Source organism: Cellvibrio fibrivorans, from assembly GCF_031457055.1.
Taxonomy (GTDB): Bacteria; Pseudomonadota; Gammaproteobacteria; order Pseudomonadales; family Cellvibrionaceae; genus Cellvibrio; species Cellvibrio fibrivorans.
The window spans coordinates 807,397-1,038,082 of sequence record NZ_JAVDVX010000001.1; the positions used below are offsets into that span (position 1 = coordinate 807,397).

Consider the following 230,686-nt stretch of genomic DNA (forward strand, 5'->3'; position numbering starts at 1 on the left):
CGATGCTTGCGCGTACAGGTTGTTACCAACCAGGTGTTGGATAACACTCACCTCAAATGAAAAAGGTGTTGCTATCGCAATGGCATCAAATAGATTGGCAGGGACATCGTAAATACCTGCATTAATGTAACCGGGATCTGCTGATAACTTTTCACCAAAACGTGTAACCAATCGGGTTTTTTCATCAAAGGCAATGGCGCCATAGCGGCCGGCATTATCGACATGTTTTACTGCAATACCCACCGAACCGGGATGGTTAACTGTGAGCACACGCAGCGCACCAAGATCAGTCGCACACAGGGTATCGCCATTTAACACAAACACTCGCGCTTGAATTGCTTTGGTCAATGCATATTGAATAGCCCCACCGGTACCCAATGGCTCGGTCTCTTCTGCGTAAACAATGTCAGCGCCTTGGTATTCATCGCCAAAATAATCACGAATTGTTTGGGCCTTATAGCCGACCGATAAAATAAAACGATTAACACCTATTTGAATTAAGTAATCCAACTGCCAGGCCAGAAAAGGTTTACCGGCAATCGGCGCCATGGGCTTTGGCAAATCGGGTACAGCTTCGCGTAAACGCGTACCAAAACCCCCCGCTAGAATAATGGCTTCGTACACGTTATTCGTTTCTCGGGAACATGGCAGCTTCAACCAAGCCGCAGATGATGTGGCCAATAGCAATATGACCCTCTTGAATTTTTGGCGTTTCTTTTGATGGCATACGTAAAGTGATATCACACATATCAGCCATTTTTCCGCCCATTACGCCCGTGAATCCGATGGTCGTTAATTGCAATTTGTGCGCTTCCTCAAAGGCCGCAATCACATTTGCCGAATTACCTGACGTAGAGATGCCGATAAACACATCACCTTCCCGCCCTAAGGCTTGCACTTGCCGGGAAAACAGGCGCTCGTAACCATAATCGTTACCAATCGCAGTGAGGATTGACGTATCAGTTGTTAATGCGATAGCGGCGAGACCAGGACGATCATAATGAAAGCGGCTGACAAATTCGCCCGCGATATGTTGTGCATCAGCAGCTGAGCCACCATTACCCGCAATTAATACCTTGCCGCCATTGCGCAATGTAGCAACAATAGTTTCGGCTGATTGAACAACCTGATTCAGTAGCGCTTTATCCGCTTGAATATCAGCAATCAGCGTTGCCAGTTTTGATAATTCTTTTTCAATAAAATGAATCATATTACTCTCCAAGAGTGTGCACCCTGTTCAACAAAAACTGCTGTCATCACTTGTCCATTAAAACCATTCAGGGCACGGATAACATTGGGACGTTTGGCAGGATCAACTAAAAACATCATAAAACCACCACCACCGGCACCCGATACTTTTCCGGCAACCGCGCCCGAGGCGATGGCAGCGTTATAAATAATATCGATATCCGTGTTGCTAATCGTCGAGGCCATTTTCTTTTTGGCCTCCCAGGAGGAGCGCAAAGATGCAGCGAGGTTTTCAAAATCCCCCTGCAAAATAGCCTCCTTCATTTTTTGCGCTTCAGCTTTTACTGCTTGCAATGCTGCCATGGCTTGATCATTGCGGCCGACTACATTATTAGTTTGCTCTTTAATAATATTGGCTGACTCGCGCGATACACCGGTATAAAAAAGTACCAGTGATGATTCAAGCTCAGCGCGATGATCGGTTTTAATCCGCAGTGGATTGACGATCACACGGTCGTGATAAAACTCCATAAAATTAAATCCGCCAAATGCGGCGGCATATTGATCTTGTTTGCCACCTGCCAGATTTAAATCAACACGTTCGATCTCATAAGCAAGTTTGGCAATATCGTATTCACCCAGTGGCAAGGCAAGATATTCAACAAACGCCTGCACCATCGCTACCACCATGGTAGACGACGAGCCAAGACCAGAACCGGGTGGCGCTTCACTGTGAGTAACCAATGACACTGGTATAGCTTTGCCATCGAGAAATTCACGCACAATGCGATTATAAACCCCGGCATGCAGCTCCAGTTTTTTGCCCGCGTCAATTACAGGTACGGCAGCCCCCTGCCAACGCGCCTCAATATCAGCAGCAACAAATTCAACGCCGCTGTCGTTGTAGCTGAGCGTCGCGTAAGCATATTTGTCGATAGTGGCATTGAGAACGTAACCACCGAATTCATCTGAATAAGGTGATACATCGGTGCCACCACCTGCGAGACCCAGACGCAGCGGTGCACGCGCCCTGACTTTGCCATAAAGTTTATCCAAATTTAAACGCATTAGAGTTTGCCTTCGCCGGAAAATGAAATTTTAAGCGATTGTCGAAGCATGCTGCTCATCGCGGCCTCAGAAAAATGTTTTTCTACAAACAGGGCGCCATTATTGGAGCTGCTACGCCACTGAATATCGTCATTCAAGATTTCACACACATGCGCGGCAAATTCTGTAGCGCCTGATGCAACCGGCGTAACCTCAGCCAATCCCTCCAATCCCTGTGCCCCAATATCAGTGGTCACTAGAGGGGTACCATAAGCCATAGCCTCAATCACCTTATTTTTTATACCGGCACCATAACGCAAGGGCACAACCGCGACACGCGCACTCAAGTAATGCGCCAGTAATTGTTCGTCCGTCACATAGCCAGTGACAATCACTTTATCCGATGCCAGGGCTTTGACCTCATCAGAAGGATTGGAGCCAATCAGATATACTTCGACATCTTCAATACGGCTTTTGATTTCGGGCAAAATTTCTTTCACAAACCACTTTGCCGCATCCGTATTGGGTGGATGACCGAAGCCGGCGACAAAAATAATCCGATTGATGTTGATAGGATCACGCTGCAGATAATTGGAAGCCTGCGGATAAATATAAGGCGATATAGTCTGCGCTGTAACAGTAGGATACTGGGCATGGATAAAACCGGTCTCCTCATCCGATGGGTACAACACCATATCCACCGCGTGCCAAATTTTACTTTCCATTTGCAAACAATCGTCAGCTTCTTTTAATAGACGATTATTACCCGTGACCTGAGCTTCATTTTGCATACGCGCAAAATGCAGATCATGACCGTAGTAAGCAACATGGATCTCGGGAAATTTTTTGAGCGAATCCAAATAATTAATTGCGATATGCGGCCGACTCAACAGTACCTGAGTCACCTGCCCTTCTGCTGAACTAATCCAGTCTTCAAACTTACCGACATAATCACTGCCATAAATAACCTCCACACCCAACTGCTGCAATTGCGGTGTGTATTCGGGATCAAACCACAAATTATCTGGCCAGAATTTCACATTGCAATTCATGTTTAGCAAGGTTTGGATAAATGCCACCATGGTGCGCGAGCCTGCATCACGATCCGGGCGCGGCACATAGTGATCGACAATGACAATGCAGGGCTTAGCCAGGGATTTATCGCGCGCAGCAAATACCCGCTGGGCATTCTCTGGATGTTGGCTCAATACACTTTGCCATTTTTCAAAAAATTTCTTCTGGTTTTCCAATTGATACGACTTGATGCCGCCACCATGCACATCGGTGCCATTGGATACTCCCTCGTAATGGACAATTACTGATGCCGGCTGGTAGTAAAGTTTTAATCCAGCGGCACGCACCTTGAAGGCCAAATCCGAATCTTCACAATATGCAGGCACATAGCGCTCATCAAACAATCCCAACTCAACAAACAGTTTTTTCTTGATCAGCAGGGAAGCGCCAGAAGAATAGTCAACCTCTTTCAAATAATTAAATTGTGGTTGGGATGGATCCTGAATACGGCCGTAATTCCACGCGGAACCATCGCGCCATAAAATACCACCAGCTTCTTGCAAGCGCCCATCGGGATACACCAGCTTTGATCCCACCATGCCGCAATCAGAATGACTCGCAAACACTTCCAACAATTTATCCAACCATCCCTCGGTCACTTCAGTATCGTTATTCAGCAAATAGATATATTCACCCTTGGCCAGCGACACCGAGCGATTGCACGAACGGATAAACCCGAGGTTGTGTGGATTGACCTCGTAACGCAGCCCCTGCACCTGCTGCAAACAATGAATCTCATGATCGGGGGAATGATCCTCCATCACAATCACTTCAATTGTTGCTTTCGGTTTATGACGTGCAATAGATGCCAAACAGGTGAGCGTCACCGGTAAATTGCCGTAGCTAGGAATAACCACTGACACCAAGGGGGCCGATGATACGGGCAAGACCAAGCTATTTAGTACCGATTGAATGTCATCGGGGGCAATAACACCCTGAATGGCAACCGCAGGTAAGTTCGGCTTGCCGCTGCGACGCCACATTTCATAGTGCACCACACCTTCAAACATCGAACCGGCAATGCGATAAATACAACCTGCCAAGGCATTTTTAATATGCGAATTTAACGGCAAGCGGTGGTATGTATTGCGCGCGAAGCGCTGCAAACGCGGCTTAAGCGATGTGATAACCGAGCCGGTCTCGCCACGCAACAGGCGTCCGACAACACGCAAGGGGCGAGTGATTTTCCACGAGCGCGAATTGATGACCCGTTTGTAATCCGATTGTAAGTCCTTCAGTTGATACTCCAGATTTTTATTAACAGAAATTTGCGAATCTAAATGTTGGATTTGTAAATCCAGTTTTTGTTGCGTGATAAGTAGTTGCTCGTTTGTATCCTGCAAGCGTTGATGTAACTGACTGTTTTTATCGTTCAGCTGTGAAATATTTTCTTGCGCCGATATTATGTCTTCACGCAAACGAGATTCACTGCTGCGCATAACCGCTAACTGCTGATCCAAAGATTTGGCCCATTGGGTTCGTTCCTCCACTTGCTGCTCAAGATCTTTTGCCCAGCGGGTTCGCTCTTCAGCCTGCAATTCGAGCGATTTAGCCCATCGGGTTCTTTCCTCAATCTGCTGTTCGAGGTTGATTGCCCAGCGCGTACGTTCATCCACCTGCTCTTCTAAGGATTTTGCCCAGAGTGTACGCACCTCCACCTGTTCCTCTAAAGATTTAGCCCATTCGGTTCTTTCATTAACTTGCTGCTCTAATGACCTTGCCCACTGCGTGCGCTCTTCAATCAGCTGCTTTAAACCGGAAACGTTTTCATTGGCATAAACATAATCTATCGCGGCTTTTTCAATTTGATCGAGCAATAAAAACTCTTCATCCAATTGTTGTTTTTGCGCGAAATACAATTCATTAAAACGGGCAATCGCCGGTTGATTATCTACCAACAGCAAACCATGGCTTATGTCATAAGCGGAAATCACAGCAGGTGGGCATTGCCAATCATGTTTTAAATCAAGAGCTGAAAAAGTGGTATGGCGTAAATTATCGTCCAGGAACTCTTCAACAAAGCGAGCAGCCAAATCTGGTTGAATGTTCAGGTTCAGTTGCTGTGCAAGGTACTCCAGTTGCGCTTCCGGCGACTCCATTAGCTGATCATAATCAAGTGCAACAAGCGACGTAGATAAGTGCTGGGTGAGTATCGCCATATTATAACTCAGCCAGAGTAGATAGCCCTTGCGTATGGGGGTTTTATTACGTTTTAGAATTGAATTGGCAACACTCAATGGATGACGCAAGCAAAGCACATATTGGGTTTCACATTCCAGCAATGCAAATACCTTCACCCAAAATTTTAACAATTTAGAAACACGCGGATCCTTAAAGCCGAACAGCTCATGCCCAACCATTTTTGCACGCAATAAATCTGCGGCCTTTTCTAAATAGCCTGCATTAACTAATTGCTCCACCTGAGCATCTGTCACCAGCGATAGACTGAACCAGTCCTGCCCAATTACATCAAGCATTTCGATATTCAAATCATTAATAGATTTGTCTTCAAAAAAACCTTTTGGGTTGTCTTTTCCTGCTGGCAATAAATCATCGCCTAGACTTACACCCATGCAGGCCAATGCATTCATCACAGCACTGGTGCCACTACGATGCATGCCTACAACAACAATTAGTTTTCTGGTTTTATTCACAGACCATCTCTAATTAAATAACATTAATTCTATTTTCTGCTCAAACAGTTTCCATAACATTTTTCTGATTATGCAGAAGCCATTGAATAGTTTTGACAATTCCTGTCTCAAAACTTTCCTGCGGGTGATAACCAAGCTGGGCATGACACTTACTTGGATCAATCGCATAGCGTCGGTCATGTCCAGGGCGATCTTTAACAAAGGTAATTAAGTTTTTTGCGAGGCCGCCTGATGCACAAGGTGTATTGGGATAAGCCGCCAGTAACTGCGGCTCTGCCAGTAAAGCGGCATCAACTTGGTCACAAATTAAATTCACTATATCAATGTTGCGCCACTCATTTTCACCACCCACATTGTAAACCTCACCCACAACACCTTTAGTCAGAATCAAATCAATAGCACGGCAGTGATCTTCAACATATAACCAATCACGAATATTTTTGCCATCACCATAAATCGGCAAAGATTTACCCAATAAAATATTTTGGATAATAAGCGGAATTAATTTTTCACTGTCTTGATAAGGCCCATAATTATTGGAGCAATTACTGGTGGTAACCTTTAACCCATAGGTATGGTGATAGGCGCGCACCAGATGATCTGAAGCAGCTTTGGACGCTGAGTAAGGCGAATTGGGAGCAAAGGGTGTCGATTCAGTAAATGCGGGCGCATCCGCCTCAAGTGAACCATAGACTTCATCGGTAGAGACGTGGTGAAAGTGGTGCTCAGTAATACCTGCGTCCAACCAATACTTTTTGGCTGCTTTGAGTAAGTTATGCGTACCCAAAATATTGGTTTGGATAAACGCATCAGGCCCATCAATAGACCGATCCACATGCGACTCGGCAGCGAAATGCACAACACAGTTGATCATATAATTGCTAAATAATTTTTCTACTAGCGCTTTGTCACCAATATCACCCTGAATAAACACAAGCCCGTTATTTTTTTCAAGTGATGCCAAATGCTCACGATGCCCAGCGTAAGTCAAAAGATCTAAAACGACTAACTTGTCATCGGGATACCGTGTAGCCCAGTAATGGCAAAAATTACTGCCAATAAACCCGGCACCGCCGGTGATCAGAATATTTTTCATAGGTTTCAGTATTAAGTGCCGTTCGTATTAAAAAATGATTAGGTTAGTCCACTATACCTGTTATATCTGTTGTTTTTTGTAGGCAGCCAACATAGAGGCTACAGCGCTCTGCCAGTGACAGGGAGATATGCCTAAAATGCTCCAAGTGATTTGTTTATCTAACACACTATAAAATGGGCGCTGCGCAGGTGTTGGATAATCGCTGGTAGCAATAGGTTTCACATGGGGAACCTTTTCCAGCAGTCCCACCGCTTTAGCTTCGGCGAAAATTGCCACTGCAAAGTCATACCAACTGGCAACACCTGCATCGGAACAATGAAATATTTTTTGCGTGGGGCGCTGCACCAACAATTGCCATATCATTTGTGCAAGATGGATCGCATAGGTAGGTGTGCCGACTTGATCAGCGACCACACCCAAAGTTTCCCGCTCTGCAGCTAACCGCAACATGGTTTTCACAAAATTGGCACCATGTTCACAATAGACCCAACCGGTGCGAACGATATAGCTCGTGGAGCAATTCTCCAAGGCAGCAAGCTCGCCAGCAAGCTTGGTCTGTGCGTAGACACCAAGTGGATTAGTTTTGTCGTCTGGCTGATATGGCGACGATTTTTTCCCATCAAAAACAAAATCGGTAGAGACTTGAATGAGTGGAATTTTTTTCTGCTCGCACCATTGCGCAATAACACTTACCGCAGTGGCATTAATGCACTGCGCCAACTCTTGATTTGCTTCAGCTTTATCAACCGCCGTATAGGCTGCAGCGTTGATAATGGCGTCAGGCTGATAGGTATCCAATCTTGCCAGCAAAGATTCTGGTTGCGCCAAATCAAATTCTGTACGCGCAACAGGAATTAATTGCAGGAGCATTTTTCCTGCACCGATAACAGCGGGCGCTGTTTTTTGTAGTGCGTAACCCAACTGGCCGTTAGCACCGGTAATCAATACTTTCATGTGCTTATCGCTCAGGCTCATGCAAACACCTCAGCCTGAACCAGTGGCAACGCCGCCTGATCCTTTGCTGACAAAACTGGCGCACTGATTTCGCCGAGCGGCCATTCAATTCCCAGAGCCGGATCATTCCACAAAAGTGATCTATCGTGTTCGGGCGCATAATATTCTGTGCATTTATAATTAAATTCAGCGTGTTCGCTGAGCACTAAAAAACCATGCGCAAAACCAGGTGGTATCCAAAAAATATTTTTGTTTTGGGCTGATAAATAGACACCGACTGACTGACCAAAAGTCGGCGAGCTTTTGCGCAAATCAACAGCCACGTCGTAAACTTCACCCGCTGTCACACGTACGAGCTTCCCCTGCGGATTTTTTATCTGATAATGCAGGCCACGCAACACACCGCGCGCTGACGAGCTGTGATTATCTTGCACAAAGTGAGCGTTGATATCGCGCTCGCTAAACCAGCTTGCGCGAAACGTTTCCATAAAAAAGCCGCGCTCATCACCAAACACTTTCGGCTTAAATAAGAGCACATCGGGAATCGCTGTTACTATTACTTCCATTAAAACACCCGGTCTTCAAGAATATTCATCAAGTACTCACCGTAACCGCTTTTGAGCAAGGGCTTTGCGAGATTGATTAACTGGTCTTTGTCGATATATCCCATGCGAAACGCGATTTCTTCCGGGCATGCCACTTTTAAACCCTGACGCTTTTCGATAGTTTGGATAAATTGGCTGGCGGCGAGCAAATTATCGTGCGTACCCGTATCCAACCAAGCGGCGCCGCGCCCAAGCAGTTCAACCGTTAATTCACCTAACTCCAAATATTTTTTATTGACGTCGGTAATTTCCAATTCACCACGCGCAGATGGCTTAATGGATTTTGCGATGTCGATGACACGGTTATCGTAAAAATACAAACCAGTGACGGCATATTTGGATTTTGGTTTGTGCGGTTTTTCTTCAATCGACAACACAGTGCCATCATCGGCAAATTCCACTACGCCGTAAGCACGCGCATCATCGACGTGATAGCCAAAAACGGTGGCGCCCGCTGTGCGCGCATCGGCCTTTTGTAAAAATGATGAAAAATCGTGGGAGTAATAAATGTTATCGCCCAATACCAGCGCGCAATTATCTGTACCGATAAATTCTTCGCCAATGATGAACGCCTGCGCGAGGCCATCGGGTGAAGGTTGTTCAGCGTAGGAAATCGTCAAGCCCCAATCAGCACCGTCTCCAAGCAATTCGCGGTAGGTAGGAAGATCGCGCGGCGTGGAAATAATTAATATATCGCGAATACCTGCCAACATCAGGGTGGTAAGTGGATAATAAATCATCGGCTTGTCGTAAATAGGCACGATTTGTTTACTGATCGCTTTGGTGAGGGGATACAAACGTGTTCCCGAGCCACCAGCGAGCACTATACCTTTGCGACGCGGCAGCTTTGTATTGAGGGTGTCTTGCGACATAGATTCAAACCTTTTGAAAAACTATTACCCTTAGTCAGGCAATACTAACAGGGGTGCCATACAGCTCCCCTCCACAAGGACTGGGATTATCGCAGCCATGGCCAGTTGGGGCTATAGCCCATGTCGCTTAATAGACTTTTTAAGCGGCGATTAGCAAAACGATACCAACATCCCAGCAACCAACGGCACATTGGATAGCGAGCTCTATCATAATCACCGCTAAATACCCGCTCGGATGCGGGCAGATCCACTACCGGAACGCCAAGAAAATCATAGACTCGCACCAGCGTCTGGTCGTGCTGGCCGATAAGCTCGCTATTGTCTATAACCAATATCTGGCTATCGGGGAAGTAGCGACGCAAGTGCTCCAACTGCTCAACATACTCACCCCTGGTACGATAGGAATGGCAGCGGCGTGCCCCCAAAGGTGCGCGCGACTTATCGCGAAGCAGGCGCGCGCCTTCCAACAAGAGAGCAAGCCATAGTGGGCGGGCCTCGTTATTGCGTACAAACTCCATTGCATATTGAGAAAGCGCGCGCTCAACCGGATCGCGCAGCAACACAATAACTTTTAGTTGCGGGTTGTAGCGTTTTATTTCAGGAATGATTTCCTGCCAAGCGATATAGATCGGTGTCGCCTCACCGAGAATGAGACGCTGCTCCATGCCCAAAAAATAGGGCTGATAGCGCTCGTTTATCTCCGCCACAGACCATGCAGGATCAAAGTCAGGCGCATCAAAGAGATGCACCTCTTTTGTTGTCGCCATGCCGATATCGGGATGCTGCGCCAAAAAATGGCTAAGGGCAGTGGTGCCGCCTTTTTGCACACCGATAATCATAAAGCCTAATGGCAAGGGCATTCGATATCTCAATTTTTTATTTGGCGCCTTGGTTAAACACCAAGGTGGGACGAATTTTAAAATCAACCATTCCCGTCATTATTGATGCGCTTTCCGGTAGAACCCTAAAACTCACCGCATCCACTAATCGATGCAGGTACGACATTACACCTGCCACTTCACCGGAAACACCTGCGTTTAAAAAGTAGACGCCGGGAGCCAATGCACATTCAAAATCAAATGAAACACTATAGCTATCACCCGCGTTGACAAACCTCACAGTCGACAGCATATCCTTAGCTGTTGTAGCGCCTCCAAGTTCAAAACCACTTACTGTCTTGATTAACATTCCAAATCTTACGGATGCGAAAGCCCGTTCAAATGAAACATTAAAACGGTAAGTGTAACGACCACCAATCACCAAATTATTAACGCGCCCGACATTATCAAGAACAATATGCGGATCCGTGATACTGGCACCATTACTCGCGTATTCTACAAGGCTGGTGGACACCAATCCCGGATCATAACTCTCCCTTATTGCAATAGTTTTCGCGGTTAAATTAATATCATCACACGCTTTATTGTTAGCGGGTTTAGCTGCGCCTGCATCAAGGGTCTCTAAATCTCGCAAAATATTTGCACGAATTTCCTCCCTTGCGACACCCGTGCTAAACATAAGTTTCTGATAGAGGCCTACAATTTTTTTGGGTTCGCCGCTTAAAAGTAATTCACCACCATCTATTAAGATGGCACGATCGCATAAGCCTACTACTGTAGCTCCTGAGTGAGACACAAATAATATTGTTGCACCACGGGCTTTAATTTCTTCGATTTTAGAAAAACATTTGCGTTGAAATAACTCATCTCCAACTGCCAAGGCTTCATCCACAATCAATATGTCCGGGTTTACATTGATCGCCACAGAGAATGCCAACCGTACGACCATCCCGCTTGAATAGGTTTTTATAGGCTGATGGATAAATTCTCCAATATCAGCAAACTGAAGAATATCATCTAACTTATTATTTATTTCCTCACGAGAAATTCCCATCAAAGCCGCATTGAGATAAACATTTTCCAGACCCGTGTAATCAACATTGAAGCCAGCACCAAGCTCTAGCAGCGCAGCAATCCGCCCATTGATTTCTACATTACCTCGCGTGGGAAATAGTGTGCCGCAAATAATTTGAAGCAGTGTGGATTTTCCCGCTCCATTGCGCCCCACTATACCAACTGTCTCACCTTTTCTTACCACAAAGGACACACCATGCAATGCACGAAAGCTTTTATAATATTGCTTGGTTTGCAGTCGAAATAGATTTTGTATACCTGGATATAGGAACTGCTTTAACCTGTCTGCCGGGTTTTCATATATCTGGTAATCCTTACCAATATTTTCTACCTTGATGGAAATATCAGATGACATCAGCAAAACCCTTTCTTGTTTTTTGAAACCAGGCATATCCGATAAAACAAGACAGAATAGATAAGCCATAAGCTTTTATAAGCTCCATCCAATCCGGGAGTTTACCCAGGATTATTACTTCTCTGGACTGCTCGATAATCAGCGTTAACGGATTTACGTTCATCCATTCCTGATAATTTTCAGGTAGTGAAGAAACCGGATAAAACACTGGAGATAAAAATAATAGTGCCGTCACCAGAAATCCTATTCCTTGTGAAATATCGCGCAGAAATACGCCAAGAGAGGCCAAAATGAAACCAAAACCAATGCAATAAAAGAAGAGGGGAAGCAAAATAATAGGGGCAAAAATACACGTCCAATTAATATAAGCCTTGGTGCATAAAAAAACGACCAGCAGCGCAGCTAATGCAATTAATGCATGAGTAAAAGCCGCTATTGCGTTTACCAAAGGCAAAATTTCCAAGGGGAAAATAATTTTTTTTACATAATTTGGATTATTAAGAATTAGGCCCGTAGATTTGAGCAGCGATTCTGCCAGCATTCCATGAACCACAATACCAACAAACATTACCAAGGCAAAATCCAGCTTATCCCCTCCCACTCCCGCACCCCAGCGCGCCTTGAATACAACAGAAAACACGAAGGTATAAACCAGGAGTAATAGCAGCGGATTGATAATGGCCCACATAAAACCTAAATAGGATCCTTTGTATTTACCTTTTATCTCGCGCTCGGATAACGTAATAACCAGCGAAATATTTTTTATGACCACGTTTATATAAGATGAAAAAAACAATGCTGTCTTCATAGACATATTTTTACCAAACACCATGACGGAGAAATCAATTATGCCTTCATTATACCCTCTTGGGGTATCTGGCGACTTTGTATTCCGTACCAAAAACATCACCCATAAAAAAAGGCACCCGAAGGTGCCTTTTTTTATTTGCAGAAAAGTCTATTTAACTAGACGAAACTGCTAACTAACTTAGTTACCACCAAACTTCTTACCGTCTGTTTGCAGGATGATGGTATTTTGAGCGCCATCAGCATTGGTGGTTTGGAACAGTACATCAATTTTGCCCATTGGAGCAGCGATGTTCAGAGTTGCAGCACCTTTCTTAGATACAGAAGCTGGATCAACTTGGAACAGATCAACAGAGCTCAACACAGTTTGCTTGCCAGCTGGCAGGCTGATGGTGCTAGCGCCAGTAGTGGTCAGAGCAAAACCAGTAGTCTGTACGTCAGCAATCAGGTCGCTGATGGTCAGAGGTACTGCGTTGGTGCCACGGTTGATGATGATGATTTTTTGGTTGAATGCTGGGTTAATGTTCACGAATGGAACCTTAACGCTGGTGCCATTGCGAGCAATGTTACCAACTACGCCAGAACCATCAACTGGGTTGAACAAACCAGTAGCCAACTTCACGTAATCAACGCTAGCAGTGTACTCACCAGGAATAATGGTAGTAGAACCGTCAACAGTTACAGAGAAGTCGTAAGCAGTGTTGATGCTGAAGTCAGTAACAACACAATCACCGCCATCTTCCAAAGAACCGGTGTCAGAATCGATAGCACAGCCATCCAACTCGAAATCACCGAAGCTCAGATCACCAGCAACAACCAAGTCTGATGCAGAGTCAACTACGTCAGTCAAAGCAGTAATGGTAGAGCTGTCTGGAAGCAATACAGTGGTATCAACTACGAACTCAACAGAACCCAAAGTCTCAGACAGACTAGCAGCCAAGAATTCGGTGAAGTCTTCAGCCACTTCTGCAGTTGCGGTAGTGCCAGCAGTGAATACTGATGACAGAGCGTTAACTACGGTAATTGCGTTAGCGTAGGTAGAGGTTGCCAATTGGTTAGCAGCAACTTGGTTCACAGCAGATGCTGGAGTGTCGTATGCAGCGTATTTAGCACTTACACCAGCAGAAGTGCTGATTTCCAGATCAGCAATAGCCAATGCCAAAACATCGTCTTGATCGATAGGACCGGCAACTGGGTCAGCGTCAGCAGTGATTTGGAAAATCACGTATGACTGGCCAGCAGCGCCGCCAGATTGTACTTGTACGCTTGGCGCGTTAACTGGGCCAGTAACAGTCAAGTCACCAGCACTAACAGCGTTTACGAAAGCGCCGTTGGTCAAGTCAAAACGAACGTAGATTTGGTTAGCAGCAGAAACACCTGAACCGATTTCAGCAGTCACGTCCAGATTACCACCAGCAGCAGCAACAGTTAACATGCCAGCATCTTCGTTGGCATCAACTACGGCTTCTTTAGCGAATTTTACAGCACCAGTATCTGCATCCAGATTGATCTGAGCAAAAGCTGGGACGGAAATAAAAGCAGCAGCGATAGCAGCGCTTAAAAGTTTCTTGGAAACCATATGGTTTAACTCCTATTTCATGAATTTATAATCAACGTTGATTTTGATTGGTCTTGGTTCCTTGGGTCTGCAAGAGCAATCCCACGATTTAAAGACCGCCCAAGGATATACCGCATCAAACCCATAGATCAAGCCTAAGTTATTAAAAGCAAAGCCTGTTACCGTTTTGCAGCTATATTCACGCGATCTTTGACGAACCCTTAGTCAAGCTGAACAGTACCTGAACTGTTTGGATCAGCATTGTCGGTTTGCTGAAAGGCGTCCTGAATACTTTTAGTTATAATTTGACCGTCTTCTGGGTTGTTAATGACATACGGGATGATCATTACCATCAGCTCAGTGCGTGCCGAAGTGTCACTATCCGCGCGAAACAAGCGCCCTATGATTGGCATTTTCCCCAACAAAGGCACACCAGTATCCCCCAAGGATTTTGAACTGGAGATTAACCCGCCCAATAAAATGGAGCCGCCATCCTGCAAAGTAACTGTAGTCTGTATTTTGCGATTAAACACGCTGGGCGAATCAATACTGCTACTTTCATTGGGCTGGGCTTCGCTCAGCTCTTGTTCAATTTCTATATCAACATGGCCTGATGCGTGAACAACCGGCAATACAGTGAGACGAACCCCGGTCTTGCGATACTGAATGTTTTGTAAAATGGGCGAATCACCATTAATAGTGGATTGGGAATTGGCGCTGACAACAGGCACCTCTGTTCCTACATCTATAGTAGCCTGTTGGCCGCTCTTGACCATCAAGCGCGGGCGCGACCGAATTTCAGCACGCTTGTTTTCATAGAACATATTTAATATCGCGCGGGTATCACCAGCACTGTCCAACGTGGCGCTCAAACCAGAAGTCCCCAATCCCAAGCCGCCCAAGGTAGATATCTTGCTGGAATAACGCTGCCCGCCCACTTTTTGCGAGCCTGCCGCAACAAACTCGAATCCTGTTCTTTCGCCATCACTTAGTGTGACCTCAGCCAACAAAACCTCAATAAGTACCGATGGCGCGGCCTTATCCAGGGTTTGGATAACAGGCAACATATCTAGCCATGCTTGACCACTACCCTTGTAAATAATCGTGTTCCTGTTGGTATCCACCACAAAATTACCACCAACACTACGCGCTGCGGAACCCTTAGAGCCCCCCGTACTTGCCCCCGAGGTTGTGTCTGAAATAGCGCTTCCTGAATTTGCAGCACTCGTATCAAGACTTGAACGTCCACCGGTATTGCCGCCGCCTGTCTCAACACTGTTAAGTAAGTCCACAATATGCGCTGCTTCTGTATTGCGCACCTGATAGGTAAATATCCCTTGATCTATGCTCATTTGCTGACGGCGATCCAGCACAGCAACCCATTCACGCACATGATCAATAATCTGCTGGCTGGAAGCAAAAACAACTAATTGATTAGCGCCATCCAATGGAATCAAAATAATGGCACCAAGCTGGGATTTGATTTGCGCATCGTACCCTTCTGCATTAAGCACCTCTTTCAGGTTTTTGCTGAGCGCATCCACTTTTACAAATGCCGGCTCAATGCTTGTTGAGAATTTGCCACGCATGATGGGTTGATCCAGCACCTGAATGATAGAAAGCGCTTGATTAACCAAGTCTGGCTTACCCTTGAGCAGCACTGCATTACGCATTGGATCTTCACTGATTACTATTTCTTTACCTTTTAGAGCGTCGCGTACCCAGCCTGCTACTTTGGAATTGGTTACCACTTTAAGGGGCACAAACATAAAAATAGGGCGATGAGACAGTGGGACCTCCGGTAGGGTTCTACCGCTTACTAATAAAGGCGTCTCGCCAGCGGTGATATTTTTATCGATAGTGAAACTCAACACACCTCCTTGCTGGGAAACGGCAACGCCATAGGTATTCAAGGTGCGCATTGCTACCCGAAATAATTCGGCGGGAGGTACCGCCTCGATCAGACGTAAAGTGACCAAGTCCTCTTGCTTTTCTATTTGCGGATCCAGCGTAAACGACAGCCCCAATTGCTCACCAAAAACTTCATTAATAAATGCAGGCAAGGGTATGTTGTGATAATTGCCACTGATAGGCTCGCCCGTTAAGTTGAGTGCAAGTTCCTGCGACGTGGCATCCGCGATATTGTTAGTAATGCTAACTCCCGGCCCCTGCGTAAATTGGGTAACCGGAGTGGAGGGCTGAGCCGGAAGGGTATTCGCCGTCCCTTGTAGATCGCGCTCGGTCCTCAGCGGCTCGAACTTTACGACCCCTTTGCCTCGCTCAGCAGTCGTTGGCGTATGCCAGAAGCTACTGCAACCGGTAAGCGCTATCACCAGGGACAGGGACGCAGCACATTTAAGACTGAGAGTAATAAAAGAACGAATACGAACATGAGACATTGTGGTGGGTTCCCGACTTGCCGTGATCTGGACCGATGATGGCCGGCTAGTTTGATTAACTACGCGATGGCGCGCAAGGTTTTGATTGGGTAAGACTTTTCACTATGAGTTTGCGTTACCACGAATTGGCAATAGCATTACGGCGGATTTAGAAGACTGAGCTGATAGCGCCGCTGGAATTGGATTGCAGCTACCTAAAGCCATGCTTATTTGGCTCCAGACTGATACATCTTCATTGTGCGAGCCTCTTCGCCCTGCTGAACTTCCACCTGATTGGCGCTAATGATTTTAATCACCCATCCACCAACTAGCACATCCCCCTCCACCAGCGATTTAATATTCCGCGTGAGCTGAGTAGACGTTCCCGCCACAGAAGCAAATAAAGCTTCTCGCTTTCCGTTTTTTTCAACAATGCCAACCAAGGTAAAGCTAGCTGGATCTCCTTCGAGGAGTTTTTGCTTCTCTTCTTTACCTTTGGTGCGAGCCTGAACGGGATCCTGATACCAACGAGAGGTGTCTGATATCAGGGTGTATTGCGCCAAGGTATCTTCTACAACTGCCAAGGATGATGCCTGCCAATTGTCAGCACGCTCATTGCCTTTGCCACCAAAACTCATCACTCCAACTAATGCACCCAGTACAAACGCAACCACCAATACAGCTGCAATTAAGCTGTAAAGTTTTCGCTCCTTTATAGATAACCTAGCGAACAGCATCGGTTGCCTCCTGCGCTTGTCCACGCACAGCAGAGGTACTTGTCGCTGGCGGATCAGAGACTAAAAAATAGACCGAGACACGCATGAGCAATTGACCATTGGATTGCGGGTGATAATTAAACTGTTCTATAGCGATACTCTTAGGATTATCCGCCAAGGTTTTCAGCAGTTGATCGATGCGCGCAACCTCAACTGTGCCCGTCACCTCTGCTGTTACTTTAATTAATGCCACACCACCCAAGGTAATACGCTCGGGCACCGCTAAACGCGGCCGGTAATTCTGTGCACCATGATCCGTCATTAACTTGCGCAAGTAGTTTTGTACATCCGCGTCAGCCAAGCCCTCCGATTGTGTCTCCCAGAGCTTGGTACGCAATTGTTCTGCCACTGCTTTTTCTTGCTCCAAACGCTCTGGCCACTGGGTTTGATGCTTTAACTGATCCAGCCTTGCGGATGTGCGCTGCAGTTGTTCTACCTCTTGACTGTGCTCTTGGCGCCACTCGCTTAACACCAGCGAGAAATAAAAAATCACGATGTAGGCAATGCCCCATACCATCCAGCGCAAGCGCTGGTTGGCTTGCAACTGTTCATTTAATTGCAACCAGTAAGGCATGAGTTGGGCGCGCAGGTTATTGAACATCGCTTGCCCCGCTAGCGTCATCTTGAAGCGTAAAGAGCAAACGCGTTTGACTGGGGGTTGCACCCGGCTCGGCTCGCACATCGGTGAAGGTAGGGTTCTGGTTGCAAGCCTCGATCAGCGCGCGCGTATCCAGATTCTCTTGTTGGAGCAAGACTGCGGTTTGGCCGCTCTGGTACTGCCAACTCAATATCGTAAAATCAAAAGCAGATAGGCAAGTGCTAACCTGAGCCAACAGGTGCAACTGACTGGGACTTTGCACAAGGGCGGATACCGCTTGATTAAATTCTTGCTGCTGCAAGGTGGCATCACGCTGATCAACCAAATCAGCGAGGGTTTCACTCTTGTTCGCTACCGCTTCAGCCAAAAACGCTTTCTTGATTTGAACTCCAAGCGCCATACCCAGTTGCAGGCAAAACCAAGCTAGAAATAAACCCAACACTAAACGGGGCGCAATGAATTCGCTTTGTAGACTCTCTCTGCTCCAAAAGGCTTTTTCATTCCAGGGCTTACTCAGCAAATGCGCTTCGCCTTCACACCATGCTTCATCATCGGTAGCACCGCACACACGCACAAAATCAGCGTGGTCACGGAAATTGGGTTTTGCCGCGAACCAACGCGAATGGCGCAGCACCCTGCCCGACCAATACTGCAACTCCCAACCCTCAATGCATGGCTGTACCCGCAAGCCATTATCCAACGGCGGATAAAGCATGACTTCTGGTACCAAGTTAAGCGCGGGCAATGTCTGCTGATCGCGTATGCGATCAACACGATCAGCATCCCAAAACCATACTTGGGCTGCATTGTTGTCACTTACCTGCCAAGTGGCAGGGCGGTTGAATGGGCTTAATTGACGCACGCGCTGCAAGAGCAAGTTATTGCGCAGCGTGCGAGGCACGTTTTCAAAAGACATGCATTGATAGAAGAGATATTTACGCGGAATAATTAATGTGGGAGTTTCAAGCGATGCCGACTCATAAACACTGTTTTCAGTTAATAATTTAATGCTCTCGGATGACATCGTCCAAGGTTGGATTGAAGAGGTTTGATTGGCGAATGGCCAAAGGCTCATTATTGATTTCAGGTGGCTCAACACTGTACTCATAATCCACTAACCAAGGCCCCAGCAGCCCATTGGGCGTCAATTGTAGGCTAATCAACCTGGCTTGTCCCCCCCCCTCCGACCAAAAGCGCAAGCTGATTTCTTGTGATGGAAAATACCCAAAAGTGTCTTCATCTATCCTCGTTTGATAATTGGTTCGCAGCATGAAATCACTGAGTGTCCTAACAGGATTAGACTGGCGTTCGGAATACAATAAGCTGGCAGCACTTTCAGTTAATCCTAAATATTTGACCATAAGATATTCAGGCATCGCGTTAATATTCGTTAGCGAAAAACGTCGAGCATTAAATACATCATCGTATCGACTTAAGGAGAAATTAGTCATTTGCTCCCGCCAACCCATAATACGTACCAATTCAGCGGGCGTGCGCAAAAAATCATTGGGTGGAATCTGCATTTGTCTTGCCCGATATTGCGAGGATTCAGCTCCCGACAAGCGCTCTTGGTCGTCCACATCTATGTAATCCGCTTTTGCGGCCATCAACCTTGCGCGCTCTGTATTGGTCGCTCCTTGATGTTTAAGAAACCGCTCCAGATGAGCTTCGTCCAACGAATTCAAGGACAACAACCCGGCATTATCCTGAAGAGAAAAATAGGTCCCACCCAAACCTTTATATTGAACACCATCGAGCCGCAACTCATCGCCCACCGGCAATAGAAAGGCAGTCTCGTCAGAGCGCAGCTGCTCTTGTGTTAAGGGCGAGAAAGACATTCCCGCAAGCGTAAACCGCGATGTAGCCAATAGGTACAACATTGTTTGCTCAGTGGAGTGCAGATCTAACCGGTTACTAATCTGCGCTCTCGCCTCCAGGCCTATGGCGAGTTTTCTCTCAACAACGGCATGGAAAAAACCAACTGCAACCAACATACACACCAATGCCCAGAGCACTGCGGCCAGGATGAAGCCCTGCTGGGAAGGATCAGGCACTGATTTAACGACCATTCACCACCTCACTCATCCATTTCTATTTTTGCCGTTTTACGTAGATTGATACTGACTACGTAATTAAAAACGTCTTGCTGCATGATCACTTGCAGCCTTATGGCGTGTGGCAGCGGCGGTAGATCTTCTTTTATCAGTGGCCATTGGCTGTGCCACTGATTTTTGTCATCCATGTACTCCCATTGCCCCGTCGCCGTTGGCCAGGAGTAGACATTGAACTGTGCATCACCTTCGCGATATTCCAAGCTCAGTTTTTCTGCATCCTGCACCAATACCCATGCGACTCTGGTTTTTAAACCCATTGATTCAATCAGGGGCTGATATGTGTAAGTTGCCACCTCAACAGCACTGCCTTCCAATCCCCGATCGTTTGGCCGTGCAGCTACAGATGCACCCAAGGTGCCGCGCAACCAGTTGTAAGCCAAGACCTCGGTGTAAGCGTTTTTTTGCTTGTTCACCACGCGCTGATACATGCCAAGGCTGTAACCAAAGCCCTGTACGATCACAGTGACTAATAAACTGACTATCACCATTACCACTAGCATTTCGATGAGGGTAAAAGCGCGCTGAAAATCGACCGGTTTGAGCGAAACTGCAGGCATTAATTATCGCCCTCAAACAGGTTCTCACGCGCCTTTTTATAAGCAACTTGGCGGTACTGATAACTGGCAGCCAACCGGGAACCCTTGGTGACACTTAGCGAAATCGTGAATAACCCAAGATCATAAATCCCCAGAGAACCCCTTGCAGCTACCCCTGGCTTCCAGGGCTCAATCAAATCTGCCCTCCAGCCAACCCAATAGCCATTCACATTGAAACGTCCACTGGTTTCCTGGGTTAAATCAACCAACTTCAAACGCTCCACAGACGAATTGAGCACCTGTTCGGTTGCAGCAACATCCGCCAAACGGTTGAGGGTGATGAGATTAGTGTTAATCCAACTGTAAATGCCAATCGCCGCCATGGAGAAAATCACCAGGGCGACGATCGCCTCCAACAGCGTGAAACCACGTGCATTCGTGAGATTTAGATGGGGGGATGAAGCCTCGCAGTTCATGGCCGGCGTGCCTCGCAGTAAGGCGGCGCCAATTTTATGGTGGTAGTGAAGCCTTTAGCGGTGTAACTCACATCACCACCCAGACACAGGCCACTGGGCTTGTAGACTATTGGAGTTTCGATATGCAACTCCCAGTCATCGGGAACTTCCACCAACTCGCGCGCGCTGGTCGCATTGAGAGTGATGGTTTTTTGCTGGGTATAGGCCTTGAGCCCGAGCGCTCCCAGCGCCTGATAGAAGTTATCTTGCTCGGCGCGGCTTTTGAAACGTTCGTAAAGCGCGGGAAATTTAGGCAGCACCAGCGCACTTGTTAGCCCCAGGAGGATAAGCACCACGAGTATTTCAACCAAGGTGAAACCCTTGCGCTGGTTCATAGGTTCAACGAATTAATCGCCCAAAGCCAAGTCGGCATCCAAACCTTCTCCACCGGTTTTTCCGTCGGCACCGAGCGACATCAGGGTCACATCTTCCTGGCCGCGAGCTTCACGGCGGTATTGGAAAGGATTTCCCCAACCATCTTGGGGCAATTTGCCATCCAGATAAGGACCCTGCCAGTACTGCTTGGCTTTGGCAGATTCAGGACTGGAATTCAGTGCCTGTAACCCTTCTTGCGTACTGGGATATTCGCCCATGTCCAACTTATAGGTTTGCAGCGCTGACTTTAGCGCCTTGAGTTGGGTTTGCGTTGTTTTGACTTTGGCAGTTTCGGCTTTACCAAAGAATTTGGGAGCAACAAAGCCCGCCATTAAACCCATAATGACAAGCACCACCAGGAGTTCGATCATGGTGAAACCACGTTGATGGGTTTTAGTACTGCGCATAGTGTCTCTCCTAAAAAATTAACCCTCACCAACTTCCCGCCATGGAACGAGCAAAGGCTGAGTCGCTCCTATTAAGCGGATAGCTGGGAAAGGGTACTGTCAAATCGCCATATCGTTAACACTGGTAATGGCTTGTATTAAACCCAAAATTATCACCCCCACCGCTATACCTATAAGCACAATAGCGAGGGGTTCAATTAAGAGCAAAAAACGCTTCATACGGTTTTTGCTACTGTTTTCATAAATCTTGGCCACTGCAAAGAGCATTTCCGACAGGCGCCCGGTTTTTTCTCCAGCGCGCACGAGGTTATAGGCAGTCGCATTGAGGATTTGATTGTCTTGTAAAGCTTTGGACAAGTTAGTGCCCGCTTGTACTGCAGTCAGTGCAGCATTGAGCGCCTTGCTGCGCCGCGTGTTTTTAACACTGGCGCGCGCCAGATCCAGCGCTCTCACCAACTCAACACGGCTCGCCAACATGGCGCCCATCACCGATGACCAGCGTGAAATATCAGACTCACCCAACCAACGCCCGAGTAGTGGCAAAGTGGAAAACTTATCGAGCAGGGATTGACGTACGCTGGCTTTGGACAGTTGTGAGCCAACAAAAGTTGCTGAGCCAGCCAGTATCGCCAACATCAATAAAAAGTTCTCGTTTAGCCACATACCCGTTGATAACACAATATGCGCCAAGAACGGCAAGTCGGTTTTGCCGTCGAGCATATTAGCAAACTTGGGAACCACAAAAACAAAGATGAGACCGACAGCGCTAATGCCAGTCAAGACTAAAACAGCCGGATAAATTAGCGCGTTACGCAAATCATTGGCGACCGATAACTCGTATTCCATTTGATCTACACCGCGACGCATAGCGCTGGCCAGCTGGCCGGATGCTTCACCAGCGGCAATTAACTGTATGAAGTAAGGCGGCAGCTTTACATCTTCACTCGCCAGTGCCGAACCTAAATTGGCGCCTTGCTGCAAACGTTCTGAAGCAGTGCGGTAGAAGCGCAGCAATCGTGGATGAGCATCGGAATCTTGCAGTGACTGCAGAGCATCAGCAATAGCCACCCCCGAATCGAGCATGGTGGTTAGCTCAAACAAGGATACGGTAATTTCCGCTTGAGTGAGCTTTTTACGCAGGCCGGTTTTATCTTCCACCTGCGGGTAAATCTCTACCACTTGCAAGTTTTTTTCGCGAATAAGGCGCAGCGCCTCACGCTCATCCCCTGCATCCAGACTGCCGGTAATGAGCGACTGGTTGGAATCTAGCGCTTTATAGGTAAATTGCATTTGGTGACCTACTCAATGTCCATGCTGGTAGTGCGCAGCACTTCTTCAATTGTAGTAAGCCCCTTGGCCGCCTTTATGAGACCGTCTTGATACATATTGCGATGGCCTTGGCTACGCACCAGTTTGCGCATTTCTGCAACTGGCACGTTTTCGACGATCATGTCGTGCAGCTCACTGGAGATAGGCATAATTTCATAAATACCCATCCGGCCCGAATAACCAGTGTTGTTACACAGCGCGCAGCCAACTGCATCAACCCATTTCGGCTCAAAGTCCTTGCCAAGAAAGTTGCGCCCGAGTTTGGCGAATTCGACGCTAATGGATTCAGGTACATGAGCAGGTTTGGCGCAGTGTTTACAGACTTTGCGCACCAGGCGCTGAGCCTGTACTGCCTTAATCGGTGCAGCGACCAGAAATGGCTCTACGCCCATATCAATCAAACGGGTAAAGGCGGAGAGCGAATCATTGGTGTGCAGGGTGGATAACACCAAGTGGCCGGTCAACGCTGACTGGATGGCAATCTGCGCGGTTTCCACATCGCGGATCTCGCCCACCATGATCACATCCGGATCTTGCCGCAAAAACGCACGCAAGGCTTTGGCAAAGGTGTAGCCAATTTCAGCGTGCGCTTGGACTTGGGTGATGCCGGGCAATTGGTATTCGACCGGATCTTCCACCGTGAGAATTTTGCGCGTGCCGTCAGTGGCTTCTTGCAGTGCCGCATAGAGGGTGGTGGATTTACCCGAGCCGGTCGGGCCGGTCACCAGCACTATGCCATTGGATTCCTGCATCAGGGCGCGAACCAGATCCATATGATCCTGCTCCAACCCGAGGGTTTGCAGGGATAATTCTTTGCGATCTTTAGGCAACAGACGCATCACAATAGATTCGCCGTGCACACCCGGCAGAGTCGAGACACGCACATCCATTTCACGGCCATTGACGCGCGTGGTGATTCGGCCATCCTGGGGCAGGCGACGCTCGGCGATATCAATTTCAGAAATAAGTTTTACCCGCGAGGCCACTGCAGGATAGCGGTCGATCGGCTGCTCCAAATGGGTTTGCAGCACACCGTCCACACGCAAGCGCACGCGGAAGACTTCCACTTGCGGGTCGAGGTGGATATCCGAGGCGTTAAAGGCAACGGCTTTGGAAAAGATGTTGTTGACCAGCTCGACGACCGGTGCCTCTTCCGCCATCTCGCGCAGGCCTTTAGTCTCGCTTCCCTCGGCGAAAAAACGCTCGGCAGTGAGCTCTTTGCGCAGGTAGTCGATGATGATATCGAGGCTGTGACCGGAGACTAAACAGGGTTTGATTTCATGCTCGGGATAATGGTAACTGATCACATCGCGCACAAAGGGCGAGAGTGGATCGCGTCCGGTGTATTGCAGCACTTGCTCGGCCGGGCTCCAGATAAGCACACGGTTGTCGATACACCAGTTGATATCGAGCAACGAGTGTTTGATGAATGTGAACAGGGCGCTGGCATCGGGCATGTCTTTGCCGGCTTGCACCACCGGCATTTCCAACTGCTGCGCAAGCACCTCCAGCAGCGACTCTTCGGATATCGACCCCATGCGCACCAGGCCTGCACCTATACGGCCACCAACCGACTGCTGCAATTGCAGCGCCTTTTTGATGTCGTCCGGCTGCACCAGCCCGCGCTCGATGAGCATTTCCCCGATCAGTTTATTCACGCGTTCACTTCACTCTTCTGTTGCGACTCTTATACGGCAATCATTGCGCTTCTTGCAGGCGCGCAGAGACCGCGCAGCGGCTTGGCATACTACTGCAAAACGCGACACTTGCCCATGCAGCGCTAATGCACACTCGCTACTGATCGGCTATGCTCGCTCACCGTTTAATTGCGCCGCAGGTTCGTTTGTGACTCCCGCTATCTCCACTATTATTGTCAATTACAACGCCGGCGCCGGATTGGTGAGCTGCATCCAATCGGTTATCAACCAAGTCAGCGAAGTCATTCTGGTAGACAACGCCTCGCACGATAACAGCGTCGCCCTGGCTGAAGCCCAATTCGCTGGCGATGGGCGCCTGCGTGTTATCCGTAACGACACCAATCTCGGTTTTGCCGCTGCCTGCAATATAGGCGCGCGCGCGGCGCACTATCCCTACTGGTTTTTTCTCAACCCCGATTGCATTTGTGCTGATGCCAGTGTGGCCGAGTTATATCGTGTACTCACCGCTAACCCTAAAGCCGGCATGGTCGGTGGATTGCTGCTCAACCTCGATGGCAGTGAGCAGGCGGGTGGGCGCCGTTTGACACCCACACCTGGCCGCACCCTGGTCAGCGCTCTTGGTTTGCGACACTTCGCCAAACGTTGGCCCGAATTACTGGTAGATTTTAATTTGCACCAACAACCACTGCCCGATACCCCCATCCGTGTGGAAGCCATCTCCGGCGCTTGCATGCTGGTCAAACCGGCAGCGGTGACAGAGGTCGGCCTCTGGGACGATGAATACTTCTTACACTGTGAAGATCTCGATTGGTGTATGCGTTTTGTCCGCGCCGGTTGGGACATCTTATTTGTACCCTCCGCCCCCATCACTCATGCGCAGGGTGTGTGCAGCAAATCCCGCCCACTGTTTGTGGAATGGCATAAACACAAAGGCATGACGCGCTTTTACCGCAAATTCTTCCGCACATCCTATTCGCTGCCGCTACTCTGGTTGGTAATTATGGCTATCTGGAGCAGATTTGGACTTATCGCCACCGCCAACGTGCTCCGGCGTCTCATCCAGCGCAACTAACTCGTGGATAAATATGGAAATACTCCAGATTTGACCAATACTTAGGGGCAGCTTTCGCCAGTGCAGATGATGCCACCCTATGAATGACAAGAGTTTCAACTCCATATTGTTGCTGGCAATTTTAGCAACCCTTATAGCTGTTTTCGGACAGCAGTATTTCCCAAAAAAACGCCTGCTGGCGTGGCCTAACGCCAACTTCATCTCCTATTTTTATTCATCCAATCAGGCTGATGGAAGCCCGGCAGCGTTCTGGGTGGACCAGCAAAAAAATCTGTGGCGATGTGTGTATCCGGAAGATGACAAAAGCGAGTATTTCGCCTGCAGTTTTAATTTTTTGTTTGGCACACCCGAGCAACAGAGCCCTGCAGATTTGTCTGGTTTTACGCATATCAACCTAAAGCTTAACTACACCGGCAGCGCCAACAAACTGCGCATCTATATTCGCAATGCCAATCCTGTTTATTACAAGCCGGAAGACCCAAACAGCAGCAAATTCCACGCTCTGACATTGCACACCCGAGATTTAAACAAAGAAATCCAAATCAATATGGATGAGTTTTTTGTAGCTGATTGGTGGCTCGGGCAATACGATATTCCACGCGGCCTATCGCGTCCGGAGTTTTCGCGCAGTGTCTCTGTGGGCATAGATTTTGTGGAAGGCCAACAGCCAGGCAACCACGATATGCAAATAGAAAAAATTGAATTCGTGGGCGAATGGATCAGTGCGGAGCGTTGGTATTTATGCATTCTCGCTGCGTGGATGCTGGGAATCTTCATTTACGCTATCACTAAACTAATCCAGCTTAGCCAACAAACCAAACACGATGTAAAAATCATTAATGAACTGAGCAGCGATAACCAACAACTCAAATTGGAGACTGATAAATTCCGTCGTTTGTCCACAGTTGATCCCCTTACCCAGGCCTACAATCGCTTTGGTATCGATCAAATTGTTGCTACGCTAATGATTTTTAATAAAGAAAAAGATGAACATAAAAACGCACCGGATTTTGCGCTGATGATTATCGATATAGATCACTTCAAGCGCATCAACGACCGGCGCGGCCACGACGCCGGTGATCGCGTGCTGCAAAATATTTCGGCGATTATTAGCAAGGGCATACGCGCGCAGGATTTTCTCGGGCGCTGGGGCGGTGAAGAGTTCATCGTCATTATGCCCAGCACACGCAAAGAATTTGCGATTGCATTGGCGGAAAAAATTCGCCTGATGATTTACGACACCATTTTTGAACCAGATAACCCACTGTCAGTGACAGCCAGTTTTGGAGTGAGCGACAAACTGGATGAAGAAGATTTTGCCACTACCTTTAAACGCGCCGACAAAGCGCTTTATGAAGCCAAAGCCCAGGGAAGAAATTGCTGCGTAACTGCGGATGATAATATGACTTTATAGGTTTATTGCTTTGCGTCAGTCCCATATCCAGCTCGTCACTAGCGCGGGCGGACGTCCAGTTTTTTAATTTTGCATTTCCGCTTAGCACCTAATAAAAAACCCGCCGCAGCGGGTTTTTTATTGCTTGTTTAAGTTCGCAACATTACAACTTATCAAACGCATCCGTTAACAGACAATCGAAGCGACGCGCATCGTATTCCACTACACGCGCAACATCGTGCGGTTGGATAATATTTTTTTCTGCTGCATCTTTGGCCAGCGCTTCCGTCGTTGCACCGGAAATTTTGCCGCTGTTTTTTGCCTTTAGGAAAGCGTGCCAGACAGGCCCAAGAGACAACAGCAGTTGATAAGTGCTTTCCACACGACCCATTGCATCTTGCGGGTCGTGACTTACATAGAGATATTGGCCGAGCATTAGCCGCACAGGATTTTCTTCCATAATCAAATCACCCAATTCGCGGATCAAATTGTCATTGGGTTTGTTGACGATTTTTCCGTATGGCATCGCAATAAAACGAACGATCTTCGCCAGCCATTTCAGCGGGAAGTTATCGGAAAAATCGCGCAGTGCTTCCTGTGCAATAAACAGCGAGCGAGTTAATGCATACTCGGCGTGGGCGTCTTCTGCGCGAGTACGCGCGTGGGCTGAGTGGAATTTCAAAATTGAGCTGGCAATAAACAATTGGCTATGCACATCGCCCAAACGCGCCGACAATAATTCACGGCGTTTTAGATTTCCACCCAACACACCCAAGGCGATATCAGACATTGAAGCGAGCGCTGCGCTCAATAAGTTGATACGTTGATACCAGCGCTTGCTGAAATCATCAGCATTGGCAGGCACGCTGCTCATGCGACCACCGAGGAAACCGAGCAATTTTGTGCGTAGCATATTGTTGCAAATGTGGCCGAGATGACTGGTAAACAACTTGTCAAATTTTTTCAGGCCTTCATTGCCATCTTCCAACTGCATGGCGAGCATTTCTTCAAACAGGAAAGGATGGCAACGCATAGCGCCCTGACCAAAAATCATCAGTGAGCGAGTTAAAATATTGGCACCTTCGACCGTGATCGCCACCGGCACTGAATGATAGGAAGCTACGAGGAAATTGCGTGGACCTTTTTGGATTGCGCGGCCACCGACGATGTCCATCGAATGCTCAACTGATTTACGCATCATTTCCGTTGCGTGGTATTTCGCCATAGCAGTCATTACTGCGGGCGCACCGGTTTCCAAGCCTTTGGTGACAAATTGACGCATGGCTTCGAGCGCATAACCGCTCGCGGCGATATCAGCCGAGGCCTCTTGCACGCCTTCAAACTTGCCCACTTCCATATTGAATTGGCGACGGATGCGCGCATAAGCACCCACCATGCGGTAGTTCATTTCACCGCTGGCAGTTGAGAGTGCAGGCAGGGAAACACCGCGACCGGCGCCGAGGCATTCGATCAACATGCGCCAGCCTTTACCAGCCATAGCGGCACCACCAATAATCCAATCGGCGGGGATAAAGACATCGGTACCAAAAATCGGCCCGTTCATAAACGGTGAGCCGGGGTTATGGCGTTTACCGATTTCAACACCCGGGTGATTAGCCGGGATCAGCGCACAGGTAATCCCGTATTCTTTTTTGTTAGGGTCGCCGAGCAGGCCTTCGGGGTCATACACCTTGAATGCCAAACCGACCACCGTTGCAACTGGCGCGAGAGTGATCCAGCGCTTGCTGAAGGTCAGCTTCAAGCCGATGACTTCATGACCGTCATGCATACCTTTACAGACGATACCGGTATCGGGAATCGAGCCTGCATCGGAACCCGCTTCCGGGCCAGTCAAACCAAAACAGGGGATTTCAGTACCGTTTGCCAAACCCGGCAACCAGCGTTGGCGCTGTTCTTCGGTACCGTATTTGACCAGCAATTCACCTGGGCCGAGGGAGTTGGGCACCATTGCGGTCACTGCCGCAGTGCCGGAGCGGCTGGCGATTTTGCTCATAATGCGGCTTTGTGCGTAGGGGCTGAAATCGCGCCCGCCGTATTCTTTGGGGATGATCAGGCCAAAAAAGTTTTTATCTTTGAGGTACTGCCAGGCCTCTGGCGGCAGGTCTTTAAGATCGTTCTGGATTTTCCACTCATCGAGCAGTGAGCAGAGTTCACTCACTTCGTTATCAATAAATGACTGCTCTTCCGCCGTGAGTTGCGGCAAGCTGATTTGCGCAAATTCATTCCAATCCGGACGGCCGCTAAACAGCTCTTTTTCCCACCAGGTAGTACCGGCTTCCAGCGCGTCGCGCTCGGTAGCGCTGATCGGCGGCATGGATTTTTTCAGCATCGCGAACACAGGTTTGGTGAGGATTGCGCGGCGCACACTGCCCACATTCAACACCACCAAGACCAGCGCTAGAGGCACAACCAGCCAGGGCGATAACATCGCCGGGGTAACTGCGCCCAATACCAGCCAGGCAATAATCACTATGGATGAGGCGGCGGCGAGCGCCACTTGGCGATAGGTTAACAGGGCGACCAACACCCATATCGCCAGCAGAGAGAGCAGTAACATCATTTTTTGACCCCTGAAAGGTTTTGTTTTTGTGAGTTTCCGTTGAGAACTCTACCCTTAACCTTAGCTCAATACCGTTAAGTTGGTGAGATTTCCTGCGTCCTATTGGTTCTGATTCAGCCTTTTATGCACCACAAAGATTCATTTAATCCTCAATGGTTAAACGGCAACCAAACAGCGCCGCCTCCAACTCATCTGTTGCCATTACATCGTCGTTTATTAATTCAATACGGCTATCGAGCAGCTCTGGCTCACCATCCTGCTCGCCGCCTAACATAAGCGGCTTGACGCTGAGTACGCCGTTTTCCGCATTGAACATATACACACCCTGATCCGTATTCATCACCGCTTTGGCGCGCACCAGATTCAGGCCGGTCATCCAGCCAAAGAGCTGGTTGAAATCAAATTGAACTGCCGGTTGAAACAGCCAGCCGCAGGAGTAGTAACCCTGCCCCTGATTTTCGCGGCGCAGATAATCCTGCCCGCCCGGCAATTGAATCGCAGCATTGTAAAGTTCGCGCTGGGGACTGAGACGGTTGCGCTGGGCGCTGTGATGCTCCGGATTATTCAGAGCGTGTGTGCGGCGCGGATAATCCAGCCAGCCCAATTCCAATTGGCCCTGCTGCACGGCAAAGGCCGCGTGTTTAGGCGGGCTAAATCCCGCAACCAGATCATCAAAATTGGCGCGATCAACCGGTGAACACAAATCGGTTTTATTGGCGACTAACACATCGGCCACTGCGATTTGGTCTTTGAAATTGGCGTTGTCCGCGTAGCGGCTCTCAACCAATTTGCGCGGGTCAACCAGCGTGATAGTCGCGCGCAAATCCAGCACCGTATCGTAGTATTCGCCAGTCAGTGTGTTGATGATTTCTTCGGGATGACCGAGGCCAGTGGGCTCGATAATAATGCGGTCCGGTCTGGTTTTGGCGATCAACATATTGAGCGCGATTTTCATCGGCAACCCCGCTACACAGCAGATACAACCGCCCGGCACTTCGCGCACGTGAGCGTTGGTACTTTTTAACAGCGCGCCATCGATGCCTATCTCACCAAATTCATTCACTAGTACCGACCAAACTTCATCGACAGGTTTGCTATTGAGGAGGTGGGTTATGGCAGTGGTTTTCCCCACACCTAGAAAGCCGGTAATGATATTAGTGGGGATAAGTTTGCGCCCGGCAGGGGCGCCGGACGCGGAAATATTGTCAGTCATGATCAGGCTGGCCTTGGTCAACAGAGTGCGGGCATTTTACACAGCTGTTGCGCGCGACCAACCAGGATCTTTAGCGAGTCATACTAATATCCTGCACATTCACTTTGCCTGCACCTCCGCCGCTGGATACCGGCGCCGCCCCATCAGTTGCCACCGCTTGCGGTTGAATAGTCACACTGGAACCTGGTTCAGTCACCACCAAGCTGAATAATTGCGGTGAGCTTTTATCCAATTGCTGGGTAATAATCATGGGTTTATGTTGACGTTTTCCGGTCGCCAGTCCACTCGCCGCATCGCGCGGGCTTTTGATTGAATGGCTCAAGGCAGTGCTCGAAATTACCGCTGCACCATTTTTATCGCACACCTGTACTTGATAAGTACCTGCTGCCAACCCCGTTACCGTACAGGTACCACCAGGGCAATGCACAATTTTTGATTCACCTTTTATATCGTTCAATTTTATATGCATATCAGATGCGGCAACCGCAGCCAATGGTGCAAAAGCGCTCAACAAAAAGCTGCCAACAATTATACGAATGTGCTTATTCATGATGATCTCCTCGGGTGATGAGTGCTGTCGCGGGACTGCAAACCTGGAGCAGCGGTAAGTAGCAATCAGTAGTGTTGGCCACAAAACTTAACAGTCCTGAGGCTTGTTTTCAGGCTACGCCAACCCCATGAATTCAATCTGAATAGACAACGTGAAAAAGTCACAGAGGAAGCAGGAATGAATACAACCAATTTATTAAACCAGTTGTTGAAAGCAGGCACGGATTTACTGCAAAACAAAGGCGGTACGCAGCAATCCGGCAGCTGGCCGCAATCAAACAACACGCAACAACCTGCGAACAATTCTCCACTCGGCAGTTTGGCCGGGTTGCTATCCGGGAAAGGCGGCGCTGCACTCGCCGGCGGCGCATTGGGTTTATTACTCGGCAGCAAGCAGGGTCGCAAAATGGGTGGCGCTGTGCTGACCTACGGTGGCTTGGCTGCACTCGGCGCCATCGCCTACAAAGCCTACGGTAATTGGCAAGCGCAAAATCACGCAACCACCGCCGCCGGCCCGCAGACCATTGATCGCATTCCGCCTGCGCAAGCCGAACAGCATAGCCGTGCAATCCTTATTGCACTGATTGCTGCCGCCAAAGCCGATGGTCATGTGGATGACCGCGAGCGCCAGTTAATAGATGGTGAAATTGGTAAGCTCACGCAGGATCACGAACTGATTACTTGGGTTGATCAGGAGTTGAAGAAACCGCTCGACCCAAGTGCGATTGCTGCAGTTGCCACTACTCCAGAGATGGCCGCGGAGATGTATCTGGCGAGTATTTTGGTGGTGGATGAAGAAAATTTTATGGAGCGCGCCTACTTGCAGGAACTGGCAAAACAAATGCGTTTGGCGCCTGAATTGCAAACTGAATTATCCACTCAGGCGAAACAAGCGATCCAGCTGTGTAACTAAATATTCCCGTTGTAAATGCTTAAAAAAATCGGCAATCGCTTCACGGCGATTGCCGATTTTTTATTTGTGGGTTGGACATGACGCTTGGCGAGATACTTGCTTAATTCACGAAGCTATCCGGTTCAGCGTACTTAGCCAAAAAAATTCCTCCGGGTTGGCCACCAACGCAAATCGCCGCACTCTGATGCATAGAGCGCCATGATGCTGCACAGAAATCCACAAGGAGTAACCGTCATGAAACGCTTGGAATTACTTGATTACGGAAGGTTTATTGCCGCACTGTGTGTACTGGGCTATCACTACCTGTTCAATGGCATAAACAATGGCAAAGTCTCCTCTATCACACATATTCCCGCCATTATCGATATAGCAAAGTACGGCTATCTGGGTGTTGAATTTTTCTTCATGATCAGCGGCTATGTGATCTTTTTCTCTGCCAACCGCAAATCTGCCGGTGATTTTCTTACCTCACGCGCGGTGCGTTTGTTTCCCGCTTTTTGGGTCGCGGTATTGTTTACCAGCGCCATCGCATTTTTTATTGGCGGCGCGATGATGTCAGTCACCGCACCGCAGGTTGTCACCAACTTAACCATGTTTCCTAACGTCTTCGGCTATGCCTTTGTGGATGGTGTTTATTGGACATTGCAATATGAATGGAAATTTTATTTCGCAGTCTTTGCTGTCCTCGCTCTTGGCCTGCAGGAACAGCTGCGCTTTATTTTTATGCTGTGGCCAGTGGGAATGGTGCTTGCCAAAATTACCGGTCTGACCGCCCTCCCCTATATGGGTGATTATTACTGCTATTTTGCAGCAGGCTGCCTATTTGCCATGCTCAAGGAGCAGAAGAGCTGGCCAACAATGGGGTCACTGCTGCTCTGCGGGTATCTATGTATTTCTTTTACGCTCGAAAAAGCCCTGGTACTGGAAACCACTAAAAATGTGGACTACTCGCTAACTGTCATTGCCACCGTGATTGTCAGTTTTTTTGCATTATTTACATTTATCAACTCTGTCAGAGGGGCATCGCTCAAATTGCCAGGTTCGCGTCTGGCGGGCGGATTGACCTACCCGGTCTATCTGATTCATGCGCATTTTGGCTACATGGTGCTCAACCATTTTGCGACTGAACAAAATAAAATACTGGTCTACCTGCTGTGCTTGGCAAGCGTATTAGCCACTGCCTACCTGATCCATATTTTTGCCGAGAAAAAGCCAGCCTCCTACTGGGAACATTTGTTTTCGCGCACACTGGGCACTGCAGGCAATGCAGTGCAAATACGTGCATCGGCAGCAGCGGGTAGCTTATATCGCTACGCACTCGCTAAAATTCGTTAACCCCCTGGAACGCCCCCAATCAGGTGGCGAGCATGCTTATGCTTGTCACCTTAAGTAACATTTTGTAACCGTTTACAATTTTTTTACGCCGTAAACAAATGCTAACAAAAACTATCACCTTGCCTATAAAAAGATCGCTCCGCGCTAATACCGGCCTAAAAAAACTATTTTAATCATATAGATATAGTCATTTTCCAGTTAAAACTCTTCTTTACTTGACGTATAAATAATCTTTTTTTGATTGATAAAAAAACAATCCCAGTGTTTTAAGTGTCATAAATTGTTTGAAAATGTAAACGATTACATCTAGGATTCCGCCATCTCATGGGATGGCAAGGGCATAACACCAACGCGCCGCTGTTCTACCTGAGTACCTGCCAACCCCAAAAATGCAGGGATCTACATCACATAGACCACCACATAAAAAGTCAAAACTAGAGGACGCACACATGAACAGTTCTGCAAGTTTTAATCGGAAATTGCTTTCCACCATGATCGCCGCCTGCATTGCCACCGGTGCTTATGCGCAGGGCGATTCTGTTGAGGAAGTTATCGTTACCGGCGTGCGCGGCGCGCAGGAAAAAGCCATCGATGTAAAACGCAATTCAGCGCAAATCGTCGATTCAGTGGCCGCTGAAGATATCGGCAAATTACCCGACACCACCATCGCCGACTCCTTGCAGCGGATCACCGGTATTCAGATCCAGCGCAGCGGTGGTCAAGGCAGTGTGGTAAGCGTGCGCGGTATGGGCCAGGTGTTGAGCACCATGAACGGAGAATATTTCTTAACGCCCGCGAGCATGACCACTAACGGCGTGAACTTTACCGATGTACCGGCGAGCCTGGTATCAGGCCTGAACGTATCCAAGTCGCAATCAGCAGCGCAGTTGGAAGGCGGTATCGGCGGCAGCATCGATGTGTTGACCCGCCGCTCATTGGAACTGGATGAAGGTCTCAGCGGTTCAGTGCGGTTGCAAGGCAGTAGCGGCAGCATCACCGAAACCACTGATCCGGAATTAAGTGGATTGGTCGGCTGGAACTTTGAAGATACGGCAGCGATGTCGCTGGCGTTTTCTTACGGCGAATCTACCCTCGCAGAAAACCAGGGCCGTCTGCGCGCTGACCGCGTTGCTGAAGGCTGGGGTTGCAGCAGCAGCTGTGCTGATCTCGATGGCAACGGCAATACCAATGGCGATTTTATCAACCCCATGAGCTGGAACAGCCCGGAATTTTCCGCGCGCGAAATTGAGCGCGAGCGTTTGGGGTTGGCCTACAATTTTAATTTGGCCGTGAGCGATGCACTCGAATTAAATGCAGATATTTTTTACACCTCGATGGATGAAAAAGCGGCAGGCCAATTTATTTATTTGGGCAACCAAATTGGCGGCCGCGCCGGTTTCCATGAATACACCTTGGTCACTGGCAAACCGGCGATCGTAAATCCCGGCGATGGCACACTCGGCGGCCAACCTTTCTACGCTACCGATATGAACATGATGGTGTCTGGTTTCCGCGCCGGTGTACTGGGTGATTACCGCGAAAGTTCTGCGCTCAATTCCAATGTGGAATTGAAATACGACAATGGCGATGCCTTCACCGGTAGCGCGCGTTGGGTATCGGGTAACGCTGATAACGACAACAACAATCTCACGCTCGCACAAGTCAGCAATGCGCTGATGGTTAAGCGCTCTCCCACCACTGATCCGGTTAACATAAATCCCGGTGCAATTGACGATGGGTTGATTTATCCCATGCACGTCAAAGTAAACAGCGGCAGTGTGTTGGCGGAACTTGATCCTGCGATGATTACCAAACTCGCCAATCCTGAAGCCTGGTATTTACACTCAGGTTGGATTGAAAGTACTTACGCTGAATCTGATTTTGATGTATTGCGTTTTGATGGCAATTATAAATTTGCCGATGAAGGTCTGACTTCGGTTGATTTCGGCTACCGCTTTGCTGACCGCAGCACTACCTTCAACAACATGTCGTTTTTCTCACCTTCCGGTGTAATAAAAGATGGCGTTGAATTATTAAATAAATATCATGAAGTGGGTTACGCCACTGGCCAAGCGGGTAGCACAGGTACAGCGGCAGGTTTGACTTATGATCCACTACCAGTGGTCGAAATTACTGATGCAAAACTCAACGGCTACATTGGTAACGTCAGCAATTTTGGTGATGCACTGAAAGGTTTTAACGTTAACATTCCGATGATCGATACGCGCAAAATTGATGACCCGATTGCGTTTAACGATATGATTTACGGCAAAGGCCAACGCATCGTTAACCCGGATCGCTCCTACGCAATTACCGATAGCAAACAAAGTTTCCACTTCCAGGCTAACTTCGATAAAGCGCTGAATGATACTTTCACCGTTAGTGGTAACACCGGCGTGCGCTACGTAAAAACCGATTTGACCGTAACGCAAAATATTACCGACCCGAAAAAACTCAATCCATTAATCCTGGCGGGTACCGATCCAAACCACACCACCTACATGGATCTGGGCGATAAAATTACCAACATTAATTACAATGATTTCCTGCCCAGTTTGAACCTGAACCTCGGCATCGCAGATGATTTTAAAGTGAAGTTGGCGTTTGATAAGCGCATGACATTGCAAGATCTTGATCGTTTGGGACAAGGCTCAATCACCTATCTGAGTTCAGAAGAAACCGTAGTTGATCCAGTGACCGGTGAATCCGTTAAAGAGCCGTTCCAACGCGTAAGCTCGCGTCAAAACAACGGTAACCCTTATCTGAAGCCCTGGTCGGCCAACGTATTTAATATCGCCGGTGAATGGTATCCAAGTGAAAACGCGATTGTGTCAATCGGCTATTTCAACATTGATGTGAAAAGCTTCACTTACACCAAAGTTGAAAAAAATCCGACACTGGCAGATAGCGATGGCGTAGTGCGTCGCGGCGGTGAAGAACAAACCGTATCGAATGGCTCAGGTGGAACCGTAAAAGGTTGGGAATTTTCTTACCAACAAAGTTTTGATTTCCTGCCGGGCATGTTGGCTAATACCGGTATGACCTTTAACTATACCTATTCACCCACCAAGAGCCCTTCGAGCGAATTGTTACCGAATGGCGACGTAGCACCGTTCAACAATACCGCAGAAGACCAAGCGAACCTGGTGCTCTGGTATCAAGACGACAAATTTGAAGCGCGTGTTGCCGCCAACTATCTGGGCGATCAATACCAAGGCAAAACCTCTGGCTGGATGTGGAACCCAACCAATAAAGACAAAGGTATGCCACGCTACTTAAAAGAAACCTTGTTTGTTGATGTGACCACCGCCTACAACCTCTCGGAAGATTTGCAAATCACTCTGGCGGTAAATAACTTAACGGAAGAAGACAACATCACTTACACCCAATGGGAAGATTTTGTTGATTCTTACAATATATTTGAGCGTCGTATTACCGCCGGTGTTAACTACAAGTTTTAATTGAAGCTACACTCGCCGTAAAGAGAAAGGAGCAGATGCAAATCTGCTCCTTTTTTTGCTAAATGAATAAACCGATTTTTATAAAAATTTTCCAGGTACAGCTATGACGGATTCGCGCATTCGCTCAATTGTGATTCTCGGTGGCGGCACTGCCGGCTGGATGGCTGCGGCAGCACTGGCCAATCGCTTTAAACAGGGCGTTACAAAAATTACCCTGGTAGAATCTGCAGATATAGGTATTATCGGCGTTGGCGAAGCGACCGTTCCCTATATCAAAGAATTCCTGCAAGACCTGAATATCAATGAAGTCGATTTTATGCGCGCGACCAACGCGACCTATAAACTCGGCATCGACTTTGATGGTTGGTATAAACCCAACGAAAAATTTATCCACCCTTTTGCCGGTTACGGCGCGCGAATCGCACGCATACCCTTTCATCATTACTGGGCCAAAATGCGCCAGCAAAATAAAGCACAAGAGTTAGATGCCTACTGTCTTGCGGTACAAATGGCGCGGCACAATAAATTTGCCCTACCTAAAGCAAACAACGATGTTGAATTATCCAGCTTTAACTATGCGTTTCATTTTGATGCGGGGTTGTTTGCGAACTACCTGAGTGGTATAGCACAACAGCTCGGGGTTAAACGAATCCAGGCTAATGTCCAACACGTCAATCAACATCCTGATACTGGATTTATCCAATCACTTGAATTGGATAATGGTGAACAAATTGAAGGCGAATTTTTTATCGACTGCTCAGGCTTTAAGGGATTACTTATTGAGCAGACATTAAAAACCGGTTACGAAACCTGGAACCAATGGCTGCGCTGTGATCGCGCAGTGGCTATGCCCTGCGCGAGCAAACTCGCTCCTGCATCTGCTACGCGCTCGCTGGCGATGGAAGCTGGTTGGCAGTGGCGTATTCCGCTGCAACATCGCGTTGGCAATGGCTATGTGTATTGCAGTGATTTTATTTCCGATGAGCTTGCTGCTGAAAAACTGCTTACAAATCTGGAAGGCGATGCGCTCGCTCATCCAAAATTTATTCGGTTTACAACTGGTATGCGCAAACAGGCATGGAATAAAAATGTCTTTTGCTTAGGTCTAGCCAGTGGTTTTATGGAACCACTCGAATCCACCAGTATTTATTTAATCCAATCGAGCTTGACGTTACTGCTTAATCATTTCCCCAATAACCAATACAACCAACAGCTCGTCAATACGGTGAATAACAATCTGCGTATTCGCCAGGAAAAGTTGCGCGATTTCTTGATCCTGCACTACTACGCCAACCAGCGTCACGGTCAAGCCTTTTGGGATGAATGTCGCACCATGGCGATTCCCGACACGCTCAGCGCACGTATCGAACACTTCAAGCAAACCTGCCAACCACAAATTGACGACATGGATTTCTTTAGCACCAACAGTTGGCTGGCAATGTTTTCCGGCTTTAATATCCAACCAAACTACTATCACCCAGTGGTCGATGATTTTGATGAGCAATTAGTCGAAAAGGAATTAAAGGCGATAGCGGCGAGCATCTCCAATACGGTTAAAGATCTACCCGACCATCTGGCGTTTATTCAACGCAATATCACCGCAGCGCAATAGTTAATTCCAATCAATCCCTGCCGCCGTCCCATCCCTGCGGGCGGCAAGATCGTATATGATGTCTAGTAGAAAACGTGCAACAACAATCATCACAAAAATAAGCACGGACCAGTAACTACAACAGCATAACGACAGCAATAAAAACAGCAGGAAATTTCACGCATGTCGCATCAACCGATTAAAAAAATTGTTATTGTCGGTGGTGGTACCGCCGGTTGGATGGCCGCCGCCAGCTTATCGCGCTTTGGCGCAGGCAAAGCGATGAGCATTACCCTGGTTGAATCCACGGTGATTGGCACTGTCGGTGTGGGCGAGGCAACCATACCGAGCATAGTGCATTACAACCATACTATCGGTCTCGATGAGCTGGAATTTATCCGCGCGACGCGCGCCAGTTTCAAACTGGGTATTCAATTTGAAAATTGGCATAAACAGGGCACACGCTTTTTCCATCCCTTTGCGGATTATGGAGTCAACTTTAACGGTATAGAATTTCAGCACTATTTTTATCGTCTGAAAAAAAATCATCCCGCCGAAAACTTGCATGACTATTCAATTGCCTGCCAATTAGCTAAACATAATCACTTTGCCCAACCACGGGAAACGCCTAATAACCCTCTGGCAGATTACTCTTATGCCTACCACTTCGACGCAACGCTTTACGCCAAGGTGCTGCGCGAATTAGCGATTGGTCGTGGGGTAATTCATATCGATGAAAAAGTGGAGTCTGTTCACCAGCGTGAGCCGGATGGGTTTATCGAATCACTGCTGCTCGCCAATGGAGAGATAATAGAAGGCGATTTATTTATTGATTGTACCGGTTTCAAAGGAATGCTGATCGAAGAGACATTAAAAACCGGCTATGAAAATTGGCAAGACTGGTTACTGTGCGATGCGGCAGTTGCCGTGCAATGTGAAAATACCCAAGAGCCAACACCTTACACTCGCGTAACGGCACTCGATGCTGGTTGGATGTGGCAAATTCCGCTGCAACATCGCATGGGTAATGGCTATGTATTTAGCAGCCGCTTTTTGAGTAAAGAATCCGCTACTGAAACCCTGCTTGAAAAAATTACCGGCAAACCACTTACCACTCCAAAACCGTTTTCGTTCCAAGCAGGGCGCCGCAAAAAAGTCTGGAATAAAAATTGTTATGCTTTGGGACTTGCCTCAGGATTTTTAGAGCCACTGGAGAGCACCAGTATTTCCCTGATACAAACCGGCATTACCCACTTACTGACATTTTTCCCGGATATGTCATTTGATCAGGTGATGATTAACGAAGTGAATCGCCGCCATCAACATGAAATGGAACGCATCCGCGATTTTATTATCCTGCATTACAAACTCACCCAACGCGATGACACAGAATTTTGGCGTTATTGCCAAGCCATGGAAGTTCCACCTAGTCTGCAACACAAAATGGATTTATATAAAAGCAGTGGCCATATATTACAGCACGAACCCGAAGCCTTTGAGAAATCGAGCTGGTTAAGTATTTATCACGGGTTTGGCCTTGTGCCCACACGCACTGACAATCGCATCGATCATGTGAGTGATGGCGACATCGCTAACCAACTTACCAAAATAAAAAATGTGCTGGATCAGGCCGGCAGGAATGCAATGAGTCACGGAGAATTTATCCGGAAGCATTGTGTAGCGCCGGATTTTGAACAGTAACGCAGCAATGCGTTACCTATTTAACGGCGCAATGGTTTTTTATGAATTCACCATGTGTCGGTAAACGCAGGGTTGCTTCACGAATAGCCTTGGCGCCCTGATTCAACGAAAGCGCCAATTTTGCGCCATCTAATGCATCAATTAAAGGATGATACTTTTGCGGCCGGATATTCATACCCTCTAAAATCGAATACCAACTTGACGTACCAAACAAATCTTCTTCATTCACCAATAACTGGCCGCGCTGACGAAAAATGGCTAGCTTTTCTGTGAGTGATTTTGGTATTTCCATATTTTTACAGCGACGCCAAAAATCCGTGTCGTCGCGTTGGGTAGTGCAATAATGCAGGATTATAAAATCACGCACCTCTAAATAGTCTTTATCCATACGCGCATTAAATTGCTGCTCAAGCAACGGATCAAAATCTTTATCAGGAAACTGGCGAATAAAATTTACCAGCCCTTTGTAGACTAGATGAATCGCCGTGGACTCTAATGGCTCTAAAAATCCTGATGCCAAGCCCAGGGCCAAACAGTTCTTGTGCCAGATTTTTTTGCGCTTACCAGTAACAAACGGAATGATGCGCGGCTCGTTTACTAATTTGCCTTCCACTGCGTTAAGTAACGCTTGTGTTGCTTCATCATCAGAACAGTAGTCACTCGCAAAGACATAACCATTGCCGGTGCGATGCTGCAATGGAATTCGCCAAGTCCAACCAGCCGCACGCGCACAGGCGACTGTATAAGGTGGAGGCTCACCTGCATTTTCGGTTTGCACTGCAACTGCGCGATCGCACGGTAAATAGTTCGACCAATCCTCATAACCTACGTTAAGTGTTTCTTCGATTAGCAGCCCTTTAAATCCGGTGCAATCGATAAAAAAATCGGCTGCAACTTTTTGTCCCTCTGCCAAAGTAATCGATTCAATGTATTCACGCTGATCGAGCGCAACAGAATCGACAGTAGATTCAATTCGCAACACACCATTGAGCTGGGCAATTTTGCGCAAATAGCGCGCAGCCATCACTGCATCTAAATGTAATGCATAGCCATAATTAGCAAGCGGAGTATTTTGTAGCTGGGCCTCCACCATAAACCGATGTTGCTCAGCCATAATTGCAGCGGGCGAATGATCCATTAGTCGGCTTGTACTACCTTGCGCCAGCGTTTTTAGCCAGAGCTGATAAAAATCATGGCCATCCAGCGAACGCCCTATTTTTCCGAAGGGGTGTAAAAATGCATGATCTTTTTGGTACCAATTTTCAAAACGGATACCTAATTTAAAGGTACCAGCGGTTGCTTCAATAAACTCTTTGGGATTTATTTTTGCACTGGATAGAAATGCCATAAATGAGGGAACAGTCGCTTCACCTACACCGATGGTGGCGATATCCGGTGACTCCACCAGCGTAATTTTAATCGCAGTACCTTTATAAATATTGGATAATAATGCTGCCGCCATCCAACCAGCGGTACCGCCGCCGACAATACACAGCGATTGAATTGGGTTTGCCGTCAATTGCATAAACGCGTTACCTTAAACTGGTTGCACTTTGCAGTGTTCGTTAATAAATTCCTGGTGCGTTGGCAAACCGGCAACGGCATCGGCAATGGATTTACGCATAGCCGCTAAACTCTCGCGCAAATAATCGGTATTCAAACGATCTACATTTTGGTTGTACATTTTAGGATAAACACCAAAACCGCTGTAAATGGCCAGCCAGGAATCCGGGTGAAAAATTTCCCAAGGGAAATGTAATAGATCGCCGCGCTCTTGATAGGCATTTATTTTTTGTTGCAGTGAGTCCGGTACGGGCATATTACGACAATGCTGCCAAAATTCCGTATCCGTGCGCTGGTTGGCCTTGTAATGCAGGATAATAAAATCGCGGATGCGCTCCCATTCAGTGGCCGTCACTTGATTAAAATAATCCACTCGCTCCTGGTTAAAATAAGGAATTGGGAAAGAACCACAAATTTTTTCAATTCCGGTTTCAATTAGCGCTATGCTGGTACTTTCCAAGGGTTCCAAAAATCCTGCTGTCAAACCAATTGCAATACAGTTTTTATTCCAGGCTTGCGCACGCCGTCCTGCAGTAAACGAAAACTTACGCGGTTGATGTAAAACCTTGCCATCAATATGTTGCAACAAAGTATCTTGCGCTTGCTCATCACTTATCTGTTGGCTGGAATACACATAGCCATTCCCCTGCCTATGCTGCAATGGAATTTTCCATTGCCATCCGGCACTGTGCGCAGTGGAAACGGTACGCGCCGTTGGCTCACCCACCAATTCCGATTGCACTGCCAATGCGCGGTCGCACAGCAGCCATTGGCTCCAATCAACATATCCGGTTTTCAATGCACCTGAAATTAATAGCCCATTAAAACCGGTGCAATCGATAAATAAATCACCCGCAATTTTTTGTTGGTTATCGAGCGAGAGCGATTCAATAAATCCGTTATCGGAATTGAGCCTAATGGATTCTATTTTTGCATCTATATGCGCAACACCTTGTGCAAGAGCGTAATCGCGCATTAATTTTGCAAACAAGCCCGCATCAAAATGCAAGGCCCAATCAAATACAGAAAGCGGCGATGAAGGTTTCTCTGCCGGAAAGGTAAATCTGTTCGCACGTGCCAGAGCTATGCCGAGTGAATATTCTTCCAGTTTACTCTGCTCACCCAACTGCTGGAGCTTAAGCCAGTAGTGATGAAAGCGAATGCCGTTAGCCTCGTGACCAAACAAACCAAATGGATGGATGAAAGATGTATTGGACTGATGCCAATTTTTAAATTCAATACCGAGTTTTATAGTGGCGCTGGTTTTGCGCATTACATCCATATCGGTCATGCCAAGCGCTTGATAAAAACGACGCAGGGTTGGAATAGTTGCTTCACCCACACCGACAGTGCCGATCGCAGTCGATTCGACTACAGTAATTTTTATATCGGTTTTTGCAAAATGTTGGCTCAATTTTGCCGCGGCCATCCACCCGGCAGTACCACCGCCCGCAATGATGATTGATTTGACTTGATGGTTTTCGATCACGAGACGCTCCACAACAACATTCTACTGTTGATAACTTTCTTATAAGTCACTTTAGCGGAAAAAACAAAGCCACGGTGTGTTATCACCGTGGCTTTATCTACCTCAACGCCGTTTCATTTAGCTAATTCGTTTTAACAACCACTTAGAATTTGAAACGCGCGCCTAACGCCCAACGGGCTTCATAGATATTTTGGAAGGCTTTTTGGTCTTCAAATTCGACGTAAGTTTGTTGAATTTCTTCCAGCACGTTTGAACCATTCAGGTAAACAGACCATTGGTCGTTCACGTTATAGGTCACATTAACGTCCATTTGGCCGTAATCATCTTGATAAAGGGATTGCATTGCAGTCGCCGGACTACCCGCAGTCATCAAACGAGATGAGCGGAAGTTGTAAGCAACACGCGCTGAAACCACTTCATTTTCGTACCAGGCAACAAGGTTATAGGTGTTTTTAGAGTTGTCGTTAAATGGCAACTCTTTACCGCCAAAACCTTTAGCTTCCTGCGAGCTTTCAGACATAGTGTAGTTAACATCGAAACCCATGTTGGTCAGTACAGGCGCGTCAGTCACATCACTCAATGCCACTTTTGCAGCAAGTTCAAGGCCTTTTACTTCGCCGCCTTTACCCTGAACTAAAGAGGTGAACTGCCATGGACCACGACGAATACCGTCAGCATCCGGCTCGTCGAGCATTACAGTACCGCCCTCAACAAAACTATCAATCTCGATCAGGAATAAACCGGCACTTAGCATTGAAGCGCTACCCAAATACCATTCCGCTGAAATATCAAAGTTCTCGGAGCGGGTTGGATCAAGATTAGGGTTACCATTTAGGTTACCGCCGTTGACACGCATACAACCACAATCGTTATTGAACACACGACCTACCGATTTACCGCCGCCCCATTGCAAAAGATTAAGTGGTTGCATCCTTTTGCTGTAAGCAGCGCGAACTTTTACATCGTCGGTCAGATCAGCAGCCAAGTTTAAGGACGGCAAATAGTCGGTATATTTACGATTGGTTACTACATCACCTAGGTCAACGTTGGTCCCGGAATGCGGTAATTGCTCACCCACTTCATTGGCCTTGATGCTGAGATCAGTTTCAACCACTTTCAAGCCGAAGTTACCACTAACAATTCCTTGCTCAATGTTGGCTTGCAAGAAGTAACTGGACTCACCCAATTCAACGCCAAATGACTGACCAGGATTGATGAACTTTTCTTGCGCACCGAATACTTTTTCTTGAAATGCAAGCGAGTTGTCAAATGTACGTGGATCAATTACCCACGCACCCGGTAAACCTTTTACACCACCGAAATCATCTACCCACATCACTTTATTGTGTTCGTCCAAACGAGTTGGCTGTAACAACGTGTAGTTGACAAATTGGTTGTTGTAAACTTTGCCAGTTTGATCAACCCCGGTAACCAGCTCGCCTTGCGCCAAGTCTGGATCACAGGCAACGGCGGAACCTGCAAACTGGTCAACTGCTTTCCACTGCGCCGCACAACCACCGTTTAACTTACCGAAATAAGAGAACTGCGCAGTTTCAACAGTGCGCTTGCTATCGCGGAAACCAAAATCAACACTGGAAATAAAGGGAGTATCAGTGAACTCGTAATTCCAACGGGTGCTGAAGGTATCCATTGCTCCCACGTCGTCAGTGTTATTTTCGGACGAGAATGCACCAATATGGTAGGAGTCCACATCAGCCATATATTCGGCAACGGTACGCTGACCTTTTCCTCCATTCACAACCTGATCAAAACCGGAGAAGGTTGGGTGATCACCCGCCACGTCGTAACCAATACGGAAACGGCTTTCAATACCGCCAGGTGCGTATGCGGCAAAACAACCACCATTTGCACCCACCACTATGTCACCACGAGAAGTATCGCATTGACTGGCAGGAATCAATCCACCAGGGCCAGTCACGATTGAGCCCTTATCAATACTCAGCAGGTCACCTTCGCCATATCCGTGACGCATAGAAGCATCAGCATCGGCGCGAGTTACACGCACTTGACCACTCAAGGCGCCATCGTTGTCGTAATTCAACTCCAGATTGGCATTTTGAGAAGTTTCGTGGTTATAGTTTGTTTGAGCAAAAGATTGTAGGCGATAAGGTTGCGCACTGAACGCTGTCGCTGTACGCCATTCGGCACCTTCGTAAGTGAAGCTGTCACCGCCATATTCAGTAGCTGTAGCGTACTGTGCAAACGTCTGCCACCGGTTATTTTGTGAAACGCCCGCACGGCGATTCCAACGCTCCTGATCGCTGTAGAAGTAATCAGCAACTAATTCAAAACCTTCACCTAAATCGGCTTGGAAAGATGCATTCAAGCCATCGCGGTGCCGTTCTTCTGCTTTATGGAAAGCGGCGAAACCTTGTGGAACCAAGTGATGAATGTTTGGATCACCCAGCGGTGTCTCACCCCAGGTGTGGCTATTATTGGTAGCGCCAATGCCGCCATTTTCAGATGTATCGAAGTAACCATTGAAATCCGAGGCCAAGTTTTTCTCGGTGGTAGCTCCAGCTAACAGGAAACCAACACGGTCGTTTTTCCAGTTAACCAATGCCGTTACTGTTGGATCATTTTCTTTGCTAATAGAGCCTTGGTCTAGTTCGCCAGTCGCAGCAAAAGTCCATCCATCATCCATATCAAAAGGACGGCGGGTTTTCAGATCGATTACACCGGAAATACCTGATGCGTTTACGGTTGCAACAGCAGACTTCATGATGTCTGCGCCAGAGAAGAGCGTTGAAGGCAAATCTCCAAAATCCGCGGCAGACTGATCGATAGTGGTAGCGCTCAGGAAAGTTTCACCATTAAGCATCGTGCCAACATTGCCCAGACCGCGAATTTGAACCGGACCACCTTCCCCTGCTGTGCGTGTTACTTGAACACCAGGAATACGTTGCAAAGAGTCAGCGATGGTTACATCCGGCAATTTGCCAATATCTTCTGCCGATATACCATCAACTACAGAAACTGCATTGCGTTTTGTATTAACGGCACTCTCTTGCGCAGCGCGAACGCCCTGCACTACTACTTCCTCTATATCGTCTTGCGCCTGAACGCCTGAAGCAAGCATTGCCAAGGTTGCTGCTGAGCCACAAAGTATGACTTTGCGGTTCACCATGCGGATTGCATCTCTTAGTGTATTTGTCATGACTATCCCTCTAGCTATTTTAATGTTGATAGACCCCAACAACGCGACGGAACAAAAAATGGACAACGTTGTCGATGCTAACCTTAAGGCCAACTGGACAACGTTGTCAACGGCGGGTAGATTCGAAACACTTAAAAAATATTTATATTTTTCAAATAGATATAAAATATTTTGAGCAATGCGCGGAATCTATTTACAAAAAAAAACAGTTGCAGTGCTGAGGGCTCGAGGATAAATATGGACGAGGATATGGAAAGCGCAAACGAGGGATAGACGCTTAAGTGCCAAAAAGAAGGGCAGCCCTTCTTTTTGGCATCGAATAAAACTATTCAGCTTTTTTGCCTTTGGCATTGTTTAAATGATCCACCGCCAGCGCCAAAAACATGTAATTGGCCTCACCGCCACCCATTACATATTCAGTTTGTTGCCAGAAGAAGGGCCAGATTTTTAATTCCGGCAAATCCGGGCGAATCAGTGCCGTGCCGGAAATAACGCCGCCAGGAATGTACGACCAGTCAGCGCGGTTGACCCCGTAGGCAACGGTTGCCGAATTCGCGCCAACACCCGAGGCAAAACTTTGGGTGTTATCTCCGGGGTGCACACCCAAAACAAAATTGAGCGCATTCACGAAGGAATCGGTCCCCGCAAATTGCGGCCAGGATTTGTGGAAGAAATATTGTTTAACACCGAACTCCTGAATGTTCCAACCTGCTCCCCAAATATTGGGTTTGTAGGGAACACCGTAGGGCGATTCGGTTTTAGCGCGCTCGCGCACTTCCACCTGATAGTTTTCTACGGCTTTATTTATCGCACGGGTAAATTGTTCGTCCTTCATGCCCGGCATAACACGGCCAATCGCCCAACCGGTTTCGGCTATATCTTTTACCACTTCCGTTTGCAAACTAATTAATTCTTTGCGATAGCTATCGTCATTCGTTGCAAGAATCAATTCAGCGAGTGCATAAATACGCACATCCTGTTTTTTGGTATTGGGCGCAGCTATACGATAAATGTTTTTTGCTGCTTCTAATGCTTCTTTTGCCATAGTGGGATTGTAGGTTTGCAATACACGCGCAGCAGCGGCCAAACCACCGGCAACATATAATTCACGCTCGGGATTATTTTCGGTAAATACCCAGCGGTCATCGGGTGTGCCGGATTTTCCATTTTTCACTTCGCCATCTTTAAGCGATGCGTCGTATGGCAGATTATCGGTTTGCACCATGGCATCGCCCAGCAATATATATTGGCGAATGGTCGGTTCGATAATACCGCGATACAAGCGCCCCATGGATTTGTACCCGCCGAGCACACTTAGCAACCCGTGTTCAATTTGTTGCAGCGCATCATTTTTGCCATCGGCGACATGGATCTCTACCAATTTTTTCTGTTGGTCGATTAAAGTTGCATCGTGACTGAGCCCGAACTCTTCAATCATACTCGCGAGCAACCAGATGGTGCCCATTTGTGATTCCACGCGCAGATCGTAATCGCCCGCATCGTGCCAACCGCCCGCATCTAAACCCGGCACCCGCTCACCCGGTTTGAATGTGGTGCGCGTTGTGCCATCAGAAATATAGCCGTCGATATGATTAAAATTGAGCGGCATCATGAGTGCATCGTCCTGATGATCCAGGCCGTGCCATACGCGGTATTTTTCATTCACGCGCATATGGCACATCTGCACTGGTAAAAAATATTCGAGCGTAGGCTGCCATGCGTGACGCGACAACACATCATCGCCAATTTTAAATGCGTGCGAGGTTTTATCGCGGTAGCTAATTTGGTACATACCCGGCTCGGTGATGCTGGAGAAATCGTGAGTCATATATTGATAGCGCAGAAAATTTCCCCAAGGTTCAACCTTGGCTTTTTTGACCAGCGTTTTACCTGTTTCACTTAATTTGAAAATTTTTATTTCAGAGGCTTTAGTATCGCGCTTGTCCTGTTCGATGACGACTTTTTTTAGCTGCTGCGACCCATAGCCTAATTGCGATACTTGAATAACAGGTTCGTAAATCCAATTTTTTATTACATGAGGAGTGACAACCCATTCCAATGCGGCAGTAGTTTTATCGGCGGGGATAACACCACGCACTATGTACCAACCGTTGTTGTGATTGGCCCGACCATCCCACAATTCCAAAGCGCCGGTTTTACTTTCAATCGTCATGCGCTGTTTGTCGCTATCCGGCGCCACAATTAATTTATTGCCAGCGGCCAGTGGCGCTGTTAAAAATTCGCCGTGTGGATTAACCAAGGGACCATTGGGTTGCTGCGGAAAAATTCCAGCGTTTTTATCCATCAGCCAGGATTTTCCAAATAATTCACCGGGAAATAATTCAAAATTAAATCCGATTTTCCCCACCCATTCCTTCGGTAGCGGTTTTTCCAAATCCACGCTGATTTTAAATTGGTTGTTATCCAGCGCAGTTACTTTTACTTCATAGGTAAATTTCAGATCGGGATAAATAATCGGATTAAAGCCTTTGCGATCTTTACTCGGGTCAGGATAGGAAAGTGATTGGGTGATCGTCTGCGTTTTTTTATCAACCGTTTGTTTGCCGCCCACGGGCACCGGCGACCACTGCCCCGGTGAAATTTCCAAGCGCAGATCGCCGTTGGCAGCGATACGGCTGCCATGTTGAATAACGGTTACACCAGTCTGGTGTCCATCGGGATAAATATCGCTAAACACAGTGACATTAAGCCCCTGCATTTCAAAATAATCTTTATCGTTAATTGCCAACTCATCAGCGAAGCTGAGGGAAGAAAATGCAATAGCAGAAGTAAGCAGGCTCCAGGTAAAAAAAGATTTTTTCGTGGAGTTTTTTATAGAGCTTTTCAGAGGACTTTTCATAGGTGAATGCCGTTTTGTTATTTGTGCGAGCTGTTAATAAGAAATACTTATTGTCAGATAGCGCAAAAGCATAAACCTATGCGGGCACAGAGGTGATAATAAATTTGTCGATATAGGTTAAATAATGTTAATTGATAAGCAGCGTGTAACGGCGTTACTGATAAACCACATCCTTATAAGTTGGTGCCAATTTGGCGAGCAGCCGGTTTTGGGTGGTCACCGGAATCCCGCACTGCTCCATCGCTAAAATCAAATCATCGACAATCGCATTAAATTCGGTGTTGGTATAGTTGTGACCAGCGTGCACTAATTGCATGTTATCGCCCTTGTATTCACAGGGACCACCCACCGCCGCACAGACATAATCCGACATGCCTTTTTTAAACTTGCTCATATTTGCGCCTTTGTAACGATGTTTGACGCGTTCATCTTTAGCGATTACCAAAATAAGCTGGTGGGTAATTTTAGTAATGCCTTCGTATTGCCCCAGCGCATCGTAAAGCGATTGCTCTGTTGACGATTGATTTGCACAGGCCATCAACAGAAAACTTACACAAAGCCCGATAAATAATTGTTTCATAATTAAAAACTCCCATGCAGAGACAAGTACCAACCGGTTTGATTTTTAAAGGTCGCCACCTCACCCAGATCAACATAAGCTGCTACTAACGCAATACGCTTGTTGGGAAACCAACCAATAAACGCTGTTTGCCAATCATCTTCTTTAATAAACGATAAATTATTTGGTTTTTGTCGATATTCGGTGCCCACTAACCAATGGCGATTTAACAGCACACCGGCGGAAACTTCAGGCAACAATTCTTTGTCATCATTTTTATCACCGCCAAAACCCACCAAGCCAGTTTGGTTGGCGTTGGTGTAACGCAAATTGGCATTGAGCAATAAATTGCGGTTGAAAAAACCACCGAGAATTAATTTGGTCGCGGTCAGATTCACATCGGTGCCCGAATCTTTTTTTGCGCCCACTGCGCCCGGCACAAAAAAATCCAGATTTTTTTTATGCTGCACACCAACACTGATTTGCGGCATTGGTGTATAAATCAAATCACCAATCACACGCACTTTGGCGGAAATAATACGCTGACTGATGGAGTCCGTTGGCAAACTTAACGCCGCAGTGAGTGAATCGTGAGTCAATTTTTGTTGCGCAAAAGACAGCTCAATCCGATTGCGCCAACTCCAGGCGCCACCAACTACTTCCAATTGGTAATCACCGGTATCCACATAACTGCCAAACGCAACAGCGCTCTGCTCCTCTTGCGCACCATAACCGGCAAGCACCGCCATGGGAACAATCCCGCCACCAGCTGCACCTTCAATTGTGCTTGCACCGCCAGTCGCTAATAAGCGGCTGCGTGAAATGCGGTCGTCGCTATTGAGATCTAAAGTAGCTGCATGGCCAGTGCAACAGAGCACAGCAGTTATCAATGCCAAAAACAATCGGTTCATAGTCATGATGTTAATTCCGCTAAATACTTGTGAACCCATTGGATAAACTCTTTCGCCGGTAAGGGTTTGCTGTACAGGTATCCCTGCGCCGTATCACAGCCGTAGCTTTTCAGCAGGGCTTTAATCGCCTCGGATTCAACACCCTCAGCCGTTACGCTTAAACCCAAGGTATGGCCGAGGTCGATAGTCGAGCGCACAATTAATTGATCGTCAGCACTGGTATCCAAATTTAAAATAAACGATTTGTCGATTTTCAATTCAGAGACTGGTAATTTTTTTAATTGCGACAGCGATGAATAACCAGTACCGAAATCATCGATGGATAAGGTCACACCCAAATCGCGCAGGCGACGCAAATTGTGCAGACATTTATCCGCTTCGCGCATAATCGCACTTTCGGTAATTTCCAGATATAAATTTTCTGCCGGAACCTTATGAGATTGCAGCAACTCCGCGACGTAAGCAGGCAAATCATCGACCAGTAAATCCAGCGCCGATAAATTCACTGAACAGGTAATTTTAATTTTTTCATCAAGCAACACACGTAGCTGGGCAATAGCGGTTTTTAATACCCAGCGCGTTAAAATCGTTATCTGCCCCGAACTTTCAATCACACCGATAAATTCATCCGGGCTGACAAAACCCATTTCTGGATGGCGCCAGCGCACCAGGGCTTCAGCGCCCAAGGTATCAGCACGCTCCAGATTTATTTTTGGTTGGTAATACAAACTGATGTGGCCTGCATTGAGCGACGATTCAAATTCGCGGAACAAATGCAAACGGCGCAAATGTTTTTCATCCCACCCCTGCTCATACCAACAGGTGCACTGTTCACTGCCACGCCCTTCATTCAACGCCAAATTTGCGCGGCGCAACAGCGACTCGGCCGATTCAGCATCCTGCGGATAGGTTGCCAAACCAATGTTTACCTCGACACTCACTTGCAAACCGCTAACCAACAACGGCGTTTTAAATGCGGCGTGAATCAGTTCGGCAAGTTCGGCAATGCTGTCGCGCTGCGCAGCCATCAGAATCGCTAAAAATTCATCGCTACCCAGACGCAAGACTTCGCCGTGCGTCAGGATGCGGGCAATTTTTTGGCCGACTTCGCGCAATACGGCATCGCCAATTTCCTGACTGAGTTCATCATTGATTTGGGTAAAATTTTTGATATCGATCACTAACAAAAAGACCGATTCTTTTAACGGACGCGAACGGGAAATTGCATCTTCCAATTCAGGGAAAATGCGTAAACGGTTAGGCAAGCCAGTAAGCGGATCATGCTCCGATTGATAAAGCACTTGCTGTTCGCGCTCTCCAATCGCCTGTTGCATGCTGATAAATGCACGCGCCAGATCGCCCAGCTCGTCCTTTGAGGTAACGGCAATGGGTGTGCTATAAAAACCGCCGGCAATTTTGCGCGCGATATCGGCCAACACCCTCACTGGATGTGTAACACTGCGCGTCAGAAAGAGCGCCGCAATTCCCGCCAATACTGAAAATACTAGCGCCAATAAAAACAACTGCACATTTAAACGCGAGAAAGGCGCCAGTACTTGGCTTAGTGGCACTTGCAATACCGCCAGTAAATCATTGTTTTGACGCGCGGCAGGCACCGCCAATGAAATCAGTTCATCGTATACAAATACTTCACCCTGTTTGTTTTCTGTTTGCATTTGTTGCAATAGAACTACACGGCTTTTTTCATCCTGTGTGCCACTGAGATATTGGTATTGTTTGCCATCGTGAATAACAAAGGATACTTCCAATCCAGTCAAACGTTGTAGCTCAACACTTAAATCCTGTTTGATTTCAAACCCCATTGCAGCAAGGCCGATAACAACGGGCGCTTTTACGGAAAACATTACAAATTGATAAGCACGACCATCAACAATAATAATGTCGTATGCCTGCCCGCGCACTTGTGCTTGCTCTTTGAGATTATTGAATTCATCGACAATTTGCAGGCCAAAGGTCTGATCGCTGGCAATTAATTTTCCATCGCTGGCAATCAGAATGCCTACGTCAGCTTTAACCCGTGCGGAGTGATTGATTAGGGCAGAGGCAATGGTTTTTTCATCGCTAGTGGCAACGGCATCTTTAAAACCAAAATCTTCAGTGAGCACCTTTACCGAGAGTGCAAGCTGCTCAACTTTTGTTTGCATGATGCGCGTAAATAATTCACCGCCTGATAACAGTTCAGCGCGCGCATTTTGGGTAACTGCTTTGTTGATCACTACGCGGGTAGCTACATACGAGATAGCCTCCAGTATCACAACCAGACCAATAAGAAAGGTAAGCAGTTTGAGCAGGTAACTAAATTTTGGCATGCAGGGTTCTGCTTAGAATAAGTTGGAAAATTCGTCAACGGTTTCAGCAGTTTTCGCCGCCGACAAATTATTTACGGTGATCTTGTTATTCAGAGTTTGTGAATCATCCAAGGTAATGGTCGATTCAGGAAAATTTCCGCTCATCTGCGGATGATAAATTTGCACTTGGTATTTTCCCGCAGGCGCCGCAAGACTAATATTTCCCTGCGCATCGGCAACCGCAAAATACTCTGTCTCTACAACATAAATATATGCCACCATGGAATCGTGGATATTACAGCCCAATACTACGGTGCCCGGCTTATCGAAAAGCACGGGTTCAGCAGTCATGCCGTGATACAAACGCAACTCGAATTTTTTTGCCGGAGAAAATGAATAGACATGGTGGCGCACATCATCGCTATTGGGGAAGCGCACCTGCGTATTTACGCGGATGGCCAACACTCCCGGCACAAACATATTTTGGCGCTGATCCATAATCACGGTCGGCACAGCGGTGTAATCTATTTTTTGCTGTGGCACCAGGGCTGCAACCGCATCTTTAAGTGGATTGCCTTTGTCATCCACCACACTTAATTCCAATTGCGCCGATATACCAGGTGGCGACATTAATAACGCCGCCACCAGCAGAAGTTGACCTGCAAATTTACTATTCATAAACCTATCCTGTATGGATTTCATTGCCCAATTCCCGGCTAGCTTAGTTGGCAGCGATTGCGGCCATTGGATTTAGCGGTGTAAAGCGCTTGATCGGCGCGCTCAAACGCAGATTCCAAACTGTCATTGGTTTTAAATTCTGTCAGGCCCACCGATAAGGTGATCGACATAGGTTGCTCTTTATAATTAAACGCAGCGTTGGCAATTGCATCGCGCACTTTTTCCAATACTGTCAAGGCCGTTGCACTATCGGTTTCCGGCATAAGCGCGACAAATTCTTCGCCGCCATAGCGACAGAAAAAATCCACTTCGCGTAAGCGTTTGGCAATAGAGCGGCCAATCACTTTAATAACCCTGTCGCCCGCCTGGTGGCCGTAGGTATCGTTGATGCGTTTGAAGTGGTCGATATCAAAAATCGCAATGGTCAGCGGGCGGCCGTAGCGTTGCCAGCGCTGCACCTCTGCACTGGCGCGCTCATTGTAGGCTTCGCGGTTAGGCAACTCGGTGAGCGGATCATGCAAGGCTTTTTGGCGATGCGCTTCAAGAGTGGTGCGATTTTTTTCCGCCTCGACTTCCATCGTTTTAATTTTTGCGCCGAGTGTTTGCAATTGCTCGGCTAAAAATTGTTGTGCCTGATCGGTTTGCTGATAGTGATCGATCACCTGACGAATATTACCCAGCTGGGATTTCACCGTATCCTTGAGTTGGTTGATATCGGTAGCACTGGTGGCGGTGACTTCCAGATCGTTCATTTCGCGCATCACATCATCTTGCAGTTTGCGCGATGCAGCGCGTTCGTCTTGCGTATTTTTTACTGCGCCGCCGAGCAGCATATAAATTTCGGCCAGTTCCTGATTAACGTTTTTTAAATAGGTAGCAAAGGCTTGGTTGGCTGCGAGGTAGGCTTCCATCACCAGATCGCGTACGCTGTCGAGCAGCGGAACCAAACTGTCCACACTCACGCCTTGCTCCAGTTTCCTGCGCATCACCTCTACTTTGTTTTTAATCGCCGTTTCATTTTCAAGGCTGGTAAAAAACTGGTTGAGCACGCGAATAATTTGCGCGGAATATTCTTCTGTTAAATGACTAACGATAGGCTCTACGCTAGCGGATGGGGAATCGATCATCGGCGGTAAATCGGCGATTGCGTATTCATCCTGTTCGTCGCCAGCGTCGGCTATTTTTGGATTGGTTTTACTGCCGAGAATTTTATCGAACAAACCGGTTTTGGGTTGCTCGATTTCGCCCAACGCCTGTTGTTGGATTTTGGCGAGTTGTTGCAGGAGCGCAGGATAGAGGCGCACTTTTTTACTGCGCTGCGGCAACTGCGCGAGATAATCACTGAGTTCTTTTTTAACTCCGCGCGATAATTTGAAATGTTGCAGCGGTTTGGCTGCATCCATAATCGCCTGGCGAATATCCTGAGCACCCTGTTCGCGGTTTTGCTCAAATGCCAGTGCTGCCGTTTCCAGTTGGGCGAGAATACTGTTGAATTCTGTCGCGCTCATTTTGCTGCGCAGCTGTTCGCGCAGCTTGGCCATAATCTGGTCTAGTGTTTCATCCTGACCATCGGCAGCAATACTGAGCCGCACCAATGCACTGCGCAGCAGTTCCTGCTGGCTGGCAAACTGCTTCTCTAACTGCTCCTGCTCATCCAGCGCATTGAGATACTTCTCTCGCCAGTTGTTTTTATCACCAGAATTGACTGTCATAACGCGCTTGTAACCTATGGGCTCGGGCTGTCTGAAAAAACTCTTCCTGAGTATAGCCAGTCATCGCCGATTCACCTTTTCCCTGACCCAAAATAACCCCAAGCGCAAAACCTGCCACCAATAAAAAGCCCGCCCCGGATTCCCGGCGCGGGCTTTTTAGACAGATATCCTATCGATTACTGTGCCGGTGCTTTAGTTCCGCGCTCTGCACGTGTTTTGGCAACCAGGAAATCGACCACTTTCAGCATTTCAGCGTGGCCGCCAGCCAAACGGGAGCTGACACGGTATTTACCTTCAACAACCATCTCAGGAGTGCCAGCTACTTTATAGCCGCGCGCGCGCGCTTCGGCTTGTTTGATTTGGCTGGTGACACCGAAGGAATTAAATGTGCTCAATGCCTTGGCTTTATCCACACCGTAGGTAGCAAAGAAGTCCGCCCATTGCTCGGCAGTTACGATTTGTTTGCGCTCTAAATGAAGGGCATTAAAAATTGCCATATGGGTTTTTTCTTTAACTTTCAATGCAATCGAAGTGTAGTAACCGCGGACCAATGGTTCCATTTGCGGATTCCACATAGCGTGGGTTTGAGCCAGATAAACATCTGCAGCTTGTTTCTTTTCCCAAGCTTGTAACAGCGGCTCAAAGTCAAAGCAGTGCGAACAGGAATATGCAAATACTTCGGCTACTTCGATTTTACTCGGGTCGGTAGTGCGCACTGCCTGCTCTAACACCTCGTAATGCTTGCCTTCCTGATACTCACCTGACGCCTCTTGAGCACATGCACTCAGGGAAAAAACCAAACCCAACAGGGCTACCAAAATACGCATAAATCGCTCCTCAGTACTTTTATTGTGAATAAATAATGTGTGTGAATCATGAATTCGGTTGGATGCCTGCGGCATTAGTCCTGTAAATGTTATCCAAGTTCCCAATCTGGACCCGGATTCTCCAGCGCGCCGTTAGATCTGTAAAGCAAAGATACAAAAAAGGCGACCGAAGTCGCCTTTTTCGTCTTCATTAATCATCCTTTGGCGATGATTAATTTAACCCAGCAATAAAGTTGGCCAAGGCGATGATCTCAGCATCGCTCAGCTTGTCGGCTACTGAACGCATGATCATTTGGTCGCCATCGTTAGTACGATCACCCGCGCGGAAAGCACGTAGTTGCTTCTCAATGTATTCCGGGTGCTGCCCACTCAACCGGGGGAACCCGGCAGGGATGTTGCCTTTGCCATCGGGTGCATGGCAGCCAGTACAAGCGGGCACACCAGTGGTTGGGTTGCCAGCGCGATAAATGCGCTCGCCCAATTCCAGGCCATCAACTTTAATACCCGAGTTCACTTGTACTTCGATTTTCTTGGAGCCAGACAATTGAGTGGTTTGGCTGGCAAAGTGCGCGGCTATATCGGCCAGATCTTGCTTGCTCATATTGACAAGCTGCCCAGTCATCTCTGGCACTTCACGGCCGGTAGTGGCTTTTTTGGCAGCATCTTTTTCCAGATCCCAAGCCTGGATATCAGTCAGCTGCTTAAGCAGATAACGCTCACCCAAACCAGCCAATTTTGGGAAGGTACCAAGGAGGCTATTGCCATCGGCACCGTGGCATGCGCCACATACAGCAGCCTTGGTTGCGCCTGCTGCCGCATCTCCCGCAGCCATAGCGCCCTGCGCAACTGCTACCAAACCCAGCGATAAAAGTGCATTTCTTACGATATGTTTCATTGGCTAATCCGATTGATCGATGAATCTGATTGTTATGCGTGCGTCTTTAACAGGCAAGTATACGTAGGAATTCGGCGGACGGTTCGCTTAATGGCAGGCCAACAAGCTACAATCGCACCTTAAATTCCACTTGATTCCGCATGAATCCTGCTTTTGGCGCGCACGGCGGCCGGTAAAAGCGGCGGCATTATATTACCAACGCGCTAATAACACACTATTTTGAAGGGTTATTATCTTGACCGAGATCGTATTTACCAAGGCTTATTTTACCAAGAGTGCCCCCAGCATCCGCGAATGCCCACCTGAGACTGGTTGCGAGGTCGCTTTTGCCGGCCGCTCAAACGCGGGCAAATCCAGTGCTATCAACGCATTAACCAACCAAAAGCTGGCGCGGACCAGTAAGACACCCGGCCGCACCCAGTTGATCAACTTTTTTAATGTGGGCAACGACCAGCGGCTGGTTGATCTACCCGGGTATGGCTACGCCAAGGTATCGCGCGATCAAAAAGAAAAGTGGCAGCGGGATTTGTCGGAATACTTGCAAAAACGCCAGTGCCTGAAAGGCTTGATACTGTTGATGGACATTCGCCATCCCCTGCAAGAATTTGATACCACCATGCTCGACTGGGCGATCCGCGGCAATATGCCCGTGCATATTCTGCTGACCAAGGCCGACAAACTCAGCCGTATGCAGGCTAACAACGCGCTATTTGCGGTGCAAAAGCAGCTAAAACAGGCGAAGCTCGATCAGCTGGTGAGCATCCAGTGTTTTTCTGCGCTGAAATATGCCGGGCTCGATGAGCTCAAAGCAAAATTGCAGTCCTGGCTGGCGCCAGTGCCGGAACAAGGCAACGAAGAAAGCGCATCCCAATAAAAAAATCCGATGATTTAAGTAAATCATCGGAAAAGAACTGGCACCCTTGGGGTGATGCCAGATGGGCTAGGTCGGAGAGACAAGACAAGTACTACGAGAAAAAGCGGCTCCATTAAACGAGTTGTAGCTATGACTTGGCGCGTCCCATGAAGTTCAGCAGAAAACGTAAAGCTTTGTAACTGCAACAGTTTTTGCACAATTCACATTACGACGGGCCAACTTACAGGCAAAAAAAACCCCGATAAAATCGGGGTTGGCTTAGCTTTAAAATTACTTCGCGCTCAGCTGGCTTAAAAGCCATTAGGGGAGGAGTTAGCTCATGATCGTAAAACACACATAACTGAGACACAGCCTTTTCCAAATTAGTTCAAACTATTTTTAAATAATTTGCACAATTTTTTGTTACTTCAGAAAAATCCTTTAAAAACAATCGGTTATGAATCTTAAATTGCGCATATATAGGCACAAATTAGCGTTCAACCAACAATCTGTTAAGAATCTGTTCATTCAGGCTGTGGCTTTTTTCCCGCACCGTCCAATAGCGGCATAAAGTCGGGCACAAAACTCACCTCAAGGTTATCCAGCAATGGGTTTTGAAGCGGGATAACTTGGCGCTTGCCTAGATCCACCAGAGCCAAACTGGGCAGGAAATGTGTTCCCCATAACGCCTGCAGCGATCCATCGGCGTAGGCGCGCTGCAATCCGAGTTCGATACGCTTTTTGGCCAGTTTGTTTTTACCATTCAAATAGAAAAACCGGGGCAGCGGATAAACCAGCAAGAATTGTTCATCAATATCAAGTTCCTTCAGCTGACTAAATTGCTCCATCTCTCCTAATATTTCATTTGCACCGCGACAAAAAAAATCAACCCGCCCTCCAATCACCATCAAGAACATGCCATCGTAATTATCGATCTCCTGCACTTTTAACCCGTTGTGGCGAAAAATAATCGTATCCGCCCAACCCACACCATGCGCAAAGGTGTATTGCCGTAAATCCTCAAGAGAGGTAATTTTTTTACCGCTCGCCTTGAGCTTGGGATTAATAAAACAGACGCGATAACCCAATACGCCCAAATCCATCGGGAAATTAATAAAATCCAATTTGGCGTGATGCGTCAGCGCCTGCTCGTAGCTCGTCTCAATAATCAAATTGGGGTAAGCATCATCGACCGCTGCTTTGAGTGCACGTGCATAGTTGCGCGGCGGTATAGGTCGCAGAGCGAAATTTCCATATTCCTTGCGCGTTTTCTCCAACGCAAGGCGCAACAATTCAGTGCTGTAAATGTGGTGTTTATCACCTTCAGTGAAGGGCGCGCGATGGCTGACCACAAATTCGGCCAGCGCCGGGGATGATGGCAGCAACAGCAATGCGAGATAACAAAACCATTTATTTTTCATGGTGCCTATTCCCTCCGAACTGATTGCTGCAATCGATCCAGTTTTTTAGTGCACCCGGATCAATTGTAGCGTGCGATTAATGTGCTTCATCCCAGTTATTACCTACTCCAGCCTCCACCAGCAGCGGCACTTTAAGTATAGCCGCGCCAGACATGCGCTCAATCAATCCTGCGCGCACTTGCTCAACTTGGGTTTCAGCCACTTCGAGTACAAGCTCATCGTGCACCTGCATAATGATTTTTGCATCGAGTTGCGTTTGATCGAGCCAGGCCTGCACTTTGATCATCGCCGTTTTTATAATATCGGCAGCGGTGCCTTGCATAGGCGCATTGATTGCAGTGCGCTCAGCACCCATCTGCAGGTTTTTGTTTTTGGCATTGATGTCAGGTAAATACAAACGGCGGCCAAAAATTGTTTCTACGTATCCCTGCTCATGGGCGAGCGCGCGGATATTATTCATGTAGCGCTGTACACCTGGGTAGCGCTCAAAGTAGCGGTCAATATATTGCTGCGCCTCATTGCGTCCGACATGCAACTGCTTGGCGAGACCAAAGGCCGACATACCGTAGATCAACCCAAAGTTAATTGCCTTGGCACTGCGGCGCATTTCCGAAGTAACACCATCCAAACCCACACCAAATACTTCGGCCGCGGTAGCGCGGTGCACATCCAAACCTTTTTCAAACGCGCTGAGTAACCCGGCGTCGCCAGACAAGTGCGCCATAATGCGCAACTCAATTTGCGAGTAATCCGCTGCAACTAACTTATAACCTTTAGGCGCGATAAACGATTGGCGGATGCGGCGCCCTTCTTCAGTTTTAATCGGGATATTTTGCAAGTTCGGGTCTTGCGAGGACAGCCGCCCGGTAGCGGCTACAGCTTGATGATAGCTGGTGTGTATGCGACCAGTGCGCTTGTTGATCACCAAGGGCAACTTGTCCGTGTAAGTGGATTTTAATTTAGCCAGGCCGCGATATTCCATCAATACTTTTGGCAGCGGATAATCCAGCGCTAATTCTTGCAAAACTTCTTCTGCAGTTGATGGTGTGCCCGTAGGCGTTTTTTTCAGTACCGGCAATTTTTGTTGTTCAAACAAAATCACACCCAGTTGTTTGGGCGAACTTAAATTGAATTCCTGCCCGGCGATATCATAGGCTTTGCGCTCCAATTGCACGAGGCGCTCGCCCAGTTCAACACTCTGCTGACCAAGCAGTTTGGCATCGACCAATGCGCCATTGCGCTCAATATGTGAGAGCACTGGCAAGAGCGGCATTTCAATAGTTTCAAATATCGATTTTAATGGCGCAACTTTTTCCAGCTGCGGCCAAAAAAATTGATGCAAACGCAAAGTGATATCAGCATCTTCAGCAGCGTAATGACCTGCATCTTCCACTTTTAATTGATTAAAAGTGAGTTGTTTTACACCTTTGCCAGCAATTTCTTCAAAGGTTACTGTTTTATAATCGAGATAGTTTTGTGCAAGGTCATCCATATTGTGGCGACTGCCGATGGAATTCCACACATAGGATTCGAGCATGGTATCAAATTGAATACCGCGCAATTCAATACCATAGTTAAGCAGTACACTGCGATCGTATTTTAAATTCTGGCCAATTTTTATTTTTTTTGCATCTTCCAGGATTGGTTTTAGCTCTTGCAGCACCCACTCAAGCGGTAATTGTTCCGGTGCGCCCATGTAATCGTGAGCGCAGGGAATGTAAGCAGCAACGCCCGCTTCAATCGCAAAACTCACACCGACAATTTTTGCATCCATAATTTCCAGCGCAGTCGTTTCGGTATCAAAGGAAAACTGCGCGGCGTGTTGCAAACGTTTTAACCAATCAGCAAATAGGATTTTATCGGTAATAATGTCGTAATTGGTTTCGGAGGGTGCTGTAGGTAATTCTGATGACAGGTTATTTTCTGTACCCGCATTTTCTTCGCACACCAGCGGTAGAGCGGTCGCAGTAGGCGATACATTTTTTTCATCGTCTATTTCTTTAACCCAGCTTTTAAATTCCAGATCTTCGAACAATTCGCGTAGACGATTCCGGTCAGGTTGGCCGCAATGAATAGCTTCAGGAGCAATAGCTAATTCCACATCAGTTTTGATAGTGGCGAGGCGATAGGATAAATAGGCCATCTCGCGGTGTTCAATTAATTTCTCCGGCATAGTCTTCGCGCCACGAAATGAAAGCGTGCGTACGTTTTCAAGATCGGCATAAATCGCGTCAAGCCCACCGAGCCCCTGGATTAATCCCTGTGCAGTTTTTTCGCCGACACCGGGCACGCCGGGAATGTTATCGACCTTATCGCCCATCAACGCGAGGTAATCGATCATTAGCTCGGGGCCAAAACCGTATTTGGCATTGACGCCGGGAATATCCAATACCGTTTCGGTCATGGTGTTCACCAGAGTGACGTGCTCATTCACCAACTGCGCCATATCTTTATCGCCAGTGGAAATCACCACTGGCATTTGCAGCTCAGTCGCCTGACGCGCGAGCGTACCTATTACATCGTCGGCTTCCACTCCTTCAATAACAAAGAGCGGCAGCCCCATTGCCTGCACTATGTCGTGAATCGGTTGCACTTGCGGGCGCAGGTCGTCGGGCATGGGCGGGCGATTGGCTTTGTATTCAGCGTACATGTCATCGCGAAACGTCTTGCCTTTAGCATCAAAAATGACGGCTATGGGGCTGCGCGGATAATCCTTCAGCAAGCGGCGCATCATATTGATCACACCTTTAACTGCGCCGGTGGGCTGACCTTTGGAGTTGGTAAGTGGGGGTAGCGCATGGTAAGCGCGGTAGAGGTAGGAAGATCCATCGACAAGCACCAAGGGTGCGACAGTTTGAGTTTCAGTCATAGTCAATATCTGCAATAAGGCGGTTTTTGATGGCCGCAGGATACACCAAACCCTTGCTTGCCGAGCCGCAACACCTGGGCATCAGTGACGCCGGTAACATCTTAAATGCCAACCAAGCCAAAAGTGTTACCTGCGAGAAGATGTGTTACCAGGCGCCATACCTCATGAAAAATTTACCTTATAACGCTAAGTTTCGGTATTTATTCACATTTTATAGTTTTGTATAGCTAAAAAGTTTAATTAAGGGCTAGGCAAATCTAAAAAGTCTGTTACTATGCGTTACATAAGGTAACAGATCGAAAACACCAAAGACGTTTTGTTACCGAGTAACCCTTAACTCAAGACAAAAAGGTTGCTCACAAGGCAACTGGAATTTTCAAACCATCGGAGGAACCCACGATGAAAAAGACCGCACTGATATTTGCAACTTTAGTACTGACCGCCACCAGCGCTTTTGCTGACGAGGCCATTAACACCGAACTGACTCTAGCTGCAGCCGATTTAGGCGTTAAGACAGCTTGGGTTGAAACCCAGGAAGACGCGGAAGCGCGTATTGCTGAAGAATTGGCTGCCAAGACTGATGTGTTGAACGAGAAAGCTAACGCCAACCTCGAACAAAAATTGGAAGCCAAACTTGCACAAGAGTTCGCTCTTTAATTTTAAGTTGTAGCCGCAGCGATTAGTCATCGCTGCAGTGAGTTTTCTTTAAGCTGTTGTTTTGATTGGACTATCTCCCTTATTTTCTCCTCGTGTATTAGCCCTGCATTTGACCTTATAACTTTTTGTTTGGTCGCTGCGGGGCTCTTTTTTTGTACCAGTCACAAATTTGTAATTTGCTTTTACAGTGGCGCCTAAGCCCCTCACGGTGTTTATTTCTTGACCTAGAATCGAACTGTGAAGCTGAATTACTGGACAGCTTCCTCGCGAAAAACGCGCCCAACCGCTTATAACCGCACTGGAGGATGTCATGGACACCTTAATTTTTTCCCAAACCGCTATCTTTCGCATGCAACAATTGGCGAGCTGTGTTTATCACAAAACCGGGGTTCGCCATCGCATGGCTACACAGGATGGCATGTTGGCGTTGTTGCGGGAGGCGGGTGCATCAGCTGATCGAGATATTCGTCAATACTACGACTCGTTCGTCATGGAATTGAATAAGCGTCAATTGGATATGCTGGAAGCGCGCGATGTCAGTATGCGTAAACCCTTCTACGCCTCAGTGACCACGCCGATCCGCAAGGCAGGTTAAAAAGCTCTGGCCGAGTTGTTGTAGCAGTTGTTGATAGCTGGATACCTGTTGTTCACCGATGGGATCCAGCAGACCGATACGCAGATTGAGTGTTTTTGCCAGCTCATCCATCCCCTGCGCTTTGTAGTATGGCTCCATAAATAGACATTGCCCCTCCTTTGCTAGCACCTCCCGTAACTCCTGCAGATGTCGTGCGCCAGGCCGCCGCTCGGGCGTGTAGGTCACATAAGCAACTTGATGCAGGCCATAACGCCCAACAAAATGCCCATAGCCCTCATGGTAAACCGCAAAACCCATAGTCTTTACCGGCTCCAGCTGCTTTGCCAACTGTTGATCCAATAATTGTACCGATGTAGCGAAACGCTCCGCATTAGTGCGGAAGACTGAAGCAAACTCAGGCTGCAATTCCCCCAAACGTGCCGCCAATACCTGCGCAATCAGCACAGCATTGCGTGGATCAAGCCAAATATGGGGATCATGCCCAACATGGACATGGTTGCTGTGATGATGATCGCCCTTCACTGCTAACGGCCAGTGCAAGCCGGTTAACTCATAACTGGTGATTAACCTATTCGCAGGAAGATTGGCGAGCGGGCGCGCAAGAAAACTCTCCAATTCCGGCCCGACCCAGAGCACCAAATCCGCGGCGAGCAAGCGTTTGTGGTCAGACATTTTGAGTGGATAGTCGTGCGGGGAAGCCGTAATCGGCAAGAGGGTGACAACGTCGGCCTGGTCACCGGCCACTTCCCGTGCGATAAGCGCCAGCGGTTTGATGCTCGCCAATACCTGCAATTTCGCCTGTGCTGGCACCGCCAATAACAACGCCAGACTGATAAGCGCCAAGCCCTGCTGGAAAGAAACCCCGCAATACCGCATAACCCAAACCAATCCCGTAAATACATGCCAGATGAAAGGTTATAGAGTAACATAGCTGAACGTTTACATCGCCCTCTACCTGCTCTATCCAACCACTTGCCCGGGCGCATCTAGCCAGAGAAATTATGGAACACACCCCCATCGCCTGCAGCCATCATGACCATAACCATTGCATTAGCGATGCGCTTGAAGCCGCTCGCCAGCTCTGTGTAGGTCGCGGGGTGCGGCTCACCGATTTGCGTTTACAGGTGCTGGAACTCATCTGGCAAAACCACAAGCCTCTCGGCGCCTATACATTGATGGAGATGTTGGCCAAAGCCAATACCCGCCGCGTGGCGCCGCCGACAGTGTATCGCGCCTTGGATTTTCTATTGGAGCAGGGATTGATTCACCGTATCAACGTACTCAATGCGTTTATCGGTTGCCCTTCACCGACAACCAAACACCAGAGCCATTTTTTGATATGCCGTGCCTGTGGTATCGCTATCGAACTCGACCAACCGCAACTCAGCCAACAGATTATTGGCGTGGCGCAGGACGCTGGATTTCAGGTGGAGAGCCAGTCGCTGGAAGTCTCCGGCCTCTGTGCAAACTGCGCGGGTAACACTGAACATGACGGGCATGGGCATGAGTGATTATTTGATCAAAGCGCGCGGCTTGGGTGTGACACGCAATGGCCGCCAGATTTTACAGCGCGCCGATTTAACCCTGCGAACGGGCAAGATTGTCACCCTTATTGGCCCCAATGGCGCGGGCAAAACCACTCTGGTGCGCGCCGTACTCGGACTGATCAAAGTCGATGAAGGCGATGTTCTCAAGGCGCCAGATCTACGCATAGGCTATATGCCACAAAAACTCCATATCGATGCCAGCCTGCCACTGACTGTGGCGCGTTTCCTCGCATTAGGCGGTAAAGCGCGCGCAGATCTAGCCGAGACTCTGTCGCTGACCGGTATCGATAAGCTCATTAACATGCCCATGCAATCACTCTCCGGCGGCGAAACCCAGCGAGTGTTACTGGCGCGTGCACTCTTGCGCGATCCACAGTTATTAGTGCTGGATGAACCTGTGCAAGGCGTAGATGTGACCGGGCAATCGGCGCTCTATGCACTGATCAACGAGATCCGCAACCGTCGCCAGTGCGGGGTGCTACTGGTATCCCACGACTTGCATTTGGTGATGGCGACAACCGATACGGTGATCTGCCTTAACCAGCATGTTTGCTGCGAGGGCCACCCGGAACAGGTGACTAACGACCCGGCCTATCTTGCACTGTTCGGCGAAGCTGCAGGTGCGGCCAATCCGCCGCAAGTGGCGATTTATACCCATCACCATGACCACCAGCACGATGCACACGGCAACGTGATCCACGCCAAACCCGGCGGCTCTGCCCATATCCACACCAGCGCTTGCGGACACGATCACCATGCCTGATTTTTTATTGCTTGCTCTACTCGCCGGTATCGCGGTAGCACTAGTAGCCGGACCGCTCGGCGCCTTTGCTGTCTGGCGTCGCATGGCCTATTTCGGTGATACCCTTGCCCATTCCGCCCTGCTCGGTGTGACTTTTGGTCTGTTACTGGATATCAACCTCAATCTCGCCATCGCCCTCGGCTGTCTGCTGCTGGCCCTGATTCTGGTGGCACTACAGAACAACCGCTTCCTTGCTACAGATACCCTGCTGGGGATTTTGTCCCACTCCACTCTCGCGCTCGGGCTTGTTTGCGTGAGTGTTTTCAGTGAAAACCGCATCGACCTTATGGCGTATTTGTTTGGCGATATCCTCTCGGTCAGCCAAGGCGATGTGATTAGCATTTGGGTTATTTCGCTGGCGGTGATTGGCGCCCTTATCTGGCTCTGGCGCCCGCTGCTGGCAATTACCGTGCACGAAGAATTGGCGCAGGTGGAAGGTGTACCCGTGACCAAGGTGCGTACCGCTTTGATGCTGCTAATGGCGCTGGTAATTGCTATCGCGATGAAAGTAGTGGGCGTACTACTGATTACTGCGCTGTTGATTATCCCCGCGGCCGCCAGCCGTCGCTTGACCCATACACCGGAGCAGATGGCGCTGGTATCCAGCCTGCTCGGTGTCATCGCCGTACTAGCTGGACTCGCGGCATCCTATTGGTGGGATAGCCCCGCTGGCCCTGCGATTGTGCTCTCCGCCACCCTGTTGTTCAGCCTCACACTGCTGAAAAAACAACAGGCCTAAGGCGCCGATTCAGGCCTCCGAGGCTGTCGTTTTGTAAGCCAAATCGCACAAACTTTAGCGAGAATTGCGACTATTATCACATTCGGGATTCAAGGATACTGGTCAACATCCCGCCTTGACACAAACGTAAAGTTTGGCGGCAAAATCAGCAAGGACAACGCCTACATGACAATTTTAAATATCGGTAACGAAGCCTTTAACAGCACGGAAGTTGCCGAAAAGGTGCAAAACGACATCAACTTTTTGCTCGCGCGGATTGATCATTTGCGGCAGCAGCCCAACCCCAATCCCGTGGTATTGCACACCTACCAGGAAATGCTGGAAAGCCGTCAAGCGGTATTGGAGTGGTTAGTGCACGACCAAGCCCCAATCCTGACAGCGGCACACAACGGCGGCTAGCTGTCACCCAAAGTTCATCAAAATGTTGCGTTTTCGTCACATGCTCACCGCAGACTTGGGTGAAACAGCTACGGAAACGCACTATGACTTCTTCCGCCAATGCCCTTGTTGCGCCCTTACCTGTTGCTGCCAGCAGCGACTATCTGGATAGCCCCAAACCTGCCAGCTACCTAATTAACGCCCGCACTGTGTGGATCTCGGACATTCATCTGGGTTTCCGCGACTGCAAAGCCGATTACCTGCTCGACTTCCTCAGCCACATCCACTGCGACACCCTCTATCTGGTGGGCGACATTGTGGATTTGTGGTCGCTCAAGCGTCGCTTTTGCTGGCCGCAAAAACACTATCAAGTGATGTTGAAATTCTACGAACTGGCTGCCAAAGGCGTGCGTGTGGTCTACGTACCCGGCAACCACGACGACCCGATCCGCCACTTTAGCGGCCAGTTGTTCGGGCCGATTGAAATCGCGCGCGAGCACGAGTATGTGACGGCCGATGGCAAACGTCTGCTGATCATGCACGGCGATGCAATGGACGCCTATATCAACCATAGTTGGCTTAAGCGGGTTATTGGTGACCACGGTTACGAATTGTTATTGTTTATCAATCGCTGGTCAGACCGCTTCCGCAAATTGCTGGGACGCCCCTACTTCTCGCTCGCCGGGTTGATCAAAAGCAACATCAAAGGCGCCAAAGCGGCGATTGCCACCTATGAGCGGGAGGCCATTGCCGAGGCCAAGCGACGCGGCTACGACGGCGTGGTCTGCGGTCATATCCACTACCCGGCACTGCGCGAAGAAGGCGGCTTACGCTACGCCAACTGCGGTGATTGGATCGAAAACTGCACCGCGTTAGTGGAAGATCATCAAGGCTGCATGCGCCTGCTGCATCACAGCGATAAGATTCATTGGCAGGAGTTACAGAGCGCCTAAGGTTTAACGATAGGGATTCAGGTTTCCAATGCCTGCATGGTAACAGCGGCGATAAAGCCAGCCGCGGCAATCAATCCTGACAGCTCATGGGTTTCGGCAAAGGCTTCGGGGATCATAGTCTCCACCAGCATCGCAAAAATGCCGCCGGCGGCGATGCAGGTTATCAGCGCTTTGATGTGCCCGGGCGCGCCGCCAAAAAACACAGCACCGATAATCGCAAATACCCCCGATAAGACTGCCATACCACCCCAGAGCCGCAACATAAACCAACCACCATGGCCGGCACGGCGCATACCGGCAGTACTGGAAAGCGCTTCAGGAATATTGGAAATAAAAATAGCAGCGATAGTGGCGAGGCTGAGTTTGCCACCGCTGGCAACCAGCAAGCCTATCGCAATGGATTCGGGTAGACCATCGAGCAAGGTGCCCGCCGCAATCGCCACGCCGGTATTGTTCGCCGCCGGTTGCTGGCTGTGGGAACGTTTGCGATGTTTGACGCCGGATGTATTCAGCCAGTGGTTGATCAGCGAAAAACCCGCTGCACCCAGCATAAAACCACCCGCAATCCAGCCCATACCCGCTTCGGCCAAAGCACCATCTACCAAATCAAAACTGAGCGCCGCAAATAAAACGCCACTGCCGAAAGCCATGATGTAAGCGACAACTTTGGGGGGAAAGTAGATAAACCAGCCCAATGCCGAACCCAGTAAGAGTGCGCTGGCGGCGATAAGCCCCCAAGCGCCCGCCTCCAGCCACAGCGGCATGGTCAACTGCCAAACCAGCCGCGCACCAGATCGGGCAACGGGACCGACCGGCCATCAACACTGCTCACCCACACCACTTTGGAATAGCCCTCTGCCGCCGTGGTGTCCGGTTGGGATGCGGTGTAGATCTTGTACTTGACCATAAAGCTGGAACGCCCCGGCTCGCTGATAAAGACGTCAATACGCAGGGTCTCGGGGTGGAAAATCGGGCGCAAAAATGTGCAGCCAATAGTGACGACTACTGGGTGAGTATCACTTTTGAGGGGTAGCCCTTTCTCCAGCATCCACATAAAACGCGCTTCCTCAAAGTAGCGAAAGTAGAGCGTATTATTGACGTGGCCATAGGCGTCCATATCGCCCCAGCGGACGGGAATGTCGCAGGAAAAAAACGGTTGTGATTCATCATGGCTCATTGGTTTCTACTCCTTTATGCGGTCTGTTTGGCCATAAAACTCACCTGCATGCTGCCTAAACCAGCATAGTCGATCCGGATATCGGTGTTGAGTGGCACTTCAATCACCCCGGCATAGGAACCGGTAATCACTGCCTGTCCGGCGACTATGCCCTCCCCCCTGCTGCGCAGGAATTCGGCCAGCCAATAGAGCGGCGCGCGCGGATGGGTATTAGGGTGCTGCCCCTGCCGCTCGATCACTTCGCCAGTGGCGCAGGTCATGGTCACTGTAAAGCTGCTGGCGCCACGGGCGCTGGCGCAATCCACCTGCGGGCCGATAAACAGGCCCTGGTTAACGAGACCATCGGCGAGCATTTCAGGGAATTCACAGCTGGCCGGGTCGGCGTAGCGGCTGTTGATCAACTCCAATGCCATATGGGTGCGGACGATGGCGGCATCAACTTCGGTGGGGGTATATGGCTCAGCGCGCGCAGGTAAATCCTGGCCGAAAAAGAACGCGAGTTCAGGTTCTATACGTGCTCTCTCGCCCTCAGCCGTGGTTTTAGTCCAGAGGCTGACCGGTGGTACAGAGTCTATAGTGCGGGTGTAAATCGGGCCGATAACCAACTTGTCTTCCGGTGGTAACAGGCATTTCCAGCCACCGATGCTGTCGTCCATTTTTTCGCACCACGCATCAGTGACAGCGGCCTGGATCGCCAGCGCCTGGTCCAGATTTTGTGGGCGGCAGTGTTCAGGCAATCGCTCAGACTGACTGCCACTAATACGGCGTTCAACCAAAATAGCGGCCGCCTCGGCAGCGGGGAAATCGTTCATAAATCATTACTCAATCTGGTGGGAGATGACCTGCAGCATACCGATCAAAAATCACTTACACCATAAACAAAAAACCCCTCGAAAGGGGTTTTGGCTGCCGCTGATCTAGCTGTTAGTGGTGCGGCGACAGCTCATGGGCGATATGTTTGAGGTCATCGCTGGACTCAATAATATTCGCCACGGTGGTATAGGCTTTTTCCGGATCAAGATGCAAATCTTCAAACACCTGCGGAGGAATTGCCAATTTCGGTCCGCGGCCAATATTGTGCTGGTGCAACAAGCGCTGTGCCACAAAGATCAGCTTCGCGTAAGCAGCGTACTCACCCTGGTAATGCGGATTGTTCTGGTGGCGCAAGCCCACTACAACTTCCTCCGGCATCGACCACAGCGACATCAACGCTGCCCCTAGTTGCTCGCGGGTAACGCCGAGCAAATGGCGCTCTACGGCTTGATGATCCACATGGGGATTGGTATCCGCCAGTTCGCAGTAGTTGTGGAAATAGGGTGGAAACACCTCTGCGAGAATCAGGTAGCCGAAGTTATGCAGCAGGCCGCACAGGTAGGCCATACCAAAACTGGGGCGGTGGTCGCGCGGAATGGCAGTTACCAAACCTTCAATCGTGGCTGCCATATACACCGCTTGCTGCCAGTAAGGCAGTGCACCGTGAGGGCCTTCTTTGGGGATGGTCATGGCTTTACCAAGCGACAAGCCCAGCGCCAGATTGAGCACCATGTCAAAACCCAGCACCCGCACTATGGCGTCGTGGATGGATTTGATTTTGCCCGGCGCCGAATAGTAAGGCGACGCTGCCCAGCTCACCACTTGCGCGGCAAGGCTAGGGTCAGTCTCCACAATTTGGGCGAGATCGCTGATATCGGCATTGGGGTTAACACGCAGCTTGATAATGCGCTGGGCAGTATCCGATAAAGGCGGTAATTCGAGGGTTTCCTCTAAGCGCTGCTTCACCCGCAGTTGGGTGAAATTGCGCACTGCACCGAGGATCTGATCGGTATCGCTGGTACTGGTATCGTCCACCTCCAGCGGCTCAAGCGGCACGGCTATATCGCAAATAGTCGCATCATCCATAATTTGCTGGAATTCTTCGCGGCTAAAACGCAGCAGCTGTTTCTCATCGCCCGAATCGGCCAAGAGTTCACTACGCTCAACCAGACTGCGGTCGATCAGCGTCAGCAGGCCGGCGAGCTTGGGAAGCGCAGGTATGGATTGCAGATTGTGGGATACACAGAATTTATGGACATCCTCCGGTTTGGCGGCATGGAGTTCGCGGCTTAATTGACGGTTGACCGCCTTGAGATCCAGCAGGCGATCCGCTGCAAAAATCACCTGTACCCGACCTTTGCCGTCCTGCAGGATTACTGACTTAGCTGCGCTCATAGTACGTAAATGCTGGTCATGCCAGAGCGCTCGTTCATTCTCATTCACTGGCACTTCAGACACCTGATAATGCACATTTTGCTTGTTGAGCAATGATTGAACACTGGTAGGGACTGACACGGCCTACTCCTCTTTTTAATTCCAAGTGGTTGATATGCATAGGTTTAAATGACTCTGGGCCGCTTTAGTCTGACGAGTGTAATCCAGTAAAAGCAATTCTCATATAGTCAAACAACATAATTGGCGGAGCGCATTGTTTCCCGGCAGACGATCTATCCAAGCATAGTCGAGATTTAGGGGTGCACAGGGCAATCTGGTGGAAGATATCGATAACTCGGTCAAAAAATGGAACAATTCTCATCCACAGGAAGAAACATCCGCCAAATCCTTATAAGCCAATCGTTATACCTGTAGATAGCGTTGGTTTTCACCCAACCAGCGCAACACTAACTGGCCGCACAGCTGTGGATAATCACTCATTAATAAGAGCGCGGCATCTTTGACTTCGGGTAGTAAATGACTGTCGCGCTGCAAATCGGCGATTTTGAATTGCATTTCACCGGTTTGGCGGGTTCCCAACACTTCGCCAGGTCCACGCAGCAGTAAGTCCTGTTCGGCGATATAAAAGCCGTCGCTGCTTTCACGCATCACCCGCAAGCGCTCGCGGCTGTTATGCGATAGTGGCGAACCGTACAACAGCACGCAGTGGCTCGCCGCCGAACCGCGCCCTACGCGGCCACGCAGCTGATGCAATTGCGCAAGGCCAAGCCGCTCGGGGTTTTCGATAATCATAAGGCTGGCGTTGGGCACATCCACCCCCACCTCAATCACCGTAGTGGCGACCAATAAATCCAATGTATTAGCCTTGAACGCCGCCATCACTGCCTCTTTTTCCACCGGCTTCAACCGCCCGTGGATCAGGCCGATACGCAGATGCGGCAAGGATTGCGTCAGATTGGTCAAGGTCGCCTCGGCTGCTTGCGCCTCCAGCGCCTCGGACTCTTCGATCAACGTGCACACCCAGTAGGCCTGCCGCCCCTGCTCGCAGGCCAGACGCACCCGTTCGATCACCTCTTCTCGGCGATTATCGCTGATCACCACCGTGGTAATCGGAGTGCGTCCGGGAGGGAGCTCGTCGATCACCGAACAATCGAGATCGGCATAAGCGCTCATCGCCAAGGTGCGTGGGATAGGTGTAGCAGTCATTATCAACTGATGCGGACGAAGCAAGCCGGATCGCCGATTTTCCTCACTATTGGTACCTTTTTCCGATAACGTAAGGCGCTGATGAACACCAAAGCGGTGCTGCTCATCGATCACAATCAAACCCAGATTCGCAAACTCTACCGCCTCCTGAAATAGTGCGTGAGTGCCAACCACCACCTGCGCTTCACCGCTGGCGATAGCCGCCAGTTGGGTGCGCCGCTCAGCCACTTTTAACTTGCCGGTCAGCCAGCCAAGTTGGATGCCGAGCGGCGTCAGCCATTTGCCAAAATTGAGCCGATGTTGCTCGGCGAGGATTTCGGTCGGCGCCATAATCACCGCCTGTTTACCGCTGGCGACGGCAGCCAAAGCCGCAAGTGCCGCCACTACCGTCTTACCGGAGCCTACATCGCCCTGCACTAGCCTAAGCATGGGGATAGGTTTGGCCAGATCGGCGGCAATTTCACTGACGACGCGGCTCTGGGCGCGAGTTAGATTGAAGCCCAACTGCGCCAAAAATCGGGCCTGCAAACTCGCATCCAAATTCAGGCGGGTGGCGCCGTCGGCCTGGGTTTCTCGGCGCAACAGCAATAGGCTCAGGTGATGCGCCAACAATTCTTCAAACGCCAAACGCTGCTGGTAGGGATGCTCACCATCCATCAACTGCTGGATATTGGCATTGGTCGGCGGCTGATGCAGATAGCGCAAAGCATCGGCAAGCGAAGACTGGTTAAACTGGCGGCGCACCACATCGGGCAGCAACTCTTTAAGCGCGTGTGTATCGAGCCATGTCAGTGCCTGCAGTGCCAGTGAGCGCAGGCGTGGCTGGGTCACGCCTTCGGTGGCTGGGTATATCGGGGTGAGCGACTGCGCCAGCGGTAGGGGCGCCGCGGCGCTCAACTCATCGTATTCGGGATGGTACATCTCCAGTCCCGAGGCGCCGCGGCGCGTCTCACCAAAAATCCGCAAACGTGTGCCGCTCACCAGCCGCTGCTTTTGCGCGTTGTTGAAATGGTAGAAACGCAGCGTGATTGTACCGGTGCCATCCTGCACTTTACACACTAGGCTGCGGCGCTTGCCAAAGACGATATCGCAGGCGCGCACCTCCGCCTCGATCACCGCATTGACGTTGGGCTGCAGGGCGCCAATCGGTGTGATGCGGGTGCGGTCTAGGTAACGCAAAGGCAAATGCAGAAGGATGTCTTGCAGGCTAAATAGGCCTATCTTCGCCAATTTGGCAGCCAAACTGGCGCCAACGCCCTTCAGAGCACTGGCGGGGATTTGGTCGAGGGTTCTCTCGCTAGCAGATGCCAAAGTAGATATTACTCGCCAGGATCAGTGGCGGCAGGCTTTAATCGCCGCACGCAAGGCATCAATGGCTTTGTGGCGCGGAAAGCTGGCTCGCCAGGCAAGTGCAACTGTACGACTGGGTGACGGTTCAATAAACGGGCGGGTGACCAATACTTCTGAGCTGTAGAGCGAACTCTCGGCGGCCGAGGCGGGCAAAATAGTCAGGCCGAGGCCCGAGGCGACCATATGGCGCAGGGTTTCCAGTGAACTGCCCTCGGCGGCGGTGCGCACGTTGCTGGCGTTGGCCTCGCCGTGGTGTTGCAGGCTCGGGCAGGTAGTGAGCACCTGGTCGCGGAAACAATGACCTTCACCAAGAAGCAACAGCTGTTGATCATTCAGGTCATCCGGTTTCAGGGCTTCTTTGGCGGCGAGCGGATGGTCTTTAGGCATCAGCACCACAAAGGGTTCTTCATAAAGGGCTTGGGTAACCACATCCGGCTCAACGAATGGCAGCGCCACAATAATCACATCCAACTCGCCATTGCGCAGTTTTTTGCGCAGATTGTGGGTATAGCCCTCTTCTACATAAAGCGGCATTTTGCTCGCTAATTTTTGCAAATGGGGGATAAACTTGGGCAGCAAATAGGGGCCGATAGTGAAAATCGCGCCGACCGACAGGGGGCTGCTAAGTTGGTCTTTACCGGCATCGGCGAGGTCTTTAATGGCCGCTGTCTGCTCGAGTACCAGATTCGCTTGCGCTACGATTTGCTCGCCGAGCGGTGTGGGCTGCACGCGCGATTTGGTGCGCTCGAACAGCGCTATGCCCAGCTCATCTTCCAATTTTTTTACCGCAATACTCAGGGTCGGCTGGCTTACGTAGCAGCGATCGGCCGCGCGGCCAAAATGTTGCTCCTGGGCAAGCGTGACTATATAGCGCAATTCGGTCAGGGTCATAATGCAGCTCCGTTACTAAGACTTCTGTGAATAGCCTAAAACTATCAGATTGGCGACTTTTATCAAATGACAATTAACGCATCTTCACAAGAAAAGCTATTAATCATCGGTTGTGGCGATATTGGCCAGCGCCTCGCACTGCAACTCGCCTCTCATCACTATCGGATTACCGGCCTGCGCCGCCATCCGCCGGAAGATTTACCCTACCTCCAGTACCGCGTGTGCGATGCCACCCAGACCGGGCAACTCGACGCCCTGCTCGGCAGCGAAGCGTTTGATGTCATCGTGATCAGCATGACGCCCGCCGAGCGCAGCGATGCGGGTTATGAGCAGGCTTATGTGCAGACCTGCCGCAATCTGGTGGCGGGATTAAAACGACACCAACAACAGCCGCGCCTGGTCCTCTTTGTTTCTAGTACCGCCGTGTACGGACAAAACGACGGTAGCTGGGTAGATGAATCATCGCCCACACAACCCGAAAGCTTTAGCGGCAACCGCTTGCTGGAGGCGGAGCAGGTGATACAAGCAAACGGCTTCGCCCACAGCTGCATCCGTTTTAGCGGAATTTACGGCCCAGGCCGCAACCGCTTGATCGAGCAGGTGAAGCAACAGCGTGCATCGGCCAGCCCGCACTACACCAACCGCATCCACGCCGATGATTGCGCTGGAGTGCTCGCACATTTGATCGAGCTACAGCACAAACAAGATCTTGCACCAGTGTATCTGGCGACAGACTCATCACCCACTCCGATGGTTGAGGTCGTCAACTGGATCGCCGAACAATTGGGGATTCGGGACTTTTTAGCGTCCGACGCAGTAAATGAGCGCGGCAATAAACGGATTAGCAATCAGCGTTTGCTGGCGACGGGTTATTCCTTTCGCTATCCAGATTTCCGCGCGGGTTATGCCAGCCTAATCAACTTACAAGCATAAAAAAACCCGGCACGCTGGCCGGGTTTTTCGTCACACGCGGAGCTATTAATTGCGTGTTTCGGTCTTGGTCACTTTAGTAGACACCTGGCCTACTACGCGACGGTTCTGCTCGCGGCCAGCTGCATTCATGTTATCTGCAATCGGCTTGGCTTCGCCGTAACCAATCGCATTAACACGATCTGCACCTATACCATATTTGGTAATCAATGCCGCTTTCACCGAGTCAGCACGGCTTTGTGACAGCTTTTGGTTGTAGGCATCAGAACCCTGGCTGTCGGTGTGACCTTCAACAGTCACAACGGTATCAGCATATTGGTTCATAAAGGTTGCCAAATTGGCTACTTCGCTTTCAAATTCAGGTTTGATAATCGACTTGGCGGTATCGAAGGTGATGTTCAATTCGATGGCTACACTTTCGGTCAATTTCAGTGAACAACCCACTGCATCCACTTTGTGCGTTTTGGGGGTATCAGGGCATTGGTCTTTAGAATCCAATACACCGTCGCCATCGCTATCTGCTTCTACCGGTGCAGCAACAACAGGAGCAGCGGCGACAGGTGCTGACTCACCACCAAAAACAAAACCAATACCAGCAGTTACGGCTAAATCGGTGTATTCATTGTCGAGGCTGTTAAAGGCACGTACGTCGGTGCGGAACTGCCAGCTATCGCCCAAGCTGCGCTTTATACCAGCACCCAGGTTGAGCAGGGTGTCACGCTCGGAAGACGGATCGGCAGCGTTGAATTCACGCTCCTGATCGCCCACGCCAAAGGCGACATAAGGGCGCCATGCGCTCTCGGTATTGATGTGGTAAAGCATATCTAAACGGTATTGGGTGCCATCTACATCGACACCACCGGATTGGGTTTCGCTGTCCCAGCGACTTGCTACCAAATCCAACATCCAGTTTTCAGTCAGGGCAAAACCAACGCCAAGACCCCAAGTGTTGGCATCTTCCAGTGAGTCTTCAAAAAATGTACGACCAGCGTCAGCATGGATTTCTACTTTGTGGTTGTCGGCGCTGGCGCCAGTTGAAATTACTGCCGCAATAGCAGCTGATAAAGCAAGTACGTGTGTGTGTTTCATAGCCATTTGTTCTCCGTAGAAAATAGCGAGGTTCCAAAAGACAATCTGATTCCCTCGATTGATTAGTTGCTAAAGCTGTTAAAACGTATCTGTTGTAAATCTATCAATAGTTACCGATCTAAAAGCTGATTGTCTGCAGAAATCCGTTTCATGATTATTTTCAGGTGGTTACCTTAGCAAATTAAGGCAGTTTATGCCAATTTACGATGTTTTTTTGAACAGCAGATCCCACACGCCATGACCGAGGCGCTCCCCACGTTTTTCAAACTTGGTGATCGGACGGTAATCCGGCCTCGGTGCGTAGCCGGTTTCGCTAAACTCGGTGGCAAAACCTGGCGCAGCATTCATCACTTCCAACATATGCTCGGCGTAGGCCTGCCAGTCGGTCGCCATGTGGAATATGCCGCCGGGAGCGATTTTAGGGCGGAGTTTCTGAACAAAGGCTGACTGGAGTATGCGGCGTTTGTGATGTTTCTTCTTATGCCAGGGATCGGGAAAGTAGAGCTGCAAGCGGTCAATAGCAGCATCGGGAATACAATCTTCCAGCACATCCATGGCATCGGCCATGTATACGCGCAGGTTGGTAAGGTTTTCCTGCCCCGCTACGTTAATCAGGCGGCCAACACCGGGCGGATGCACTTCAATGCCGATAAAATTTTTATCCGGCTCATTGCGCGCCATCTCCAGCAGAGAATCGCCCATGCCAAAACCGATTTCCAGTACCAGCGGCGCCTTGCGGCCAAACACCTGCTCCGGATCAATCGGCCCCTTGAATAAGCTCAGACCAAATACCGGCCACCAGCTATCGAACGCATTTTTTTGGCCGACAGTAATGCGCCCGGCGCGGATCACAAAACTGCGGATCGATTTGGGTTTAAATTCGGGCTTAATTAAAAACCCTTCCTCGCCGGACTCAACATCGGGCGTTAACTCAGGTAATTCGGACATAAAGGCTACAAGTTATAAAGTAAAAGAAATCAATCGGCCGAACTGGTCCGCCATGCAGAAATCGTGAGCAGCAACCAACCAATCAAAAAACAGAGTCCGCCCAACGGGGTAATTGGCCCCAACCAACGCGGAGCACCCAGCGCCAACGCGTAAAGACTGCCACTGAACAGTAGGGTGCCCAGTATAAAGGCTAGGCCAGCGGCTTTTAACCCTGATGCAGCAGGTTTCTGTTTAAACCAAAGTGCAACCAGCATAAGCACAAGCGCGTGATACATCTGGTACTGCACACCGGTTTTGACCACCTCTATCATCTCCGGAGCGAGCATTTGCTTGAGACCATGCGCTGCAAAAGCACCTATAACAACTGTGAAAAAACCGCTAACAGCGGCGATCACCAGAAAAAATCGCGCCACAATATCACCTTCAAAAATACGTTTTATAAATGGGCAGACAATAAAAAAGCCGCGCTAAGCGCGGCTTTTCAGGGTGCTATTGGAGCGAGAATTAGGCTTCCATCATCATGGTTTTGACTTTGTTCATGGCATTCTTTTCGAGCTGGCGGATACGCTCGGCTGATACGCCATATTCTGCAGCTAGATCGTGCAGGGTCGCCTTGTCGTCATTCAACCAGCGGCGCTGCAGGATGACACGGCTGCGGTCATCCAGTTTTTCCATCGCCTTTTCCAAGCCATTGACGTTGGACTCTTCCCAATTGGATTCTTCCAAGCGCACAGCGGGATCATAGCGATTGTCTTCGAGGTAATGTGCCGGCGCTACATAGCCATCATCTTCGTCGTCTTCACCAGCGTCAAACCCTGCGTCATAGGACGCTAAACGACCTTCCATTTCGCGCACTTGTTTGACGTCAACACCCAGATCTGCCGCGACAGCATGGGCTTCGTCATTGCTCAACCACGCCAAGCGCTTTTTAGCGCCGCGCAAGTTAAAGAACAATTTGCGCTGGGCTTTGGTGGTGGCGATTTTAACGATGCGCCAGTTTTTCAGGATAAATTCGTGGATTTCGGCTTTGATCCAATGCACGGCAAAGGACACCAAACGCACGCCTTTATCCGGATCGAAACGTTTGACGGCTTTCATTAGACCGACATTACCTTCCTGTACCAGATCACCCAGCGGCAGGCCGTAGCCGTTGTAAGAGCGGGCGATATGCACCACAAAACGCAGGTGCGCCATAACCAGTTTACGGGCGGCGTCGAGATTGCCGTTGGTGACCAGATCGCGTGCCAGCTCCTGCTCTTGCTCAACAGTGAGAATAGAGAAGCTGCTAACTGCCTGAACATAGGCATTCAGGTTTGCACCAGGGGCCAAAATGCCAATAGGTTGCAGACTTGTGCTTGTGCTCATGTTTACCTCCAGTTTCAAGATTGCCCGAGTGTATCACCCGCCTATTGGTTCCGCCAGCACCCAAAAAGTTCACTTTACGCGGATGTTGCACTCTCAATTGGCGCGATAGAAAACATCTATCAACGCGGCTGGATTTGGTACAAATGCCGCGCCACTGCGATCCAGGCTCCTATTAATCCGGTAAAACCGGCAATCAGGATTAATTGCAGGCTCTCAATAAAGCCTAGCCCCTGTAAACGAAAACTACTTTGATACAGATCAGCAAGCTGGGTAACAGGCGCCGATAACCACCAAAATCCTAACGCCAGCAATATTGCCGCCAGTATTCCACCGCCCACGCCAAACCAAAGGCCGGTGTAAAGAAAGGGGCGACGGACATAGGCATCGGTCGCACCGACCAGTTTGACGACGACAATTTCATCGCGCCGATTTTCTATCGCCATACGAATAGTATTACCAATTACCAACAGCACTCCTAAGGCCAGCAGCCCCGCAAGTGCAACCACAAAGCGCTCGGCGACAGTAATAAATTGATGCAGGCGCTTAACCCAGAGCATATCGAGACGTACATCGGCCACCAGTGGATCAGCCACCAGCGCTTGTTGCAAGGAGGTGAGCGCATCGGGCGCATTGCCGCCAATTTTGGGTTTGACCAAAATCACCGCTGGCAATGGGTTTTCATCGAGATGATTGGCCAGCTCGCCCAAACCCGAACCCAATTTGAACTCTTCCAGCGCCTGCTCAGGTGATACGTAGGTAGCCTGGACAACATCCGGTCGCTTCGCCCAGCGGCTGCGCAGATCCTGCGCCTGACCGGCACTAGCTTCCTTTTTCAGGAATACCGAGATCTGGCTGGAGTCCTGCCAGCTCTGGCCGATTTGCTGCACATTGCTAAACACCACGAAAAGCGCGGCCGGCAGGGCGATGGCGATGGCGATCACCAGCCAGGTCATCAGGCTTTGCAGCGGCGTGCCCAGCATGCGCAACAGGCTTTCAATTGCCGAGTTGCTGTGATGCGCACTCCAAGCATCGAACTTGTCGCGCCAGGACATCTGGCTCGACACCGCACCTTGCGGGCGGACATTCTCTACTCGTGGAGGCGCCTCGCGGCGCGGGCGCTCGTTGCGCGGTGTAGCACTGGCACCCATACGATTGGGGCGGCGCTCGGGTTTGGAAGGACGATTCGATTTCACCAGAGCACCCCATCGTGGACCAGTTTGCCTTGCACGAGGCCCAATACCCGTTTGTTCATGCGCTTGAGCAACTCCACATCGTGGGTGGCGATCATTACAGTCGTACCAACTTCGTTGAACTGGCGGAATAAGGTCATGATTTCATTGGATAATTCCGGATCCAAGTTACCGGTTGGTTCATCTGCCAATAACAAGGTGGGCTTGTTGACCACAGCGCGCGCGATACCGACACGCTGCTGCTCTCCGCCCGATAAGGTCATAGGATTGCTGCGCTCTTTATCGAGCAGATCCACCTTATCAAGTGCCGCGCGCACGCGTTTGCCGATTTCCTGATGAGGATAACCGGCCACCTGCAATGGCAGGGCGACGTTGTCGTAGACAGTGCGGTCAAACAGCAGCTGGTGATTCTGGAACACCACGCCGATATTGCGGCGGAAATACGGCAGCTGGCTTTTCGGCATACGCGCCAAGTGATGGCCATCCACAAATACATTGCCATTGGACGGCTGCTCCATCAGCAGAATAAGCTTCATCAAGGTACTCTTACCGGCTCCTGAATGCCCGGTAAGGAACAGCATTTCGCCTGACTCCACCTCAAAGTCGACCCGCGCCAAGGCTTCGTAGCCGGTGTCGTAGCGCTTGCTTACAGTTTCAAATCGAATCACAACAAACCCTGTTTGCTAAATTATCAGGAAGCATCAGATTGGTTAACTTCAGTTTTGGTCAAAAAGTGCCTTGATAAATGGCTCAGCCGCAAACGGCTGAAGGTCGTCGATGGATTCACCGACACCGATAAACCGCACCGGCAGCGCAAATTTTTTGCTCAGTGCAAAGATCACCCCACCCTTGGCGGTACCATCAAGTTTGGTCAGTACCAACCCGGTTACTCCAGCCGCATCGCGGAAAGTTTCGGTTTGGTTTACGGCATTCTGGCCAGTGCCCGCATCCAACACCAACAGCACTTCATGCGGCGCGGAGCCATCGACCTTGGCCATCACCCGTTTGACCTTGGACAGCTCATCCATCAAATGATTTTTGTTGTGCAGGCGGCCGGCGGTATCGGCGATGATCACATCAATTCCGCGCGCTTTCCCCGCATTTAATGCGTCATAGATGACTGAGGCCGAATCTGCACCCGTATGCTGGGCAATCACCGGAACATTATTGCGCTCGCCCCAGACTTGCAGCTGTTCGACTGCCGCCGCGCGAAAAGTATCCCCTGCCGCCAACATGACTTTTTTGCCCTCGTTTTGCAGGCGCTTGGCGAGTTTGCCGATAGTGGTGGTTTTACCCACACCATTCACGCCTACAACAAGGATGACATAGGGCTGTTTGCTGCTGTCAATCACCAGTGGTTTTTCCACCGGGCGCAGCAGGTCAGTGAGCTGGTCGCGCAGCGCTTGATAGAGCGCATCGACATCGTTGAGCTGTTTGCGCGCCACGCGTGCAGTCAGGCTGTCGATAATTTCCGTCGTTGCCTCCATCCCCACATCGGCGACCAATAGCTGGGTTTCCAGCTCTTCAAACAGCTCATCATCGATGGTTTTACGGCCGAGGAATAAATTGCCAAGCCCTTCGGCAAAGTGGCTGCTGGTACGGCTCAATCCCTGTTTGATGCGCGCAAAAAAGCCGAGTTTGGCGGGGACTTCTGGCGCCGCTTCTACTTGCACTTGCGCAGCGACGATCTCCGCTTGCACAACGGCCGTTTCAGCGGGCGCCTTTTCGGCGGCTGGCGGCGCATCAGCGGTGGGCGTTGCGGTATCGGGCTTATCGGATTTTTTAAACAGATTGAAAAACATAGTGTTGGTCTGGGTCTTAACCTGAGAGATGGATGCTGTGCCCGGGCAGATAGGGTTTCTGCAAATCCGGCAAAGGCGCTATCCTACCACTTCTGATCTACCGGTAGAGAAATGCCTTGCCCAAACCTGTCGCAAAATCATCCAAACCCAAGCCGGCTGGCAGCAACCAATTGCGCATCATTGGTGGCATCTGGCGCGGACGCAAACTCAGTTTTCCCGACGTCAATGGCCTGCGCCCGACTGGCGACCGCATCCGCGAAACCTTATTTAACTGGCTGGCGCCGGATATCCAGGGCGCACGCTGTCTCGACCTGTTTGCCGGATCGGGTGCGCTGGGCCTGGAAGCACTATCGCGAGGCGCAGCGTCCAGCTTGCTGCTGGAGAAACACGCCGCAGCTGCGCAGCAACTCAAAAGTAATCTGCAATTATTACAGGCCGACAATGGCCGGGTCGAACAGGTGGACAGCCTTCAATGGCTCAAGCAACAACCGCCCAAACCATTTGATATTGTTTTTATCGATCCACCCTTTGCGCTCGAATTGTGGGAGCCTATTGCTGCTGAATTGGAAGCACAGGATTGGTTGAGCGATGCGGCAGTTATCTACCTTGAAGCACCACGCGATGCCCAATTGCAACTGCCCGGCAACTGGCAATTGCACCGTGACAAACAGGCCGGCCAAGTTAGCTTCCGCCTGTACCATCGCCACACTCTGGCCGATAGCAACTAAACTGTATCTGCTGCGATGGTGCTCGCGCTGGCTAGTGACCAGTGAATTTTGTACCATGCGCGCCTCGCCTATCGGCCTCCACCACGGAATACTCCTATGCGCACAGTGGTCTACCCAGGTACCTTTGACCCCATCACCAATGGCCATATCGATTTGGTGGAGCGCGCCTGTCGCCTGTTCGACAATGTGATACTAGCGGTGGCGGCGAGCAATCGCAAAAATCCCTTATTTACGCTGGATGAGCGGGTCGCACTGGCCAAGGAAACTCTTGCCCATCTCCCCAATGTGACGGTTTGCGGTTTCGATATTTTGTTAGTAGAGTTTGTCCGCCAGCAGAACGCCCAGGCGGTATTGCGCGGGCTGCGCGCCGTATCCGACTTTGAATACGAATTCCAGTTGGCGAATATGAACCGCGCGCTGGCGCCGACCATGGAAAGTATTTTCCTCACCCCGGCCGAACATCTTTCTTATATCTCTTCTTCTATCGTGCGTGAGATTGCCTTTCTCGGCGGCGATGTCAGCAAGTTTGTCGCCGCCCCGGTAGAGGCTGCACTGAAGCGCAAATTCGGCAAATAACCCGCCGCCTTTACTGATCGATTATTTCTGGCAAGCCACACAATACACAGTGGTGCGATCATTCATTCGCACCTCTTTAAGCGGCTTTTTACACCGGGTGCAGGGCTCGCCACCGCGCCCGTACACCAGTAACTGCTGTTTGAAGTAACCGGGCTTACCTTCGCCGCCGACAAAGTCGCGCAGTGTTGTCCCGCCCTGGTTAATCGAGCGCTGCAATACAAATTTGATATCGCGCACCAGATCTTCACAATTTTTTTGTGTCAGCGAACCCGCCTTGCGGATGGGTTTGATACCCGCCATAAACAGGGATTCATTGGCGTAGATGTTGCCCACCCCAACAACGATTTTACTGTCCATGATGAACTGCTTGATCGCCTGGCTGCGCTTGCGAGTGCGCTCGTACAGATAATCTGCCGTGAAGCCATCGGTCAGCGGCTCCGGCCCCAAATCGGCCAGCAGTTTGTGCAACTGCGGCTCGCCGTCCACCCAGAGCAAACAACCAAAGCGGCGCGGATCGCAATAGCGCAGAGCACGTTTGCCAAATACCAAATCAAAATGGTCGTGGAATGATGGTGGCTCGTCGGTGTTAACGACGCGCAAGCTGCCCGACATGCCCAGATGGATAAGGGCATGGCCATTGCCAAAATCGAGCAGCAGATATTTGCCGCGCCGCATTGCATTCACCAGCCGCCGCCCACTGACCAACTCCGCCAGCTCAGGTGGGATTGGCCAGCGCAAGCGCGGCTGGCGAATGACAATCTCCGTCACTTTTTGCCCAAGCACATGGGGACTGATACCGCGCAGGGTGGTTTCGACTTCGGGTAACTCAGGCATAGGAATTCCTGTTTTTTATCGCTAATGGTCACATGCTAAATGGCTAATAGAAGTAAATCATCGAATTTGGCGCAAATTTCATCAAAATAAGCCGAAATATTCTCTCTGTGACGTTGAAATACACAAAACCCTGGCTAGAATTCTGAATGTGATGTGCATCACAAACAAATGAGAACCAATTCGCATTTTTAGGAGAAATTGGCCTACAAGTTGCTGATTCGATGATGTTGGCAAAAATCCAGCGGTAACGGATAAGTGCCAAATGTGTGTATGACTGTTTGGACAGCTTATTAGCCCGACGCCGTCGCGGCCTCTTTACCTTCTGGAGTGTTGAATGAAAAACCTGTTTACCGCGTTGCTTTTCCCGCTGTTGTTAGCCACATGTGCTGCACAAGCACTGCCGATTGTCTCTTTATCCAATGCGGGCGATGTGACTAGCTCAGTCGCCGGCGCAACGACGATTGATTTTAATTCCGGTTGCGGTTATGCCAGCTGTAGCGGTGACTTTGCCCTTGTCACTGGTAATCAGAGCGGGAAATATGCGCAACCCTTTGGCGTCAACTCACAATATTTGACAGTGCCCAACCCAGCGCCCACCACCCAAAGTGCCATTTTTAACTTAGGTACTGCAGCGGATTATTTTGGTATTTTTTGGGGCTCAATCGACAGCTATAACTTCATCAGTTTTTATTTGAACAATAGCTTGGTAGCAAGTTATTCCGGCAGCGATATTGTGGGCCAATTTGCCAATGGCAACCAACTGGGTTACAGCTCCAACCGCTATATCAATTTTGATTTTGGCAGCGAGTCTTTCGACAGCGTTAAATTAACCAGCAATGGCTTTGCCTTCGAAAGCGATAACCACGCCTTTAAAAAGCTGGTCTCGGTTACCGAGCCTACCACGGCGCTATTATTTTTGCTGGGGCTGATTGGGTTGGCACTGGCGCGTCGTCAAGAACGCATTAGCCGCCAATAAATTAATACACGAAAAAAAACCGCTGCGGATTATCCTCAGCGGTTTTTTGTTGCTCAAGTATTCTCACCTATATCAGCTGCTTGCGCTAAAACGCATCATTAAATTCAATTGATTGGCAATGAGTTGAAATTCCTCAAATTGGCGCGCACTCAGTACACCGGTTTCCGCATCGGCATAAGCCAAGGCCATCAGACGCTTATTCAGTAACAGAGGGGCGAGAAAAATAGCGCCGGTAGCTCCCATCATCTGTAGAGCACCGATATCTTTCTGTACGCTGGATGGTTGATACCAGAGCGGTTGTTGGGTGCGCAAAAACTCGTGCAACAATTCACCTTTGTGTAATTGTTCAAGATTGATTTTAATGCGTTGCCGCCAGAGATGTGTTCCCTTGCCAACAACATAACGGACATCAAGCATTTTACTTTTATGATCCACGACCAAAATCGCCACCCGGGATATACCTGAGCCTTCATGCAATGCCGCAAGCGACAGCTGCGTAATTTTCGGGAAGTCATCCCCTGCTAACATTGCTTTGTGAATTTGGTTGAGTTGCTGTTGGAATAAATAATCAGGCTTTACCGCACTCTCTTCTTTTTGTTCTATTAGCGCTGGATCCGGCAAAGAACTGATCAATACTTCTACACCATAAATCTTGGCAATTACCGAAGCCTCATCCGCCATCATCAGTATTTGTTTTTTTGCATCGTCCAAAGAAATCTTGCACAGATTCGCCGTTTGTTGACAAATTTTTTGCATCTCCTGACTTTTCATTCCCCGCTGGATATAGGTGCTGATTTGGTTGCCTAAATTTACCGCGCGCGCGGCTGCGCTGGAGTGCACATGGTTTTCGCAGGCTTCGCTCAGCAGATCACCGAGTGTCCAGTCTTTAATTAAATGGCGCGATAGCAAACTGGTATCCACACCCAGATATTCCAACGCCAAACTGTGTTCGGCCTGTGGGTCCTGATCGCGCGCCTCAATAAAATTTTCTACCACTTTGCGTCCGGTAGAGATAAGCGCAAGTTCGCTAATATTGCGCAATAGCGCTGCAATAAATACTTGCTCTTTTTTATCGCCATCCAAAAACGGCACCATCGCTTTCGCCTGCACGGCGGCATGAAATGAGCGCGCCAAACTTTGGATCAATAAAGTTTTTGGCTTGCCCTTTAAAAAATTCTCAATCAACGTCGTCGCGAGAGTGATATTGCGCAGGTTGTCAAAACCCAAATGGACAATCGCGCGCGACACTGTTTTGATCGACGCAAATGATGGGTTGTAATGGACCGAGTTGGCGATCTTTAATACTTTGGAAGTGAGGTCAGCATCGCGCAAAATAATTTTGGTTAAATCCTCCGCGCGACATTTTTCATTTTCACTCAGCTCGCAGATCTCCCTTACCACCGCGTTGAGCGTCGGCAGTTCTTGTTCGGCTAGAGTGGTCATCCATTCCTCAAGCCCGCGAATTTCTGTCATAGGGAAAACCTGTGTTGGCGTGACTTTCGGCTCTGCGACTAGACGTTGGGTTGAGACTATTGACGCATTCAAACCTTGGACTCCAGCGCTATTGACTGCATTTGTTATCGATTATTGGCTTGAGTGTAGTTCAGGTCGCTGAATTCTGCCTTTTGGCACCTCAGATTCATTTCTTATTAACAGAAGGGAATTTCAGGCAATAAAAAACCCGGTACACAGACCGGGCTTTTTAGCGAAACCAACTATCAAGAATTGAACACTAAATTACTTGATTTTGCCTTCTTTGTAGACCACGTGCTTGCGCACAACTGGATCAAACTTTTTGATTTCCATCTTTTCTGGCATGGTGCGCTTGTTCTTGTCAGTGGTGTAGAAGTGACCAGTACCAGCAGAAGAGTTCAGACGAATTTTTTCGCGCATGACTATAGCTCCTAATTACACTTTGTGGCCGTTGGCACGAACATCAGCCAACACAGCGTCAATGCCACGCTTGTCGATGATACGCATACCTTTTGGAGTCAGGCGCAGAGTCACGAAACGCTTCTCAGCTTCCACCCAAAAACGGTGAGATTGCAGGTTTGGCAAAAAACGACGCTTGGTGTGGTTTTTTGCGTGGGAAACATTGTTGCCGGTAATGGGACGTTTACCAGTAACTTGACATACCTTGGACATTTTATTGCCTCATTAAAAATTCAGCGCGCTAAGCTGGACGCTGTGTTAGAACCGTAAAACAGACTAACAACCAGCCTAGAGCATTGTTGTAAGCAGCCTATTCTTTCCTAAACGCGGGTTAATTTCAGGGTTGGAGCAGCAAATCCCAAGGGAAATTTGCGCGGAATTGGCGCTCTTTTAATACGCCTTCACAACCCTGCCGCAAAGAGCCGCGTTTTATACCAAAACAGTCCTCCAATAGCAATGAAAAGCTGTTTTTTTGACCAAAAAAACTGGGCGACTCCAATTAATAGCGCGATTTCAGAGCAATCCCCGCTCTGCAAAGGAAATTACCTCGCTGTCGCCCACCACCATATGGTCGATCACCCGCACATCGATCAAGTCCAGCGCTGCCTGCAGGCGCTGGGTAATACGGCAGTCGGCTTGACTAGGTTCGGCCACACCACTGGGATGGTTGTGGCTGAGTATTACGGCTGCGCAATTATGAGCTAACGCGCGCCGCACTACTTCGCGTGGATAAACAGAGGCACCGTCGATAGTGCCGAAGAATAATTCCTCGTATGTAATCAGGCGATTTTGGTTATCCAGGAACAAGACCGCAAAGACTTCGCGTGGCTGATGACGCAGCTGGGCGCTAAGGTAGTTGCGCACCAGATCCGGACTGGTAAGCAGATCGCCCGCTTTCATCGCCGCGGAAAGATGGCGCCGTCCCATCTCCAATACTGCTTGCAGTTGTGCGTATTTGGCATTGCCAAGCCCGAGACCTTTACAGAACTCGGCTTGCGATGCCTCTAGCAGCTGGCGCAGGCCACCGTACTCCTGCAACAACTCGCGCGCAAGGTCGACGGCCGATTTACCCACGCAGCCAACACGCAGGAAAATAGCGAGCAATTCGGCATCAGATAAGGCGCGCGGGCCAAGTGCTAAGAGTTTTTCGCGGGGACGTTCGGCTTCAGGCCAATGGGCAATCGACATGGACAACTCCTTGTAGTGAGATCTGGTCATTCCTTTTAGTGTCGGCAACTATCACCGACAGATACGAAAACGCTGGCAAGAATGGTATCTTAATCCGCTTTCGTCAAGCCCTGCGGGGCTGGCGCCGTTAGTGGCCAATTACGCCAAGCAGGGCTAAGGTTGTTCACTAGACGTTCTTTTATCGCTGGAACCCAACCGACCCTATGACATCGCTTGCCAATAAACAGATTCTGCTCGGCGTGACCGGTGGTATTGCCGCCTACAAAAGCGCCGACCTGGTGCGTCGCCTCCAAGATGCAGGTGCCAGTGTGCAGGTAGTGATGACACCTGCGGCACAGGAATTTATCACCCCTCTGACCATGCAAGCGCTCTCGGGCAATCCGGTACATACGCAATTGCTCGATCCCGAAGCCGAAGCCGGCATGGGCCATATCCAGCTGGCGCGTTGGGCAGACCTGGTGTTGATCGCCCCAGCAACCGCTGACTTTATGGCGCGCCTGACGCAAGGTGTGGGCAATGACCTGCTCACCAGCATCTGTCTTGCGACCGCCGCACCCATCGCCATCGCACCGGCGATGAACCAAGGCATGTGGCATAACCCGGCCACACAAACCAATCTGGATACCTTGATCAAACGCAAGATCCATATCTTCGGCCCCGCTGAGGGTGGCCAAGCCTGTGGCGACGTAGGCCCAGGACGTATGCTCGAACCGCTCCAGCTAGTCGATGCCGCCGCCCGTCTCTTTACCAGCGGCAGTTTGGCAGGTAAAAAAGTGGTGATTACCGCTGGTCCCACGCGCGAAGCGCTCGACCCGGTGCGCTACCTGAGCAACTACAGCTCGGGCAAAATGGGCTACGCCCTGGCCCAAGCGGCGGCGGAAGCCGGCGCTAAAACGATTTTAATCAGTGGCCCAACGCAGCTGGCAACACCCGCGCGCGTGACGCGCATCGACGTGATCAGTGCCGAGGACATGCACTCAGCTAGTCTGGCTGCAGCGCAGGACTGCCATTTATTTATCGCCGCTGCCGCCGTAGCCGATTATCGTCCCGCGCAAATGTCCGCACAGAAAATGAAAAAAGGTGAAAGCGATACACTAACGCTATCGCTGGTGAAAAATCCCGACATAGTCGCGAGTATTGCGGCGCTTGAACCAAAACCCTTTACGATTGGTTTTGCCGCCGAAAGTGAAAATCTATTGGAATATGCACGTAGCAAATTGCAGCACAAGAATCTGGACCTGGTAGTTGCCAATAATATCAGCGATAGCAGCATTGGTTTTAACAGTGATGATAATGCCGTTACACTCGTCGAAAAAAATACCGCGACCGAGATTAGCCAACGCAGCAAGCAGCAATTAGCGCGCGAACTTATCGCACTCTTTGCCCAAAAAATAACAGCTCAATAAGCCTCAAGTTTGTTAGCACAACAAACATCACGTTTCAGTTAAGTAGAAGGTACAGGTGTGAACCCAAAGGATTCGTCAAAACCCAAAACCGAAACAGGTGCGCATCTCTCTCGCAGCGAGCAACGCGCCTTGGACGCCGCCAAACGCAAAGCCGCAGTCCAGCAAAAAATACTCCTGATCTTATTGGGCATAGCACTGATCATTAACGCTGTTGTAGGTTATGTGCTCTACCAAAAGTTGGTGATCGAACAAACACAAGAAAATTTGCGCTCGCTCACGCAAGAGAAAGTCGACGAGCGAAGCAAAACACTCTCTCATTATTTCCAACAGCAGACCCAACTCATCGACAAGCTTGCCGCCGAACCTGAACTGATCGCCAGCCTTGATGCCACCAATCCCGATAACACTGCGGAGAAGCGCGACCTGTTAGAGAAAAAATGGCTGCGTGAAACACCTTCCGCCCTCAAAGTGCGTTTGATCCCGCTAGGTAGCGCGCAATTGGATCGCGAGGCGGAATTTCCCATCCGCTATGCCGAATTGGATTTAATCCAGCGTGCAGAAAAACGTCAGCCTGCGCTACCCGAGTTGGTAGCAATTAATGAACGCTGGATGACCAATTGGATTCGCCCACTCGCTGCCGAGGACAAAAGCGCGCCGCTGGGCACACTCATGGTCACCATAGATGCAGCCGAATTAATCAATCTGTTTACCCCTGCAGACCAGCATCTCGGCGAGTTTGTACTGGTGCAACAATTTACCGGCAGCCCACCGCAAATAGTAAAAAAACTCGGTACAGGTACTGCAGGCAACAGTCTGCAAGGCAATGTTGAAGGTAGCCACCTCGCGGTGAAATTTACGCCTTCCGACCAACTCTTATCACTCGCCGAAGAATTACCTGCACTCTGGCTCTCCATTGTGAGCGTTATAGTGGCGGGCAGTCTGGCGCTGGTGTGGTTCCTCAGCAAAATTCTGGTGCGCATGGAATTGGGCGAAAAAAATGCCGCAACTCCCTCAATCGCCGAAGTGGTCAAAACCAGCAAGGAATCGGTCAATGCTGATGATGCCATGACCAATCCGCTGTTTCAGAAGCAGGATATTCTTGATATCGCTGTGATTGATGAAGATGAAAATATTCTCGGCTTGCAGCAAGCGTCCGGTAAAAAATCCAGCGCCAGTGCGCGTAATAAAATCAGTGAAGAAGATGTACCCGCTGAAATTTTCCGCTCCTACGATATTCGCGGGTTGGTCGGCAGTCAGGTTACGCCGGAACTTGCTCAACTTATCGGTCAAGCCGTAGGCAGCGAAGCGATTGATCAGGGCGAACAGGCGATTGTAGTTGCGCGCGACGGACGCACCCACAGCGAAGCACTGACGCAGGCATTGATTCGCGGTATTCTGCGCTCGGGCTGCAATGTAATTAATATTGGTGTGGTACCTACACCGTTGATGTATTTTTCTACCTTCCATTTCGATGACACCAGCAGCGGGGTAATGGTCACTGCGAGTCACAACCCCAAAGAATATAACGGCTTTAAGGTCGTCATTAATAATCGCGCGCTCGCCGATGATGCTGTTATCGATTTACGCTCACGCATTATCGGCCAGCGTTTTCATCAGGGACTAGGTGAAGAAATTCCGCGCACAATTATTCCCGATTATATCGACCGTATTTTTTCCGACGTTGCACTCGCGGGTAACGTATCGATAGTGGTGGATGCGGGCAATGCGGTGACCGGTATAGTCGCGCCGCAATTGTTTGAAGAATTGGGCTGCGATGTGATCCCGTTATTTTGCGATCTCGATGGCGAATTTCCCAACCACGATCCTGATCCAACCATCGAAAAAAATCTGCAGGCGTTAATCGCCAAAGTTCAGGAAACCAATGCAGATATCGGCGTCGCTTTTGACGGTGATGGCGATCGTTTAGTGGTCGTAACGCCTAAAGGCGACATTATTTGGCCCGATAGATTATTGATGCTGTTTGCCAAAGATGTGCTCTCTCGCAACCCCGGCGCAGATGTATTGTTCGATGTAAAATGTTCACGCCAGTTGAACCAAGTGATCAGCAGCTACGGCGGCCGGCCGATAATGTGGAAGACTGGCCACTCGCCAATGAAGGCCAAAATGGAAGAGACGCAGGCGTTGATTGGGGGCGAATACTCCGGCCATATTTTTATCAAAGACCGCTGGTACGGGTTCGATGATGGCATCTATGCGATGGCACGTCTGCTGGAAATCATTACCCTGCGCGACCAAAAAATCGATGCTATTTTTGCAGCCTTCCCGCAACTCTATTCAACACCGGAAATTAAAATCGCCATTCCCGAACTCGATAAATTCGGGCTGATTAAAAAGCTCAGTGAGATCGGCGATTTTGCCAACGGTACCATCACCACCATTGACGGCCTGCGGGTGGATTACACCAAAGGCTGGGGACTGGTGCGCGCCTCCAATACATCGCCTGCGTTAACGCTGCGTTTTGAAGCGGAATCGCACGAGTCACTGGAAAAAATCCAGCAAATTTTCAAACGGGAATTACTCAAAGTCGATAACCGTTTAACGTTCAATTTAAATTCACAGGATTAATTTGTTATGTCTCTGAACCGCGAATCAGCGATGAATATCGCCAATGTATTAACTGAAGCCCTGCCCTACATCCAGCGCTTCACCGGCAAGACTGTGGTCGTAAAATTCGGCGGCAATGCAATGGAAGGTGAAGAGCTGCAAAACAGTTTTGCGCGCGACATCGTATTGATGAAATTGGTCGGCATGAATCCGGTAGTAGTCCACGGTGGAGGGCCACAAATCGGCAGCCTGCTGGAAAAACTCAATATCAAGTCCGAATTTATCAACGGCATGCGTGTTACTGACAGCGCCACAATGGATGTGGTGGAGATGGTGCTCGGCGGTACCGTGAATAAACAAATCGTCAGCCTGATTAACCGCAACGGCGGCCAGGCAATTGGTTTGACCGGTAAAGACGGTAAATTAATCCAGGCAAAAAAACTAACCGTCACCCATAAAACCCCGGAAATGCTCGCACCAGAAATTCTCGATATTGGCCACGTTGGCGAAGTGGAAAATGTAAACACTGCCGTGATCGATATGTTAATCAACAGCGATTTTATTCCGGTCATCGCACCGATTGGTGTAGGTGCCGACGGCGCCTCTTACAATATCAATGCTGATTTGGTCGCCGGAAAAATTGCTGAATTTTTGCGCGCGGAAAAATTAATGCTGCTCACCAACGTCTCCGGTCTGCAAGATAAACAGGGCAAGGTGTTAACCGGCCTCAGCACTGAGCAAGTAGATGGCTTGATCGCAGATGGCACTATTTACGGCGGTATGTTGCCCAAGATTGCTTGTGCTCTCGATGCGGTAAAAGCCGGTGTGACCAGCGCGCACATTATTGATGGCCGTGTTGACCACGCAGTGTTATTGGAAATATTTACCGATGCCGGCGTGGGTACATTGATCACCAATAAAGCCCGCAATGCTTGATGTTATGGCGCGCGCCCTGTGTAAATTCAGGCGCGCAACATTCCGAATGGAATCGCTCTGAATGGAGTCGTCATGAATAAATCCCCAAGCAAAACTCCGCGTCGCCAACAAATCCTCGAGTGTCTGGCGCGCATGTTGGAGGCCAGCCCAGGCGAGCGCATTACCACTGCCGCACTGGCCAAAGAAGTGGGCGTTTCCGAAGCGGCGCTCTACCGCCACTTTCCCAGCAAATCCAAAATGTTTGAGGGTTTAATAGAGTTTATTGAAGAGACGATTTTTTCGCGCGTGACATTGATTTTGGCGGAAGAAAAATCGGCTTTAAAACGCTGCGAAAAAATCCTGTCGCTGCTGCTCACTTTTGCCGAGCGCAATCCTGGCTTGACGCGTTTACTGACTGGCGATGCACTCACCGGCGAAACCGAGCGTTTGCGTGTGCGTATCGCACAATTTTTTGACCGCATTGAAACCCAGCTAAAACAGATTTTGCGTGAGGCAGAATTGCGCGAAGGCTTGCATCCGCAATTGCCTGTTGCTGCAGCCGCTAATTTGTTGATTGCATTGGTTGATGGCCGCATCGCCGAATTCGTGCGCACCGAATTCCGCCGCCGCCCCACTGAGTACTGGCAAGAACAGTGGCAATTGATCGCGCAGGGATTTTTAATTGCAGGTTAAGATTCCAGTAAAAAAATTGCGACCATAAAAAAACCGGCAGCCGCCGGTTTTTTTATGGTCGCAAAGTTGTTATTCCTACTGCGTAATCTCAACGAACCGTTTCCGATCAGCATCAAATTTTTGCTCTACGGTTTTGTATTCTTCCTCGCGCTGTTGAATCTGCACTTGAATATCTTTTTCTTCCTGCACCAAATTGTTGATATTTTTCAGCAAGTCTTCTGGTAATTGCCGACCTGCGCGCTCAATCGCCGCCGCTTGCGCTTGATAGGTCTGCAATCGTGAGCGGGCCGAGGTGAGATTCGCCTGCAAAATACCAATGTTGCCACGCAAGCTTTCCAGATTGCGAGTTTTGGCCGCCTCTATATCACCTACATTGCTGTAACTGCGACGCAATTGAATATCTTCACGCTCACGCTCTTCGCGCTGTAATTTTTCCTTATACAAGCGCTCACCCTCAGCACCTTGAGTTACGGGCGCAATCACCTTAATCACCTTGCCACTGAGCGATACTATTTCATAACCATTGTTGACATACTGTGGCGGAATTTTGCTATCCAATACTGTGACGCCATCCTTGTTTTTGTAACGATAAATTACTTTGCTAGTCGAGGAGATTTGCGCGGCAGCCCAGCTGCTGAACAATAGTGAACTACAAGTAATCAATGTCAACAACAGGCTACGCATCTGTATCAGTTACCTCATTTGCATCACGCGAGCTCTACACCGTAGGTCGCGCGATATTCTTTAATTTTATTTACCATCGCCTCTTGTCCGCTCTGGCTTTCAAGATAATCAATGATGTGATTCAAGTTGATAATGCTAATAACTGGAATACCAAACGTCTGTTCCACTTCCTGGATCGCCGATATCTGCCCCTGGCCTTTTTCCTGCCGATTTAAACCTATCAATACGGCCGCAGGTTTGGCACCGGCCGCATCGATAATGCCCATCACTTCGCGCACTGCGGTGCCAGCGGTGATGACATCATCCACGATCAAAACTTTCCCTTTTAACGGCGCTCCTACCAAAGTTCCACCTTCGCCGTGATCTTTCGCTTCTTTACGGTTATAGCAGTAAGGCAAATCGCGCTGATGCTGGTCAGCCAAGGCAATGGCAGTAGTCGCGGCCAAAGGAATCCCCTTATAGGCGGGGCCAAATACTATATCGAATTCCACGCCAGATGCGGTGACAGCCGCCGCATAATAACGACCGAGCTCGGCCAGTGCCTTTCCTGTCTGGAACTTACCCGCATTAAAAAAGTAGGGGCTGGTACGGCCAGACTTGAGCACATATTCACCAAAGCATAGCGCCTGGTGTCTGATGGCCAGCTGAATAAAGTCAAATTGGTATTTTTCCATGCAAAGTATCCGACTATGAACTAAGTTTGAGATGACAAAATAAATACAACGAGGTCATGCCCATGAGCAGACCCGCATTTGGGTCACAGCAGCTATCCAAATGTAAGGATGTGAAAATTCGTAACGTCTACCACAAAAAACCCAGCCTTGGCGGTAACACAATCACACAAAGCTCGGGTATGATACACAGTCCGTAATCAAGGGGCTAACATGAGAGTTATCAGTCTTAGCGTCGATGGTATTTTTCAGGCGGCGCAACGCGGCCTATACACTTGGCTCGCGAATCAAGATGCAGATTTTATCTGCTTGCAGGATCTACGTGCACTAGAGCGCGAGCTGGAGAAGCCCGAATTCGAGCTCAAGGGCTATCACGCCTATTTTTTCGATTCCGGTACCAAACACTACAACGGCGTTGCGATTTACACCCGTCTGCAGCCTAAGGCGCTTATTTACGGCTTGGGTTTTGCGTCTGGTGTTGATATGGAGGGTCGCTATCTGCAAGTGGATTTTGAGCAATTGAGTGTTGGCTCACTGCTTGCCCCCAGCGCCAGTTCAGAAATGGAATCGCAAGAAGTCAAAATCAAGTTCTTTGATGACTTTCAGGCGCATCTCGACAAAATTACCCGCAAACGTCGCGAGTATATCTTTTGCGGCAATTGGCAAATGGCGCACACGCCCAAAGATGTGAGCAATAGCGCAGCCAATCAACATAATTCCGGATTTCTACCCCACGAGCGCCAATGGTTGAGCCAATTATTCAATCAAATTGGCTATGTCGATGCGTTCCGCAAGGTCAACAAAGACGGTGATGAATACAGCTGGTGGCCAAAGGGCCTTAAAGACGATGGCGATGGCTGGCGTACAGATTTCCAGGTGGTGTCCAACAGCCTCGGCGCTAAAGTTGAATATGCCGCTATCTACAAGACCCAGCAATTTTCCAGTCACATGCCAGTCATCATTGATTACGATATAGAACTGTAAAATCGCAAACAATAAAAAAGCCCGCTCCGGATTACCGCAGCGGGTTTTTTATTGTCAGTATTTTGCTGAACCATCAATCAGCTGCGAGCGCGTCGTATACCACCACTTTGCTCCACAAATGCTGGTGCTCATCGACAAACTTTTTATGCAATGGATGCACTTGGTAGGCATCCTGCCCTGCCACATCATCAAACCCCAGCAATTCGGAGACGTGATAGGAATTATCCACTACCTCGCGCTTTTCCGTTGATGCCGGGACACCCACATGAATACTGCGTACGGTTTCTATCGCCGCAAGGGATTTAACCCCGGCGATCAGTTTAGCCAAATCTTCTTTCGATTCTGGATTCTTTAACCAGAAAAAAACATGATGCAGTAATTTAGGCATAGAATTGGTCGCTGTAGTAGATTTAGCCAGAACGATGGGTGATGCGAGAGCCGCACCGGCGATAGCACTGGCGGTTAAAAATTCACGGCGTGTAGTAGTCATTGTTGCTCCTTTCTTGTGGCATTGAGGTGATGAAAAATTACGCCAATTTAGAACAAGCACAATAACTTTTACGCAATATTACCCAATTACCACCGCCGTGCCGCTGGCCGATACCATTAACATGCTGCCATTCTGGCCGATGACTTCGTAATCCAAATCTATACCTACTACTGCGTTTGCGCCCATTTCTCGGGCGCGATCTTGTAGTTCTTGTAAAGCAATTTCGCGCGCTTTTTGTAATTCGCGCTCATAGGTCGCAGAGCGGCCACCGACCAGGTCGCGAATGCCTGCAAACAGATCTTTAAATAAATTGGCTCCCAGAATTGCTTCGCCCGCAACAACACCGCAGTAACGGGTAATGTTTTTTCCTTCAACGCTCGGTGTAGTGGTCATTAGCATAATAGGCTCCTTAACTTATTCGGTTTCATTAATAAACGTTTGTAATACACGATTTAAAAAGCGACGGCCCATCACCGTAGGCCGCGCGTAACCCTGTACAATTTCCACCAAACCTTGCTGGGTTAATTTTTGCCAATGCGGCTCAAGTTGCTGCCAATCAACACCGGTTCGCTGAACAAAATAATTCATCGGTACGCCAGAGTGCAAGCGCAACGCATTCATCATAAATTCCAGTGGCAATGCATCGGGCAATAGTAAATCGCTGCCGCCGCCAAATACATTTTGGTGTCCGCCCAGATTGGGGGATATTTTTTGTGAATCGGTTGCATCTAAATAATGTTTAGGTAACCGAGTCTTCCACAGGCGCAAGATTTTATTGTCCGCTGGGAAAGTAATTTTCCCATGAGCCCCGGCACCTATTCCAAGATAATCGCCAAACTCCCAATAATTGAGGTTGTGGCGCGCGCATTTTTTATCGCGCGCATAGGCAGAAATTTCATATTGCGCATAGCCAGCCGCCGCTAACAATTCGACACCTGCATCCTGAATATCGGCGAGAATTTCTTCTTCCGGCAATACCGGTGGTGCAGAATAAAAGGCAGTATTTTGTTCGATGGTTAATTGATACCAGGAAAGATGTTCCGGTGCGAGCTCAATCGCCTGTTGCAAATCGGCTCTGGCTGCATCAACGGATTGCTCGGGCAAGCCGTGCATTAAATCCAGATTGATATTGTCGAAGCCAGCTTTGCGTGCAACACCTACTGCGCGCAGGGCTTCAGCGCGACCATGTACACGCCCGAGCAGTTTTAATTGCTGGTCATTAAAACTTTGAATCCCAATGGATAGACGATTAACTCCTGCCGCACGAAAGCCGGAAAATCTTTCCTGCTCGAAGGTACCGGGGTTTGCTTCGAGTGTGATTTCAATACCGGGTTCAAAACCGATAATTTTTTCCGCGTCAGTCAATATCTGCCCAATCGCTTGCGCCGATAACATACTCGGCGTACCACCGCCAAAAAAAATGCTGGTGAGTTTACGCCCCTGCGCGAGTGTTTGATCCTGCTGTAAATCAAAACGCAGTGCCGCGACATAATCTGCTTCCGGAATATCATTATTCGCTTGATGGGAATTAAAATCGCAGTAGGGACATTTGCGGATGCACCAAGGTACATGAATGTAGAGTGATAGCGGCGGCAATTGCAGGGACATGTTATTCACTGCCAGCCAAGGTAGATAATTTTTGCAGCAATTCCTGCATCGCCTTTCCGCGATGGCTGATGCGATTTTTTTCTGCTTTATCCAATTCCGCTGATGCACAATTATGGCTGGGTACAAAAAATAAAGGATCATAACCAAAACCACCTTCGCCACGCGGCTCGGTGAGAATCACACCCTCCCAAACACCGTGACATAAAATCGGTGTCGGATCTTCTGCATGCTGCATAAACGCAAGGACGGCATGATAACGGGCGGTACGTTTTTCAGTGGGTATACCACTTAATTCTTGCAATAATTTTGCATTGTTATCCGCATCTTTTGCGCCTTCACCGGCATAGCGCGCGGAATAAATTCCGGGGCGACCATTAAGTGCATCGACTTCAATACCAGAATCATCGGCAATTGCGGGCAAGCCGGTTTTGGCGCAAGCATAGCGCGCCTTGATGATGGCATTTTCAACAAAAGTCAAACCAGTCTCTTCGGCGTTTTCGCTAAAAAAATCCGATTGTGGTACTACCTCAAAACCGCAGCCAGTTAATAGCTGCTGAAATTCGCGCAACTTACCAACGTTGCCACTGGCCAATACTATTTTTTTCATAATTAAGCCCTTGTGTCTCTATTAATAATCCGCTGAAAGAAAAGGCGCCCTTTCGGCGCCTTTGTCGCAGAATATTTGTACAAGATTATTCGGTATAAAGGGTACGGTTAAAGATAAAGTTTATCGGCTTGCTGCTGACATCGGTGTTGACCTGAATATCAAAATGCAGCACTTCTTCATTATTGAACACAAAAGGAGCGAGATAGTAAGTTGCATCGCCTTCTTTGATTTCAATAAATGTCAGTGTTTGTTTCTGTTGCATCAGGTTTTTGCTGCTGCCAGTTACGACTGCGGGCAACCCCAAACTGGTGCTGCCATTTTCGGTTTTGGTCAGGCTGATATTCACCAGCGCGCGATCTTTGCCGCGCACTAACTTATAAGCTTCTGCCACTTTTGCCGGAATATCGGTACTGTTAAATACATTGTAATGCACTGTGTAGGCGCCGAACTTTTCGGTGGTGCGGATTTCTTTGGGTTGATCAACTTGTGCCTGAACAGTCGCAGCGAAAAAAACCAAAAATACACTTTGCAGTAACTTTTTCATAACAACACTCCAGTGGTTGATACATTTTTAGTCAATCACGAGCTATCTACTTAAATGATAAATCGCCGTTTCACCAAACAGGTTTGGCATAAAATCTTTTAACGTCTGACCGGATTGTTCATTCACTACCTGACGATGGATTACCTTGATATTGCGCTCGCGGCAGAGAACTTCAAAATCATCAAATGTACAAAAGTGAATGTTGGGTGTGTCGTACCACTCGTAAGGCAATAAATCTGATACCGGCATACGGCCGCGCGTGGCTAGATAAAAACGCGCCTTCCAATGTCCGAAGTTCGGAAAGGTCACTATACACTCTTTACCCACACGCAACATTTCATCCAATACCAAATGGGGGAAATGCAATGTTTGTAGCGCTTGCGTCATTAATACGGTATCAAAACTTTTATCGGCGAAGTTGCCGAGGCCGCGATCGAGGTTTTGCTCGATCACATTCAAGCCTTTGTCGATGCAGGTATTGATTTGCGCCGCATCGATTTCCAAGCCGTAACCTTGTACTTGTTTGGTATCGATCAAAAATTTTAATAGCGTGCCATCGCCACAACCCAGGTCGAGAATGCGGCTGCCCTGTTGGATCCAGTGCTGGATTTCGTTGAGATCTATACGCATCAGATTTTCACTCCGGCAAGGTAGCGACCGAAAACTTGCTCGTAGCGTTCATCGGGTAATAGGAAGGCGTCGTGGCCGTGTTTGGATTCTATTTCCGCGTAGGTCACCGGGCGATTGGCACCAACTAATGCGTTCACAATTTCGTGCGAGCGCTCGGGCGCAAACCGCCAGTCGGTGCTAAATGAAATCACCAAAAATTTTGCATTGGTCTTTTTAAACGCGCTGACTGGGTCGTCATTAAATTCGCGCGCGAGATCAAAATAATCCAGTGCTTTGGTGATGCGGATGTAGGAGTTCGCATCGAAGCTATTGGCAAAACTGTCACCCTGGTAGCGCAGATAACTTTCGATCTGGAATTCCACCGGTTCATCATTGCCGAGTTCAAAACTGCCGCTGCGCAGATCGCGGCCAAATTTTTCACCCATCGCGTAATCGGAAAGATAAGTGATATGGCCGATCATGCGCGCCACTGCCAAACCATTTTTTGGCAAGGTGTTATGCTCGATGTAATCGCCATCAAAAAAATTCGGGTCGCTGATAATCGCTTTGCGTGCGGCCTCATTAAACGCAATATTTTGCGCGGAGAGTTTTAACGCAGAGGCGATGACTACGGCATGACGAACGCGCTCTGGGAAATCCAGTGCCCAGCGCATGACCTGCATACCGCCGAGGCTGCCGCCGATGATCGCTGCCCAGACATCAATGCCGAGTACATCGGCCAAGCGCGCCTGACTGGCGACCCAATCGCGCACGCGCACCATCGGAAAATCCGCACCCCAGGCTTTGCCCGTTGCGGGGTTGATCGAACGCGGCCCCGTCGAACCATGGCAACCACCGAGGTTATTGAGCGCGACGACAAAAAATTTGTTGGTATCAATGGGTTTGCCCGGACCGATATAGGCATCCCACCAGCCGGGGCGTTTGTCGTCCATGCTGTGGTAACCGGCAGCGTGATGATGGCCGGAGAGCGCATGGCAGATGAGCACCGCATTAGACTTGGCAGCATTCAATTGGCCGTAGGTTTCATAGACCAATTCATACTCATCGAGCGTCCTGCCGCAGGCCAGCAGCAGCGGCGCGGTAAAGCGATGGATTTGGGGAGTGACAAGACCCACCGAAGCAGCGGGTATTTGGTTTGGCATGGCTATCTCTTGAATTTTGTGGCATTGCAGCCGGCGTAATCTGAAATGGCGCAAGTCTAAAGAGACGCGCTGGTAGCTGCAAGGCTAGCGTGGTATTTACGCCTGCGCTGAAAAATTGCGTGGGATGGGGCTAAACAAGCCAGACATTGCTGTCTGGCCACCAGTTTTAACTGCCTACCAGCGTTTGAAAATGAGCGAGGTATTAATTCCGCCAAACGCGAAATTGTTGCTCATGATGTAGTTGCACTCCAGCTCGCGCCCTTCGCCCATGATGTAGTCAAGGTCGCCGCACTGCGGGTCGGGCGTATGCAAGTTCAGGGTCGGTGCAAACCAGCCTTCGTTCATCATCTGGATACTCGCCCAGGCCTCAATCGCACCGCAAGCACCGAGTGTGTGGCCTATATTCCCTTTGAGTGTACTAATGGGCACTGTCTGTTTGCCAAAAAGTTTTTCAGTGGCGGTGGATTCGGCGATATCACCGCGATCGGTCGCGGTGCCGTGTGCATTGATGTAGCCAATATCGGTGGGCTGCAATCCGGCATCGTCCAGCGCCATTTGCATGGCGATATTCATAGTTGCCGGATCTGGTTGGGTGACATGGCCACCATCGGAGTTGGTACCAAAACCGATCAGCTCGGCATAGATTTTTGCCCCGCGCGCCTGCGCGTGCCCCAGCTCTTCGAGGATCAAGGTACCAGCGCCTTCGCCGATCACCAAGCCATCGCGACCGCCATCAAAAGGGCTTGGGGTCAGGCTGGGTGTGTCATTTTTGGTACTGGTGGCATAGAGAGTATCGAATACTGCTGCTTCGGAAGGGCATAACTCTTCCGCACCACCGGCGACCATCAGCATCTGCTTGCCGTATTTGATCGCCTCGTAGGCGTAGCCTATCCCCTGGCTGCCAGACGTACAGGCTGAGGACGTGGTAATGATGCGCCCCTTCAAACCAAAAAATACGCCCACATTGACCGGTGCGGTATGGCCCATCATGCGGATGTAGGTGGTGGCGGTGGCGCCGCCGATATCGCGTTTATCGAGCATCACCGCAAAATCGCGTGTAGCATCGGTACTGCCGGTTGATGAACCGTAGGCAATACCCATGGCGCCGCTCTGTAAAATGGGATCATCGAGGAGACCGGCATCAATCAGCGCTAATTCAGTTGCGCGGGTCGAGAGCAGTGCGACACGGCCCATTGAGCGGATCTTCTTACGTGGGTAATGAGCGGGCACGACAAAATCTTCAATAGGGCCAGCGAGATTGGTATTTAAATCCTTGTAGGTCGCCCAGTCTTCCAGGCGGCGGATAGCGCTGATGCCGGCTTTGAGTTTGGCTGCGAATTCCGGCCAGTTATCGCCCAAAGAGGTAACTACCCCCATTCCTGTTACCACTACGCGCTTCATTAAAACATTCCACCATTAACTGAAATAACCTGGCGCGTAATGTAACCCGCCGGGGCTGAAAATAGATAACTCACCAGTGAAGCAACCTCTTCCGGTTCACCGGCGCGGCGCATCGGAATGAGTTTTAATGCCTCTTCGACCGGCGCTTCATTGAGCATTTCGGTATTGATTAGCCCCGGGGCAACGCAGTTGACGGTGATGTCGCGCTTGGCCAGTTCAATCGCCAACGCTTTGGTGGCACCGATAATACCGGCTTTGGCTGCACTGTAATTGACTTGCCCGCGGTTGCCCATAATCCCCGATACCGAGGCGAGAGTGACAATACGGCCGGGCGCACGGCGACGCACCATAGGCATAATCACCGGGTTAAGCACGTTATAAAAGGCATCGAGATTGGTGTGGATAACTGCGTCCCAATCTTCTCCACTCATGGCGGGAAAGGCGTTATCGCGCGCAATCCCAGCATTGCAGACAACACCATAATAGGCGCCGTTGGTTTCCATATCCGCTTCCAGCAATTGTTTAGCCTGCTCGCGCTCGGCAACATCAAACTGCAGGATACTAGCCTTGCCACCGGCAGCTTCTATCAACTGCTGCACTGCTTCAGCCTGATCACGCTGGCTGCGGCAGTGAATCACCAGCTCGTAACCATCGCGCGCCAATTGCAAGGCGATGGCGCGGCCAATCCCCCGGCTGGAGCCCGTCACTAAAACCCGTTTATTGTTATTCACTGTTTAACTCCTACACCGCATTCATTTGCGTAAATTGCGCCATGACCGCCTCGACATCCCTGGGTTGGATTGCTTTTATTTCGGCATGGGCGAGCAGTTGCTCCCCGCCGTATAACTCACATTTGAACAGTACCAGATTGGTTTCATCGCGCAGCAATTCGCGCACTTTTACCCGCAGCTCCTGCGCCGGATCGAAATGGCTAAGCTCAGCGTGGTAGCGACGGGTGCCGAGCAAAAACCCCAAACACACTGGATTACCTGCGCGCCGCGATTCAATACCCGCCAGTGCACCTATAGCCTGCGCCATATATTCAATACCTACCCAAGAGGGGATCTTGCCGTCGGCATCCATAAACAGATGGGAATCGCGCAGATCGACTAATGCCTCCAACTCGCCCTCGCTCCAGTCCACCACCGATTTCAGCAGTAACATGGGCGGCCGGTGAAGGAGTAGATCCTGTACCGATTCAAACAGCGGTGCTTTGCTCATAGGTGTAGGCATGTATCAATTCAACGGCTGGCTATGGATGAGCAAGCTGAACTCAGGCGTGTTATAGCTCAGGCTGCCCTGCCAGGGACTAACCCGATCAGTTATCTGGTGGTACTCAATGGAGGCGCGCAATATACCAGAAAAGCTTGCCTCACGACGTCCATCGCGCTCGGCAAACAACCAACGCGGATCGGCAGTTTGCAAATCCGCCAGCGGCCAATAACTGAATTGCCACGCCTGTAATAACGCTGGTAGCAATTGATTTGCCGAATGGGATTGAAGCAGCTCGATCTGTATTTGCCCAGCAAGGGATTCCGCTGTCACAACTCGCTGCCCGAGTTGATTCAACATGATCCAGCGCCAGTGATTTGCACTGCGCTCGACAATCACCTCCAGTGAATATTTTTTTTCACCCTGTTGTATTTGCCACTGCTGTTGCGCTACGTGAACTTGCTGGTCACTGCTAGCGTTTAATAAAGTGAAATCGCTGCGTTTTAATGTACTGCATGCACCCAACGCTAACAGTAAAACTAACAACAAATACTTAACGATAAATAGCTTATTGTTACCACTCATTGCGCAGCCCCCGCCAATGCACTGGAATTATTCAACTGCCCTGCCAGAGGTGCATACAATAAATTGAAGCAGCAGCCCAGAAATAAAGTGATTCCAAAAGCACTGACCATAGGAGTCGAGCTGAGCGCGAGCAAACCGAAAGATAAACTACTCGATACGGCCGATAACCAAATCGCGCGCTGGGTCACCCGGTCTTTGGTGCCTTGGGTGTAGGAAAAAATACCGTAGTCCATTCCCAGACCGAGAATTAAATAGCATCCAAACAAATGAAATAAATTAATCTCCACACCACTGACGGACAATAAACTCAAGGTGGTAATGGTTGCCATCAGCGGCACAAAAATTAAAAGCAGCGCCTGCCTGCGGCGAAAATAAATCCACAATAAGGGCAATATCGCCAGATAGGCCAGCAGCAATAATACGGCCGCTGAATGCATTAATGTGCGCAACAGTTGCGACATACTTGCAACCCGATCAATCCACATCACCGAGCTATCATTCGCTGCGGCCGATAATGCCTTCACATCGGCCACACCGCGCAACCCAATAATACTCACATAGTCGCCATGCGACTCCCCCATCCACAATAAGCCTTGATCGGGACGCGCTATTTTTAACCAATCATCAACGTGCAAATACTGTTGCGCAGCCGCAGCAAATTCATGTTCCGCCTGCGCGATTGCCTGTGCATCAAAACCAGCCGACTGCATAAACTGGCTGACCAAACCATTGGCACGGTAGACCTGTTGGTGTAGCAATTCATAGTTGGCATTTTGCTGCTGCATCGAAGGCACTATTGCACTGGTGGCGATATAACCGTTTAGCGCACCCTCCGCAACTAGCGCTTCGAGATGCTCACTACGAAAGCGCTCTTCCGTCTGCAAAAGTTCTTCAGCGCTTTTAGCGCGCAGTAAAAAATATTGGTTCGGTGCAACACCCTGTAAGGCGTTATGCAATTGCTGCTCGGATGCCATTAATTGTGCCGAAGGTTTATAGAGTGTGCGCACATCGCTACTCAGGCTGGCCGTGGCAGCACCAATAATAATTAGTAGCGCCACGCCAGCAAAGATAACGCGCTGTGGCAAGCCACGCATCGCTTCCCAAAATATCCAACCCGCTGTCGCACAGCGGTCAATAATTGCTGCAGGTTCAGGTAGTGGCTGGCGCACCAGACGCGGATAAGTCACCACTAAAAATAACCAGGAGCCGCACAAGCCCATTACCGAAAACAGCGCAATTTGTTGCAGGCCAGGCAAGGGGGTGGGCAACAAGCTGCTGTAACCAAGTGCCGAGGCAATTAAACTTAAACTCAAGGCCGGTAATAATTTTTCTAACACGCGGTCACCGCGATTTTGCGCATCGGGAATCGTGCGCGATAGATCCTGATATTTACATAAATAATGCAACGAGTAATCGACCGCCACACCAATCAGGCTCGCACCGAATACCAGCGTCATTAAATGGATTTTGCCAAATAAAAAATGATTGACGACCAACGCTACCAAGCAGCCATAGCCCACCGAAATCAAACTCAACAACAAGGGTTTGATGCGACGGAACGCAAGCATAAATAACAGGAGCACCCCAAGGCTTGAACCACCGCCAATCATGGTCATTTCACGCTGCGCATTCGCCGAGGCTTCTGCGGCATGAAATACGGCGCCGGAAACCAGCACACGAGTTGCGGGTGTTTTGGGATTGGCAGCCAACTGGTCGCGTAGGTTTTGCAGCCAGGTATTCATCTGCGCCTGCAGCTGCAAATTAAACGATTCACCCTGCAAATTGAGCGCAAATAAAATTAAATGCCCGTCGCTATTGGACACAACCAAACGATCATTAATTAATTCGCCCTTTATCGCTGGTTGTAATTGCTGGATGTAAGCGGGAGAAAGGCTAAGTGGATCTTGCAACGGCGACAAAGCACTGCCGCCAGCACTAAAACCAAAGAGCGCGGCCTGTGCCTGCCCCAATACGTCCTGTTGCTGGCTGCTTATCATGCGCTGTTGCGCAGGCGTTAGTAAATGGTAGCGATGCTGTTGCAATAATTCATTCTGCTGTGCTGCAAGCTTGAGCTGCTCACTGGCCTCACTCACTTGTAGCAGCGGGTTAGCGGTGATAGCAGCAGCCACCAATTCAGCTGCCAAATTGACTTGCTCTATTTCAGTTGACTGTACTGCAACCAAAATTTTATTACCGAATTCGCGATACAAACGGTCATTGACGTTATTGACCAGTTGGTTGTGGTCGTCTTGCGGAAACAGGTTTTGTAAATCAGTTTCCAATACAAAACCATTTTTAAGCAAAGGATAAGACAGCAGCAGCGTCACCATGGACACCAACATAAATGTCCATTTGAATAATTGCTGCCAGCGTGCCAGTGAAATTTTTATTGTTGTTATCATGAATTACCGCGCACGCCGGTTAGAAAAAATGAGTGTGGTATGGAAATTAAGGAGCTGCAGAAATAGTTGTACAAGCTTCTTGTGCTTGCACATAAAACCAGCGACATTGGGCTGATGTCGGTAGCGCGCCTTCAACTTGCGCATTAAATTCAATTGTTGTCTCGTCGCCGTTGGCTGCTATCACTACCAACTTTTGCAAAAACTGGTCGCCATTCATCACCGCAGTGCGCATATTTTTTTTTATCAATTCGAGTCGTGGTGTCAGGGTAAGTTGCCACTTGTCCTGTTCAAAAACCCAATCGGCAATAAAACGCTGTTGGATTAATGCGATATCAGCACTAAAAAATGCCAATAACGTCTTATTAATTTCCCGCTGGATTAGCCCGGACTGCTCCGCGGCAACACTGCCAATGCCATTTTGCTGCCAGGTAATGATATCGCTGCCGGTAATTGTCATCGCGTTGAAAAATGGTTTTTCAGTGGCAATGTACAACCCGTGGGCGCGCCAGAAAATAAACGTGCCTTGGGCGTTGAGCGAATAAGCCAATCCCTGCAATTTTTTTTGCTGGTTAAAAACACCTTGCACCACTGCAATTTCACTCAGGCGCTCTACTACTTGATCAATTTGAGCTTGCGTATCGGCGCGCGCAATACTGCACAACAACAGGCTGCAGAGCAACAGCATTAAGCGAATTAGCACAACCGATTTTTTCATAACATTAACCTGGCAGGGGGCCACATTTTTTTGTTAGTAGTTGCAGCAAAATAGCTGGCGATTCAAAACACATTTCGTTCTTGGCCATATCGATCGCCGCCTGGATGGTATAGCCCTTGGTCAAACGTTCACCGGTTGCCAGATCGCTAATTAGATAATCGATCTTTAAACGATATTCCCATTCGCGCAACGTGCATTGCACACGCACGCGCTGACCAAAATGCAGTGGTTTAATGTATTTAATGCGCATATCAATAATCGGCCAGGAATAACCGGATGCTTGCATCGCTTGGTAACCATAACTAAATGATTCCAGAAATTCACAGCGCGCCACTTCCAAATATTTCACATAGTGGCCATGCCAGGCGACATGCATGGAGTCCACATCGTGAAACGGCACCAGAATATCGGTAGTGGTTGTGTGCATAACAGGAAGATCCAATTGATTAGGAGGGGCGGCGCTTTAAAAAATTACGCTGCACTAATGCAGGAATGCGCGGCAACATACCGAAAAACAAGCGTGTGTGCATCCAGCTGATACGGACGTTGTCTTTTATGATATCGAAATGCGAGGGCATATCGTCCTGGTATAAAATTTTTGTGGGAATATTTTCCACTGCTAGTCCCTGCCAATACAAACGCACCAGAATATCGGTATCAAAATCCATACGCGCGCCAATTTTTTTGCGCGCTAGCAAACGCATGGTAGGTGCAAGCGGATAAAAGCGATAGCCACACATGGAATCTTTAATGCTGCGCGAACAGGTATTTACACAGACCCAGAAATCGGTGAGCTTGCGCCCGCTGCGACGCGATGGAGGCATAGCCTCGTAACTGCGCCATCCGCTAATGACGGCGCCGGGATTTTGTTGTGCGCGCGCAAGAAATTGAGGTACATCATCCAAGTCGTGCTGGCCATCGGCATCAACTTGCAGCGCATGGGTAAAGCCCTCGCGGCTGGCCAACTCCAGCCCTTGGCACACAGCGGTGCCTTTGCCCGCATTTTGTGCAAGGCGCAGCAAGGTCACCTGCGTTTGTTCTGTCGCTATCTTGTCCAATAACTGCGCGCAACTCGCCTCACTGCCATCATCAACCAGAATAACGGGCAAGCTATAGTCGCGCAGACGCTTAACCAGACCGGTAATTTTGTGAGGATGATTAAAGACCGGGATTATCACGCAAGGTTTGAAATCGAATTCGCCGGGGATAGGGTTCATTCGCGCGCAGGCTCCATGGAATAAATAAGCCGCCCCTGGGAGAAAAGTAGTTCGCGTGCGCCATCCAATTGCCGGTAAAAGCGAAAATCGACCGAGTCTCTACCTGCATCATAGATGAGGCTCAACTGGAGCGACGTATTTGGGCTGATAGGGCAGGTAAACTTTAACCGCTCAACGCGCACTACCGGTTCGTCGAGCAGCAAAAATTCTTGCGCATAGTGCACCGCCCAGTCGAGCTGGACAACACCGGGCAGTATGGGGAAGTGGGGGAAGTGACCGGCAAAACCTGCCAGGTCGGGGGCCACCAGAAGCTGTGCATCGACATGCCCCTGGGCCACTTTGACATCGATCAACACCGGCCGCCGCGCCACCTCCGCAGGTGTATTGGCGACCACGGTTAGCTCTGGCTCGCTTCGGCGAGGACTTCAGTTTCTTCGGGACGATTGAGCAAGTCGTAAACAGCATCAACTACATCCTGCACAGTGCGAACTTGTTTAAAATCGCTTGGCTGGATTCGACGACCAGTGAATTCTTTCAGTTTTACGGTGAGGTCTACTGCATCAATGCTATCGATATCCAGATCTTCATAGAGATTGGCATCGGGGGTAATAGCATCGGGCGCTATCTCAAATAATGAAACCAGGGTCTCCTGCAGGAAACCGTATATTTTTTCTTTGGTGTACATAGCTACTTCCATCGGTGTTTATTCTGCTGAACCCTGACCAGACGAGTACTCTGCTGGACAAAGCGTTTGTTTTGTTCCCCTCCAAAACAAGGCCAGCAGTCTACCAGAAGCCTTTCGAATGCCCAACCATCCCACAGAATATCGCGCGCGAAAATGCTAGTGGGGTTTGGTTGCCACTATCAGGATTTCGGTGGGTTCGGTGTTATTCAGGCCGATACCCAGTTTTTGCGCCATCCCCAAACAGCGTCGCGACCACCAAGGGCGCGAGGTTTGAATATCGGTCTCGCTAAAGACAAACCCGTTAGTGCGCACCAGATCGATATAGCCCCGGGCATCCTTTTGGGCCATTTCCGGATGGCGGAACAACAAGCGCACCGGTGCAGAATTGATAAACGAGCGGCAGGATTCCCCCACCAGCAAAATACCGCCCGGCCGCAGCAGGCGATAAAACTCTTGCAAGGTTTCCTGCTGTTGGCTGGTGTGGTGCAGCAGTTGGTGGCATAGGATCAGATCAAATGATCCGGCGGTCAGGTTGGATGCGCTGGCATTGGTGTGCACTGCTAAAGCGGGGGTCGTCAACTGGCTCGCCGCACTGACCGCTTTTTTCACCTGCTCTGCATCTATATCGATACCGGTAATTGTCGCCGGTTGAAAATGCTGTTCCAGCAACCCGAATGCCAGCCCTTGGCCACACCCTGCATCGAGGATGTGCCCTTGCGTTGGCACTCGTTCGCCCAACAGGGTTTTAAAGTCGATAACTGCCTGCGACAACACATAGCGATACCAGGTTTGGGTGCTCAAAAACCAGCGACCGAAACGTGTTTCGCGCACCCAGATAGCATTATTTTTGGTTGTTGATGTAGCCGGTAAACCTGAGGCGGGATTAGTGGAGGACATAAATGCAGGCGCAGCTCGAATAAACAATCGGTGTGAGATGAGGGGCTAGGCTCCGGAAGGCGGCATGATAATCTATAAGCGATTATTCTGACTACCGATGCACATCCACTGCTTTCAACCAGACAATATCCATAAACTCGCTATGAAAAACGTTATAAAAAGCATTCTCGATCACAGCATAGAGTCTTTGTCACTAACGATATTTTTGCTCTATATCCATCTTGCCGATCTGGATGCGCGCGCGGATTGGATACTGCCCTACCTACTTGCCAGCACTGCCGGTGTGGGAGCAATGGTATATGTATATCGGCGCGGGCTAATCCTCAACCGTTTGTTTGTCGGTATCACCCTGTATTTTTGCAGTGGCTTAGTGGGCTTGATAACTGGCTGGGACTGGCTCAACCAAACCTATGGCGATCTGGGTGCTGTGGCGATGCTGGGCTGGATTTTACTAGCGGGACTCATCGCCAGTTTAATAAGCCCCTACGGTTTTTTAGGTGTTAAAACGCCGGGTTACTTTTCTGTTATTGGCGGGTCACTCCTGCTGCTGGTCGCTGGTTTGCTGGCAACTGCGGCGGCAGCCAACTTTATGGATAACAAATTGTTGGGTGAGTGGCTGCCGTTTATTTTTTTCTTTTCAATCCGCAGCTTACTGCTGCAGCTAGACAAAAAAATGCTCAGCGCTGCTGCAACTGCTGCGTAAAAAGCTCGACCAAATCGCGCGTTAACTGGCGTGCGGCCATGCTCTGCATTTGCCCATCTGCCATATAGGCTGCAGTGGCCACATCAGGCAACACACGGATAGTGTAATGCGGTGGCTGGGCGCTGATTTCATACCACTGCTGGTTTTTCAACAGGGTCGCCGGTTCGCAGCGGATCATCACCGGCGTAATCGCCATACCTGCGCTGAGCGCCAAATTCGATGGGCCTCGATGGAATACCATGGGTTGGCCGGGTTTGGTGCGCGTCCCTTCCGGAAATATTATCAATGAATGACCAGCTTTAAAGGTATCAACACAGCGGTTGAGCAGATCAGGGTCACTATTGCTTACATAGTTGGCTGCGCGCACCGCCATGGCGGTAAAGGGGTTGCGCCATAGGCTGGCTTTTACCACGCAGCTGGCATGGGTGAGCCCCATCAAAAACACCACATCCAGCAGCGAGGGGTGATTGGCAATAATTAATTGCCCCGGTCGATGCAATTGCTCAATCCGATGAAACTCATAGCTGAGCAGGCCCAGCCAGCGCAGCACCCGTACATAATTGCGGAACACCGTCGCTATCACGCGACGGGTATAGACAGCCCGCTGTGCCTGTTTGACTGGAAGAAAATACAAAATAGGGAAAACGCTGAGCGATAAGACCGCACCACCCAGTCCAAAAAGCGCGAAACCTATTCCAGTGGCAGGTACCCGCCACGCGCGCGATAAGCGCAGCTTGCGCCACCAGCCGATAGGTGCGCTCACACTGAGAGATTCCATATCCCGTCTATCTCCAACAATAAATCAGCGCGGCAAATATCTGCTGCCACATAGACCACCGGTACCTTGGGATAAGCTTGCTCGACCCGCGCTTTGATTTCGCCCAGGTCGGTTGCGTTGCGCACATAGACCTTCAGCACTTCGGCCTGTAATGAGGGTAATTCGCGGGCATCACTTGCGTACTGCCGGGCAACATGCGCCAACAACAAGTCGAGGTTCTGCAGGGTAACGGTAATCTGTTCACTTAATTGATAGGGATGCATAGTCACGTACCCAACTACGCTAGCCGTACCGGAGACGAACAGTTTAGGCGCTTGCCCGGGTAAGGACAGCAGACTGGCGCGCGCAAACGAGGGACTGCGCGGGCCGTATTCGGCAGGGTAATGATAGGCGCTGGCCTGGCGAGGATTCTCAAAATGGTGCGGCGGGGTTTTACTGGCGAGGGCATAGATGAGTAAATCGCCACCTCGATGGCCTAGCGCACAGGCTGAGGGAAATTGGTTTTCAGCAATGTCAGCGGCACTAAAGGCATCAAAGCGTCCCAGACAAAATTGGCGGTACCGCTCCAAGCCCTGCTCTTCCCCGTTGATATCGGCAAAATAATTCCACACGCGCACCAGATGGGGATAGCCGCGCGCGCGCGTCTGCCCGAGTAATTCGCGGTAGAGGCGCTCGGTTGCAGCCGCAAGGCCTGCTTCATTGGACTCATCAGCCCAGAGTGCTAACAATAGATATTGATCGGTTTCGGCCCAGTAACTGTGCGCGCCATAACCACGGGCAACGCAGGTCTCATCGGAGCCGGCGAATATTTCGCCCACGATATTGCCTTCCAGCGGCAAAAGTCCGGTACTCAAGCTATCGCGATCCACATTATTGTCACAGCGGGGATCCAGCTTGAAACGCGCCAAGGGCGTGCCGGAATCGGCTAGCTGATCAAGGGCGTCGTAGTACCGACAATTCAATCCCACCGGAGTTACCACCATGTCCATTTACTCGTTGCTCTCATTCCAACAGCGCCGCTCATCGGCCATGCGCCCAACCCATTTCAACAGGCGCGGATTATAGGAGGAAAACTTCGCTTCAATCCACGTGCTTTCCATATTGTCTGGCGCAAATTTCCACCGGTTTACCAAAAGTAACGCCGCCTTGCACCACTGCCAAGGCTCCCGTAAAGTACGCGCTTATTTTTTAGGGACTCCATAATCATGACCAAAGATGAACAGACTCGTTTAGCTCCACACCCGGTATTGCCGGATTATTATGGCAAAGCCGAAGACCGGCGCACGCGCGTTGATGAGATGTTTGACTCATCGGCGGAGCATTACGACTGGATCACTGACGTTATGAGCTTTGGCTCGGGCCGTATGTATCGCCGCCAGGCACTGTTGCGCGCCGGTATTAAAGCGGGCGACAAAGTGTTGGATGTAGGCGCAGGTACCGGTGTAGTTTCCTGGCTTGCGCAGCAAATCGTGGGCGAAGAGGGTTTGGTAGTCGCACTTGATCCAAGCAAAGGTATGCTGAGCCAGGCGGTAAAACTGGGGGTTGAACACACTTCAATGGGGCTGGGGGAGGCACTGCCGTTCCCCGATGATACCTTTGACTATCTCACCATGGGTTTCGCCCTGCGCCATGTGGCCGATCTGGGCGCTGCATTCGCCGAGTACCAACGTGTACTCAAACCGGGCGGCAAAATTTTGCTGCTGGAAATTACCCGCCCTGAAGGCAAAATTGCCACTGCCTTTTTGAAGTTCTATCTCAAAATTATTATTCCCAACCTGGCCAAAATTTTCCGTCGCAGTGCCGACAGCAAAGTGCTGATGCGCTATTACTGGGACACAATTGAGCAGTGTGTGCCGCCTGCCACCATTGTAGAGGCCTTAAAAGCAACAGGTCTGGAGCAGAGCAAGCGCGCCGTGGTATTAAGCATTTTCAGCGAGTACACCGGCATCAAACCCGCCCGCGTTTAATCGGCAGCATGGATAAGGTAATACGGTAATGAGTTTACAAACCCTGGAAGAACAAGAATTGGCTGCCCTGCTGATTGAGGCATTGGATCTGGAAGATCTGGAGCCAGCGGATATCAACCCCGAAGCACCACTGTTTGATGCCAGCCACAGCGAGAGCTTGGGGCTGGACTCAATTGATGCACTGGAAATTTCGCTGGCGATTGCCAAGCACTACAAAGTGCAACTTAAAGCCGATGATGAAAACAACAAAGCGATTTTTCATAGCCTGCGTTCACTGAGCAGCTATATAAACGTGCAACGTGCTTAACCGCGTTATCGCAATCGCCCTGATTGCGGCCTACCCCTTGTTGGTGCATGTCGCACTGGTGTTTACAGTGCCGCAATTATTGTTTATTGCCCCTATGTTATTTTTAGCCGGAGTCTGCTGGCAGGGGTTGGTTAACCGCAACAAGCGGGTTTGGCTGGTTTTTAGTATGCTGTGCACCGGTATTGCGCTGCTCGAATATCTGGATCTCACCCTCTACTTATTGTTTCTGCCTCCGGTAGTTATCCCGTTACTGCTGCTGTTTATTTTTGGTCGTACCCTGATCAGCGGACGCGAGCCACTGATCACCGCGATTGGCGAAGCGGCGCGCGGGCCATTATCGAATGCAATGCGAAGCTATACCCGCGGACTCACCCAACTCTGGTGTGTTGTGTTTGTGGCGATGATTGTCTGGTCGGCAATTTTACCTTGGTTAGAGCAACCCGAATTATGGTCCTGGTTTACCAATATTATTAACTATGGGGTGGTCGGAGTGCTTTTTGTGGGTGAATTTATGCTGCGCAAAAAACTATTCCCCAGCCACAATCACCCGGGGTTTTTTGAATACTTGCGCATTATTGCCCACGCCAATATCCGCTCTTAAGGTGCTGTGTCATGTTAGTTTCCGGCTCCGCTTTTCCCGATTATCCTGATCTTCCCGCGCTGGCGCTCAATGCGCAAGTCGCCCTGATTTCACCCTATGTACCGCAACAGACGCTGGTGATCCACCAAGGGCGGGCGATTAGCCAGGCGGAATTTCTGCGCGATTTGCAAATAGTCTCTGCGCACTTGCCCGACTCATTGTCGAACAGGGGTTTTGCCCTCAATCTCTGCGAGGATCGCTACTACTTTTTATTGGGCTTTTGTGCACTCTTGGTGAAGGGGGCGATCAACTTGCTGCCGCCCAATCGCCAACCGCTCACACTGACCGAATTGGCGCAGGATTATCCTGGCTGCTATTGCCTGTTCGACAACGACCAGGCCTGCGATTTACCTAGTATCAATCTCGCTAGGCTGCTTATTGTCCCCACGCCAGTTGCAGACAATCCAGTTCTGCCAATGATCCCAGCGCAACAAATCGCTGCCATTGCCTTTACCTCCGGCAGCACGGGCAAACCTCAAGCCAATACCAAATGCTGGGGAACATTTGCGGCCACAGCGCGTATGTTGGGGCGGAGGCTTGGTGTTGGTTTGACTGCGCCAACTATTGTCGGCACTGTGCCTCCGCAACACATGTACGGTTTGGAAACCACCTTGCTGATGGTACTGCAGGCGGGCATGGTGATGCACAGCGACAAACCCTTTTACCCCGCCGATGTGCAGGTCCTGTTACAACAACTGCGTGCCCCGGTGATACTGGTGACTACTCCAATCCATTTGCGCGCATTGGTTAACTCCGATCTACCCATGCCCCCCTTGGCGGGCATCATTTCAGCGACTGCCCCCCTTGATCCAGCGCTCGCCTTGGCAGCAGAACAGTGCTTTCATACATCGCTCTGGGAAATCTATGGCTGCACCGAAGCCGGTAGCATGGCGACGCGCCGCTCGACCCAAACTATCGAGTGGCAATTACTGGATGGTTTCCAACTGTCCCAGACCGACACCGGTGCCTGTGCAACGGCACCGCACCTGCATGTTGATGCACCCATTCAAGACCATCTGGAGTTACACGCCGATGGACGCTTCCTGCTGTGCGGGCGCAACGCCGATATGATCAATGTAGCGGGCAAGCGCGCCTCGCTCGCTAATCTAACCTTGCAGTTATTGCGTATAGAAGGGGTGCGAGATGGGGTGATTTTTCTGCCGCCGCAATCATCCCAAGCTGAAGCTCGCCCGGTCGCGTTGGTTGTCAGCGATCTGCCGGAAAAAACTATCCTAGCGGCACTGGCGCTGCGTGTAGACGCGACTTTTTTGCCGCGCCCGCTGCGTAAAGTCGCCACCCTGCCGCGTAATGAAACCGGCAAGCTCACCGTCGCAGCGCTCCACCAACTGTGGAATCAACTATATGACCGGCGCTAACACCGCACGCGAGTTGCATTTACCCATACCCCATGAGCACCGCTGTTTTGCCGATCATTTTCCCGGCGCACCGCTGGTGCCTGGTGCGCTGTTGCTTAAGTGGATTATGGCGCTGCTGGCCGAAGCGGGGTACAAGCGCGTCAACTATCTGAAGCAGGTAAAGTTTCTCGCGCCAGTACAGCCGGGTGATGATTTGCGCATTTGTATCACTCCTGGCCCGGGCACGCAGACCATTGGCGCGATTGCTTATAAAGGGGAGACGCTGGTGCTTAAAGGCCAATTTGGGTGTGTGTATGACTGAGTCATCCGCCGCAAAAAACTGGCAAAAACAGCAGGAGCGCGGCAGCCCGTTCTTGCTCAACCTGCTTACCTGGGTAGCGCTGCATTTGGGACGGCGGATGATTTTTGTCTGGCTGTGTGTGATCGTGTTTTACTATTTTTTAGTTGCGCGTGGCCCCCGCCGTGCAGCGCGCCATTTTTTGCAGCGCGTCCGTCAACGTCGGCCAAAATGGTGGGAAATTTATCGCCATCTGCTGACTTTTGCACAAGTCGCTATGGATCGTATTTATTTTCTTGCCGGGCGCGAGACGGAATTTGATGTCCGCATCCATGGCAACGAATTATTCGATCGATACAAGAATCGCGGCTGCTTTTTGCTCACCGCCCACCTCGGTAGTTTTGATGCCTTGCGCGTGATGGGTATGGGGCGTCGCAGCGATGCTTTGCCAATTCGTATTTTGTTGGACATCCAGCACAATGCCAATGTGATGCGCCTGCTGGAAAAACTCGACCCACAGCTTGCCGCAGGAGTGATTGACGCGCGAACCCCGGCCCCAGCGTTGGCGCTGATCCTCAGTGAAGCTATCGAGCAGGGGCATTTGATCGGTATCATGGCCGACCGTTGCGCCCAGGGTGAGCGCAGTACAACTCTGGATTTCCTTGGTACACCGGCCGTATTTCCTGCGGGAGTATGGCAGCTTGCTGCGCTACTCAAAGCACCGGTGATCAGTTGTTTTGGAGTGTATTCCGGAGCGAACCGTTACGATCTCCATTTTGAATTGATCAGTGAACAACTGGGCGCTAACCGCCAGGATCGAGCGGAAGCCATTAGTGCCGGCATGGCACGCTACGTCGCGCGACTCGAGGATCTGGTGCGCAAGCACCCCTACAATTGGTTCAATTTTTATGATTTTTGGCAAGATGAATCCACTGCGCATCACTAATTACACCTACACCAGCTGTCTGGGTGCAGGCCGCAGCGCCAACTGGGATGCACTTCAGGCTGGCCGCTCCGGCCTAAAACCCTGCGACTTTTTCCAGATCAGCGATTTGGATACCTGGATCGGGGAAGTGGCCAATCTGGATAGCGTTCTGCCTGCCCGCTTGGTGGATTTCGACTGCCGCAACAATCGCCTCGCCTGGCTTGCGTTACAGCAGGATGATTTTTTCAGCACTGCAGAAGCTGCCATCGCCCGTTACGGCGCCGCCCGCGTCGGGGTCTTTATGGGCACCAGCACGTCGGGCATCCACCAAACCGAACTGGCGTATTTTGAAAATCAGGATCCGCTGCCCGATTGGTATAAGTACGGCGCAACCCACAATGTCTCTTCAGTCGCGACTTTCATCCAGCAGGCGCTCGGTACCCAAGGGCCGATGATGGCGATTTCTACCGCTTGTTCATCCAGTGCCAAAGTATTTGCCTCAGCCCAGCGCGCTATCACTGCCGGGTTGTGTGACGCCGCGATAGTCGGTGGTGTCGATAGCTTGTGCCTGACGACTCTTTACGGCTTCCACGCGCTGCAACTGGTTTCGCCGAAAAAATGCCAACCCTTTGATCGCCAGCGCAGTGGAATTTCGATCGGGGAAGCCGGTGGTTTTGCACTGCTGGAAAAAAACGGCGACAGCGGTTTGTGCCTTCTCGGCTATGGCGAAAGTGGCGATGCCTACCATATGTCATCGCCCCATCCTGACGGTGCCGGTGCCCAATTAGCGATGGGTGCAGCGCTGCGCAAAGCCGGGTTGGATACCAGCGAGATAGACTACATCAACCTGCACGGGACCGGCACACAGGCTAATGACAGCGCTGAAGCCAAAGCTGTGCAGCAGCTATTTGGCAACTACACGCCTGCCAGTTCCACTAAAGGCTGGACCGGCCATACACTCGGGGCGGCTGGAATCGTTGAGGCCTGTATCGGGCTGGAGGCTATAGTCCACGCGCATTTGCCCCAAAACCTGCATTTGCAAGAAGTGGACGAAGGCATGAATATCGCCCTGTTGAAAGACCCGATCACACGACCGGTTACGCGGGTGCTGAGCAATTCATTTGGTTTTGGCGGCAGTAACTGCAGCCTGATTTTAGGGAGCCTGTAATGCTGGACTGCTATCTCAATGCCATTGGTCTGGCTGCCCCCGGTCTCCCCGGCTGGCCAGCCAGCGCCGCTGTGCTGCAAGGGCAAGCGGCTTATGAGCCCACGCCACTGGAAAAATACAAACCTGAATTGCTACCTGCCAATGAACGCCGCCGGGCGACCGAGTTGGTGCGCATGGCATTTCGTGTCAGTGAAGAGTTAATGTCGGCGACCTCAGTTCCTATGGCCGACTGTGCCAGTGTGTTTGCCTCCTCCGGTGGCGACTACCCGATCATCGACCAGATTTGCCGCTCATTGTGTGAAGGCGAACGGCTGGTATCGCCTACCCAATTCCACAATTCGGTACACAATTCTGCCGCCGGTTACTGGAGTATCGCCACTGGCAGCCGCCAGCCATCGACCAGCCTCTCCGCCTATGACGACAGCTTCGCAGTGGGTTTACTTGAGGCTATGTGCCTGTGCCAGCAGGAGCAATTGCCAACCCTGCTGGTGGTTTACGATATACAACCGCCTTATCCGCTCGGTGGCAAGCGGCTGATCCCCGCTGAGTTTGGCGTGGCGCTGCTGCTTACCCCCAGCGCCAGTGAACACAGCCTTGCACATCTGCAGCTCAGCGCCATCAACACATTGGCAAGCAGCACACAGGCGCAACCAGCGCTGGAAGCCCTGCGCCTCGCCAACCCCGCAGCGCGCAGCCTGCCATTACTGGAACTGGTCGCCCAGGGTAGAGCCGGATCACTGGTATTTGCCTGCGCCAACCAGCAGTCGCTGCAATTGCAGGTGCAGCCGTGTTGATGGATCGCTCCCAAATCGCCGCGCTTATACCCCATGGCGACTCTATGTGCCTGCTCGATGAGGTAGTCGATTGGGATGAGAGCCAGATCCACTGCCGCAGCCACCACTTTGCCAGCGCCGCCAATCCGCTTTTTGAAGATAAGCAATTGGATACTGTGTTACTGCTCGAATACGGTGCGCAAGCGGCTGCAGTGCACGCCGGACTTTTGCAGTCACGTTTGGGCGAAGCTCGCCCAGCCTATATAGGTGCAGTCAAGGATGTTGAGTTATTGGCTGCCATCGCCGACAATTCCGGCGCGCTGGATTTGCATGCGCAGTGTTTGCTCAGCAGCAGCCAGGGCGCCATCTATGAATTGGTGGCACAGCAAGCCGGCAGCACGCTGTTGCGCGGGCGCCTGATCCTGAGCCAACCCGAATAAACACACCCACTGGTCCAAACGCCCCGCGCGTAAACCAACCTGTTCTGCATACTTACTAATCAAGGAGCCAAGTATGAATTTCATTACCCGCTGCATCACTATTATCGCTATCAGCAGCTGCGCCGCCGGTGCTCTGGCACGCGACGACGTCAAAGAGTTTTCAATCGCCGATGCACTTGCTACTGAACAGGCCAAGAATATTCTCGGCAGCGACATCAAGTTTTATTTTGGCGAGCAAAGTCACGGCGCTGTGGTGAAAAAATTTGGTGAGTTTGGCACTAACAAAAAAACCAATGGGGTGGGTAAATCTGACCGCGAGGCATGCGAATGGGCATTTTTGTCGGCGATGAAATCCCTGCGTGATCGCGCGCAACGCGAAGGTGCCAATGCGGTAGTGAATATCCGCTCCAACTATCGCAATGTTACCAACAGCAGCACCGAAACTTTCCGCTGCGGTGCAGGAAATATCATGGTCGGCGTAGCCTTATTGGGTGATGCGGTACAACTTAAATAATTGACGACTAACGCTTACAGGGAAGTAAGCGCGATAAAAACCAGGTAGATTTTCTTTTGTTAGAGGTAAAAACATGCTCAGCCAAAAACTACTCGCGATTTTAGTTTGCCCGGTCAGCAAAGCCGCGCTGGATTATCGCCCTGAACAACAAGAATTAGTGTGTAAAACCAGTGGCCTCGCTTACCCGATCCGCGATGGTATCCCCGTAATGCTGGAATACGAAGCGCGCCGTTTGGCTCCGGAAGAGCGTTAATTAGCACACTCACACCGCGCGGTTTAATTACCGCGCAGTGATTGTCGCCCCTGCTTAATCGATACCACTTGCGCTCCCGCTGTTATCGACTCTTTCTGCTCTACATCCGCCATCAATTCCGGCTCCAGTGGCGTCGTCAGCAATTCTTTATAGAGCGGTTCAATATTGCCCAGCGCGGTCTGCAATTGGTAAATATTGGTCTGCAGCACTTCCAGTTGTTCGCTGTGGCTGTTGCGCTGGGTTTGCAATTGCGTGAGGCGCAGCATGTGGTGCTCAAGCAATTGTTTCTGGTATTGGTTGTGATGAAACAGCGGCGCCAATGCCTCTTGCATCCAGTGATGGATATGCTGGTTTAAATCGACATAAACCGCGCGCACCTCCTGCACCAAGGTGTTGATAAAGCGGCTAATCAAAGCACCTTTATGGGTGAATACTGCGCTCAGGGATTTACGGAAATCATCGGCGCGGGTATGCAACTGGCGCAATTGGCGGCGCTGCTTCTGGATTTTCAACAGGTGACGCATGATCAAATCGTCGCCCGTCACTGTCTGTTCAGGCCGCTCGTAAATCGAGGTGAGCACGCGGTTGCAGCGCTCGATTTCACGTTCAAGATGGCGCAGGTTGCTGTCTACATCATCAAAAAATTTGCCGATCGCGCGCGCCAATCCCACTGTAGTCCAACTCTGCGCCAGATTCGCATGGGCTTCCGCGATTTGCTGCTCCAGCAGGCCGCTGCTGATGGGCCCCAGCAGCGATAATTTTTGCGATTCCAATAAGCGCTGGCTGGTGCGCAATGACAGCGCCTGCTTGTGGTATTCGTGATGGGTGCGGCGAATAGTATCGCGCAGCTCAGTCAATTTTTCGCCCGCCGCTTCCGGTGCAACTGTGCGCAATTCTTCCAATTCTTTTTCACAGTCTGTGAGGCGGCGCTGCAAACTGTTGCGCGCGTTGATCACCATCGCATAGCTGTCGCCAATTAACCGATGGCCAATAATCTGCTGCTGGTTGCGCATCACGCATTCGGCCAACATGCGCTCCAATTGCGGAAAATTACTGCGCGCCAATTGCGCCTGGTTGCGCCCGACTTTGCCGAGTAAACCCTGTTTGGCGGACAGCGCCACCACATGCTCGGGCGACAAATTTAATTGGCGCGCGGTGAGCTGGCGCAATTGGTTGACGTTTGCTTCGATTTCTTGCGCCGGGGTGAGGTCATCCCAGAGGCTGTCGATTTTATTGAGCAGGGCGATCACCGCGGTGCAGTTGTTATCGCGCAATACCTGGATATGTTCGCGCCAGATCTCCATATCGCTCGCGGTAACGCCGGCATCGGCGCCGAGCAAAAACAAAATCGCCTGGGCATCGGGCAGGGTTTTTAAGGTGAGTTCCGGTTCGTTGCCCAGCGCGTTCAAGCCGGGCGTATCCACAATACGCAAGCCCTGGCGCAGCAGTGGATGATCCAGACTGATCAGCGCATGGCGCCAGGCGGGCACAGTAACCATGCCGTTCTCGTCGCGCTCGCCCAACTCATCCTGTGCAAAACCCAATTTAAGCGCATCGGCCACACTGACTTGTTTACTGGCTGAAACTTGATTGATCGCCGCGCGGGTCTGCTCGTGATCTTGCGCATCAAAATGAATCGCCACCCAATTTTGCGGGATGCGTTTGAAGCTTTGCAGGCTGGTATTGGTGCGGCGAGTTTCGATCGGCAGGAGGCGCACACAATTGGTGGGTTGGTGGGCGTCCCAAAAGATTTCGGTAGGGCACATAGTCGTGCGCCCCGGTTGCGATGGCAGCAAACGGCGGCCACCGCCGGTGTATAAAAGAGCGTTAATTAATTCGGTTTTACCGCGCGAGAACTCGCCTACACAGGCGATGGTAAAACTTTCGCCGCGCAATAACTGGCGTGCCCGCTGCAAGGTCTTGCCCATATTCGCGCCGGACATATCGTGCTGTTGGCTCCACTGCTCAAAACGCTGCAAACGTTCATCCAGCTGGCGTTTCCAGCGGTTGTAATGCGTCATTTGGCGGTGCAGGGATCTTATGTCCATAGCAATACTCTCAAAATAGCGAATCTGGCGTTATGTGCATTGTTTAATAACTGACCGCGATAACCAGCCGATGGCTAATTAATTATTGTTGTTCGGTCATTAAAGCGGAAAAGCACGCCAGTGGCTAGATCTTGAGCAGTGAGTGGTCACTTCAGCGGGCTAAAAGGCAGGGGATTGCTACTTTGTGAAACATTTGACGCCAACCGATACCACACCGGAATGCCAACTTGCTCGCCGGGTGGTATCTACTCTGGTAAAAGAAATGGGGCGATTGTTAGAAAGAGGCTTGTAGTCGGATACGCAGGCTGCGCGGTTCAACCGGATGGAAGTGCAAATCTTCAACGCCTTCATCTGCCTCGGAGGGGAGCCGGGACGGGTAAAAGTAATCGATATCGTGATCGGCGCTATCGAATAGGTTGAGGATGTCGAGCCCCACCGACCATTGCGCCCAGCGATACCCCAAGCCGAGATTCACCAGGCTAGTCGCCCCTGCCTCCTGCTGCGCAAAACTATCCAGCACCCGCGCGGCAAAATGCCGGTAGCGCAAAGCGCCGTGGAAACCGGTTTGCGCCGGTGAGTAACTAATCCCCGCACTTGCGACAAACGGCAGGGAGCCATCCACATATTTGCCTTCGTCCAACTGATTATCGGTGAAGCGCGAACGCGTCCAGGCCAGTTCCGAATCGATGCTCCAACCTCCGGCAAACCAGAAGTAACTGGCGATTTCAATTCCGGAACGTTGCGATGCGCGGCTTGCCTCAGTATTGCCCGCATCGCCCACAAATAATAATTCTGAATCCAGCGCTAAATACCACAGCGATGTGGAAATGCTGTAGCGCTGGTTATCAAATAATTTTGCGCCGATTTCAGCACCTTGCGAGCGCGATAATAAATCCACCGGTTCGCTCAACTCACCGGAGACCGGATCAATAACAATAGTTGCACCGCGCGCATCATTGGAATGAAAACCCTGACCAAGATTAAAATAGGTTTCAAAATTATCGCTAACACTGTAACTCACGCCCGCTTTTACATTGGTGATGCCATCAGATGCATCACCAGAATTTTCGGCGCGGTCGCTGCTTACATCCACTTGCAAATAATCATGGCGCAAGCCCAGATGCATGCGCATCTTTTCAGTTAACTGAATGTCGCTCTGGGCAAAAAGCGCCAGTGAGGTTTCATCAATCGCATCAACACGGGTAGTTGACAACCGATTGCGCGAGCGGGTTTTGAATAAACCTACTTCATCAATGGCATCGTGCCGAATTTGAATGCCGAGTTTCTGTGTTACCGATTTTCCAGCAACATCTATTTGCCAATTGCGTACGACTTCTCCTCCGAACAATTGCCGATCATCCACTTGTTCAAATTCATCGCCATTGATCGGGTCATCCAAAAAATAGGTGAAATTGGAAAATAGATTTAAATCTGAATCGACAACATACGCGCTCATTGACCAATTCGGATTCACCCATTGCGTTGACAGACTGTAGCGATTGGAATCGCCGCCTACATCAGTATCCAGTGAACCTAAAGGATCGATAATATTTTGCCCAACCGCGCGCAGGGGAATTTGATCAGCCGCATTCCAGCGATTGCGGTAGCCCATCGCCGTCAACGAAAATTCACCGCTACCAATTTGCGATGTATAACGCACTAGCAGATTGGTTTTGTGTACGTCTTCATCAATATCTGTCCAGGGGCCTGCGTAGCGCTGCGCTTCTACGCCAAATAGCAAACGCCCTGAATCCAGTTCAAGTTGCGTCGCGGTGTATAAACGCCGGTACTCGAAATCACCTGCGGTGAGATTCACTTCGCTTTTATCGAGTGAATTTTTCAGTGAAAACTGTGCGGCACCAGCGCCGGAAAAATCGCCCACTTCAGCGTAGTAAGGACCTTTGCGATACTGAATATCCTGAATCAATTCAGGAATAATAAAATTTAAATCCGTATAGCCTTGCCCATGTCCATGGCTGCGCATATTAATTGGCATGGCATCAACTGAAGTGGCAAAGTCGGTGCCGTGATCCAGATTAAAACCGCGTAAAAAATATTGATTGGCTTTGCCTGAACCACTGTGTTGGGTAACCACCATGCCGGGTACAAATTCCAGAATTTCACCGGTGCGCGATACCGGCCGTGCGGCAATTTCGGCGCTGCCGACCACGCCTTCTGCGGCGGCAATACTGGTACCCAATAAATCAGTGCGGTAGCCATAAACAACCACATTTTCTACCAACAACATTTCAGTGTTGTTCTGGGCTGCATTTGCCGAACCATTCACTACCAAAGGCGTAACACTTAAAGCAAAATAATAACCGGCCAAACTATTGTTAATACGCATCATAATGTCCTTAACCAATCCAACGATCAACTACCCATTGCAACGCCACTAATGCAATCACTATCGATGTACCCGTAAGGGCATAACGTGCATACCAAATTTGGTTGCGCACAAAAATAAATAGCGGTAATAACAGCAAGACGATTGCCATTTGTCCGATCTCCACACCGAGATTAAATGCCAACACCGTGAGCAGTTGTTGATCTGCTGGTAACCCCAATTCACCCAATACTCCGGCGAAGCCCATGCCGTGCAGCAAACCGAATCCAAAGGTGAGCCAACCCAACCGCGTAACCAGTGGATAAATATTGTTGAGCGCAACCAGTACTACCGAGATGGCAATGCCCACTTCTACCCATTGGCTGGAGAACTGAATTAAACCTAACGCGGTCGCGCTAAGCGTGATGGAATGGGCGAGCGTAAATGCCGTGACTATCCAGGTGGTGTTGATCAGGATGCGTTTTATGCTCGCTTGTGCAAACCATTGGTTGCCGCGCCGAACCAACACACAAGTGAGCAGGAGCGATAGCAAAAATAAAATATGGTCGATACCAATCCAGATATGCACCATGCCCTGATAAATAAATTCGCCCAGTGTTTTCCAGATATTACCGCTAGCGGCATCCCAATCAATGTTGCGCTGGGTGTCGCTGAGTACGCGGCTGCTGGTGGCAGAATCGCTGCGTAGATTCAGCAATAATTTATGTTCAGCATCTTCTTTAAAAAATGCGCTGTAATTAACACGAATAGTACCGGTCAAAGCGCATTGGGCACGCAGCGGTATCAACAGATAGGATTCACTAAAATGGGAATCGATTTTCCACTCATCACTTAATAACAATGTGCAGGTGCTATCAGCGCGGTGAATCGATAGCTGACTGGCAAGATATTGATGCACGCTGTCGGCGCGCGCTTGTAACTCTTTCCAGCGCAATTTTCCATCGCCATCGCTATCCACACCTATGGCCTGCTCAAGATCATAAAGCCGTACTTGCCATTCCCCGGTGATTAAACCCTGATCGTTGATTTGCAGATTGGCGTAAGCCGTACTGAGTTGGTGCGCAGATAAGAACGCAGAAAAAATAATTAGTTGGATAAAAATGATCAACTTGAGTATACGCATCTTTATGCTCCCGCCTTTTCAGTGACGGCAGCTACACCCGCAGCTTGCTGGGCACGTATAAGTAAATGTTTATCGCTCGCTTCGCGCGCTTGCTGCCAATTGCGTTCGGCCCAGTGCAAGGCTTTATTCGCGTCAGGCGCAATATCCAAATAATAAATGGCCAAATCGGCAGCATGCGCTTGATCATCCCGCTGTTCACGTAGTGCGATACGCTCACGCACTTGTGTTTGCCAGTGAGTGGCAGGTGCGATTTTTTTCTCAGCAATCGCAAGGCGCACCAGTAGCGAATCATCCGCTTGCGAACTGGTGCTGACCAAGGGTGTTAATGCATCAATGACAATTTGATTATTTTGCAGAGCGAGATTCGTATCGGCCCATTGCACCCACACACTAAGTGAATTTTTGGATTTGATTTGGTTTAAAAAATCGAGCGCTGCTTGTGGTTGTTGTAGACGCACCGCCATGTCAGCGAGTATCTGTAGTATCCAGATTTGACGCTCATCATCAGGCAAACCTTGCGTACTGACTATTTGTTGCAGTTGCGCGTAACTTTCGCTTAATTCTTTATCACCGAGAGTGCTGCGCGCTTCCAGCGAGCACGCGCTGAGCGTCAATAAATCCGTGTGACCTAATAGGCGCATGCAGGCTGTTTGTGCAGCAGTGGTGTTGCCCTGGATTAAATGCAAACGAGCATTGAGCAAATTGGCAGTGTTATTGTCAGGCTGTTGTAGAAGAATTTTTTGCAGGACTTCTTGCGCAAGCGTAAATCGATGTTGATGTTGTTGCACCTGTGCCCAAGCAAGCAACACCGATAAGTCATTGGTATTGTTTTCAATCAGCGGTTTCAACAATGCTTCTGCTACGCCATATAGGCGCGATTGACCGGGTTGTGCCGCCTGCTCTAAATACTCGTTTGCCAGTTGCACAACACGATTTGAATCTTCAGGTTGCAAGCGCTGCTGAATTTGCAATACCCGCAAAGTCTCAGAGGGAGTTGTATTCCACTGCGCAATAATCTGATCAGGCTCGGTGGGAGTGTAGGCTTCGGCGTATGCGTATCTGCCAAAGATAATTCCGCCGCAGCTAATACCCCACAGAAATACTATCGGTAAAAATCTGTTCATTGTTATTACCCGCTGCAAATTCAGCTATTCAATAAATTTCACGTTTAACGCTAAAGTCGATTTTTATAGATGTTTGATATTTGAAAAAACCCGCCATCCATTGCGGGCATTAATCGACAATTTTTCTCTTTTATTGCGCTAGCAAATCATCAAAGGCCGCTTCGTCGGTGACATCCTGAGTAACCGCACGGGTGTTGAGCGATAGCGGTGTATCACTTTCCATTTGGTTGTAGGCCTTGCGTGTGTACTCACCCATATTGACTGCGAGCAGATCGATAGTGATGTTGACCATCGCAGTCATGGATGTGCTTTTGCCATCAGAAACGCTAAAGGTAAATTGATCCATTCCTGTCACATCAGCATTAGGTAGATAGGTAAATGAACCGTCACTTTGCAATGCCAGCGTGCCCTGTGCCGGTTGCGATGACACTGCAAAACTCAGGGCATCTTTATCCATATCGCTGCCCATTAATTTGCCGGTCACGGGTGTATCCGCCTGGGTGCTGATACTGGTACTCATTGCTGTGGGTGGCGTATTAACTTTGGGTGGCTTTTTTTTATTATCGCCACCGCACGCACTGAGTAACACCGCGATGCTGACGGGAAGTGCAAGAAATAAAAATTTCATTTCCATCTCCTTAATTTGAACCGGCCAATGGATCGGCCAAATAGGGGAACATGTTTTTCATCATGCTGGCGTTGAGCGGTGCACCATCGGTAAATGGAACATTACCCACGTTGGCATCGGCGGGTTTACACAAACCCAAATCGGTATCCACACCACCAACAGGAATTGGATAACACAAACGGCCCATCACCACGCGCAAGGCGATATCCACCACGTCATCACCGGGGCGACGGCCATTCGGGAAACCGGCGAGATCATTTCCGGCAACACCGAATGCGGACTGTTGCATTTGTGCTGTTGCGGCAATGCCAGTGTTCAAGCGCAGCATTTCAGACGGTGTAACGGTTTTTAATTGGTTAACGCCGGGGAAGCCGGTTAAGAAAGCAGTCACCAAATCCATGCGCGGGAAATTGGTTGGTGCCAGTGTGGGAAGATTTGCACCGAGCGTGGTGTTCACTGCATCTTTAAATAAAATATTTAATAATTCCGGCAGCGATGGATGGGTTACGTAATCGGCAAACTGGCCATCATTTTTGGGTTCGGCGACGGAGAAGCGATCTTTGTCTTTTAAGCCGATCACTAATTCATTCACCAGTGGATTACCCAGGCGCGACACTTGTGTAAGTGCACCACCATTTACCTCCGTTTTATTGAATGATGCCTGCGGATTTAAAATGCGCGCCTGCGGCAAGCTCGCGGTAGTCCAGGTTCCGATCACACCATTGCCACTGCCCACCAAACAACTTTTGGGAATTTCGAGCGAAATTGCGGTGACATTTTTATCGAGCAAATCGTCATTCATCGATGACTGGGTGATGCCGCCGGGGAAGCCACCGCCGTCACCAGCACCCGGTGCACTATCACCTTCGACTGGAACATAATTTACCAGGTCAAATGTTTTACCGAGGTTAACGACGAAGGGATCTTTACGCTGGCCGACAAACACTTTGCCGTTGGTGCTACAGCCGGGAATCGCAATTTCGTAAATAAAACTGTTGGCGTAAGTTGCGTAAACTGCAGGCGAAGTGAAAGTTTTATTGCCGATATAATCGAGCGGTTTTTTAAACGTTGTACCCATACCCGATGCCATTGCTACATCGGTACGCGTACTGGTTTTACGATCACCGCTGCGCAGTTTAATGCTGTAACTTTCACTGAAATTGACAGCGGACATATCAGTCGCAGTAACACCACCCACATTTTTTAACGGCACCGCAACTGAACGACTGTTGCCCTCCGGCCCAACGGTGAGCTTCACGCCTTCGCCACCGGCCAGCGCCTGGCTAAAACGAAACTCAAAGGTGAGGTCTTCTACTGCGTCGCCGGTGTTATCCACGTGGATGCTGTAAACCGCGTGTGGGTCCATCGCAAAATAGTTGGGCCCGCCGTAAGCATCTTGCAGCGGAATATAGTTGGCGATCAAAGTAACAAAATCAGCGCGACCGGATTCGTAACTGTTAAATGCATAAAAATCGGTGGAATCCAAAGCGGGTGAACGGGTGATATTCGGGGCTTCGCGGTGGCTGGATGCAAAACTGCCAGTGGCGAGCAAGCTCGCGCAGAGGGTGCCGATAACGGCCGATAAGTAATTATGTTTCATCGTTGACTCCTTGGGTTTATGTGACTAACACAACACCAAACGGCTCAACCTGGGTTTTGGATTCAACTTTTTATGATTATTTTTCAATTACGTGAAAATAGTTTTTTACAGGCATAAAAAACCCCGCACAGTGCGGGGGTTAGGAGGAGCGTGAGGGGCAAACAAATAAGCAAACTACTTTTTTTTGGCTTTGATTACTTTCGTTGTAGGAGGTAAAAAATTTGCCCCGGTAATAACTGATTTGCCAGTCTTCTGCTCCAGCGAAGTGCGCGCCTGTTTGGCAATACCACCACCCTGGGTCGCAGCGGCTTTGTTTTCATCCATGCCGGTGGCGTCTTCTGCTTCTGCAATTTGACGGGTAGATAGTTCCGCCAACGCGGTAAAAATCAATTCAGCTTCGCTCATATGGTCGCGTAGGTTTTGGCTCTCAAGACCTTTTAACGACTTATGCTCTTTGACACTGACATCAGCCCACTCGCGGTGAATGATATTTGTCAAGATGGCAAATTCATCGCCTTTGCTGATGCCATGAGTCGCCCAATAATCTGTGAGTTTATTGCGTGTCTCCTGTCCTGTCATACGCTGTTGAATCCACTTTTCGCTGCGTCCCTGCTGCTGCCAGGTTTCACGGGCGCGATTCAGCGAAAGGCTTGGATCCGACATTTCTTGCATACGCTCATAGCCGACCTTGGCCAACCAGAGTTTGATAGGTTCAGCTTTAGGGCTAGGCACGGATTGCACAAGACGTAAGAGAGTCTGTGCGGTTGCTGCGTCCGTTAAACGCTGCTTGCCGTCGGCGGCGGGCATTTTCAACTGGTGACAATCTGTCACCAGTTGACTGCCTTCCGTCACCAATCGCTCTTTGAGTTTGTTCCAATATTTACGCGCGGCTTGGTAATCGACCTGTTGGGTCAACACCTGCACCACATCAATCACCGAGAACCACCAGGTTTCGGTTGCTTCGTCGTAAACGCGACGAATAGGTTTTCCATCAAATTCTGTCGGTAAGATCTTCATCTCTTAACATCCTGTAAATTGTTGTTAGCTTATCGAGATACTGTCCGGTTGATGATGCAAGATCACTGACAGGACAGATCAAGAGTCTAACTTTTTATCCCTGCAAAAACACTTACATCGCCACCAATTCCGCCGTGTACAACACGGTTGTCGGTTGGCCAGTGGGCGATCCGCCCAGCGGTTCCAGACTCACCGCGAGGGCCGCCACTTGCACCTGATCAAACAACACCGAGCGTGGCAAACTCAGCTTGCCTTGTTTGGGTAACAGACCCAGCGAGATCGGTGGGCGACCATCGGCGGCAACCATCCACAATTCGTAGTCCTGATTATCCAGTGCTTTAAATTTGTCGGTGGCGGTAACCAGCAGTTGATCTTCACGCAATTCGATCAGCCAAAGCGCCTGGGCTTTTTCGCTTTGTACCACGGCAATTTGACCGGGCAACAAGGGTTCGACCGGTTGCAGATTGACGAGCAGTACTGCCATCAGGATCGCGGCGGCAGCTGACAATCCGGCGAGCCATTGCAGAGCGCGCGGTTTGCGCTGCGGCAAGCTCACCACGTTAGATGATGTAACGGGTGGCACTGTGGTGAAACCTAACCGGGCTTGGATTCGCTCCCAGACTTCCGGCGCTGGCTGAACATCTGGCAGCGCTGTGCCTAACTCGTTCAGGCGGCTTTCCCAGCGCCAGAGGGTATGGCGCATACTGTTGTGCTGCATCAACAGCCGCTGGAAACGGATCCGTGCGGGGCCATGCAAACTGCCCAATACGTATTCGGAAGACAGTGCGTTTTGGCGCTCTTCGGTTAAATAATTCATGATTCAAGACACCTCTTTAAACGTTCCAGACCACGGCGAATCCAGGTTTTGATGGTACCCAAGGGTGTTTCCATCTGATCGCACACTTCCATATGCGTTAGGCCGCGAAAATAGGCCATTTCTATTGCCTGGCGCTGTCCCTCATCAAGCCGGTCCATACAGCGGTCGATGCGCACGCGGTCGCGCTGTTCATACAATTCCTGTTCCGGGGACTGCTCATCGAGCGCCTCTTCCAAACCCTCGTCGCCCGTTTCTCGGCGGCTCTTGGTTGCACGCAGCATATCGAGTGCCCGATAGCGGACGATACTTATCATCCAGGTAAGCACAGTGCCCTTCTCATGTTGGTAATCACCAGCGTTGTGCCAGATACGCACAAACGCTTCTTGCACGGCCTCTTCCGCCAAATCGCGGCGCCGCAACATTTGCAGGCTGATCGCGTAGAGCTTGCCCGCCGTCTGGCGATACAAATCGGCAAATGCTAACCGGTCGCCCTGCGCGGTGGCGCTGAGCAGATGGAGAAAATCGTGATTCGGATCCATAGGAATTCTCGTTGTTATGGTTGCTTTTGCAGCCCCTGCGCTCCGACAGAATTGGGCCGATTCGAGTGCTATACGGGCGATGACGGGTTTTGGATTCAGATTTCAGATAAAACTTTACTGGTTGCCAAATTAGCCAACCGGTAAGAGGAGATTAGTCTAGAAAAAGACTCGGATAGACATTAATGGGAGAAAGTTGACTCGTAGGTTCGTAACAGCTCAACCACTTCCACTTTGTAGGATTTATACCAGCGCGACTTTCCCTGTTGCTGCGCCCGCAGGTGGTCGGAATTTTGTTTCCAAAGCTTGATATGGTCGAGGCTCGGCCAATAGGAAATCGCTATTTCACGACTCCCTTCGGTAGTCGCGACAAAATTGACGCAGCCGTAATGTGTCATCGCCAACTCGCGCATCTGTTTGGCAGTTGCAAAATACTCGTCGTCGAGCTGGGCGATTTCAGCGTGGAAAATTACGGCGTACATGGGCACTCCGGTATTACCAATAACCCAGCACCAATTGCGGGTATACGCCGACAAGATTGGCGAGTCGCGCAATTAACATATCCACAATTTTTAACCCCAATAAAATAATAATCGGCGATATATCCAGCACCCCGCCCAGTGGCGGAATCACTTTACGGATGGGCGCCGCAAGTGGATCGATAATTTGATTGGCGAGGGTGAGCAGTGGGTGATGGCTCATAGGCGCGACAAAACTGCCAATAATGCTGATGATCATGCACCAGAAAAATATGCTGGAAATAATAGTGAGCGCGCCGATGATGCCCCACAGGATCAGTGGCAGCGGATTCAGGATCAGCCCCGGAGCGCCCATAATGGTGGACAGAATTGCCGTAGCCAACAATTGCACCAGGATAATTAACACCACAGAGGCCGTATCAATCCCCAACACACTGGGAATAAATTTGCGCAGCGGTTTTAACAGCGGCATGGTGATTTTGACAATCGCTTGCGAAACGGGATTATAAAAATCGGCGCGCACCAATTGCAGTAAAAAACGCAAAATCACAATCACCAGAAACAGCGACATCAAGCTATAAACAATCAGATGCAAAATATTGGCGAACATGAAAATCTCCGGTGATAGTTTTCAATAAAAAGTTGAGCGCAAAAAAAGATTACTTGCCTAACAGCTCGGACAATTCCACGGCGCGGCTGGAACAAGCGGTCATGGCTTTTAATACGCTTGCACGCAAATTGTCTTGTTCAAATGACAGAATGGCTTGCTCTGTGGTGCCTTTGGGTGAGGTAACGCGACGGCGCAATTCAGCCACATCAAACTCACTATCTTTGGCGAGCATGGCGGCGCCCAGTGCAGTTTGCAAGGTCAACTCGGCGGCGCACTCACGAGTTAACCCCAATTCAACACCCGCATCGATCATCGCTTCCATCAATAAAAAGAAATAAGCAGGGCCGGAACCGGAAACAGCGGTGACTGGATTTAATAAAGCTTCATCATCCAACCACTGCACAATGCCCACTGCACCGAGAATCGAATTAGCGGCCGATTTTTGTTCGTCACTCACCAGTGCATTTGCATATAAACCACTGGCACCAGCGCGCAATTGTGATGGCGTATTAGGCATACAACGGACGATGGCCTGATCCTCACCCAACCAACTCGCGATACTCGCCGTGGTAATACCCGCCGCGACCGAAATAATCAGCGGTTTATGCGTCAGGGATCCGCGCAAACCGAGCGCAACTTCTTTCAGCATTTGCGGTTTCACCCCGAGCACAATCACATCGGCATGAGCGGCAGTTGCGGCATTGTCGGTACTGACCGCAATACCGAATTCTTCCGCCACTTTATTGAGTGTTTCCTTGCGCGGGCCAGCGGCGCTGATCTGCGCACGGGTAAAACCTTCGGCCAACAGGCCACCGATAATCGCCTTGGCCATATTGCCTGCGCCGATAAATGCAATCCTGGATGTTTTCACAGTAAACCCTTAAGGTTAAAAAATTATTGTCCCGCACTCGCTTTAGGGCGAGCGCCAAAAATATCCGTACCAACACGCACAAAGGTCGCACCTTCGGCGATCGCCGCTTCCATATCGCCCGACATGCCCATGGACAGGCAATCAAGCCCATAACCCTGCAGGTTTAACGATTCGAGTGCGCGGTGCAATTTAGCAAAAGCGGCGCGCTGCTGCGCGGGATTGTTGGTCGCGGCGGGTATTGCCATCAGCCCGCGCAAACGTAGGCGCGGCAATTGGCTGATCGCTGCGACTAAAACCGGTAATTCCGCAAGGCTGACACCTGACTTGGTGGTTTCATCGTCTATATTTACTTGCACACAGATATTCAGTGGCGGCAGCTCTGGCGGGCGCTGTTCACTCAAGCGCTGGGCGATTTTCAGGCGATCGACCGAGTGTACCCAGCTAAAGTGCGCCGCTATCGGGCGGGTTTTGTTGGATTGGATCGGGCCGATAAAGTGCCATTCAATATCTTTCAGATCGGCCAGTTGAACTTGTTTGTCGAGCGCTTCCTGCAGGTAGTTTTCACCAAAGGCGCGCTGCCCCCAGGCATAGGCATTGGCCAAGGCCTGTGCAGCTTGGGTTTTACTCACAGCGATCAACTGCACAGTTTGCGGATTTCGTCCGGCGGCTGTGGCGGCTTGGTGAATTCGTGCGGTGACTTTCGCGAGCTGGTCGTCTATCTTGTGCATATCCCGTTTTCTTAAAAGTTACTGAAATTGCCCACAAAGGTCTGCACTGCAGACAAATAACAAAAGGTTGCTCTGATGGATATCACCGAACTCCTGGCCTTCAGCGCCAAACAAGGCGCATCTGACTTGCATCTCTCGGCGGGTCTGCCACCGATGATCCGCGTGGATGGCGACGTACGCCGCATCAACCTGCCGCCCATGGAGCACAAGCAGGTGCATGGCTTGATCTACGACATTATGAATGACAAGCAGCGCAAGGACTATGAAGAATTCCTGGAAACCGACTTTTCATTTGAAGTGCCGGGTGTGGCGCGCTTTCGCGTTAACGCTTTTAACCAGAACCGCGGTGCCGGTGCCGTGTTCCGTACCATTCCCTCCAAGGTACTGACCATGGAAGAGTTGGGCATGGGCAATGTGTTCCGCGATATCTGCGCCGTACCGCGCGGCCTGGTGCTGGTGACCGGACCGACCGGTTCAGGAAAATCCACCACCCTGGCGGCCATGATCGACTACATCAATGACAACAAATACGAACACGTACTCACCATCGAAGACCCCATTGAATTCGTACACGAATCCAAAAAATGCCTGATCAACCAGCGCGAAGTCCACCGCGATACTCACGGTTTTAACGAAGCATTGCGCTCGGCGCTGCGTGAAGACCCGGACATTATTCTCGTCGGTGAGATGCGCGATTTGGAAACCATCCGCCTCGCACTGACCGCCGCAGAAACTGGCCACTTGGTATTCGGCACACTGCATACCACATCAGCGGCTAAAACCATCGACCGTATCGTGGACGTATTCCCGGCAAATGAAAAATCCATGGTGCGTTCAATGTTGTCGGAATCCTTACAAGCGGTAATTTCACAAACCTTGATGAAGAAAAACGGCGGCGGCCGCGTGGCGGCGCACGAAATTATGCGCGGTACTTCGGCGATCCGTAACCTGATCCGCGAAGACAAGGTCGCGCAAATGTATTCGGCAATCCAAACCGGTGCGTCGCTCGGCATGCAGACCATGGACCAGTGTCTGGCCGATCTGGTCTCGCGCCGTATCATCAGCCGCGAAGCCGCCAAAGGCAAAGCCAAATTTCCGGAGAACTTCTAATAAAAAATCCCCGGGGAATTATTTGTTATAGATCTCTGGAAATTTTTAATTCTGTTCCCTATTTGCAGCACAACGTTTCAATAATTTTTAAGGTGCATTGTTATGGATTTTGATCGGTTATTATCTTTGATGGTAGAGAAGGGCGCGTCGGATTTATTTATCACCGCCGGTGTGCCACCTTCGATCAAAGTCCACGGCAAAGTGGTGCCCGTCACTGCTACACCGCTAGCGCCGGAAAAAGCGCGCGAGCTGGTGCTGAGTGTGATGAATGAAAAACAGCGCGCGGAATTTATCGAAAAGAAAGAACTGAATTTTGCGGTGAGCGCGCGTGGTATTGGCCGCTTCCGTGCCAGTGCGTTTTACCAGCGCAATTTGGCGGGCATGGTATTGCGACGTATTGAAACCAAAATCCCTGCACCCGATGAATTAGGACTGCCGGAAATCATCAAAGAATTGGCCATGACCAAACGTGGTCTGATTATTTTTGTGGGCGCGACCGGTACCGGTAAATCCACATCGCTCGCCGCCATGATTGGCCATCGCAACCAAAATTCCAAAGGTCATATTATTTCGATTGAAGACCCGATTGAATTTATCCACCAACACCAGGGTTGCATTATTACCCAGCGCGAAGTAGGTATTGATACTGAGTCCTTCGAAGTAGCGCTGAAAAATACCTTGCGACAAGCACCTGATGTCATTTTGATTGGTGAGGTGCGCTCGCGCGAAACCATGGACCACGCGATAGCATTTGCGGAAACCGGCCACCTGTGTCTGTGTACATTGCACGCCAACAACGCCAACCAGGCACTCGACCGCATCATTCACTTCTTCCCTGCCGATCGCCACCGCCAATTGTGGATGGATTTGTCGCTCAACCTGAAAGCGATTGTCGCGCAGCAATTAATTCCGACACCCGACGGCAACGGCCGCCGCGCTTGTCTGGAAATTATGATCAACACCCCGCTGGCGCAGGATTTAATCCGCAAAGGCGAAGTGTCGGATTTGAAAGAGTTGATGAAGCGTTCAACCGAACTCGGAATGCAAACATTCGATCAGGCACTTTATGCGCTTTACGACAATGGCGAGATCACCTATGAAGATGCACTGTTACACGCCGACTCACCCAACGACTTGCGTTTGATGATCAAACTCGGTTCTGAAACCGATGCAAATTATTTATCCCATGCAGCAGATAGTTTGTCGATCCAAAGTGATGAGCACAACAATCGCGGCAAGATGTTTTAAAATACCAAACATCATCTCCATAAAAAATGCCGGGTCATTCCCGGCATTTTTTATTGTTAGACCTGAATGGGGTCAAGGTTGGTTTTGTTTCAACCAACTTTCCAAAATCAGTCGCGCAGCAATAGAATCAACCGGATTATGTTTATAATCACGCGAACCACCTCGCTCCATCACTTCACTTTTTGCTTCAAAACTGCTCAGACGTTCATCCACCAGTTCCACTTTTACGCCAAAGCGGCCGTGCAAGCGGTTGGCAAATTTGCGCGCACGCGCGCTGAGTTCACTTTCACTGTCGTCCATATTGAGTGGCAAACCCACCAATACCAAATCAGGCTGCCATTCCTTCAATAATTTTTCAATTTGGTTCCAATCGGGAATCCCATCTTTGGCTTTTAACGGCGCTTGGGAATTAGCGGAGCGGGTAATGGTTTGGCCGGAGGCGACACCAATATTTTTAGTGCCGTAATCAAAGGCAAGCAAGGTTTTAATCATAATTATTCAGACAAGCTCAAGCGCGCAGGGCCTGAAAGCTCAGGCGTGACCAGCAGTACTGGAAATTAAATTGACATCAATACCCAGAGTTTGCGCCGCTGACGTCCAGCGCTCTTCAAAAGGGGTGTTGAAAATAATGTCTTTATCGGCCGGCACTGTGAGCCAGCTGTTTGCTGCAATTTCCGCCTCCAACTGACCTTCACCCCAACCGGCATAACCGAGCGCAATCAAACATTGCTTGGGGCCGCGGCCTGCGGCAAGAGCGGTAATAATATCGCGCGAGGCGGTGAGGCTGATGTCGGGTGATATTTCCAGCGTCGATTGCCATTTGGCCTCATTGCTATGGAGCACAAAACCGCGCTCAGGCTGCACCGGCCCACCACTCATTACAATCTGATCGCCTTGGTCAGAGAGGTCATCAAGATCCATCTGCGAAAAAATTTCTTTGAGCAGCATAGGTGTGGCGGTATTGATAACCACCCCCATAGCACCTTTGTCACTGTGCTCACAAATGTAAGTCACTGTGTGGGCAAAGGATGAATCATTCAAACCCGGCATAGCGATAAGAAAATGGTCGCGCAAACTGCCTGGGGTAAGTTCATCGTAACTTGTAGTCAATGTGCTTTTTTCGTTCATGGATTCAGTATGAGGCCTAACAAAGGTAAAACAAGCAGGGGCGGCAAATTTATTGGTTGCTGATCAATTGGCCGACGTGGTGATAGTGGAACCTTGGCCGGTGATTTCAAAATTCCAGGTGCGGATAATCTGCAAGCGGTCGGCCTGTTTGCGTATCTCGGGAGGGAAGCTTGCGAAGGGTGATGAAAGACGCACGATTTGGCGCGCGGCATCATCGAGTATGCGCTGGCCGGACGATTGCAGAACTTTGATTTCGTAGATAGTGCCATCGGGGTTGATCACTACCGACAAGCGCAAGTGGCCGGTGATGTGGCGACTCAATGCTTCTTTGGGATAATTGCGGTTGCCCACTTGTTCGATCTTGGTGCCCCACTCGTGCAAGTATTTGGCATCAAACGATTCCTTGGTGGACACCGACGTGAGCGTCCGCACACGTGGGCGCTTGGCATACTCCTGCCGCTGTTTATCCAACTTGGCTTGCAGGCTGGCAATTTCTGTGGAATCCAGCGGCTGGTCTTCCATCAAACCGTCTAGTGCCTCGCGCTCTTCGCGCTCATCAGGGTTCAGTTTGAGCTGGGTAGTCTGGGTGCTTTTGGCAGTAGTCGAAAGCAGTTGCTGCTCTTTAATCTTTTTTGTGGAAGCCGCCTGTTGCTGCGGTACCGGGTTTACCTCGCGCACCTGGGTATCGGCGAACTCCGCTTGACGCTCGGTGGTGAGTTGCTTGGCTTCATCGAGGGTGCCACTCGCCTCCTGGTTGTGTTGGGCGAGGAAGTCAGCGTTGTCCGGTGCTTTCAGCGATTTATGTGTCGCGAGTGTGATCTCGATCGTCTGTGAAGTATTACTGTGATCAGGTAGCTTGAAACTAAAGCCCAGGATTAAAAAGGCGTGCAAAGCTATGGCCAGAAAAAAGGTAAAGCTCAGGCGATCACCGGTATCGACCGGCGGCACGGCGAGACTTTCTTCTTCCAAGGCAACGGCCTGATTCATTCGATCTACTCTGGTATTGGGAAATGCAGCATTGTCTTAGCTGATTACTGCGCCGCTAATTTACGCTCTATGGCGTCGATAAGCCGTGACCCAATTCCCGTGTTATAGGCCTTGTCGATTTCGCGCGCGCAGGTGGGGCTGGTAACGTTAATCTCAGTCAGGTAGTTGCCGATGACATCAAGACCGACAAATAACAGACCCTTGGTTTTCAGCGTGGGTGCCACCTGCTCGACAATCCAGTAATCCTGATCGGTGAGCGGTTGCGCAACTCCCGTCCCGCCCGCCGCCAGATTCCCGCGCGTCTCACCCTGCGCAGGAATGCGCGCGAGGCAGTAGGGAACCGGTTCGCCGTCCACCACCAAAATGCGCTTGTCGCCCTCAGTGATTTCCGGGATATAGCGCTGCGCCATAATCGTCTGGGCACCAAATTCGGTGAGGGTTTCCAAAATGACGCCGACATTGGGGTCGTCCTGACGGCAGCGGAAAATACGGCTGCCGCCCATGCCATCGAGCGGTTTAAAAATCACATCGCCATGGCTGCGGTGAAAGTCGCGCAGGCGCAGCATATCGCGGCTGACCAACACTGGCGGGCAGCACTGCGGAAATTGGGTCGCAAAGATTTTTTCATTGCAGTCGCGCAGGCTGCGCGGATCATTGACCACCAGCGCACCCTGATTCTGGGCCGCCTCGAGGATGTAGGTACTATAGATATACTCGTTATCAAAGGGCGGGTCTTTGCGCATGATGATCACATCCAGATCACCCAGTTTTTTATCCTCATGCAAACCCAGCTCAAACCAACTATCACCATTGTCGGCAACAAACAGGTTGCGCGTATTCGCGCGCGCTTCGCCTTGCAGGAGGTAGAGATCACTCTGCTCCATATAATGCAGATCCCAACCGCGCTCTTGCGCCGCCAACAATAGCGCCAGCGTCGTGTCTTTATAGAATTTGATATCTGCGATAGGGTCCATTACCACGCCGAGAGAGATAGCCATAAACCTTACTCTTATAAATAATACAAACTGTGTATTATTAGGATGTATAAATATTTTTGCCGGGACACACAGGGCGGGCTAAAGTTAAGTCCTGAAGGCAATTAAAGCAAGATTATTACAGACAGATTAAAGCGATCTAAAAAAACAAAAAACTGTATGGATTGCTCATATATTCAACTAGTTATGGCGCAACCTTAAAAACTGTGTTAAAAGTTCATTTTTCATTGGTGGCGTTATTTTGACGCCCGTTTTAATGGATGAGCGTTATATAACCTATTCGCTCAACCAAGTTTCATCAATCAACGTGTATATCTGGCAGCGGCAGCAACTACTGCAGCAATAACAAAAGGCAAGGTCAGAGTATGGAAGTAACTTACGAAAGCCTCAAAGTGATGGTTATCGACGATAGCAAGACCATCCGGCGCACGGCTGAAACACTGCTCAAAAAAGCGGGCTGTATGGTGATTACCGCCACCGACGGTTTTGATGCCCTGGCGAAAATTGCCGATACCCGCCCCGACATTATTTTTGTGGACATTATGATGCCGCGTCTCGATGGCTATCAAACCTGTGCCCTGATCAAAAATAACAGCGAATTCAAGACCACCCCGGTCATTATGTTATCCAGTAAAGACGGCCTGTTCGACAAAGCCAAAGGGCGTATTGTCGGTTCCGACCAATATCTCACCAAACCTTTTAGCAAAAGCGAGTTACTCGGCGCAATAGAAGCGCACGTCAAACATCTCAAGGCATCTTGATAGATTGAGCGTTTGATTAAGAAGAGTACCGGGCTTAAGCCTATTTGTTTTTTGACTATTACTCGCGCGTCAACTGCGCACTTTGTATCAGCACAGTAATAGTCTGGATGAACTTCCAAAGGACTGTTTAACATTCGCCGCATTGCCTGCGGAACAATTATTCGTTTTTTTGGAGCATTTATGGCCAGAGTATTGATTATTGACGACTCACCCACCGAGACCTACAAACTCACCAGCATGCTGGAAAAGAACGGCCATGTAGTCATGACCGCTGACAATGGTGAAGCCGGTATTGTGATGGCGCAAAAAGAATTGCCCGATGTAGTCCTGATGGATGTGGTTATGCCCGGCCTCAACGGCTTCCAAGCAACTCGTCAATTATCAAAAACCCCTGAGACGGCGCATATTCCAGTCATTATTGTGACCACCAAAGACCAGCAAACCGACCGTGTCTGGGGTATGCGTCAGGGTGCCAAAGCCTATCTGTCCAAACCTATTACCCAGGAAGTATTGATGGCGGCAATGGCCGAGGTATTGCGCTAATCGAAGGATAAGCTCATCAACTGCATGGATGATTGATAGACAATAACAACAAGTATCAGCACCGACCATTCAGTAAAACGGCCTCATGGGTCGACCCCGGGTGTTGGTACACGACAGTTACGGATAGATTTATGTCAGAACCACAGGCCGCCTTTCAGGCCCTGCTCACATTAGCCCAGCGCAGCCGCGCAGCGGCACGCGGTCTGCCTGCACAGGCCGATATACGCCCCCACTGGAGCGGTATCGGCTTTGCGCTTATGGGCAGCTATTTTGTCGTGCCTATTGGTGAAATTTCGGAAATGCTGGAAGTCCCCAACCACACTCATTTGCCCGGTGTACAACCCTGGGTGAAAGGGGTCGCCAACGTACGTGGCCGGCTGTTACCACTATTTGATCTGGCAATGTTTTTTGGCGACCGCCTCACTGGAACGCGCAAACACCGCCGGGTATTAATTCTGGAAACTGAAACACTTTATTCCGGCCTTATCGTCGATCAGGTTTTCGGTATGCAGCACTTTCCCATGGATGAATACAGCGAGCAGGCCGGAGCCGTAGCAAGTTCTATTTTGCCGTTTGTGACCGGCAGTTACCCGCAGGGGGGCGAGCGCTGGTCGCTGTTCCGGCCGGCGCTGCTGGCGGAAGATCCGCGTTTTACCAACGCGGCAAAAACCTGATTTATAGATATGCAATAACAGTTCAACCCAAACGTTAGATTGAGAGTCAAATTGAAGCTTGCTGCCTCGTGCAAAAAGCGCAGTGGATAGAAAAAATAAAACCGAACGCTGGTTAGGAGTGCTTAGATGAAAACTGATTCAAAGATTGCCACCTTCAAGGCAAAACCGACGACTGTTATCGCTTCGGTCTTGCTGGTGGCTTCATTTGCTGCCGCGATGGTGTTGCTGTTCCTGATTAACCAGGGTAAGAGCAATGACCAGCGATATCTGCAACAGGCCGCTGACTTGCGTGCGCAAGCCTACCGCCTGACATCCCTATCGCGTGACGCAACCTCAGGCGATGAAAAAGCCTTTGGTGAATTGACCGGCGTGGTAGAGAGCATGGGCAGTACATGGGATATGTTGCGCGCTAGCGACGAGCGCACCCGTGCATCGCTCAGTGCAGAATTCGACAGCTTCGGCGCCATCTGGAACCGGGTAAAAACCAACGCCCAAGCGATTGCGACCAACAAAGACCTGATCGTATCGCTCAATAACGTAGGTAACACCCTGAACGACAACCTGCCTACCCTGCAGACTGAACACAACAACATCGTGGATATCCTGCTTGAATCCGGCGCTCCTGCCGACCAAGCGATCCAAGCCCAGCTGCTCTCCTGGCGCGCCGAGCGTATCGGTCGTAACGTGGATAAAATGCTGCGCGGTGATACCGACTCCGGCGATGCCGCCGACCAATTCAACCGCGACGCCAACTTCTACGCGCGCGTACTGACCGCTATGAAAGACGGCGACCCGGCACTGCGTATTACCCGTGTATCTGACGCACAAGCGCGCGCCAGTCTTGACCAGATCACCACCCTGTTTGAAGGCGTAAACAAATCGATCCAGGAGATGGTTGAAGGTTCTACCACCCTGACTCGCGCCCGTCAGGCATCTGATGCATTGCTGAACGACACCCCACAACTGCTACAAGGTCTGGCCGCCATCTCCGATAAAATTGCCGGGCAAGCAGACAGCCGTCCGTTCATCAACAATATGACTGTTATTGTGCTCGCCGCTATTACTCTCGGCTCTTTGTTCTTTCTGGGCTTTAACCAGTATATGGGCGCACGTAAACGCGCGGATGAAACTGCGGATACCAACGAGCGTAACCAAACCGCAATTTTGCGTCTCCTCGATGAACTGGCTGACCTCGCGGACGGTGACTTGACCACGACCGCAACCGTAACCGAGGACTTTACCGGTGCGATCGCTGACTCTATTAACTTCACCATCGACCAGCTGCGTATCCTGGTTGCGCGAATCAACGAAACTGCGGTTAACGTATCGGCCGCTGCGCAGGAAACCCAGCAAACTGCATTGCACCTCGCCGAAGCTTCTGAACACCAGGCACAAGAAATCGCCGGTGCATCCGCCGCGGTAAACGAAATGGCGGTGACGATTGACCAGGTATCTGCAAACGCCGCCGAATCGGCAGCGGTAGCGGAGCGCGCGGTATCGATCGCGGGCAACGGTGCGAAAGTGGTACAGAACACCATCCACGGGATGGATACCATCCGCGAACAGATTCAAGATACTTCCAAACGTATTAAACGCCTCGGTGAATCGTCACAAGAGATCGGTGATATCGTAAGTTTGATTAACGACATTGCGGACCAAACCAACATCCTCGCACTTAACGCGGCAATTCAAGCATCGATGGCCGGTGACGCGGGCCGCGGGTTCGCGGTGGTGGCGGACGAAGTTCAACGCCTTGCGGAACGTTCCGCAGCCGCAACCAAGCAGATCGAAGCGCTGGTAAAAACCATTCAGAACGATACCAACGAAGCGGTAATTTCGATGGAACAAACCACCTCTGAAGTGGTGCGCGGTGCACGCCTCGCACAGGATGCGGGTGTGGCACTGGAAGAAATTGAAAACGTATCATCAAGCTTGGCGGAATTGATCCAGAACATTTCCAACGCCGCGCGCCAACAAGCATCGTCTGCGGGTCACATCTCCAACACGATGAATGTTATTCAAGAGATTACTACCCAAACCTCCGCCGGTACCTCTGCTACCGCGCAATCGATTGGTAACCTCGCCGAAATGGCACTCGACCTGCGTGAATCTGTGGCTGGTTTCAAACTGCCAGAAGAAGATATGTCGGAAGGCCGCGCCAGCGCGGCACGTAAAGCTATGGCCACTACCCCGGCTATGGATTTCGATAGCAATGCCGAAGTAATCGATCTGGACGACGAACTGTTGCCCGACGACGACATCTTCGCCACTTCAAAAGCCTGATAAACAAGCGATGCCAGCCCCCGCTGGCATCGCAGCCAGTAACTTACGAAAGTAATTTACAGATAGTACCTATATAGATAGTACCTATGGCCTGGTCACTGCGCACATTACCTACACTCACCGAAGACCAGTTTCTCCAATGGGGCAAGCTGCTGGAAGAGCGCACGGGTATCCAGTTGGTTTTTCAACAGAAAGCGTGGCTGGAGTCGCAGATGACCTCGCGCATGCGCGACCATGGCCATGAAGATTACAACGCCTATTTCGATTTTGTTTCCAAGGAAACAATAGAAGCGAAACTGGAATGGTCGCGTTTGATTGACCGCATCGCGGTGAAAGAAACCAGCTTTTTCCGCCACCGCGAATCCATCGAATATGTGCGCAATTATCTGCAGCAAAAAATTAACAATCAGGCGCTGAACAACAGCTTTGATATATGGAGCCTGGGCTGTGCCACCGGTGAAGAGGCCTACTCGCTGGCGATGGTGGTGAACGACTGCTTTGAGTTGGCAGCTATTAGCCCCTACTACGGCATTACCGCTATGGACATCAGCTCGTCGGCGCTGGCGGCCGGTCGCAAGGGCCGCTATGGCAAACGCCGGGTCGAACAGGTAAAACCAGACGAAGCCAAACGCTATCTGCAACTCTGTACCGATGGCAGCTATGAAGTGGTAAATAAACTACGCGACCGAGTGTGTTTTACCCACACCAATATTATCCACGCGCGCCAGCTACCGGTAGTGCAAGTGGATGTGATTTTCTGCCAAAACCTGTTGGTGTATTTCCGCCGCTGGCTGCGCCGCGATGTACTGAATGCCCTGGTCGAGCGCCTAAAACCGGGCGGTTTGTTGGTTGTCGGCCTCGGCGAAGTAGTGGACTGGGAACACCCCGAAATGCAGCGCACGGGCGATGATCACGTGCAGGCCTACGTTCGTGAAGAACGATAAAAAATTCGCACCGAGCGAGAATAACGAGAGGAAAGTTCTGCATGGCAGATAATCGCAATTTTGCCGCGTTGGATTGGTTGATCCATGAGATCAGTGAGACGCTGAAAGAAGCGCGCCAAGCCCTTGAAAGCTATGTTGAGAATCCTAAAGATGCCGCGCGCATCCGCTTTTGCCTGACCCATATCCATCAGGTTCACGGCAGCCTGCAAATGGTGGAGTTCTATGGCGCCGCCATGCTCGCCAGCGAAATGGAACAGCTGACTCAGGCGATGATCGCCAATAGCGTCGCCAACAGCAGTGAAGCGCAAGAAGTCCTGATGCGCGCCATCCTGCAATTCCCACTTTATCTCGATCAAGTCAAAGCCACCCGCAAAGACAATCCGCTGGTGGTCTTGCCGCTGCTCAACGACCTGCGCGCCGTGCGTGGCGAAAGCCTGCTCACCGATACCAAACTCTTTGTACCCAACCTGACGCCGGCCAAAAAAGTATCCGGCGCACGCCTGCCCGTCACTAACGATAATGTGCAATTCCAGGCCATGGTGCTCAAACTGCGCCAGATGTACCAGTACGCCGCCTCGGGTTTTATCCGCGGTGTCAACCCGGAGGAAAATCTCGCCTATCTGCAAAAAGCGTTTTCGCGCCTGCAAAAACTCACTCACGGCACTGCGCGCTTTGCGCTCTGGGATATCTCGCTGGCACTGGTTGAAGCGATTGAAATCGATGCGATTGAAATCAGCGTCGCGGTCAAAAACCTGCTACGCCAGCTGGATAAAGAGATCAAGGTTCTCGCCGTTCACGGCACCAAGGCACTCAACAGTTTCACCAACGATGAGCTGATCAAAAACCTGCTCTATTACGTTGCGCGCGCGGGCAAACACGCCCCCGGCTTTCCGCCCAACTCGCAGTTGCAGCGCGTCTATGAAAACTACCATCTTGAAGAGGCGCTGCTGGAAGGCAAAGAGAGCGGCGAAGAAGCGCAAAACATGCTCTCGGTGCCCGATGCCGAAGCCATGCGCTCGGTGGTAGGTGCGCTCAAAGAAGAACTTAATCTGATCAAAAATAGCCTGGATATCTGCCTCGCCGGCGGCGATACCCAGTCGGCACTGGGCGATGCTTTGCCCATCGTCAAACGGGTCGCCGATACTTTGGCGGTACTTGGCTTGGGCGACCTGCGCAAGCGCGTACTGGAACAGGGCGCCGCGCTGGATTTGGTAGTCGAATCCAGCAGCCAACTCAGCGACGAACAATTACTTGCAGTCGCCAGTCAGCTGATTGCGGTTGAAAACTCCCTCGATAGTTTGGCCGAAATGGGTGGGCAAGACGCGGGCGGTGAAGACTCGGATATCACCCTCACGCGTGCCAAAGAGTCTGTGCTGCGCGAATCGCGCAACGGCCTTGAGCACGCCAAAGACGCAATCATCGAATACATCGCCTCCCAGTGGAACCGCCAACATCTGCAAAGTGTGCCTACCACCCTGCGCGAAATCCGCGGTGGTCTGGAGATAATGCCATTGCCGCGCCCAGCGCGAATTCTGGGTGCCTGCGCCCGGTTTATTGAAGAGCAACTGCTGCAACAGGATTCCACCCCGCAATGGACCACATTGGATACGCTGGCCGATGCCATTACCAGCGTTGAGTACTATCTGGAGCGTCTGAGTAGCGGCGGCCGCAAAGAAGAAAACGACCTGCTGCTGAGCGTGGCAGAAGAAAGTGTTGCCAGCCTTGGTTACGCTGTTGCCAAAACCAGTAAATCTACCAGCGACGCAGTGCCTGCCCAGGCCACCAACTATGCCGATGCTAATCTGACCGAGCCGGAAATCACTGAAGAGAATGGTGCTGCCGAACAATTGGCCGCCGCTTATCAAGAAGTGATTGAACCGGAAACTCCGATTGCAGATGAATTCGCCCATCTCTCTGCCCTTTACGCTGAGGTCCAAACACCGGTAGCTGATCCGGCTCCCGTACTAACCACTGACACCGTGATTAGCGAAACTGAGGCTGAACTCCCGGCGGCTGAGGTGGAAGAGATCACCATCGCAGAAGCTATTGCGGAGCTTGATGAAAGCGATGAAGAAGACACAGCAGAAGCAGTCAATGAACCGGAAAGCAATCTCGTCGCCACCAGCAATGCCCCGGTAATTCAGCGCGACGATGAAGACATCGACGACGAAATCATCGAGATTTTTATCGAAGAGGCCACCGAAGTTACCGAGACCATTGGCGAATACTTCCCGCAGTGGGCGCAGAATTTTGAAAACAAGGAAGCGCTGACCGAATTCCGCCGCGCGTTCCATACTTTGAAAGGCAGCGGCCGCATGGTCGGCGCCAATGAGATCGGCGAGCTGGCCTGGTCGATCGAAAACATGCTCAACCGCGTGATCGACCGCACTATAGTCGCCGGCGCCGTACACATCCATATCATTGAAAAAGTACGCCAATTGCTGCCGGATATGATCGCCGCCTTCCGCGACAATCAACCCAATCCCCATGCACAATTGGCCGAAACCTATCGCCAACAGGCGGTCTCTCTCTCCCAAGGTGTCACCCCGGACGAACTGCTCGCCGAACTGGGCGATAGCCCTGCTCCTGTATCCATGCCTGAAGCTGTTGATAGCAGTGACGCCTACACACTGCAGGGAGATGATGAGGAACATGAACAAGGCGTCGACCTTGATGCCGAGCAAGAAGAACAGATTCAAGAACCTGACACTGAAGTACAACTGGAAGAACCGCAACTGGACGACTCAGAGGCTTATAACGAAGCCATCACGGAGCTGTCTGAAGAGCTGAACTTCACAGTTGAAGATGAAGAAGCTAGTGACAGCGCTGATGAAGAATTAACGCTGGAAATGGCTGACTTACCCGTGGTTGAGTTGGAAGTTGGAGACGAGGTTCTCGATCTTGATAGTGAAGAAGAACCAACGCCACCCTTGATGACACTGGAAGACCAGGTTGAAATCGTCGACGAAGATGACGTCGCCCAACTGGCGCAAGCCTACAGTGAACATCAAGCCGTTAGCTTCAATTACAGCGCAGCGACCAACGACGATATTGACATCGACGATCCTGACGCCCAGCTGTGGGAAATTTTCGGCGCCGAAGCTCTCACCCATCTGCAAGTGGTTGAGGAATATATCGCGCGCATGGAAGCCGAAGCGCCCATTTACGAGCCGCCCAGTGAAGGCATGCAGCGCGCATTGCACACGCTCAAAGGCAGCGCGCATATGGCCGAAGTTACACAGGTGGCGGAATTGGCAACGCCGCTGGAGCGCTTCGTTAAAGAGCTACGTTCTTATCACGTTAATATCAATGACGATATCCTCCAACTGTTGCGCGATGCCGTCAGCTACACACAAATTGCCCTGCATCAAATTGAAGCAGGTGAAGTGGTCGATATTCCCCGCCTGCAGCAATTTGTAGCGCGTGTGAATGAGCTGCGCGAGATCCACGTCGCCCCGCTCGTCAGCCTGCAAGAGCTGGATGAGAGCGGCAAGCGTCCGGTAGACCCGGAATTGCTCGCCATTTTTATGGCCGAGGAAATGAACCTGCTGCTGGACGCGGACAAGATCATCGCCCAATGGGCAGCCGATCCATCCGATGCCATCCAGTTGATCCCGGTAATGGACGAGTTGGGCAAACTCACCAAAGCTGCAGCCCACGCCTATCTGCCTGCCATGGCCGAGCTGAGCGAAAAAATCCACAGTGTCTATGAGACAGTGATCGCCGAGCAGTTGGCCTGCTCACCGGCGGTTTGCACCACCCTAAATGCCGCCCACATCGCCCTGTTGGATATGGTGGATGCCATAGCAGCCGGACAAAACCTGCACAGGATTCCGGATGCCGTCAACGATGCACTGGATGAATTGCTCAGTACCGAAGTGGTCACTCTCAGCACCCTGATCAACGACGAAATTCCGTTGGTTGAGGAAGATATCCCCCTGTTCGAGGAAGAAGTTGCACCAGTTGCAGTTGAAGAGGCGGCGGCAGAAGAGGAAGAGATTCCGCTCGCCGAATTGGATGAGGTCATCGAATTCGACGAACCTGCGGGTAGCGAGCCAAGTGCCTATGAGTTTGTAGCCCATGCCGGCTATGACTCTGATGCTGACAATATCGAGCTGGTAGATGAAGACGCAGACAATACCGCCTACACCCTGCTGCCGGAAATCAGTCTGGTTGAAGAAGATCCTGTCTATGATGAGGCTGTTGAACTACATGATTCTCAGGAAGCGGAAGGCAGCGAGCCCTCTGACGAAATTTATGCAGAAGCAGAAGATCTGGTCGTTGAAGCACCTATAGAAGTCACAGCTGAACTCGTCGCTGAAGTTCAATTTGTGGCTCCCCAACCAGCGCTGGCCGAACCAGAACTGGCGGTAGATGAAGACTTTGATCCGGAAATCGTCGAGATCTTTATCGAAGAAGCAGGTGAGCTGCTGGAAGAAATCGATACGTCGCTCAATGAATGGCAGGACGACTGGAACAATAGTAGCTGTGTTGAAGAGCTGAAGCGTTCACTGCACACCTTTAAAGGCGGTGCACGACTCGCTGGCCTGACTGATTTGGGCGACTTGTCGCACGACTTTGAAACCATCCTGATTGAGATGGGCGATGATGTTGAGTTGGATCAATCCTTCTTCAACCGCCTGCATGGCTATCAGGATCGTATGCACGCCGGCGTTGCCAAGGCACAAGCGCGCATGAACGGCGGTGTAGCTGATACAGCCGAAGATGAACCAGAACCACCGGTGTTGGATAGCTACGTTCCTGTATTGGATAACTATGCCCCAGCCGATAACTACGTCAGTGTTGACGAAGCGGTTGAGGACATCCAATACGCGGAAGATGTACCTATGTTGCAAGACGAACAACCGTCTTACAACAAACCTACCATAGTGGTCGATAACACCCGCGATCTTGCTGACAATAGCTATGAACGCACCGGTTACGAAAATGACGGCAGCCCCAGCCAAAAACCGAATGTACTGACCTTTGCGCCTAAAGCCAAACCCGTAGCTCCGGTTCCCGGTGCTATTCCCGGCACTGAATACGGTGGCGGTCTGCGCTCCGGCAATACCGGCCCAGCGCAAGTACAGCATTTGGCGGCGCGCCGTACCGGCCCGCAAGAAGTGGTCAAAGTCTCCGCCGAATTGCTTGAAGAGCTGGTTAACCTCGCCGGTGAAACCTCCATCAGCCGTGGCCGTATGGAGCAGCAAGTCAGTGACTTGAGCGGATCAATCGAGGAGATGGATTCCACCATCCAGCGTCTGCAGGAGCAGTTGCGCCGTCTCGATATCGAAACCGAAGCACAAGTCTTGTTCCGTCAGGAACAAATGATGCAGCACGAAGAATTCGACCCGCTGGAGATGGACCGCTACTCGCAGTTGCAGCAGCTGTCGCGCTCGCTGATCGAATCCGCATCTGACTTGATGGACTTGAAATACACCCTCGCGGATAAAACCCGCGATACCGAAACCTTGCTGCTGCAACAGTCGCGCATTAATACCGACTTGCAAGAAGGCCTGATGCGCTCGCGCATGGTGCCCTTCTCCCGTCTGGTGCCGCGCTTGCGTCGTATCGTCCGCCAAGCGGCGACCGAGCTGGGTAAAGAAGTCGATTTCGAGTTGGATAACGTCGAAGGCGAACTGGACCGTACCGTGTTGGAACGTATGGTGGCGCCGCTCGAACACATGCTGCGTAACGCGGTTGACCACGGTATCGAAACGCCTGATGAGCGTATCGCTGCCGGTAAAAATCCGAACGGCCGTATCCTGCTGACCCTCGGCCGTGAAGGCGGCGATGTAATCCTGCGCCTCATCGACGATGGTCGCGGTATCAACCTGAAACGTGTGCGCGAAAAAGCTATTGAACGTGGCCTGATGTCAGCCGACGCCCAGCTCGCAGATCAGGATATTATCCAGTTCATCCTGCACGCCGGCTTCAGTACCGCCGAAAAAGTCACCCAGATTTCCGGCCGCGGTGTGGGCATGGACGTGGTGCACTCCGAGATCAAGCAGCTCGGCGGCGCCATGTTTATCGATTCCAACTGGGGCTCGGGTACTGAATTCACCATCCGCCTGCCGTTTACCGTATCGGTAAACCGCGCACTGATGGTGCAGATTGGCGATGACCTTTACGCCATTCCGCTCAACTCGATTGAAGGTATTGTGCGCGTTAGCCCCTTCGAGCTGGAGCACTATTATCAAGATGACACCGCCCGTTTTGATTACGCCGGTGAAAACTATCTGGTGCGCTACTTGGGCAATCTGCTCGACTCCAGCGCCCAACCGAAGCTCGATGGCCAAACCCTGCCGCTGCCAGTGGTACTGGTGCGCAGTACCGAGCACACAGTAGCGCTGCAAGTGGACCGCCTGCTCGGCTCGCGCGAGATCGTGGTAAAAACCCTCGGCGCCCAGTTCAGTGCGGTGCGCGGAGTATCCGGCGCTACGGTAATGGGCGATGGTAATGTGGTGGTGATTCTGGATCTGCACGCCATGATCCGCGAACAGCTGGCACTCGGCCTGCAAAACGCCATCTTGCTCGAACCGCTCAAAATCGGCGCTGCGCCGGAAGAAGATTTGTCTGAGAAGACTGTAATGGTAGTGGATGACTCGGTAACCGTACGCAAGGTAACTGGCCGCTTCCTGGAGCGCGAAGGCTTCCGAGTGATCGCAGCGAAAGACGGTGTTGAAGCCCTGCAATTGCTGCAAGACCATATGCCTGACGTGATGCTGCTGGATATCGAAATGCCACGTATGGATGGCTTCGAAGTGGCCAAAAATATCCGTACCAGCTCACGCCTGAAAGATCTGCCGATCATCATGATCACCTCGCGTACCGGCGAAAAACACCGCGAGCGCGCGTTCAGCCTCGGCGTGAACAAGTACATGGGCAAGCCCTATCAGGAAGATCTGCTGCTCGGCAACATCAATGAATTGCTCGGCAAAACCGTGAAGTAAGGCGGCCCCATGCTGCAACTGGGAATACTGGTCGATAGTGCCCACAAGCAGCAGGCGCTGACCCAACTGATTACCCAGTCGGGTCACAAAGTAAGTGGTCACTTGCTGCTGTCGGCGCGCGAAGCAGCCAACCAACAGTTACTGGAGCAGCCGCTGGATGCTTGGGTAGTGGATGTCGCAGAAGATTATTGCGACGAGCAACATTTGTTAGAACAGTTATTCGCGCAAAGCCGGGTGCCGATTATCCTCAGCGATAGCAGCGAATTTGCGCCAGGCAGCGAAGATCACAGCGCCTGGTTGCGGCGCACCGGTTTACGTTTGCAGCGGTTGCGTGGCGATATCAACTTGCAGCAGGCCAATCCCGCCAGCGAACTCTGGGTATTAGCCGCCTCCACCGGTGGTCCGGCGGCGGTAAAGCGGTTTCTGGCGCAATTGCCCGCCAATCTGGGTATCGCGTTTTTGTATGTACAACACATAGATGCCAATCAGGCAGCAACGCTCAACCGCATGATGAGCAACGCCGGTAGCTATCCGGCCATGGTCGCCACCCAGGGCATAGTGTTAGAGGCCAACAGCCTGACGCTGGTAACCGCGCGCGATCCAGTTGAGATTCTGGAAAACGGTACATTAGTCGTGAATTACGGCCAGTCGTGGAAAGGCAGTTACGCGCCTTCGATTGACCAGATTGCCGCCAATGCCGCGCGTATTTACCGCGAGCGCTGCGGCTTGATTATTTTTACCGGCATGGGTGATGATGGCGCGGCAAGTTGCCGACTTATCAAACAAGTAGGCGGTAAGGCCTGGGCACAATCACCCGATGATTGCACCAGCGATTCCATGCCCGTCTCCGCCCTTGCTACCGGCTGTGTCAGCCTCAATGGCACGCCTGAATATTTGGCGCGTTCACTGGCACAGTTGAAACGCTAACACCAGTTAGATAAGTGCCAAGTACAAATTCGATAAGTACATCTTTAATAAGTACAACGAGAACCGACAGGATCAGATTTTCATGAGAGCACCCCAGCGCATCGAGAAAAAAGTACAAGAAGTCGCCAGCCTGCTCATTCCGATCCAGGGGCGTTTGCTACTCGCACCCAACGTGACCGTGGCGGAAATTGTGCCCGTCTCGCAAGTGATTCCCGTGGAAGATGCACCTGCCTGGTATCTCGGCAACTGCAGCTGGCGCGAGCAAACCATTCCGTTGCTTTCATTTGAAGTGATGAACGGTGAAGACAAACCCGGCGTCGCCTCGCGCTCGCGTTTTGCAGTACTCAACACCACCGGTGTCAATGAGTCGCTCCCCTTTATCGCGATTCTCACCCAAGGCCTGCCGCGTTTGGCGCGCGTCACCGAAGAAGAAATTACCGAACGCGAAGACGCCGACAATAAACCCTTCGAACTTATGCACGTCTCATGGGCGGGCGAAGAAGCGGTTATCCCTCACGTAGAAGCAATGGAGCGCGCGTTTTTGGATTATCTGCACCTCGATAATTAATTGTCCGCGCAATCCCCCCAGCTATGAACGAACTCATCATTGAAGACCTGCAGATTGGCGACGGCAAAACCGTCGTCAAAGGCGCCCTCATCACCACCCACTACACCGGCTGGCTCGAAGACGGCACCGAATTCGATTCCTCCCTCCGCAAAAACAAACCTTTCCAATGCGTTATCGGCACCGGCCGCGTGATCAAAGGCTGGGATCAAGGCCTGATCGGCATGCAAGTCGGCGGCAAACGCAAACTGCAAGTTCCCGCACATTTAGCTTACGGCGAACGCCAAATCGGCGCGCTGATAAAACCCAATTCGAATCTGGTATTTGAAATCGAATTACTGGAAGTTCTGACAAGGGACGATTAACCCTCACCGCCCCAAATCCCCTGTAATGAAGTGTATTTTTCAAATCCTTGGCTATAGTAGAAACTTGTGCCATTGGATGGAGATAGGAAATACATATGAATAACGACGGGATGTTAGCTACTGCCCATCGCGGGAATATTGTGGTTAACGATTTGTACAAAACCAATTTCATGATTGTTTCGCTTGTTAAAACTTTGACTGGTTGCGCTCGACTACTTTCATTCACAAAAATTAAATGCCATTAAGCGCATTTTGCGATTAAGATTTTTTTCGCATTTAATTTTTAGTAGTGACAGAGTTTTAATTTTTATGAAAAATTTTAGCATTTACAGATAAATCACAAATATAAATGGAAATAGCCTTATGAGCCTACAAACCAACCTAAAAGGCCGTCTTCGCAATACTTCTTTGCCTAAGAGTCATGGCTTGATGCCCGTATTCGAGGCTGTAGTTAACTCTATTCATTCTATTGAGGAAAAAGGCAACACTGATTTTGGAAAGATAATTTTACGTATTGACAGAGCAATGCAGAGACCACTTGATATTGATAATAAGGTTTTGCCTAACATTATTGGTTTTACAGTCATCGATAATGGGTGCGGTTTTAATGATGTCAATTTCAAATCCTTTGAAACTCTCGATTCTGACCACAAAATAGACAAGGGTTGTCGAGGTGTTGGTCGCTTAATGTGGCTGAAGGTATTTGATGTTGTAGAAATATATAGCCACTTTTCAGATAACGAAGGCGTTCTTAGAAAGCGCCTGTTTCGCTTCGACGATAAACAAGGGGTACACGCTGAGCAACTACAAGATGCGACAGACACACATACTGGTACGACTATTAAGTTGATGGGGCTCGACAAGAGTTACTATGAAAAACTTCCATCAAAAGGGTTATCCATTGCGAACCAACTTTTAGAACATGTACTTTGGTATTTTGTACGCCATGGGTTTGCCCCAAAAATATTAGTAGAGGATAGTGGAGAGACAATTGACCTAGATGATCTATATCAAGAACATATGCATGAAAGTGCTTTTCATGAAACTATAAAAATAGATGATCAAAATTTTGATTTAACCCATATTAAATTTCGCTCCTCGGTAAACAAAAAACATCAACTAGCTCTATGCGCAGCAAATCGCCTGGTGAAAGAAGAATCAATACAAGGAAAGATTCCAGGGCTTTACGGGAAAATATCTGATAGGTCGGGTGAATTCACCTATACATGCTACGTTTCATCTGAATATCTTACTGCGCATGTAAGGAGCGAGCGTACCTCCTTCGATATTTCAGAAGATGTTGAAGATATGCTTCACGAAATTACCTTTAAAGACATTCGTGAGGCAGTTCTCGCACGAACACAAGAATATCTACAAAACGTGTTAACCGAAAATATTGCTGCTGGCCGAAAAAGAGTGAATGACTTTATAGTAAATCACGCTCCTCGCTACCGACCTATTACAAATTATTTGTCTGAAGATCTATTGATTGTTGATCCAGAAAAATCAGATAAAGATTTAGAACTTCACTTACACTCGCAATGGTATGAAATTGAAAGGCAGCTTGTTAGTGAAGGCCATGACGTCATGCAACCTCAAAATGAAGAGCATGTAGAGGAATATAAAAAGCGACTCAGCGCATATTTGCAGAAAGCTGAAGACCTCAAAAAATCTGACTTAGCAAGTTACGTATCACACCGAAAGGTGATAATCGACTTACTTCAAAAATCCATAGAAAGACTGGACGATGGAAAATATGCCCGTGAGGATATGATTCATGAGCTAATTATGCCTATGAGAAAAGATTCCAGTGAAGTATTTTTAGATTCATGCAATTTGTGGCTTATTGATGAGCGCCTTGCATTTCATAATTACTTGGCATCGGATAAAACATTAAATGCGATGCTGATTACTGAAAGCACATCAACAAAGGAACCTGACCTACTAAGTTTGCGGGTGTTTGATAATCCAATTCTTGTGAATGATCAGCCTAACTTTCCATTAGCGTCAATAACGGTGATAGAAATCAAACGCCCGATGAGAAATGACATGAAGGAAGGCGAGGATAAAGACCCTATTGATCAAGCTTTAGGGTATTTGGAAAGGGTAAGAGAAGGAAAAGTACAAACGCCAAGCGGCAGAATTATTCCTCCAGTTCAAACAGTTCCTGGTTACTGTTACGTCCTATGTGATTTAACTACAACAATGATAAAAAGATGCAAAAACTTTAATCTCACCGTAACTTCGGATGGAATGGGGTACTTCGGATATAACGATAATTATAAAGCTTACATCGAAGTGATTTCTTTTGACCAACTGACAAAGTCAGCAAGAGAACGTAATCGCGCATTTTTTGACAAACTTGGACTTCCTTCCAACTGAATTAATATGAATTCCCACTAATGGCTTAAAGGAGATCAAAATAAAAATATTAGCAGAATTTAAATTGTTAATTTTATGAAAAATATATTTATAACTATCACTCTATTATCGGTACCCGTTATGGCCAAAGATGTTGAGGTTTATGATTTCGACACTAAGAAAGTTTATCTTGTAGCTCAAGAAAAGCTTGGTGCAGAAATGATTCACATAAATCTTGAGGGGAAAATATATTGGGCGAACAGCAATCAGTTAACACAAAATACATATCAGCATCCGCCATTTGAAGGGGAGCTGAGACAAAAAATATCAAACATACAAAAAGAATTAGAATCTGTGAACTCTCAAACTTATGCCGAGTGGGAGGATGGATTTAGAAGAGACCAAAATCCTAAAAATGAAGTTGCTATTTGGGAGCATATAGTTAGCGTGTATCGCAAATTTTCAAAAAACTATCCTGATGTTGCAGCTAAAAAGGAAATATACAAGATTGCAGTACTTTGCTCTTACAGTGAGGAGTCTGCTGTATTGACCCAAGCAAATGTCAAAGTAATTTCCTCTCAAGTGGCTCAAGAAATTATAGCTGAATATTATAAATAGAAATCTTAAAAAGCAGTTTAGTGAAAGACATTTAACCATACTTTCAAAATACTAAATCGGCAAACGAGGCCCCTGTCTAATTCCACATCTAGCCGAAAGCAACAGCATAAGAATTATGAATAAAATGAATAAATTTGTGTTGTGGCTTTATGTAATCGGAACGGTGATTATCATTAAAGGCCTATTTCGTGGTGGACTGATAGACGGATTTCCGGTAATCCTAATTGGCGTAGGCTGCATAGTTGCAGCCTATTATATTGGTAAGCACACTAAGCGTTTTTAATTGAACCAAGCTGCCCCTCTTCTATTCTTGTTTTAATTCCTGCCGAACCCCACGCAGTAACTATTTTTGCTTGCTCTTCTGAACTCATTACGTCGAAACTTGCAACCAGCGATTTATCAAACGTTAATTCATCGTTATGAATTAACATACCGAATTCGGTAACAGTGCGTTTAACTTTATTGGTTAATGGATCGTAAGTCACGCTGACCTCCATGCCTTCATATTCAAATTTCAACTCATTAGACATATCAAACACCTCATTACTAAAAAGGCATGTATCTCAAGTGAATCAACCTAGTCGCTGTAGACTTTGTACAGAAGATCGGCTCTCTTACGGTATATTTAACTGGAACACATGTATTCTATTAGGCTTTTTCTGCGCCTGTCTGTGTGGTTGGATACATAATTAGTGATAATTCAGCATCCGGAATGCGTGGGAGCAGCGCTATAACTGCGAATTAAAAAGCGTAAACGCAGTATCTAAACGCTCAGCAATATCAATGTGATTTTTTGCAATGAGTATTTCCACCACACACTCAGCCGTACACAAACCTCCCTCTGGCTGATTGCGCCTAAGTTGATACTGGGAAGTTTGCCGGGGTTTAATGTGCGCTCTAGGCAAGTTTTGTAAATAAGGGCTTTTGTTAAACATTTTGCGTGCTTCCTGCCATGTGGCGTCCAGCAAAATGATATTTTCAAAAGATTCAATCGGCGCAGCATCTGCATCGTCTACAGGATAAAGCAACACCGTATTTTTATGGCTGATTGCATTCAGCAAAGACGGATCAGGTGTGTTTCTCGCCCAAATGATTCGCTCTACTATTTCCGGCGCGATGCTTTGTGCCAACACGCCCGTATTGGAGGGGCGCGACAGTTCGCGTTCATGAGTAAGTAAAAATATTTTCATTCGCTATGTGTTAAAAATCCCCCCACAAATACTGCACTAAACTAATCGCCGCTACCGGTGCCGTCTCCGTTCGTAATACTCTCGGGCCTAAAGTCAGTGCTTTAAAATCCTGCTCCAGCGCGTGGGCGATTTCGCGTTCGCTTAGGCCGCCTTCGGGGCCGATTAACAGGGTGACGCTGGCTGGTGTTTTATCAGCGGGGAGGCGTTGGCTGTCGCGGTGATGTAGCACAAAACGCAGATCGGAATTTACCTGTGGAAGCCAATCGGAAATTTGGATGGGGGCGGATAATTGTGGGAGCAAATTGCGTTGGCATTGTTCGCAGGCGCTAACGAGGATATGTTGCCAGCGGTCGTGCATTTTTTCCTGACGGTCGCCATTCACTTTCACTTCAGTGCGTTCGGTTATTAACGGCGTAATTTTGGTGACGCCGAGTTCGGTGGCTTTTTGCAGCACCCACTCAAACCGTTCGCCGCGCGAAATGCCGATGGCGAGTTCCAATTCCAGTGGCGATTCGCGATTATCCACTGTGTGTTCTTGCACGCTGACGATCACATGTTTTTTATTCACTTCATGGATAGTCGCAGCGAATTCGCCACCGGCGCCGTTGAATAGAATCAATTCGCGTCCGGCTTGCATGCGCAGCACTTTGCTTAAATGGTGCGAGGCGGATTCTTCCAGTTCGATCTGTTCGCCGCTCAGCAAATTTTGTTCGGTAAAAATTCGTGGGATTCGCATAGTCGCTAGTTTCTTAAAAGATCAATTGGTTGCGTAGAAGATCAACTGCGCAAAAATCAATGCTCGGTTTTGGCGTGCAGTGATTGGTCTGTATCATCCACTGCAGATTTCGCTATTAATGCAGATTGAATAAATAGACGCGCAGCGCCTGTATGTTCGGTAAGGGCATCGGCGGCTAATAAAATCGCGCCGGTAGTCCAGGTAGTTTTTTCGCGTGGCCAGATTACATCATCGCGGAAGTTATAGCCGGTCCAGTAGCCACCATCTGCGTCCATAAATTGGAATAACCAACTAAATAAACTAACCGCTTTGGCGTGTTCGCCTGCTGCTAATAATGCGAGTGTTAATTCACAGGACTCTGCAACGGTTACCCAGGGTTCATCGCTTACACAGCGGCAACCGATATTGGGTTCTACAAAGGTATGCCATTTACTGTCGATGCGTTGCTGCGCGGATTTTCCCTGCGCAATTCCCGTCAGAATAGGATAGAACCAATCCATAGAAAAACGGGTTTTGGGTTCCCAGGTGCGGTCAAAACATTCAGGATGATGACGCAATGTATTTCCGAGATGTTGATAGGCTTTAAACCAATCAGCAAATTCTTTACCCAATGTTTGTGCGATTAAAATTGCGCATTCAAGGCTTTTATAAATTGAGCTGGACGCTGTTACCAACGCATCTTTTTTTGCGCTGCCATCTTCAGCGACTGCCCAATAAATTTCGCCCGTCGGTGCCTGGTAGCGCAAGACAAATTCAATCGCTTTTTTTACGGACGGGAAAAATTCGCGCAGAACATTTAGATCTTCCGTCACCAAGTAATAATGCCAAATGCCAGTGGCGATATAAGCAATAAAATTGGTTTCGCGATGATGCTTATCGACTGCTTCGTCACCGAGATAATTCGCCCACCAACTGCCATCTTCAAGCTGTTCTTGCGCGAGCCATTGATAGGCGCGGCGGGCGGCGGCGAGTTCTCCACCAATGGTTAAACCCATGGCGGCTTCGATATGATCCCAGGGATCAGCCTTGCCGCCGGTAAACCATGGGATGCAACCGTTGGGTAATTGTGTTTGCAAAATATAATTGACCGTTGGACGCAGCAGCGACTCGGGGAAAAATCCTTTAGTGAGCAATAAATTTTTCATTATGAATTCTCTTTCCTGAAATACATCACCACACTTTTTCCCATAATCGGATTTAGCCATTTTTCCAGCGTTTGTGTTAGCCAGGGTTTTTTCATTAAATCCCAGACTAATAAACGATGATAGCTTTTTATCAGCGGATTGGTATCCTGGGTTTTCCACCAGAGGCATTTTAGCCACCAAAAGGGTGAATGCAGTGCATGCGCCCAGTGGCGTTTATAAAAGTTAAATGGACGCTGCTCAATTTCTCGACGCAGATGTGATCCATTAAAAATACGGATATGGCCGCCCTCAACTTGGTGGTATTCGCTGCTTAACCACCAACAAATTTTTTCTGGCCAGGCGCGCGGCACGGTGATAGCCAGCAGGCCGCCAGGTTTTAAGATGCGTTCGATTTCGGCGAGCACACCTTGATAGTCGGGAATATGTTCCAGCACTTCGCTGCAAATAATTTTATCAATGCTGTGGTCGGCAAAGGGCAATTGGGTTGCATCGGCTTGTTGCAGATAAAATTGTTTATTACCTGAAGCTTGTGCAAAAGGTAAAAAACGTTCGCGGCTGGTGAGTAGATCGCGGTGGTTTAAATCGACGCCGATGGCGGTGACATCGCCGTGCAAGTAGGCATTGATCACATGGCGGCCTTCGCCGCAGCCGAGATCCAACACCAGATCGCCGTCATTGAGCGGAAAATCGTGAAAATTAATCGTAAGCATTTTGTATCTGCTCGCGCGATAATTTTCGGTCTTCTACTGCGTCACCCTGTGCTAGTTGCTGCAACATATGGTGGTAATAAGCCTCCATTTTTTTGCCGACGCAATCCCAACTCAATTGTTGCAGTATATGCGCACGACCCTGTGAACCTAAATGTTCGCGTGCATTTTCGTCGATTAATAATTCGCGTAGCGCGTTTTGTAATTCATCCACATTGCCGGCGCGCACCAAACGCGCAGCATCTCCCACCACTTCTGGCAGTGCACCGCCGTCGCTGCAAATGAGTGGCACTGCACAAGCCATGGCTTCGGCAGCGGGCAAACCAAAACCTTCATAGAGTGAAGGTACTATAGCGATACTCGCCTGCGCATATTCTTCGACTAGTTGTTGATTACTGATACCAGATTTAAATTGCACTACGTCTTGCAAATTTAGCGTCTGCAACTCCTTTTGTGTTTCACCATTTTCTTTTAATTTTCCGATCACGATTAAATGCAGCTCGGGAAATTCACTGCGCAATTGTGCCAGCGCACGCAAAAGTACACTCAAGCCTTTTAAGGGTTGATCCGATGAGGCGGTGGTTATTAAACGAAAAGGTGTGCGCGAAATATTGTCGAGCGGCTTAAAAATACTGGTATCCACACCGTTGGGAATCACCTGAATATTTTGCGCCGGGCGATCAAATGCGGCGGCGATATCGCGCTGCGATTGCTGCGATACGGTGATCACATGGCTGAGTTGCTGCACCACGTTTTTTTGCATCGCCAAAAAACTGTACCAGCGATTGATCAACCAGCGCTGGCCTTTTTCCGTCGCCGCAGCCAGTGCAAGATCGCGGTCTTGCGTAATGGGGTGATGCACGGTGGCGACAATATTCACTCCGCATTTTTGCAAATCCAACAAGCCATAACAAAGGCTTTGGTTGTCGTGGACGATATCGTACTGCGGTTTATGTTTTTTAAAATACGCACGCAACCGGCGGCCAAACGAATAAGGCTCGCCAAAGGCACCGCTCAATTTACTCCACCACTCGTAAAAATCCGCGAGTGACAGAAAATGTTTTGGCCGCAGCGCGCGCGTGGGATTAGGGTGCGCGTATAAATCGAGGCTTGGCAATTGGATCAAGCGTACACGCGGATCTAATTCAGGATAGGGTGGGCCGGAAATGACATCAACGCTGTGACCCAACTCCACCAACACCTTGCTTAAATACTGCAAGTAAATCCCCTGCCCGCCCACATGTGGATGACTGCGGTAGCCCAATAATGCAATACGCAAGGCGCGTGGTTTAGCCGCCGAAATTTCGACACGCGCTACCGACGGCGCCGAGCTATTAGTATTGGGCTGTTCATTGGTGACAGGGAAATAAGACATGGACAACAGACACCTGAATGTTTTGCGCATTATAGGTGTTTGTTGCCGACAGGTGTTTGTCGGCACTGCCGGGCAGTTTTCCAGCTGGCGTTATTCGCTTGGTATAGATACGGGCGGGATAACAGGTTCTTCACTGGTTGTTTCCGTATCGGTCTCTTTACTTGTCTCTGTACTCGTTTCGGTGATTGTATCCACACTGGTTTCCGCGCTTAACTCAGTGCCGGACTCTGTACCGACTTCTGTACCGGCTTCTGTCTTGGCCTCTACTTCAGGAGCCTCAACAGGTTCAGTAGTAGATTCCTTGCTAGGCTGCTCAACACCGGGCGCGGTAACAACCCGAAAGCGCAGAATGCCAATCAATTGGTTGGCTTCAGTCACCACCCGGATATTCCACCGCCCGACTGAATTCTCGGGGAAGTTTTCTTTGCGCGACCAAGAACGATAACCCTCTTCGCGCGCGCCGCTGATATGCAACGCTACTTTATCGATGACTTTGCCGTTGTGGGTCCAGACATGGTAAATCGTCTCATTTAAACCGCGCGGGGCGTGGATCGCTGTGTAAGCATAAATACCCTGGCGCAACTGCTCAGCCGACACCGTTTTATAAACGCGCACCGGCACGCGCTCTTCGGTATTCATTTCATCGGTAATGGCTACCTCGGTGAGCCAGAGTGTCGCCGGGGGAACCCAGGGGCGCATCAATAAACCGAATAAACCTGCAGCAGCAATTAAGAATAAGGCGGAAAAGAAGCGTTTCCACCACACCACCGTCATCGAGCTCACAACATTGGGCAGCGTCATTGCGATCGATATAAGCAAGGCGAGAAGATAGGCTTTGGGTGTGGGTATTTGAAAAATAATCGGCAACGCAGTCAGCAATACTGCAAATAAGGTCACACCGTGAAAGATAAAGTACAGCCAGCGGCGCGGCGCTAGCCAGCGGTAATAAATGGGGTCAATAATCGATACCAGCGCGGCCACCATTAACAGCCCAGTAAATGCCATCTGCGCGCTGTTCCATGCAGTGGTGATAAAAAAGAAGGGTACAACAAAAAATAAACTTTCCTGATGCACCATCTGCGTAGCGAAACTGACCAACGCGGGCGGTAGCTTAAAGCCGAACCAATGAAAAATGCCCTGCTTTAATAACACCTCCGAGGCTAGCCACAGCCAGCTCACCAGCATCATAGCGGCGATTAGCTGGGCGAATTCCTGGTTGCGCTCGACCATCACAAAACTGAGCACACCCGAGACAAAACCAAACAGCGCTATCGCAAACGGATAGCGCTGCGCAAACGCAAATAGCCACTCAACTAGCGCTGTAATTCTCGCACGCACCGACAACATCATTCACTATCACTCGTTGTTATCGACAAAATAGCCAATAAGTCACTGCAGTGTATAGGTTAACCGCTGCCGGGCTGTGAACTATCGCAAAAGTTAGTGCTTGCGCCCCGCATCAAAGTGTTTATCCACCGCCGCAAGCGCCAAACCACCGACAAACAAGAGTACCAACACTGCTACTAGGGATGCAGTTGCAACAATACCTGAAATCAACATAATCATTTCTCCATCAGTTATCGCACTGATCTATTAACGACACTACAGTTAACAAAAGCACAGAGCCTTCAGGAGTAGATTGCTAGTTTCATGATCCGGTGCTTTTGATCTTGATCAATTGCGATGGGTCACAATCGCGCGCGCGCGATACTATTTGATCCAGCGCAAATTCCACTCGTGTAAGTGCTGCGCACTCTATTTGGCGGGATTTCATTCGCGCATAAAAAAACCGGGTTCAAAATGACCCGGTTTTTTATTTATCGCTTGCGCTTGTTTACCCACGCATATCAATGCTCGCGTTTTGGCTCCAGGCGTTTTTCAACCAGCGCGAGAACAACACCGGTGAGGATGATAAGTGCAAAGGTACCCATTAACAGGCCAGGCCCAACAATAGCGGATGTCGCCATAATTACTACTCCAGTCAGGTTTAGGGCGATAGTCGCCGCTGATTAAAAAATTACGCCAGATTACAAACCATCTGCCGTAAACGTCTTCATTACATAATCCACCCGCTGTTCAGCGGTGCGGTGCATGCGTTCTTTGAGCGATTCAACGTGACGCAGGCGCGGCAGTAAACCGCGGCCATTGGCAACTTGAATTGCGAGACCGGGGCGCGCGTTGAGCTCTAGCAATTGCGCGCCGCGCACTTTGTCCAATACCAGATCGGTGCCGATATAGCCGAGGCCGGTCATTTCATAGCACTTGGACGCCAGCAGCAGCCAGTTGCGCCAATCGGCGATCTGGATTTCATCGAGCGCGCGCTTGGTGTCCGGGTGATGGGTGACCGGTTTGGAGTGCTGCACAGCTTTAAGTGCACGGCCAGTGGAGATATCCAAACCAACACCAACAGCACCCTGGTGCAGGTTAGCTTTACCGTCCGACTTGTGGGTCGCGAGGCGCAGCATAGCCATCACCGGATAGCCTTTGAAGATGATGATGCGGATGTCCGGTACACCTTCGTAGGAGTAATCCTTAAAGTAGTCATCGAACTGGATCAGGTCTTCGACGATCACCACATCCGGTTTGCCACCCAATGAATACAGACCCGCGAGGGCGTTGGTCATATGGCGCTTGATATCTTCGATGGTAATTTCCGCCCCCGAAGATTTAATGAACTTGTCGCCGCGACGGCCGATGATCACCAGAATCCCTTTACCACCTGAACCCTTGGCGGGCTTGACGGCAAAGGCATCGAGCGCCATCAGCTTGTCTTCAATGGTCGCAATTTCATGCTGGACGTTGACCACGAAAAACAACTTCGGGGTGGCGACTTCGTACTCTTCTGCCAACAGTTTGGTTTTCAGCTTGTTATCCACCAAGGGAAACAGACTGCGCGGGTTGTAGGCGGCGATAAAGTCGTGGTTGCGGCAGTTCATGCCAAGGATGCCCATACGCTTCAGGCGCCAAGGGCTAACCCAGGAATTCCACCAGCGCTTGATACCCGCCGGTGCCGCTACAGGTGTTGATGGCGCACTCATTAATCGGCTCCCTTGCTGCTATCAGTCAGCTTGCCGGTATTGGCGTTATCCACCATGGCGCGGAAACGGCGCAGCTCGGAGAGTTTGTAGCCAGTGTATTGACCCATCAACATGATCAGCGCCAACGCCACCAGATTCAGCTCGGGGAAGTTAAAGGTCAGGTGGCCGACCAGCGAGAATTGCATCAGGGTATAAGCGAGCACCGCCACCAACAGGCTGCCGCCGCCTTGCACCATCACCTCTTTAGGACCTTCTTCTTCCCAGAGGATCGACATCCGCTCAATCGTCCAGGCGATGATGATCATCGGGAAGAAGGTGATGGTCATGCCGGTGTTAAAGCCCATCTGGTAGCCGATCAAACTGAGCGCCGAGATGATAAATATCACCAGCACCACTAGCGTCGCAATCCGTGAAATCAGTAGTAGGTTGAGCCGCGATAAATAGGTGCGCAGCACCAGCCCCATGGCGACCACAGAGACAAAACTCACCACCCCCAACACCAGCGAAGTCTGCAGGAAGGCCATGGCGATGAGGATCGGCATAAAGGTGCCGGAGGTTTTGAGGCCGATGATGATGCGCATAAATACCACGACTAACGCGCCGATCGGCAACAGCAGCAACAGCTTGAACATGCTCTGCTCTTCAATTGGCAGGTGCTGGATGCTGAGCACGCTGAACACACTGTCTTTGTATTGGGCCTTGATCAGATCCAGCGCCGGTACGGTTTGGTGGATCATCGAGAAACTCACGCGCGAACGGTTGCCGCCTGCCACATCCAGAATCGATTCACCGCCGGTATGCCAGAGCAACAGGTTCTCGGGTACGCCCTGCTCGCCGGTGTAGGGATTGAACAACACCCAGTCTTCACCGTCGTACACCTGTACCAGGCGGGTCAGGTTTTGGTGGCGACGGGCATCTTCCAAATACAAACCCAGCGCCGGACGCGCGGCTATGCCGGCTTGGTTAATCAGCTTTTCAAGCAGCGCCGATTTTTCGGTTTGCGCGGAGAGCAGCAGCGCCGAGTTTTGGTCGAGGGTGTCTGAGTTGAGCAGTTTGATCAGTTCACGCGCCAGACTTTGCGGGGTGCTGGACTTGGCGTAGGCGGTGTCCAGCACTTGCTGGGCAGCAGTCTCCTGCGAGGAACCGTCCCAATCGACGTGGGCCGCTTTGGGCACTTCAAAGGGCGCGGGCACAGCAGGGCTTGAATCCACTTCGATAAATTGGGTTTTGTAATAAATCGTCTGCGGACCTACCGCTTCGCGCTTGGACCATTCACCGCGACGCACGCCGTTTTCGCTCACCACTGAATAGCCGTAACCAGGTGCGGCAGCCTGCTCACTGAAGCTGCGATAGCCGGGTGGATCATCGGGCAAACCCAAACGCGCGGTAACCGGCTCGCCGGTCGCATCAAAATCGATGCGCGCCTCGATCAGCCACACGGGTTTTTGCACCCCGGGGGTGAAGGGAATTTCCATCTGGTGATGGCGCATCCAGGCAGTGGTCAGCCCGACCAGCGCAAGCAGGCCGATAACGGCGTAAAAGGGGGCGCGTGAAGGTTTTTTCATGAATCGGTTTCCTTAAAGGCGGGCCTTGCAACGCCGGCGCGGATGGCCGGCGCTAGTATTGATACATTATTTTTTCGCGGCGGATGAGCTGGCACTGCTGGCAGCGTCATCGACCCGCACCAGCGGCGCGAGGTTATTGCCGCTCACATCCACCAACATCACATCGCGCAGTAAATTGCGGCCGATCAGGATGGGATATTCAGATGTGCTGCGGTCGGCGAGGATAAATTCACCTTTCTGGGTGAGTTTGCCGATGGTGAAACGAATCTCTACTACCGGGCGGCGGTCAGGTGTGGGGTTGGCGGTCTGCACGGTTTGGAACCGCAGACGCTTGCGCTCCAGGACATGGGGCTCTTTGGTCTCGGGATTGTAAATCGTGAAACGTACCCACTCTTCGCCGTTGCGCTCAAACATCTGGATATTGCGCGCGTCTACTACCGAGTTGGCAACATTGGTGCTGATGCGCGCTTGCATCACTATATTCAACCCCGCGATCAATGCCTGCTCGCGCAAGCCCACGATTTGTTTATCGGTCTGCGGTTGTTCTTTCGCCTGATTTTTTTTGCTGTTGGCCGCCGGTACTGGCGGGCAGGCTACTTGCGGCGCAGCGCGCTCGATAATCTGCGGTTTGGCTTCAATTGCCTGTTGCTGCACCACCAGTTGTTGCTGCACTGCCTGCAGCTGACGCAGGATTTCAACCTGCTGCCCGCTGACTTGCTGGGCCTGCAGCTCCTGCTTGGCGATACAGGCTTTGGAGGCGTTCAACTCGGCCTGCAATTGCTGCTGTGCTTTTTGCTGGGTACAGGCACCGAGCGATGTGATCGCCAGTGTCACCAACGCCAGATTGCGCAAGGGATGGCGCATCATCAAAACAGATTTTTTATTCATCACAACAACCAGAAATATCAGGAAAATAGTTATTAAAAAAAACAGTGGGCTAATTGTAGCCGCTGAAACCCGCTAAGACACCACTGCAGCTGGATTTAACCTTAGCCGCCTATTTGAACTGGTAGCGCTTGGGATAAGGTTCCGGCAATCGGCGGAAACGCTTGTATTCCCATTGGTACTGCGCAGGCGCGCGGCGCACACAGGCGGCCACACTGGCATTCAAACCCGTAACCGAAGCGAACTGTTCTTCGCTGTAAATCTGGTCGTCAGCCGCCATCACCACCAGCTTGAAACCGCCCGCCACACGCTCGGCATAGCAGGAACAAACAGCGCAGCCAGTTCGCTGGATCAACCCATGCACCAGTGTCATCGTCAGCGCTGGCTGACCAAAAAAGGGGGCTATCTCCCCGCCCGCATCGCGCCCCGGTACCTGGTCGGGCAGGATGCCAACAATAGTGCCGTTCTGCAGTGCCTTGAAGAGCATCATCACGCCTTTGCGGTTGGTGGGTGCCATGGTGATATTGAGTTTGCTGCGCCCGGCCAACACCAGCTCGTCCATTTTCGGATTATCGAGCGGCTGGTACATAGCAGTCAGGTTGGCGACGCTGGCCAGATAAGGCGCAACCACTTCCCAATTGCCGTGATGCGGCGCTAGCACCAGCACCCCCTTCCCCTCCGCAAGCTTTGCGCGGAGGATTTCATCGCCCTCCAGCGCCACAATCTTGCCCTGCAACCACGCCCAGGAATTGCGCCAAATGGCACCGGCTTCCATCGCCGTTTTAGCGGTTTCTTGCAAGCTTTGGCGGGTTAGCGTTGTTTGTTGAGCGGGAGATAATTCAGGAAAACAGAGTGCGATATTCTCGCGCGTTACTTTGGCGGCGCGGCCATTAAGCAACCACATCATTAAACCAACGGCACTACCCAGCGCTCGCAACACGCCAAGCGGTAGCAAGGCCAGCAGTTTAAAAATCAGGGGAGCCAGATGGTCTTTCATGGAGCCTGCGCCAGTACAACTAAAAGTGCGCGCAGCTTACCGGAAAAGTGCGATGGACACAGTATTCCAGCAGTGCCTTAACGTAAAAAACCGGCACCTTTGCAGGTGCCGGTTGGTAATTCACAAGATCCCTCCTGTCGACGCACTAGTCCCTGGTGATCAATTCACTACAAGGTTATTGAACCGTCCACTGATGGGGCTGGTTGTTATTGTTGGCTTCACCGCGCGTTGCTGTATTTACGGTGAAGTAGTAGTTGATAGCAGAACCGGGAGTCACATTAGGGATAGTGACCTCAAAACTGTTTCCGACAACACGGGTCATGTTGTTCCAGCCAGGGGTAAAGCACCATGCCCAGTTGAGATTTTCACTGGTCGTAAAGGTGATTTTTACCCCGCCGTTAACATAGGTCGCAGTGGTGGTGTAGGCCACAGGTGCACCATTGGGCATTACCGCTGTCGCTGTGTACCCGGTAGTCGATGCCGACGAACTGCTGGATGACACTGAAGAGCTGGACAGACTCGATGGGACTGACGACCTACTTGATGACACTGACGAACTGCTGGGTGGTATCGACGAGCTGGACATACTTGATGGAGCCGATGAGGATGACGCCGCCCCATAGGTCACTGATCTCCAGCTATTTTCACTTGGACCAGGCAGGAACACTTGGCCGCTAGCAGGAGTAAAGGTATAGAAGCGCGCCTCAACCAAATCGCCCGCTACATAAGCACCGGTGCGGCTAGCTTGGTAGGTGTAGGTTCCATCGCCATTATTTACTTCACCACCAGCTTGCGCCTGCAGGTCGATCACCACAAAGTCCTGGCCGCCATTGCGACGCGCAAACAAATGTACTTGCTGCTTACGCTCGTTAACACGAACACTGAACTGCATGCCGCCGTTGGCCAAAGCGGTCATTTGCACCACTCCCGTAGTCACTACTGACGAGGAGGAGCTGGATACGGATGACGAGCTACGTGATGAAGAGCTAACCGACGATGGACCACAGAAGCCTGAACTGCAGGACGACTGAGTACTGTGGCTTGATGACGACCGACTGCTAGCTGATGTCCCAGGCACCGAACTGCTAGTGCTGGGCACTACTGAACTGCTGCTAGACACACTGCTGGACGATACCGGCACAACCACACTGGTATAAACCTTCAGTTCTCTCGGGCTGACCAGCAAACTGGTGCCGTCGTTAAAGGTCACGTTTTTGGCATCGGTAGCACTTGCGTTGTAGGCCACGTAGGTGCGCTCATTAGCGGTGCGGAATACCGCAAAGCTGGCGTGATTGGTTGCGACTACCTGGTTATCGATGCGCCCAAAACGGTGAAAGGTTTTGATCCAGGCGTAGGTATTAGCTAGTGAGTTACCCTCTTCAGTTGCACAGGCAGGCCCGGCAATTGAGTTGCGCATCCGGCCTTCATTCGCATTGAAATTGGCCAGTGCCGTCACCGGATCATAAACCGCTTGGTAGGCATAAAAAATCGCGTCCCACATGGTAAACATGGTGCGGCCATTAGCCATAAAGTCAAAATTGGTTTTGGCGTAGTCCGGGAATTGGCCCAGATAGAGCGAGCCTGACTGGATCGGCAACAAAATGATGCCGTGCATGGCCTCCGCCTGGCCACTAAACCAAGTGGCATAGTCAGTTTTGCCACCCCAGACCAATGACGCCATAGGTTTGGTGTAAGTGGGGTGATAGTTGGTGCCGTAGACGTTGTTCCAGTATTCCTGGATCGCCGTCATCTCGGTGGTGTAGAGGAAGATACCGGCATCGCGCACCGCAGTATTACCCGTCTCTTCTCCCCAAAGGATCATCGCGGTCCAGGCATTCATCGCCTCGGATGATGACTCATTGTTGTTGCCCGCACCAAAGCGCGCATGGCCAGATGCCCAGGAGTGACCGGCATAGATGTCGAAGTTGCGCAGGAAGGGGAACATTTTACCGGTGGCGCTGGTGGCCGGATGGCGCGGACGCTCCCAGTTGCCGTAGTCGCGCATCAATAGCTCGATCATGCCGCCAAACTGCTGGGGTTGCGCCCAGTTTTTGTCGTTACGCGCCAATTCTGCCGCCGCACGCACAAAATAACCGTAGTGGAAATGGTGGTCGTTCAGCTCTTTCAGGCTGCCAAAGCTGCCATCAATACCGAGCATGGTGCCCCAGTTGCTGTTGTAGTAGAACAGGTTTTTGGCAAACGGCGATGGCTCCAAATCATCGATGACATCGGCTTTTAACCATCCTTCCAAGCGCCATTTGAGCTCATCCGTAAACTGGGTGGCAGCGGCGGTATTGCCGGTTTGCTGTGCCAGCGGGATTAGCGAGGCCACCTTGCCCAAACGCTTGCCGGTGTAATAGGTATCGCGATGGGTAAAGGTCTCGTTGCGCACGTTGTTTACCAGCGTGGAGAGACGGGTCTTATCGGCTGTATCGGTCAGCGCGGGCATGGCGGGAATCACCCCTTGGTAGGTAATCGCCGTGGTAAATGAACTGCCTTGCGCCAGTTTCATACTGCCGCGCGGGGTGAAATAGCTTTCACCGGTAAGGGTCGCGCCGCTGGCCAGTTTGCGCCATTGATGAGGGTAGAGCCCCATCAAGGTGCCGGTACCGGTCGATTCGGGGTAATTGTTGGTAGTGACCGCGTAGGTGCTGAGCAACTTACTGTCGCTCGCGCGGTAGTTCCAACTTACCTGCGAACCAGTGACATGGTTGTAGGCATATTGGGTCATCAGCGCGAGTGCCGCGCGGCTGGGCAATGCTGCAACCGAAAAGTATTTTTTGCCCGCGGGTAGATTGGCGGTGATTTTGGAGGTTCCCAAACCGGTCCAACTGGTGCCCGCCGGTGCAAATGCCGCGTAGTTGCGACCCTGCACCGAAAATCCAATCACCGCTGAACTGCTGGTGCCTGACCAGACTTCCGGGGTTTTCGCCGCAACCGGTGCGGTGCTGTGACTGGCAAAACTGATGGTGGGGTTACCGTTGGTGTAGTTGGCAAACACATAGGGCGATCCGTGGCCGAAGGTCAGATCCATAGCACCTGTGCCCGCCTCCATCCGCGTGGTGACAAACCAGTCGCTGTAGTCGTGCACTTTAGCGCTGAAGTTGCCGCTCGCCGCCGTATTGCCCAACACAAAATCCAACTCTTTAAAGTACACCGTCTCATGCATCGGATGCTCGACACCATTGATCCACTGGGTCGCAGGCGCTGGCATAGTGCCGACAAAGGCATAATCTATCGCCCAAAAATCCTCCTGCCGCGGCGAATAGAGGCGCACCCCATTCAGCTCTGGCTTGATCGCAAATGGGTGGGCGTAACTGACATTGTGCGACCCGCGTGTGCCCCAATCCTGCCAGGGGTCATTTACACCCGCCCATAGGATCGAACTCCACCAGGAATTGGTGGGCATAGGTTGGTTAGCGAGATTAGTGGTGATGTGTTTGGTCACTTGCACATCGCGGTTGTCAGGAATCGCCGCATCGATGCGCCCATCCCAATTGGTGAGATAACTACCCGCGCCCACAGCTACCGGATTATTGGTGGGTGTGGTGCTGGGTGGTGGATTGGGTACCTGTGCCGATAAGTGCGCTGCCGTCAGCATTAAAGCAGCGGCCGATAAGATGGTTTTCATGTGAACCTCTCAAAAGACAAATGTTGTTATTGATTATTAGAGGGGCCACCTGCCTTGCGAGACCGCTGCATTCCCATGCCCGGAAAGACCCCTTAAGCGACAGGATCTACCACCCCATGACCTGCGTCGTCCCAGTTTGCCAAGTGCCTGCAAGGTGGTATCCAATCCCGAACAAAGGCTACCAAGATGAAAAATAAGTCAATAAAATCAAATAGATGTGAGAGTTACAAGAAGTAACAGCTGCTACGGGAAGAGGCTGTCTCAACGCACGCAGGGGGGTATTTGCCGGCCTTGGGACAGCCCTATAAAAACGGGACGCAAAAAAAGGCGCCACAGGGCGCCGAGGGAGTGTTAACGATGAAGCAATATAAGCGAGCAGTAAGTAGGCCGTGTTTTAGTGCACTTTCACCGCAGTAAAAATATCCACAAAGGTCAGCTCTTTCTCGATCTCCACTGGGGCATGCAAACGGCTGGCGATATCGCGTGAAGACACTATGCCGCGAATATGATGCGCATCTTTATCCACAACCAACAGATATTCCTGATGGGTTTTCTTCAGGGTAGAAACGATATCGGCCACAGTCGCATGTTTGAATTGATCGTATTCCACCGCGCGGATATTGGCGCGGGCGTGCATTAAATCGCGCACTAAGAGCTCATCGCGTTTGACGTGCAGCGCCATTTGTTTGAGCAGCATATTGTGGTCGGCCAGGTCGTCTACGCTGATCACGCCGATAAATTCTTTGCTGTCATCCACCACAATTTTGGTTTTGACAGCTTCGGCCAACATCACTTCCAGCGCTTCAGTCGCTTCCAGATGGCTATCCACCATATGAGGTTTATGGCTGCGGAAATCCGTGAGAATCGCCAGCGCGGAGGTAGTGGCCTGAACATCGCTAAACTCTTCTGGCTGCACCAAATGGTCACTCGCCGCTAACGCAAACACGTTTAAATTTTTCATAACAAGCCCCGATAAGAAAATGAGTAATCCAGAAGGAGCGCGTGTTTCAAATGCATCCGGCGACTTGATCGCCCTCCTGGCGCTCTCTCTGTAATAACAACATAGGCCTTACCGGGGCTGATTAAAACCCGCACAGGCGGGCTTTTACGCTGGATTTACTCCGTGTTTACGTGGGCTTTACTCGGCGCGCAAATCTACAACCAAAACGCACCACTTCAATGCCCTTTACGACCGAGCATGCGCAACAGGGTGCGGTCTTTATCGACAAGGTGATGCTTGAGTGCACCAGCAATATGAAGGATGATCGCCGCCACAAGTAAATAGCCCAGCCACTCATGGGTAAATTGACCCAAGCTGCTCAATCCCGCATGGAAGGGTTCAGTCTGGCCTTCCGCATTTTTATTGCCCGGCACCATCACCCAACCGAAGACTTTGATGCCGTAACCGCCCAGACCGGAATACATCATGCCCGAGATCGGCATCAGCACAGTGCCAACAATCAATACCCAATGGGTCGCCTGCGCCAACCGATGTTCGAGTTTCGGGTATTCACGCACGGACGTTGGCCAACCGTTTTTGATCCGCCACCACACGCGCAGCAGAATCACCGCAAAAATCAGCACGCCGAAAGATTTATGCCAGTCGTACAGCGGGTAAACCTCATACCACGACATATAAAAACCGATCCCGATAAGGGCAATCAGGGTCAGGGCGACAACCCAGTGCAGGGCCGTGGTCAGGGGGCTTAGTTTTTCTTGGGTATCCATAGGTGTTCCTTGGTTGCTAATCGATTTTTGTTGTTGTGTGCCCTGGAAGCAAGGTAGCGGTCTGCGCGCTTTTGTCCTGTTGTTGAGCGAATCGTTCCGGTCGCACAGGTATTTTTACAGAACTTGACCAAGCGCTGCCATTGCGCGGGTTTGATGGCTATAATCGCCGCATTTTTCTACCTTCATAAGATCAGGTCTACCATGTCCGAAAAACGTTATGACGTAAGCACCTTCCAGGGTTTGATTCTCGCCCTGCAAGATTATTGGGCGCGCCAGGGTTGCGTGATTTTGCAACCGCTCGACCTCGAAGTCGGCGCCGGTACTTTCCACCCTGCCACTTTCCTGCGCGCTATCGGCCCGGAAACCTGGAATACCGCTTACGTGCAGCCCTGCCGCCGCCCGAAAGATGGCCGCTACGGTGAAAACCCCAACCGCTTGCAACACTACTATCAATTCCAGGTGGCGATGAAACCCTCGCCCGCCGATATTCAGGATTTGTATTTAGGTTCACTGCGCGAAATGGGTATTGATACCAACGTGCATGACATCCGTTTTGTGGAAGACAACTGGGAATCGCCCACCCTCGGCGCCTGGGGTCTGGGTTGGGAAGTCTGGTTGAACGGAATGGAAGTAACGCAGTTCACTTACTTCCAACAAGTTGGCGGTCTCGAATGTTTCCCCGTTACTGGCGAAATCACTTACGGCATCGAGCGTATCGCCATGTACCTGCAAGGTGTGGATTCAATTTTTGATTTGGTATGGACGATCAACCCGAACGGCGACAAGGTCACCTACGGCGATGTGTTCCATCAAAACGAAGTGGAACAATCCACTTACAACTTTGAAGAAGCCGACACTGCATTTTTGTTCAGCAATTTCGATTTCTACGAAAAAGAAAGTCAGCGCCTGATGGAAAAAAATCTGCCGCTGCCCGCCTACGAAATGGTGATGAAAGCCTCGCACGCCTTTAACTTGCTCGACGCGCGCCACGCGATTTCTGTCACCGAGCGCCAACGTTTTATTTTGCGCGTGCGCACACTATCCCGCGCTGTTGCCCAAGCCTATTACGATAGCCGCAAAGCCCTCGGCTTCCCACTTGCGCCTGAAGCCTTACGAGCAGAAATGCTTTCTGCCATTGCGGAGGAAAAATAATGTCTGCTGATTTTTTAGTTGAACTGGGAACCGAAGAGTTACCGCCAAAAGCATTGAAAAATTTGATGGCTTCGTTTGCCGACACTATCGAAGCGAATTTAAAAGCGGCGGAATTATCGTTCACCGCAATTAAACCTTTTGCTGCACCGCGTCGTTTGGCGGTACTGGTAGAAAATCTCGCCAGCGAAACCCCATCAAAAGAATTGGTTGTCTGGGGCCCACCGGCAGCCATCGCATTTGATAAAGAAGGCCAGCCCACCAAAGCAGCGCTCGCGTTTGCCGAAAAAAATGGTATCGCTGCTTCTGAATTAAAAGCCGAGAACGATGGCAAAGCGGAAAAACTGGTTGCGCGTATTACTGCCGAAGGCAAAAAAACCGTTGAATTACTTGAAGCAGTTGTTGCCGATGCCTTGGCAAAATTGCCGATTGCCAAACGCATGAAATGGGGCGCGAAACGCGAAGAGTTTGTACGCCCTGTTCATTGGTTGGTGATGTTGTTTGGTAGCGATGTTGTCAACGCCAGCTTGCTCGGCTTAACCGCTGGCCGCACCACACGCGGCCACCGTTTCCATTACAACAACACTATCGACCTCGCTAAAGCGAGCGATTACGCCAGCGTATTAAAAAATACCGGTTTTGTTGTCGCGGATTTTGCTGAGCGCGGTGCGACCATCAAACAACAAGTGGAAGCCGAAGCGAAAAAAGTCGGCGGTGTTGCGGTTATCGACCCTGCCCTGCTCGATGAAGTTACCGCCTTGGTTGAATGGCCAGTCGCGCTGACCGGAAAATTTGAGGAGCGTTTTCTCGCTGTTCCAGCTGAAGCACTAATTGCTTCCATGAAAGAACACCAAAAATATTTCCATGTGGTGGATGTTAACGGCAAGTTAAAAAACAACTTCATTACCGTGGCAAATATTCAAAGTAAAGATCCATCGCAAATTATCGACGGCAACGAACGTGTAATTCGCCCGCGTCTTTCCGATGCGGCGTTCTTCTTTGAAACTGATAAGAAAACCACGCTCGAGTCATTGCGCGATCGTTTAAAAACTATCGTGTTCCAGGCGCAGCTCGGCACCATTTACGATAAAACCGAACGCGTTGCTGGCCTGGCAAAATTAATTGCCGGTAAATTAAATGCGGATGCCGCATCAGCGGAACGTGCCGCACAATTGTGTAAATCTGATCTCGTAACCAATATGGTCGGCGAGTTCGACGATATGCAAGGTATCGCCGGTTATTACTACGCGGTTAACGATGGCGAAAACGTCGAAGTTGCCGCTGCGATGAACGAGCAATATATGCCGCGCTTTGCGGGCGACCAATTGCCTGCAACAACGACCGGCGCGATTATAGCGCTTGCTGATCGCCTCGATACTATCACTGGTATTTTTGGTATTGGCCAACAGCCTACGGGCTCCAAAGATCCGTTTGCCTTGCGTCGTGCAAGTATTGCTGTCCTACGCATTCTGGTGGAAAAAAATCTCGCGCTCGATTTGCGTGAGCTGCTGACCTTCGCTAAAAACCAACACAAAAATCTCACTGTTGGTGATGAGTTGGTCGAGCAAGTATTGGCTTACATGCTGGAGCGTTTCCGCGCTTTCTTTGAAGATGCCAATATCCCCGCAGAAGTTTTCCAGTCGGTAACCGCAAAACAATTGTCGCAACCACTGGACATTAACCAGCGTGTACTCGCGGTCAATGAATTCAGCAAGTTGCCGCAAGCGCAGGCACTCGCTGCGGCGAACAAACGTGTATCCAATATTCTTGCTAAACAAAATGCGACGCTGAGCACCGAAGTAAATCCTGCATTGTTGCAAGAAGATGCAGAGAAAACTTTGGCGCAAGCAGTAAGCGCAAAAGCCGCTGTAGTGGCTCCACTGTTTGCTGCACGCGAATACACCAAAGCACTCGCGGCACTCGCCGATTTGCAACAACCTGTTGATGCTTTTTTTGACAGCGTAATGGTGATGAGCGATGACCCGGCGCTGCAACAAAACCGCTTGGCGTTATTGCAACAACTGCGCGGATTGTTTTTGGAAGTGGCGGATATTTCTTATTTGGTTCCTGCCAAGAACTAATCTCATCCCCCTCCGTCATTCCTGCGAACGCAGGAATCCAGCTTTTGGATACCCGCGTTCGCGGGTATGACGAGGGCATACAGATCTATCGGATTTATCCATGAAATTAATTATTCTCGACCGCGATGGTGTGATTAATCACGACCGCGACGACTATGTGAAATCCGCCGATGAATGCATTCCGATTGAAGGCAGCATCGATGCCATTGTGCGCTTGAACAAAGCGGGCTTTACCGTTGTTATCGCCACTAACCAGGCTGGCCTCGCCAAAGGTAAATTTGAACTGGAGGACCTGGAGGCCATGCACGAGAAAATTACTGGTCTGGTAGAAGAAAACGGCGGAGAACTCGGCGGGATTTTTTATTGCCCCCATCACCCGGATGACAACTGCAAATGCAGAAAACCTATGCCGGGTATGTTGGATGCGATTGAAGCCGAATTTAATACGTCCGTAGAATCCTGTTATTTCGTGGGCGACAGCCTGCGCGATTTACAAGCCGCCGTACAAAAGGGTTGCAAACCGGCGCTGGTAAGAACCGGCAATGGCGTGCGCACACTGGCGCAATTAGCAGTTCCCGGTTTGCAAACAGATTCACCACAAGTCACACCCGAACAAGTGCAAGTGTTTGACAACCTCGCCGCCGCTGCAGATTTTATTCTTGCATCTAATCATTAACGGAACAGATAACAGGAATTAACGTGCTCAAACTCCGCAGTATTTTATTCAGTATTGGCTACAACATTACCAGCGCCGGTGCTGGTCTGGTTGCCGTTATTATCTGGCCGATACTTCCCTACAGCTGGCGCTGGCGCATTGTCACTTGTTGGAACCGTTTCGTAATGTTCTGGATCCGAGTGTGCTGCGGTGTGCGCTTTGAAATTATTGGCAGCAAACACGCGGATAAATTTCCTTGTGTCGTAATGGCCAAACACCAAAGCACTTGGGAGACCATGTTCCTGCAATATTATTTTGGCCCGGTCAGCACCATCCTTAAAAAAGAATTATTCCGCATCCCGTTTTTTGGTTGGGGTTTAGCGAGTTTGCGCCCCATCGCCATTGACCGCAGCAACCCGATCCAAGCCTTAAAAGAAATTAAACGCATAGGCCTGCGTCGTTTACAGCAAGGCAATAACTTATTGATTTTTCCTGAAGGCACTCGTACACCTGTTGGCCAGATTGGCAACTACGCGCGCAGCGGTGCCGATATCGCCATCAGCGCAGGAGTACCGATTATCGCCGTTGCACACAACGCGGGTGAATGTTGGCCGCACAAACAATTTATAAAATACCCCGGCACTATTCGCGTTGTGATCAGCGAACCTTTCGCAACCGAAGGCAAAGACCGCAAGCAATTAACGGAAGAAGTAAAAAATTGGATTGAAGGTGAGATTGCGAAAATGACACCAGCACGAAAAGATGGAAAGCGAATGAGTGTTAATGCCGATCTTGATATGAAATAAGCGTAGTAGATTTGAAACAACACGGCCGATCTGTTTCCAGATCGGCCGTTTTTATTTAACGCGTTAGAACCAATAACTTAGCGAATCTGGCAAGCGACCTTCCCTAATCCCAACACGTAGTACTTGTCACCCGCGAGTGGTGAGTTGTAAGGGATCTGGCCGTGTTTGCCCGCTGTTGCACTCACATAATCCACCAGATCCTGACCGGCAGCAAAGCGCCAGCTATTAATAGTCGCCTGTGATGCGGCGTTGTAATTGCTGGCCAAGTTAGCGACTGTGCCGTTAGTCGCCGTCAATGCAGTTTGGGTAGACGCCGTTAAATTACACGCAGCGTCACTGAACCAGAGCAGGTTACGATCATTGCGGAAAGAGCCGCCGCTAATATCTTTGAATAAATTCGCGCTGATTTCCGCGAGCGATGCTTCGACTGTCGCTTTCTCCTGATGTACGGCATTTACCACAAATACACTGTCTTCCATCAACGCACTCGCGCCCACCCGCAAACTCAAAATCTGGTTGCGATAATTTACAAACACATTGTTGAACATATGTGTTTTACCGTGGCGCAACAGCGGGACGCGGCGCAGCGTATTACCCAACAGCATGTAGCTGTCGTCGGTGGTGACAAACGCGTTGTTGTGCATGGTGGTGGTGATTTGTTTGTCGATGGTGTGACTGTCGCTGGAACCATGCAACACCGCGCGCTTTACATTCACCAAACGATTGAACGACATAGTCACATTGTGTGCGCCGACTTTGACATCAAACGCGGAATCGCCAGTGGTATCGAAGGTATTTTTGTGAATCCAGATATCTTTTGATGCCCCAGTGGAGCGGATCATATCCGGGTCACAGTAATGGTCTTCCGTGTGGCCGGCGCCCTGGAATTTCAGGTGGGTCATTATCACGCTGTTAGCAGTTTGCGTTGGCGTGCCTGTCTGGTCTTTTCCAATCGCAAAACCACTGAACAGGAAGTAAGCCTCACTGCCGCGGCCGTCGATGGTTTTGTTAGAGCCAATGACTGGATTGCGAATCGGGTTATTGGATTTATTCATCGCGTTATTAAAAAATTGCGTAACACAATTCGCACTGCTCACACCATTTTTTGCGCACCATTGCGTGTAGTTCACACACTCGGCTTCGGTTGCACCGAGAATGGATTGCACCGTCGGACTTCTACAACCTAAACGGTACATCCCAATTTCATGCGGCTGCGCAAATTGGATTTTGTCGAATACGATCCAGTTGTGTTCTTCGCCGGTAATCGCGTTGAGAATTTGTTGCTCAACTGACACGCTGGAATTTTTGGTAATGATGGTGAGTTTGCTGTTGCCGTTAGGATCAAATCCTCCTTTGGCATTTTCACCGTAGCCGACTGGTTTACCGAGTGTTTTTGACAAACAAGAAACGATTTCCTGATCGGTCTTCAACGAGGTATCGCGCCAGTTAACCGATGGGTTAGTCGCTACACGGATACAGTCAGCGCTGATGGTGCCGTTATCGACAACCGATGAAACGCTGCTGCTCGATTTGCTCGACGCTGGAATGCTACTCGGTGCTGCCGAGGATGCAGGCACGCTGCTCGGTGCCACTGAAGAGCGGCTGCTGGAAGCCGGGATACTACTAGGCGCCACAGACGATCTGAATGAACTGCTTGCCGGTGTACTGGATGGGGCAACGCTGGACGCTGGCGTTGATGAAGCAGTGCCCGTCGCGTTATAGACTTCAAATTCCGCAATGCCGGGCGCACTGGTCGCATTCACAATCAGATTAACTTTTTTGGTGCTGCGGCTGGCGATATTTACCACTCGCTGCGCACCTATCCCGGTACCTGTCGCCAATACTGTGCCGGTATCGTTATCCACCAAACTCCAGGTCGTCACTTTGCTGCCTGCTTCACGCAGGATCACAGTATTAAACGTCACCGCACTGCCCCACTTCACCGACACGCGCTGGTTGCTGGTGCCACTGGCAAGGGAAACGGTGCTGGTACTGCCATCGCGCACCAGCTTGGTGTTGTCAAAACCGGAACCGTCGGCAGCAGCACTGGGGCCGGTAATAGCGAGGTTAGCGCCGAGAGTTTGTGCCTGCACGGCACAGGTGAGTAGCGTACTGGCAGCCGCGCAAAACACGTACTGGCCAATACGACGGGTAATAGTCGTAGATTTCATCTTGGTTACCTTGTCGTAGCTATATCGTTGTTATTCGGATTGTTGTTATGTGCAAAACAATGCCGCTGATCTGCAGCAGGGATAAAGACCGAAAACGCCGATACGCCGTCAAGGCGCCATGGCTGCTGGACTTGGAGAACCAATAAAGAACGCAGCCTTGTTGGGATAAAACCTTGGGAAATAACACTGGATGAACCGCCTGAAAACTCATCCCGGGTGACCGGTTTTATTGTTGTTGGTACCGGAACCCTTTTCGGGAACCTGTGAATGATTCCCGCCTTGACCAAGCAGCGCTTGCCAAGGCAAACATAGTGCGCGCCGGCAGGAAAATCGTCAAGTTGGGAAATCACAGAAATCGCTATTTTTTGTGATAAAAATACTAAAAATTTCTTTGATAACGATTACTTTATTTTAATAAAACAGGTGTAATCGTTTTCATTTGCCTTAACACTTAGTTTAAGGCAGCCGGTACCGATGTACCCCAGGGGCCCCTTAACCGCTACACTCTCTGATCTTAATCGGGCTTAGATAGCCCTCAAAATGGCAATCCACCATAGGTTCGGATCACCAGGGAAATTCGCACATATGAATAAAAACCTACAAGTTTATTGGATGATGTTGCTGCTGGGATTGCCCTTCGCCGGTGTCGGCCTAATAACCTTGTTTCTGAGTATTCTTCCCAACCTGTTTGTATGGCAGCAGATGAAATCCTGGCCTCAGGTAAGCGCCCAGTTACAGCACGCCGAACTGGTGATAGACAATAGTGGCGACAGCAGCACCTATTCGCCTAAGGCCCGGTACCTCTATCAATATCAGGGAAAACACTACACCGGCGAGCGGGTATCAATCATGGAAGGTAGCGACAATATCGGTGACTTCCAATACAACCTGGCTTATGCCTTGAAAGAGGCTTGGCGCCAGCAGCAATCCGTGCCCGCCTGGGTAAACCCGTCCAACCCCACCGAGGCAGTGCTCAATCGCGATATGCACTGGGGCATGGTGGGTTTCCAGATGATATTTGTAGTGATGTTCGGCAGCGTTGGAATTGGCTTGTCATACTCCGCCCTAAGCAACCTGTTGCGCAGCACTCCGATGCACAAGCCCTGGCGCGGACAACGGCGCGCCAGCCCCGAAGTAAACTGCAATAGCAAAAGTGGGCTCTGGCTTACCTGGGGCTTCACCCTGATCTGGAACCTACTCTCACTACTGGGTGTTACGGCAGTTCCACGTGAGTTGGCGGCGGGAAATTTTTTCTTCCTGCTTATTCTGGTGTTTCCATTGATAGGGATTTACCTGCTCTACCAGGCAATTAACACCACGCTTGACTGGCGTCGCTTTGGTCCACTGACACTGAGGCTTCACCCCTATCCCTGCCTCATCGGCGGACAGTTTGGGGGGACACTCGAACTACCATTGGCTTATAACAACCAGCAACGTTTTCACGTCCGCCTGCAATGTGTGCACAGCTATGCAACCGGCTCCAACAAAAATCGCCACCTCACGGAAACTATCCTCTGGCAAGCACAGGGGCTGGCAGATAGCCAAGCATCCGCACTGGGTGGCACAGCGTTAAGCCTGCATTTTGACATCCCCGATAATCTGCCCGCGTCCGAACCTATGAGTACTGACTATCGCTTCTGGCGACTGGAATTGGCCGCCCGCTTACCGGGTGTGAACCTAAGGCGCGAATTTGAGATCCCCATGTTTGCCACTGCCGAACAAGCCCGCTCTGACTACTGAGCGCAAACGACTAACACGACATTTGTAAAAATTATCGCACTCAACCACGACGGCAAAAAAATTCCCATCGCAATAAATTTAAAAGGACGCGATACGGCGCAGTTGGCGTTGGAGGCGATTGGGGGGTTGAGTGGATATAAGATTGAATAGATTGATACGTTGAAAATGATTCGACAACATACTTAAAAAAATCGCTAGGAAAGCATACAGCGTTTCTAAAAAAGTTTTAGGCGTTTTATTGACAGCTCAAAAAAACGGCGTATTATCGCGCCCAATTTCCAAGGTGCTAAAAGCACTTTGTTTTTCAACCCGACAACTTGTTTGTCACAACTTATGGAGTACTCAATTATGACTTACGCGAATTATACCAACCGCTAAAACCCTTTTGAGTATTCAGACTTGGAAGGTGATAACAAAACCTTCCTGTCAGGCGCAACACTAAAGCCCTGATTAGGAAACTAATCGGGGCTTTTTCTTTTCTGCGATTTAAAAAGCCAACTCGAAGGTTTCATTTTTTTAGTAACGCAAAGTGATTTCTCAAAAAAGTCACTTAAGGGATTTCTATGCCTGTAAAAATTGAATTAAACAAAAATTCGGGAAATGGTTATAAACCCGTAAAAATTTACACCCGCGATATTGATAATGAGGCACTGACGCAACTGAAAAAAATTGCGGAATTGCCAATTATTTATTCACATATAGCGGCTATGCCCGATGTGCATTTAGGCATTGGTGCAACCGTGGGCGCGGTGATACCGACCTTAAATGCCATTATTCCCGCTGCCGTAGGTGTGGATATTGGTTGCGGTATGAGTGCCGTGCGGCTTTCGGTTAAATCATCGCAACTGCCGGATAACCTCGCCGCAATGCGCAGTGCGATCGAACGTGCAGTGCCGGTAGGTTTGCAAGCGCATAAAACGGTGAGCATTCGTGAAAGTGCATGTAAACAGATGGCAGCGGGTGTGGAGTGGCTTTTTGAAAAGCATCCAACAGTAATGAAAATGTTAAAGCAACCGAACACCCTGTGGACTAAACAAATGGGCACGCTCGGTAGCGGCAATCATTTTATTGAAGTCTGTGTGGATGAAAATAAAGACGTGTGGATAATGCTGCACACTGGCAGCCGTGGAATAGGCAATGCGATTGGGCAGTATTTTATCGCCCTCGCCAAAAAAGATATGGGCAAACAGTTTCACAATTTGCCCGATAAAGATTTGGCTTATTTCACCGAAGGCAGTGAGCAGTTTGTGGATTACGTAACGGCAGTCAATTGGGCACAGGAATATGCGCGTTTAAATCGCAATGAAATTATGGGTTTGGTATTGCGTGCGATAGCGCCATTTCTGCCTAAGTTTCACGCCGATCGCCACGCGATTAACTGTCACCACAATTATGTGAGCCGCGAGCATCATTTCGGCGCTGACGTATTGGTCACACGAAAAGGAGCCATTAGTGCACGCGAAGGTGAGCTGGGAATTATTCCCGGCAGTATGGGCGCTAAATCTTTTATCGTGCGTGGAAAAGGCAATACCGATTCGTTTTGTTCCTGCGCCCATGGTGCCGGTAGAAAAATGAGCCGCACGGCTGCACGTAACGCGTTTACCAAAGAGGATTTAATCGCACAAACCAAAGGCGTTGAATGTCGCAAAGATAAAGCAGTGATTGACGAAATCCCTGCTGCATACAAAGACATTGACGAGGTTATGCACAACCAATCTGACTTGATAGAGGTGGTTCATACACTCAAACAAGTCTTGTGTATCAAAGGATAATGAAGTGATCGCAAATAACACAAAAGCAAAACGCCGCTTAAAATCGGCGAACAATCCAGAGTGGTTTTTATTAGCCAGTTAACAGGAGGCAATCATGCCCAATCAGCAAGACGACAGGAACACAAAAGGTAAGAAACAGGAACGGCGCAACGGTCATGCATTTCACCCCATTATGAGCAAAGGTGGTGTGCATGAAAAAACGGAAAAAGCTAAACGTAAGGCCGCCAAGCATGAAATGAAACGCAAAGTTAACGAGTGGCTCGCTGTAAAAGGAGGGACATCGGCCACCCGTTCACCAGCGCGGAGCAGAATTAGTGTTAATAATTTCGATATGCAAGAGAGCAGCCCAAAGCGCGCGATAATCACCCTGCACTAAATGAAATCCGTGTTTTGGGCTGCTCTATTTGTACTCGTATGAAATTGGTACTGCGTAAACCAGTGCCATTTAGTTACAGCGATTAATTTGTTGCTTCCGACCACGCGGCAAATTCGACGTAATTGAGTTTTTCATGGGTGTTCATTGCTCGCTCCTATTTGACATTCACTTTTTAGCGGCAACAGCTTCAACTGCACGCTGCTTGGTTTTTGTCAGTAGCGATGCATCGCCAATTTTTCCGTGACCGGGAACCACCAATGTTGCACTGCTATAGCGGGCGATAAGTTTTTCGGCAGAAGCAGGCCAGTCCTCTATCACTGCATCACCTAGATTGCCAAGACCTTCCGGTTTGACAAAACAACCACCAAATAAAATTTTCTTCTCTGGCATCCACACCACTAGATTATCGCGTGTGTGACCAGCACCGGGATAAAACACTTCTATTTTTTTATTGACTAACCAAAAGGGATTTTTGGTAAATGAATGAGTGGCTTGAACTTCGCCTTTATTTTCAAGCAACTTGTTAGTTTGCTTGGAGGCATAAGTTGGAATGGACTTTGAATTGAGAAATGCAATACCGCCTGTGCTGTCGCTGTGGAAATGTGTTGAAATACTTGCCTTGGCTGTAAAGCCCTGTGCGTCAATCCATTTCACTAATTTTTCAGTGTTCGGGGCTGAAATGGGTGTATCAATCAGATACGCATCTTTGTTATCAAGCACGACTAATCCGTTAGAACCAACCAGCCCCCAGCCTTCGATTTTTTCGTAAGCGGTGTACAGATAAACACCGTCATCGATTTTCTTAATTTCCAATTCGGGTAGTGGATCTTCAGCAAAAGTGATGCTTGATAAAAAAAATAAGCTTGCAGCTAGAAAAACTTTCATTTCGTTGAATTCCTTTAATTTGTTAAAAAAGATGCTGCCTATAGATATTCAAATCATTACACCTGATCATGACTCCCCACGTCCACCTTCGGCTTGGCCACATATCTCAACCACACATAGCCCACCAGCGCCGACAAAAACGAACCCACCAAAATCCCCAAGCGGTCATTCATTGCCTGATTTTCAATGGTTTGTTCAAACGCGAGTGAGCCGATAAATAAACTCATGGTGAAGCCGATGCCGCAGATGACCGCAACGCCGTAGAGCTGCGCCCAGTTAACATCGTCCGGCAGTTTGCCGATGCGCAGTTTGACCGCGAACCAGGTAAATAGCATCACGCCCAATTGTTTGCCGACAAACAGGCCGAGCAAAATGCCGAGCGATACAGGCGAGAAGACATCGTTGATGCTCAGCCCTGAGAGCGACAAACCCGCGTTGGCAAAGGCGAACAGCGGCAGGATCGCAAAGGCGACCGGGCTGTGCAGGTCTTTTTCGATGTCGTGCATGGGGCTCTGCACTTTACCTTCGGAATCCAGGCCTCTGAAAGGGATGCACAGGGCGATGGCGACGCCCGCCAAAGTCGCATGTACGCCGGACTTGAGCAGGCTCACCCACACCACCAAGCCGACAAACAGGTAAGCCGCTTTGCTGACCACACCCTGGCGATTCATCAGCACCATCACACCAATACCTATACCCGCGCTGATGATCGCGGTGAGTGAGAGGTTATCGGTGTAAAAAAGCGCGATGATAATGATCGCGCCTATATCATCAAAAATCGCGAGCGAGACGAGGAAGACTTTCAAGCTCACCGGAATGCGCGAGCCGAGCAGACTCAGGATGCCGAGCGCAAAGGCGATGTCAGTTGCGGTGGGAATCGCCCAGCCGTGCAGAGCGTAGGCATCATGGCGATTGATAAATGCATAAATCAACGCGGGCACCAGCATCCCGCCAATTGCTGCTATACCCGGCAGGGCGATTTTGGAGAGCTGGTTTAACTCACCGACCAATACTTCGCGCTTGAGTTCGAGCCCGACCATCAGAAAAAACAGCGCCATAAGGCCATCGTTAATCCAAAGCAACAGGGGTTTGGCGATAGAAAAACTGCCTACGGCGACGATTACATCCACTGACAGCAACTGATCGTAATAGATTTTTAAGCTGGAGTTAGCCGCGATTAGCGCCAAGATGGCCGCCAATATCAACAAAATACCACTCGCTGCTTCCAGTTTAAAAAATGCCTTAATTCCCGGGATCATGTGTACCTCGCCCTGTTCATATTTTTACTTGAATTGGGGTTTATGGGCGTGAAACGAAAGTTTTACAAGCGAATCAATAGCTTATTTGCCTAAATTTACGGTTGGTGCACCACTGGAATGCAAAAACCCGCGCTGGTGTAGCCAGCGCGGGTTTCATAAAACAACTACTGCGAATGGCTTACTGGCAGGCTACCTTGCCCAAGCCCAACACATAATACTTGTCGCCCGCCAACGGCGAATTGAAGGGCGCCTGGCCGTATTTACCGGCGGTACCGCTCAGGTAATCCACTAACTCCTGGCCTGCCGCAAAGCGCCAGTGATTGAGGGTGGCTTGTGAGCCAGCTGAATAATTTGCGGCGAGATTGGCCACTGTACCCGAGCTGATCGTAAAGCCGGTTTTGGTGGTTTCATCCAAATTACACGCTGCATCGCCGAACCAGACGAAGTTGCCTTCGCCGCGATAATTACCGCCAGTCACATCGCGAATCAGATTCGTCTGTAGCTCAGCAAGTGATGAAGCCAGATCCGCTTTTTCCTGATGAATGCGGTTAACTACAAACATATTGTCTTGCTGCAATATGCTCGCCCCCACACGAATGCTGAGCAGGTCTTTGCGATAATTCACAAACACGTTATTCACCATATGCGATGTACCACGGCGGATCAGCGGTACGCGGCGCAGGGTATTACCCAGTGCCATATAACTTGCATCGCGTGTCACAAATAAATTGTGGTGCATAGTGGTTCGGATTTGCGCGTCGATTGTGTGGCTATCGCTGGAGCTGTGTAGCGTTGCACGTTTCACATCGAGAATTTCATTGAAAGACATGGTGATGCCGTAGGCACCGACTTTCACATCAAACGCGGAGTCGCCAGTGGTATCAAAAGTATTTTTGTGAATCCAGATATCGTGTGATGCGCCGGTGGAGCGAATCATATCCGGATCAACATAATGGTCTTCGGTGTGGCCTGCGCCTTTAAAATTCAAATGCGTGAGAATCACACTGGTTGCGGTTTGTGTCGGTTGGCCATTGGAATCTTTGCCAATCGCAAAACCGCTGAACAGGAAGTGAGCTTCACTGCCGCGACCATCGATACTTTTGTTGGAGCCAATCACTGGATTGCGAATCGGGTTGTTGGATTTATTCATCGCCGTGTTAAAGAAAGTGCTAACACACGCCGATTCACTCACACTGTTTTTTACGCACCATTGTTGATAATTCACACACTCTGCTTCGGTTGCACCGAGAATGGATTGCACAGTCGCATTGCTACAACCCAAACGGTACATGCCAATTTCTGTTGGTTGAGCGAATTGGATTTTGTCGAACACAATCCAGTTGTGTGCTTCACCGCTAATTGCATCCAACACTTGCTGCTCAACCGAAGTGTTGGAATTTTTGGTGATGATAGTGAGTTTGCTGTTACCGTTAGGATCGTATCCGCCTTTGGCATTTTCACCATAGCCCACTGGAGTACCGAGGGTTTTATATAAACACTCCACAATTTCCTGATCGGTTTGCAAAGCGGTATCGCGCCAGTTGACGTGGGGATTAGTTGCAAGATTAATACAATCCGCGCTCAGGTTTACATCGCCGGGAATATAAGGTGCGCTTGATGATGAACTGCTGATACTCGATGAAATTGCAGAGCTGGTAACTGAAGAACTAACCACAGACGAACTGCTTTTTGAAGAGCTGCTGGTGATGGACGAAAGCGACGCAGCGCTCGATGAGGCAGGGCTTGAACTGCTGCTGGAGCCATTAACGAAGGGAGTAATTTTCCCCACACCTGCGTTAGCCATCACAATTTCCGGCACTGTGGATGAGTGATCCATTTCAACCGTGTAAGGCACGGTCACGCTGCAGGTTGATTGCAGTTGTCCATCCACCACTTCGGGAATTACCAAGGCACCATTGCCTACTGTGCGGCTGTAGTAAATCGACGGCAGTACGGTATTGTCATCATTGGTTTGCCAGCAACCGGCAACATCCGAATCGTCGGAGGCGATCAGTGGATTATTCACATTGTAAAAATAATTGCTTTCTATCAAGGCTTTCGCATTCATACGCGAGTTGATCGCATGGAACATATAATCGATGCGATCGTTCGACCAATAGTTGTTGTACATATGCACGAGCGCATGGCGAATTAACGGCGTGCGCTGTTCAATGTTTTTATACCAGTTATGATGGAAAGTGATGTTGGTATTTTTATCGTCGCTATCACTGGAACCGATCAAACCGGCGCGGCTGGAATCGTTATACAAATTGTAAGAAACGGTTACGTTAGTCACGCCCGCTTTCATATCCAACAATGAATCGTATCCATCTTTTTCGCCGCCGGATGCTTCAAGGTGATTGTGGTCGATCCACACGCGATTCACATTGGTTTCCATACCGATTGCATCACCACCGTTAGAGGTAGGTGAGCCGCTTTTTTTCACATTGCGGATATGCAGGTTTTGCAAAATGATGTTGGACGCATCGCGCACATGAATGCCAATTTCTTCAAACAAAGCGTTTGTACCTACACCAATAATTGAAACGTTACTCATTTGTTTTATTTCAATCACATCAGCTTGCGTATTACAACCTTGCGCTGTGGTATTGGCGTGGCTGATAGTGCCGTTCACCAAAATGGTAATCGGTGTACTCATAGTGGAACGCGCGCAGAGTGCTGCATTTAATTGCGTGCCGGTAGTCACGGTTACCACTGCACCACCTTGTCCACCGGTCACACCCGCATGGGCTGCAAAGCCTTCCATTTTTGCCGGGCGCAGTGCGCCGTTGTAGGAAGCAACACTACTGGAAGATTGGCTGGTTGCTATGCTACTTGACGCAACCGATGCAACGACACTGGATGAAGTATTGATTGACGTCGCCACGCTTGAACTGGACATCAGCGGCGTACTACTTTTGCTTGATACAGGTGTTGATGATGCCGCTAGCGATGAAGGCCCAGCAGAACTGGTAACCGCACCACCCAGATATTCAATGACCAAATCATCAATCGTTACCGATGCAGAACTTTCCGTGCGCAGCGAAATAAATGAGTTTGCTGTGCCGATGGTGGGCAACAATTCAATCACTTGCCCTGCCACTAAACTGTTGGCACTCGCATTAAATATGCGCGATGCACTGCCGTGTAATGAATTGCCGCCGCTGGTGGTATTGTTATCCACCATCACTTGCAGCGCACCGGAACCCGACGCGGTAACGACGCGAAATGAAATGCGATAGGGCTTGCTTAAATCAAAATCGCCATTGGCACTGGTATCACCTGACGAGGTGTTAGTGCGCGGCGGTTTATTGCCAATGGTAAAGCGTGCCGCTGCCAACGTTAATTGATTATTAGCAATCGTAATGCCGCTGTTGCCACCGGTCACAAACAATAATGGCGCGGATGAATCGGTTGAAATGGAGCGATAAGCCGCACTGAACAAAGTCGCTTTATCAATATTAAATGGCTCGTTCAATAACACGCGATTTGCAACACTGCTTGCCGCGCTGGACGATGACGCCACCAATGTTCCGCTGGCAGACCACACCAGTGCCGATTGATCAAATGGCTGCGCACGGTTATGGCGAATTTTGATGGTGTCCGCTGGCGTTACTTGTTCACCGCTAGCGAGATTACCGAGCAACACACTGCCATCAAGAATGGTAGTGCCTGCACCGCTCGCGGTTAATGTTTGCGCCGCGTTGTTAACGGCTTGCGCACCGTTTTGTACGGTGACAGAAAATACATAATCGTAAGTGGTGCGGTCGATACGGGTTTCACTCAGCTTATTGAGTGTGACGACGTTGAGATCCAACGCCATACTATCGGCGGAAAATGCGAGCGCACAGAGCGCCGATAAATGTCTCAATGAGTAACGCGAGAATAAATTTTTCATGCGGCCACCTGCTGACGTTTGGTGGACTGACGCAACGCCACTGCAATCAAGCCGAGCAGCAACAAAATAATCGACGAAGACTCAGGCACGGGAGTGGTGACGTTCGTGGATGATCCTGATTCAACGATGGAAAAATCTGCATCATAAAAATCATAGGCCAACACATCGAACGGAAGTGTGGAGAGATAAGTAAACGACACGCGCGCAACACCCGAGCTCAAACCTGCCGGGTTGTAGCTATCAAACAGGCCTGCACCGAGCAGTGCATCGGGTTGCACAACAATGCTGTCCCATGCTGCGGGGCTGAATCTAATATCCAGATTGGCAAACAAAGTTTCAGAAAAATACAGCGAAAAGCCGCTAAAGTTTTCACCGCTAGCGAGCGATAGATTAATATCCACTATGCCCTGATTGCCAACCAATTCAGAAAACTCTGTCGTAATCAGCGCGGCTCTGGCCGGATTGGCCACACAGAATAAAAACGTAAACAGCAAACTTATAGATTTAAAATAATTCAGTTTCATAGCGTACCCCTGTTATTAAAATAATTAAAAAAGTGGGGTATTGATGGATAGCATTGTCCGATTGAATTTTTTTATGGTGTCCTTCTGGTAACGCAATTTGTCGGTTGGAATTTTCAACCAAAACAAAACGACCGGCATAGTGGCCGGTCGTTTTGTTTACGCAGATTTATTGGGTTACCTCCACTTGCCAAATGCGGATGCCACCACCGCCATCGCCGTTGCGGCTCATCAGAATAAATAACTCCGAAACCGTCGGGTCAGTAATGGTTGCGGTTAAAGTGGTTTTATTCGGGTTACTGCAAGAGGACCCTACTTTCCAGGTTTTGCCATTTTGGTCAACAATCGCAACCTGGCCATTTTGACAAGCACCGGGAGCGGTTGCGCTGCCATTTGAATAGGTAACCGTTAAAGTTATAGGCAGTGCGCTGGGTGTAAATGGCACAGAGATAAAACGAGTCACACCACCCCCAATATTCAATGCAGTTGGATTCACTTGATTGCCACCCTCAACAAAAGTGACGGGTGTGCCGGCAGTGTCATCTTTTACGGAAGTGCCGTTGTAGTTAATCGCATATTCAGTGCCCGCACTATTCAGATGCAAACGCAAACTGCCTGCTGTTGCTGAATAAAATGTAATGCCGTCGATGGTGATTGGCGTCGCCGTTACATTGAAGTTTGCATTGGCATTGGCGGCCGGTGCTGCTGCCACTGCCGATTGCAGGGCCGCGAAAGTCGGTGTCCAGATCTCGGTGTTGGGAACATAGGCTGAACTAACTGATGAGCTGGCTTCACTACTAGCACCTACACTCGAACTGCTCTCGCTCGATGCAGAACTGGAAACATCGCTAGATGCCGTAGAACTCGCACTAGAGACCGAGCTGCTGCTCTCGCTTGCCACACTGGCTGCACTACTGGACGAGCTGCTTGCCTGACCGAAGTTGGCACAATCGGTAGTGTCGCCCGGCAGCGGGTTCCAACCGGCACTGGAATTGTAAGCGGCAAAAATTTGCGCGCGATTGCAGTAATCGTTCATCACCTCACCTAGCGTCAACTCATAGCCACCCACACGGCTGGCAAGGCTGATGCTGTCGCCATTGGCATTCATGGTGGCGAATTCGCGCCAGCCGGTGGTGGCGGTTGGTGTAACCGGGTTAGGTGCTGGCTGGCCGTTCACGCCTGCCCCTGCCCAGCCGGCTGCGTTGATATGGGTATCCATACGGCTGTTGATAAAGACCACGTTATCCCAAGTGGTGGTACCGCCGGGGCTGCGCGCAAGATAGGTCGCACCAGCGGGAATGGTGTGGCCGACCGGACCTGGGCCTTGGGTCAGATTGGAATTGAGGAACACAAAACCTTTATCGGCCGCCGTCAGGGTGCGCGCCTGCACCACGTAACCACCGTTATTGGCATTGCTGCTGTCACCCAGCGAGCGAATCTCACTCTCCTCGAACAGCGATACATTGTTATTGCCCCAGATGAAATCCACATTGCCCGCCACCAAAGTGCGGTAGAACCAGCTGTAGCCTTTCAGCTGCAAAGTATCCTGCTCGCTAATGAAGTTTGCGTTTTTGGCCACCAAGCGACCCGTGGAGTTGAAGTAAATCGTCTCCGCCTGACCGCCCGATCCAGTTTTGATGGTGGTGTTTTTCAGGGTGAGATTTTCCATCGTCAACATGTCCGCCAACTCGACTAAAAATACCGGACGACCGGCAGAACCCGGGTTCAAACCCTCCGAGTTCTGGTACTGGATTAACACGCCATCGCGGCTCTCGCCGGTAATGGTGAGGTTGTCTTTATTGCGCAGATACAGCAGCTCCGGATAAGTACCCTTGTTGACGGTAATAGTCGCCGCATCGGTTTTGGCCAAATTCTGCATCACGTAGTTAAGCGCGCCTTGCAGGGTGCGGAAGTCGGCGGTGTTGCCGGTGTCATCCACCGTGAGCGAGGTCAAACCCGCCGCTGGCGCCGGTTTGGTGGTAAAGGTCCAACCGGCGTTTTTACCGATCCCTTCAAATGGCAGGGTCGCCAGGGTCGCGCCGGTAAAAGCCGATGCGCTTACCGCCACGTAGTAACTGGTGTTGTACTCCAGCTTTTTGCTTTGCAGGGCGATGGTTGCAGTATTGCCCGAGATACTGATCGGGCGGGTATTCAGCGTGCGGTAAGTGCCATAGCCGATAGTGTCTTTGTGATCCACCAGCTTGATGGTATCCACCACCGAATCATCGCTGCTTTTGAAGATGCGAATAGCACCCACCGTGCCCAGGGTAGGCGGTGAGTCAAACGTCAGGCTCAGGCTGGTATCGGCATAGACATTGGCTTCATTCGCGGCGGGCGATACCAAGCCGGTCAGGTTGTAACTCGCGGTTGGCATTACAAACTGGGGCGCAATAGTCGCCGTGAGAGTGCGCGTCAGGCTGGCATCGGAACCACTGGTAAAGGTGATAGTCGCAGTGCCCTCGCCCACCGGATTGAGGCTGACTTGATAGCCATTCGTACTCACCGCCACCACAGCCGGGTTGCTCGATTCCACCGTAAAAGTGTCGTCGGTGTTCTGTGGGTTTTTGGCGGTGACGGTAATCACGCGCGCGGCATCGCCCACTTCGGCGCTGTAGCTAGCAGTAGGCGAAATGGTTAACTGGGATGGCACTGGCGGTTTGTCGTTGGCGTTGCCGACCTTGATATCGTCGATTTCAAACGAGCGGTTGCTGGTAAAAATACCGATGGAACCGCGTTCGGTCAGGCTCACATCGCTAAAGCTGGCCACCTGCAAGTCATTCAGGTACAGCTTCATTTCAGTGCCGATCAACTCCAGACGCAGTTTGTACCATTCGCCATTGGTGGCGCCGGCGGTGCCGAGGCTAATTGCCGTGTTGTAGCGCATGGTGCCGGTGCTGGCCGGGTTGCCGGTGCCACTGCGCTCCACAATCTCTACTCGCGGCTGATTGGTTTCATGGGCGATCATGCCCATGCCGTACCAGTTGTTCACGTCCAGGTAGCGCGCCATCACATAAATACTGCGCTGCGCCGTGCCGCTGGAATTCAGGCGCGGGCGGATGCGCGCTTCCACGTAGTAATCGGCCGAGGTAACTGCCGCAAGCTGCTCCGGTTTGATCAGCGCCACCAAGCCGCCAAGCGCACCACTGCTGGCAGCGGTATAGCGCAATACATTGTTGTTGCCAGCGTCGTTGAGCACATCAAACACGCCATTTGCTGTGGTGCCCGCTGGTAGAAGATCCCAGTTGCCTGCACCGCTGGCGAAATCATCGCAGAAATACAGCCCCGCTTCGTTCGCGCAAGCAAAGACAGTAGCCGCGCTGGCGGTGCTGGACGACGTTGCCGCCGCTGATGACGCGGCCGCACTGGTGGAACTGCCCACCACTACACCCACTGATGAAGCATCCGCCGAAGAGCCGGCAGCGGAAGTAGTGCTGGCTGCTGAGGAGCTAGCAGCAGATGAACTGACACCCACCGCGCTGAAATCGCAGTCGAGCAGGTTTTCGGAAGGGCCATAACCTTTCACGCAGCCAATATTGGCGGGCAACAAACCGGACAACTGCGCCGGGGTATAAGCCCCCGCGTCGGTCCAAACCATCCAATCCACCAGCGCTTTGTAGCTATTGCTACCACCATCGCCAATTTGCAGATAGTTGTTGGTCGCCGTAGTGGTAGCAAATTGCACCTCTTCCTGATTCAGTACCGGGGTGTCAGAACCGTTCAGGTAGGCGCGCGCCCAGCCAGTCGTGGGGCTAGAGAGCGCCACGGTAAAGTGGTAGACGCGGTATTCGTCCATCGCCAAACCATAAGCGGTGTTAGGTGCTGGTGCACCCTCAAACTGAACGCCATAGTTGCTGGCACCATCGGCACGCAACACGACTTTTAACCGGCTGGCGGCGGTATCGGCCGTGCCACCGAAGGTGGTTTCCAGTTCCAGGACGCGCGCATTGGCGGGCGGGTTAAAGCCTTTGACCCCGGCAATCAGGGTGAAATATTTGGGGTAAACCCCATCGTTACGGCCCACATTGCTTATCCGGGCACGGTTGTTTTTGGTGCCGAGCGAAGTGGAGTCAAACAGCACAGCACCTGCGCCGGTTGGCGTGAAATCACTTGCGCTGCCCTGGATTACAAACGGCGCATTGTTAACACCATCAGCTAAAGTGATGGCATTGGCATCGAACGGGCTGGCATTGCCGTTGAACAGGTTCCAACTAACCGAGGCCGGATCAGCCGTGACTGGCTCATTGGTCGGTGGTGGCGGCGGCTCTATATCCCACTCGGGGCGAGTACAGGCGAGTTCAGCCGGGGCGGTGGTGATCTTGCCCACACCGGCGTATTGCTGCACATGCGCCGGCACATCTTCCACCGGAATCAGGCTGGGTGCGTAGAGGTAATCCTGTGGCAGGGTCAAGGTGCCGGTGGAGGTGTTATCGGCCAGCAATTCATCGGCGATGATATTAACGGTGGTCGCCGTGTCCTCTTTGTCAGACCAGATAATGCCATCGCGCAGTTGGTTCTCTATCAACTCCCAATAGCCAATGGCGCTACTGTCCTGCGACATCACCGGATTTTTGGTGTTTTCAAACACATTGCGCTCTACGCGGATAATGGCGCCCATACGCGAGTTGATCGCCGAGGTATCCACGTTGTGATAGTAGTTGTTGTAGATATGACCCTTGCCGAAACGGAACAGCGGCAAGCGCGAATTCACGTGGTGCCAATAGTTGTGGTGCCAGGTGATACGGCGGTCAAAGTTGTCTTCGTCGGACGAACCCCAGAGCGAGGTTTTCCAGCTGTCATGCAGGTAGTTGTAGGAGATAGTGATATCTGCCACATCGCTGCGACCACTCACCAACTCATCGTAGTAATCCTTTTTGTACTCCGCCTGGGCAACCGGGTCGGTGATGGCCTCGGGCACAGCCACGTCCAAATCGTTGTACAGCTCGTTGTGGTCAATCCACACATTGCGCACCGGGCCATTGCGGCCATCGATGGTAATAATATCGCCCTGCCCGCGGGTTTGCGGTACGTGGTACATCTTCAAGTTGCGCACTATCACGTTACTGGCGGTGATATGGATACCCGTGCCCCAAAATTCTGCGTCATTGCCGCGGCCGATGATCGATACATTGGGACGGTTGAGTTTGATATCTTTGTTGCCTGAGTTGTGCCAGGTAATCACACCATCCACATAGATGGTCAGAGGTTTATCGGCATAGGCAGGGTTGGTCAGCGCGGCCGTTAAATCCGCGCCATTACACACTGCCACTTCCACCGCATTGGCACCGGCACCGCCGGTAGTTCCGCCATTAACCGAGGCATAGCCGTAGACGGTGTTGAAATCAGGTGCTGCCGTTGCCAGCGAAGAACTTGAGTGACTGGACGCCGAAGCACTCGACGGTGCACTGGATATCACCAGACTGCTTGCGCTGGCTGATGTGCCGATCGATGCAACACTGCTGGACACGACGCTGGTGGCTAGTGAACTGGATGCTGCTCTGCTGGAGAGCGCTGAACTGGATTGCACTATCGAACTTGAAAGTGCGCTGCTCGATACCAGCGCACTCGATACTGCTGAGCTAGCGGGCGCCGCACTTGAGGTCTCGCTCGACTGTGCATCACTTGAAGCAGCGGCGCTTGCGGCTAGTGAACTCGCCGGGGCAGCGCTCGATCCTGCGGCACTGGACGGTGATGGCACCACCGGCACACTGGCGGCTGCAGAAGACTGCGCTGCCGAACTCGCCGGCACCTGAAGCTCTGAGCTCTGGCTGGAACTGGAGCCCTCATCAACCGGCACCCCCGCCAACTGCAGGGTATCGCGCAAGTGCGCCAATGCCTGCTCCACCGGCACTATAGTTGTAGTACTCGAGCCGGAATTGGCAATCAGATTGGACACTGCCGGGGATGCGGCAAACTGGCTCAGGCCGAGGTTGAAATCCACCTGGGTCGCAACCAACGCCGCGGCCGGGCTGATGCTGATGCCATTGGCGGGATTGCCGTCGGTATCCAGCGATTGCAGTAACCGCGCGATATTGAGCACCACTGGCGAGCTGGGGTTGAGGCTCCGTGCCATATCCAGCGGCGTCACTATCGCCTTGGCTGGCACGGGTGGAAACTCCAGCGCCCCGATAAAAAAAGTCACCGTTTCACCGGGCAAATAATTGAATTCTCCCTGCGCATTGGTAACGCCGGACTGGGTCGCGGTGCGATAGCCAATCCCCGCCACAAACGCATCTACTAACACCCCGACCACCGGAGTCGGTGCAGTGGCCTGGCTACTTGCGGTTTGGGTAGAGCTGGTTTGTACCAGCGCACTCGATTTTTGGATGCCTACTGGCGATGAACTGGCCGGCGACGTTCCTTTTTTGGAATCGCCGCCGCAGGCGCTAAGCAAGGCAGAGAGTAAAACAGCGACTAGCAGATGGATTTTCATGGTGCTCTCACAGTTGTAGTTATTCTTCGATCTGGCCTGCGCCAAATTCAGACAAAGAACCACCACCAGCAGGGCTGACGATAGCCTCTGGTACCAACCGTTTACTGAAAATCACTGCCGATATTTAACGTTTATTATCAGGTCCATCGCCGCGGAAAAGCGCAACTGACGGCCACAGCTCAAGGCTGTAAATCTATGCAAAAAATAGCGAATACCCGAACCCATCCCTATTGGATTGATCGAGATGGATTACTGGATTGAGGAATACACTTTGCCGGGGATTTGAGGCTTTGCCTCTTATTGTCGAGTCCGCCAACCAAGCCAACATGCGAAATTAAACTTATTGATGCATGACGATAAAGCAGGTTAATGACGTCTCTTATTACCTTTCTGTGAAGGTGATCGCATTCTATACCCAAGGTTTTGGCAAGCGCTACCCCTGAATGCGACTAATTATTAAACGAATATGGAATATAGCGACAAATGGGGGCGGGCAAGCCTTCAAGCACTCGCCCGCTTGGACCTTATTCCAAGGCTTCAATCGCCGCACCGAAATTGATATGTAACACCTGGCCATCCACCACCAACGCGGGCACAGATTTAACACCCAATTTTTTTGCCTCTGCCACACGCTGTTGGGCATCACCCAAATGCACTACCTCAACTTGAACACGGTTGGCATCAACCAAGTCCAGCAACTGGTGTTCTGCGGCAACACAAACCGGGCAACCGGCATGATAAAAAATCGCTTGGCTTTTCATAAACTACTCTCTCTGTTAGGGTTAAGAAAATCGCCGTTTGAATGAACGACTGGATTCACTTTACGAATTGCCACGCGCAAAAAACAGCAGGCACTTTTTGGTGCCCGGGTTACTTTTTGGGGTAAATTGTTGATGGACAACGCAAAAAATATTTCATCCCGCAGCCGCTCTAGCTATCAAAAACTGGAAGATGTGATCGGCTGTAAATGGTCAGTGTCGGTATTAACCAATGTCGGTAAAGGCATTCACCGCCCCGGCGAACTGGAACGCAGCATCGAAGGAATTTCTACCAAAGTATTAAGCGAACGTTTTCGCAAATTAGTGGAGTACGGTTTGCTCGATAAAAAAAGCTTCAACGAATTACCGCCGCGCACGGAATATTATTTAACGGAGAAAGGCAACAAGGTGGTGGAAATAATTTTGCAGATTAAGGCGTTGGATGAATCGATTAATTAAGGAGTTTTTTCGGCCAGCGAATCTGCGCCCTCGCACCACCCAATACTTCCGGCTCCACAAACTGCGCAGTGCCATGATGCCATTGCATGATGCGCTTGACAATCGCCAGGCCTAAACCAAAACCGCCAGTGGCGGAGCCGGCTGTGTTTTCATTTTGCTCTTCGTGATACAGACGAACGAAGGATTCAAACACTCGCTCGCGTTTATCGGCGGGGATGCCGGGGCCGTCGTCTTCTACCGCGATAATGTATTCACTTTGCGTTTGCATGAGTTCAATACGGATGCGCGATTTGGCGTAGCGCGCAGCGTTGTTGATGAAATTCTGCAATACAGTTTCAATCAGTTTCCACTCGCAAACAAATTTCTCATTATTGCTGAGGTCACAAATGTCCAACTGTAAATGACGTTGATTGTGACGGGCAAAGCGCAGTTGCAATTCATCGAGCAGGTCGCGCATATGGCCGCTGGTTTGTTTCAGCTGTTGGGTTTTTTGCTCAAACCCGGCATAGGCCAAAAGCGCGCTGATTAGCGATTCCATTTCGGCAATATCTTGTTCCACACTGCGCAACTGGCGACGGTCTTTATCGTTGAGTTTTTCCTCTTCAATCATCGCCAAGGCAAATTTCATCCGTGCTAAAGGTGTGCGTAATTCATGGGAGACAGCGTTGGTCATTTCGCGGTGCGATGCAATTAATTCGCGCAAACGCTGCGCCATATGGTTGAAGGCTTGTGCGAGCGGATAGAGTGTAGAAGTCGGGGAAATTTTGAGTGTTTCCGGTACACCGTCCTTGCCCAGAGTTCGGGTCTGGCTTTCGAGCTTTTTACTGTCGCGCGAGAGTGGCCATACCCATAAATAAATGACTAGTGCGATTGCAAGGTAAAACACAATTAACAGCAGGCGATAAAACGGTGATTCACTTTCATCGCTCACTGGTATGCTGAGCATAACGACTTGATCAGTTTGGGCGAGACGTTTGTACCAGATAATGTCGCCGTTGCTGCTCGCCGCAAGAATTTTTCCTGCATGCAATTCATGCATAGCTGCCGATTGTGCCAGATCATCAAGTACTAATAATTCGAGAGTAAGATTGAGTTGTCTACTCAATTGCTGCGCAGCTTGTGTATAGCCTGTATCAGACTGTGGTTGTTGCGTTAATAGATTATCTTCAATTAGCGCGAAGAGTGCATGAATTTCCGCTGTCGGTTCCTGCTCGGGTGCCACGCTTTCCCAAAACTGATTTAGACCCCAGCCGATTAAAACCACTGAGGCGACGATAAAAAAGTAGAGGGAAATAAAGGCGCGATTCATGGTTGGATTAAAAGTCCACGATTATTTCCAGGCATCAGCAATAAACAAATACCCTTTGCCCCAAATGGTTTTAATACGGGTTGGATTATCCGGATTATCGTTTAATTTTTTGCGCAGCTGGGAGATACGAACATCGATGGTGCGATCCAAACCATCGTATTCACGGTTGTAGATATGGTTAAACAAAAATTCGCGGCTGAGGATTTGCCCCGCTTGTGCCGCAAGCGCTAACAACAAATCGTATTCGTGACTGGACAACACAACTTCTTCTCCACCAAGCAATACTTTGCGCGCTGTGGGTTGGATACACAATTCACCAAATATTAAAGCCTCTTGCTCACGCGGATCATTCTGATAGTAGCGGCGCATTAGCGCGCGGATGCGGGCGAGCAGCACACGCGGCTCGGCCGGTTTAATCACATAATCATCTGCGCCGTATTCCAAGCCAAGCACTTGGTCCAAATCTGAATCGCGCGCGGTGAGCATTAGGATCGGGCCTTTGAATTGCGGACGCAATTCTTTGCACAACGTCAAACCATCTTTACCGGGCAACATCAAGTCGAGCACAATTAATGCAGGATTTAAATTCTGCGTCTGACGAATAACACGATTGCCGTTTTCCTCGATCGCAACTTGAAAATCATTGCTCTCCAGAAAATCTTTTACCAGCTGTGCCAAACGGCGATCATCCTCAACCAATAAAATCAAATTGTTTTGCGACATCGACTTGAGTCCTGCTGAAAGAGATAAAACGATTTAACGGGTTTATAGCAGTAACATTGTTTTTAACCAAGCTACCTGTATGCTAGAAAAGTTACTTGTGCGCAAGAAAAACTATTTGCCTGATAGGCAAGCCTGTAATTTTTGTTTTGCCATTTGGCCCGAGTGCCACTCCACCTGCTCAATAATTTCGCCGTTATATTCCAGGCGGAAATTAATTTTCTCTTCCATCGTCTCCAGTGCTGCTTCAATGGTAGGTACCGCAAATACAATCAGGGGTTTTTCATCGCCCACTAAATTTTCCTGACCAAGATCCCAATGAAAGGCTTTCACTTTTGCCGGTGGCTCATCATTTTGATAAAGGGCAAGCTCAATTGTCCCGGGCTTCTCCGGTATCGGAAATTTACCTCCGCCGTTTGCCACTTCAGCAATATTTGAGAAGGCCAAAAGCGCACCTTTATAGGAACCACCAGGCCCCATTAATGCAACTATATTTCCCTGTTTGTTGAATAATGCTGTGCAATATTCACCTTTTTTTGCATTGGAATTAGCTTGAAAAAATTCCCAACTGCCCTGCTCCCAAGCTTTGTGCTTTGGGTCATCAAGGAAATTTTTAACATTGCTGTCAATGGCTTCTTTAACATTAATTTCCTTTTTGCTGGTATCCATAATGCCGCCAAGGACGTCAAAATTGCTGTCAGCGGCAGCAGTTTTTGCTTTGTGATCAGCTACGCAAGTGCTCCCCTGGGCGATCATGCCACCCGGGCAACTGGCTGCGCTTACTTGTGTAGAAATAAGGGCGGCGAAAAACGTTGTGCTTAAAATGCTGGTTAGGTATTTCATTTTATCTCCTATTAATCCGGAACTTCCGCAAAACCGCTACAGGTGAAACTGGCGTCGCCCTCAGCCCATACGCGGACATCGGCAACACGCCAAGCCGAACTCTTGTCCGGAATGAAAATGAATTGGAAATTGCAGCGCGAATAAATACCTTCCTCCCAAGCAGCGCCGGACTTCATATCCATCACTACTGATTTATTGCTGAATTCATTTGCATAATCCAAAAAGCGCATATTGCCCGCCTCATTGACGGCAGGGTTGCCCATTTTTCTCACGACATCCGCTTCCGTTTTTCCGAGCCAGACTTGAATTAAATTCACTTCATAACGATTCAACTTCCGCTTACCCTGGACTTTTGCTGCTTCGTCTTTAAAATCAAACTCGGCTTGCATATCGGCAAGATTCGCCTCCAAATCTTCTTTTATCGTTTGCGCTGCAGATTGGATACCTCCTTCCAATTCCGCCATTTTTTTCTGGTACTCAGCCCATTCTTTTTTTGTGGGATAACTCGACCATCTACCCGTAGGATCAGGGCGTTTTTTTGGCCACCAGGCTACCTGCCATGCGAAATCCAGAAATTCAGGCGGGGTCGAGTAGCTGACCATATAAAAATCCGATGGCAACCCAATTTTATTTATTTTTTTGTTGAATTTTTCCATTTCAAATTGTTCCGTCCTTTTATTTAACGCAGCCTTAACTGCGCTGTGCATAACATCATCATTGCAGGCGATTTTTGCAGCTTTCAACAGCATGGGTGAATTTGCTTTCTTCCATTCACTACTGGGAACCGCTTGGCTTTTTAAATCTGATCGGCGCAACATGTAGCTATTTTCTGCCATGCGCATAGTCACGGGATCATTAAAACCAGGCTGTTTGGGGATATTTTTCCCGTCAAAGGTATGCTTAACCATACACTCAAACTGCAAGCGCATTAGAACATATTCAGGTTTGGCTTCACTTTCATATACGGCCGTTACATCCAACTCTTTTACACTGATCGGTCCAAAGATCATATTCATCGGCGTACGATCTGAAACTACCCGGAAATCGGCAAAATACATTTCCCTATCGCCCGATTCTCCTTGCATATGAAACAGCGCAGTTTGGGCAAAAGCCGGAGTGGATATACAGAGAAAGCAGAACAGTATTTTTTTGATAAGCGTTTGCAGCATGGTTAACACCCTATTAAAAAGTCCGTGGGTTATCAGGCGTGATTGCTAAAAAAAACTCCAGGGATTACGCCTGGCTTTGCGGTATTTTTTTTCGTTATATACAACTTGAAAGCGCTGGTCGCTCAGCGAGGTACTGCTGTCCAATTCGCGTAATTGAAAATCGGTGCTGACACTCGCCGTCAATTCAAATTGGTATTCGCCTTTGGTGGCATCTTGCCAACAGCGCAAGGGTTCGGTTTTATCGGTCTGGTATAAACACAACGAACGCGCTTGCGCCGATATCCATTTTACTTCCAGTTCATCGCGGCACATCTCTTCGCCCGCATTTAATACACACAAGCGCGGTTTGATTGAAAACTGGATTAGCGGTAATGATGATGAACTCGCTTGCGATAAATTATCGGCGAGCGCATAGCTTCCCTGCAGTAAGACTGCCAGGAAAAGGAATACCGTCAGAAGTGTTATGGCGCGTGCGCTCAGCAGGTCCCCATCAGAAATGGTACACCCCCCCAATGAAAACAGTGATCACTTTATTGTCATTTATTAGTGGACTGGCTGAGATCTCATCGGGTAACTGGCGATAATTGGCCAAGAAACGCAAATCCCAGCGTTCGGTCATTTGATAATTCCACTCCACTCGCGCCACTGGCGTCAGGACGGCATCAGTGCTGTAGGTACCGCGGAGGTCAGCTTCAGGCCCAGTAACTCCGTAGTAATAATTGATGACTTCACTGCTTTGCCAGATTGCGCCAACCGAAGCTGAAATCTGGTGGCGGCCAGTTGACCAATATTTCGCGAGGGCTACACGTACTTCATCGCCGTCGTGAACACCGGTAAAGTCAGTAACATACTGCAACTGCAAATCAACCAGTGTAGTAGTAACACTGTATTCAATTCCGCCCAAACCGGCCATTCGACGATTGCGTAATTGGCGCGTTTGCACATCTTTAAAACCGGGCGCAATCAGTTCTTTATCACCACCGGTATCAATCACTGGCAGATCTTCATCATCAGTGCTGCCTTTACCAGTAGTGGCAAAGCCATTGGAATCAATAAAAAAATTGCTAGGACTCCAGCGATGGAAATACACTTGGTCATAGCTTGGGGTGGCCAACAAATTGAGCTGCTGGGTTTCGCTCTCCCAGAGAATAAATCCAAAATCGAGGTTCTGGATAAAAAAGCGCTCGCCGTTGTAGTTTACTTCCGGAATTAAAAATAGCGGGATATCGGGTGTCGCCTCCAGCGGATTAGTGCGTATACCCGCACCCACGCCCAGGCTCAATTCCCACTTACCGATTTCAACGCAGTCTTCAGTTTCCAGCTCACAGGCAAACGCACCTATCGCCAACAAAGGCGCGAAGGCCATGGGAAAGACACAGGTAATCAATCGGTGAGTAAGGCTCATATAGAGAATGTACGGAGAAAAAAGGGGATAGTCTATTTATAGTCTTGATCAGCAAAAGAGACTGTAATGATTTGTAGCTAGGATTCGCTATTTGTTTCAGGCTCACTGGAAATCATGAGTAGTTGACGACTCCCGATAATCCGACACTTCACCGGCTGAGTCATATGCAACATGTAGTTTATAAGCGGTAACTTTCCCTGAACTGTACTCATACCGAGTCATCGAATTAACTTTTCCATTCAGATATCCATACTCTCGGAGCGGTTTTTGGAATGAAATACTAGCCGGATCCTGATCTAACTCCTTAATTATCACCCCCTGGGTGTTCTTAACAAACTCAATCTTCCCGTTATCCTCGCTCAATGCCAACTTTGCGACTAATGCTTCAGCATCAAATCCGCCGCTCGGGGCTCCTGCTATTGGGGGCTCGGATACAAAAGCGGCGTTATTTTTTATTGCGATAGAAGCAGATGAGGTCGAGCTAGAAACCGCCGCGAGGGGGAGAGCCTTTACCTCAATAGCACCATTATCTTGAACCACAGGCACGGGCCGCAGGTAATAGAAGGCTGCCAAGAGCACAGCTATTGAACCTGCCAGTAAGAAAATCACTTTTATTTTCATACCCTGGGGGCCCCACACTACATCCACCTAACTCTTTTTAGTTCGCTGTAAATTCTACTTTATCGATCCAAGCCGCATCAGCACCGGTGACGACACTGCTATCTTTACTATAGCGCCATTCAATTTCATGGTTACCACTTGTCAGTTGAACTGAGTATTGCGCCCACGGTGAAGAATAGGCGCTAACTTCAAGACGCCATTCGCCATCCACAAAAAGCTGCAGCTTATCGCAGCAACCCTCCGCGTCAACTCGCGCATGAAAACTTAAAGTGCCTGCGGCAAATAATCCTTTAAATACTATCGAGCTGCGCTGATTATGATCAACCGCGCCTGAGCGGATGCTATTTGCCCCCGCAAAGGCGCTGGAAATATCGACGGTCCAGTTTGCATTGTTGTTGGTGCCAGCCACCCAAAGGGGCGACAAGGTGTCCGCTTCAAAAGATTCCTGCATTGTCGTTATCGCGGGTGGAACAGAGGTCGCATCTTTAGGGTCGGTGGCATAAACGCTTACCTCTGCATAATCGCTGTAAGTGTCGTTATCTGTATCCGGATTAAGTGGATCAGTTTGGTGATCAAACAATTCCACATAATCGGTTAATCCATCGGCATCTGAATCAGTCTTAATCGGGTTGGTGAAATGGGTTTTCACTTCGTCACCATCGCTGATCCCATCACCATCAGTATCGACTAGATTGGCGTTAGTTTTGGCTTGATACTCTTCCAGATTGGTTAAAGTGTCGCCGTCAGAATCCAACGCTGCATCGCCGGCATAGTCATCATCTAATCCATTAGACTCTTCCCACCATTTTGGCAGGCCGTCGCCATCGCTATCGCCAATCGCGAATTGGCTGAACTGGACCGCACCATTTACGACATGAACAACAACGGCATATTGACCATCAGCGGCAATACGCAATGCGGTTCCTGTCACTGGATGACTTTGCAACTCAGAGAAGTCTATCGGGCTGCGCACCTTCAGCTGGTTATACTCCAAGGTAGTGAGAGCGAAGCCTGTCCAAAGAGCGTCACGCAGCGAAGTAGAAAGATTTTTTTGGAGGCTCAAATCAATAGATGAATAAATAGCGCCATTTCCTAACAGCACCATTGACCCATCTGGCGATACGCGAGTACCCAGCTGGTCGTAACCATAGGCATAAGGCAATGAACCTTGACTGGTGATCTTTCCGGTTTCTTGATCAACCGCCTCCCAATAACCACTGTAATAGACTCTGGAATCTAACGGGCTCCACGTGTACTCCGTTGATGCGTAGTTCCAATCCTTGTAGTCTGTCATGGTGCCAGTTTGATCGAAAATATAGTGAGCAGCCCAAGCACCACTATAATCCTGCGCCAATAGATAGTTGCCCACACTAGCCAAACCATTCACCGCCATTGCGGTGTTTGCGAATGGCAGTTCCTGCCCTGTTGCCAGATCCACATAGCGAATCGCGCCTGACTCATAACCCAAGTAAATCCGTTGATGTGCCTCAGACAGTGCCATTTTTTTCGGCAAGGAAGTAGCTAAACCTTGTTTGTAGCCAATCACAAAAGGATTTACATATTTTTTATCCACCAATGACCAGCGATAAATTCGTTGATTGGTGCTACTTAGCAGGTAAATGTATTCCGCATCACTGGCAATCTGATCAGGCACATAATTTGGAATGGTCGCACCATAGTCGCAATCGGTACCATTACCATGAGCTGGCAGATAACAGGCAGAGTCCTGAGGGTAGGCATCAAGATTCAAATTGGAGGTGCTATCCGCTTGGGTATAACCAACATTCCAAGCATCGGGATAGCCGTCATTGTCGGTATCAACAGAAGCAGCAGGGTCAAGCGGAAACGCATCTAGCGTATTTTCTACGCCGTCATTATCGCTGTCATCACTAGGCACATAAGCATAGGCGCCAAGCTTGCCATCAATAAAAGCGGACAGAGTCATCTCAGTATCCGAGCCGAAAATACCCAATACTTCGCCAGCAAAAATTCGTTGTTCAACCAATCTCAAACTTGCATCGCGCCGCTCAACGACAAATTGATTACCACTATTTTTTACTGTGACCAGAGAGCTATCCGCAAGCCAGCGCGCATCAACCATGGCACCCACAGACGTGGCCCAAGTCAGATCTGCACCGTTATAGATATCGCCGCTGCCGAGCAAGACTCGCGTTCCATCACCCGAAACACGAATGACCCCCGAGGTGTTGTATGCACCATGGTATGGCGTCTCACCTTCTTGAGTGATCATACCAGTGGCTGGATCAATAACTTCAAAATGAAGATCGTTAGGGCTGGTATCATCCCGGAAAAAATAGACTTTAGAATTTACCGAGTCCCACGCGTATTCGTGTGAATAATAATTCCAGTCTTTGCTATCGGTGAGTGCACCCGCTGCATCATAGATATAGTGAGTTGCCCAAGCACCGCTGCTGTCTTGAACCAATAAGTGATCACCCACCGCTGCAAGACCGTTAACGGACATAGCTACTGCAGTGAAATCATTCTCTTTAACACCACTTAAATTGATATACCGAACTTGCCCCGTTTCATAGCCCAAATACATGCGCCCGTGAACCTGTGACAAGGCCATTTTGCGTGGTGAAACACGAGTAAAGCCTTGAGTAATACCAACAATCCAGGGATTAATAAATTTCTCATCAGCGATAGACCACCGATAAATTCTGCCATTGCTTTTGCTGAGGTAATAAATTATATCGCCATCACTGACAATCTGATCAGGAATAAATTCAGGCATAGTCGCTGCGTAATCGCAATTGCTGCCGTCGCCGTGCTCCGACAGATAACAAGCAGAATCCACAGGATAAGCATCTAACGTTAAACCACTGGTGCTATCAACAGCGTCTTTACCTGAATTCCAGGAATCCGGGTAACCATCGTTATCGGTATCAACCGATGCTGCAGGATCCATTGGAAATGCATCAGCAGTATTACTCACTCCATCGGCGTCAGTGTCGTTAGATGGTGAGTAAACATGCGCTTGTAACTTCCCTTCATCATCAAGCGCTAACACCACCATTTTGCTATCACTACCAAAAATGCCCAAACCAATTCCTGCAAAGCTGATTTCTTCTACCAGTTTTAGTGTGGTGTCTCGCCGCTGAAGATTGATTAGGCTATCGTGGTTTTTAATCGTCACTAACGAGTTGTCAGCCAACCATCTCGCGTCATCGATTTGCGTTCCCAAGGAACCAACCCACTTCAATTGACTCTGTTCGTACAAATCACCACTACCCAGTAAGACTAGACTGCCATCGGTTGATGGCCTAATAGGGGATTTAATAAGGTAATCACCGTGGTACGGAGATTCACCGCTCGCGGTGACATTGCCAGTGGCCTGATCAATTACACGAAACAATAAATCATTCGGAGACGTATTATCGCGAAATGAATAAACTGTTGAGTTAACAGCATCCCAACCGAATGTATAGGAGGTGTAAAAGCTGCCTCCGTTGAACATTGCAGCGCCGCTCTTGTCATAAATTCCGAGCTCACCCGAAGAGGAATATTGATAGGCTGAATTAATGAGTAGATATTTTCCTGCTGCAACTAATTGTTGATGCCCGGCGGTTTTAATAGCAAAAGAATTTTCTTTGGCACCATCCAAATTAATATAATTTATTTGTCCATTTGAATAACCCAAATATACGCGCTGATGATCAGCAACTATGGCAAACGAGGTTGGCGCCAGTGTATTAGTTCCCTCCTTTGTTCCAACTACCAGCGGATTAATATAATTACCCGCAGTGATCGACCAACGATAAATGCGATTGTTGGCTTTACTCAACAAATAAACAATATCGCCTTCATTGATGATTTGATCTGGTATAAACGCAGGCACTCTTGCAGCGTAATCACAAATCGTTCCGTTACCATCGCTTATTAACGCACATGCGGAATCTTTTGGATAAGCATCCAGCACTAATCCGGTCGTGCTTTTGGATTGATTGTATCCACGATTCCAACTATCCGGATAACCGTCATTATCACTGTCTACTGAGGCCGCTGGATCATTGGGAAATGCATCTTGCGCATTAGGAACCTTATCACCATCGATATCGTCTTTTGGTGTGTAAGCGTAGCTGACCAACTTGCCAAATCTAAAGGCAAGTACAACCAAAGCTTTATCGGTACCGAAGATACCCACCAGCGAATCGCCATCAAACGAGGTTGTTTCAAGCAGCTGATTACTTTGATCAATGCGCGACAATACAATTTTTTGCCCCAGCGAATACGCCTGCACAATTGACCCATCCGCCAACCATTTTGCCGCATCGGATCGACGCCCCAGAGAGCGGGAAAGACTGAGATTCTCCGCTTTGAAGATGTCACCATTACCCAACAGGATTTGGCGCGCATCAGGTGACAGGGTCAGTAAATTTCCCAAACTATTATTTATGTTAAAAGCTGACGATTTATATTCAGACAGTTTTCCGGAAGTTTGATTTACCAAAAAATAATAAAATTGATAATTAGTGTAACTGGAGCTCAGAAAATACAAACGACTGTTAACTTTATCCCATGTATATTTTGCCGAGTCCGGATATTGTTGTTTTTTATCTTTCTGTACAGCTTTTGAGTCAAAGCTATAACGGCTAATTTGATCTTGAATCACCAGCATCTTTCCTGCGGGAACCAGCTTCGAGACTGCCGAATCAACAGTGGCAAAGGGCTTCTCAGTTACGGTAGAAGACCCGGAAGGTTGGACATAATTAACAGCGCCACTGGAATAACCCAGATATAAACGATTCTGGTCTTCAGCGAACGCCATAGTCGTGGGGAAAAGTTGTTGATAACCGCTGGTAATGCCCGGCTTTAATGGGCTGATATAAGTGCCTTTCTCTACCGACCAACGATATATTTTCTTATTATAAATACTTAACAAGTAAACGGTTTTAGCATCGGATGTCACTGCATCCGGGGTAAAGACAGGTGTAGTGGCCGTATAGTTACACAATTTGCCATCCCCCTGCGCCAATGAATTGCACTCGGCGTCTTTTGGATAAGCATCCAACACTAACCCCGTTGGACTAGACGAAGCATTTTGATTTTTATTCCACGCATCGGGATAACCGTCTTTGTCAGCATCGCGCGAGGCTGCTGCATCTAATGGAAATGCGTCTGTGGCATTAGCAACTCCGTCGCCATCGCTGTCAGGGTTGGGAACGTAAGTATGTATTTCCAGTTTTTCGTTATTCACCATTAGCACCGCATATTTGCTCGCAGTACCATAAATATTTAGCACTTCACCCGCATATTCGCGCTGCTCTACTACGCGTAAATTGGCATCGTGCATTTTTAACATGGCTTTCGAGGGCCAGGAATAAAAAACACCTCTCAGTGAAACTATACTGCCATCGGGTAAAAATTTTCCTGCTTTTATCCAATCACCGATATTCCCAAGAAATATATTGCGGCTCAAAGGGGCGGCTATTGTCCCGGTGTGTGTCAGTAAATAACGCCCATCCGCTGAGATACTTAGTATTGGACCGTTTGTGCCAAGGCTATGGGTGGAAAATAGAAATGAACGTATGCCAAATCTGCCAGTCTTTTGATCGATTGACGTGGCGTCGACCTGACTCGAATCTACACGATAAACTTTGGAATCTGCCGGGCTCCAAATATGGTGATCAACCAAATCCAAATAAGACGAGCTTTGCTCAATAATAGTACCGCGATTATTGAATGAATAACGATTGCCGACGTAGTTCGAAGTACCATCTACAACAATCAAATATTTTCCCGCCGCAGCCAATTCCTTGATAGGCATAGCAGTTGTTGCAAAGCTTCTTTCTGTTGCTGTTCCACTGAGTGCCAGGTAGCGAATATCGCCCGTCTCATAACCGATATATAACCGGCTATGGCCTGGTGCAACCTCAATAGTTGTCGGTAAATATTCAACATCATCTTTTACCAACCCAACCGTAAGCGGACTGAGATACGCCGAGGTGGCAATAGACCAGCGATAAACCGCTTTATTGCTTTTACTGAGCAGGTAGATAATCTTTTCGTCGCTAACCACTTGGTCAGGAATAAAATCGGGTGGGGTGTAATCGACAGCTTTAGCCGCCCATAGAAGATTGGCAAAAAGTGCAAAACTCAGGACAACGAATAAACGGAGGGATTGCTTCAACATACCTGTATTCCTTTCCGAAAACGGAGAAAGATTTTATTAGTAAAAACTTTGAGAGTGGGGAAAATAGTCTCATGAAAAAGGCGCTTAGATTAGCATATGTCCCCAGATGAACCCAAATTAAGCCCTGTGCACCTGCTGTGAATCTAACGGCAGTTACAAATTTTAACGACCGGCAACACTTTACCAACAGACTTGCTACCCCTTGCCCCCTCAGGATAGATAGCCTAATAACCCTTGAGGAAATCACTATGGCTAGTAGAAACTGGAAGAAATCATTACCGTTGGTCGCAATTTTAGCAGGGGTGCTTTTTATTGCCGGTTGCGGCAGTGACGATCTTCCCAAAGCAGATCCAAACACCAAAATGTTACATATCGATTTCAATGAGGGCATTACCGGTTGGAAGGCAGGATTTGCGGATTACCCGGCAGGTGAAGAAGAATTTTATGAGTTGGGTTCCGGGCACGCTAATTTGCCAGCTGCATTAACAACTACCCGTAAGGGTTTTAAAGTCACTGGCAATAACCATAGCGACGATTTGTTTATGTTTATCACCAAGCAAGTAGATGGGCTTGAACCCAACGCCCGCTACGATCTGCGTTTTAAAGTAACCTTTGGCACTAACGCGCAAAATAATTGCGTCGGCATTGGTGGCTCACCAGGCAATAGTGTGTGGATTAAAGTCGGCGCGACAAAAAATGAACCTAAAGCAGTCAACGACGGCACCGGGTTTTTATTGCTGAATTGGGATAAAGGCAACCAGGCAGCCGGTGGTAGCGATGCAATTATCGCCGGGGATTTTGCCAACAGCCAGGAATGCAGCGCAACCGATGTGGTAACCACCTATTTGAAGAAAACCCTGATTACCGAAAAAGGCGCCTATTCAACTGTGACTGATGACAAAGGCAGTCTTTGGGTGCTGATGGGTACAGATTCTGGTTTTGAAGGTACTACAACGATTTATTTTATGGAGCTGGAAGTAGCAGCCACTAAAAAATAAATTCTGGTTTCAAGCACCCACTGGAAATAAAAGAGCCGCGTTTGCGGCTCTTTTTATTTCAGGTAAGCAGTTTATTCTGCGATTAATGACGATAGACTTTAATTGTTAGCCTGTATTCCTTGGTGATCGACGCAGACTCTGGTGTAAATTTTTCTGGATAAGTTAGACTGCTGCGAAACCAAAAGTATAGGAATCCGCTACTGTGAGCCAAATTACCACCCTGTGCGATACCCTCAAACAACTGCTCAAGGCCCGCAATCTCACTTACAAAGATTTAGCCCAGGCGCTGGAGTTAAGTGAAGCCAATATCAAACGCATTTTTTCCAGCCAGAGTTTTACGCTGGAGCGGCTCGAACAAATTTGCGGTTTATTGGAATTGAGCCTTTCGGATTTATTTTTATTAAATACCCAAAAAGAACACCGCCTTACGCAATTGACGCAAGAACAGGAAGAAGAATTAATTGCCGATAAAAAATTATTGTTGGTGGCGGTGTGCGCCCGCGATGGCTGGTCATTCAACGACATAATAAACCACTACCAAATCACAGAACACGAATGTATCCGACTACTGGCGCGGCTCGACAAATTAAAAATGTTGCAGCTTTTGCCCGGCAATAAATACAAATTGCTGATTGCGCAAGATTTTCGCTGGATTCCCGGCGGACCGTTGGAACAGTTTATGAGCAGCGATGTAATTGTGGAATTTATGGAGGGAGATTTCAGCCAGGAACAGGCTTTTCGTTTTTATATGCGCGGCAGTTATTCGGCAGCATCGGCAGCTATTATTAAAAATCGTCTGAACCAGTTGACCCAGGAGGCAGCAGCCTTGAATCAGGCAGATGCAAAATTGCCGCTGGATAAACGCCAACATTTGGGTTTACTGCTAGCGATGCGCCCTTGGGAGTTGAAAATGTTTGAGGCGATGAAGAGGTAAGTATTAGGAAAATGCTAAAGCCATGTTAACCATGGCTTTAGGAGCAATTGCTTATTAGCGATGCTTGATCTTATCGCCCTCTTTCAAGCCTTCCAGAATTTCAATATTGATACCATCGGAAATACCGGTTTTCACTTCACGCTTTTCAAATTTTTGTGGGCCGGTTTCGATCTCAACAAACTGGGCTTTTTCTTCCACAATTAAGTTACCTTCGTTGATCGCTACAACGTTTTCCTTCTTATCCAATACGATATCGGCATTGGCGCTGTAGTTGGAGCGCAGGAATAATTTTTCGCTCAGTTTCACGGCGGCGCGAATCTGGAATTTAATGGTCCCTTGATCCGTTACACCTTTAGGAGAAATATATTCAAGAATCGCGGTAAAGGGTTCCCCTTCCAATGCGCCTACATCCAATACCAACTCCATACCTTCGCGGATTTTGCCTACTTCGGATTCATCCACCATACCTTCAAAAATCATATCGTTCATATCGGCGAGTGTAGCAATAGTAGTACCTGCACCGAACGAACTTGTCTCTACAATAAACGCACCTTCTTTAAAGGGTAGATCCAAAATCATACCGGTAACGGTAGCCGGAATCATGTTGGAGACTTTATCGGATTTTTTGGTGGCGCCCGATTTCATCAACAGCAGATTATTTTCCGCTGAAGTCACGGCTTCGCGTTGTAAATCATAATTGAGCAAAAACTTGTTGTACTCCGAAGTAGAAATTAATTTGTCGGCGAACAGTTTTTTCTGGCGCTCAAATTCATCGGTCGCGTTTTGCAAATTAATTTTGGCAGTTTCCAATTGCGATTCAGCCTGGTTCAACATCACCATATTGGGCGCTAAGGTAATTTTGGCAATGATATCGCCTTTATTCACATTCTGGCCGGCAACCACATAGAGCTTTTCAACCACACCGGATACTTGCGATTTAATTTCCACTTCGCGGCGTGGAATAACTTTACCCACTGCTACCGTCTTTTTCACAATAGTGGTTTTAAACACGGCATCCGAGGTGTAAGTAACCGGCTTCTCCTGGGATTTGTTATACAAAAACACGGCGGTACCAATAAACACTACGGCGATCAAACCCAACACTGCATACCAGATAAACTTTTTCATGGTGTCCTTCTTACGATTGCTGATAAAAAATTGTGTGTTTTAAAAAATGGTTATTCGTCTTGCAAAGCGATTATGGGATTTACCCCGGCCGCTTTGGCCGCAGGCATCAAAGAAGCGAGTAAACCCGATATCACCAACACCACCAACGCGGTAAATGCCGTAGCAAAATCCACTTCTGGTTTACCAAAGAATCCGGCTTTACCGCCACCGGCCTCTAATAATTTTGCGATGCCTTCCAGAATCAACACCCCGATCACTAAACCGAAATAACCAGCGACTGTGGTGATAAACACGGCCTCTTGTACGATCATTCCAGTTATAGATGCAGGAGTTGCACCCAGCGCTTTGCGCAAACCAATTTCGCGGGTACGCTCTTTCACTACAATCAGCATGATATTGCCCACACCAATTGCACCCGCCATGATGGTGCCTATTGCCACCACCCAACTAAATACCTGAATGCCGGTAAACAGGCCTTCAATTTTGTCGAATTCATTTTGTAAATTAAAACTGCCAAATACGCCTACATCTTTAGGGTCAACTTTTTTAAGTTCGGCCAGATATTTTTTAACATCTTCCTCAGCGACGCGTGCATGCAAACCGGGCTTGGGTTGGATAACAAAACTGCCAATCCAGCCCACCTGATTAAAGGCGTAGCGCAAGGTATCGTTGGGAATATAAATTTTTTCCTCTTCTTGCTGTTGGTTGCCATTGGCGAGGGATTTAAAAACACCCACCACTTTAAAACTGATGCCGTTAATGGTGATGTCTGCGCCAATCGGATTTTCACCTTCAGCAAATAATTGCGTGCGCACGCGTGTTCCGATAATGACGGTCTTCCGTTTTTCGCGATCATCAAACTCATTTATGCTACGGCCTTCAATCATCGCCAGCGAGTTGATGTTTTCCATCTTTGCATGTATACCTTCTACGAAGAAAGTCCCGTTTTTATCTTTGTGCACTGCATAGGGTGGTGTACCACTCCAGATGCCGACTGAATTTTGCCCGCGGATAAAACCAACACTGGGCACATTTTTTTCAATCGCGGCCACATCTTCGGGTTTGAACGCAATTTGTCTTCCAATCGGCATGCCTTGATAAGGCAATTGCGTATTGCCCTGTACCCACACCCAGACAATATTGGGCACACGCGGAAAACCTTCATTCACACCGTTTTCCAAACCTTTGCCAGCACCGAGCAATAAGGTGAGCATAAAAATGCCCCAGAACACACCAAACGCGGTCAAGGCGGTGCGTAATTTATGTTGGCCGAGGGTTTTAAAAATCTCTTGCCACTTTTCCGTATCGATAATCATCAGTGGCTCCTGTTAATCCGCACGCATGGCTTCAATGGGCATAATTTTCGCCGCGCGCAGTGCGGGCATTAAGCCCGCTAAAGCACCCACAACCACCAGCAATACAATAGCCGTAATCGCTACCTGAAAATTAATTTCCGGATCTTTAAAGAACGGCAGTTGTGCGCCCGCGGAATTTAAGCCAAACGAAATCAATTCAATTAAGCCCACACCCAATACCAACCCGGCATAACCTGCAATACCAGTGACTAAAATCGATTCAAACAACAGGGTGCCAACAATACTAAAAGGTGTAGCACCCAGCGCCTTGCGGATACCAATTTCACGGGTGCGCTCTTTGACGGTAATAATCATGATATTGCTCACACCGACAATACCTGCCATCAAGGTACCCAAGCCGACAAACCAAATCAGCGCATTGATACCGAAAAATAATCCGTTCACCATTTTTGCCGGTTCCGCCATATTGAATGAGCGAACTGCGCGTTTATCTTCCGGTGATACCGAATGACGGCGCTGCAATAATTCAATAACACTTTTCTCCAAAGCAAAACCATCCAAACCTATTTCTGGCCGCAACCAAATCGAACCGATACGATTGCTCTCACCAAATATTTTCTGGAAAGTGGGCTGCGGAATATAAATGCGCTCTGAATCACGGCCGCGATTGCCTTTATCATAAAAAACGCCAACCACTTTCATCATCACGCCGTTGACGCGCACATCTTTATTTACCGGATCGACGTCCTTGCCAAATAGCCGCTCGGCAACCACACTGCCAATTACCGTAATTTTGCGCAGCTCCTGTTCATCGAGCGGATTTATTTTGCGCCCCAGATTAAATGGAATGCTTTCTTTTACATCGAAATATTCATCGGGCACACCCAAAACCGCAAAGCTCGCATTTTTACGCCCATAAACAATAGACACACCTTCGCGCTGACTTTCGGCGGCAATAAAACGCACGCCGGGAATTTGTTGTTTGATGGCTTCCACATCCTCAAGCGTCAATTGTATTTGCCGACCCAAGCCCATGCCTTTGTAGGCAACAGATGTAGTGCCGGTATAGGCGACGATAAAATCGAGCACATCAGAACCAAAATCCTCATAGACACCATTTTGCATTCCGCGCCCGGCACCGAGCAGCAGAATCAGCATAAAAATACCCCAGAAGACGCCGAAGGCCGTCAGTGCAGTGCGCAATTTGTTCATGCGCAGGGTATAAAGAATTTCTTGCAAACCATCGAGCATGTTGTTTACCCAATCTTATTTTCTTAGCCAAGAATCTCTTCTTCATCCTGATCGGCAATTTCGTCGGCAATATGTGAATGGTGATGCTTGCCGGAAATAATGAGGCCGTCTTTTAAAATAATTTGCCGTTGGGTTTGGTCAGCAATATCCTGTTCGTGCGTGACTATCACAATCGTATTACCCAGCTGATGGACTTCTTTCATCAACGCCATCACTTCCTGTGTAGTTTGGCTGTCTAACGCACCGGTAGGTTCGTCGGCGAGAATGACTTTCGGTTTGGTAACCAATGCACGTGCAATCGCCACACGCTGTTTTTGTCCACCGGATAATTCATTCGGCATATGTTTAGCGCGGCTACTCAAGCCAACCATTTCCAGATATTGATCGGCGCGGTAATTGCGCTCTTTGCGACCAACGCCCTGGTAATAAAGTGGCAGCGCCACATTTTCCGTAGCGTTTTTAAACGGCAATAAATTGAACGACTGGAAAACAAAACCCAATAATTCATTGCGCATTTTTGCAGCAGTTTTTTCTTTGAGGTTTTTGACTTCGCGCCCGGCGAGAAAATAATCTCCGTTATCGTGCGTATCCAGAATACCGAGTATATTGAGCAGGGTTGATTTACCCGAACCCGAGGAACCCATAATCGATACCAACTCGCCTTCGCGGATATGCAGGTCGATGCCTTTTAATACATGCAGTGGCTGTTCGCCAGAATGATAGTATTTATGGATATTCGTTAATTTGATCATGCTCGTTTCCTTTGCTGTGCGCGGTGATTGCACAGGCCAGCTTAATGATTTTTCAAGCGCTTACCGGCTTTTTTACCCGGGCTTAACACTCTGATGACAAGTGTCAGTATTCACTATCCGTAACTGTCACCGTTGGTGACTATCGATAACTCTTGCTAACTTTGATGCACTAATTTGCGGCTTGGATTCAACCGGTTAAAAATATTTATTCGTCTTGCAGTGCAGTGATGGGATTAACCGACGCAGCCTTGATTGCAGGTAGGAGCGCTGCCAATACACCGGTAACCACCAGCACCGCCAGTGCCATCAGCGCAATTTTTATATCGATATAGGGCGCTGAAAACATGCCATCTGCCTGCCCCATTTTTGCCAGTAAAGCGCGAATGCCTTCCAACAGGAACACACCTGCGGCCAAACCAGCGTAACCCGCGATCATGGTAATAATGAGTGACTCGTGAATAATCATTAAACTGATATTTGTCGGTGTCGCACCCATGGCTTTGCGCAGGCCGATTTCGCGGGTGCGCTCTTTCACTACCACCAACATGATATTGCCCACACCGATAACACCCGCGATGATTGTGCCTATGGCCACCATCCAGCTAAAGCCCAAAATTCCCATTACCAAGCCGCGGTTTTGTTGATAGTTCTGTTCCATATTAAAACCACCAATTACACCGCTATCATCCGGGTGAATTTTTTTGCGTTCATACAATAATTTTTTAACGTCGCGCTCCAGATCAAACGCGCTAAATCCCGGCTTGGGCGAAAAGAACAACACCTGGAAAGCATCCGTTTGGTTAAATGCTTGACGCAGGGTTTCATTAGGCAGAAAGATGCGGCTATTAGCCTGTTGGGAGCCATCAGGTTCGTTGGATTTGTAAATCCCAACTACTTTGAATTTAACACCGCCGATATCAATCGACTCGCCAATCGGATTAATGCCGCTTTTAAATAACACTTCTTTTACCCGTGTTCCTATCACCGCGATTTTTCGTTTTTCTTTTTCATCCAATGGATTGATATACCGGCCTTCAAGCAATTTAATAAATTCAAATGGCTCCCAACCGGCATGGGTTCCCGCCACCGAAAATGAACCGCTCTCTTTGCCATAGACAATATATTGCGCTGCGCCAAAATTGCCGAGATTGTTTTTACCATCGACCAGATTAACTGCCGGAATAGATTGGCGAATCGCCTCTACATCTTCCGGAGTAAACTTGATCGCGCGGCCTTTGCCCAAACCTTCAAATGCCAGTTGGGTCGTATTGGATGGCCAAAAAATAACAACACTTTTTGCATCGCCAAAAATATTTTCAATTTTGGTTCCAAAACCAGTGCCAAACCCTAAGAGAATGACAAGCATAAAAATGCCCCAGAAAACACCAAAGGCAGTTAAGCCGGTGCGTAATTTCTGTTTACGTAAGCTGATAATAATTTCTTGCCACTTATCCCAATCAAACATAACGAATTCCTTTATTCGGCCTTCATGGCTTCAGTGGGTGTGATGCGCGCTGCACGCAAGGCGGGCATTAACCCGGCAATAACACCGGCACTGATCAACAGCAGCAGTGAACTGACTGCAACACCCATATCAATTTCTGGCTGGCGAAAAAAGGGTAACTCAACATTCATTTTGGTCAGCAACGCCGAAACACCTTCAAGAATGGCCACGCCCAGTACCAAGCCACTGTAACCAGCAATACCGGTCACCAGAACAGATTCAAATAATAAACTGCCGACAATCGATGCGGGATTTGCACCCAGCGCTTTGCGAATACCAATTTCACGGGTGCGCTCTTTGACGGTGATAATCATGATGTTGCTGACGCCGACAATCCCCGCGAGCAAAGTGCCAATGCCCACTAACCAGATAAACATATTCAAGCCAGCGAACATGGCATTGAGTTCAGCGGCATCGCGCGCTTTGTTGCTGACTTCAATCGCGCGCACATCATCTGGCGCAATTTTGTGGCGCTGTTTCAGCAGGACCATGATTTCTTCTTCGAGTTTTATCGCATCGACCCCGGGCTTTGGTCGCACGGTGATCAAATCTACCCGCTGCCCACCGCCAAACGCTTTTTTAAATGCGGTCACGGGAATATAAACACGTTCGGACATCCGCCCTTGGTTGCCCTTATCAAAAAACAATCCCGTCACTTTGAATGAAATACCATTGATTTGAATTTCTTTGCCGATGGCCTCTGCATGGGTCGTAAATAACCGTTCGCTCACCCGTGTGCCTATCACCACCACTTTGCGGTTGTTATCTTCATCCAGACGATTTAACCGGCGGCCATCATCAAAGCGCACTTTTTCTTTGATATTGAAATACTGGTCGGCCACACCCAACACACCAAAGCTGCCGGACTTGGGGCCATAGGTGACCGAGACATCGGAGTTGATAAAGGAGCCGAGCGGATTTTCGCTGGAGAGAAAACGGACCCCGGGAATTTGCTGACGGATCGCAGCCATATCGCGTTCGTTGAGTTCGATCTGGCGGCCAACCGGCAACCCCAGGTAAGGAACAGAGGTGGTACTGGGAAATATCCAGATGGAATCGGCAACATCGTTACTCCAACCATCGGCAAAGGCTTTTTCCATCCCCCGCCCGGCACCGAGCAGCAGGATCAACATAAGGATGCCCCAGAAGACACCAAAGGCCGTCAGCCCGGTGCGCAGTTTGTTCTGGCGCAACGTGTAAAGGATTTCTTGCAGGCTATCCATATGATTTCCCAATCGAGTGGCGGTGAGTGCGCAGGAGCTTGTCAGGTTTGACGCGCCCTTCATCCTGTTGGATTCACTTCCCCAAATATTATTTGCGGCAGACTTATATGCCGCGCGAGTAAGAACGGCAAATTAACACAGAGTTCGCTATCTGGGTATTTTTGACTATCAGCGGTGCCAGACGATTATCAACGGAGGCTATGGCTTACCAAAGGTAAAAACCCCCGGCAGCTACCGCTACCGGGGTTAAGAAGAAAACCAGATTCCCAGGTTGGGGGGGTATGGGAATATGATTTTCTCGATTGATTGGATGCAGCATTGTTGTTTTTGGATTCAAAAAAAACGCAGCCAATTTTCACCGGCAGCGCTTTTCGAATTTTATGGCAGAGATTATTAACTAACCGCCCCACTGCGATTCACACCATTAATCAGCGCTTTTACTGCTGAAGTAATAATGTTGCGATCCTGCCCTACACCGTAAACCGGTTTGCCATTTTTCACTTTGATTTCTACATAAGTGACCGCAGCAACATCCGAGCCTTCGCCCACTGAGTGTTCGTGGTAGTCAATCACGCTCACTTCGCCGTCGATAAATTGGCTGATTGCGTGAGCGGCTGCATCGATGGGGCCGTTACCGCTGCCGCTGATTTGCACGGTTTTATCCTGGTGTTGCGCGTGAATAACAATATCAACCTGATGCGTATCGTCCTGCTCGCTGAATTTGCTCGATTGATAAGTTATGGGTGTAGTTACGGATAAATATTCATCGTTAAAAATTTTCACAATGTCTGAAGCTTTCACTTCTTTGCCAGTGCTATCACTCACCTTTTGCACGGCGCCGCTGAATTCAATTTGCAAGCGCCGTGGCAATTGCAACCCGGCTTCTTGTTGCAACAAGAAACTCACACCACCTTTGCCCGATTGCGCATTGACACGCACAACCGCATCGTAACTGCGATTCAAATCGGCCGGATCAATTGGCAAATAAGGGACTTCCCATAAAGCATCTTTTTTCTGTACCGCGAAACCTTTTTTGATCGCGTCTTGATGCGAACCAGAGAAAGCTGTAAATACTAATTCACCCGCATAAGGATGACGTGGATGCACCGGCAATTGCGTGCACTCTTCATGCAATTTACGAATGCGGTCGATATCAGAAAAATCCAAACCGGGGTTAACGCCTTGCGAGTACAAATTCATCGCCAAGGTTACCAAACACACATTGCCTGTGCGCTCGCCATTGCCGAACAAACAACCTTCAATCCGATCGGCACCGGCCATCACTGCTAACTCTGCAGCTGCCACTGCAGTACCGCGGTCATTGTGCGGATGCACGCTGATAACAATAGAATCGCGGCGATTGATATTGCGATGAATCCATTCGATTTGATCGGCGTAAGTATTCGGCGTATTCATCTCTACCGTTGCAGGCAAATTCATAATCAATTTCTTTTGCGGCGATGGATTCCAGATTTCCACTACTGCATCGCATACGTCTTTTACCAACTCGATTTCAGTCGATGAAAAAACTTCCGGCGAGTATTGGAAAGTCCAATCCACTTCCGGTGCTTTTGCAGTTAATTCTTTGCACCATTTGGTGCCTTGTATCGCGATATTTTTTACGCCTGCTTCATCCGTGTTGTACACAATTTTGCGGAACGCGGGTGCGAGTGGATTGTACATATGCAAAATCGCACGCTTGGCGCCGCGCAAACTTTCAACGGTTTTCTCGATCAAGTCGTAACGCGCCTGTACCAATACTTCGATGGCGACATCGTCGGGAATTAAATTTTCTTCAATCAATTGGCGAGTGAAGTTGTAATCAATTTCACTGGCGGAGGGAAACCCGATTTCGATTTCCTTAAAGCCAATCGCCACCAATTCTTTAAATATACGCAATTTGGTGGCAACGGACATAGGGTCGATCAGCGCCTGATTGCCATCGCGCAGGTCGGTGCTCATCCAGATCGGCGGTTTTTCAATGTGCTTATTCGGCCATTGGCGGTCGGGTAAGGAGACGCCGACAAAACGCTGGTATTTGCTGGATGGGTTGGAAAGCATGATCGACTCCGGAATTTTGTGCCTGGGCTAAAAATCAACAGCTGTATGAAGAGATGTATGGAGAACCTCTGACTAATCCGCCGGGTGAGCAATTATCCAGAGGTTCCCATGAGCTGTAGTAATTCTTGTGGTTTTGGTTGATTAAGCCTGGTCTGGATTGGCAGCTGAGGGTTATCGGCTACCGGTTCCCTGATGTGCGGTCGCACTGACAGGAACCCCGCACCGGCACGGATAGCGCACGGCTTTTATCAACATGTGTTTAGTATAGGCAGGCATGATTGGCAGATGATTGCGAAGCTTGTGTTAATATCGACAATAGAACAATATTATTGCTTAAAAGTACTTTTAAGTGAAATTTAATATCGATCAATTGAGATTTTCCGCTATGGAACTCGACCGCTATGACCGTTTGATACTGGAAGCCTTGCAGCGCAATGGTCGCATCTCCAACCAGGAATTGGCCGACAGCATCAGCCTTTCACCCTCCCCCTGTTTGCGCCGGGTGCGCGCGCTGGAGGAATCGGGGTTGATCGATGGTTATGTCGCCCTGCTCAACGCCCGCAAACTCGGGCTGACTCTGGTGTCGTTTATCCAGATCAGCATGGATAAACACACACCCGACCGGTTTGATTTGTTTGAAAAAACAGTGAGTGCTTATCCCGAAGTATTGGAGTGCCATTTGATTACCGGGCAGTCGGCCGATTACTTATTGAAGGTGATCGTAAAAGATATGGATGCCTATCAACAGTTTTTGCTGCAAAAACTCACGCGGATTGAAGGTGTGAGCGGGGTGCACTCGTCGTTCGTGTTGAAATCACCGATTGATAAAACCTCGTTGCCAGTGGGGTAGTTATTACTTCTATTAGTTTTTTCATTTTTACTATTTTCTATTTGCATACGTATTCATCAACTGCATACGTATGCAGTTTGTTGTCTTGCCACAATCCCACCGACTAGTCTTGCTTGGTGTTTTTCCTTGCACATACTCCTGTCATTACCGCAGGCCATAACAACAATAATGCTTTATAGATTCTTTGCCATCTAGGCGCCCGAATTTTTAGTTTCCCTGTTTTTCTTTTTATTTTTATTTTTCTATGCAGTTAATTCCTGACGGTGTGGCTCAGGGATGTGGTTTTTATGCGTTGAGCCATTAACCATAACAATAATTTTTAGACTCAAACACCCGAGGTTTTTATGAATATCCCGCTCAAGCTGGTTGCAGCAGGTGCACTGCTGGCCAGCAATCTTTGCCATGCCGATTGATATTTTCGCGGCACACCCAATAATTGGGCAACCACCGCACTGACGTCAGTCAGCAGCACGGAATTTTCCACCTGCCAAACATTTGGTGCGGTCAGTACCAATCCACGTTTTAAAATTGATCGCACCGGCAACTGGAGTGAAAGTTATCCCGCTAACGATTACAGAGTTGCTGCTAATCAGTCATACAAAATTACGTTTAATTCGAACAGCAAAAATATCGCACTCCAATCCGTTAGCAGTTGCGATTCGATTGGGTTTACCAAGAATTTTTCTGCACTGAATTTTCGCGGGACGGCGAATGGATGGTCAACAACACCCATGAATTTGGTGGCCAATAACATCTGGTCAACACAAATTGTATTGGACGGGCAAGCCAGCCAGCGCTTTAAATTTGATACCGCGACTAACTGGGCGGTGAATTACGGCGATAGCAACGGCGATGGAATTTTGAATCAAAATGGCAGCGATATTTTCACTAACTTGGTGGGCACTTATCGCGTACAGGTAAATGACGCAACGCTTGCGTATACGCTGACACCCGTCACTACCTCTGTCTCTTCCAGTAATGTTTCCAGCAGTACAAGCAGCATAAAATCTTCTGTAAGTTCGTCTTTGGTTTTATCGTCAACTTCATCTTCGGTTTCTTCAATACATTCCAGCGGCGCTAATAGCAGCGCAACGAGTTCTATCGCCGGGATTGTGAATGGCGATTTCCGCAAGGAGACAATTTACTTTTTACTCACTGCGCGTTTTTACGATGGCGATGCGAGCAACAATTATTACAACCGCGACCGTTACAAAGCGGGCGATCCACATTGGCGCGGCGACTTTAAAGGCCTGATTCAAAAGTTGGATTACATCAAGGATCTCGGCTTTACCGCCATCTGGGTTACGCCGCCGGTAGAGAACCGCTCTGGCCTGGATTATCACGGCTATCACGCCTACGACTTTTACAAAGTTGACCCGCGTTTGGAATCTCCCGATGCCAGCTACAAAAACTTCATCGATGCAGCCCATTCCAAAGGTTTGAAAGTGATCCAGGATGTGGTGATCAACCACTCGAGCCAATATGGTTTGCGCAATGCGGTCTGGATCGATCATCTGCCAATCAAATACTACGTACCAGCTGGCGGGGTGCAAGGGAACATCGTTAACGGACCTTATCTCGGCAATTTAGGCGATTATAAAAGCACTTTCCGCGACGATAACGATAATCCGGTCGCTCCCCAGTGGTTCAAGGAGCGCCACACTAGCGATTCAGCGGGGATAACCCCACTAGTTGACCCCAAAACCGGTGTGACTGTGCCTAAAGCGGGTTATGACGCCAATCGCTTCTTCGGTATAGATGCCACTAGCCTCGACCCCAACTGGTATCACCTGGATGGCTTTATGTCGGGCGGCGATTGGGAGAGCCCACTCGCGCTGCAGCGCAAACATATGGCGGGCGACACTATCGACCTGGCCACCGGGCGCCAAAATGTAAAAGACTACCTCAACGGCGCTATGAAAATGTATCTGGATATGGGCGTGGATGCTATTCGCCTGGACACCGTGAAACACATCGAGCGCAATGAGTTGCTCAGTTACGTCAATACTTGGAAAGCGCATAAACCCGGTCTGTTTGTATTCGGTGAGAATCTGGTGAAAGGTACCGGCTTTGGCTCGGAAATCGCCAACGATAACGCCAGCGCAGTGATCCGCCCCTGGTGGTATACGCGCACCACCAGTAACCCGGCCGACCCACGCGCGGGCGGCGATTCAGGTTTCTCGGTACTGGATTTCTCGGTCTTCTCCACCTTCCGCGATAACGTTACCCGCGGCAACTTCGGCGGTATTGGTGGGGTGATGGCGATGGACTGGGTCTACGGCGACGCCACCCAGTTAGTGACCTTCTTCCAGAACCACGATGTCGGCCCGGACAACGATTTTAAATATCGCTACGGCGGCGAGATGGGCAACGCGGCTATGGTCTACAACCTGCTTTGGACCAACCGCGGCATCCCCACTCTTTATTACGGCGAAGAGATTATGTTCCAGGGCGGCCTGCCACAGGATATCGCCGGCAACAGCGATACTATAGACCAGACTGGCCGCGCTTATTTCGGTCCCCATCTGGACAATCTGGCAACCACCCAAAGCCATCCGCTCTATCAGCACATAAAACGCCTTAACCAGATCCGCAGCGCCATTCCCGCGCTACAAAAAGCGCCCAGTACACAGGTTAGCGAATGGGGTGCAGGTATGAGTTTTGTACGCGATTTGTCGTCTGAGGGAAGTTATGTGGTGGTGGGGTTGGCATCCAGCAGTAGCCAGTCAATTACTGTCAATGGTGTTAAGAATGGCACCTATCGCGATGCGGTGACCGGTACTAGCATCAACGTCACCAACGGCACTATCAGCTTTAGTGTGGCCAGCTATTCGGCGGGGATTTATGTGTTGAATGGTATCGGTAAGATAGGTACTAACGGGACTTTCTTGAGATAAACACCTCTTGCGCTAAATAGTAGTTTCTCGCAGGCAAAATAAAGGGGCTTGTTAGCCCCTTTATTGTTGATCGATTATTTTGCCGCTTTACGTTCACGGCGGTCGCCCCGACGACGTTCGTGAGGTACATCCTGTGGAATACCTTCACGGTATTGGCGCCGGTCTTGGCGCTGACGCTCTTCAAGTGCATCTTCAATCTGGGTTAATAATACCTTGGGAGTTTTTTTATCGGTCGTCATCAAAGTCATCTCGCTACGCAGTTAATCTCATCAAAACCACTCACTACGGCCTGAGTATAGACCAGCAAAAATCGAAAATTTGTGAATTTGACGACAATTTTTATTTCATTTCTGAATATAAAAAGCCGAATTCGCAAAAATTCGGCCTTCTTTTTCATATATTTTATTAACTATTAATTAATAAATTTTAATAGTTTTTAAATATCAAGGTTTGCCACCGCGAGTGCATTGGTCTCGATAAATTCACGGCGTGGTTCCACGTTATCACCCATTAGACAGGTGAAGATCTGGTCGGCGGCAATCGCGTCCTGGATAGTCACTCGCAGCATACGGCGGGTTTCCGGATTCATAGTGGTATCCCACAATTGCTCCGGGTTCATCTCGCCAAGACCTTTATAGCGCTGGATGTTGTAGCCTTTGCGCGACTCTTTCATCAGCCATTCAAGGCCTTCAGCAAACTTGAACAGCGGTTGTTTGCGCTCGCCGCGCTGGATATAGGCACCCTCTTCAATCAGGCTCTCCAGCTTCTCGCCCAGTGAAACGATCGATGCGTATTCGCCTGAGGCAAAAAAATCATGATTAAACGGATAAGGAGTTGCAATGCCGTGAGCAGTGATTTCAACCTGCGGCATAAACAAGTGGCGCTCGGTATCTTCACGCACAGTAATGATGTAGCGCTGGCTGCCGGCGCGCGCATCGATACTGAAATGCGCGGCCATTTGGTCACACCACTGCTGCATATGGCCTTGGTCAGCCAAATGCTCAGGGCGGACTGCCGGTAAGTAGATCATCTTTTCCAATACATCAGCCGGGTAGAGACGCGACAAGCGATCGATAGTGGCCATCACTTTGCGGTATTCATACACCAGCTTTTCCAAGGCTTCGCCGGCGATAGGTGGCGCACTTGGATTGACGTAAAGACTCGCATCTTCAAGCGCTGCCTGAGTCAGGAACTCGGTCATCGCTGCTTCATCTTTCAGATACTGTTCTTGCTTGCCTTTGGCAATTTTGTACAGCGGTGGCTGGGCGATGTAGATGTGGCCACGCTCAATCAGCTCGCGCATTTGACGGAAGAAGAAGGTTAGCAACAAGGTGCGGATGTGTGAACCGTCCACGTCGGCGTCGGTCATGATAATGATGCTGTGGTAGCGCAGTTTTTCCGGGTTGTAATCCTCTTTACCGATACCGCAACCGAGTGCGGTAATCAGGGTGCCCACTTCCGCACTGGATAACATCTTATCGAAACGGGCTTTTTCCACGTTAAGGATCTTACCCTTGAGCGGCAGGATCGCCTGGGTCTTGCGCGCGCGACCTTGTTTAGCTGAGCCACCCGCAGAGTCTCCCTCTACCAGGTAGAGTTCGGAAAGCGCTGGATCTTTTTCCTGACAATCGGCCAGCTTGCCGGGCAGACCGGCGATATCCAGCGCACCTTTGCGGCGAGTCATCTCACGCGCTTTACGCGCGGCTTCGCGGGCGCGGGCGGCATCAATCATCTTACCCACAATCGCTTTAGCTTCTTGGGGATTTTCCAGCAGGTAAGCGCCGAAGTGCTCGTTCATCTCTTGTTCTACAGCAGTTTTCACTTCAGAAGAAACGAGTTTGTCTTTAGTTTGGCTGGAGAATTTAGGATCAGGTACTTTTACCGAGATAATCGCGGTCAGACCTTCGCGGGCATCATCACCGGTAGTGGCGACTTTAGCGTTTTTAGCAATGCCTTCTTTCTCAATATAGGTGTTCAAACCGCGGGTTAGCGCGGCGCGGAAACCGGCCAAGTGGGTACCGCCGTCGCGCTGCGGAATGTTATTGGTGTAGCAGAACAGGTTTTCCTGGAAGGAATCATTCCACTGCAGCGCTACTTCCACACCTATACCATCATCGCGCTTGAGCGATACAAAGTGCACCATCTTATTAATGGTGGTTTTGTTCTTGTTTAAATGGTCTACGAATGCGCGCAAACCACCTTCGTATTGGTAAACCTCTTCCTTACCACTGCGCTCGTCTTTCAAGACAATACGCACACCCGAGTTCAGGAACGAGAGCTCGCGCAGGCGTTTGGCCAGCAATTCGAAGTGGAATTCAATATTGGTAAAGGTGGCGGCAGAGGGTTTGAAGTGGATTTCAGTCCCGGTGGTGCTCGAATCGCCTACTACTTTGAGCGCTTCATCGGGTACACCGTGGCGATAGATCTGCTCGTGGATCTTGCCACCGCGACGGATCGTCAGCTTCAGGTATTCAGACAGGGCATTTACTACCGATACACCCACGCCGTGCAGGCCGCCGGATACCTTGTAGGTATTGTCATCAAACTTACCGCCCGCATGGAGTACTGTCATGATTACTTCAGCGGCTGATACTCCTTCTTCGTGCATCTCGGTAGGAATACCGCGGCCGTTGTCAGAGACAGAGACTGTTTCATCGGGGTGGATAACCACGCGCACCTCATCACAGTGACCAGCGAGCGCTTCATCGATAGAGTTATCGACCACTTCAAACACCATATGATGCAAGCCTGAGCCATCATCTGTGTCACCAATGTACATCCCTGGGCGCTTACGCACCGCATCCAAGCCCTTAAGGACTTTAATACTGGACGAGTCGTAAACATTCTCTTCTGACATAGCATTTCTCCGCTTTTTTGTTCAGTAGCAGCTTGGATAAACAAGCTGTGCATAATCTCTTTTTAGGTAATATCTCTTTCGATAATAACCAGGTAATTAACTCACCTCGGTCACCCTACCCTGTTCCACGTGGAACATTTTTGGGGTTATTTTCGTCTTGTCGCGCCAGCTGGATGCCAGGGTTTCTGGCTCTACCCCGGTAATAAATACCTGGGTGCCCATGGTATCCAACCAATGAACCAATAGAGCACGGTGTTTTTCATCTAACTCTGCAGGTAAATCATCTACTAAATAAATCGATTTACGCCCTGTTATCCGCGTAAATACATAGCCTTGGGCAATTTTGAGCGCACAGACTAGCAGCTTTTGTTGGCCACGCGAGAGGACTTCTGCGGCATCCAAACCATTCACCGTTATTTTTAAATCAGCCCTATGGCTACCCAAGTGGGTAAAACCCTGGCGCTTATCCCGTTCAAAACTCGCATTGAGCACATCGGCATAGGTTTTATCTTTATCCCAACCGCGATAGTAGCCAAGGGCAATACCATCAATATTGATAAATTCCTTTAACAATTCGGCAAAGGTTTCCTGAAACTGCGCCATACATTGGGTGCGAAACTCATGGATTATATCGGTTAAACCGACTAATTCTTTGTCCCAAGTGGCCAATTCAAAGGGGTCTATTCTATCACGGCGCAAGAGGCTATTGCGGTGTTTCAGGCAGCGCTGGATAGCTTTCCACGCCGGGAAAAAATTAGGTTCCACGTGAAACACTAACCAATCAATAAATTGTCGCCTGACTTTTGGGCTGCCTTCCAATAATAAAAAAGTATCGGAGTTAATCACTTGCACTGGTAAGTAAGCCGCAAGATCTGCGGCCGATGGTACAAGTACACCATTGGCCTTAAAACTAGCGTCACCATCCAGACTTCGGCTTATTCCAATTGGAACTTCAGAACCATCGTCTGCATGGACGCGGCCAAACACGGTAAATGACTGATGCTGGTGATTGATCAGGGGTTTATGTTTATGGCTACGGAAGGATCGACCGAGAGCGAGCAGATTTATGGCTTCTAGAATACTGGTTTTGCCAGAGCCATTTTCGCCATAGATAAGATTCACCTGCAACGAAGGAGCAATATCAACTCCTTCCAGATTGCGCAGGTTTTGGATAAGCAGGCGTTTTAAGGTCATACGACCAGCGAGACAGGAACTACCAATGCGCCATTACAGGCGCATCGGCATAACTACGTAGAGGGAATCGCTATTTTCGGGTTCTTCCAACAGGGCGCTGGAGTTGGCATCCGAGAGGGTGATCTTCACATTTTCATTGCTGATGACGTTGGTAACATCCTGCAGATAACTCA

General features: G+C 49.8%; 200 protein-coding genes (2 of these 200 running past the window's edge). 61 read left to right on the plus strand and 139 right to left on the minus strand.

Annotation, left to right across the window (positions count from 1 at the left end):
• From J2X05_RS03395 to J2X05_RS03505, 23 genes are all read right to left on the minus strand, one after another.
• On the minus strand, window positions 1-624 hold the 5' portion of the coding sequence (locus J2X05_RS03395) for a nucleotidyltransferase family protein (protein WP_310068629.1). It extends 81 nt beyond the left edge of the window; 624 of the gene's 705 nt are visible here — the first part of the coding sequence; it begins with the start codon at window positions 622-624; its stop codon lies beyond the left edge, outside the window.
• A 1-nt stretch (window position 625) separates the two neighbouring features.
• Window positions 626-1,210 (minus strand): D-sedoheptulose-7-phosphate isomerase, encoded by a 585-nt coding sequence (locus J2X05_RS03400; RefSeq protein ID WP_310068634.1) that lies wholly within the window; start codon window positions 1,208-1,210, stop codon window positions 626-628.
• On the minus strand, window positions 1,207-2,256 hold the full coding sequence (locus tag J2X05_RS03405) for a GHMP family kinase ATP-binding protein (RefSeq protein ID WP_310068637.1): 1,050 nt from the start codon (window positions 2,254-2,256) through the stop codon (window positions 1,207-1,209). The genes J2X05_RS03400 and J2X05_RS03405 overlap by 4 nt, the downstream gene beginning before the upstream one ends.
• Window positions 2,256-5,963: a glycosyltransferase gene (locus J2X05_RS03410; RefSeq protein ID WP_310068640.1), complete on the minus strand. Its 3,708-nt coding sequence runs from the start codon at window positions 5,961-5,963 to the stop codon at window positions 2,256-2,258. The genes J2X05_RS03405 and J2X05_RS03410 overlap by 1 nt, the downstream gene beginning before the upstream one ends.
• Before the next feature lie 40 nt (window positions 5,964-6,003).
• Window positions 6,004-7,059, minus strand: coding sequence for a dTDP-glucose 4,6-dehydratase (gene rfbB / locus J2X05_RS03415; protein ID WP_310068641.1), 1,056 nt, complete (start codon window positions 7,057-7,059; stop codon window positions 6,004-6,006).
• A 60-nt stretch (window positions 7,060-7,119) separates the two neighbouring features.
• A complete protein-coding gene (rfbD, locus tag J2X05_RS03420) occupies window positions 7,120-8,034 on the minus strand; it encodes a dTDP-4-dehydrorhamnose reductase (RefSeq protein ID WP_310068644.1) in 915 nt (304 codons plus the stop codon).
• The gene (gene rfbC / locus J2X05_RS03425) at window positions 8,031-8,579 is read right to left on the minus strand and encodes a dTDP-4-dehydrorhamnose 3,5-epimerase (RefSeq protein WP_310068647.1); all 549 of its coding nucleotides are present in this window, start codon (window positions 8,577-8,579) and stop codon (window positions 8,031-8,033) included. Before rfbC ends, rfbD begins: the two co-directional genes overlap by 4 nt.
• Complete coding sequence (gene rfbA, locus J2X05_RS03430; protein WP_374725244.1) at window positions 8,579-9,490, minus strand: glucose-1-phosphate thymidylyltransferase RfbA; 912 nt, start codon at window positions 9,488-9,490, stop codon at window positions 8,579-8,581. The genes rfbC and rfbA overlap by 1 nt, the downstream gene beginning before the upstream one ends.
• An 86-nt stretch (window positions 9,491-9,576) precedes the next feature.
• A complete protein-coding gene (locus J2X05_RS03435; RefSeq protein WP_310068649.1) occupies window positions 9,577-10,350 on the minus strand; it encodes a sulfotransferase family protein in 774 nt (257 codons plus the stop codon).
• Window positions 10,351-10,366: 16 nt separating this feature from the next.
• On the minus strand, window positions 10,367-11,758 hold the full coding sequence (locus J2X05_RS03440; protein ID WP_310068652.1) for an ABC transporter ATP-binding protein: 1,392 nt from the start codon (window positions 11,756-11,758) through the stop codon (window positions 10,367-10,369).
• Entirely contained in the window at window positions 11,748-12,566 is an 819-nt protein-coding gene (locus tag J2X05_RS03445; protein ID WP_310068655.1) for an ABC transporter permease, read from the minus strand. The genes J2X05_RS03440 and J2X05_RS03445 overlap by 11 nt, the downstream gene beginning before the upstream one ends.
• Before the next feature lie 180 nt (window positions 12,567-12,746).
• Complete coding sequence (locus J2X05_RS03450; protein ID WP_310068658.1) at window positions 12,747-14,144, minus strand: hypothetical protein; 1,398 nt, start codon at window positions 14,142-14,144, stop codon at window positions 12,747-12,749.
• A gap of 200 nt (window positions 14,145-14,344) precedes the next feature.
• Entirely contained in the window at window positions 14,345-16,522 is a 2,178-nt protein-coding gene (locus tag J2X05_RS03455; protein ID WP_310068661.1) for a secretin GspD/PilQ domain-containing protein, read from the minus strand.
• Window positions 16,523-16,728: 206 nt separating this feature from the next.
• Complete coding sequence (locus J2X05_RS03460; RefSeq protein ID WP_310068664.1) at window positions 16,729-17,238, minus strand: hypothetical protein; 510 nt, start codon at window positions 17,236-17,238, stop codon at window positions 16,729-16,731.
• Window positions 17,225-17,878: a hypothetical protein gene (locus J2X05_RS03465; protein ID WP_310068666.1), complete on the minus strand. Its 654-nt coding sequence runs from the start codon at window positions 17,876-17,878 to the stop codon at window positions 17,225-17,227. The genes J2X05_RS03460 and J2X05_RS03465 overlap by 14 nt, the downstream gene beginning before the upstream one ends.
• Window positions 17,868-18,950, minus strand: coding sequence for a hypothetical protein (locus J2X05_RS03470; RefSeq protein WP_310068668.1), 1,083 nt, complete (start codon window positions 18,948-18,950; stop codon window positions 17,868-17,870). Before J2X05_RS03470 ends, J2X05_RS03465 begins: the two co-directional genes overlap by 11 nt.
• The gene (locus tag J2X05_RS03475) at window positions 18,880-19,944 is read right to left on the minus strand and encodes a type II secretion system protein GspK (protein ID WP_310068670.1); all 1,065 of its coding nucleotides are present in this window, start codon (window positions 19,942-19,944) and stop codon (window positions 18,880-18,882) included. The genes J2X05_RS03470 and J2X05_RS03475 overlap by 71 nt, the downstream gene beginning before the upstream one ends.
• A gap of 8 nt (window positions 19,945-19,952) precedes the next feature.
• Window positions 19,953-20,546, minus strand: a complete 594-nt coding sequence (locus J2X05_RS03480) for a PulJ/GspJ family protein (RefSeq protein ID WP_310068672.1) — start codon at window positions 20,544-20,546, stop codon at window positions 19,953-19,955.
• Entirely contained in the window at window positions 20,546-21,001 is a 456-nt protein-coding gene (locus tag J2X05_RS03485) for a PulJ/GspJ family protein (RefSeq protein WP_310068674.1), read from the minus strand. Before J2X05_RS03485 ends, J2X05_RS03480 begins: the two co-directional genes overlap by 1 nt.
• Window positions 20,998-21,375: a prepilin-type N-terminal cleavage/methylation domain-containing protein gene (locus J2X05_RS03490; protein WP_310068678.1), complete on the minus strand. Its 378-nt coding sequence runs from the start codon at window positions 21,373-21,375 to the stop codon at window positions 20,998-21,000. The genes J2X05_RS03485 and J2X05_RS03490 overlap by 4 nt, the downstream gene beginning before the upstream one ends.
• A gap of 12 nt (window positions 21,376-21,387) precedes the next feature.
• Complete coding sequence (gene gspG / locus J2X05_RS03495) at window positions 21,388-21,822, minus strand: type II secretion system major pseudopilin GspG (RefSeq protein ID WP_310068681.1); 435 nt, start codon at window positions 21,820-21,822, stop codon at window positions 21,388-21,390.
• A 99-nt stretch (window positions 21,823-21,921) separates the two neighbouring features.
• Window positions 21,922-23,112 carry a type II secretion system F family protein gene (locus tag J2X05_RS03500; protein ID WP_310068683.1) on the minus strand — a complete coding sequence of 397 codons (1,191 nt, stop codon included), beginning with the start codon at window positions 23,110-23,112 and terminating at the stop codon, window positions 21,922-21,924.
• An 8-nt stretch (window positions 23,113-23,120) separates the two neighbouring features.
• Entirely contained in the window at window positions 23,121-24,809 is a 1,689-nt protein-coding gene (locus J2X05_RS03505; RefSeq protein WP_310068686.1) for a GspE/PulE family protein, read from the minus strand.
• Between J2X05_RS03505 and J2X05_RS03510 the strand changes: the two genes are divergently transcribed.
• Window positions 24,781-25,881 (plus strand): glycosyltransferase family 2 protein, encoded by a 1,101-nt coding sequence (locus J2X05_RS03510; RefSeq protein ID WP_310068688.1) that lies wholly within the window; start codon window positions 24,781-24,783, stop codon window positions 25,879-25,881. The genes J2X05_RS03505 and J2X05_RS03510 overlap by 29 nt on opposite strands.
• A gap of 79 nt (window positions 25,882-25,960) precedes the next feature.
• On the plus strand, window positions 25,961-27,295 hold the full coding sequence (locus J2X05_RS03515; RefSeq protein WP_310068691.1) for a GGDEF domain-containing protein: 1,335 nt from the start codon (window positions 25,961-25,963) through the stop codon (window positions 27,293-27,295).
• A 142-nt stretch (window positions 27,296-27,437) separates the two neighbouring features.
• Here the strand turns inward: J2X05_RS03515 and J2X05_RS03520 are convergent, their stop codons facing one another.
• The 3 genes from J2X05_RS03520 to J2X05_RS03530 form a co-directional block, all read right to left on the minus strand.
• Window positions 27,438-29,855: an acyl-CoA dehydrogenase gene (locus tag J2X05_RS03520; RefSeq protein ID WP_310068693.1), complete on the minus strand. Its 2,418-nt coding sequence runs from the start codon at window positions 29,853-29,855 to the stop codon at window positions 27,438-27,440.
• Window positions 29,856-29,997: 142 nt separating this feature from the next.
• Complete coding sequence (locus tag J2X05_RS03525) at window positions 29,998-31,068, minus strand: CobW family GTP-binding protein (RefSeq protein WP_310068696.1); 1,071 nt, start codon at window positions 31,066-31,068, stop codon at window positions 29,998-30,000.
• Between the two features lie 70 nt (window positions 31,069-31,138).
• Window positions 31,139-31,618 carry a type VI secretion system tube protein Hcp gene (locus J2X05_RS03530; RefSeq protein ID WP_310068697.1) on the minus strand — a complete coding sequence of 160 codons (480 nt, stop codon included), beginning with the start codon at window positions 31,616-31,618 and terminating at the stop codon, window positions 31,139-31,141.
• A 177-nt stretch (window positions 31,619-31,795) separates the two neighbouring features.
• Here J2X05_RS03530 and J2X05_RS03535 point away from each other — a divergent pair, with 177 nt between their 5' ends.
• The 5 genes from J2X05_RS03535 (at window position 31,796) to J2X05_RS03555 (ending at window position 40,618) form a co-directional block, all read left to right on the plus strand.
• Window positions 31,796-32,530: a tellurite resistance TerB family protein gene (locus J2X05_RS03535; RefSeq protein WP_310068700.1), complete on the plus strand. Its 735-nt coding sequence runs from the start codon at window positions 31,796-31,798 to the stop codon at window positions 32,528-32,530.
• A 234-nt stretch (window positions 32,531-32,764) separates the two neighbouring features.
• Window positions 32,765-33,865 carry an acyltransferase family protein gene (locus J2X05_RS03540; RefSeq protein ID WP_310068704.1) on the plus strand — a complete coding sequence of 367 codons (1,101 nt, stop codon included), beginning with the start codon at window positions 32,765-32,767 and terminating at the stop codon, window positions 33,863-33,865.
• A gap of 449 nt (window positions 33,866-34,314) precedes the next feature.
• A complete protein-coding gene (locus J2X05_RS03545; protein WP_310068707.1) occupies window positions 34,315-37,326 on the plus strand; it encodes a TonB-dependent receptor in 3,012 nt (1,003 codons plus the stop codon).
• Between the two features lie 103 nt (window positions 37,327-37,429).
• Window positions 37,430-38,938 (plus strand): tryptophan halogenase family protein, encoded by a 1,509-nt coding sequence (locus J2X05_RS03550; RefSeq protein ID WP_310068710.1) that lies wholly within the window; start codon window positions 37,430-37,432, stop codon window positions 38,936-38,938.
• Between the two features lie 162 nt (window positions 38,939-39,100).
• On the plus strand, window positions 39,101-40,618 hold the full coding sequence (locus J2X05_RS03555; RefSeq protein ID WP_310068713.1) for a tryptophan halogenase family protein: 1,518 nt from the start codon (window positions 39,101-39,103) through the stop codon (window positions 40,616-40,618).
• Between the two features lie 16 nt (window positions 40,619-40,634).
• Here J2X05_RS03555 and J2X05_RS03560 read toward each other — a convergent pair whose 3' ends face one another.
• The 11 genes from J2X05_RS03560 to J2X05_RS03610 all read right to left on the minus strand — a co-directional run bounded on the left by J2X05_RS03560 (window position 40,635) and on the right by J2X05_RS03610 (window position 57,599).
• Window positions 40,635-42,143, minus strand: coding sequence for a tryptophan halogenase family protein (locus tag J2X05_RS03560; protein ID WP_310068714.1), 1,509 nt, complete (start codon window positions 42,141-42,143; stop codon window positions 40,635-40,637).
• Between the two features lie 12 nt (window positions 42,144-42,155).
• Complete coding sequence (locus J2X05_RS03565; protein WP_310068715.1) at window positions 42,156-43,670, minus strand: tryptophan halogenase family protein; 1,515 nt, start codon at window positions 43,668-43,670, stop codon at window positions 42,156-42,158.
• Window positions 43,671-43,812: 142 nt separating this feature from the next.
• Window positions 43,813-46,848: a TonB-dependent receptor gene (locus tag J2X05_RS03570; protein ID WP_310068718.1), complete on the minus strand. Its 3,036-nt coding sequence runs from the start codon at window positions 46,846-46,848 to the stop codon at window positions 43,813-43,815.
• 325 nt (window positions 46,849-47,173) lie between these two features.
• Window positions 47,174-49,708, minus strand: coding sequence for a glycoside hydrolase family 9 protein (locus tag J2X05_RS03575; RefSeq protein WP_310068720.1), 2,535 nt, complete (start codon window positions 49,706-49,708; stop codon window positions 47,174-47,176).
• Window positions 49,709-49,862: 154 nt separating this feature from the next.
• Window positions 49,863-50,288, minus strand: coding sequence for a group I truncated hemoglobin (locus J2X05_RS03580; RefSeq protein ID WP_310068723.1), 426 nt, complete (start codon window positions 50,286-50,288; stop codon window positions 49,863-49,865).
• 2 nt (window positions 50,289-50,290) lie between these two features.
• Window positions 50,291-51,184, minus strand: a complete 894-nt coding sequence (locus tag J2X05_RS03585) for a DUF3034 family protein (protein WP_310068725.1) — start codon at window positions 51,182-51,184, stop codon at window positions 50,291-50,293.
• Window positions 51,181-53,508, minus strand: a complete 2,328-nt coding sequence (locus tag J2X05_RS03590) for a putative bifunctional diguanylate cyclase/phosphodiesterase (protein ID WP_310068727.1) — start codon at window positions 53,506-53,508, stop codon at window positions 51,181-51,183. The genes J2X05_RS03585 and J2X05_RS03590 overlap by 4 nt, the downstream gene beginning before the upstream one ends.
• Before the next feature lie 12 nt (window positions 53,509-53,520).
• On the minus strand, window positions 53,521-54,165 hold the full coding sequence (locus J2X05_RS03595) for a methylamine utilization protein (protein ID WP_310068729.1): 645 nt from the start codon (window positions 54,163-54,165) through the stop codon (window positions 53,521-53,523).
• Window positions 54,166-54,203: 38 nt separating this feature from the next.
• Entirely contained in the window at window positions 54,204-55,877 is a 1,674-nt protein-coding gene (locus tag J2X05_RS03600; protein ID WP_310068732.1) for a GGDEF domain-containing protein, read from the minus strand.
• Window positions 55,878-56,053: 176 nt separating this feature from the next.
• Complete coding sequence (locus J2X05_RS03605; RefSeq protein WP_310068735.1) at window positions 56,054-56,704, minus strand: thiol:disulfide interchange protein DsbA/DsbL; 651 nt, start codon at window positions 56,702-56,704, stop codon at window positions 56,054-56,056.
• A 211-nt stretch (window positions 56,705-56,915) separates the two neighbouring features.
• Window positions 56,916-57,599, minus strand: coding sequence for a c-type cytochrome (locus J2X05_RS03610; RefSeq protein WP_310068736.1), 684 nt, complete (start codon window positions 57,597-57,599; stop codon window positions 56,916-56,918).
• Between the two features lie 235 nt (window positions 57,600-57,834).
• Here J2X05_RS03610 and yihA point away from each other — a divergent pair, with 235 nt between their 5' ends.
• Window positions 57,835-58,473 carry a ribosome biogenesis GTP-binding protein YihA/YsxC gene (gene yihA, locus J2X05_RS03615; RefSeq protein ID WP_310068739.1) on the plus strand — a complete coding sequence of 213 codons (639 nt, stop codon included), beginning with the start codon at window positions 57,835-57,837 and terminating at the stop codon, window positions 58,471-58,473.
• 503 nt (window positions 58,474-58,976) lie between these two features.
• Here the strand turns inward: yihA and J2X05_RS03620 are convergent.
• Entirely contained in the window at window positions 58,977-59,873 is an 897-nt protein-coding gene (locus J2X05_RS03620) for a transporter substrate-binding domain-containing protein (RefSeq protein WP_310068743.1), read from the minus strand.
• 76 nt (window positions 59,874-59,949) lie between these two features.
• Complete coding sequence (gene polA / locus J2X05_RS03625) at window positions 59,950-62,742, minus strand: DNA polymerase I (protein WP_310068746.1); 2,793 nt, start codon at window positions 62,740-62,742, stop codon at window positions 59,950-59,952.
• A gap of 399 nt (window positions 62,743-63,141) precedes the next feature.
• Here polA and J2X05_RS03630 point away from each other — a divergent pair, with 399 nt between their 5' ends.
• Window positions 63,142-63,399 carry a hypothetical protein gene (locus tag J2X05_RS03630; RefSeq protein ID WP_310068749.1) on the plus strand — a complete coding sequence of 86 codons (258 nt, stop codon included), beginning with the start codon at window positions 63,142-63,144 and terminating at the stop codon, window positions 63,397-63,399.
• Window positions 63,400-63,709: 310 nt separating this feature from the next.
• The gene (locus J2X05_RS03635) at window positions 63,710-63,994 is read left to right on the plus strand and encodes a hypothetical protein (RefSeq protein ID WP_310068753.1); all 285 of its coding nucleotides are present in this window, start codon (window positions 63,710-63,712) and stop codon (window positions 63,992-63,994) included.
• Here the strand turns inward: J2X05_RS03635 and J2X05_RS03640 are convergent.
• A complete protein-coding gene (locus tag J2X05_RS03640; RefSeq protein ID WP_310068755.1) occupies window positions 63,962-64,870 on the minus strand; it encodes a zinc ABC transporter substrate-binding protein in 909 nt (302 codons plus the stop codon). The two genes, J2X05_RS03635 and J2X05_RS03640, sit on opposite strands and share 33 nt — an antisense overlap.
• A gap of 125 nt (window positions 64,871-64,995) precedes the next feature.
• On the opposite strand from J2X05_RS03640, the gene J2X05_RS03645 reads away from it, so the two are divergent.
• The 5 genes from J2X05_RS03645 to J2X05_RS03665 all read left to right on the plus strand — a co-directional run bounded on the left by J2X05_RS03645 (window position 64,996) and on the right by J2X05_RS03665 (window position 68,413).
• Window positions 64,996-65,505 (plus strand): Fur family transcriptional regulator, encoded by a 510-nt coding sequence (locus J2X05_RS03645; protein ID WP_310068757.1) that lies wholly within the window; start codon window positions 64,996-64,998, stop codon window positions 65,503-65,505.
• Entirely contained in the window at window positions 65,498-66,304 is an 807-nt protein-coding gene (gene znuC, locus J2X05_RS03650) for a zinc ABC transporter ATP-binding protein ZnuC (RefSeq protein WP_310068759.1), read from the plus strand. Before J2X05_RS03645 ends, znuC begins: the two co-directional genes overlap by 8 nt.
• On the plus strand, window positions 66,297-67,082 hold the full coding sequence (znuB, locus tag J2X05_RS03655) for a zinc ABC transporter permease subunit ZnuB (protein WP_310068762.1): 786 nt from the start codon (window positions 66,297-66,299) through the stop codon (window positions 67,080-67,082). Before znuC ends, znuB begins: the two co-directional genes overlap by 8 nt.
• A 165-nt stretch (window positions 67,083-67,247) precedes the next feature.
• A complete protein-coding gene (locus J2X05_RS03660; RefSeq protein WP_310068764.1) occupies window positions 67,248-67,481 on the plus strand; it encodes a hypothetical protein in 234 nt (77 codons plus the stop codon).
• An 83-nt stretch (window positions 67,482-67,564) separates the two neighbouring features.
• Window positions 67,565-68,413, plus strand: a complete 849-nt coding sequence (locus J2X05_RS03665) for a UDP-2,3-diacylglucosamine diphosphatase (protein WP_310068767.1) — start codon at window positions 67,565-67,567, stop codon at window positions 68,411-68,413.
• Between the two features lie 17 nt (window positions 68,414-68,430).
• Here J2X05_RS03665 and J2X05_RS03670 read toward each other — a convergent pair whose 3' ends face one another.
• From J2X05_RS03670 to J2X05_RS03695, 6 genes are all read right to left on the minus strand, one after another.
• Window positions 68,431-69,177 (minus strand): ZIP family metal transporter, encoded by a 747-nt coding sequence (locus J2X05_RS03670; RefSeq protein WP_310068770.1) that lies wholly within the window; start codon window positions 69,175-69,177, stop codon window positions 68,431-68,433.
• Between the two features lie 2 nt (window positions 69,178-69,179).
• Window positions 69,180-69,590: an acyl-CoA thioesterase gene (locus tag J2X05_RS03675; protein ID WP_310068773.1), complete on the minus strand. Its 411-nt coding sequence runs from the start codon at window positions 69,588-69,590 to the stop codon at window positions 69,180-69,182.
• Between the two features lie 14 nt (window positions 69,591-69,604).
• A complete protein-coding gene (locus tag J2X05_RS03680) occupies window positions 69,605-70,402 on the minus strand; it encodes a hydratase (protein WP_310068776.1) in 798 nt (265 codons plus the stop codon).
• Between the two features lie 112 nt (window positions 70,403-70,514).
• Window positions 70,515-71,918 (minus strand): HDOD domain-containing protein, encoded by a 1,404-nt coding sequence (locus tag J2X05_RS03685; protein ID WP_310068778.1) that lies wholly within the window; start codon window positions 71,916-71,918, stop codon window positions 70,515-70,517.
• Between the two features lie 282 nt (window positions 71,919-72,200).
• The gene (gene recG, locus J2X05_RS03690; RefSeq protein ID WP_310069450.1) at window positions 72,201-74,324 is read right to left on the minus strand and encodes an ATP-dependent DNA helicase RecG; all 2,124 of its coding nucleotides are present in this window, start codon (window positions 74,322-74,324) and stop codon (window positions 72,201-72,203) included.
• 12 nt (window positions 74,325-74,336) lie between these two features.
• Window positions 74,337-75,245: a hydrogen peroxide-inducible genes activator gene (locus J2X05_RS03695; protein WP_310068780.1), complete on the minus strand. Its 909-nt coding sequence runs from the start codon at window positions 75,243-75,245 to the stop codon at window positions 74,337-74,339.
• A gap of 66 nt (window positions 75,246-75,311) precedes the next feature.
• On the opposite strand from J2X05_RS03695, the gene J2X05_RS03700 reads away from it, so the two are divergent.
• Entirely contained in the window at window positions 75,312-76,178 is an 867-nt protein-coding gene (locus J2X05_RS03700; RefSeq protein WP_310068783.1) for an SDR family oxidoreductase, read from the plus strand.
• A gap of 45 nt (window positions 76,179-76,223) precedes the next feature.
• On the opposite strand, the gene J2X05_RS03705 is transcribed toward J2X05_RS03700, so the two are convergent.
• The 7 genes from J2X05_RS03705 to ftsY form a co-directional block, all read right to left on the minus strand.
• Window positions 76,224-77,264 (minus strand): OmpA family protein, encoded by a 1,041-nt coding sequence (locus J2X05_RS03705; protein WP_310068786.1) that lies wholly within the window; start codon window positions 77,262-77,264, stop codon window positions 76,224-76,226.
• 201 nt (window positions 77,265-77,465) lie between these two features.
• On the minus strand, window positions 77,466-78,212 hold the full coding sequence (gene trmB / locus J2X05_RS03710; protein ID WP_310068789.1) for a tRNA (guanosine(46)-N7)-methyltransferase TrmB: 747 nt from the start codon (window positions 78,210-78,212) through the stop codon (window positions 77,466-77,468).
• Window positions 78,213-78,241: 29 nt separating this feature from the next.
• The gene (locus J2X05_RS03715; protein ID WP_310068791.1) at window positions 78,242-78,625 is read right to left on the minus strand and encodes a DUF423 domain-containing protein; all 384 of its coding nucleotides are present in this window, start codon (window positions 78,623-78,625) and stop codon (window positions 78,242-78,244) included.
• Window positions 78,626-78,716: 91 nt separating this feature from the next.
• Window positions 78,717-79,577 (minus strand): RNA polymerase sigma factor RpoH, encoded by an 861-nt coding sequence (rpoH, locus tag J2X05_RS03720; RefSeq protein WP_310068795.1) that lies wholly within the window; start codon window positions 79,575-79,577, stop codon window positions 78,717-78,719.
• A gap of 119 nt (window positions 79,578-79,696) precedes the next feature.
• Window positions 79,697-80,770 carry a permease-like cell division protein FtsX gene (gene ftsX, locus J2X05_RS03725; protein ID WP_310068798.1) on the minus strand — a complete coding sequence of 358 codons (1,074 nt, stop codon included), beginning with the start codon at window positions 80,768-80,770 and terminating at the stop codon, window positions 79,697-79,699.
• Window positions 80,767-81,435, minus strand: coding sequence for a cell division ATP-binding protein FtsE (gene ftsE, locus J2X05_RS03730; RefSeq protein ID WP_310068802.1), 669 nt, complete (start codon window positions 81,433-81,435; stop codon window positions 80,767-80,769). Before ftsE ends, ftsX begins: the two co-directional genes overlap by 4 nt.
• 48 nt (window positions 81,436-81,483) lie before the next feature.
• Window positions 81,484-82,569 (minus strand): signal recognition particle-docking protein FtsY, encoded by a 1,086-nt coding sequence (ftsY, locus tag J2X05_RS03735; RefSeq protein ID WP_310068805.1) that lies wholly within the window; start codon window positions 82,567-82,569, stop codon window positions 81,484-81,486.
• A 116-nt stretch (window positions 82,570-82,685) separates the two neighbouring features.
• On the opposite strand from ftsY, the gene rsmD reads away from it, so the two are divergent.
• Window positions 82,686-83,297, plus strand: a complete 612-nt coding sequence (gene rsmD / locus J2X05_RS03740; protein WP_310068808.1) for a 16S rRNA (guanine(966)-N(2))-methyltransferase RsmD — start codon at window positions 82,686-82,688, stop codon at window positions 83,295-83,297.
• A gap of 96 nt (window positions 83,298-83,393) precedes the next feature.
• Window positions 83,394-83,873 (plus strand): pantetheine-phosphate adenylyltransferase, encoded by a 480-nt coding sequence (coaD, locus tag J2X05_RS03745; protein ID WP_310068811.1) that lies wholly within the window; start codon window positions 83,394-83,396, stop codon window positions 83,871-83,873.
• Between the two features lie 21 nt (window positions 83,874-83,894).
• On the opposite strand, the gene mutM is transcribed toward coaD, so the two are convergent.
• The gene (gene mutM, locus J2X05_RS03750) at window positions 83,895-84,707 is read right to left on the minus strand and encodes a bifunctional DNA-formamidopyrimidine glycosylase/DNA-(apurinic or apyrimidinic site) lyase (protein ID WP_310068813.1); all 813 of its coding nucleotides are present in this window, start codon (window positions 84,705-84,707) and stop codon (window positions 83,895-83,897) included.
• A gap of 334 nt (window positions 84,708-85,041) precedes the next feature.
• Between mutM and J2X05_RS03755 the strand changes: the two genes are divergently transcribed.
• The gene (locus J2X05_RS03755; protein WP_310068816.1) at window positions 85,042-85,683 is read left to right on the plus strand and encodes an Npun_F0296 family exosortase-dependent surface protein; all 642 of its coding nucleotides are present in this window, start codon (window positions 85,042-85,044) and stop codon (window positions 85,681-85,683) included.
• Between the two features lie 72 nt (window positions 85,684-85,755).
• On the opposite strand, the gene J2X05_RS03760 is transcribed toward J2X05_RS03755, so the two are convergent.
• The 4 genes from J2X05_RS03760 to radC form a co-directional block, all read right to left on the minus strand.
• Window positions 85,756-87,156 carry an HDOD domain-containing protein gene (locus tag J2X05_RS03760; RefSeq protein ID WP_310068818.1) on the minus strand — a complete coding sequence of 467 codons (1,401 nt, stop codon included), beginning with the start codon at window positions 87,154-87,156 and terminating at the stop codon, window positions 85,756-85,758.
• A gap of 264 nt (window positions 87,157-87,420) precedes the next feature.
• Window positions 87,421-87,576, minus strand: a complete 156-nt coding sequence (rpmG, locus tag J2X05_RS03765; protein ID WP_007639321.1) for a 50S ribosomal protein L33 — start codon at window positions 87,574-87,576, stop codon at window positions 87,421-87,423.
• Between the two features lie 15 nt (window positions 87,577-87,591).
• Window positions 87,592-87,828, minus strand: coding sequence for a 50S ribosomal protein L28 (gene rpmB / locus J2X05_RS03770; RefSeq protein WP_007639320.1), 237 nt, complete (start codon window positions 87,826-87,828; stop codon window positions 87,592-87,594).
• Between the two features lie 300 nt (window positions 87,829-88,128).
• Window positions 88,129-88,803, minus strand: a complete 675-nt coding sequence (radC, locus tag J2X05_RS03775; protein ID WP_310068824.1) for a RadC family protein — start codon at window positions 88,801-88,803, stop codon at window positions 88,129-88,131.
• A gap of 203 nt (window positions 88,804-89,006) precedes the next feature.
• On the opposite strand from radC, the gene coaBC reads away from it, so the two are divergent.
• The 4 genes from coaBC (at window position 89,007) to slmA (ending at window position 94,382) form a co-directional block, all read left to right on the plus strand.
• Complete coding sequence (gene coaBC / locus J2X05_RS03780) at window positions 89,007-90,209, plus strand: bifunctional phosphopantothenoylcysteine decarboxylase/phosphopantothenate--cysteine ligase CoaBC (protein ID WP_310068825.1); 1,203 nt, start codon at window positions 89,007-89,009, stop codon at window positions 90,207-90,209.
• A gap of 57 nt (window positions 90,210-90,266) precedes the next feature.
• Entirely contained in the window at window positions 90,267-92,795 is a 2,529-nt protein-coding gene (locus tag J2X05_RS03785; protein WP_310068827.1) for a phosphomannomutase/phosphoglucomutase, read from the plus strand.
• Between the two features lie 6 nt (window positions 92,796-92,801).
• Window positions 92,802-93,710, plus strand: coding sequence for an acetylglutamate kinase (gene argB, locus J2X05_RS03790; RefSeq protein WP_310068830.1), 909 nt, complete (start codon window positions 92,802-92,804; stop codon window positions 93,708-93,710).
• A 72-nt stretch (window positions 93,711-93,782) separates the two neighbouring features.
• Window positions 93,783-94,382 carry a nucleoid occlusion factor SlmA gene (gene slmA, locus J2X05_RS03795; RefSeq protein WP_310068832.1) on the plus strand — a complete coding sequence of 200 codons (600 nt, stop codon included), beginning with the start codon at window positions 93,783-93,785 and terminating at the stop codon, window positions 94,380-94,382.
• A gap of 75 nt (window positions 94,383-94,457) precedes the next feature.
• Here the strand turns inward: slmA and J2X05_RS03800 are convergent, their stop codons facing one another.
• Both J2X05_RS03800 and pyrE read right to left on the minus strand, forming a co-directional pair.
• The gene (locus tag J2X05_RS03800; protein ID WP_310068835.1) at window positions 94,458-95,066 is read right to left on the minus strand and encodes a hypothetical protein; all 609 of its coding nucleotides are present in this window, start codon (window positions 95,064-95,066) and stop codon (window positions 94,458-94,460) included.
• Window positions 95,067-95,089: 23 nt separating this feature from the next.
• Window positions 95,090-95,740, minus strand: a complete 651-nt coding sequence (gene pyrE / locus J2X05_RS03805; RefSeq protein ID WP_310068837.1) for an orotate phosphoribosyltransferase — start codon at window positions 95,738-95,740, stop codon at window positions 95,090-95,092.
• Between the two features lie 210 nt (window positions 95,741-95,950).
• On the opposite strand from pyrE, the gene J2X05_RS03810 reads away from it, so the two are divergent.
• A complete protein-coding gene (locus J2X05_RS03810) occupies window positions 95,951-96,721 on the plus strand; it encodes an exodeoxyribonuclease III (RefSeq protein ID WP_310068839.1) in 771 nt (256 codons plus the stop codon).
• A gap of 73 nt (window positions 96,722-96,794) precedes the next feature.
• Here the strand turns inward: J2X05_RS03810 and J2X05_RS03815 are convergent, their stop codons facing one another.
• The 18 genes from J2X05_RS03815 to J2X05_RS03900 form a co-directional block, all read right to left on the minus strand.
• Window positions 96,795-97,211 carry a Dabb family protein gene (locus J2X05_RS03815; RefSeq protein ID WP_310068842.1) on the minus strand — a complete coding sequence of 139 codons (417 nt, stop codon included), beginning with the start codon at window positions 97,209-97,211 and terminating at the stop codon, window positions 96,795-96,797.
• 78 nt (window positions 97,212-97,289) lie between these two features.
• Window positions 97,290-97,610 (minus strand): heavy metal-binding domain-containing protein, encoded by a 321-nt coding sequence (locus J2X05_RS03820; RefSeq protein WP_310068845.1) that lies wholly within the window; start codon window positions 97,608-97,610, stop codon window positions 97,290-97,292.
• 15 nt (window positions 97,611-97,625) lie between these two features.
• Window positions 97,626-98,819, minus strand: coding sequence for a radical SAM family heme chaperone HemW (gene hemW, locus J2X05_RS03825; RefSeq protein WP_310068848.1), 1,194 nt, complete (start codon window positions 98,817-98,819; stop codon window positions 97,626-97,628).
• Between the two features lies 1 nt (window position 98,820).
• Entirely contained in the window at window positions 98,821-99,426 is a 606-nt protein-coding gene (locus J2X05_RS03830; RefSeq protein WP_310068851.1) for an XTP/dITP diphosphatase, read from the minus strand.
• A gap of 85 nt (window positions 99,427-99,511) precedes the next feature.
• Window positions 99,512-99,970, minus strand: a complete 459-nt coding sequence (locus J2X05_RS03835; protein WP_310068853.1) for a DUF4426 domain-containing protein — start codon at window positions 99,968-99,970, stop codon at window positions 99,512-99,514.
• Between the two features lie 42 nt (window positions 99,971-100,012).
• Window positions 100,013-100,600 carry a methionine biosynthesis protein MetW gene (gene metW / locus J2X05_RS03840; protein WP_310068857.1) on the minus strand — a complete coding sequence of 196 codons (588 nt, stop codon included), beginning with the start codon at window positions 100,598-100,600 and terminating at the stop codon, window positions 100,013-100,015.
• Window positions 100,600-101,742, minus strand: a complete 1,143-nt coding sequence (metX, locus tag J2X05_RS03845; protein WP_310068858.1) for a homoserine O-succinyltransferase MetX — start codon at window positions 101,740-101,742, stop codon at window positions 100,600-100,602. The genes metW and metX overlap by 1 nt, the downstream gene beginning before the upstream one ends.
• Window positions 101,743-101,916: 174 nt before the next feature.
• The gene (locus tag J2X05_RS03850; protein ID WP_310068860.1) at window positions 101,917-103,143 is read right to left on the minus strand and encodes a beta-ketoacyl-ACP synthase; all 1,227 of its coding nucleotides are present in this window, start codon (window positions 103,141-103,143) and stop codon (window positions 101,917-101,919) included.
• Window positions 103,143-103,874 (minus strand): 3-ketoacyl-ACP reductase FabG2, encoded by a 732-nt coding sequence (locus J2X05_RS03855; RefSeq protein WP_310068864.1) that lies wholly within the window; start codon window positions 103,872-103,874, stop codon window positions 103,143-103,145. The genes J2X05_RS03850 and J2X05_RS03855 overlap by 1 nt, the downstream gene beginning before the upstream one ends.
• 10 nt (window positions 103,875-103,884) lie before the next feature.
• Entirely contained in the window at window positions 103,885-104,376 is a 492-nt protein-coding gene (locus tag J2X05_RS03860) for a hotdog family protein (RefSeq protein WP_374725245.1), read from the minus strand.
• 3 nt (window positions 104,377-104,379) lie between these two features.
• On the minus strand, window positions 104,380-104,940 hold the full coding sequence (locus J2X05_RS03865) for a DUF3261 domain-containing protein (RefSeq protein WP_310068871.1): 561 nt from the start codon (window positions 104,938-104,940) through the stop codon (window positions 104,380-104,382).
• Window positions 104,937-107,342, minus strand: a complete 2,406-nt coding sequence (locus J2X05_RS03870) for an MMPL family transporter (RefSeq protein ID WP_310068873.1) — start codon at window positions 107,340-107,342, stop codon at window positions 104,937-104,939. The genes J2X05_RS03865 and J2X05_RS03870 overlap by 4 nt, the downstream gene beginning before the upstream one ends.
• A 46-nt stretch (window positions 107,343-107,388) precedes the next feature.
• A complete protein-coding gene (locus J2X05_RS03875; RefSeq protein ID WP_310068875.1) occupies window positions 107,389-108,057 on the minus strand; it encodes an outer membrane lipoprotein carrier protein LolA in 669 nt (222 codons plus the stop codon).
• 4 nt (window positions 108,058-108,061) lie between these two features.
• Entirely contained in the window at window positions 108,062-108,484 is a 423-nt protein-coding gene (locus J2X05_RS03880) for an acyl-CoA thioesterase (RefSeq protein WP_310068879.1), read from the minus strand.
• 19 nt (window positions 108,485-108,503) lie between these two features.
• Window positions 108,504-109,274 (minus strand): glycosyltransferase family 2 protein, encoded by a 771-nt coding sequence (locus J2X05_RS03885; protein ID WP_310068882.1) that lies wholly within the window; start codon window positions 109,272-109,274, stop codon window positions 108,504-108,506.
• Entirely contained in the window at window positions 109,271-109,630 is a 360-nt protein-coding gene (locus tag J2X05_RS03890) for an ApeI family dehydratase (protein ID WP_310068884.1), read from the minus strand. The genes J2X05_RS03885 and J2X05_RS03890 overlap by 4 nt, the downstream gene beginning before the upstream one ends.
• Window positions 109,631-109,671: 41 nt before the next feature.
• Window positions 109,672-109,959, minus strand: a complete 288-nt coding sequence (locus J2X05_RS03895) for an acyl carrier protein (protein ID WP_310068885.1) — start codon at window positions 109,957-109,959, stop codon at window positions 109,672-109,674.
• A gap of 156 nt (window positions 109,960-110,115) precedes the next feature.
• On the minus strand, window positions 110,116-110,856 hold the full coding sequence (locus J2X05_RS03900; protein ID WP_310068887.1) for a methyltransferase domain-containing protein: 741 nt from the start codon (window positions 110,854-110,856) through the stop codon (window positions 110,116-110,118).
• Window positions 110,857-110,998: 142 nt separating this feature from the next.
• Here J2X05_RS03900 and J2X05_RS03905 point away from each other — a divergent pair, with 142 nt between their 5' ends.
• Window positions 110,999-111,559, plus strand: a complete 561-nt coding sequence (locus J2X05_RS03905) for a hypothetical protein (protein ID WP_310068888.1) — start codon at window positions 110,999-111,001, stop codon at window positions 111,557-111,559.
• On the opposite strand, the gene J2X05_RS03910 is transcribed toward J2X05_RS03905, so the two are convergent.
• Together J2X05_RS03910 and J2X05_RS03915 are read right to left on the minus strand one after the other, a co-directional pair.
• Window positions 111,534-112,337, minus strand: a complete 804-nt coding sequence (locus J2X05_RS03910; protein WP_310068892.1) for a lysophospholipid acyltransferase family protein — start codon at window positions 112,335-112,337, stop codon at window positions 111,534-111,536. The genes J2X05_RS03905 and J2X05_RS03910 overlap by 26 nt on opposite strands.
• Complete coding sequence (locus tag J2X05_RS03915) at window positions 112,319-113,326, minus strand: chorismate transformation FkbO/Hyg5 family protein (protein WP_310068896.1); 1,008 nt, start codon at window positions 113,324-113,326, stop codon at window positions 112,319-112,321. The genes J2X05_RS03910 and J2X05_RS03915 overlap by 19 nt, the downstream gene beginning before the upstream one ends.
• 216 nt (window positions 113,327-113,542) lie before the next feature.
• Here J2X05_RS03915 and J2X05_RS03920 point away from each other — a divergent pair, with 216 nt between their 5' ends.
• From J2X05_RS03920 to J2X05_RS03970, 11 genes are all read left to right on the plus strand, one after another.
• Window positions 113,543-114,304, plus strand: coding sequence for a class I SAM-dependent methyltransferase (locus J2X05_RS03920; RefSeq protein WP_310068898.1), 762 nt, complete (start codon window positions 113,543-113,545; stop codon window positions 114,302-114,304).
• A 28-nt stretch (window positions 114,305-114,332) separates the two neighbouring features.
• Window positions 114,333-114,611, plus strand: coding sequence for a phosphopantetheine-binding protein (locus J2X05_RS03925; RefSeq protein ID WP_310068899.1), 279 nt, complete (start codon window positions 114,333-114,335; stop codon window positions 114,609-114,611).
• Complete coding sequence (locus tag J2X05_RS03930; RefSeq protein WP_310068900.1) at window positions 114,604-115,212, plus strand: COG4648 family protein; 609 nt, start codon at window positions 114,604-114,606, stop codon at window positions 115,210-115,212. The genes J2X05_RS03925 and J2X05_RS03930 overlap by 8 nt, the downstream gene beginning before the upstream one ends.
• Before the next feature lie 11 nt (window positions 115,213-115,223).
• Window positions 115,224-116,627, plus strand: coding sequence for an AMP-binding protein (locus J2X05_RS03935; protein ID WP_310068903.1), 1,404 nt, complete (start codon window positions 115,224-115,226; stop codon window positions 116,625-116,627).
• Window positions 116,614-116,928: an ApeI family dehydratase gene (locus tag J2X05_RS03940; protein WP_310068906.1), complete on the plus strand. Its 315-nt coding sequence runs from the start codon at window positions 116,614-116,616 to the stop codon at window positions 116,926-116,928. The genes J2X05_RS03935 and J2X05_RS03940 overlap by 14 nt, the downstream gene beginning before the upstream one ends.
• On the plus strand, window positions 116,921-117,850 hold the full coding sequence (locus J2X05_RS03945) for a lysophospholipid acyltransferase family protein (protein ID WP_310068908.1): 930 nt from the start codon (window positions 116,921-116,923) through the stop codon (window positions 117,848-117,850). The genes J2X05_RS03940 and J2X05_RS03945 overlap by 8 nt, the downstream gene beginning before the upstream one ends.
• Window positions 117,813-118,997, plus strand: a complete 1,185-nt coding sequence (locus tag J2X05_RS03950) for a beta-ketoacyl-[acyl-carrier-protein] synthase family protein (RefSeq protein ID WP_310068911.1) — start codon at window positions 117,813-117,815, stop codon at window positions 118,995-118,997. The genes J2X05_RS03945 and J2X05_RS03950 overlap by 38 nt, the downstream gene beginning before the upstream one ends.
• A complete protein-coding gene (locus J2X05_RS03955) occupies window positions 118,997-119,791 on the plus strand; it encodes a beta-ketoacyl synthase chain length factor (protein ID WP_310068914.1) in 795 nt (264 codons plus the stop codon). Before J2X05_RS03950 ends, J2X05_RS03955 begins: the two co-directional genes overlap by 1 nt.
• A complete protein-coding gene (locus J2X05_RS03960) occupies window positions 119,791-120,210 on the plus strand; it encodes a hotdog family protein (RefSeq protein WP_310068916.1) in 420 nt (139 codons plus the stop codon). The genes J2X05_RS03955 and J2X05_RS03960 overlap by 1 nt, the downstream gene beginning before the upstream one ends.
• Window positions 120,211-120,283: 73 nt before the next feature.
• Window positions 120,284-120,724, plus strand: a complete 441-nt coding sequence (locus tag J2X05_RS03965; protein WP_310068919.1) for a heavy metal-binding domain-containing protein — start codon at window positions 120,284-120,286, stop codon at window positions 120,722-120,724.
• A 73-nt stretch (window positions 120,725-120,797) separates the two neighbouring features.
• Window positions 120,798-120,977 carry a Trm112 family protein gene (locus J2X05_RS03970; protein WP_310068921.1) on the plus strand — a complete coding sequence of 60 codons (180 nt, stop codon included), beginning with the start codon at window positions 120,798-120,800 and terminating at the stop codon, window positions 120,975-120,977.
• Window positions 120,978-121,000: 23 nt separating this feature from the next.
• Here the strand turns inward: J2X05_RS03970 and J2X05_RS03975 are convergent, their stop codons facing one another.
• From J2X05_RS03975 to J2X05_RS04035, 13 genes are all read right to left on the minus strand, one after another.
• Entirely contained in the window at window positions 121,001-123,025 is a 2,025-nt protein-coding gene (locus J2X05_RS03975) for a dynamin-like GTPase family protein (RefSeq protein WP_310068925.1), read from the minus strand.
• A 274-nt stretch (window positions 123,026-123,299) separates the two neighbouring features.
• Complete coding sequence (locus J2X05_RS03980; protein WP_310068927.1) at window positions 123,300-125,375, minus strand: TonB-dependent receptor; 2,076 nt, start codon at window positions 125,373-125,375, stop codon at window positions 123,300-123,302.
• Window positions 125,376-125,382: 7 nt separating this feature from the next.
• Entirely contained in the window at window positions 125,383-126,495 is a 1,113-nt protein-coding gene (locus tag J2X05_RS03985) for a HupE/UreJ family protein (RefSeq protein WP_310068930.1), read from the minus strand.
• Window positions 126,496-126,497: 2 nt separating this feature from the next.
• On the minus strand, window positions 126,498-127,619 hold the full coding sequence (locus J2X05_RS03990; protein ID WP_310068932.1) for a tetratricopeptide repeat protein: 1,122 nt from the start codon (window positions 127,617-127,619) through the stop codon (window positions 126,498-126,500).
• Window positions 127,620-127,749: 130 nt separating this feature from the next.
• Window positions 127,750-128,247, minus strand: a complete 498-nt coding sequence (locus J2X05_RS03995; RefSeq protein WP_310068934.1) for an Ig-like domain-containing protein — start codon at window positions 128,245-128,247, stop codon at window positions 127,750-127,752.
• Window positions 128,248-128,257: 10 nt separating this feature from the next.
• Complete coding sequence (locus J2X05_RS04000; RefSeq protein WP_310068937.1) at window positions 128,258-129,847, minus strand: DUF4331 domain-containing protein; 1,590 nt, start codon at window positions 129,845-129,847, stop codon at window positions 128,258-128,260.
• A 174-nt stretch (window positions 129,848-130,021) separates the two neighbouring features.
• Window positions 130,022-130,864, minus strand: a complete 843-nt coding sequence (locus tag J2X05_RS04005) for a BRO family protein (protein ID WP_310068940.1) — start codon at window positions 130,862-130,864, stop codon at window positions 130,022-130,024.
• 112 nt (window positions 130,865-130,976) lie between these two features.
• Window positions 130,977-131,681 (minus strand): anti-sigma factor, encoded by a 705-nt coding sequence (locus J2X05_RS04010; RefSeq protein WP_310068943.1) that lies wholly within the window; start codon window positions 131,679-131,681, stop codon window positions 130,977-130,979.
• Window positions 131,678-132,220 carry a sigma-70 family RNA polymerase sigma factor gene (locus J2X05_RS04015; RefSeq protein ID WP_310068948.1) on the minus strand — a complete coding sequence of 181 codons (543 nt, stop codon included), beginning with the start codon at window positions 132,218-132,220 and terminating at the stop codon, window positions 131,678-131,680. Before J2X05_RS04015 ends, J2X05_RS04010 begins: the two co-directional genes overlap by 4 nt.
• Before the next feature lie 179 nt (window positions 132,221-132,399).
• Window positions 132,400-132,699, minus strand: a complete 300-nt coding sequence (locus J2X05_RS04020) for an antibiotic biosynthesis monooxygenase family protein (RefSeq protein ID WP_310068950.1) — start codon at window positions 132,697-132,699, stop codon at window positions 132,400-132,402.
• A 13-nt stretch (window positions 132,700-132,712) separates the two neighbouring features.
• The gene (locus tag J2X05_RS04025; protein ID WP_310068953.1) at window positions 132,713-133,306 is read right to left on the minus strand and encodes a YggT family protein; all 594 of its coding nucleotides are present in this window, start codon (window positions 133,304-133,306) and stop codon (window positions 132,713-132,715) included.
• Window positions 133,307-133,355: 49 nt separating this feature from the next.
• Window positions 133,356-134,177 (minus strand): pyrroline-5-carboxylate reductase, encoded by an 822-nt coding sequence (gene proC / locus J2X05_RS04030; protein WP_310068955.1) that lies wholly within the window; start codon window positions 134,175-134,177, stop codon window positions 133,356-133,358.
• A gap of 23 nt (window positions 134,178-134,200) precedes the next feature.
• Window positions 134,201-134,905, minus strand: coding sequence for a YggS family pyridoxal phosphate-dependent enzyme (locus J2X05_RS04035; RefSeq protein ID WP_310068958.1), 705 nt, complete (start codon window positions 134,903-134,905; stop codon window positions 134,201-134,203).
• A gap of 75 nt (window positions 134,906-134,980) precedes the next feature.
• Between J2X05_RS04035 and J2X05_RS04040 the strand changes: the two genes are divergently transcribed.
• Both J2X05_RS04040 and J2X05_RS04045 read left to right on the plus strand, forming a co-directional pair.
• Complete coding sequence (locus tag J2X05_RS04040) at window positions 134,981-136,015, plus strand: type IV pilus twitching motility protein PilT (protein ID WP_310068960.1); 1,035 nt, start codon at window positions 134,981-134,983, stop codon at window positions 136,013-136,015.
• Window positions 136,016-136,117: 102 nt separating this feature from the next.
• On the plus strand, window positions 136,118-137,263 hold the full coding sequence (locus tag J2X05_RS04045) for a PilT/PilU family type 4a pilus ATPase (RefSeq protein WP_310068963.1): 1,146 nt from the start codon (window positions 136,118-136,120) through the stop codon (window positions 137,261-137,263).
• A 72-nt stretch (window positions 137,264-137,335) separates the two neighbouring features.
• Here the strand turns inward: J2X05_RS04045 and ruvX are convergent, their stop codons facing one another.
• The 4 genes from ruvX to gshB form a co-directional block, all read right to left on the minus strand.
• Complete coding sequence (ruvX, locus tag J2X05_RS04050; RefSeq protein WP_310068966.1) at window positions 137,336-137,755, minus strand: Holliday junction resolvase RuvX; 420 nt, start codon at window positions 137,753-137,755, stop codon at window positions 137,336-137,338.
• 39 nt (window positions 137,756-137,794) lie between these two features.
• Complete coding sequence (locus tag J2X05_RS04055) at window positions 137,795-138,391, minus strand: YqgE/AlgH family protein (RefSeq protein ID WP_310068969.1); 597 nt, start codon at window positions 138,389-138,391, stop codon at window positions 137,795-137,797.
• A 63-nt stretch (window positions 138,392-138,454) separates the two neighbouring features.
• The gene (locus J2X05_RS04060; RefSeq protein ID WP_310068973.1) at window positions 138,455-139,378 is read right to left on the minus strand and encodes an energy transducer TonB; all 924 of its coding nucleotides are present in this window, start codon (window positions 139,376-139,378) and stop codon (window positions 138,455-138,457) included.
• Window positions 139,379-139,422: 44 nt separating this feature from the next.
• Window positions 139,423-140,376 carry a glutathione synthase gene (gene gshB / locus J2X05_RS04065; RefSeq protein WP_310068976.1) on the minus strand — a complete coding sequence of 318 codons (954 nt, stop codon included), beginning with the start codon at window positions 140,374-140,376 and terminating at the stop codon, window positions 139,423-139,425.
• 362 nt (window positions 140,377-140,738) lie between these two features.
• Here gshB and pilG point away from each other — a divergent pair, with 362 nt between their 5' ends.
• The 11 genes from pilG to J2X05_RS04120 all read left to right on the plus strand — a co-directional run bounded on the left by pilG (window position 140,739) and on the right by J2X05_RS04120 (window position 157,367).
• Complete coding sequence (gene pilG / locus J2X05_RS04070; RefSeq protein ID WP_007639219.1) at window positions 140,739-141,134, plus strand: twitching motility response regulator PilG; 396 nt, start codon at window positions 140,739-140,741, stop codon at window positions 141,132-141,134.
• Between the two features lie 180 nt (window positions 141,135-141,314).
• Entirely contained in the window at window positions 141,315-141,677 is a 363-nt protein-coding gene (locus J2X05_RS04075) for a response regulator (RefSeq protein WP_310068988.1), read from the plus strand.
• Window positions 141,678-141,808: 131 nt separating this feature from the next.
• Window positions 141,809-142,351 (plus strand): chemotaxis protein CheW, encoded by a 543-nt coding sequence (locus tag J2X05_RS04080; RefSeq protein ID WP_310068991.1) that lies wholly within the window; start codon window positions 141,809-141,811, stop codon window positions 142,349-142,351.
• 126 nt (window positions 142,352-142,477) lie between these two features.
• Window positions 142,478-144,634 (plus strand): methyl-accepting chemotaxis protein, encoded by a 2,157-nt coding sequence (locus J2X05_RS04085; protein ID WP_310068993.1) that lies wholly within the window; start codon window positions 142,478-142,480, stop codon window positions 144,632-144,634.
• Window positions 144,635-144,720: 86 nt separating this feature from the next.
• On the plus strand, window positions 144,721-145,578 hold the full coding sequence (locus J2X05_RS04090; protein ID WP_310068996.1) for a CheR family methyltransferase: 858 nt from the start codon (window positions 144,721-144,723) through the stop codon (window positions 145,576-145,578).
• 41 nt (window positions 145,579-145,619) lie between these two features.
• Window positions 145,620-152,531 carry a hybrid sensor histidine kinase/response regulator gene (locus tag J2X05_RS04095; protein ID WP_310069000.1) on the plus strand — a complete coding sequence of 2,304 codons (6,912 nt, stop codon included), beginning with the start codon at window positions 145,620-145,622 and terminating at the stop codon, window positions 152,529-152,531.
• 9 nt (window positions 152,532-152,540) lie between these two features.
• On the plus strand, window positions 152,541-153,458 hold the full coding sequence (locus tag J2X05_RS04100; RefSeq protein WP_310069003.1) for a chemotaxis protein CheB: 918 nt from the start codon (window positions 152,541-152,543) through the stop codon (window positions 153,456-153,458).
• Between the two features lie 82 nt (window positions 153,459-153,540).
• A complete protein-coding gene (locus J2X05_RS04105) occupies window positions 153,541-154,026 on the plus strand; it encodes a chemotaxis protein CheW (protein WP_310069006.1) in 486 nt (161 codons plus the stop codon).
• Window positions 154,027-154,049: 23 nt separating this feature from the next.
• The gene (locus J2X05_RS04110) at window positions 154,050-154,388 is read left to right on the plus strand and encodes an FKBP-type peptidyl-prolyl cis-trans isomerase (protein WP_310069008.1); all 339 of its coding nucleotides are present in this window, start codon (window positions 154,050-154,052) and stop codon (window positions 154,386-154,388) included.
• A gap of 363 nt (window positions 154,389-154,751) precedes the next feature.
• A complete protein-coding gene (locus tag J2X05_RS04115) occupies window positions 154,752-156,770 on the plus strand; it encodes an ATP-binding protein (RefSeq protein WP_310069011.1) in 2,019 nt (672 codons plus the stop codon).
• 120 nt (window positions 156,771-156,890) lie between these two features.
• Window positions 156,891-157,367, plus strand: a complete 477-nt coding sequence (locus J2X05_RS04120) for a hypothetical protein (RefSeq protein ID WP_310069014.1) — start codon at window positions 156,891-156,893, stop codon at window positions 157,365-157,367.
• Window positions 157,368-157,636: 269 nt separating this feature from the next.
• Here J2X05_RS04120 and J2X05_RS04125 read toward each other — a convergent pair whose 3' ends face one another.
• The 14 genes from J2X05_RS04125 to J2X05_RS04190 all read right to left on the minus strand — a co-directional run bounded on the left by J2X05_RS04125 (window position 157,637) and on the right by J2X05_RS04190 (window position 174,364).
• On the minus strand, window positions 157,637-157,897 hold the full coding sequence (locus tag J2X05_RS04125; RefSeq protein ID WP_310069017.1) for a hypothetical protein: 261 nt from the start codon (window positions 157,895-157,897) through the stop codon (window positions 157,637-157,639).
• A 198-nt stretch (window positions 157,898-158,095) separates the two neighbouring features.
• Complete coding sequence (locus J2X05_RS04130; protein WP_310069019.1) at window positions 158,096-158,557, minus strand: tRNA-uridine aminocarboxypropyltransferase; 462 nt, start codon at window positions 158,555-158,557, stop codon at window positions 158,096-158,098.
• A gap of 10 nt (window positions 158,558-158,567) precedes the next feature.
• Window positions 158,568-159,293, minus strand: coding sequence for a 16S rRNA (uracil(1498)-N(3))-methyltransferase (locus tag J2X05_RS04135; RefSeq protein ID WP_310069020.1), 726 nt, complete (start codon window positions 159,291-159,293; stop codon window positions 158,568-158,570).
• A gap of 56 nt (window positions 159,294-159,349) precedes the next feature.
• Complete coding sequence (locus tag J2X05_RS04140) at window positions 159,350-160,438, minus strand: prenyltransferase/squalene oxidase repeat-containing protein (protein ID WP_310069024.1); 1,089 nt, start codon at window positions 160,436-160,438, stop codon at window positions 159,350-159,352.
• Window positions 160,438-161,148 carry a class I SAM-dependent methyltransferase gene (locus tag J2X05_RS04145; protein ID WP_310069026.1) on the minus strand — a complete coding sequence of 237 codons (711 nt, stop codon included), beginning with the start codon at window positions 161,146-161,148 and terminating at the stop codon, window positions 160,438-160,440. The genes J2X05_RS04140 and J2X05_RS04145 overlap by 1 nt, the downstream gene beginning before the upstream one ends.
• Complete coding sequence (locus J2X05_RS04150) at window positions 161,135-162,520, minus strand: glycosyltransferase family 4 protein (RefSeq protein WP_310069028.1); 1,386 nt, start codon at window positions 162,518-162,520, stop codon at window positions 161,135-161,137. The genes J2X05_RS04145 and J2X05_RS04150 overlap by 14 nt, the downstream gene beginning before the upstream one ends.
• 90 nt (window positions 162,521-162,610) lie before the next feature.
• A complete protein-coding gene (locus tag J2X05_RS04155) occupies window positions 162,611-163,870 on the minus strand; it encodes a DUF5924 family protein (RefSeq protein ID WP_310069030.1) in 1,260 nt (419 codons plus the stop codon).
• A 677-nt stretch (window positions 163,871-164,547) separates the two neighbouring features.
• Window positions 164,548-165,558 (minus strand): alpha-L-glutamate ligase-like protein, encoded by a 1,011-nt coding sequence (locus tag J2X05_RS04160; protein ID WP_310069032.1) that lies wholly within the window; start codon window positions 165,556-165,558, stop codon window positions 164,548-164,550.
• Window positions 165,558-167,123: an inactive transglutaminase family protein gene (locus J2X05_RS04165; RefSeq protein WP_310069035.1), complete on the minus strand. Its 1,566-nt coding sequence runs from the start codon at window positions 167,121-167,123 to the stop codon at window positions 165,558-165,560. The genes J2X05_RS04160 and J2X05_RS04165 overlap by 1 nt, the downstream gene beginning before the upstream one ends.
• A 66-nt stretch (window positions 167,124-167,189) precedes the next feature.
• On the minus strand, window positions 167,190-168,011 hold the full coding sequence (locus J2X05_RS04170) for an ATP-dependent zinc protease family protein (RefSeq protein WP_310069037.1): 822 nt from the start codon (window positions 168,009-168,011) through the stop codon (window positions 167,190-167,192).
• A gap of 109 nt (window positions 168,012-168,120) precedes the next feature.
• Entirely contained in the window at window positions 168,121-169,005 is an 885-nt protein-coding gene (locus J2X05_RS04175) for a lysophospholipid acyltransferase family protein (RefSeq protein ID WP_310069039.1), read from the minus strand.
• Window positions 169,006-169,180: 175 nt separating this feature from the next.
• Window positions 169,181-172,636: a glycosyl hydrolase gene (locus J2X05_RS04180; protein WP_310069040.1), complete on the minus strand. Its 3,456-nt coding sequence runs from the start codon at window positions 172,634-172,636 to the stop codon at window positions 169,181-169,183.
• 394 nt (window positions 172,637-173,030) lie between these two features.
• Window positions 173,031-173,597: a CBS domain-containing protein gene (locus J2X05_RS04185; RefSeq protein WP_310069041.1), complete on the minus strand. Its 567-nt coding sequence runs from the start codon at window positions 173,595-173,597 to the stop codon at window positions 173,031-173,033.
• A gap of 215 nt (window positions 173,598-173,812) precedes the next feature.
• Window positions 173,813-174,364 carry a cytochrome b gene (locus J2X05_RS04190; protein ID WP_310069042.1) on the minus strand — a complete coding sequence of 184 codons (552 nt, stop codon included), beginning with the start codon at window positions 174,362-174,364 and terminating at the stop codon, window positions 173,813-173,815.
• A 201-nt stretch (window positions 174,365-174,565) separates the two neighbouring features.
• Between J2X05_RS04190 and glyQ the strand changes: the two genes are divergently transcribed.
• From glyQ to J2X05_RS04210, 4 genes are all read left to right on the plus strand, one after another.
• A complete protein-coding gene (gene glyQ, locus J2X05_RS04195) occupies window positions 174,566-175,516 on the plus strand; it encodes a glycine--tRNA ligase subunit alpha (protein ID WP_310069045.1) in 951 nt (316 codons plus the stop codon).
• A complete protein-coding gene (gene glyS, locus J2X05_RS04200) occupies window positions 175,516-177,594 on the plus strand; it encodes a glycine--tRNA ligase subunit beta (protein WP_310069047.1) in 2,079 nt (692 codons plus the stop codon). The genes glyQ and glyS overlap by 1 nt, the downstream gene beginning before the upstream one ends.
• Before the next feature lie 100 nt (window positions 177,595-177,694).
• Window positions 177,695-178,270 carry a D-glycero-beta-D-manno-heptose 1,7-bisphosphate 7-phosphatase gene (gmhB, locus tag J2X05_RS04205; protein ID WP_310069050.1) on the plus strand — a complete coding sequence of 192 codons (576 nt, stop codon included), beginning with the start codon at window positions 177,695-177,697 and terminating at the stop codon, window positions 178,268-178,270.
• 23 nt (window positions 178,271-178,293) lie between these two features.
• The gene (locus J2X05_RS04210; RefSeq protein WP_310069053.1) at window positions 178,294-179,055 is read left to right on the plus strand and encodes a lysophospholipid acyltransferase family protein; all 762 of its coding nucleotides are present in this window, start codon (window positions 178,294-178,296) and stop codon (window positions 179,053-179,055) included.
• A gap of 77 nt (window positions 179,056-179,132) precedes the next feature.
• Here J2X05_RS04210 and J2X05_RS04215 read toward each other — a convergent pair whose 3' ends face one another.
• Together J2X05_RS04215 and J2X05_RS04220 are read right to left on the minus strand one after the other, a co-directional pair.
• Window positions 179,133-181,226 carry a pectate lyase family protein gene (locus J2X05_RS04215; RefSeq protein ID WP_310069055.1) on the minus strand — a complete coding sequence of 698 codons (2,094 nt, stop codon included), beginning with the start codon at window positions 181,224-181,226 and terminating at the stop codon, window positions 179,133-179,135.
• A 5-nt stretch (window positions 181,227-181,231) separates the two neighbouring features.
• A complete protein-coding gene (locus tag J2X05_RS04220) occupies window positions 181,232-181,576 on the minus strand; it encodes a hypothetical protein (RefSeq protein WP_310069058.1) in 345 nt (114 codons plus the stop codon).
• A gap of 235 nt (window positions 181,577-181,811) precedes the next feature.
• Here J2X05_RS04220 and J2X05_RS04225 point away from each other — a divergent pair, with 235 nt between their 5' ends.
• The 3 genes from J2X05_RS04225 to J2X05_RS04235 all read left to right on the plus strand — a co-directional run bounded on the left by J2X05_RS04225 (window position 181,812) and on the right by J2X05_RS04235 (window position 185,114).
• Window positions 181,812-182,966: a DUF3592 domain-containing protein gene (locus tag J2X05_RS04225; RefSeq protein ID WP_310069062.1), complete on the plus strand. Its 1,155-nt coding sequence runs from the start codon at window positions 181,812-181,814 to the stop codon at window positions 182,964-182,966.
• Between the two features lie 563 nt (window positions 182,967-183,529).
• On the plus strand, window positions 183,530-184,738 hold the full coding sequence (locus J2X05_RS04230; protein ID WP_310069064.1) for an RtcB family protein: 1,209 nt from the start codon (window positions 183,530-183,532) through the stop codon (window positions 184,736-184,738).
• Between the two features lie 94 nt (window positions 184,739-184,832).
• Window positions 184,833-185,114 (plus strand): hypothetical protein, encoded by a 282-nt coding sequence (locus J2X05_RS04235; RefSeq protein WP_310069066.1) that lies wholly within the window; start codon window positions 184,833-184,835, stop codon window positions 185,112-185,114.
• 165 nt (window positions 185,115-185,279) lie between these two features.
• On the opposite strand, the gene blaKHM is transcribed toward J2X05_RS04235, so the two are convergent.
• The 6 genes from blaKHM to J2X05_RS04265 all read right to left on the minus strand — a co-directional run bounded on the left by blaKHM (window position 185,280) and on the right by J2X05_RS04265 (window position 198,868).
• Window positions 185,280-185,999 carry a KHM family subclass B1 metallo-beta-lactamase gene (gene blaKHM, locus J2X05_RS04240; protein WP_310069068.1) on the minus strand — a complete coding sequence of 240 codons (720 nt, stop codon included), beginning with the start codon at window positions 185,997-185,999 and terminating at the stop codon, window positions 185,280-185,282.
• Between the two features lie 56 nt (window positions 186,000-186,055).
• Window positions 186,056-187,258 (minus strand): Na+/H+ antiporter NhaA, encoded by a 1,203-nt coding sequence (gene nhaA, locus J2X05_RS04245; RefSeq protein WP_310069070.1) that lies wholly within the window; start codon window positions 187,256-187,258, stop codon window positions 186,056-186,058.
• Between the two features lie 178 nt (window positions 187,259-187,436).
• Window positions 187,437-191,156, minus strand: a complete 3,720-nt coding sequence (locus J2X05_RS04250; RefSeq protein ID WP_310069073.1) for a pectate lyase family protein — start codon at window positions 191,154-191,156, stop codon at window positions 187,437-187,439.
• Window positions 191,153-191,680 carry a PEP-CTERM sorting domain-containing protein gene (locus J2X05_RS04255; protein WP_310069076.1) on the minus strand — a complete coding sequence of 176 codons (528 nt, stop codon included), beginning with the start codon at window positions 191,678-191,680 and terminating at the stop codon, window positions 191,153-191,155. Before J2X05_RS04255 ends, J2X05_RS04250 begins: the two co-directional genes overlap by 4 nt.
• A 166-nt stretch (window positions 191,681-191,846) precedes the next feature.
• Window positions 191,847-198,107, minus strand: coding sequence for a pectinesterase family protein (locus tag J2X05_RS04260; RefSeq protein ID WP_310069078.1), 6,261 nt, complete (start codon window positions 198,105-198,107; stop codon window positions 191,847-191,849).
• A 524-nt stretch (window positions 198,108-198,631) separates the two neighbouring features.
• A complete protein-coding gene (locus tag J2X05_RS04265) occupies window positions 198,632-198,868 on the minus strand; it encodes a thioredoxin family protein (RefSeq protein ID WP_151055184.1) in 237 nt (78 codons plus the stop codon).
• Between the two features lie 132 nt (window positions 198,869-199,000).
• Between J2X05_RS04265 and J2X05_RS04270 the strand changes: the two genes are divergently transcribed.
• Window positions 199,001-199,324: a winged helix-turn-helix transcriptional regulator gene (locus J2X05_RS04270; protein WP_310069081.1), complete on the plus strand. Its 324-nt coding sequence runs from the start codon at window positions 199,001-199,003 to the stop codon at window positions 199,322-199,324.
• On the opposite strand, the gene J2X05_RS04275 is transcribed toward J2X05_RS04270, so the two are convergent.
• The 8 genes from J2X05_RS04275 to J2X05_RS04310 all read right to left on the minus strand — a co-directional run bounded on the left by J2X05_RS04275 (window position 199,317) and on the right by J2X05_RS04310 (window position 211,548).
• On the minus strand, window positions 199,317-200,633 hold the full coding sequence (locus J2X05_RS04275; protein WP_310069082.1) for an ATP-binding protein: 1,317 nt from the start codon (window positions 200,631-200,633) through the stop codon (window positions 199,317-199,319). The two genes, J2X05_RS04270 and J2X05_RS04275, sit on opposite strands and share 8 nt — an antisense overlap.
• A 21-nt stretch (window positions 200,634-200,654) precedes the next feature.
• Entirely contained in the window at window positions 200,655-201,356 is a 702-nt protein-coding gene (locus tag J2X05_RS04280; RefSeq protein ID WP_310069085.1) for a winged helix-turn-helix domain-containing protein, read from the minus strand.
• A gap of 111 nt (window positions 201,357-201,467) precedes the next feature.
• A complete protein-coding gene (locus J2X05_RS04285) occupies window positions 201,468-202,022 on the minus strand; it encodes a hypothetical protein (RefSeq protein WP_310069087.1) in 555 nt (184 codons plus the stop codon).
• Window positions 202,023-202,207: 185 nt separating this feature from the next.
• Window positions 202,208-203,365 carry a hypothetical protein gene (locus J2X05_RS04290; protein WP_310069089.1) on the minus strand — a complete coding sequence of 386 codons (1,158 nt, stop codon included), beginning with the start codon at window positions 203,363-203,365 and terminating at the stop codon, window positions 202,208-202,210.
• A gap of 45 nt (window positions 203,366-203,410) precedes the next feature.
• Window positions 203,411-203,878 carry a DUF3019 domain-containing protein gene (locus J2X05_RS04295; RefSeq protein WP_310069092.1) on the minus strand — a complete coding sequence of 156 codons (468 nt, stop codon included), beginning with the start codon at window positions 203,876-203,878 and terminating at the stop codon, window positions 203,411-203,413.
• On the minus strand, window positions 203,856-204,731 hold the full coding sequence (locus J2X05_RS04300; RefSeq protein ID WP_310069094.1) for a MipA/OmpV family protein: 876 nt from the start codon (window positions 204,729-204,731) through the stop codon (window positions 203,856-203,858). The genes J2X05_RS04295 and J2X05_RS04300 overlap by 23 nt, the downstream gene beginning before the upstream one ends.
• Before the next feature lie 141 nt (window positions 204,732-204,872).
• The gene (locus J2X05_RS04305) at window positions 204,873-205,391 is read right to left on the minus strand and encodes a hypothetical protein (RefSeq protein ID WP_310069097.1); all 519 of its coding nucleotides are present in this window, start codon (window positions 205,389-205,391) and stop codon (window positions 204,873-204,875) included.
• Between the two features lie 37 nt (window positions 205,392-205,428).
• The gene (locus tag J2X05_RS04310; RefSeq protein ID WP_310069100.1) at window positions 205,429-211,548 is read right to left on the minus strand and encodes a hypothetical protein; all 6,120 of its coding nucleotides are present in this window, start codon (window positions 211,546-211,548) and stop codon (window positions 205,429-205,431) included.
• A gap of 248 nt (window positions 211,549-211,796) precedes the next feature.
• Here J2X05_RS04310 and J2X05_RS04315 point away from each other — a divergent pair, with 248 nt between their 5' ends.
• Window positions 211,797-212,546, plus strand: a complete 750-nt coding sequence (locus J2X05_RS04315) for a hypothetical protein (protein WP_310069103.1) — start codon at window positions 211,797-211,799, stop codon at window positions 212,544-212,546.
• Between the two features lie 202 nt (window positions 212,547-212,748).
• The gene (locus J2X05_RS04320) at window positions 212,749-213,480 is read left to right on the plus strand and encodes a helix-turn-helix domain-containing protein (RefSeq protein WP_310069106.1); all 732 of its coding nucleotides are present in this window, start codon (window positions 212,749-212,751) and stop codon (window positions 213,478-213,480) included.
• Window positions 213,481-213,534: 54 nt separating this feature from the next.
• Here the strand turns inward: J2X05_RS04320 and J2X05_RS04325 are convergent, their stop codons facing one another.
• The 7 genes from J2X05_RS04325 to leuA form a co-directional block, all read right to left on the minus strand.
• Window positions 213,535-214,608, minus strand: a complete 1,074-nt coding sequence (locus J2X05_RS04325) for an efflux RND transporter periplasmic adaptor subunit (RefSeq protein ID WP_310069110.1) — start codon at window positions 214,606-214,608, stop codon at window positions 213,535-213,537.
• 50 nt (window positions 214,609-214,658) lie between these two features.
• Window positions 214,659-215,924 carry an ABC transporter permease gene (locus J2X05_RS04330; protein WP_310069111.1) on the minus strand — a complete coding sequence of 422 codons (1,266 nt, stop codon included), beginning with the start codon at window positions 215,922-215,924 and terminating at the stop codon, window positions 214,659-214,661.
• Between the two features lie 12 nt (window positions 215,925-215,936).
• Window positions 215,937-217,175: an ABC transporter permease gene (locus J2X05_RS04335; RefSeq protein ID WP_310069113.1), complete on the minus strand. Its 1,239-nt coding sequence runs from the start codon at window positions 217,173-217,175 to the stop codon at window positions 215,937-215,939.
• Between the two features lie 23 nt (window positions 217,176-217,198).
• Entirely contained in the window at window positions 217,199-217,927 is a 729-nt protein-coding gene (locus tag J2X05_RS04340) for an ABC transporter ATP-binding protein (protein ID WP_310069114.1), read from the minus strand.
• 205 nt (window positions 217,928-218,132) lie between these two features.
• Window positions 218,133-219,392: an ABC transporter permease gene (locus J2X05_RS04345; protein WP_310069118.1), complete on the minus strand. Its 1,260-nt coding sequence runs from the start codon at window positions 219,390-219,392 to the stop codon at window positions 218,133-218,135.
• An 11-nt stretch (window positions 219,393-219,403) separates the two neighbouring features.
• A complete protein-coding gene (locus tag J2X05_RS04350; protein WP_310069121.1) occupies window positions 219,404-220,654 on the minus strand; it encodes an ABC transporter permease in 1,251 nt (416 codons plus the stop codon).
• Between the two features lie 393 nt (window positions 220,655-221,047).
• On the minus strand, window positions 221,048-222,715 hold the full coding sequence (gene leuA, locus J2X05_RS04355; RefSeq protein ID WP_310069124.1) for a 2-isopropylmalate synthase: 1,668 nt from the start codon (window positions 222,713-222,715) through the stop codon (window positions 221,048-221,050).
• Window positions 222,716-223,100: 385 nt separating this feature from the next.
• On the opposite strand from leuA, the gene J2X05_RS04360 reads away from it, so the two are divergent.
• The gene (locus J2X05_RS04360) at window positions 223,101-223,565 is read left to right on the plus strand and encodes an Lrp/AsnC family transcriptional regulator (RefSeq protein ID WP_310069453.1); all 465 of its coding nucleotides are present in this window, start codon (window positions 223,101-223,103) and stop codon (window positions 223,563-223,565) included.
• 325 nt (window positions 223,566-223,890) lie between these two features.
• Here the strand turns inward: J2X05_RS04360 and J2X05_RS04365 are convergent, their stop codons facing one another.
• Window positions 223,891-224,037 carry a hypothetical protein gene (locus J2X05_RS04365; protein WP_310069125.1) on the minus strand — a complete coding sequence of 49 codons (147 nt, stop codon included), beginning with the start codon at window positions 224,035-224,037 and terminating at the stop codon, window positions 223,891-223,893.
• Window positions 224,038-224,296: 259 nt separating this feature from the next.
• Here J2X05_RS04365 and J2X05_RS04370 point away from each other — a divergent pair, with 259 nt between their 5' ends.
• Window positions 224,297-226,462 carry an alpha-amylase family glycosyl hydrolase gene (locus tag J2X05_RS04370; protein WP_310069128.1) on the plus strand — a complete coding sequence of 722 codons (2,166 nt, stop codon included), beginning with the start codon at window positions 224,297-224,299 and terminating at the stop codon, window positions 226,460-226,462.
• A gap of 74 nt (window positions 226,463-226,536) precedes the next feature.
• Here the strand turns inward: J2X05_RS04370 and J2X05_RS04375 are convergent, their stop codons facing one another.
• From J2X05_RS04375 to dnaN, 4 genes are all read right to left on the minus strand, one after another.
• A complete protein-coding gene (locus J2X05_RS04375) occupies window positions 226,537-226,701 on the minus strand; it encodes a hypothetical protein (RefSeq protein WP_310069131.1) in 165 nt (54 codons plus the stop codon).
• 197 nt (window positions 226,702-226,898) lie between these two features.
• Window positions 226,899-229,319: a DNA topoisomerase (ATP-hydrolyzing) subunit B gene (gene gyrB, locus J2X05_RS04380; RefSeq protein ID WP_310069134.1), complete on the minus strand. Its 2,421-nt coding sequence runs from the start codon at window positions 229,317-229,319 to the stop codon at window positions 226,899-226,901.
• Between the two features lie 96 nt (window positions 229,320-229,415).
• A complete protein-coding gene (gene recF, locus J2X05_RS04385; RefSeq protein WP_310069137.1) occupies window positions 229,416-230,513 on the minus strand; it encodes a DNA replication/repair protein RecF in 1,098 nt (365 codons plus the stop codon).
• Window positions 230,514-230,546: 33 nt separating this feature from the next.
• A protein-coding gene (gene dnaN / locus J2X05_RS04390) for a DNA polymerase III subunit beta (RefSeq protein ID WP_310069140.1) crosses the window boundary here: on the minus strand, window positions 230,547-230,686 show its 3' end. The gene runs 964 nt beyond the window's last position; the window shows 140 of its 1,104 coding nt (coding positions 965-1,104); the start codon falls outside the window, past its right edge — the gene reads right to left on this strand; the stop codon is at window positions 230,547-230,549.

Excerpts from the sequence above, each read along its gene's own strand:
- J2X05_RS03400 (WP_310068634.1), bottom strand. The coding sequence starts at position 1,210 with ATGATTCATTTTATTGAAAAAGAATTATCAAAACTGGCAACGCTGATT.
- J2X05_RS03405 (WP_310068637.1), bottom strand. The coding sequence starts at position 2,256 with ATGCGTTTAAATTTGGATAAACTTTATGGCAAAGTCAGGGCGCGTGCA.
- rfbB (WP_310068641.1), bottom strand. The coding sequence starts at position 7,059 with ATGAAAAATATTCTGATCACCGGCGGTGCCGGGTTTATTGGCAGTAAT.
- rfbD (WP_310068644.1), bottom strand. The coding sequence starts at position 8,034 with ATGAGCCTGAGCGATAAGCACATGAAAGTATTGATTACCGGTGCTAAC.
- rfbC (WP_310068647.1), bottom strand. The coding sequence starts at position 8,579 with ATGGAAGTAATAGTAACAGCGATTCCCGATGTGCTCTTATTTAAGCCG.
- rfbA (WP_374725244.1), bottom strand. The coding sequence starts at position 9,490 with ATGTCGCAAGACACCCTCAATACAAAGCTGCCGCGTCGCAAAGGTATA.
- J2X05_RS03435 (WP_310068649.1), bottom strand. The coding sequence starts at position 10,350 with ATGCCCTTGCCATTAGGCTTTATGATTATCGGTGTGCAAAAAGGCGGC.
- J2X05_RS03440 (WP_310068652.1), bottom strand. The coding sequence starts at position 11,758 with ATGTCATCTGATATTTCCATCAAGGTAGAAAATATTGGTAAGGATTAC.
- J2X05_RS03445 (WP_310068655.1), bottom strand. The coding sequence starts at position 12,566 with ATGAAGACAGCATTGTTTTTTTCATCTTATATAAACGTGGTCATAAAA.
- J2X05_RS03450 (WP_310068658.1), bottom strand. The coding sequence starts at position 14,144 with ATGGTTTCCAAGAAACTTTTAAGCGCTGCTATCGCTGCTGCTTTTATT.
- J2X05_RS03455 (WP_310068661.1), bottom strand. The coding sequence starts at position 16,522 with ATGTCTCATGTTCGTATTCGTTCTTTTATTACTCTCAGTCTTAAATGT.
- J2X05_RS03460 (WP_310068664.1), bottom strand. The coding sequence starts at position 17,238 with ATGCTGTTCGCTAGGTTATCTATAAAGGAGCGAAAACTTTACAGCTTA.
- J2X05_RS03465 (WP_310068666.1), bottom strand. The coding sequence starts at position 17,878 with ATGTTCAATAACCTGCGCGCCCAACTCATGCCTTACTGGTTGCAATTA.
- J2X05_RS03470 (WP_310068668.1), bottom strand. The coding sequence starts at position 18,950 with ATGAGCCTTTGGCCATTCGCCAATCAAACCTCTTCAATCCAACCTTGG.
- J2X05_RS03475 (WP_310068670.1), bottom strand. The coding sequence starts at position 19,944 with ATGGTCGTTAAATCAGTGCCTGATCCTTCCCAGCAGGGCTTCATCCTG.
- J2X05_RS03480 (WP_310068672.1), bottom strand. The coding sequence starts at position 20,546 with ATGCCTGCAGTTTCGCTCAAACCGGTCGATTTTCAGCGCGCTTTTACC.
- J2X05_RS03485 (WP_310068674.1), bottom strand. The coding sequence starts at position 21,001 with ATGAACTGCGAGGCTTCATCCCCCCATCTAAATCTCACGAATGCACGT.
- J2X05_RS03490 (WP_310068678.1), bottom strand. The coding sequence starts at position 21,375 with ATGAACCAGCGCAAGGGTTTCACCTTGGTTGAAATACTCGTGGTGCTT.
- gspG (WP_310068681.1), bottom strand. The coding sequence starts at position 21,822 with ATGCGCAGTACTAAAACCCATCAACGTGGTTTCACCATGATCGAACTC.
- J2X05_RS03500 (WP_310068683.1), bottom strand. The coding sequence starts at position 23,112 with ATGCAATTTACCTATAAAGCGCTAGATTCCAACCAGTCGCTCATTACC.
- J2X05_RS03510 (WP_310068688.1), top strand. The coding sequence starts at position 24,781 with ATGAGCATTTCCCCGATCAGTTTATTCACGCGTTCACTTCACTCTTCT.
- J2X05_RS03515 (WP_310068691.1), top strand. The coding sequence starts at position 25,961 with ATGAATGACAAGAGTTTCAACTCCATATTGTTGCTGGCAATTTTAGCA.
- J2X05_RS03520 (WP_310068693.1), bottom strand. The coding sequence starts at position 29,855 with ATGATGTTACTGCTCTCTCTGCTGGCGATATGGGTGTTGGTCGCCCTG.
- J2X05_RS03525 (WP_310068696.1), bottom strand. The coding sequence starts at position 31,068 with ATGACTGACAATATTTCCGCGTCCGGCGCCCCTGCCGGGCGCAAACTT.
- J2X05_RS03530 (WP_310068697.1), bottom strand. The coding sequence starts at position 31,618 with ATGAATAAGCACATTCGTATAATTGTTGGCAGCTTTTTGTTGAGCGCT.
- J2X05_RS03535 (WP_310068700.1), top strand. The coding sequence starts at position 31,796 with ATGAATACAACCAATTTATTAAACCAGTTGTTGAAAGCAGGCACGGAT.
- J2X05_RS03540 (WP_310068704.1), top strand. The coding sequence starts at position 32,765 with ATGAAACGCTTGGAATTACTTGATTACGGAAGGTTTATTGCCGCACTG.
- J2X05_RS03545 (WP_310068707.1), top strand. The coding sequence starts at position 34,315 with ATGAACAGTTCTGCAAGTTTTAATCGGAAATTGCTTTCCACCATGATC.
- J2X05_RS03550 (WP_310068710.1), top strand. The coding sequence starts at position 37,430 with ATGACGGATTCGCGCATTCGCTCAATTGTGATTCTCGGTGGCGGCACT.
- J2X05_RS03555 (WP_310068713.1), top strand. The coding sequence starts at position 39,101 with ATGTCGCATCAACCGATTAAAAAAATTGTTATTGTCGGTGGTGGTACC.
- J2X05_RS03560 (WP_310068714.1), bottom strand. The coding sequence starts at position 42,143 with ATGCAATTGACGGCAAACCCAATTCAATCGCTGTGTATTGTCGGCGGC.
- J2X05_RS03570 (WP_310068718.1), bottom strand. The coding sequence starts at position 46,848 with ATGACAAATACACTAAGAGATGCAATCCGCATGGTGAACCGCAAAGTC.
- J2X05_RS03575 (WP_310068720.1), bottom strand. The coding sequence starts at position 49,708 with ATGAAAAGTCCTCTGAAAAGCTCTATAAAAAACTCCACGAAAAAATCT.
- J2X05_RS03580 (WP_310068723.1), bottom strand. The coding sequence starts at position 50,288 with ATGAAACAATTATTTATCGGGCTTTGTGTAAGTTTTCTGTTGATGGCC.
- J2X05_RS03585 (WP_310068725.1), bottom strand. The coding sequence starts at position 51,184 with ATGACTATGAACCGATTGTTTTTGGCATTGATAACTGCTGTGCTCTGT.
- J2X05_RS03590 (WP_310068727.1), bottom strand. The coding sequence starts at position 53,508 with ATGCCAAAATTTAGTTACCTGCTCAAACTGCTTACCTTTCTTATTGGT.
- J2X05_RS03595 (WP_310068729.1), bottom strand. The coding sequence starts at position 54,165 with ATGAATAGTAAATTTGCAGGTCAACTTCTGCTGGTGGCGGCGTTATTA.
- J2X05_RS03600 (WP_310068732.1), bottom strand. The coding sequence starts at position 55,877 with ATGACAGTCAATTCTGGTGATAAAAACAACTGGCGAGAGAAGTATCTC.
- J2X05_RS03605 (WP_310068735.1), bottom strand. The coding sequence starts at position 56,704 with ATGCGTATTTTGGTAGCCCTGTTGGGTTTGGTTTTTTCCCTGAGTGCA.
- J2X05_RS03610 (WP_310068736.1), bottom strand. The coding sequence starts at position 57,599 with ATGAAACATATCGTAAGAAATGCACTTTTATCGCTGGGTTTGGTAGCA.
- J2X05_RS03620 (WP_310068743.1), bottom strand. The coding sequence starts at position 59,873 with ATGAAAAATAAATGGTTTTGTTATCTCGCATTGCTGTTGCTGCCATCA.
- polA (WP_310068746.1), bottom strand. The coding sequence starts at position 62,742 with ATGACTGAAACTCAAACTGTCGCACCCTTGGTGCTTGTCGATGGATCT.
- J2X05_RS03630 (WP_310068749.1), top strand. The coding sequence starts at position 63,142 with ATGAAAAAGACCGCACTGATATTTGCAACTTTAGTACTGACCGCCACC.
- J2X05_RS03635 (WP_310068753.1), top strand. The coding sequence starts at position 63,710 with ATGGACACCTTAATTTTTTCCCAAACCGCTATCTTTCGCATGCAACAA.
- J2X05_RS03640 (WP_310068755.1), bottom strand. The coding sequence starts at position 64,870 with ATGCGGTATTGCGGGGTTTCTTTCCAGCAGGGCTTGGCGCTTATCAGT.
- J2X05_RS03645 (WP_310068757.1), top strand. The coding sequence starts at position 64,996 with ATGGAACACACCCCCATCGCCTGCAGCCATCATGACCATAACCATTGC.
- znuC (WP_310068759.1), top strand. The coding sequence starts at position 65,498 with ATGAGTGATTATTTGATCAAAGCGCGCGGCTTGGGTGTGACACGCAAT.
- znuB (WP_310068762.1), top strand. The coding sequence starts at position 66,297 with ATGCCTGATTTTTTATTGCTTGCTCTACTCGCCGGTATCGCGGTAGCA.
- J2X05_RS03660 (WP_310068764.1), top strand. The coding sequence starts at position 67,248 with ATGACAATTTTAAATATCGGTAACGAAGCCTTTAACAGCACGGAAGTT.
- J2X05_RS03665 (WP_310068767.1), top strand. The coding sequence starts at position 67,565 with ATGACTTCTTCCGCCAATGCCCTTGTTGCGCCCTTACCTGTTGCTGCC.
- J2X05_RS03670 (WP_310068770.1), bottom strand. The coding sequence starts at position 69,177 with ATGCCGCTGTGGCTGGAGGCGGGCGCTTGGGGGCTTATCGCCGCCAGC.
- J2X05_RS03675 (WP_310068773.1), bottom strand. The coding sequence starts at position 69,590 with ATGAGCCATGATGAATCACAACCGTTTTTTTCCTGCGACATTCCCGTC.
- J2X05_RS03680 (WP_310068776.1), bottom strand. The coding sequence starts at position 70,402 with ATGAACGATTTCCCCGCTGCCGAGGCGGCCGCTATTTTGGTTGAACGC.
- J2X05_RS03695 (WP_310068780.1), bottom strand. The coding sequence starts at position 75,245 with ATGACCCTGACCGAATTGCGCTATATAGTCACGCTTGCCCAGGAGCAA.
- J2X05_RS03700 (WP_310068783.1), top strand. The coding sequence starts at position 75,312 with ATGACAATTAACGCATCTTCACAAGAAAAGCTATTAATCATCGGTTGT.
- J2X05_RS03705 (WP_310068786.1), bottom strand. The coding sequence starts at position 77,264 with ATGAAACACACACACGTACTTGCTTTATCAGCTGCTATTGCGGCAGTA.
- trmB (WP_310068789.1), bottom strand. The coding sequence starts at position 78,212 with ATGTCCGAATTACCTGAGTTAACGCCCGATGTTGAGTCCGGCGAGGAA.
- rpoH (WP_310068795.1), bottom strand. The coding sequence starts at position 79,577 with ATGAGCACAAGCACAAGTCTGCAACCTATTGGCATTTTGGCCCCTGGT.
- ftsY (WP_310068805.1), bottom strand. The coding sequence starts at position 82,569 with ATGTTTTTCAATCTGTTTAAAAAATCCGATAAGCCCGATACCGCAACG.
- coaD (WP_310068811.1), top strand. The coding sequence starts at position 83,394 with ATGCGCACAGTGGTCTACCCAGGTACCTTTGACCCCATCACCAATGGC.
- mutM (WP_310068813.1), bottom strand. The coding sequence starts at position 84,707 with ATGCCTGAGTTACCCGAAGTCGAAACCACCCTGCGCGGTATCAGTCCC.
- J2X05_RS03755 (WP_310068816.1), top strand. The coding sequence starts at position 85,042 with ATGAAAAACCTGTTTACCGCGTTGCTTTTCCCGCTGTTGTTAGCCACA.
- J2X05_RS03760 (WP_310068818.1), bottom strand. The coding sequence starts at position 87,156 with ATGACAGAAATTCGCGGGCTTGAGGAATGGATGACCACTCTAGCCGAA.
- rpmG (WP_007639321.1), bottom strand. The coding sequence starts at position 87,576 with ATGCGCGAAAAAATTCGTCTGAACTCTTCTGCTGGTACTGGTCACTTC.
- rpmB (WP_007639320.1), bottom strand. The coding sequence starts at position 87,828 with ATGTCCAAGGTATGTCAAGTTACTGGTAAACGTCCCATTACCGGCAAC.
- radC (WP_310068824.1), bottom strand. The coding sequence starts at position 88,803 with ATGTCGATTGCCCATTGGCCTGAAGCCGAACGTCCCCGCGAAAAACTC.
- coaBC (WP_310068825.1), top strand. The coding sequence starts at position 89,007 with ATGACATCGCTTGCCAATAAACAGATTCTGCTCGGCGTGACCGGTGGT.
- argB (WP_310068830.1), top strand. The coding sequence starts at position 92,802 with ATGTCTCTGAACCGCGAATCAGCGATGAATATCGCCAATGTATTAACT.
- slmA (WP_310068832.1), top strand. The coding sequence starts at position 93,783 with ATGAATAAATCCCCAAGCAAAACTCCGCGTCGCCAACAAATCCTCGAG.
- J2X05_RS03800 (WP_310068835.1), bottom strand. The coding sequence starts at position 95,066 with ATGCGTAGCCTGTTGTTGACATTGATTACTTGTAGTTCACTATTGTTC.
- pyrE (WP_310068837.1), bottom strand. The coding sequence starts at position 95,740 with ATGGAAAAATACCAATTTGACTTTATTCAGCTGGCCATCAGACACCAG.
- J2X05_RS03810 (WP_310068839.1), top strand. The coding sequence starts at position 95,951 with ATGAGAGTTATCAGTCTTAGCGTCGATGGTATTTTTCAGGCGGCGCAA.
- J2X05_RS03815 (WP_310068842.1), bottom strand. The coding sequence starts at position 97,211 with ATGACTACTACACGCCGTGAATTTTTAACCGCCAGTGCTATCGCCGGT.
- J2X05_RS03820 (WP_310068845.1), bottom strand. The coding sequence starts at position 97,610 with ATGCTAATGACCACTACACCGAGCGTTGAAGGAAAAAACATTACCCGT.
- hemW (WP_310068848.1), bottom strand. The coding sequence starts at position 98,819 with ATGTCCCTGCAATTGCCGCCGCTATCACTCTACATTCATGTACCTTGG.
- J2X05_RS03830 (WP_310068851.1), bottom strand. The coding sequence starts at position 99,426 with ATGAAAAAAATAGTATTGGCCAGTGGCAACGTTGGTAAGTTGCGCGAA.
- J2X05_RS03835 (WP_310068853.1), bottom strand. The coding sequence starts at position 99,970 with ATGAAAAAGTTACTGCAAAGTGTATTTTTGGTTTTTTTCGCTGCGACT.
- metW (WP_310068857.1), bottom strand. The coding sequence starts at position 100,600 with ATGCGTATAGATCTCAACGAAATCCAGCACTGGATCCAACAGGGCAGC.
- metX (WP_310068858.1), bottom strand. The coding sequence starts at position 101,742 with ATGCCAAACCAAATACCCGCTGCTTCGGTGGGTCTTGTCACTCCCCAA.
- J2X05_RS03850 (WP_310068860.1), bottom strand. The coding sequence starts at position 103,143 with ATGAAGCGCGTAGTGGTAACAGGAATGGGGGTAGTTACCTCTTTGGGC.
- J2X05_RS03860 (WP_374725245.1), bottom strand. The coding sequence starts at position 104,376 with ATGCCTACACCTATGAGCAAAGCACCGCTGTTTGAATCGGTACAGGAT.
- J2X05_RS03865 (WP_310068871.1), bottom strand. The coding sequence starts at position 104,940 with ATGAGTGGTAACAATAAGCTATTTATCGTTAAGTATTTGTTGTTAGTT.
- J2X05_RS03870 (WP_310068873.1), bottom strand. The coding sequence starts at position 107,342 with ATGATAACAACAATAAAAATTTCACTGGCACGCTGGCAGCAATTATTC.
- J2X05_RS03875 (WP_310068875.1), bottom strand. The coding sequence starts at position 108,057 with ATGAAAAAATCGGTTGTGCTAATTCGCTTAATGCTGTTGCTCTGCAGC.
- J2X05_RS03880 (WP_310068879.1), bottom strand. The coding sequence starts at position 108,484 with ATGCACACAACCACTACCGATATTCTGGTGCCGTTTCACGATGTGGAC.
- J2X05_RS03885 (WP_310068882.1), bottom strand. The coding sequence starts at position 109,274 with ATGAACCCTATCCCCGGCGAATTCGATTTCAAACCTTGCGTGATAATC.
- J2X05_RS03895 (WP_310068885.1), bottom strand. The coding sequence starts at position 109,959 with ATGTACACCAAAGAAAAAATATACGGTTTCCTGCAGGAGACCCTGGTT.
- J2X05_RS03900 (WP_310068887.1), bottom strand. The coding sequence starts at position 110,856 with ATGTCCTCCACTAATCCCGCCTCAGGTTTACCGGCTACATCAACAACC.
- J2X05_RS03905 (WP_310068888.1), top strand. The coding sequence starts at position 110,999 with ATGAAAAACGTTATAAAAAGCATTCTCGATCACAGCATAGAGTCTTTG.
- J2X05_RS03910 (WP_310068892.1), bottom strand. The coding sequence starts at position 112,337 with ATGGAATCTCTCAGTGTGAGCGCACCTATCGGCTGGTGGCGCAAGCTG.
- J2X05_RS03915 (WP_310068896.1), bottom strand. The coding sequence starts at position 113,326 with ATGGACATGGTGGTAACTCCGGTGGGATTGAATTGTCGGTACTACGAC.
- J2X05_RS03920 (WP_310068898.1), top strand. The coding sequence starts at position 113,543 with ATGACCAAAGATGAACAGACTCGTTTAGCTCCACACCCGGTATTGCCG.
- J2X05_RS03925 (WP_310068899.1), top strand. The coding sequence starts at position 114,333 with ATGAGTTTACAAACCCTGGAAGAACAAGAATTGGCTGCCCTGCTGATT.
- J2X05_RS03935 (WP_310068903.1), top strand. The coding sequence starts at position 115,224 with ATGTTAGTTTCCGGCTCCGCTTTTCCCGATTATCCTGATCTTCCCGCG.
- J2X05_RS03940 (WP_310068906.1), top strand. The coding sequence starts at position 116,614 with ATGACCGGCGCTAACACCGCACGCGAGTTGCATTTACCCATACCCCAT.
- J2X05_RS03945 (WP_310068908.1), top strand. The coding sequence starts at position 116,921 with ATGACTGAGTCATCCGCCGCAAAAAACTGGCAAAAACAGCAGGAGCGC.
- J2X05_RS03950 (WP_310068911.1), top strand. The coding sequence starts at position 117,813 with ATGATTTTTGGCAAGATGAATCCACTGCGCATCACTAATTACACCTAC.
- J2X05_RS03955 (WP_310068914.1), top strand. The coding sequence starts at position 118,997 with ATGCTGGACTGCTATCTCAATGCCATTGGTCTGGCTGCCCCCGGTCTC.
- J2X05_RS03960 (WP_310068916.1), top strand. The coding sequence starts at position 119,791 with ATGGATCGCTCCCAAATCGCCGCGCTTATACCCCATGGCGACTCTATG.
- J2X05_RS03965 (WP_310068919.1), top strand. The coding sequence starts at position 120,284 with ATGAATTTCATTACCCGCTGCATCACTATTATCGCTATCAGCAGCTGC.
- J2X05_RS03970 (WP_310068921.1), top strand. The coding sequence starts at position 120,798 with ATGCTCAGCCAAAAACTACTCGCGATTTTAGTTTGCCCGGTCAGCAAA.
- J2X05_RS03975 (WP_310068925.1), bottom strand. The coding sequence starts at position 123,025 with ATGGACATAAGATCCCTGCACCGCCAAATGACGCATTACAACCGCTGG.
- J2X05_RS03980 (WP_310068927.1), bottom strand. The coding sequence starts at position 125,375 with ATGATGCGTATTAACAATAGTTTGGCCGGTTATTATTTTGCTTTAAGT.
- J2X05_RS03985 (WP_310068930.1), bottom strand. The coding sequence starts at position 126,495 with ATGCGTATACTCAAGTTGATCATTTTTATCCAACTAATTATTTTTTCT.
- J2X05_RS03990 (WP_310068932.1), bottom strand. The coding sequence starts at position 127,619 with ATGAACAGATTTTTACCGATAGTATTTCTGTGGGGTATTAGCTGCGGC.
- J2X05_RS03995 (WP_310068934.1), bottom strand. The coding sequence starts at position 128,247 with ATGAAATTTTTATTTCTTGCACTTCCCGTCAGCATCGCGGTGTTACTC.
- J2X05_RS04000 (WP_310068937.1), bottom strand. The coding sequence starts at position 129,847 with ATGAAACATAATTACTTATCGGCCGTTATCGGCACCCTCTGCGCGAGC.
- J2X05_RS04005 (WP_310068940.1), bottom strand. The coding sequence starts at position 130,864 with ATGAAGATCTTACCGACAGAATTTGATGGAAAACCTATTCGTCGCGTT.
- J2X05_RS04010 (WP_310068943.1), bottom strand. The coding sequence starts at position 131,681 with ATGAATTATTTAACCGAAGAGCGCCAAAACGCACTGTCTTCCGAATAC.
- J2X05_RS04015 (WP_310068948.1), bottom strand. The coding sequence starts at position 132,220 with ATGGATCCGAATCACGATTTTCTCCATCTGCTCAGCGCCACCGCGCAG.
- J2X05_RS04020 (WP_310068950.1), bottom strand. The coding sequence starts at position 132,699 with ATGTACGCCGTAATTTTCCACGCTGAAATCGCCCAGCTCGACGACGAG.
- J2X05_RS04025 (WP_310068953.1), bottom strand. The coding sequence starts at position 133,306 with ATGTTCGCCAATATTTTGCATCTGATTGTTTATAGCTTGATGTCGCTG.
- J2X05_RS04035 (WP_310068958.1), bottom strand. The coding sequence starts at position 134,905 with ATGCACAAGATAGACGACCAGCTCGCGAAAGTCACCGCACGAATTCAC.
- J2X05_RS04040 (WP_310068960.1), top strand. The coding sequence starts at position 134,981 with ATGGATATCACCGAACTCCTGGCCTTCAGCGCCAAACAAGGCGCATCT.
- J2X05_RS04045 (WP_310068963.1), top strand. The coding sequence starts at position 136,118 with ATGGATTTTGATCGGTTATTATCTTTGATGGTAGAGAAGGGCGCGTCG.
- ruvX (WP_310068966.1), bottom strand. The coding sequence starts at position 137,755 with ATGATTAAAACCTTGCTTGCCTTTGATTACGGCACTAAAAATATTGGT.
- J2X05_RS04055 (WP_310068969.1), bottom strand. The coding sequence starts at position 138,391 with ATGAACGAAAAAAGCACATTGACTACAAGTTACGATGAACTTACCCCA.
- J2X05_RS04060 (WP_310068973.1), bottom strand. The coding sequence starts at position 139,378 with ATGAATCAGGCCGTTGCCTTGGAAGAAGAAAGTCTCGCCGTGCCGCCG.
- gshB (WP_310068976.1), bottom strand. The coding sequence starts at position 140,376 with ATGGCTATCTCTCTCGGCGTGGTAATGGACCCTATCGCAGATATCAAA.
- pilG (WP_007639219.1), top strand. The coding sequence starts at position 140,739 with ATGGAAGTAACTTACGAAAGCCTCAAAGTGATGGTTATCGACGATAGC.
- J2X05_RS04075 (WP_310068988.1), top strand. The coding sequence starts at position 141,315 with ATGGCCAGAGTATTGATTATTGACGACTCACCCACCGAGACCTACAAA.
- J2X05_RS04080 (WP_310068991.1), top strand. The coding sequence starts at position 141,809 with ATGTCAGAACCACAGGCCGCCTTTCAGGCCCTGCTCACATTAGCCCAG.
- J2X05_RS04085 (WP_310068993.1), top strand. The coding sequence starts at position 142,478 with ATGAAAACTGATTCAAAGATTGCCACCTTCAAGGCAAAACCGACGACT.
- J2X05_RS04090 (WP_310068996.1), top strand. The coding sequence starts at position 144,721 with ATGGCCTGGTCACTGCGCACATTACCTACACTCACCGAAGACCAGTTT.
- J2X05_RS04095 (WP_310069000.1), top strand. The coding sequence starts at position 145,620 with ATGGCAGATAATCGCAATTTTGCCGCGTTGGATTGGTTGATCCATGAG.
- J2X05_RS04100 (WP_310069003.1), top strand. The coding sequence starts at position 152,541 with ATGCTGCAACTGGGAATACTGGTCGATAGTGCCCACAAGCAGCAGGCG.
- J2X05_RS04105 (WP_310069006.1), top strand. The coding sequence starts at position 153,541 with ATGAGAGCACCCCAGCGCATCGAGAAAAAAGTACAAGAAGTCGCCAGC.
- J2X05_RS04110 (WP_310069008.1), top strand. The coding sequence starts at position 154,050 with ATGAACGAACTCATCATTGAAGACCTGCAGATTGGCGACGGCAAAACC.
- J2X05_RS04115 (WP_310069011.1), top strand. The coding sequence starts at position 154,752 with ATGAGCCTACAAACCAACCTAAAAGGCCGTCTTCGCAATACTTCTTTG.
- J2X05_RS04120 (WP_310069014.1), top strand. The coding sequence starts at position 156,891 with ATGGCCAAAGATGTTGAGGTTTATGATTTCGACACTAAGAAAGTTTAT.
- J2X05_RS04125 (WP_310069017.1), bottom strand. The coding sequence starts at position 157,897 with ATGTCTAATGAGTTGAAATTTGAATATGAAGGCATGGAGGTCAGCGTG.
- J2X05_RS04130 (WP_310069019.1), bottom strand. The coding sequence starts at position 158,557 with ATGAAAATATTTTTACTTACTCATGAACGCGAACTGTCGCGCCCCTCC.
- J2X05_RS04135 (WP_310069020.1), bottom strand. The coding sequence starts at position 159,293 with ATGCGAATCCCACGAATTTTTACCGAACAAAATTTGCTGAGCGGCGAA.
- J2X05_RS04140 (WP_310069024.1), bottom strand. The coding sequence starts at position 160,438 with ATGAAAAATTTATTGCTCACTAAAGGATTTTTCCCCGAGTCGCTGCTG.
- J2X05_RS04145 (WP_310069026.1), bottom strand. The coding sequence starts at position 161,148 with ATGCTTACGATTAATTTTCACGATTTTCCGCTCAATGACGGCGATCTG.
- J2X05_RS04150 (WP_310069028.1), bottom strand. The coding sequence starts at position 162,520 with ATGTCTTATTTCCCTGTCACCAATGAACAGCCCAATACTAATAGCTCG.
- J2X05_RS04155 (WP_310069030.1), bottom strand. The coding sequence starts at position 163,870 with ATGATGTTGTCGGTGCGTGCGAGAATTACAGCGCTAGTTGAGTGGCTA.
- J2X05_RS04160 (WP_310069032.1), bottom strand. The coding sequence starts at position 165,558 with ATGAGTGCGCCATCAACACCTGTAGCGGCACCGGCGGGTATCAAGCGC.
- J2X05_RS04165 (WP_310069035.1), bottom strand. The coding sequence starts at position 167,123 with ATGAAAAAACCTTCACGCGCCCCCTTTTACGCCGTTATCGGCCTGCTT.
- J2X05_RS04170 (WP_310069037.1), bottom strand. The coding sequence starts at position 168,011 with ATGAATAAAAAATCTGTTTTGATGATGCGCCATCCCTTGCGCAATCTG.
- J2X05_RS04175 (WP_310069039.1), bottom strand. The coding sequence starts at position 169,005 with ATGAAAGACCATCTGGCTCCCCTGATTTTTAAACTGCTGGCCTTGCTA.
- J2X05_RS04180 (WP_310069040.1), bottom strand. The coding sequence starts at position 172,636 with ATGAAAACCATCTTATCGGCCGCTGCTTTAATGCTGACGGCAGCGCAC.
- J2X05_RS04185 (WP_310069041.1), bottom strand. The coding sequence starts at position 173,597 with ATGAAAAATTTAAACGTGTTTGCGTTAGCGGCGAGTGACCATTTGGTG.
- J2X05_RS04190 (WP_310069042.1), bottom strand. The coding sequence starts at position 174,364 with ATGGATACCCAAGAAAAACTAAGCCCCCTGACCACGGCCCTGCACTGG.
- glyQ (WP_310069045.1), top strand. The coding sequence starts at position 174,566 with ATGTCCGAAAAACGTTATGACGTAAGCACCTTCCAGGGTTTGATTCTC.
- glyS (WP_310069047.1), top strand. The coding sequence starts at position 175,516 with ATGTCTGCTGATTTTTTAGTTGAACTGGGAACCGAAGAGTTACCGCCA.
- gmhB (WP_310069050.1), top strand. The coding sequence starts at position 177,695 with ATGAAATTAATTATTCTCGACCGCGATGGTGTGATTAATCACGACCGC.
- J2X05_RS04215 (WP_310069055.1), bottom strand. The coding sequence starts at position 181,226 with ATGAAATCTACGACTATTACCCGTCGTATTGGCCAGTACGTGTTTTGC.
- J2X05_RS04225 (WP_310069062.1), top strand. The coding sequence starts at position 181,812 with ATGAATAAAAACCTACAAGTTTATTGGATGATGTTGCTGCTGGGATTG.
- J2X05_RS04230 (WP_310069064.1), top strand. The coding sequence starts at position 183,530 with ATGCCTGTAAAAATTGAATTAAACAAAAATTCGGGAAATGGTTATAAA.
- J2X05_RS04235 (WP_310069066.1), top strand. The coding sequence starts at position 184,833 with ATGCCCAATCAGCAAGACGACAGGAACACAAAAGGTAAGAAACAGGAA.
- blaKHM (WP_310069068.1), bottom strand. The coding sequence starts at position 185,999 with ATGAAAGTTTTTCTAGCTGCAAGCTTATTTTTTTTATCAAGCATCACT.
- nhaA (WP_310069070.1), bottom strand. The coding sequence starts at position 187,258 with ATGATCCCGGGAATTAAGGCATTTTTTAAACTGGAAGCAGCGAGTGGT.
- J2X05_RS04250 (WP_310069073.1), bottom strand. The coding sequence starts at position 191,156 with ATGAAAAATTTATTCTCGCGTTACTCATTGAGACATTTATCGGCGCTC.
- J2X05_RS04255 (WP_310069076.1), bottom strand. The coding sequence starts at position 191,680 with ATGAAACTGAATTATTTTAAATCTATAAGTTTGCTGTTTACGTTTTTA.
- J2X05_RS04260 (WP_310069078.1), bottom strand. The coding sequence starts at position 198,107 with ATGAAAATCCATCTGCTAGTCGCTGTTTTACTCTCTGCCTTGCTTAGC.
- J2X05_RS04265 (WP_151055184.1), bottom strand. The coding sequence starts at position 198,868 with ATGAAAAGCCAAGCGATTTTTTATCATGCCGGTTGCCCGGTTTGTGTT.
- J2X05_RS04270 (WP_310069081.1), top strand. The coding sequence starts at position 199,001 with ATGGACAACGCAAAAAATATTTCATCCCGCAGCCGCTCTAGCTATCAA.
- J2X05_RS04275 (WP_310069082.1), bottom strand. The coding sequence starts at position 200,633 with ATGAATCGCGCCTTTATTTCCCTCTACTTTTTTATCGTCGCCTCAGTG.
- J2X05_RS04280 (WP_310069085.1), bottom strand. The coding sequence starts at position 201,356 with ATGTCGCAAAACAATTTGATTTTATTGGTTGAGGATGATCGCCGTTTG.
- J2X05_RS04285 (WP_310069087.1), bottom strand. The coding sequence starts at position 202,022 with ATGGATACCAGCAAAAAGGAAATTAATGTTAAAGAAGCCATTGACAGC.
- J2X05_RS04290 (WP_310069089.1), bottom strand. The coding sequence starts at position 203,365 with ATGCTGCAAACGCTTATCAAAAAAATACTGTTCTGCTTTCTCTGTATA.
- J2X05_RS04300 (WP_310069094.1), bottom strand. The coding sequence starts at position 204,731 with ATGGCCTTCGCGCCTTTGTTGGCGATAGGTGCGTTTGCCTGTGAGCTG.
- J2X05_RS04305 (WP_310069097.1), bottom strand. The coding sequence starts at position 205,391 with ATGAAAATAAAAGTGATTTTCTTACTGGCAGGTTCAATAGCTGTGCTC.
- J2X05_RS04310 (WP_310069100.1), bottom strand. The coding sequence starts at position 211,548 with ATGTTGAAGCAATCCCTCCGTTTATTCGTTGTCCTGAGTTTTGCACTT.
- J2X05_RS04315 (WP_310069103.1), top strand. The coding sequence starts at position 211,797 with ATGGCTAGTAGAAACTGGAAGAAATCATTACCGTTGGTCGCAATTTTA.
- J2X05_RS04325 (WP_310069110.1), bottom strand. The coding sequence starts at position 214,608 with ATGAAAAAGTTTATCTGGTATGCAGTGTTGGGTTTGATCGCCGTAGTG.
- J2X05_RS04330 (WP_310069111.1), bottom strand. The coding sequence starts at position 215,924 with ATGATTATCGATACGGAAAAGTGGCAAGAGATTTTTAAAACCCTCGGC.
- J2X05_RS04335 (WP_310069113.1), bottom strand. The coding sequence starts at position 217,175 with ATGCTCGATGGTTTGCAAGAAATTCTTTATACCCTGCGCATGAACAAA.
- J2X05_RS04340 (WP_310069114.1), bottom strand. The coding sequence starts at position 217,927 with ATGATCAAATTAACGAATATCCATAAATACTATCATTCTGGCGAACAG.
- J2X05_RS04345 (WP_310069118.1), bottom strand. The coding sequence starts at position 219,392 with ATGTTTGATTGGGATAAGTGGCAAGAAATTATTATCAGCTTACGTAAA.
- J2X05_RS04350 (WP_310069121.1), bottom strand. The coding sequence starts at position 220,654 with ATGGATAGCCTGCAAGAAATCCTTTACACGTTGCGCCAGAACAAACTG.
- leuA (WP_310069124.1), bottom strand. The coding sequence starts at position 222,715 with ATGCTTTCCAACCCATCCAGCAAATACCAGCGTTTTGTCGGCGTCTCC.
- J2X05_RS04360 (WP_310069453.1), top strand. The coding sequence starts at position 223,101 with ATGGAACTCGACCGCTATGACCGTTTGATACTGGAAGCCTTGCAGCGC.
- J2X05_RS04370 (WP_310069128.1), top strand. The coding sequence starts at position 224,297 with ATGAATTTGGTGGCCAATAACATCTGGTCAACACAAATTGTATTGGAC.
- J2X05_RS04375 (WP_310069131.1), bottom strand. The coding sequence starts at position 226,701 with ATGACGACCGATAAAAAAACTCCCAAGGTATTATTAACCCAGATTGAA.
- gyrB (WP_310069134.1), bottom strand. The coding sequence starts at position 229,319 with ATGTCAGAAGAGAATGTTTACGACTCGTCCAGTATTAAAGTCCTTAAG.
- recF (WP_310069137.1), bottom strand. The coding sequence starts at position 230,513 with ATGACCTTAAAACGCCTGCTTATCCAAAACCTGCGCAATCTGGAAGGA.